The sequence below is a fragment of the Xanthobacter luteus genome (genome assembly GCF_040049235.1).
Lineage (GTDB): Bacteria > Pseudomonadota > Alphaproteobacteria > Rhizobiales > Xanthobacteraceae > Xanthobacter.
Window position 1 is genome coordinate 1 of the sequence record NZ_JBDZDO010000001.1, and the last position, 218,412, is coordinate 218,412.

Here is a 218,412-nt window from a genome sequence, read left to right on the forward strand (position 1 = left end):
GCGACAACGTGTCCATGGACGTGGCGCTCATCGTGCCGATCGCCATGGAGGAGAAGCTGCGCTTCGCCATCCGCGAGGGTGGCCGCACGGTCGGCGCCGGCGTCGTCGCCGCCATCATCGAGTGATCAACGCGAACGAAACGCGCTGCGCACCGGCGTGCGCGTTTCCTCTTCCTGGAGCCAATTGAGCCATGAACGGCCAGAACATTCGAATTCGCCTGAAGGCGTTCGATCACCGCATCCTCGATGCGTCGACGCGCGAGATCGTCGCCACGGCCAAGCGCACGGGCGCGCAGGTGCGCGGCCCGATCCCGCTGCCCACGCGGATCGAGAAGTTCACCGTCAACCGTTCGCCTCACATCGACAAGAAGTCGCGTGAGCAGTTCGAGATGCGCACCCACAAGCGCCTGCTCGATATCGTCGATCCGACGCCCCAGACGGTGGACGCGCTGATGAAGCTCGACCTCGCCGCCGGCGTTGACGTCGAAATCAAGCTCTGACGTGGTGCGAGGAGACACGACCATGCGGTCAGGCGTCATCGCCCAGAAGGTCGGCATGACCCGCATCTTCACCGATGCCGGAGAGCACGTGCCGGTCACTGTGCTGAAAGTTGAGAGCTGCCAGGTGGTTGCCCACCGCACGCTCGACAAGAACGGGTATGTCGCGGTCCAGCTCGGAGCCGGCCGCCGCAAGCCCAAGAACGTGACCCGCGCCGAGCGCGGCCACTTCGCCGTGGCTCAGGTTGAGCCCAAGCGCAAGATGGCCGAGTTCCGCGTGCCGGAAGAGGCGCTGATCCCGGTCGGCGCCGAGATCACGGCGGACCACTTCGTCGTGGGCCAGTTCGTGGACGTGACCGGCACCACCATCGGCAAGGGCTTCGCCGGCGGCATGAAGCGCCACAATTTCGGTGGTCTTCGCGCCTCGCACGGCGTCTCCATCTCGCACCGCTCGATCGGTTCGACCGGCGGCCGCCAGGATCCGGGCAAGACCTTCAAGAACAAGAAGATGCCCGGCCATATGGGCGACGTCACCGTGACCACCCAGAACCTCAAGGTGGTGATGACCGACGTGGAGCGCGGCCTGATCGCGGTCGAGGGCGCGGTCCCCGGCCATGCGGGCGGCTGGATCACCGTGCGCGACGCGGTGAAGAAGAAGCTCCCCGCCGAGGCCCCGAAGCCCGGCGCGTTCAAGCTCACCAACGGTGCGGACGCCGCTCCGGCCGCTGAAGCCGTCGCCGAGGAGGGCGTGTGATGGAACTGACCGTCAAGACGTTCGACGGCACGGATGCCGGCTCGGTAACGCTCTCGGACGCCATCTTCGGCCTCGAGCCGCGCGCCGACATCCTGCACCGCTGCGTGACCTGGCAGCTCTCGCGCCGCCAGGCCGGCACGCACCGCACCAAGGGCCGTTCGGAGATCAACCGCACGTCCAAGAAGATGTACAAGCAGAAGGGCACCGGCAACGCCCGCCACGGCGCGGCCTCGGCGCCGCAGTTCCGCGGCGGCGGACGCGCCTTCGGCCCGGTGGTGCGCTCCCACGCCATCGACCTGCCGAAGAAGGTGCGCGCGCTCGCCCTGAAGCATGCGCTCTCCTCCAAGGCCAAGGCGTCGCAGATCCTGGTGGTCGAGAACGCCGCTCTGGCCGACGGCAAGACCGCGGCGCTGAAGGACCGGCTCGCCAAGCTCGGCCTGTCCTCGGTGCTGGTGGTGGACGGCGCCCAGGTGGAGCAGAACATCGCCCTCGCGGCGCGCAACCTGCCTTACGTGGACGTGCTGCCGATCCAGGGCATCAACGTCTACGACATCCTGCGCCGCGACACCCTGGTCCTGACCAAGGCCGCCGTGGACGCGCTGGAGGCGCGCTTCAAATGAGCTCGCGCAACATCGAACCGCGTCATTACGACGTGATCGTCTCCCCCGTCATCACCGAGAAGGCGACGGCGGCGAGCGAATTCAACAAGGTCGTCTTCAACGTCGCCAAGACCGCCACCAAGCCCCAGATCAAGGAGGCGGTGGAGAAGCTCTTCGACGTGAAGGTGAAGAGCGTCAACACGCTGGTCCGCAAGGGCAAGGTGAAGATATTCAAGGGCCGCAAGGGCGTCCAGAGCGACGTCAAGAAGGCGGTCGTGACCCTCGAAGAGGGCCAGAAGATCGACATCACCACGGGCCTGTGAGCTGAAGGAAACGGAAGAAGACCATGGCGCTGAAGCATTTCAAGCCGGTCACGCCGAGCCTTCGCCAGCTCGTGATCGTCGACCGCTCCGGCCTCTACAAGGGCAAGCCGGTGAAGACCCTGACCGAGGGCAAGTCCTCCTCGGGCGGGCGCAACAACAACGGGCGCATCACGGTGCGCTTCCGCGGCGGCGGCCACAAGCAGGCCTACCGCATGGTCGACTTCAAGCGCGCCAAGCGCGGCATGGCGGGCCTCGTGGACCGGATCGAATACGATCCCAACCGCTCGGCCTTCATCGCCCTCATCAAGTATGAGGACGGCGACCTCGCTTACATCCTCGCCCCGCAGCGCCTCGCCGTGGGCGACAGCGTGATCGCCGGCGATCAGGTGGACGTGAAGCCGGGCAATGCCGGCCCGCTGTCGTCGCTGCCGGTGGGCACGATCGTGCACAACGTCGAGATGAAGGTGGGCAAGGGCGGCCAGATCGCCCGCTCCGCCGGCACCTACGCGCAGATCGTCGGCCGAGACCAGGGCTACGTGATCGTGCGGCTGAATTCCGGCGAGCAGCGCCTGATTCACGGCGCCTGCTACGCCACCGTGGGCGCGGTCTCGAACCCCGACCACATGAACATCTCGCTCGGCAAGGCCGGGCGCAGCCGGTGGATGGGCGTCAAGCCGCACAATCGCGGCGTCACCATGAACCCGGTCGACCATCCGCACGGCGGCGGCGAAGGCCGCACCTCGGGCGGCCGGCATCCGGTCACCCCCTGGGGCTTCCCCACCAAGGGCAAGAAGACCCGCAACAACAAGGCGACGGACAAGTTCATCGTGTCCAGCCGCCACAAGCGGAAGAAGTGAGGGCCTGAACGATGACACGCTCGGTTTGGAAGGGCCCCTTCGTCGACGGCTACCTCCTGAAGAAGGCGGAGACCGCCCAGGGGTCGGGTCGCAGGGACGTTATCAAGATCTGGAGCCGGCGCTCCACCATTCTGCCCCAGTTCGTGGGCTTAACCTTCGGCGTCTATAACGGGCAGAAGCACGTGCCCGTTTCGGTCTCCGAGGACATGATCGGCCACAAATTCGGCGAGTTCGCGCCGACCCGTACCTATTACGGGCACGCGGCCGACAAGAAGTCGAAGCGGCGGTGATCGGTCATGGGTAAGCAGGCAAAGCCCCGCGCGCTCGCGGACAATGAAGCCAAGGCGGTGGCGCGCAATCTGCGCGTCTCGCCGCAGAAGCTGAACCTCGTCGCGGGCCTGATCCGCGGCAAGAAGGTGGCGACGGCGCTCGCCGATCTCGAGTTCTCGCACAAGCGGATCGCCCGCGATGTGAAGAAGTGCCTCGAGAGCGCGATCGCCAACGCCGAGAACAACCACGAGCTCGACGTCGACGACCTGATCGTTGCCGAGGCGCACGTGGGCAAAGGTCTGGTGATGAAGCGGTTCTCGCCGCGGGCGCGCGGTCGCGCCTCGCGCATCGAGAAGCCCTTCTCCCACATCACCATCGTGGTGCGGGAAGTCGAGGAGCGGGCCTGATGGGTCAGAAGGTCAATCCGGTCGGGCTCAGGCTCGGCATCAACCGCACCTGGGACAGCCGCTGGTTCGCCAACAAGGGCGAATACGGCCGGCTGCTCCACGAGGACATCAAGATCCGCGAGATGCTGCTGAAGCAGCTCAAGCAGGCCGCGGTGTCCAAGGTGGTGATCGAGCGTCCGCACAAGAAGTGCCGCGTGACCATCTACTCGGCGCGTCCGGGCGTGGTCATCGGCAAGAAGGGCGCGGACATCGACAAGCTGCGCAAGAAGGTCTCCGAGATGACGGACTCGGAGGTGTTCATCAACATCGTCGAGATCAGGAAGCCCGAGATCGACGCGACGCTGGTGGCCGAGTCCATCGCCCAGCAGCTGGAGCGCCGGGTCGCCTTCCGCCGCGCCATGAAGCGCGCGGTGCAGTCGGCCATGCGCCTCGGCGCCGAGGGCATCCGCATCAACTGCTCGGGCCGTCTCGGCGGCGCCGAGATCGCGCGCCTGGAATGGTACCGCGAGGGCCGCGTCCCGCTGCACACTTTGCGCGCGGACGTGGACTACGGCACCGCCACCGCCTTCACCACGTACGGCACGTGCGGCGTGAAGGTGTGGATCTTCAAGGGCGAGATCCTCGAGCACGATCCCATGGCGCAGGACAAGCGCCAGGCCGAGCAGGAGGCCGGTCCCTCCTCGCGCCCGCCGCGGCGCGAGCGTGGTGACCGTGACCGTGGCGATCGCGACCGTGACCGTGGTCACGGCGACCGCGACCGCGCGTGACGGCCGCAGAGAGAGAAGGCGATTAAGCCATGCTGCAACCCAAGCGCACCAAGTTCCGCAAGCAGTTCAAGGGACGCATCCACGGCGTCGCCAAGGGCGGCACGGAACTGAACTTCGGCGAGTTCGGCCTCAAGGCCCTCGAGCCGGAGCGGGTCACCGCCCGCCAGATCGAGGCGGCCCGCCGCGCCCTCACGCGTCACATGAAGCGTGCGGGCCGGGTGTGGATCCGCGTGTTCCCGGACGTGCCGGTGACCGCCAAGCCCACCGAAGTCCGCATGGGCAAGGGCAAGGGCGCGCCGGAATACTGGGCGGCCAAGGTCAAGCCCGGCCGCATCATGTTCGAGATCGACGGGGTGAGCGTCGAGATCGCCCGCGAGGCCCTGACCCTCGCGGCGGCGAAGCTCCCCATCAAGACGCGCTTCATCCAGCGCATCGCCGAGTGAGGAGAGGCTCATGAAAGCCGAGGACGTTCGGGCCCTCAGCCCCGATCAGCTCGCCGATGAGCTGCTCAAGCTGAAGAAGGAGCAGTTCAACCTGCGCTTCCAGAAGGCGACGGGGCAGCTCGAGAACACCGCGCGCCAGCGCGAGATCCGCCGCGACATCGCGCGGATCAAGACCGTGCAGACCATTAAGCGCACCGGTTCGCCGGCGCAGAAGGCGAAGTGAGGAAGCGATGCCGAAGCGCGTGCTCCAAGGCGTCGTGGTGAGCGACAAGACCGACAAGACCGTCGTGGTGCGTGTCGAGCGTCGTTTCACCCACCCGCTCTTGAAGAAGACCGTTCGTCGGTCCAAGAAGTATCACGCCCACGACGAAGGCAATGCCTGGCATGTGGGGGATACGGTGTGGATCGAGGAGCACCGGCCCCTGTCCAAGCTCAAGAACTGGATCGTGATCCAGGGCGAGAAGCGGGCGGAAGTCTGATAAGAGGTTCCCCGCCCGGGGGTTTCCGGGCGGGAGCGAGGCCCCGGGGCCGGGTCCGTCGGCTGGCATCAGCCCGCCGAGTGGAGACCGCACCGCGGCAAGACCGTGTGCCGATGAGCGGGCACGGTATTCGGGTTTGATGGCAATGCCGGCGCGCCGGCTGAGCCGGTGACGAGAACAGGTGCGTCATGATCCAGATGCAGACCAATCTCGACGTGGCGGACAATTCCGGCGCGCGTCGCGTCATGTGCATCAAGGTGCTTGGCGGCTCCAAGCGGAAGTATGCCCATGTGGGCGACATCATCGTGGTGTCGGTCAAGGAGGCGATCCCGCGCGGCCGCGTGAAGAAGGGCGACGTGATGAAGGCCGTGGTGGTTCGCACCGCCAAGGACATCCGCCGCGTGGACGGCTCGGTGATCCGCTTCGACAAGAACGCGGCGGTGCTGATCAACAACAACAAGGAGCCGGTGGGCACCCGCATCTTCGGCCCCGTTCCGCGCGAGCTGCGCGCGAAGAACCACATGAAGATCATCTCGCTGGCGCCGGAGGTGCTGTGATGGCCGCCAAGATCAAGAAGGGCGACAAGGTCGTCGTCCTCGCCGGCCGCGACAAGGGCCGCTCCGGCGAGGTCATCCAGGTGATGCCGAAGGAAGAGCGCGCGCTCGTCCGCGGCGTGAATATCGTGAAGCGTCACCAGCGCCAGACGGCGAGCCAGGAGGGCGGGATCATCTCCAAGGAGGCCCCGATCCACCTGTCGAACGTCGCCCATGCCGACCCCAAGGACGGCAAGCCGACCCGCGTCGGCTTCCAGGTGCTGGATGACGGGCGCAAGGTCCGCGTGGCCAAGCGTTCCGGGGAGAGGATCGATGGCTGAGGCGACGTACACCCCCCGGCTGCGCACCTATTATGACGAGGTGGTGCGGCCGAAGATGATCGAGCAGTTCGGGTACAAGAACCCGCTGCAGGTGCCGACGATCGAGAAGATCGTCATCAATATGGGCGTGGGCGAAGCCACCGCCGATACCAAGAAGGCGACCATCGCCGCCGCCGACCTTGCGAAGATCGCCGGCCAGAAGCCGCTGCTCACCAAGGCCCGCCAGGCGATCTCGAACTTCAAGCTGCGCGAGAACCAGCCGGTCGGCGCCAAGGTGACGCTCCGCAAGGCGCGCATGTACGAGTTCCTGGACCGCCTGGTGACCGTGGCGCTGCCGCGGGTGCGGGACTTCCGGGGCCTCAACCCCAAGAGCTTCGACGGCCGCGGCAACTTCGCCATGGGCGTCAAGGAGCACATCGTGTTCCCCGAGATCGAGTACGACAAGGTCGAGCAGATCTGGGGCATGGACATCATCGTGTGCACCACGGCGAAGACGGACGACGAGGCGCGGGCCCTCTTGAAGGCCTTCAACTTCCCGTTCCGCCAGTGACGCACTGAAGGGGCTGCCCGCTCCCGAGGAGGGGAGGGCGGCTCGCCCGGTTTTTGAATAGAGACGTGATTTTCCGGCCGTGAGGGGCTTGTGCCGCCTCAGACGCGGAGAACAGGAGCAGAAGATGGCGAAGAAGAGCGCGATCGAGACGAACGAGCGCCGCCGCAAGCTGGCCAAGAGCCATGCGGCCAAGCGCGCGCGTCTGAAGGCGATCGTGAACGACAAGTCCCTGCCCATCGAGGACCGCTTCCAGGCGACCTTGAAGCTGGCGGAGATGCCGCGCAACGGCGCGAAGATCCGCATCCGCAACCGCTGCGAGGTGACGGGCCGCCCGCGCGCGTTCTACCGCAAGCTGCGGATGAGCCGTATCGCGCTGCGCGAACTCGGCAACCAGGGCATGGTCCCCGGTCTCGTGAAGTCGAGCTGGTGAGGAGCTAGAAGATGGCCATCAACGATCCCATCGGCGATCTCATCACCCGCATCCGCAACGCCCAGATGCGGCGCAAGGACAAGACGCAGACCCCCGGCTCGCGCCTGCGCGCCTCGGTTCTCGACGTCCTGCGCGACGAGGGCTTCATCCGCGGCTACACCGCCACGGACCACGGCAACGGCCGCACCGAGTTCGAGATCGAGCTCAAGTATTTCGACGGCGTGCCGGTGATCCGCGAGATCTCCCGCGTCTCGAAGCCGGGCCGGCGCGTCTATGCGTCGGTCAAGAATCTTCCCCGCGTCGCCAACGGTCTCGGCATCGCGGTCGTCTCCACGCCCCAGGGCGTGATGGCCGACCACGAAGCCCGCGACAAGAACGTCGGCGGCGAAGTGCTCTGCACCGTGTTCTGAGGCGAGGGAGAACGATATGTCGAAGATCGGCAAATTGCCCGTCGCCATCCCGTCCGGCGTCACCGCGACGCTCGATGGCCAGACGGTGAAGATCAAGGGTCCCAAGGGCGCGCTCGAGGTGACGCTGGTCGAGGAGATCGGCGCCAAGATCGAGGGCGGCGAGCTCCAGGTCGCCATGCGCGGCGAGACCCAGCGCCACCGGGCCATGTGGGGCATGTCCCGCACCCTGGTGTCGAACCTGGTCGAAGGCGTGACCAAGGGCTTCGAGAAGAAGCTCGAGATCACCGGCGTCGGCTACAAGGCGGCGGTGCAGGGCAAGAACCTGAACCTGTCGCTCGGCTACAGCCACGACGTGATCTACCCGATCCCGGAAGGGATCCAGATCGTCACGCCGAAGCCCACCGAGGTGGTCATCACCGGCATCGACCGGCAGAAGGTCGGCCAGGTGGCGGCGGAGATCCGCGAGTTCCGCGGCCCCGAGCCCTACAAGGGCAAGGGCGTCAAGTATGCTGGCGAGTTCATCTTCCGCAAGGAAGGCAAGAAGAAGTAAGGATGGCGAGCCATGGCTAAGGATCTTCAGGCGCAGGAGCGCCGCAAGGCCAAGGTGCGTCGCGCCCTCCGCGTCGCCGCGAACGGGCGCCCGCGCCTCAGCGTGCACCGCACCTCGCTGCACATCTACGCGCAGATCATCGACGACGCGAAGGGCGAGACCGTGGTCTCCGCCTGCAGCCTCGAAAAGGACCTGCGCTCGACGCTCAAGACCGGCGCGGACACCGAGGCTGCCAAGACCATCGGCAAGCTCGTGGCCGAGCGGGCCTTGGCGAAGGGCGTGTCCGAGGTCGTCTTCGACCGCGGCGCTTACATCTATCATGGGCGCGTCAAGGCGCTCGCCGAAGGTGCCCGCGAGGGCGGCCTTCAGTTCTGACGCGAAGGACGAGCGAAAATGGCCCGTGATCGGGAACAGCGCCATGAGCGCGAGGACCGCGACAACACGTTCGTGGACAAGCTGGTCCACATCAACCGCGTCGCCAAGGTGGTGAAGGGCGGCCGCCGGTTCGGCTTCGCCGCGCTGGTGGTGGTGGGTGACCAGAAGGGCCGCGTGGGCTTCGGCCACGGCAAGGCCCGCGAGGTGCCGGAAGCGATCCGCAAGGCGACGGAGAGCGCCAAGCGCTCGCTGATCCGCGTGCCGTTGCGCGAGGGGCGGACCCTGCACCACGACGTGCACGGCCACCACGGCGCCGGAAAGGTGATCCTGCGCGCCGCGCCGGCCGGCACCGGCATCATCGCCGGCGGCCCGATGCGCGCGGTGTTCGAGACGCTGGGCATGAACGACGTGGTGGCGAAGTCCTTCGGGTCTTCCAACCCCTACAACATGGTCCGCGCCACGTTCGACGCCCTGAAGAACCAGGACAGCCCGCGCTCGGTCGCGGCCCGTCGCGGTCTCAAGGTGTCGCAGCTCCAGTCCCGCCGCCGCGTCGAAGACGCGGAAGCGACGGACTGAGGCGCCAGCGAGAGATCAGGAGCGCCAGCATGAGCGACAAGACCGTCACCGTGGAGCAGATCGGCTCGCCGATCCGTCGCCCGTTCGACCAGGAGGCCACCTTGAAGGGCCTCGGGCTGAACAAGCGGCACCGCCGCTCCACCCTCAAGGACACCCCGGCCGTGCGCGGCATGATCGCCAAGGTCGGCCACCTCGTCCGTGTGGTCGAGGGGGAGTGAGGATCAAGCGATGAATCTCGACGAGATCAGGGACAATCCCGGCGCCCGCAAGAAGCGGATGCGCGTGGGCCGCGGCATCGGCTCCGGCAAGGGCAAGACCGCGGGGCGCGGCGTGAAGGGCCAGAAGGCCCGCACCGGCGTCGCCATCAAGGGCTTCGAGGGCGGCCAGATGCCGCTCCACCGGCGCCTGCCGAAGCGCGGCTTCAACAACATCTTCCGCCTCGACTTCGCCGAGGTGACCCTCGGCCGCATCCAGGCGGCGATCGACGCCGGCAAGCTCGACGCCGCCGCGCCGGTCACCGCCGAGGCGCTGATCGCCTCCGGCGTCCTGCGCCGCGCCAAGGACGGCGTGCGCCTGCTGGGCACCGGCGCGCTCACCGCCAAGGTGACGGTGGAGGTGGCCTACGCCACCAAGTCCGCCACCGCGGCGGTGGAGAAGGCCGGCGGCGCGATCACGCTGCTCGCCGCCAAGGGCGCGGCTTCGGCCGAGGCCGCCGCGGACTGACGATGCGATCGGGACCGGGCGCCACGCGCCCGGTCCTCTTTTCGGTGCGCGGCGCGGCATCTCGCTCCAGGATGTCCGGACTGGCTTGCCGGACACACTCCGGAACGATGCGCCGGCGCCGCCTTGGCACCGCAATTCCCGCCCTCATATAAGGGCTGCGTCCCTCCTGCGGGGGCGGCCTCAAGCGGAGCAAGGCATGGTCTCGGCGGCGGAACAACTCGCGGCGAACCTCAATTTCGGCGCCCTCGGCAAGGCCGAGGAGCTGAAGAAGCGCATCTGGTTCACCCTCGGCGCGCTGCTGGTCTATCGGCTCGGCACCTACATCCCCATGCCCGGCATCAACCCCGATGCCCTCGCCGACGTCTTCAAGACCGCGAACCAGGGCATCATCGGGCTGTTCAACATGTTCTCGGGCGGTGCCGTGGAGCGCATGGCCATCTTCGCCCTGAACATCATGCCCTACATCTCCGCCTCCATCATCATCCAGCTGCTCACCAGCGTGTCGCCCACGCTGGAGGCGCTGAAGAAGGAAGGCGAGGCGGGCCGCAAGCAGCTCAACCAGTACACCCGCTATCTGACCGTGGTGCTGGCGGTGTTCCAGGCCTACGGCATCTCCGTCGGCCTCGAGGGCTCCGGCTCGGTGGTGGCGGACCCCGGCTGGTTCTTCCGCATCACCACGGTGATCACGCTCACCGGCGGCACCATGTTCCTGATGTGGCTGGGCGAGCAGATCACCTCGCGCGGCATCGGCAACGGCACCTCGCTGATCATCTTCGGCGGCATCGTCGCCGAGCTGCCGGGCGCCTTCGTGCGCACCCTCGAGCTCGGCCGCGAGGGCGCCATCTCCACGCCGCTGATCCTCGCCGTGCTGGTGATGGCGGTGGTGGTGATCGCCTTCATCGTGTTCATGGAGCGCGCCCAGCGCCGGCTGCTGATCCAGTATCCCAAGCGCCAGGTGGGCAACCGGGTCTATGAGGGCCAGTCCTCGCACCTGCCGCTGAAGCTCAACACCTCGGGCGTGATCCCGCCGATCTTCGCCTCCTCGCTGCTGCTGATCCCCACCACCATCGCCAGCTTCACCCAGGGCGCCGGGCCGGAATGGCTGCAGACCATCACCACCCATATCGGCCACGGGCGCCCGCTCTACATGCTGCTGTACGTGGCGCTGATCGTGTTCTTCTGCTTCTTCTACACGGCCATCGTGTTCAATCCGAGCGAGACCGCCGACAACCTGAAGAAGCACGGCGGCTTTATTCCCGGCATCCGGCCGGGCGAGCGCACCGCCGAATATATCGACTACGTCCTCACCCGCATCACCGTGGTGGGCGCGGCCTACATTGCGGCGGTTTGCCTCTTCCCCGAACTGCTGATTTCCTACGCGGCAGTTCCGTTCTATTTCGGTGGGACGTCGCTGCTCATCGTGGTCAGCGTGACCATGGATACCGTGTCCCAGATTCAGGGACACCTCTTGGCCCACCAGTACGAAGGACTGGTCAAGAAGGCCAAGCTGCGCGGGGGGAGGAGGAAATAACATGAGGCTGGTGCTGCTGGGGCCGCCCGGAGCCGGCAAGGGAACGCAGGCGCAACGGCTGGTGACCCGTCATGGGATCGTGCAGCTGTCCACCGGCGACATGCTGCGCGCCGCCGTGGCGGCGGCGACGCCCGTGGGCCTGAAGGCCAAGGCGGTGATGGAGGCGGGGGGCCTGGTCTCGGACGACATCGTCATCGGCATCATCTCCGAGCGCCTCGACGCGCCGGACGCCCGGAACGGATTCATCCTCGACGGCTTCCCCCGCACCGTGGCGCAGGCCGAGGCGCTGGACCGGCTGCTGGCCGAGAAGGGCAGCAAGCTCGATGCGGTGATCGAACTGGTGGTCGATCAGGAGAAGCTGGTGGACCGCATCCTCAACCGCGCCGCCGAGGCGAAGGCCAGGGGCGAGCCGGTGCGCAAGGACGACGACCCGGAGGTCTTCAAGACCCGCCTCGAGGCCTACAACCGCGATACCGCGGTGGTGGCGCCCTATTACCGGGCGCGCGGCCAGCTGAAGCAGATCGACGGCATGATGCCCATCGACGAGGTGACCCGCGCCATCGACGGGGTGCTCGCCGAGGCGGTCTGATCGGAAAAGGCGCCGGCCGACCGGCGCCACGGCGATAAATTTTCGGCGGGGGATGACGGCGCTGCGCGCCCCATCCTCCGCCGATTTCGCTTGTATCCAAAGGTTTTCCGTCCCTTTCCCATCCGCTCCCGCGCGCGCGCCACCGCGCGCGGACGCCGCGTTGCGGCCCGGTCCGACTTTCGGAGCGTCACCGAAATATGCTGAAGTGGCGGCACCATCCCCCGGGAGGTTGAGGCATGTCGGCGCCCGGGCGGGGCGGCGGATGGAGGCAGCGGCGCATGGTTGAGGATGCATCCGGCACGGTCTCGAAGGCGGGGGAGGGCGGCAGTGCGCGTGCCCCCCGGCGCTGGCGGCCCGCCGTATTGCTGCTCGGCCTCGCGGCTCTGGCGCTGCTCGCCGTCGCCACCATCGCCACCGCCGAGCGTCCGGTGGAGGCCGAGCTGACCGCGCGCGCCGTGGGCGTGCTCGACCGCAGCGGCGAGTCCTGGGCGGCGGTCTCGTTCGACGGCCGGGACGCCACCCTCACGGGCGAATCCCTCGCCGAGGAGGCGCGCGCCAAGGTGCGCGCCTCGCTCCGGGAGATGTTCGGCGTGCGGATCGTCAAGGACGAGACCACGCTGCTGCCGGAGCGGCGCCCGTTCACCTTCAGCGCCGTGAAGAGCGGCAAGACCCTCGCCCTCGATGGCTACGTGCCCTCGAAATACGCCCTGGCGCGGATCCTCGCGGCCGCGCGCGCCACCGGTGCCACGGTCACCGGCGAGGACCGGCTGATCCGCGCCCGCGGCGCCCCGCCCGGCGATTTCGCTGCGCTCGCCACCTTCGCCATTGCCCAGCTGGACCGGCTGCCCTCGGGCCGCATCACGCTCTCCGACGGCGCCTTGGCGATCGAAGGCCGCGCCGCCGACCTCGCCGGCTACGACGCCCTGCGCGCCACCATGGAGGGGCCGCTGCCGCAGGGCATGACGCTGGCGCGCTTCGCGGTGCGCCCGCCGGTGGCCTCGCCGTTCCTGTTCATCGCCACCCGTGACCCTGCCGGCGTGCGGCTTTCGGGCTATGTGCCCTCGGAGGATGCGCGGGCGGAGGCGCTGCGCGCGCTGCGCGGGCTGCTGCCCGGGGTCGACATCCGCGACGAGACGCGCCTCGCGGACGGCGCGCCCGCGACCGACCTCTGGCTGCGCGCCGTGCGCCTCGCCGGGCGGGCGCTCGCCGCCGTGCCCGGCGGCCGGGTGGGGCTCGCCGACAGCACCATTTCCATCGAGGCGAGCGCGCCGGACTTCGCCGCCTACGACGCCCTCACGGCGATCCGCCGCGCGCCGCCGGAAGGCTTCCAGATCACCCGCTTCGCGGTCGAGCCGCCGCGCGTCGCGCCGTTCGCCTGGAAGCTGGCGCGCGCGCCCGAGCGGGTGGTGCTCACCGGCTACGCGCCCTCGGACGAGGCGCGACGCCTGCTGGTGGACGCCGCGCGCGGCGCGCTGCCGGGCGTGGGCGTGGTGGACGAGATGCGCCTCGCCTCGGGTGGGCCCAGCCCGGAGGCCTGGGCCACCGCGTCGAGCTTTGCCGTGGCCCAGCTCGCCAAGCTGCGCGTCGGCGCGGCGCAGGTCACCGGCGCGCGCGTCTTGCTCGCCGGCGAGGCGCTCGATTCGGCGAGCTACGGCACGCTGCACCAGGCCGCCGCCCAGCCGCCCGCCGGGCTCGCGGTGGACGCCGGCGCCGTGCGCCCGCCTGCCATCTCGCCCTACGTGTTCGCGGTGCGGCGCGAGGGCGACGCGCTCACCCTCTCGGGCTTCTATCCGGACGAAGCCGCCCACCAGGCGCTGCGCGCCACCCTGGAGCGCGACTTCCTGAAGGAGAAGCTCACCGACGTGTCCGCCATTGGCGGCGGGGCGCCCAAGGGCTTCCTCGACGCGGCGCAGGCGGGCCTGTCCCAGCTCGCGCGGCTCGGCACCGGGGAGATGCGCCTGTCCGACACCCAGATGCGCCTGTCGGGCACGGTGCTGCGCCCCGGCGCGGATGCCGAGATCGCCGGCGAGCTGGCGCGCCGGCTCCAGGCGCCGTTCACCACGGAGGTGGCGCTCGAGGCCGCGCCGCCGGGGGCGCCGGCCACGGCGCCGGAATGCCAGAAATCGGTCAACGACCTGCTGGTGCGGGCCACCATCCTGTTCGATTCCGGCAGCCCGCGCATCGACCGGCGCAGCCTCGGGCTGCTGGACCGGCTCGCTTTCTCCCTGGCGCGCTGCCCCGGCACCATCGTCGAGATCACGGGCCATACGGATTCCGACGGCGCCGCCGCCGCCAATCAGCTGCTGTCGGAAATGCGGGCCGAGGCCGTGGTGGGCTATCTCGCCGATGCGGGAATCGCCCGCGGGCGCCTGTCGGGGGCGGGATACGGCACCGCGCGGCCGGTGGCGCCCAACGACACGGAGGCCGGCAAGGCGCTCAACCGGCGCATCGAGATCACGGTGAAGGAGGGCGCCTCGCAATGATCTATCTCGCTCTGTCGCTGTGGCCCTATCTGCTGTGCGCCCTGCTGCTGGGCGTCGCGACCGGCTATTTCGCCCGCCGCCGGGGACGACAATCATGAGGGCGTTCGCCATCGAGACCGCGCTGCTGCTGGGCCTGGCCTTCGCCATCGGGCTCGCGATCGGGCTATATCTCCGCGCGCGCCGGGCCGCACCCACCGGCACCCCAACGGGGGCGGATCGCCGCGCCGACGTTCCGCCCCAGGCGCCGGCCGGCGATCCGGCAGCGCCGCCACCCGCGGCTCCGGTCCCGGCCGGCCTGGCCGCGGCCGAGATCCCGGCGGCCGAACCGGCGCAGGAGGAACCGACGGCGGAGCAGGACGCCCGCTTGAGCGCCACGCCGGCATCCGCCAACGAAGCGCCGCCGCCGGCGGAGGCCCAGGGCGAGCTCCATCTCGGCGGAACGCCGCCGCCGGCCTCCCCGGACCAGGCGAAGGGGGCGGGATCGGCCCGGGGCCCCGCGAAGGCGGGCGGGAAGGGCAAAGCGGAGGCCGACCATCCCGGCCGGCGTCCGCCGGCTGTGGCGCCGCCGGAAGCGGGATGCGACGACCTCAAGCTCATCAAGGGCATCGGCCCGCAGAACGAGGCGCGGCTCCATGCCCTCGGCATCCACCAGCTGCGCCAGATCGCCGCCTGGAGCGCGGAAGAGGCCCTTTGGGTGGGCTCCTATCTCGCCTTTCCGGGGCGCATCGAGCGGGAGGACTGGATCGGCCAGGCGCGGGCGCTGATCGCCGGCACCAGGCCCGAGGACCTGCGTCTGCCGCCGCGCCGCCCGCAGTAGAGCCGGCTGCGCCCATATCCAATCGCCCGCGGGATTGCGGGCGGGCCGCGATACCCTCTCGCGTGATGGTGGAGCACGTTCCTCCAACTCGTTGAACAAGCGCGCTTTCCCCGTCGCGCCGAAGCGCCCCGCGCGAGCCGGCGACGGCCGATCAGGCACCATGGGGTCCGGGCGGTCTGCGGAGGCTTCGGCGGCTCCGGCGAGGGACAGGGGCGGCGGCGCGGGTCGCGCTGACCCCGGCCGGGGACATGAAACCCGCGCCGAGGCTGGTGGGGCGCGCAAACCATATCGGCCGCCCGCGGGCGGCCGATGGAGCGACGGGACGGCCCGCCGGGCCTGCAGCGGCGGTCAGCGGCTACGGGTGCCGCGCAGGTCTGCTTCCAGCTGGAGCTTCGTGGGGATGTTGAAGCGCACCTTGTAGACTTGGTAGTTCTCCATCACCCGCTGCACATAGTTGCGGGTCTCCCCGAAGGGGATGCGCTCGACCCAGTCCACCACGTCCACGTCGGGGTCGCGCGGATCGCCGAACCGCTCGATCCACTTGCGCACGTTGCCGCGCCCGGCGTTGTAGGCCGCGAACACCAGGACGCAATTGCCGTCATAGATGTCCCACAGCTCGCCCAGCTCGGCGGCGCCGAACTGCACGTTGTAGGACTGGTCGCTCATCAGGCGCGCTTCGTTGTATTGCGCGCCGGTGACCTTGGACACCTGCCGGCCAGCCGCCGGGGTCACCTGCATCAGGCCCATGGCCTTGGCGCTGGACACGGTGCGCGGGTGAAAATGGCTCTCCTGGCGCGCCACCGCATAGACCATGGCCTTGTCCACCGGCGTGCCGATGGGGGTGTAGTCGGGCAGGCCGACGGTGGGAAAAGCGAGGCTGTCGGTGGGCATGCCGCCGTCGCCGAGGCTCTCGCGGCCGACCGCGAGCGCGCCGCGCGCGTCGCCGTTGGCCTGCGCCAGCTCGGCCAGCAAGGTGAGCTGGCCCGGCTCGTTCAGGTTCCAGGCGAGGTCGTAATAGATGGTCAGCGGGATCTCGCGCTCGCCGATGGCGTAGAGCAGGCGGACGGCCTTCACCGGCTCGAGGCGCGGAAAGGTGCCGCGGTCGGCGAAGGAGGGCTGCGGCACCGGCCGCAGCGCCACCGGCTGCAGGCCGAGCTCGGTGCGCGCCAGCTGGCCGTAATAAGCGGTTGGGAATTGGGCTGCCGCCTGGAAGCGCGCCTGGGCGGTGCCGCGGTCGCCGGCGGCGGCGGCGGCGCGGCCGAGCCAGTAATTGGCGCGCGCCAGGGTGATCGGGTGCTTCTGGTCCTCCGCGGCGGCGGCGAAATGCTGGGCCGCGGTGCGCGGATCCTTCAGGTAGCGCAAGGCGATCCAGCCGGCGGTGAACTGCTGCTCGGCGCGGTAGTTGTTGGCCTCCGGCGTGACGCCGGTGGCGGCGATCTTGTAGGCGGTGCGGGCATCGCCCACGTCCAAGAGGTCGCGGGCGACGAAGCGACGCTCGATCCACCACTGGTCCGGCGCGAGGGCGGCGGCCTCGCTCTTGGCGCCCTGGAGCAGGGCGCTCGCCGCCTCGGCCGGCTTGTCGGCGCGGCGCAGCAGACGGGCCTTGGCGAACTGATAGGCGGGATCGCCGGCGAAGGTGAAGGGCACGGCGGCAAGCAGCTTGCCGGCCTTCGAATCATTCTCCATCACCGCGAGCCGCGCCTTGGTGAGGGTCACCACGTCGGCGCCGGCGCGCTTGGCGGCCCGCAACGCGCGATCCTGCTCGTCGAGATAGCTGAAGCGGTCGGCGCGCGCCTTGTGGTCGGCGCGGGTGAGGAGCGAGCCGAACTCCTCCATCACCTGCTCTTCGAAATTCTCGTTCAGCTCGTCCTGGTGCCAGGCCTCGCGCAGCCAATCGGTGGCGTCGGAGCGGGCGCCGGTCGCCATCAGCGCGCGGGCGAGCGCGATCTTTCCCTCGCCGGAGATCGGCGGCTGCTGGGCGAAGAAGGCGCGGATCGTGGCGGCGTCGCGCTTTTCCTGGAACAGCATGCGCTCGGCGCGGCGCCGCAGGGTGTTCTGCGTCGGCCAGCCCGGTTTGGCTTCGAGGAAGGCGTTGATGCCGTTGAAGCCGAGATCGTTGGGCGCGTGCCGGATGACGAGCCAGGTGACCAGCGCGCGCGCCACGTCGTCGTCGAGCTCGCGCGCCATGGCAAGGGCTTCGGTGCCCTTGCCGTTGCGCGCCGCGGCGACCGCGGCCTTCAGCGTGCCGAGCTCGCCGGTGGGCAAGGCGGAGGAGGCGGCGAGCGTGGGCGGAGCGGAGGGAGGACGGGGCGCCACGGGCTTCGCCGCCGGCGCAGCGGCCGAAGGCCTGGGCTGGGGCAGCGGCTTTGCGGCGGCGGCGCCGGGCTTGGCCGGCGGCATCGGCGCGGCAAGGCTCGCCGACTTGCCGGTGTCCTTCTTGCCCGGATCCTTTCTGGTCGCCTCCTTCTTGGAGGCGTCCTTCTTGGCGTCCGCGGTCTTCTTGCCCGATGCCTTCGGGTTCTCCTTGGCCGCCACCGCGGGGCCAGATGCCGGCGGCTTCGGCGGCAGGGGAACCTCGCCGGAGGCCGCATGGACGCCCGCCCCGGCAAAGGCGAACGCCAGGGCGCTGGCGCGGATCAGGGTCGAAAATGACGACATGCTTGAACCCTCGCGGCCCGGGATGTCCGTTGAGCGCTGCATGTTCCGCCACGCGCGTTGACGAAACCCTAACCAGTTCCTGCCGCAAGATGAGGGCGAAAGCGGGGCTGGCCCTCCGGATGCGCCGACGCCCTTTCCGCGCGGCCCGGGACAGGATAAGGGTTCCGATCGTCGCGCGCTCGACCGCCGACGCTGCCGCGGCACCGAGACGGTCGCCGAGACGCCAGGTCAACTCTTTGTCAGGAAACGAGGCGCCCGCCATGTCGCCCTTGCCGTCCCCGTCGCCCTTCCGCGGGTCCTTCACCGCCCTCGTCACCCCGTTCCGCGACGGCGCCCTCGACGAGAAGGCCTTCCGGGATCTCGTGGACTGGCAGATCGCCGAAGGCACGAACGGCCTGGTGCCGGTCGGCACCACGGGCGAGAGCCCGACCGTCACCCACGCGGAGCACAACCGCGTCGTCGAATGGGCCGTGGAGCAGGCCGCCGGCCGCGTGCCGGTGATCGCCGGCGCCGGCTCCAACAACACCGCCGAGGCCGTCGGCCTCGCCGCGCACGCCCAGAAGGTGGGGGCGAGCGCGCTGCTGGTGGTGACGCCATATTACAACAAGCCCACCCAGGAAGGCCTCTACCGCCACTTCAAGGCGATCGCCGACGCGGTGGACCTGCCGATCTTCATCTACAACATTCCGAGCCGCTCGGTGATCGACATGTCGGTGGAGACCATGGCGCGGCTCTACGAGATCGAGAACATCGTCGGGGTGAAGGACGCGACCGCCAACATGGCCCGGGTCTCGCTGCAGCGGCAGGTGCTGGGCGAAGACTTCATCCAGCTCTCCGGCGAGGACGCGACCGCGCTCGGCTTCATGGCCCATGGCGGCCACGGCTGCATCTCGGTGACCTCGAACGTCGCCCCGCGTTTGTGCGCCCAGTTCGAGACCGCCTGCCTGGCCGGCGACTTCCGGACCGCGCTCGCGATCCAGGACCAATTGATGCCGCTGCACACGGCGCTGTTCGTGGAGACCAATCCGGCGCCCACCAAGTATGCGCTCTCGCTGCTCGGCAAGATGAGCGAGGAGGTGCGCCTTCCCATGGTGCCGGTGTCCGAGAGCACCCGCGCGGTGGTGCGCAGCGCCATGGTGCATGCCGGCCTCATCAATTGAGGCCGGTTCTGCTAAAATCACGGAAATCCGCAAGCTGCCCGACGCGGAGCAGGACCACGCGGCCGAGCTGCTGCTCGACCTCGTGCGGCGTGGCGCCGGCGATTATGAGCTGACGCCGGAGCAGGTTGCGCGAATCCGGGAGGGTCTTGGCCAAGTGCACATGGCGCGCCGACGGCCCTGACAGCTCCCGCTTGCTTCGGCGCGACCGTGCGACCATCTTCCCAGCCATGAGCGACAAGACCAAAGACGCGCCCCGCAAGATCGCCGCCGACAACCGGCGGGCGCGGTTCGACTACGAGATCGGCGAGGTGTTCGAGGCCGGGATCGCCTTGACCGGCACCGAGGTGAAGAGCCTGCGCACCGGCAAGGCCACCATCGGCGAGAGCTATGCGGCGCAGAAGTCCGGCGAGATGTGGCTCTACAATGCCTACATTCCCGAATATCTTGAGGCCAACCGCTTCAACCACGAGACCCGGCGCCCCCGCAAGCTGCTGCTGCACAAGCGCCAGATCAACAAGCTCGGCCATGCGGTCGAGCGCGAGGGCATGACGGTGGTGCCGCTGAAGATCTACTTCAACGATCGCGGCCGCGCGAAGGTGGAGATCGCCATCGCCAAGGGCCGCAAGACCCACGACAAGCGCGAGGCGCTCAAGGAGAAATCCTGGGCGCGCGACAAAGCGCGCCTGCTGCGCGATCGCGGCTGAGGAGGCGGACGATGGCGGTGCCGGTGGCGTTCGACCATTGCGTGGTCCATGTGAGCGATTTTGCCGTCTCGACCCCGTTCTACCGGGACGTGCTGGGAGCCGAGGTGGTGGCGACGCCCTCCGGCGGCGTCGCCTATCGCTTCGGCGCGCGGCAATTGAACCTGCACGGGCCCGGCGTCGACGCCGCGCCGGTGGCGCGGCTGCCGGTCCAGCCGGGCAACAGCGACCTGTGCTTCTGCTGGGACGGCCCCATCGCCGACGCGCTCGCCCACCTCCAGCGCCACGGCATCGCGCCCGAGCTCGGCCCGGTGGAGCGCTTCGGCGCGCAGGGCACGGGCACCAGCGTCTATTTCCGCGACCCCGATGGGACGCTGCTCGAGTTCATTTCCTACGGGAGCTCATCATGAGCCAGTTCCAATCCCTTCCCGACGGCCTGCCGGCCCCCGAGGACGACGGCGCCGCCGTCCATCTTCCGGGGCTCGAACTGCCGATCATCCGCCTGCCGGCGACCGACGGGCGGCTGGTGGACATCTCCGGCCTGTCCGGGCTGGCGGTGGTCTATGTCTATCCGCGCACCGGCGTGCCCGGCGAGCCGCTGCCGAACGGCCGGGACGAGATTCCCGGGGCACGCGGATGCACGCCCCAGGCCTGTTCCTTCCGCGACCATTTCCAACTGCTGCGCTCGGCCGGCGCCGATCACGTGTTCGGCCTCTCGGTGCAGGAGACCGCGGTGCAGAAGGAGGTGGCGGAGCGCCTCCATCTGCCGTTCCCGCTGCTCTCGGACGCGCGGCATGAACTGGCCCACGCCATCCGCCTGCCCATGTTCGAGGTGGAGGGGATGCGGCTGCTGAAGCGCATCACGCTGATCATCAAGGAGGGCGCGATCTGCCGCGTCTTCTATCCGGTCTTCCCGCCCGACCGCAGCGCGGCGGACGTGCTCGCCCACCTTCAGGCCGACGCGTCGACGTAGCTGCGGGCGGCCGCGAAGACGGCGCGGAACATCGGCGCGGTCAGCACCCCGGTATTGGTGTTGTAGCGCGAGCAGTGGTAGCTCGCGATCACGCGCCGCGCGTCGATTTCGCCTTCCGCCCCATGGCCGAACTTCAGCCGCGAGGGCTTGGCGCCGAGCGCCAGCAGGGTCGAATCGTGGGCGATCCGGCCGAGCGTCACGATGGCGCGCAGGTTCGGCATCTCGGCGAGGGCGGCGGCGAGGAACGGCCGGCAGGTGCGGATCTCCTGCGGCGTCGGCTTGTTCTGGGGCGGCACGCAGCGCACGGCGTTGACGATGCGCGCGTCCTTCAGCACCAGGCCATCGTCGGGCGCGGCGCGGTAGTCGCCCTCGGCGAAGCCGAAGGCCGCGAGCGTGGCATAGAGCAGGTCGCCGGCGAAATCGCCGGTGAAGGGGCGGCCGGTGCGGTTCGCGCCCCTAAGCCCCGGCGCCAGCCCGACGATCAGCAGCCGCGCGGAGGTCGGCCCGAAGCACGGCACCGGCGCATTGTGCCAGCCGGGCTCGAGCGCGCGCCATTCGTGCCGGAAGGCGGCGAGGCGCGGGCACAGGGGGCAGTCGGGACCCGGCTCGCTGATGGGGGAAGGGGAGGGGGCCGCCGAAGCGGCCATCACAAATCGCCGTTCTCGGCGGCCGGTGCGCCGCGGCGCTCCAGGAAGCGCGGGGTCTCCTGCATGCGGCCGGCGCGCTCGCCGGGGTCGCGGCCGATCTTCGGCTGGAGGTCCACCAGGTCGATGAACACGTCCGCCTGGCGGCGCAGGTCGTCGGCGATGAGCGGGGGCTGGGTGGAGATGGTGGAGACCACCGAGACCCGCACGCCCTTGCGCTGGAGCGCCTCGACCAGCGAGCGGAAGTCGCCGTCGCCGGAGAACAGCACGATGTGGTCCACGTGCTCGGCGAGCTCCATGGCGTCCACCGCGATCTCGATGTCCATGTTGCCGCGCACCCGGCGGCGGCCCTGGGCGTCGGTGAACTCGCGCGCGAGCTTGGTCACCACCGCGTAGCCGTTATAGTCCAGCCAGTCGAGCAGCGGACGGATGGAGGAATATTCCTGGTCCTCGATCAGTGTCGTGTAGTAGAAAGCGCGCAGCAAATAGCCACGGCTCTGGAATTCCTTGAGAAGGCGCTTGTAGTCTATGTCGAAACCGAGCGCCTTGGTGGCGGAGTAAAGATTCGCGCCGTCGATGAGGAGAGCGATCTTCTCAGTGCCCTGCATACAAATATCCGCCGCTTGAAGAGGTGGGGCGTTACGATAGAGCGACTTTAAAATGTGCCGTCCGCCGCCTTTGTCCGACGGCGAGCGTTGCAACGCAAGCAAAATCAAGAGCGCACTTGCCGGAAGTGGTGAATTGCTGTATCGGACGCTCTTCCCTGAGCCCATCCGGCGCCGGACCGTGACGCTGGCGCATGAAGGAGTGACGAGCCCATGGCCCGTGTCACCGTGGAAGATTGCATTGACAAGGTGGACAACCGCTTCGAGCTGGTGCTGCTCGCGGCCCACCGCGCGCGCATGGTCTCCTCCGGCGCGCCGATCACGGTCGACCGCGACAACGACAAGAACCCGGTGGTGGCGCTGCGCGAGATCGCCGAGGAGACGGTGAGCCCCGAGGACCTCATGGAGGACCTCATCCACTCGCTGCAGAAATACACCGAGGTGGACGAGCCCGAGCCCGAGGCGGTGCCGATGATCACCTCCGGCGAGGGCGGTGCCGACGACGACGTGCAGATGGACCGCATGACCGAGCAGGAGCTGCTGGCCGGCCTCCAGGGTCTCGTCCCGCCCGAGCACACGGACGACGAGGAAGGCTGAGCGCCGTTCGCGTCTGAAGAATTGCGAATGCGGCCGGGCTTTGCCCGGCCGTTTTCGTTCGCGCCGCGGCCTTCGCCTCGGTCAGAAGCCCACCGCGGTGCCGACGAGGTCGTAGGGGCCGGCGGCCTCGATCTTGACGGTGGCGATCTCGCCCACCCGCAGCGGGCGGCGGGCGGCGACCTTCACCGTGCCGTCGATCTCCGGCGCGTCGCCCTTGGTGCGGCCGATGCCGCCGCCCGGCGTCAGCTGGTCGATGATCACCTGCTGGCGCGTGCCCACCTTGCGCTTCAGGCGGCGCGCGGAAATGGCCTGCTGGGCGCGCATGAAGCGGTCGTGGCGCTGCGCCTTCACGGCGTCGGGCACAGGATCGCCGAGGGCATTGGCCTCGGCGCCGCGCACCGGCTCGTACTTGAAGCAGCCGGCGCGGTCGATCTGCGCCTCCTCCAGGAAAGCGAGCAGCTCTTCGAACTCGGCCTCGGTCTCGCCGGGAAAGCCGACGATGAAGGTGGAGCGCACGGTGAGGTCCGGCACCTGCTCGCGCCAGGCCTTGATGCGGGCCAGCGTCTTTTCCTGCGAGGCCGGGCGCTTCATCCGCCGCAGCACGGCGGGGCTCGCATGCTGGAACGGAATGTCCAGATAGGGCAGCACCTTGCCTTCCGCCATCAGGGCCATGATCGGGTCGACGTGCGGGTAGGGATAGACGTAATGCAGCCGCACCCAGGCACCGAGGTCGCCGAGCGCGCGGGACAGGTCGACGAAGCGCGCGGCCACCTCCCTGTCGCCCCAGGGGCTCGGCGCATAGCGGATATCCTGGCCGTAGGCGGAGGTGTCCTGCGAGACGACGAGCAGCTCCTTCACCCCCGCCTTCACCAGCTTTTCCGCCTCGCGCAGCACCTCGCCGGCGGGGCGCGAGACCAGGTCGCCGCGCAGCTTGGGGATGATGCAGAAGGTGCAGCGGTTGGAGCAGCCCTCGGAGATCTTGAGATAGGCGTAGTGGCGCGGGGTGAGCTTCACCCCCTGTTCGGGCACCAGGTCCAGGAACGGGTCGTGCTTGGGCGGCACCGCCCTGTGCACAGCGTCGAGCACGCTCTCATATTGCTGCGGGCCGGTGATGGCGAGCACGCTCGGATGGGCTTTCAGGATGTCCTCGGGCTCGGCGCCCATGCAGCCGGTGACCACCACGCGGCCGTTCTCGGCCAGCGCGTCGCCGATGGCGGAGAGGCTCTCCTGCTTGGCGCTGTCCAGGAAGCCGCAGGTGTTCACGATGACGAGATCGGCGCCCTCGTGGGAGCGGGTGAGCTCGTAGCCCTCGGCGCGCAGGCGCGTGACGATGCGCTCGCTGTCCACCAGCGCCTTCGGACAGCCCAGCGAGACGAAGGAAATGCGGGGCGACTTCTCGGCGATCTCGGCCATGGGGCGCGGCGGTTCTTCTGCGGGGGAGAGGGAAGGCGCAGGCGTTACGGGAGCCGCGCCTCCCCGTCAATCCCGGCCGGGGGCCGCCTTTGCCGCGCCCGCCCCCCGCTACCTTTTGTCGGGGATGGAATAGGTGGCCACGCAATGCGCCACGAGGTCGTCGCTGCCGGCGCCGCGCAGCGCCACGTCGCCCACCGCGAGGCGCTTGCCGAGCTTGATGATGCGCGCATCGGCGAACACCGGCCCCGGCGCCGGCTTGCGCAGGAAGTTGATGGAGAGGTTGGTGGTGACCGCGAGCGCCACCCTGCCGATCTGCCCCAGCAGCGCCGCATAGACCGCCACGTCCGACAGCGCCATGAGCGCCGGGCCGGAGACCGTGCCGCCGGGCCGCAGGTGTTCGTCCTCGGCATCGAGGCGGATGGTGGCGGTGCGGTGGCCGAGCGCCACCACGTGATGCGGCCGGCCGGGCCCGAAGGCCTGGGGGAAGACCTCTCTTAGGAAGTCCTCGAGCTCCTGCGCCGTCATCACTGTCCCCGATCCCATGGTCCGCTCTCCGCCGTGGGCGCCCGCTCGCGCCCGGCCCCGGACCTGAATAAGATGGGCGCTGAAAACGTCAATGCGCCGCGGGGCGAGCCGTGCGCCGCGCCGAAGACCGCCGAGGACGATGCCATGACCCTCCATCCCGCCACCGACCCCGCCGCCGCGCCCGTTCTTCAGAGCCCGGTGGCGGACGGGGTGCTGACCCTCACGCTCGCCCGGCCGCAGGTGCGCAACAGCCTGTCGGAGGCGATGATGGCCGCGCTTACCGGCGCGCTCGCCGGCATCGCCGCCGACACCAGCGTGCGCGCGGTGGTGCTGGCGGCGGAAGGGCCGGTCTTCAGCGCCGGCCACGACCTCAAGGAGATCCAGGCGCACCGGGGCGATGCCGACCGGGGCCGGGCCTATTTCGCCGACGTGCTCGCGCGCTGCTCGGCGCTCATGACGGCGATCGTGCGCCTGCCCCAGCCGGTGGTCGCGGCGGTGGAGGGCATGGCGACGGCGGCCGGCTGCCAATTGGTTGCGAGCTGCGACCTGGCGGTGGCCGGCGAGAAGGCGCGCTTCTGCACGCCGGGGGTCAATATCGGCCTGTTCTGCCACACCCCCATGGTGGCGCTCTCGCGCAATCTCGGCCGCAAGCATGCGCTGGAGATGCTGCTGTTGGGCGAGTGGGTGGAGGCGCCGGAGGCGCTCCGCATGGGCCTCGTCAACCGCGTGGTGCCGGCGGGCGGCGCGCTCGCCGCCGCCCAGGAGCTGGCGCGGCGCATCGCGGCCAAGTCCATGGTGCCGGTGAAGCTCGGCAAGGAGGCCTTCTACGCCCAGATGGAGATGGGCCTCGACGACGCCTATGCCTATGCCAGCCGGGTGATGACCGAGAACATGCTCGCGCGCGACGCCGACGAGGGGATATCGGCGGTGCTGCAGAAGCGCGACCCGAGGTGGGAAGACCGCTGAGGCGCCGGCGCTGATCGGGCGCAAGGCCGCTCGCGCCGGGATCCGGCATGAGCGGCGAGCACAGGAGGGCGCGTGCCATGTCCGAAAAGCCGGAGCCGTCGAGCAACACCGTCCTCGTGATCCAGGGCCACCCCGATCCCGAGGGCGGCCATCTCTGCCATGCGCTGGCGCAGGCTTATGCCGAGGGCGCGCGCAAAGCGGGGCACCGTGTCATCGTGGTGGACGTCGCGCGGCTCGATTTTCCCCTGTTGCGCTCCCAGGAGGATTTCCTGCGCGGGGAGGCGCCCGCCGCCCTCGCCGAGGCGCGTGGGGCGCTGCTGGAGGCGCGCCATGTGGCGCTGTTCTTCCCGCTTTGGCTCGGCACCATGCCGGCGCTGCTCAAGGGCTTCCTGGAGCAGCTGATGCGGCCCGGCTTCGCTTATGCCTATGCGGCGGACGGGAAGGGCTTCCCCAAAGGCCTGCTGGAGGGGCGCACCGCGCGCATCGTCGTGACCATGGGCATGCCGGCTCTGGTGTTCCGGCTCTGGTATCTCTCGGCGGGGCTCGAGATCGTCCGGCGCAACATCTTCGGCCTGGTCGGCATCACGCTGGTCCGCACCAGCGCCATCGGCGGCGTCGAGGGCATGGGCGAACGCCGGCGCGCCGGCTGGCTTGCGTCCATGGACGCCCTGGGGGCCGCCGGACGGTAAGAAGATAGGAATACGGGCTATCGGACCTTAAATGGCTGCGTTGCCGCGCAATTTTTGATGGTGTTATCGCACCATTTTCATAAACACCTGATTTCAAATATATATTTCAACTCCCAGCGCATTGACCGCGCGCGGCGGCTCCGCTAAAAGCCCCTTCCATCGCCGGGTGCCCTTCGCGCCCGGCTTTCTCTTTCGGATGATCCCCCATGAAGACGTATTCGGCCAAGCCCGCCGATATCGAGAAGAAGTGGGTGGTGATCGACGCCAGCGGCCTCGTGGTCGGCCGCCTCGCGACCATCATCGCCATGCGCCTGAAGGGCAAGCATTTGCCCATCTACACCCCGCACGTGGACTGCGGCGACAATGTCGTCGTGGTGAACGCGGAGAAGGCGGTGTTCACGGGGCGCAAGAAGGACCAGAAGGTCTATTACCACCACACCGGCTATCCGGGCGGCATCAAGGAACGCACCGCGAAGTTCATCCTCGAGGGCCGCTTTCCGGAGCGCGTGATCGAGAAGGCGGTGGAGCGCATGCTCGCCCGCGGTCCGCTCGGCCGCAAGATCATGGGCAATCTGCGTGTCTACAAGGGTCCGGCCCACCCGCACGAGGCCCAGCAGCCGGTCGCCCTCGACGTGGCGGCGCTCAACCGCAAGAACGTGAGGAACTGATCATGGCCGAGATTCTTCAGTCCCTCGACGCGCTCGGCGGCGCCGCCGCGGTTTCCGCCCAGCCCGACGCCCCGGTCCACGTCCAGAAGCTGGACAAGTATGGCCGCGCTTATGCCACCGGCAAGCGCAAGGACGCGGTGGCCCGCGTGTGGGTGCGCCCGGGCACCGGCAAGATCACGGTGAACGACCGCGACATCGTGGTCTATTTCGCCCGCCCGGTGCTGCGCCTGATGATCAACCAGCCGTTCCAGGCCGCCGCCCGCGAGGGCCAGTACGACGTGGTGTGCACGGTGTCCGGCGGCGGCCTGTCCGGCCAGGCCGGCGCGCTGCGCCACGGCATCTCCCGCGCGCTCACCTATTACGAGCCCGAGCTGCGCAGCCCGCTCAAGAAGGGCGGCTTCCTGACCCGCGACAGCCGCGTCGTCGAGCGCAAGAAGTACGGCCGCGCCAAGGCCCGCCGCTCGTTCCAGTTCTCGAAGCGCTAAGCGGCGCACGCCGGTTCCAAGACCAGACGGCGGGGCTTCGGCCCCGCCGTTTTGCGTTCTGGGGTATGGCTCTAAGGGGGGAAGGGCGCGGGTCGTGTCCGCGCCCTCGCGCTCGGGCTTGGCCGGAGCACGAAGGACCGCTTGAGAGGGGAAAGCCGCCGCTCAGAAGCTCGGCGTGTCGCCGTCGAGCGGGCTCCACTGGCCGTTATTGGTGGCGTCGCCGGGCGGGCCGGAGCCGTAGCCGCCGGTCAGATCCGGCGGGAACACGTAATCGTTGTTCTCGCCCTTGCCGATGCTCACGTCCGGCCGGATGGGCGCGCCCGGGCCGGGATCGAGATAATTGCCCTGGGGGATCACCGGCAGCTGGATGACGCGCGGGGTGATGGTCACCTGCGGGCGCGAGGACTGGGCGAACGCATCCACGGCGATCTGGGTCGCCAGCGCGGCGGCGAGCGCGCCCACCAGCGGCCAGGCCCGGCCGAGACCAGCGCCAAGGCCGCCGTCGAGACCGGCGCGCAAAGCCCGGTTGGCGCCCGGCCTCGTTCCCATGTTCCTGCGAAGGTCGATCATTTGGCTGTCCCGGCGCGGGCCGCGGCGGCGATCCGCGCGGCAACGGCCACCTTAGAAGCACGTTCGCGGCAAGGTGTGAAGGCCCCGCCGCTTTGCGCGCGCCGGAACGGGCGGAGCGAAACCCGCGCCGTCCGCCGCCCTCACATGGGGCCGCGGCAAGCCCGGCCGATCAGATGGTCGAGCGAGACGACGCCCGGTCCGCGCGCCACCAGCAGCAGGAACAGCGCCGCCCAGGTGCCGTGGGTCGGCCAGGCGTCGGGATAGACGAACAGTTGGATCACCGCCGTCATGCCGAGCAGCGCGAGCGCGGAAAGCCGCGTCGCCAGCCCGAGCACCAGCAGCACCGGAAACAGGTGCTCGGCGACGGTGGCCAGATGCGCCGCCAGCGAGGGATCGACCAGCGGCAGCCGGTACTCCTCCTCGAACAGATAGACCGCGTTCTCGGAAACGCGCCAATTGGCGTCGAGCTTGGTCTGGCCCGACTGCCAGAACACGGCGGCCGGGAACACCCGCGCGGCGAGCGCCACCAGGGAATAGGGGATGGCATCGCCGAGCGCCGTCAGCCGGCGCAGGCGGCAGGCAAGGCTCGGGGTGGACGGGCGCGGCAGCGCGTGGGGCAGGGTGCGGGATTGGGTGTCCGGGGTCATGGCTCGATCTCCGGGGCCGAGAACGCGCCGGCGCGGACCAGCGTCTCGATGATGAGGGGAAGCTGCGCGCCGGGAACCTCAATCGCCGCCGCGGCGGCGGAGGCGGGGCCGGCGTCGAGCGCGGCGAGGAAGGCGCCGCCGCCGGGCGGCAGCAGGCACGCCAGCACCTCGAAACGGGGGCGGGTGACCAGCACGTCCTGCGCGGTCCAGCAGGTCACCTCGCCGAGCGGCTCCCGGCCGGTGTTCATGCGCCAGAGGGTGAGCGCCGGCCAATCGGCGCGCAGCGCGAACGCCGCCGGATGCCGGCGCAACGGCACCGTCCCGGCGGCGAGCGCGGGCAGATGGCGCGCCTCGAGGGTTGCGGCATCGGCGGCGTGGTAGGCGCGCAGCACCAGCGCCTCGAGGCGCGCCACGTCAGCGAGATAGGGCAGGCCGGCGGCCGGCGCGAAGGAAGCGAGGAACGCGGCGAACGCGTCGCCGAATTGCGCCATCACCGGCGAGCGCGGCGGATGGGCGGCCGCGTAGAGGCGCGCCGTGGCGCGGAAGAAGTCGTCGCCGACAATGGCCGCGACCGCCGGATATTTGGCGGCCAGCGCGTCGATGAGCGAGACCACCACATTGTTGCGATAGACCGCGAAGCGGCGCTCGCGCCGATCGGCGGCGGGCGCGGCGAGCCCGTCCGGCACGGGATGGGCGCCGTCCAGGCAGGCCGCGGCGAACTGCGCCTCGCGGGCGTGCCCGATGTTCAAGACAAGGGAGGTCATGGCGCGCCCTCACGCCGCCGCGCGGCGGGCGCCGCCGAGCATAAGGGCGGCGCGCTCCGCCTCGGCCCGCAGCACCGGCCAGGAGGGCACGTCATTGTCCCATTCGATGAGGCTCGCCAGCGGCCCGGTGCGGCGGATCACCTCGCCATAGAGCGCCCAGACCGGGTCGGCCACCGGCGCGCCGTGGGCGTCGATGAGCAGCGGCGCCGCCTCCCCGTCCTGCGCCGCCGCGTGGCCGCCGAGGTGGATCTCGCCCACCAGATGCAGCGGGAAGCGGTCGAGATAGGCGACCGGATCGGTGCCGTGATTGACCGCCGAGACGAAGACGTTGTTGACGTCCAGCAGCAGGCCGCAGCCGGTGCGGCGCGCGATCTCGGCGAGGAAATCGGTCTCGGGGACGGTGCTTTCGGCGAACGTCACGTAGGTCGCGGGGTTCTCCAGCAGCAGCCGGCGGCCGAGCGCCTCCTGCACCTGGTCCACATGGTCGGCGACCACGAAAAGGCGGTCCTCGGTGTAGGGCAGAGGCAGCAGATCGTTGAGGAAGACGCCCGCATGGGTGGCCCAGGCGAGGTGCTCGGAGAAGCTCTCCGGCTGGTAGCGGGCGCACACCGCCCTGACCCTGCCGAGATGGTCGAGGTCGAGCGCGGACAGCCCGCCGATGCCGAGCCCCACCCCGTGCACCGAGAGCGCATAGTCGCGCCGCAGCGCCGCGAGCTGGGCGTGCGGCAGGCCGCCCGCGCCCATGTAGTTCTCCGCATGCACCTCGAAGAAGGCGAGCGGCTGGGGCGCAGCGGCGATGGCCTCGAAATGCTGCGGCTTGAAGCCGACGCCGACGCCGGCCGGAAGCGCGTTCGCGATCATGGGTCCCTCCGAGGGCCAAAGGGCAGGAATTGGGGGGCAGGAGATGGGGGGCGGAACATGGCGGCGGGAGCGCCGCGGGCGGCGCTCCCGCCGCGCGTCAGGACTTGATGGCCGTCAGCGAGCCCATGCCGGTCGGCGTCTTCATGGTGACGCAGGAGCCCTTGGGGACGAGCTTCCAGGCATTGCCCTGATAGTCCACCTTGGAGGTGCCGGCGCAGGTGGTGCCGGGGCCGGCGGCGCAGTCGTTCTGGCCCTTGAGGGCGACGCCGTAGCACTTCTCCTTGCCGGCGTTCGCATCCTGCGCGAAGGCCGGGGTGGCGGCGCCGAGGGCGAGGGCGAGGGCGCCGAGCACGGCGCGATCCAGAGCGGTCTTCATGGCTGTTCTCCTGTGGCATGGCTGCCGTCCGTGGCGGCCATGACCAGCGGTTCGCCGGAATGGCCTGCACCGTTACGTCACTCACGGCCTCGTGTACGGTGCCGCTCAAGCAGCCGTGACGCGGACATTGGGCCGCTGCGTGTAACAAAGGCGGCGCGACGGACGAAGGAGAGCAACGCCGCCTCGGGCCGGTCGCGGAGGGAACCACCGGATTGGTGGGGTCGTCACCAAACCGTTGAGGGAGAAGGTGTGATATTCGATCGGTCTGGGATGCAAACGGATCGGCGCGTGCACCAAGCTCCATGACCGAGACCTGGACGATGCTCATGCGGTCCGCCCTTGCAGGGGACGGCGCCGCTTATCGCGAACTTCTGGGCGCGCTCGCCCCCGCGCTCAGGGCGTTTGCGCGCCGGGTGCTGACGGCTTCCGGGCGCGATGCGGGAGATGCGGAGGACGTGGTACAGGAAACCCTTCTGGCGCTGCATCTCAAGCGGCACACCTGGGATCCGTCGACGCCGCTCGCGCCGTGGGTCTGGGCGATCGCTCGCCACAAGGCGGTGGACGTGATGCGCCGCTCCGGCCGGCGCGCCGAGGTGCCGCTGGACGGCCTGGAGGACGTGCTGACTCAGGGCGAGCCGGAGACGGATGGGCTCGAGGCAAGGGATGCCAGGCGCATGGTGGCGCTCCTCAGCGGGCGCGAACGCGCCGTGGTTGAGGCCATGTGCCTCTCCGGGGCGAGCGTGAAGGAGGCCGGCGCGAAGCTCGCGATGAGCGAGGGCGCGGTGCGGGTGGCGCTGCATCGGGCGCTCAAGCGCCTGGCGGCCGCCCACGGGGGATGAAGGAATGAAGACCGAGGACCTGATCGCCGCTTTGTCCGCCGACGCCGCGCCCCGCGGGCCGTCGCTGCGGACCGGCGTGTTCCTGGCGCTGGCGGGCGCGCTCGTGGTGGGCGCCGTCGTGCTCCACGAGACCCTGGGCGTGCGCGGCGACGCCGTCGCCGCGCTGACCACGTCGGCGCGGTTCGTCTTCAAGTTCGTGGTCACGGCGGCGCTCGCCGCCACGGCGCTGAACCTGGCCTTGAAGCTCTCGCGGCCGGGCGCGCGAATCGCCGCCGCGGCGGCCGGCCTCGCCGTGCCGGCGCTGCTGCTCGCCGCCGCGGTCGGGCTCGAACTGCTCGTGGTGCCCCCGGCCCGCTGGGGCGCCCACGCTGTGGGCAGCTATTGGCTGACCTGCCTCACCTTCGGCCCGGTCATTTCGCTCGGCCCCTTGGCGCTGCTGCTGCTGGCGCTGAAGCGCGGGGCGCCGGACGTGCCGTGGCGCGCCGGCCTGGTGGCGGGGCTCGCCGCGGGCGGCATCGGCACCTTCTTCTATGCCGCCCACTGCCCGGACGATTCCCCGCTCTTCGTGGCGCTGTGGTATTCGCTGGTGGTGGCGATGATGGGTGGGCTGGGGGCTCTGATCGGCAGCCGAGTGCTGCGCTGGTGAGGCAGCCGGCTGCGGTCGCCGACGCTCAGCCGCCCGGCCCGGGGCCCGCCCGCACCAAAGCGAGCAGTGCCTGCTCGGCCTTCGACTGATAGCGGTCGGCGTGGCGCAGCACGTAGAAGCGGCGCATGGGAAAGGCGATCGGGATCAGGCGCAGCGCGCCCGCCGCGAGCCCTGCCGCGGCGGCGAGTTCTGAGATCACGGTCGCGCCCGCGCCGGCCGCGACCGCGCTGATCACCGCCTCGTTGGAGGGCAATTCCAGCGCCACCTTCAGCAACGCCGGGTCAAGGCCGAGCGCGCACAGGCCCTCCTCGAACACCTGGCGCGTGCCGGACCCTTCCTCGCGCAGCACGAACGGCACGTCGAGGAGGTCCTGCGGGCGCACCGCGCTCTGCCCGAACCGGTGGTCGCGCGCGACCACCATCACCAGCCGGTCGCCGGGGACGGCGGTCCGGGCCAGCAGCAGGGCATCGACCGCGCCCTCCACGAAGCCGAGGTCGGCCTCACCTTCCGTGACCGCGGCCGCCACCTGGGTGCTGTTGCCGATCGCCACCTGGAGCGTGATCTCCGGATAGAGCGCGTGGAAGCGGTGGATGAGGGGCCCCAGCCAGTAATTGGCGATGGTCTGGCTGGCGTGGAGCCGGAGCCGGCCACGCCTGAGGCCCGAGACGTCGGCGAGCACGGTCTCCGCCACCGCCACCCGGTCGAGGATCGCGCGCGCCTCGGGCAGGAAGGCACGGCCGGCCGTGGTCAACTCGATGCGCCGCCCGACGCGGTGGAACAGCGGAACGCCGCACGCAGCCTCCAGCGCCGCCACGGACGCGGAGACCGCCGATTGCGTCATATGCAGGCGCTGGGCGGCACGGGTCATGTGCAGCAGGTCGGCGACGGTCGCAAAGACCCGCAATTGCTCCAGCGTCATCCTCGGTCCGGTTCACCCCGTGAAGAAAGCCGCGATGAGGATAAAGGTTAAGGCCGAGATGAAAAGCCACGACGCCGCCCCGAGCGCCAGCGGGCGCAGGCCCTTCAGGCGCAGCTTGGCGAAGTCGGTCTCAAGGCCCATGGCGCCGAGCGCCACGGCGAGCAGGAAAGTGGTGGCGGTGACGATGGCCGGGCGCGCCGCGTCGGGCACGAGGCCGGCGCTGTTCACCATCACCATGGCGATGAAGCCGAACACGAACCAGGGCAGGGGGGCACGCGCCGCGCCCGCGTCGGCGCCGTTGCGGCGGGCCTGCCAGAGGGCGGCGACGCCGAGGCCGATCACCAGGGGGCCGAGCAGCATCACGCGGGTGAGCTTGGCCACGGTGCCGAATTCGCCCGCCGGCTGCCCGCCCTGGAAGGCGGCCGCCACCACCTGCGCCACCTCGTGGATCGAGGCGCCGGTCCACAGGCCATAAGCGTGGGCGTCGAAGCCGGTCAGCGGCAGCAGCACCGGGGCCAGCAGCATGGAGATCGAGCCGAAGACGGTGACGCAGGCCACCGCATAGGCCACGTCCTCGTCGGAGCCGCGCGTCACCGTATTGGTGGCGATCACGGCGGAGGCGCCGCAGATGGCGGTGCCGGCGGCGATCAGCTCGGAAAGCTTGGCGTCGACGCCCATCAGCCGCCCCATCCAGCGGGTGGCGAAGAAGGTGGCGAGCAGCGCGGTCGCGACGATGGCGAAGCCGGTGGCGCCCACCATGCCCACCTGGGCAAAGGTGAGCTGGAGGCCGAGCAGCACGATGGCGAAGCGCAGGATGCGGCGCAGGCAGAACTTCACGCCCGCCCTGGCGGCGGCCGGGGTGCCGACGAAATTGTGGAACCCCATGCCGATGACGATGGCGATCACCAGCGGGCTCAGCGTGCCGGCTCCCGGCAGCATCCGCACGAAATAGGCGGCGGCGGCGATCAGCACGCCGAGCGCGAGGCCGGGAAAGATGTTGGAACGGCCCCAGCGGTCGAACAGCCCCTTGCGGGGGGCGAGGCTGAGCGTGGTGCTGTCGTCGGTCATGTGTCCTGCGCTCGTTGTGGCAGGCAGGATCGGGCACAAAGACCAATCAATCAATCGCGTTATATTTCTACAAATAATCGTCATTCTAGATTAATTGCGCAGGCGCAGTCGAAATGCGGGCGCGCGCGTCGCCCGCCTCTCCTTGGACGCGGCCGGCGTCCGCGCCGCGAGATCCGCCCGGGCCTCGCACCGCCGGCGGCGCTGCACGGACCGCCGCCCGGCATGCAATGCGGGCCTTGAACTGCATTCAGAATGCGATCGCTGCGGCGCGCGCTCGCGCGTTGCTGAGCCGGCGGCGGCGCGCTATGGCTTGAGGCGGGAGAGGGCTTGCCACGGTGCGGCAGCCTCAGGCGGGGTGGCGGCGATGGTGCGTGAGAGGGGGGATGCGGACGGCCCGTCCGACCGTGTGGGAACCATCTGCCGGGCCCTGCGCCGCGCCATCATCGAGCAGGCCTTGGAGCCCGGCACCAAGCTGCCCGAAGACGCCCTGGGCGAACGCTTCGGCGTCAGCCGCACCATCGCCCGCCATGCCTTGGGGCAGCTGGCCGCCGAGGGCCTGGTGGAACTGCGGCGCAACCGCATCGCCGTGGTGGCGACCCCGTCCTGGCGCGAGGCGCGCGACGCCTTCGACATCCGCATCCAGCTGGAACGGCTGGTGGTGCGCCACCTTGCCGGCCGGCTCACCCGGGATCAGGTGGCGCGGCTGCGCGCCCACGTCGAGGCGGAAAAGGCGGCCCAGGGCGGGCCGGATTCCATCTCCATCCGTCTCGCGACCGAGTTCCACATCCTGCTGGCGGAGATGACGCAGAGCCCGATCCTGATCCGCTATGTGAGCGAGATCGCCTACCGGTGCTGCCTGACGCTCTCTTTGTTCAGCCGGCCCCATTCCTCGGAGTGCGCCGTCAACGAGCACCTCGCTCTGATCGACGCGCTGGCGGCCGGCGACGAGGCGCGCGTGATGCAGCTGATGCACGAGCATCTGGAATCCGTGGCGAGCCGGGCGCTGGTGCAGCAGGCCAAGCGGCGCGGCCGGGACATCATGGATATCCTCGCGCCCTATGCGGGGGAGGGGACGCGCGCCAAGGCATCCGCGCGTCCCCACCCCGTCGCCCAACCGGAGGCTCCGGCGGGCCCGCTGGCGCCGCCTCCCGCCGCGCCGGCGCCGCGGCGCCGGCGCGCGGGCGCGCGGCGCCTCGGCACCGCCGACTGAAGCGCGCGCCCGGCCTGCCTGCAACCAGGTGAGCCGCGGATTGCATGCAATCTGGCCGACGGCGCGTCTTTAACCGCAATCCACGAGCCAACTCAAAGCCTGCGGGCGCCGGCGCGCGCTCCGCCGTCAGCCTTCGGCCAAAGCCGGTGCGCGCGCGGAGATCAGGCCGAGCCCGCCGATGATCTCGAACGAGCGCAGACGTGCGGCGTGCTCGTACACGTCGGAGACGATCATCACCTCGTCCACCCCGGTCTCGGCGATGAACGCGTTCAGCCCGGCACGCACCGTGTCCGGCCCGCCCACCACCGAGCGGGCGAGCTTGCGCCGCGCCTGCGCCTTCTCCATGGGCGTCCAATAGGTCTCGATGTCGTCGATGGGCGGCTTGCTGAGGCCGCGCGCGCCCCGGAACTGGTCGGCCGCACTCATCTGCTGGGTGGTGGCGAGCCGGCGCGCCTCGGCATCGGTATCGGCCGCGATCACGTTGATCCCGGCCATGGCATAGGGCCGCGCCAGCACCGCCGAGGGCTTGAAACGCTCGCGGTAGACGGCGAGCGCCTCCAGCAGCAGGTCGGGCGCGAAATGGGAGGCGAAGGCATAGGGCAGACCCAGGATCGCCGCCAGCTGGGCGCCGTAGGTGCTGGACCCGAGGATCCACAGCGGCACCTGCGTCCCCGCCGCCGGCACCGCCTGGATGCGCCGCCCGGCCGCCTCGGGGGAGAGATAGGCCTGCAGCTCCAGCACGTCCTGGGGGAAGGTGTCGGCGCTCTCATAGGTGCGGCGCAGGGCCCGCAACGTTTCTCCGTCGGTGCCCGGCGCGCGGCCGAGCCCGAGGTCGATGCGGCCGGGAAACAATTGGGCGAGGGTGCCGAACTGCTCGGCGATCACCAAGGGCGAATGGTTCGGCAGCATGATGCCGCCCGCGCCCACCCTGATGGTGCGCGTGCCGGCGGCGATGTGGCCGATCACCACCGCCGTGGCGGCGCTGGCGATGCCCGCCATGTTGTGGTGCTCGGCCACCCAGAAGCGCGTGTAGCCCCAGCCTTCGGCATGGGCGGCGAGATCGCGCGCATTGAGCAGGGCGCCGCGCGCGTCGGTGCCCTCGGTGACGCGCACCAGATCGAGAATGGAGAACGAGGCCATGGGAAGGGGTTCCGGAATCGGTTCACCGTCGCGCCGCCCCCGGCCACGACCGTCTTGCCTTTCATGTAGTGCGTCTTTCGGCCGGCGCGATGGGGCAGGGCGCCGCCCGTTCGCCGCCGATGCCTTGACGCTGCCCTCCCGGCGGCCTAACCACGCTTCCCACAAGTGAGCCCGTAGCTCAGCCGGTAGAGCACGTGACTTTTAATCATGGGGTCTCGGGTTCGAATCCCGACGGGCTCACCAACCTTATCCCGATGCGGCAGGCTTTTGCCGATGCTTGAGACGCGGCGCTCGGGGCGGGCACCCATTGGCGGTGGAGCAGCCGACGGGCGGGCGCGGGATCCGGACGCCACTCGCTGATATTCGCACGCGGTGCGGATGGACCGGGGCGTCTTGGCTCTAGACTTGTGACGATTCGATCCGTCGCGCCGCCGGCCGCGCACTGCGTGCGGCAGGGGCAAGGTGCCAGACCCGCCATGCCCGCCACCGCCGTCACCCTCACCATCCGGACAGTCCTCCTGCTCGCCGCCTGCCTCGCCGGCGGCCTCGCCTTTTCCTGGCTTCACGTGCCGCTGCCGTTCCTGCTCGGCGCGCTGTTCGTCTCGGCCGCCTTCGGCCTGTCGGGCTTCGCCGTGAACCTGCACGACGCCTTCCGGCAGGCGGGCCAGGTCGCCGCCGGCTTCTCGGTGGGCCTGTTCTTCACGCCACCGGTGGCGCTGCGGCTGCTGGAACTGGGCTGGCTGATGGCGGCGACGGGTTTTGCCTCCATCCTCGTCGCGCTGTTCCTCGCCCGCTTGCTGGCGCTGTTCGGCCGCTGCGACCGGCGCACCGCCTTCTTCGCCGCCTTGCCCGGCGGGCTCGCCGAGATGGCGGTGCTGGCCCATACCTTCGGCGCCTCCACCACGCTGGTCTCCCTCGCCCAGAGCCTGCGGGTGGTGCTGATCGTGCTCATCATCCCGCCCGCCATGGCGCTGGTCATGGGCGGGGAGCCCCGCCATCTGGCGCAGGTGCCGCAGCTGGAGCCGCATCTGCTGGCGCTCGGCCTTGCATTGTGCGTGCCGGCGGCGCTGCTGCTGCAGCGGGCGAAGATCTTCAATCCGTTTTTGCTGGCCGGCCTCGCGCTCGGCATGGGCACGGCGCTGATCATCGCCCGCGCCACCCACGCCCCGCCGCTCGTCACCGGCGCCGCCCAGCTCGCCATCGGCGCGGCGCTCGGCTGCCGCTTCCAGCGCGAGCAGATCCGCCACGTGCTCAGCTCGCCGTTTTTGCCCGCCGCGGCGGCCACCACGCTGGCGTTGATGGCGGCCAATGTCGGCCTCGCCGCGCTCGCGGTCCATTTCGTGGTGTTTCCCACCGGCGTGCTGGCCATGGCCCCCGGCGGCATCGCCGAGATGTCGCTCACCGCCGAGGCGCTGGGCCTCGCCCCGCCCATCGTCGCCGCCTGGCAATTGGTGCGCATCCTCGCCGTGGTGCTGCTGACCGGCCCGCTCTACCGGCTCTACGAGAGGATCTCTGCCCGCTGAATCGGCGCGGGCGGAAGCCGGCGGCTTGAGACAGGGCGTCAACTGGCTGCAAAATGACGCGTGTTTTCAGATCCATAAGAATGCAGGCTTTGGTTCTACTGGAATCGGAGCGGCGGTTTTCCCAAACGGGCATCGGCATCGGCGTGCGCGCCCCGTTGACTTGCGCCCCCGGCCGGGCAGCATGGCCGCAGCCGCACGCGACGCAGGACCCTCCATGCCCGTCAACAACCGCATCGCCGCCTCGGCCGCAGAGATCGCCGGCTGGCGCCAGGCGCTCCACCGCAAGCCGGAGCTGCAATACGACCTGCCGCTGACCGCCGCTTTCGTGGCGGACAAGCTGCGCGCGTTCGGCTGCGACGAGGTCGCGGAGGGCATCGGGCGCACCGGCGTCGTCGGCGTGATCCGGGGCCAAGGGGAGGGGCGCGCCATCGCCCTGCGGGCCGACATGGACGCGCTGCCGATCCTGGAGGCGACCGGTTTGCCCTATGTTTCGGAGCATCCCGGCCGCATGCACGCCTGCGGCCATGACGGCCACATGGCCATGCTGCTCGGCGCCGCGCGGCATCTGGCCGAGACGCGCGCCTTCGCGGGCACGGTCTATGTGGTGTTCCAACCGGCGGAGGAGGGCGGCGCCGGCGCCCGCGCCATGGTGGAGGACGGCCTGTTCACGCGCTTTCCGGCCCAGAGCGTGTTCGGCATGCACAACATGCCGGGGCTTGAGGTGGGGCGCTTCTCCCTGCGGTCCGGCCCCATCATGGCCGCCGCCGACCAGGTGGAGATCCTCGTCGAGGGGCGCGGCGGCCATGCGGCGAAGCCGGAGCAGGGGGTGGACCCGGTGCTCTGCGGCGCCGCCATCGTCACCGGCCTGCAGCAGGTGGTGGCGCGCAATGTCGCGCCGCTCGAGGCGGCGGTGGTCTCCATCTGCGTGTTCCAGGCCGGGGAGGTGGACAACGTGCTGCCGCAGACCGCGCGCCTGCTCGGCACCCTGCGCAGCCTCGACGGCACGGTCCGGCGCCAGCTGCGCGCGCGGGTGGAGCAGGTGGCCCACGGCATCGCCGCCGCCCACGGCGCGCGCGCGACCGTGCGCTTCAAGGAGGGCTATCCGGTGACGCGCAACCATGCGCGCGAGGCCGCCTTCGCCGCCGAGGTGGCGCGCGAGGTGGCCGGCGCCGACCAGGTGGAGGACGACGGCCGCCCGATGATGTGGGCCGAGGACTTTGCCTACATGCTGGAGGCGCTGCCGGGCGCCTACGTGTTCATCGGCAACGGGCCGAGCGCAGGGCTGCACAGCCCGGACTACGATTTCAGCGACGACGCCATCGCCTACGGCGCCTCCTATTGGGTGCGCCTCGCCGAGCGGGCGCTGGCGGCCTGAGGCTCAGCCGGGGGCGGCGACGGGCTGCGCGGCGCCGGACGGATCGCGCTCCGCGCGCTTGGCGGCCTGCCAGAGCGCCTCCATCTCGGCGAGGCTCGCCGCGGCCGGGGATCGGCCCTGCGCCTCAAGCGCCTGCTCGAGGAAATGGAAGCGGCGGGTGAACTTGCCGTTGGTGCCGGCGAGCGCCGCCTCCGGGTCGACCCCGGCATGGCGCGCGAGGTTGACCACCGCGAACAGCAGGTCGCCCACCTCGTCGCGCACCGCCGCAAGGCCGCCGGCATCGAGGGCGTCGGCGACCTCGTCGGTCTCCTCGCGGATCTTCGCCAGCACCTGGCGCGCGTCGTTCCAGTCGAAGCCGACCCGGCCGGCCTTCTCCTGCAGCTTGAGGGCGCGGGTCAGAGCGGGCAGGGGCAAAGGCACGCCGTCGAGCACGCTCGCCTGCGCCTCGGGCGGCAGGCCGGCGGCGGCGCGGCGCTCCGCCTTCTCGCGCTTCTCCTGCGCCTTGATGTTGGCCCACAGGGCCTTGACCGCCTCGGGCGTGAGGTCGCGCGCGTCGCCGAACACGTGCGGGTGGCGGCGCAGCAGCTTGGCGGTGATGGCCTCCACCACGTCCGGGAAGGCGAAGGCGCCGTCCTCCTGCGCCATGCGGGCGTGGAACACCACCTGGAGCAGCAGGTCCCCGAGCTCCTCCTTGAGGTCGCCGAGGTCGCCCCGGGCGATCGCGTCGGCCACCTCATAGGCCTCCTCCACCGTGTAGGGGGCGATGGTGGCGTAGGTCTGCTCCAGGTCCCATGGGCAGCCGGTGCCCGGCGTGCGCAGCGCCGCCATGATCTCGATGAGACGCGCAATGTCGCCGGACGGAACCATGGAAACCTCCTTGCGGGCCGATGGGCGCACCATAAGCTCTCCCGGCGCGGGAACGAACGGGAGGGGCCCATGTCTGCGGTGGAGAACGGGGCGGGGGCGGGGATCCGTCCCGGCGAGACGGCGGTGGCGCTGCCGGAGCGCTTCGATGCCGGGCTCTATTTCATCGGCCGCATCGAGACGCCCTGGCAGACCCGCCGCGACTGCCCGCGCCGCGGCGACCTGGTGGAGGGCCCGCTCTGCACGCTCCATATCGACCCGCGCTGGGCGGAGGCGCTGACCGGGCTCGACGGTCTGGCCCATGTCCAGGTGCTCTATTGGATGGACGAGGCGCGCCGGGATCTGGTGCTGCAGATCCCGCGCGGCGGCGCGCCGGCCGGCACCTTCGCGCTGCGCTCGCCGGTGCGGCCGAACCCCATCGCATCCTCGGTGGCGGCCCTGGTGGCGGTGGAGGGCACGCGGGTGACGGTGCGCGGGCTCGACTGCCGCAATGGCACGCCGCTCGTCGACCTCAAGCCGGTGCGCACCGCCGCCGAGGGCGCGCCGGGCGCCTGAGCGGCCGTCGGCCGGGCGAAATCGGCGAATTGGGCACCCGCCGCGGCACCGGGCGAGAGGGAGCTGCAAGGCGATGGGGCGCGGCGCGGGTCAGCGCCATCCGGTTGGTGTCGACCCGTCCGATCGGAGCGCCCATGCGCGAAGCGCAGAAGATATATTATGGAACATAAACTACGACCCGAGATCCCGGCGACGGGCCCCCGAGGCGCTCCTCGGGTGTCGACAGCACCGGCAGCAGATCTCAAGCTTCACAAAATTATTGAATGAATAGAATGGCGTGGAATTAACAACTCAGGTTCATTCGGAGCATCGCGGCCTGCATCTGGCCTCACGGCGCGGTGAAGCGCATGCGGTCGAAAGCCGGCACGACGCCGTCCGGCAGCGCCACGGTAAGCCGGGCATAATCGAGGTCGGTGTGGAGGTTGGTCAGGATCGCCCGTTTGGGCTTCAGGCGCGCGATATGGTCCAGCGCCTCGGCGACGGTGAAGTGCGAGGGATGAGGCGTCTCGCGCAGCGCGTCGAGTATCCACAAATCGAGATTATGAAGCCGATCCAGGCTGTTGTCTGGGAAACCGTTGACATCACTTGAATAAGCTACGGCGCCGAAACGGAACCCGAACGCGTCGATGTCGCCATGCCTTTGGCGGAACGGCAAGGCGGTGATCGGCCCGCCCGGCCCGTCGACGACGATCTCCCGCCCTTCGTGGAACCGGTGCTCGGTGAGGATCGGCGGATAGGCCCCGCCCGGCGGGGTCTCGAAGCAATAGCCGAAGCGGGCATGGAGCGCGGCCGAGGTCTCCGCATCGGTCCACACGTCGATGCGCCGCCGGTGCAGGATGGCGAGCGGGCGCAAATCGTCGATGCCGTGCGTATGGTCCGCATGGGCATGGGTGAAGAGCACGCCGTCGAGCGCGGTGACCTCTTCGTCGAGCAGCTGCTCGCGCAGGTCCGGCGAGGTGTCCACCAGCACCGTCGTCCGGCCCTCCGCCCCCTGGCGCTCCACCAGCAGCGAGCAGCGCCGGCGCCGGTTGCGCGGCTCGGCGGGATCGCACGCGCCCCACCCCTGCCCCACGCGCGGCACGCCGCCCGAGGAGCCGCAGCCCAGGATGGTGAAGGTGAGGCTTGGGGCGGGCGACGCGGAGGCCGATGATGCTGGCGGCATGGACGGGTCATCTCCTCATCAGGGAATCGAACGGGCGCAGCGGGCAGGCGTGGGCGATTCCCGCGCGCCCTTCAAGGGCGCGCGCTCAGCCGAAGCCGCGCAGCAGCGCGAACCCCAGCGAGAGCGCGCCCGCCACCGCCGCCATGGCGAGGACGAGCCGGCGGCGCCGGCGCGCGTCCTTCGCCGCGCTTTCGGTCGCGCTCTCCTGGGGGTGAGGCCCCCGCCCCTGCTGGTCGTCCATCGCGCACGGGTCCTCGCGCCCATCGGCGCCAGAATAGTCGCGGCAGGGCACGGGATGAAGCGGCCATCGGCGATCGATGGCGCGCCCGCGTTCAGTTGTGGTTCGAAGCCCGCGGTGCGAACCCCGCGGGCTGCAGCCGTGGTTCCATGCCGGGACAGGGATGGGGGCGGGGAGCCGGAGAATGGTCGGAGCGGCGGGATTTGAACCCACGACCCCTAGTCCCCCAGACTAGTGCGCTAACCGGGCTGCGCTACGCTCCGACACGGTGGCGAGGCTTAGACCATCGCCGTTCGCCCGACAAGCCTTAATCGCCCACGGCCGGCGCCCTCCCCAGGAGATCGCGGCGGCGCCCCTGCCCGGCTTCGCCGGCCGCGCAGGCTCGGCCCGCAAGCGGCGCGCGCGGGGTCCTGCCCCGGCTCGGCATGCGCGGCCAAAGTGTGGCGCCCGCGCCGCTCGCGCCAGATTTTCGCCGTCGGACGGGGACACTGACGCCCCATTCGGCCGGCATTCGGCACCTTCCCTCCACAACACGGAAGCTTGAACGCATGAAGAATCGCGTGAGCCTGTGCCTGTCCCTGTCCGCTTTGGCGCTGTCCGGCGGGCTCCTGTCGGCCACCGCCGCCCGAGCCGATACCGGCATCGCCTCTTATTATTGGCAGGGCCAGAGCACGGCCAGCGGTGAACGCTTCAACCCGTCGGCCATGACGGCAGCACACCGCAGCCTTCCCTTCGGCACCAAGGTGCGTGTGACCAACCTGCGCAATGGGCGCAGCGTCGTGGTCCGGATCAACGACCGCGGCCCGTTCGTGCGCGGGCGCATCATCGACGTGTCCCGCGCCGCCGCTTCCGAGCTCGGCTTCACCGGGAACGGGATCACCAAGGTGCAGCTCGCGGTGCTCGACTGAAGCGCGCGCCGATCGCCTCCGTCGCCGGCGATCGGCTAGCGTTCTCCTGGTTGGAATTAGAGCGCAATCCCTCTCATGGAAACGCGATGCGCTTCCATGAGAGCCGTGCCCCGCGCGGGTCGGATGCCGCGCAAGAACGCGGGGCGGCGCCTCAGGCCGGCGGCGCCTCGCTCTGCCCGGACGCCCCGGTGGCGCCGCGCTCCTTCTCCCGGCCCATGGCCTCGCCCATCAGGCGGCGGCATTCCGACAATTCGTAGAGCGCCGCCTGCAGGCGGCGCACGTCCGCCCGCGAGAGCACCGGCGCGGCGCCCGGCGGCTGGCCGGTCACGCGCGGCTCGGCGCGCAGATGCGGCGGCAGATACTGCTCCGGCGGTCCATGGCGCAGCGGCTCCGGCGGCCCCGGACGGTGGTGGCTCTCCTCGTCGGGCGCATCGAACGGGTCGTGGCCGCGCCACGGCGCCGGCGGAAGCGGCCAGGGGGCGGGCGCCTCGATCTCCTCCGCCGGTCCGGCGAACGGGCCGAATCTCGGAACCACGCGGCGTGGGCGCGTGGTCTCCTCGTCCATGCGGCCGGGCCAGCGCCCCGGGACGCCGGCGTCCGGGGGAAAGCCCTCGTCCGGCGCGCGCGGACGGGCGAGGGGCGCGTGCCGCTCCAGCGGATCGGACGGCTCGAAGTGCGGCGCGTTCCCGCCCCGCGGCAGCGGCGACGCCGCCGGGGCGCGTCCCCAAGGTTCGGCGCGCACGGGCTCCGCGTGGAAAGGCTCGGCGCGGAACGGCTCGTCGTGCCGCGGCTCGGCGCGGGAAGCCTCCCCCGGCCGCGCGGGGCGATAGGGGGCGGCATCGCGCGGAAGCCGCTCGTGCCGTCCGGGCACGGCATGATCCGGGGTCGCCATGTCCGGGCCAAAGCCGCCCGGGGCGGCGGCACCCGGCGGCGTCGGCAGCCTGTCCCACTCCGCGCGCTCCCGGTGCCGGGCATCGCGGGCCCGGGGGTCGTGCGCAGGCGGCTGGGCGTGGCGGCTGGGCCCGCCGCGCGGCGCACCGTCCTGCGCTTCGAGGTCCTGCCAGGACATGCGCGGGTCCGGCGCGGCGCGGCGGGCGGCCAGAGCGCGGGGCTCCCTGTCGGGATCGGCCGGCGCCTGGCGGGGACGCGGGCGGGCAAGAGGCTCGTCCTCGAACGCAGGATCGCTGCCGGGGGCGGGGTGCTGGGGCCCGAACGCGGCCGACCGCAAATCCTCGGGCCGCGCATCCTCGCGGCCGGGATATGGCGGCCCGGACGCCTCGCGGCCGAAATATTCCGGTCCGTGGGCATAGGGGCCGGGATATTCCGCGCCGAACGCCTCGGGGGGCGCGGCCTCGGGCGCGGCGCGCGGCCGGCCGCGGCGCTGAGGCCCCTCCTCCGGCCGCGGGCGCATGCGCCGGCCTTCGGCCTCGGCGGCGATGTCGCCCTTCAGGCGGCGGATGCGCGCCTCGAGCGGCTCGGACAGCCCGCCCGGCGCCAAGGGCACATCATCGAAGAACGGCAGCAGCGGATCCTCGAACGTCTCGGGCGGCGCGGCGCGCGGTTCCCCCGGCGCCTGCGGCGCGGCGATGCGGGCCGCCGGCCCGCGGGTGGGCCGCTGCGGCGCCGGCGCCTCGGGGGCGGGAGGGCGCGGCGCGCTTCGGGCGGCCCCGCGCGGCGGGGCAAACGAGGGATCGAGGCGCGGCGCCGCCTCGGCGCCGTCCGCGGGACGCGGGCGGGCGGCGGCCGAAGGGCGATGCCGCAGAGGAATATCGAGCGGGGCCGTCTCGCGCCCGCTCTCCCGGTCCGCCTCGGGATCGGGAAAGGGCAGCGGCAGCTCCTCCATGGCGACGGGCTCGTCCGTCGCGCCGGGGCGCGGCCGGCGCCGCGGCAGCAGACCGAGCAGCCCGCCGAAGGTCACGCCGTCCCCGGCCGGCGCGCGCGCGCTGCGCATCACCGCCACGTCGCGCTCGACGCCGAGATCCTGCACGTGGCGCACGCCGTGCTCCTTGAGGATCTTCTGCACGCCCTTGATGGTGTAGCCGTCCGAATAGAGCAGGTGGCGGATGCCGCGCAGCAGGTCGACGTCCTCGGGACGGTAGAAGCGCCGGCCGCCGCCGCGCTTCACGGGGCGGATCTGCGCGAAGCGCGTCTCCCAGAAGCGCAGGACGTGCTGGGGCAAATCGAGGTCCTCGGCGACCTCGCTGATGGTACGGAAGGCGTCCGGGGCCTTCGAGGTGTCGCGCGCGTCGCCCACTGGACCTCCCACCTCGCCGCCACCGGCCATGACCGGGTCCGGGCCGCCTCCGGTCCCGGACCGCACCGCCTGCCGTCCCCCTGGACGGCGGCCGAATCGCTGGCCCCGTGGCACCGATGATAGCGGCCGGGCACGGGCGCGAAAAGCAACGCGCCGGGCCTGTATGCCTCGCCGTTCGCCGGTCGGCACACGCAGGGCTTCAAACGCTCCGGGCCGGGAACATGCGGGACGCGGCGGACCCGAAACCCTCAGTCGGCGTCGGCACCGTCGGGCATCGTGCCGTTGATGCGGTGCTTCAGGATGCTGGAGGGCTTGAACACCATGACGCGGCGGGGCTCGATGGGCACCTCTTCGCCGGTCTTCGGATTGCGGCCGATCCGCTCGCCTTTGTCGCGCACCACGAACGAGCCGAAGGAGGAAAGCTTCACGGTCTCGCCGCGAACCAGGCATTCGGCGATCTCGCGCAGCACCAGCTCCACCAGCGCCGCGGATTCCGTACGGGAGAGGCCGACCTGCTGGTAGACCGCCTCACACAGATCTGCGCGCGTCACTGTCCGTCCAGCCATTTGTCTCCCCGACCCAAAAGAGAGCGCCTTCCCCCTCCAGCGGCACACGCCAAAGGTTCGACCTCTCCCCCTCCATGTGTAGCAGGTACGATTCACCCTTATGACGGAAAGCAAGCCGCACGACCTTGGCCGAGGTCAAAGCTCGGGGAAGGGCGTCCTCACGCAAACTAGCCGCGCGGGGCGAGGAAGGTCAACGCAATTAAGGCTCCGGCTACCAACGCAGCAGCGCCGAACCCCATGTGAAGCCACCCCCCATGGCCTCGAGCAGGATCAGGTCGCCCTTCTTCACCCGCCCGTCGCGCACCGCGACGTCGAGCGCCAGCGGAATCGACGCCGCCGAGGTGTTGCCGTGGAGGTCCACGGTGGTCACCACCTTCTCGGGCGCGATGCCCAGCTTCTGGGCGCTGGCGTCGATGATCCGGCGGTTGGCCTGGTGCGGCACGAACCAGTCGATGCTGTCCGCGCTCTCGCCGGTGGCGGCGAAGGCGTCGACGATCACGTCGGTGATCATGCCGACCGCGTGCTTGAAGACCTCCCGCCCCTCCATGCGCAGGTGCCCCACCGTGCCGGTGCTCGACGGGCCGCCATCCACGTAGAGCTTGGCGCGGTGGCGCCCGTCGGTGCGCAAATGCGTGGTGAGCAGGCCCCTGCCCCCGGCCTGGTCGTCGGGCATCGCCTCCAGCACCACCGCGCCGGCGCCGTCGCCGAACAGCACGCAGGTGCCGCGGTCCTCCCAGTCGAGGATGCGCGAAAAGGTCTCGGCGCCGATCACCAGCGCGCGCTGGAACGCGCCGGTCTTCAGGTGCGCGTCGGCGGTGGCGAGCGCGAACACGAAGCCGGAGCACACCGCCTGGAGGTCGAACGCCGCGCCGCGGGTGATGCCGAGCTCGGCCTGGATGGTGGCCGAGGTGGCCGGAAAGGTCTGGTCCGGGGTGGAGGTGGCGAGCACGATGAGGTCGATGTCCGCTGCCGTCAGGCCGGAATCCGCCAGCGCGCGCTCGGCCGCCTTCAGGCCGAGGTGCGAGGTGAACTCGCCCGGCGCCGCCACGTGCCGCTGGCGGATGCCGGTGCGCTGCACGATCCAGGCGTCGGAGGTGTCGATGCGGGCGGCGAGATCCGCATTGGTCACCACGGTGCTGGGGAGATAGGACCCGATACCCCGGGCCACGGACCTGATGCCGCTCACGATTGTCCTTCCGCCTCGGCAGGTTCGGACGCCTCGCCCGGCATTGCCGGCGCAAGGCGGTTGACGAGGTTGTTCTCGATGCGCGCCAGAAGCTCGTGGCGCACGAGGTCGTAGGCCAGGTCGACGGCGGAGGCGAAGCCCTGCGCGTCCGCGCCGCCATGGCTCTTGATGACGAGGCCGTTGAGGCCGAGGAACACGCCGCCGTTGGAGCGGCCGGGGTCCATCTTCTCCTTCAGCACCTGGAAGGCGTCGCGCGCCAGGAGATAGCCGAGCTTTGCCCGGAGCGTGCGCCCCATGGCGGCGCGCAGGTAGCCGGCCAGCTGCTTGGCCGTGCCCTCGGCGGTCTTGAGCGCGATGTTGCCGGCGAAGCCCTCGGTCACCACCACGTCCACGGTGCCGGCGCCGATGTCGTTGCCCTCGACGAAGCCGTGATAGTTCACCGGCAGGTGCTCGTCCTTGAGGATGCGCGCGGCCTCGCGCACCTCCTCGACGCCCTTGATCTCCTCGACGCCCACATTGAGGAGGCCGACCGTGGGGTTGTCGACGTCGAACAGCACCCGCGCCATGGCCGAGCCCATGAGCGCCATCTCCACCAGGCTCTTGGCGGTGGCGCCGATGGAGGCGCCCACGTCCAGCACCACGGTCTCGCCGCGCAGCGTCGGCCACAGCGCGGCGATCGCCGGCCGCGAGATGCCGGGCATCGTGCGCAGGTTGAAATTGGCCATGGCCATCAACGCGCCGGTGTTGCCGGCGGAGACCGCGGCGTGCGCCTCCTTGTGCTTCACCGCGTCGATGGCGCGCCACATGGAGGATTTGTAGCGCCCGCGCCGCAAAGCGATGCTGGGCTTGTCGTCCATGCCCACCACCACGTCGGTATGGACGATGCGGGACGCCGCCGCGAGCTTGGGGTGGGCCTTGAGGGCGGCGGCGATCAGCGCCTCGTCGCCATAGAGGATGAAGCCGGCGTCGGGGTGCCGGCCGCGCGCGATTTCCGCCCCGGCCAGAACGGTCCCGGGACCATGGTCGCCGCCCATGGCGTCGATGGCGATGCGGACGACTTGGCTCATGAATGCGGCGCTTCCGGCAGGCTCTGGCCGTGGGACGATGAAACCGGCGGCGATGTCGCCCCGGCGCGAAATGGATGCGCGCTCACCGCGCGCGGTGCCCGCGAGACCGGGATGGGCGAAGCGCCGCGCCACCCGCAAGCGGGGCCGGCGACCGCGCCATGGCCAGCGTTCGGGCGCGCGGACAATAGCGGCTTGATGCCTCTTCGCAACACCTTGCGCGCGTCACGAGCGATCCTTGAGGCGCGCAAGCGCCGCGAATGGCGAATCGGCGGCCGCGGGCTCGGCCGGCGGCTCGAACACGGCGCCGGGCTTGCGCGGATAGGGATCGATGCCGAGGGCCAGGAACTCGCCGGCCAGCGCGCCCACGTCGATGGCGCCATCGGCGATCTCGTCCGGCGGGTCGCGCAGCTCCCCCTCCCCCTCCGCCTCCTCCGGGACGGGCGTCCCGGCGGGCACGAAATGCACGTCGACCGGCTCGACGAGCGGGGCGTCGAACGGCTCCAGCGTCACCACGCAGGCCTGGCGCACCACGGCCTCGACGCGGCCGGTGACGTGCACCCCCTCCCCCTTCTCCGGCGCGAGGCGCAGCACCGCCGTGAAGCTCGGCAGCGCCAGCGCGCCCACGTGGCGGGCCAGCGCGGCGCGCTCGGCCTCGCCCGGCTCCAGCGTCACCTCGAGCCCGGAGGCGGGAAGATCGGCCACCGGGACGGCGCAAGCGAGCGGCCCGGAGGCGGAAGAGCTGTCCGGCATCTAAAGATCCTCCGATGCGTCCGGCGCGGGAAAGGCGAATGCGCCCCGCGCCAGGACATCCCAGGGCGCGCGGTCCAGGGCTGCGGTCGCCCGTCGCACATAGCCGGCGAGCGCGCGCTCGGGGACCGGGTCGTCCTGCGCCGTCCGGTCCAGGATATTGCGCGCGAGCGCGGCGGCAAGGGCGTCGTCGCCGGCCGCGCGGAGCGCGGCGTCATAAGCGGTGGCGCGGCCGTAGAAGGCGGCGCCGATCTTCTTCATCTTCTTCGGCACCGAGAGATCGCCCACGCCCATCTCGCGCAGGGTGCGGTCCATGTCGGCGACGAACGCGTCGAACACGTCCTGGGACAAGGCGCGCTCGGACGCGCCGCCGTCCTTGAGGCGGCGGCAGACGAGCGCGGTATGCAGCACCACCATCTCGAAGCGCCCCTCGTGCGTGTCGGGCACGCCGAGGGTGGCGTAGAAGTGGGGATGCCGCGACTGCGCCACGATCCCGCCGTAGAGGCGCTCGATGGTGCGCCGGGTCGCGGCGGGGCGGAACAGGTTGAACATTGCTCTTAAGGGTCGGTCAGGATTAGTGGTGTACGCACCTCTGGCCGAGCGGCGTAGCGCGGTCGCAGGGCCCGCGCAAGGCCGGCGGGCCTCGGCCGGCCTGGAATTCGGGGAGGATCGAAGGGGATGAAGGTGGGCTCTCAGGCGAAGGCGGCGGCGGCGGATTGGCGAAACGGCGGCGTGCCAAGGGCGCGGCGCTGGAGCCGCGGCGCGGCGCTGATGCTGGGGCTGGCCGTGCTCTCCGGCTGCGGCAATACCGGCGCCGGCACGTCCATCTCGGGCATCACCCGCACCTATCAGCGCGGCTATGTCCTCGCCGACGGCGCGCTGGAACAGATCCCCGTCGGGTCGAGCCAGGAGCAGGTGCTGCTCGTGCTCGGCACGCCCTCGACGGTCGCCACCGTCAACGGCGAGGTGTTCTACTACATCTCCCAGACCACCAAGAAGGTGGCCTTTCTCAAGCCCGAGGTGGTCGACCAGAAGGTGCTCGCCGTCTATTTCGACAAGAACCGGCGCGTCACCCGCATCGCCCAATACGGCCTGAAGGACGGCAAGGTGTTCGACTTCGTGTCGCAGACCACGCCCACCAGCGGCGAGGAGCTGAGCCTCATCCGGCAGCTGATCGGCCTCGTGTCGTTCTGAGGCCGGCGGGCGCGCGGCGCCCGCTCCGGCGGCGTGCCCGCGCTCCGGCGGCGCGGCGGCTAAGGCGCGGCGCGGGCGATGGCGAGGAAGTCCGCCGCCTTCAGGCTCGCCCCGCCCACCAGCGCGCCGTCCACGTCGGGCGTCGCCAGCAGCGCCGCGGCATTGCCGGGCTTCACCGAGCCGCCATAGAGGATGCGCATCGCCTCCCCTTCGGCGCCGAATCGCTCGATCAGGACGCGGCGCAGCGTGGCATGGATCTGCGCGACGTCGTCGGTGGTCGGCGTGCGGCCGGAGCCGATGGCCCAGATCGGCTCGTAGGCCACCACGAGGTTTGCCGCGGTCGCGCCCTCGGGAATCGACTGGCGCGCCTGGCGCGTCACCACCGCGCCGGCGTCGCCCGCCTCGCGCTCGCCGAGGCTCTCGCCGACGCAGACGATCGCCAAAAGGCCGGCGCGCCAGGCGGCCTTGGCCTTGGCCATCACCACGGCGTCGGCCTCGGCGTGGTCGGCGCGGCGCTCGGAATGGCCGACGATCACCGCTTGCGCGCCGGCGTCCTCAAGCATCTCGGCGGAAATGTCGCCGGTATGGGCGCCCGCGGCGAGCGGATGGCAGTCCTGCCCGCCCAACATCACGGCGCGCTCGCCCACCAAAGCGGCGAAGGCGGCCAGCAGCGTCGCCGGCGGGCAGACCAGCAGATCGAGGCGCGCCTGCAATGCCGCGTCATAGCCCTCCGCGATCGCCCGCAGCTCGCCGGCCGAGGCCTTGAGCCCGTTCATCTTCCAGTTGCCGGCGATCAAAGGGCGGCGGGGCGCGGGCATCAAGGTCCTCCGAAATACGTGTCCTCCCGTCACCTAGCAGAGCGGCGCGCGGCGCGCCAAGCGCCCTTTCGTCCGTGTTCCCATTGGATTTTCCGGCGCGCGCCGCGATTCCGGGTGGCGCGGCGGCCGCCGGCGGGCAGCGCGCCGATCGGCGGGCGGCGCGCCGTTGCGGGCACCCGACCCCATCCTTATGATGCGCGGCCTTGAGCGCCGGGCTCCCGGCGCGCGCATTCAAAGAATGGACGATGGCACTTCAGACTCTCCGCAAGGGCGCTTCCGGTTGGATCGCCAAGATCTTCCTCGTGGTGCTCACGCTCTCCTTTCTGGTCTGGGGCATCGCCGACGTGTTCCGCGGCTTCGGCGCCAGCTCGGTGGCGAGCGTCGGCGGCACGGACATCTCGGCGAACGAGTTCCGCGCGCGCTATCTGGAGCAGGTCCAGCAGATCGGCCGCCGCACCGGGCGGGGCCTGTCGCCCGAGCAGGCGCGCGCGCTTGGCGTCGACCGCCAGGTGCTGAACCAGATGATCGCCGACGCCACGCTGGAGGCGGAAGGCAAGCGCCTCGGCCTCGCGGTGAGCAACGCGCAGGTGGCCGATGCCATTGCCGCCAACCCGGCCTATCGCCGGCCCGGCGCCGCGGCGTTCGATCCCGCTTACTTCAACCAGCTGCTGCGCCAGAACAGCCTCACCGAGGCGCGCTTCGTCCAGCTGGAGCGCGCGCGCATGCTGCGCGACCAGATGATCCAGTCGCTCGGCACCGGCCTTGCCGTGCCCGCGGTGCTGGTGGACGCGGTGCACCGCTATGAGAGCGAGGCGCGGGACGCCACCTACATCCTCGTCACGGCGGAAGCGGCGGGCGAGCAGCCCGCCCCCACCGAGGACCAGCTGCGCGCCTTCTACGACGCCCACAAGATCACCTTCCGCGCGCCGGAATACCGCAAGGTCTCGGTGCTGGCGCTGACCCCGGAGGCGCTCGCCGCCCATGTCGCGGTGAGCGCGGAGGACGCCCGCGCCTTCTATGACCGCGAGCAGGTGAGCTTCGGCACCCCCGAGCGGCGCGAGGTGCGCCAGATCGTCTTCCCGACGCCGGAGGACGCCGCGGCCGCCTCGGACAAGATCAAGGCCGGGGCGAGCTTCGACGACATCGCCGCCGCGCGCGGCCTGAAGCCGACGGACACCGACCTCGGTTTGGTGGCGAAGTCGGCGATCCTCGATCCCAAGATCGCCGAGGTGGCGTTCCTGATCGTGCCGGGCGGCACCAGCGCACCGATCGAGGGGCGCTTCGGCTTCGCCCTCGTCAACGTGCCGCGCGCCGAGCCGGCGAGCCGCAAGCCGTTCGACGAGGTCAAGAGCGAGATCGAGACCGAGCTGGCGCTTGCCAAGGCGCGGCGCGAGCTGCTCGACCAGCACGACGCGGTGGAGGACGAGCGCGCCTCCGGCTCGACGCTGGGCGAAATCGCCAAGAAGCTGTCGCTGCCCCTCTCCGTGATCGACGCCGTGGATCGCTCGGGGCGCGATCCCGCCGGCAATCCGGTGGAGATTCCCGGCCGCGCCGAGGTGGTGTCCGGCGCGTTCGCGGCCCCGGTCGGGGTCGAGACCGACACCATCCAGCTGCCGGGCAATGGCGGCTTCGTCTGGTTCCAGACCGATGCCGTGATCCCCGCCCGGGACCGCACCTTCGAGGAGGCGCGCGCCGAGGTGGAGGCGCGCTTCAAGCAGGAGGCGCTCGCCAAGGCGGTGGAGGCCAAGGCGCAGGCCCTGTTCGACCAGGCCAAGGCCGGCACCCTGCTGGCCCAGGTGGCGGGCGGCGCCGATCTGCCCTTGAAGGTCGCCGAGGGCCTGCGGCGCGGCCGCGCCACGCCGCCCTTCTCGGTGGAGGCGATCACCGAGGTGTTCAGCGCCAAGGATGGCGGCGTCGGCCTGGCGCCCGCGGCCGAAGCGCCGGACCGGGTGGTGTTCCAGGTCAGCAAGATCACCGTGCCGCCGGAGGGCCCGCAGGACCAGCAGATCGCCGCGCAGCTCTCGGCGCAGATGGAGAACGACCTGCTGGTGCAGTATCTCGGCGCGCTCCAGCAGCAATTCGGCGTGACCGTCAACCAGCGTGTGCTCTCCCAGTCGGTGGGCGCCGGGGCGGGAAGCTGAGCCCGCCATGAACGCCCCCACCGACTTCGAGCGGTTCGCCCGCCGCTACCTCAAGGGCGACGCCCAGGTGGTCTCGACCACTTTGGTCGCCGACCTCGAGACCCCGGTCTCCGCCTTTCTCAAGATCGCCGGCGATCAGCCCAACGCGTTCCTGCTCGAATCGGTCGAGGGCGGGCAGACCCGCGGGCGCTATTCCATGATCGGCCTGAAGCCGGACCTGATCTTCCGCGCCTCGGGCGACACCGCCGAGATCAACCGCACGCCCGACGCCGACACGGCGGCGTTCGTGTCCTGCCCCGGCAAGCCGCTGGAGGCGCTGCGCGCGCTGATCGCCGAATCCGCCATCGACTTGCCGCCGGGCGCCCCGCCCATGGCGGCGGGCGTGTTCGGCTATCTCGGCTACGACATGGTGCGCCAGATGGAGACGCTCGCCCCGGCGAAGCCCGATCCCATCGGCGTGCCCGAGGCGCTCCTGATCCGCCCGACCATCATGATCGTATTCGACGCGGTGAAGGACGAGCTCACCGCCGTCACCCCGGTGCGCCCGGCGCCGGGCGTGACGCCGCAGGCGGCGTGGGAGGCGGCGCTCGACCGGCTGGAGCAGGTGGTCGCCGGCCTCGAGCGCGCCATCGCCCACCCCGCCCCGGATCCGTTCCACGGCGAGGTGGCGGCGACCTCCAACACCTCGGACGCCGAGTTCTGCGCCATGGTGGAGCAGGCCAAGGACTATATCCGCGCCGGCGACATCTTCCAGGTGGTGCTGTCCCAGCGCTTCGAGAGCCCGTTCGCGCTGCCCCCGTTCGCGCTCTACCGGGCGCTCAGGCGCGTCAACCCGGCGCCGTTCTTGGTCTATCTCAACTTCGACGGTTTCTCGGTGGTGTGCTCCTCGCCCGAGATCCTGGTGCGGCTGCGCGGCGGGGTGGTGACCATCCGCCCGATCGCCGGCACGCGCCGGCGCGGCGCCAGCCACGCCGAGGACGAGGCGCTGGCGGCCGAGCTGCTCGCCGACGCCAAGGAGCGCGCCGAGCATTTGATGCTGCTGGACCTCGGCCGCAACGACGTGGGCCGGGTGGCGCAGACCGGCACGGTGAAGGTGACCGACAGCTTCTCCATCGAGCGCTACAGCCATGTGATGCACATCGTCTCGAACGTCGAGGGCGCGGTCGACCCGCGCTTCGACGCCATCGACGCGCTCGCGGCGGGCTTTCCGGCCGGCACGGTCTCCGGCGCGCCGAAGGTGCGCGCCATGGAGATCATCGACGAGCTGGAGAAGGACAAGCGCGGCATCTATGCCGGCGCCATCGGCTATTTCGGCGCCAATGGCGAGATGGACACCTGCATCGTGCTGCGCACCGCCATCGTCAAGGACGGGCGCATGTACGTCCAGGCCGGCGCCGGCATCGTCTATGACAGCGTGCCGCAGAGCGAGCAGCTCGAATGCGTGAACAAGGCCAAGGCTCTGTTCCGCGCCGGCGAGGAGGCGGTGCGCTTCGCCGCGCGCGCCAAGAGGGGGCAGTGAGGGGGATGGAGATGACGCAACGCGAGCGATGGTGAGGCGCGAGCAGCTGGCTGCCTCACCCCGTGGAGGAGAGGGCGGCGGTTAGGGCGCGCAACCGGATCGGTGCCGCCACCCCTGCGCCGTCATCCTCCGGCTTGACCGGAGGATCCATCGCCGGGGCGCCGCTCGGCCCGCCGCATGGGCCCTCCGGTCAAGCCGGAGGGCGACGGCGGGCAGAGCCCCCGGCTCTCTCCGGCAAGGCCGGAGGCGAAACGCGCGCGCCGCCTTGGCCGGCTCGGTTGACCCCGCACCCGTCCTCGCCGTAACACCCGCAATTCCCGCAAGACAGCGGCACGCGGGGCTCGGAGTTCCAGATGTCCGCCACCCAGTCCCCCACCGTCACGCTGATCGATAATTACGACAGCTTCACCTACAACCTCGTCCACTATCTCGGCGAGCTGGGCGCCAAGGTGACCGTCCACCGCAACGACGCCGTGACGGTGGCCGACGTGCTGGCGGAACAGCCGGACGCCATCGTGCTCTCGCCCGGGCCCTGCACCCCCAACGAGGCGGGCATCTGCCTCGACCTCATCGCCAAGGCCGGCGACACGGTGCCGATCTTCGGCGTGTGCCTCGGCCACCAGGCGATCGGCCAGGTGTTCGGCGGCGACGTGGTGCGCGCGCCCACCCCCATGCACGGCAAGATGAGCGAGATCCACCACGAGGGAAAAAGCGTGTTCCGCGGGCTCAACCGCGCCTTCCAGGCGACGCGCTACCATTCCCTGATCGTCGAGCGCGAGAGCCTGCCGCAGGCGCTCGAGGTGACCGCCGAGACCGCCGACGGCCTGATCATGGGCCTCGCCCACCGGCGGCTGCCGATCCACGGCGTGCAGTTCCATCCCGAGAGCATCGCCTCGGAGAACGGGCACGCGCTGATCAAGAACTTCCTCGACCTCGCCGCCGATTTCAACGCGCGCAAGGCCAAAGGCTGAGCAGGGGCTGAGCGCCGCGACGCCCGCTTGGAACGAGACAGGAGCCGAGGACCCGCCATGGACCAGTTCAAACCCCTGCTCGGCAAGGTCGCGACCGGCACCAGCCTGTCGCGCGCGGAGGCGTCCTACGTGTTCGACAAGATGATGTCGGGCGAGGCCACCCCGGCGCAGGTGGGGGCCCTGCTGATGGGCCTTCGGGTGCGGGGCGAGACGGTGGACGAGATCACCGGCGCGGTCTCGGTGATGCGCGCCAAGATGCTGCCCGTGACGGCGCCCGAAGGCGCGGTGGACGTGGTGGGCACGGGGGGCGATGCGTCGAGCTCCTACAACATCTCCACCTGCGCCTCGTTCATCGTCGCCGGCGCCGGCGTGCCGGTGGCCAAGCACGGCAACCGCGCTCTGTCCTCGAAGTCGGGCGCGGCGGACGTGCTGGCCGCGCTCGGCGTGCGCCTCGATCTTGCGCCCGAGGGCATCGCGCGCTGCATCGCGGAAGCCGGCATCGGCTTCATGTTCGCCCCCTCCCACCACCCGGCCATGAAGCATGTGGGCCCGGCGCGGGTGGAGATGGGCACGCGCACCATCTTCAACCTGCTCGGCCCGCTCTCGAACCCGGCCGGCGTCCGGCGCCAGATGGTGGGGGTGTTCGCGAAATCCTGGATCGTGCCGCTCGCCGAGGTGCTCAGGGAGCTCGGCTCGGAGCGCGCCTTCGTGGTGCACGGCTCCGACGGGCTGGACGAGATCACCATCTCCGGCTCGACCGACGTGGCGGCGCTGGAGGACGGGCGCATCCGCACCTTCGAGATCGCCCCCGAGGACGTCGGCCTCACCCGCGCGCCGCCGCAGGCGCTAAAGGGCGGCGATGCCGCGCACAATGCCGCGGCCCTGCGCGCGGTGCTCGACGGGGCCGAAGGCGCCTACCGCGACGTGGCGTTGTTCAACGCCGCCGCGGCGCTGTTCGTGGCCGGCCGCGCCGAAAGCCTGAAGCAGGGCGTCGAACTCGCCCGCGCCAGCCTCGACCAGGGCGCCGCCAAGGCCCGGCTCGACCGGCTGGTGGCGGTCTCCTCAGCGCTTTCCCCGGAGGCCGGCCGATGAGCGACATCCTCACCCGCATCGAGGCCTACAAGCGCCAGGAGATCGCCTGCGCCAAGCGCGCCCGGCCGCTGGCGGAGATCGAGGCGGCGGCGAAGAGCGCGTCCCATGTCCGCCCGTTCGCCGGCGCGCTCGCGGCGACGCTCGCGGAAGGCCGCACCGCGCTCATCGCCGAGATCAAGAAGGCGAGCCCCTCCAAGGGCCTGATCCGCCCCGACTTCGACCCGCCGAGCCTGGCCCGCGCCTACCAGCTGGGCGGCGCCGCCTGCCTCTCGGTGCTCACCGACACGCCGTCCTTCCAGGGCGCGCCCGATTATCTCAAGGAGGCCCGCGCCGCCACCCGCCTGCCGGTGCTGCGCAAGGACTTCATGTACGACACCTACCAGGTGGCCGAAGCGCGCGCCTGGGGCGCGGACTGCATCCTCATCATCATGGCGGCGGTGGACGACGCGCTCGCCCTCGACCTCGCCCAGGCGGCGGCGGACTTCGGCATGGACGCCATCGTCGAGGTGCACGACGCGCCGGAGCTGGAACGCGCGTTGCGGCTGCCCTGCCGGCTCATCGGCATCAACAACCGCAACCTGCGCACCTTCGAGACCGACCTTTCGGTCAGCGAGACGCTCGCCCCGCGCGTGCCCAAGGACCGCATCGTCATCGGCGAGAGCGGCATCTTCACCCGCGAGGACGTGGCGCGGCTCGCGGCGGCGGGCATCGGCACCATCCTGGTGGGCGAGAGCCTGATGCGGCAGGACGATGTCGCTTCCGCGACCTCGCTCCTGCTTGGCGCGTGATATTGCCGTATAGGTGAATTTCCTCCTTAATAGGCGAGCCGGCCCGCAGAGGCCGGATGCTCCGGGAGGATGCCCATGCGACCTATCAGGTCCCGAACGATCTGGTCCGCTCTGTCTTTCGGCACGCTAGCGCTGGCGGCTGTGCTCGGGTCCCCGGCCGCGCATGCCGCCGAGCCCACCGGCCTGTGGCAGACCGCCTCGCGCGGCGGGCAGGTGGAAATCTACCGGTGCGGCGCCGCTCTGTGCGGCCGCCTGGTCTCCTCGGACGGGCTCAAGGCCGATCCGAACCTCAAGGACGTGAACAATTCCAACGCCGGCCAGCGCGGGCGCGGGCTCAAGAACCTCACCATCATGAGCGGCTTTTCGGGCGGCCCGAAGGAATGGTCCGGCGGCAGCATCTATAATGCCGAGGACGGCCGGACCTATTCCGGCTCGCTCACCCTCGACGGCGACAACACCCTGAAGCTGCGCGGCTGCGTGGTGGCCCCGCTCTGCAAGACGCAGACCTGGACCCGCCTGCGCTGAGCCGCCGGACCGCGGCGGCGCCGCGGCCGGACCGTCGTGGGCGTCCCCGCCCCCGCTCCGGCGGTCCGGTCGCGCCCGGCTGCTATCCTGCCGGCGCGCGGGCGCCTAGACTGCGGCGCGCCGGCCGGTCGCGATTCCGCGCCCCCGGCGGCAGAGGACCGCGCCGCACCGCCATGACCGAGCCGACCGAGCCCGCGCTGACCCATCTCGACGCCCAGGGCGCCGCCCGCATGGTGGACGTCTCGGACAAGGCCGTGACCCATCGCGAGGCGGTGGCCGAGGGGGCCATCGCCATGGCGCGCGAGACGCTGGAGCTCATCCTCTCCGGCAACGCGAAGAAAGGCGACGTGCTCGGCGCCGCGCGGCTCGCCGGCATCATGGCCGCCAAGCGCACCCACGAGCTGATCCCGCTCTGCCACCCGCTGATGCTCTCCAAGGTGGAGGTGGAGATCGCGCCCGATCCCGCTTTGCCGGGCCTGCGCATCACCGCGCGGGTGAAGACCACCGGCCAGACCGGGGTGGAGATGGAGGCGCTCACGGCGGTGTCGGTGGCCGCGCTGACGGTCTACGACATGGCCAAGGCGGTCGACCGCGCCATGCGCATCGACGGCGTGCGGCTGATCGAGAAATCCGGCGGCCGCAGCGGCGCCTTCCGCGCCGCCCCGCTCTGAGGTTCGAGGAACGCTGATGGCACTGATGAGCGTCGAGGAGGCCCTGCGCCGCGTCGCCGGCCCAACGGAGGCGCTGGCCGAGGAATGGGTGCCGGTATCCGCCGCCGCCGGGCGCGTGCTCGCCCGCGACCTCATCGCCAACCGCTCCCAGCCGCCGGCCGACATGTCGGCCATGGACGGCTATGCGGTGCGCGCCGCCGACATCGTCGACACCCCGGCGCGGCTCGCGGTGATCGGCGAATCCGCCGCCGGGCGTCCGTTCACGGGCGCCGTGGGCCGGGGGGAATGCGTGCGCATCTTCACCGGCGCGGTGCTGCCCGCGGGCGCCGACACGGTGGTGATCCAGGAGAACACCACGCGCGAGGGCGCGGTGATGACCACCACCGCGCCCACCGCGGCGCGGCGCAACGTGCGCAAGGCCGGCTGCGACTTCGCCAAGGGCGCGCCGGGCCTTGCCGCCGGCCATCGCATCACCGCGCGCGGCATGATGCTGGCCGCCGCCATGGACCATGCCCGCGTGCCGGTGGCGCGCCGGCCGCGCGTCGCGCTGCTGCAGACCGGCGACGAGCTGGTGATGCCGGGCGAGGGCTCAGGCGCCGACGCCGAGATCGTGGTGTCGAACGCCTTCGGCCTCGCCGCCATCGCCCGCGGGGCGGGGGCGGAGGTGATCGACCTCGGCGTGGTGGGGGACGACCTTTCCGTCATCCGCGCCGCCATCCGCCGCGCCGTGGATGAGGGGGCCGACGTGCTGGTCTCCTCCGGCGGGGCCTCGGTGGGCGACCACGACCTCATGGCGCCGGCCCTGAAGGCCGAGCAGGTGGACCTCGAAGTGCACAAGATCGCGCTGCGGCCCGGCAAGCCGCTGATGTTCGGCCGGCGCGGCGCCCTGCGGGTGCTGGGCCTGCCGGGCAATCCGGTGTCCTCCCAGGTCTGCGGGCTGCTGTTCCTGACGCCGCTGCTGCGCGCGCTCCAGGGCGAGACGGGCCCGGCCTACCGGACGCTTCCGGCCCGGCTCGGCTGCGCCATGCCGGCCAATGACTGGCGCATGGACTTCATGCGCGCGCGGCTCGCCGCCGACGGCGCCGGCGGGCTGCTCGCGACCCCCCTGCCGGTCCAGGACAGCTCGCTGCTCTCGGTGCTGGCTTCGGCCGACGCGCTCCTGATCCGCCCCGCCGACGCGCCCGCCGCCGAGGCCGGCGCGCCCTGCGAGGTGATCCCGTTCCAGGATTGAGGCCGGGATCCGCCGGCCCCAGGCGCAAGCGCTGGCATTCGCGGGCGGCTTTACGCCATCTTCACCACTTGCGGAACACAAAAGGAACAGATAAGGGTTGTTCATGATTTGTTTCTCCGCCCCCGGTGCGGTGGCGGAGGCCCGCAGGACGGCCAAGATCGGCCCCTGCGGGTGCTGGCTTGACCGGCGGCGGGCAAATGGCACGGGGGCGAGGAATGCTGACGCGCAAGCAATATGACCTGCTTCGGTTCATCCACGAGCGGCTCAAGGAGACCGGCGTCCCCCCCTCCTTCGACGAGATGAAGGAGGCGCTCGATCTGCGCTCCAAATCGGGCATCCACCGGCTCATCACGGCGCTGGAGGAGCGCGGCTTCATCCGCCGCCTGCCGAACCGCGCCCGGGCCCTGGAGGTGGTGCGCCTGCCGGACAGCGTCGCGCCCGGGCTCGCGGCGGCGCGCAGCGGGCGCGGCTTCTCCCCCGCGGTGATAGAAGGCAGCCTCGGTCGGGTGCGCCCCGTGGCCGAGGACGAGGAGGGCGGGCAGAGCGTCGCCGTGCCGGTCATGGGCCGGATCGCCGCCGGATCGCCGATCTCCGCCATCCAGTCGCGCAGCCACAATTTGAACATTCCCCCCGAAATGCTGGGCTCGGGCGAGCATTTCGCCCTCGAGGTGCGCGGCGACAGCATGATCGAGGCCGGCATCCTCGACGGCGACACCGTGCTGATCCGCCGCTGCGACAGCGCCGACACGGGCGACATCGTGGTGGCGCTGGTGGACGAGGAGGAGGCGACCCTCAAGCGCCTGCGCAAGAAGGGCGCCTCCATCGCCCTGGAAGCGGCGAACCCGGCCTATGAGACCCGCATCTTCGGCCCCGACCGGGTGCGCATCCAGGGCCGCCTCATCGGCCTGATGCGGCGCTACTGAGGGCTGGACGGCGCCGGCCGCGCGCAGCCGGCACGGATTTTCCCGGCGCGCGAGCCCTCGGCGGCGCGCCCTCGAAGCGCCCCCGGCGCGGCCTGCGCTAGCGCGGGTCCGAGGCGTCGGCGGCCAGGGCCTCCAGATCGAGCGGCCCCGGTGCCTCCAGTTGTTCGGGCAGAACCGGCATCCACGGCCGCTGGCGGAAGGCGGGCCGGGTGGGGATCGCCGTGAGGCCGCCCCAGGCGAGGGCGCCGCGGTCGCCCGAGCCGCGCGGCGCGAAGGCGTCCCCGCTCGGTGACGCGGCCTGCGCGGCCGCATTGGCGGTTGGCCCGCGCTCCGTGGGATCCGCGACCAGGCGCCCGGCGCCGGTCGACGCGTCGGCCACCGCTTCACCGCGCGCCATGCCCTCCCAGACCATCTCCTGCCCCAGCATCTCCTGCCCGAGCATCTCCTGCCCGAGCAAATGGCGCCCGGACGCGCCCTCCCCCGGCGCGCCGTCCCCGGTCAAGCCGGGCGTCCCGTCGCCGGCGGGCGCGATGGCGCCCTCCCCCGGCGCCCTCAGCCCCGCGCTGCGCGCCTTGCCCTCGGCCACAAAGGCGAGGGTCCCCGTGCGCTCCAGCAGTGCCGGCGTGATCACCCGCGCCGGGCAGGCGAGCGGCGCCTGATCGCGCGTGACGACGATGCGCGCCGACAGGCAGTCCGCGGCGAGGCCCTCGGCGCGGCGCGAGACCGCGAGCGTGCCGCCGCTCGGCAGCGGCGCGACGCAGCCGGAAGGGTCGCAGGCGAAGGCGGCGGCGAGCGCCGGGTCGTCGGCGGCCCGGCGGTCGCCCTCGCGGGTCAGCCACTGCTCGGCCACCAGCCGATGGGCGCGCGCGCCGACGATGGACAGGCGGCCGTCGGCGCCGCGCACCGCCACCGTTTCCCCATTGGGCGCGATCAGGATCTCCGGCCGCTGCGGCGCCGGCGTCGCGATCACCGCCAATGCCAGCGGCGCCAGCGCCAGCGCGCGCAGCACGCCGCGCAGCAGGCACAGGCACAGCAAGGCAAGGCTGGCGCAGGCGAGGCTCGCCGCGCCCGTCACGCCGACCCGCTGGTCCGCCCCCGGCAGCGCGGTCACCGCATCGGAGACCGCCAGCATCACGTCGATGCCGGCGCCCATCACCGGCCAGGCCAGCGCGTCCCAGCCGAACGGCATGAGCAGCACGCCGATAAGGCCCGCCGGCATCACCACCAGGGAGACCGCCGGCATGGCGGCGAGGTTGGCGAGCAGCCCGTAGGGCGCGAGCCGCTGGAAGTGGAACGCGCCGTAAGGCGCGGTCGCGAGCCCGGCCACCAGCGAGGTCAGGGCGATGCCGCCGAAGAACAGGGCGAGCGCGAGGCTGGCGCGCGCCAGGACGCCGTCCGGCCGCGGCAGCGCCCGCAGCGGGCGCAATTGCTCATAGGCCGCGACCAGGGCCAAAGTCGCGGCGAACGACATCTGGGTGCCCGGCTCCAGCGCCGCCTCAGGGGTGAGCGCCAGCACCGCCACCGCGGCCACGGCCACGGTGCGCAAGGTGAGCGCCGGCCGGCCGGCGGCGACGCCCGCCAGCACCAGCGCCGCCATCACGAACGAGCGCTGCGCCGGCACGTCGTTGCCGGAGAGCACGAGATAGCCCGCCCCGCCGGCGAGCGCGACCGCGGCGGCGATCGACTTGATGGGCCAGGCGAGCGCCAGCGCCGGCACCAGAGCGAGCAGCGCCCGCGCGGCGGTGAACAGGGTGCCCATCACCAGGGCCATGTGGAGGCCCGAGATGGACAGGATGTGGGTGAGGCCCGAGACCCGCATGCACTCCTCCACCGCGTCGGGGATGGCGGAACGGTCGCCCGCCACCAGCGCCACGGCGATCGCCGCCGGCGTGCCGCCGATCGCTGCGCGGATGCGGGCGGACAGGGCCTGGCGCACCGCGTCGACGGCGGTGGCGAAGCGCACCGACAGGGGCGGCGCGCCGAGGTCCGGCGCCGGCTTCGGCCGCCCGAGCCCGTAGCCCACCGCGCCGATGCCGTCGAACCACGGGCCGCGGCCGAAATCATGGGCCCCCGGCATGGCCGGCCCGAGCGGCGGCAGGAGCTGGGCGAGCTGCGTCACCGGCGTGCCCACCGGCGGCGCCCAGCCCTTGCGCAAGGTGAGTCGCACCAGATCCGGCGGGTGCGCGAAGCCGCGCACCGGGGCGCCGTCGAGCCGCAGCAGGATGCGGTCGCCCTTGGCCCGGCGCTCCACCCGCTCCACATGGCCGGAGAGCCGCACCGGAAAGCCCGGCGGCGCCGCCACCGCGTGCGCCACCAGCGCGGTGCGCAGCCCCGCCACGGCGAATCCCGTCGCGGCCGAAAGCAGCGCCAGGAGCACGGCGAGCGCGACCGGGCGCGCCCGCGCGGCGGCGGCGCCGGCCGCGAGCGCCGCCACCAGGAGGCCGACGGCAAGCAGCGAGGGCTCCCGGTCGGCGCCGAAATAGAGCACGATGCCGGCCGCGAACGCCGCCGGCAGCCACAGGATCAGACGGCCGGAGCGCGCCTCCGCCGCGGCGTCCTTGGCGACGCGCGTGCCGAGCGCATCGAGCAGGCCCGCGAGCGGTCCCGGCGCCGGGCGCAGCAGGTCCGCGCCGGGCAGCGGCAGCACGGCGCCGGCGGGCACCGCGCGCCCTCGTCCACGACCGCCGCCGCTCGCCTGCCCCGCCTGCGCCATCGGCCCGCCCCCCGGGGACCCCACGCGTCGCCTCGGCCCTCGGGCCGGGCGGTCCGCCCGTTCTCACTCTAGATCGCGATGCGATGGGGCGCGAAGCGCAATTGAGCGCCCAGGTTGAAATCGCCGCGCGCGGCGCGCGGGATGATGGCGGGGCGGCGCGCGCCGCGGCGCCCATATGCCTGCCGCCGCTCCTGTGCTACAGGGGCGGCGCCTGCGCAGGCCCCGGGGCGGCCCCGGAGCGCCGTGTCCGGCGCACCGCCTCCGTGCCGCCGCCGCGCCGGCCGTCCTTCGTTTCCCCCGAGAGGCTCCCCGAGACGTCCATGTCGCAGATCGTCACCCGCTTTGCCCCCTCGCCCACGGGCTTCCTGCATATCGGCGGCGCGCGGACGGCGCTGTTCAACTGGCTCTATGCCCGCCACACCGGCGGGCGGATGCTGCTGCGCATCGAGGACACCGATCGCCAGCGCTCCACCAAGGAGGCCATCGCCGCCATCATCGAGGGGCTCGAATGGCTCGGCATCACCTGGGACGGGGAGCCGATCTACCAGTTCGCCCGTGCCGCGCGGCACCAGGAGGCGGTGGAGGAGATGCTGGCGCGGGGCAATGCCTATCGCTGCTGGGCGACGCCGCAGGAGCTTGACGAGATGCGCGAGCTCGCCCGCAAGGAGGGCCGCCCGCCGCGCTATGACGGGCGCTGGCGCGACCGTGATCCGGCCGAGGGGCCGAGGGACCGCGCCCCGGTGATCCGCCTGCGCGCGCCCCAAGCCGGGGAGACCGTGATCGAGGACATGGTGCAGGGCGCCGTCACCTTCCCCAACAAGGATCTCGACGATCTGGTGCTGCTGCGCTCGGACGGCACGCCCACTTACATGCTGGCGGTGGTGGTGGACGACCACGACATGGGCATCACCCACGTCATCCGCGGCGACGACCACCTCACCAACGCCGCGCGCCAGACCCAGATCTATCGCGCGCTCGGCTGGCAGGTGCCGCAGATGGCGCACATTCCGCTGATCCACGGGCCCGACGGGGCGAAGCTCTCCAAGCGCCACGGCGCGCTCGGCGTCGACGCCTATCGCGACATGGGCTATCTGCCGGCGGCGCTGCGCAATTATCTGGTGCGCCTCGGCTGGAGCCACGGCGACCAGGAGGTGTTCTCCACCGAGGAGATGATCGCCTATTTCGATCTCGACAAGGTGGGCCGCTCCGCCGCCCGCTTCGACTTCCAGAAGCTCGAGAACCTCAACGGCCAGTACATGCGCGCCGCCACCGACGCCGAGCTGCTGGCGGCCATCGACGCGCTGATGCCGCATCTGCCGGACGCCGCGCACCGCCTCGCGCGCGTGACGCCCGCGCGCCGCGCCCAGCTCGCCGCCGCCATGCCGGGGCTGAAGGAGCGGGCGAAGACCGTGGTCGAGCTGATCGACAATGCCGAGTTCATCTTCCTCGAGCGGCCGATCCCGCTGGACGAGAAGGCCGCCGCTCTGCTCACCGCCGAGGGCAAGGCGCATCTGGCCAGGCTGCTGCCGCTCCTGGAGGCGGCGGACTGGACCGCGGCCGCCACCGAGGCGGCGGTGCGCCTTTATGCCGGCGAGGCCGGGGTGAAGCTCGGCGCGGTGGCCCAGCCGCTGCGCGCGGCGCTCACCGGCACCAGCACCTCGCCGCCGATCTTCGACGTGCTGATGGTGCTCGGCCGCGACGAGAGCCTCGCCCGCCTGAAGGACCAGGCCGGGTGAGCGGGCGCGACGGCGCGGACGGCGCAAGCCTGCCGGCGCCGGACCTCGATCTGGACCTCAGCGGGCTGAAATGCCCCCTGCCCGTGCTGCGCGCCCGCAAGGCGCTGGCGGGGCTCGCGCCCGGCGGGCGGGTGCGCCTCGTCTGCACCGATCCGATGGCGGCCATCGACATCCCCAATCTGGTGCGCGAGCGCGGCGACCTGCTGGAGCATTGCTCGCGGGACGGAGCCCGGCTCGTCTTCGTGCTGCGCCGCGCCGGCTGAGGTTTTCGCCCGCTTTCAGACCTTGCGCACGCGCCGGGCGCCGAACTTGCGTGCCACCAGGCGGACCCGCTCGGGCGGCAGGCGCAATGCGACGTGCACCGTGCCCTCGGCATCGGCGGTGCGATCCAGCACCTCCCCGTGGCGATAGAGCCAGCCGAGCCCCTCGCCGTCCTCGGCGGCCAGCGTGACGGCGAGCGTCACCCGATCGGCGGTGATGCGCCGCTCCATCAGGCCGAGCAGGGGCTCGGTGCCCTCGCCCGTGAGCGCCGAGACCGCCACCGGGCCCTCCACGCCGTCCGCGCGGCGGCACTGATTCTCCACCGCCTCGCGCTCGGCGGCGCCGAGGCGGTCGATCTTGTTCCACACCTCCACCACGCGCCCGCCGGCCGCGCTCTCCACGCCGAGGTCGGTCAGCACGTCCTCCACGTCGCGCGCCTGGGCGTCGCTGTCGGGGTGGGAGATGTCGCGCACATGCAGGATCAAATCGGCCTCCAGCACCTCCTCCAGGGTGGCGCGGAACGCCGCCACCAGCTGGGTCGGCAGCTCGGAGATGAAGCCCACCGTGTCGGACAGGATGATGCGCGTGCCGTGCGGCAGGTCGACCGCGCGCAGCGTCGGATCGAGGGTGGCGAACAGCAGGTCCTGGGCCGTCACCGCGGCGCGGGTGAGCCGGTTGAACAGCGTCGACTTGCCGGCATTGGTGTAGCCCACCAGGGCAACGATGGGATACGGCACGCGCTTGCGGCTCGCCCGGTGCAGGCCGCGCGTGCGCTTGACCTGCTCCAGCTCCTTCTCGATGCGCACGATGCGCTCGCCGATCAGCCGCCGGTCGGCCTCGATCTGGGTCTCGCCGGGGCCGCCGAGGAAGCCGAAGCCGCCGCGCTGGCGCTCCAGATGGGTCCAGGAGCGCACCAGGCGCGAGCGCTGGTAGTTGAGGTGGGCCAGCTCGACCTGGAGCGCGCCCTCCTTCGTGCGGGCGCGCGCGCCGAAGATTTCGAGGATCAGCGCCGTGCGGTCCACAACCTTGGCGGACCAGGCCTTTTCCAAGTTGCGCTGCTGCACGGGCGAGAGCGCGGCGTCGAAGAACACGAGGTCGATGGCCTCCGCCTTCACGATGCCGGCGATCTCCTCCACCTTGCCGGTGCCGAGATAGGTGGCGGGGCGGATGTCTGAGAGCGGCACCAGGCCGCGATAGATCACGTCGAGATCGATGGCGGCGGCAAGGCCCACCGCCTCGTCGAGGCGCGCCTGCGGGCTGCGCCGCTCGGCGCTGCCGCGCGTCGCGCGCTTGGAGAGGATGGGAGAGAGGACCGCGCAGCGGACCGGCGGCGCGCGCCGATCCACCCCGCCCCGCGTCGAGGCGGGACCGGCGGCGCCGTCCTTCCCGCGCAGATCGGGATGGCCTTCCGGCGATGCGGACGGGCGCGCGCCCGCGCCGCCGGACCCTGCCGTGTTGGAGCCGGTCATGTTGGAGCCGGTCATGCCCGCTGTCGCGGTCCCCGCTCCTGCCCCCTTGTTGGCACCCCCCTTGGCGCCCCCCTTGGGGCTGCGGCGCTCCACGGGATCAGGCCTTCTCTCCTGCGTCGTCGGCGGGATCGAACAATTGCACCGGGTGCCCCGGCATGATGGTTGAGATGGCGTGCTTGTACACCAGCTGCGAATGTCCATCGCGGCGCAGCAGCACGCAGAAGTTGTCGAACCAGGTGACCACGCCCTGCAGCTTCACCCCGTTGACGAGAAAGATGGTCAGGGGCGTCTTGTTCTTGCGGACGTGGTTCAGGAAAGTGTCTTGGAGGTTCTGTTGCCGTTCCGCCGCCATTTTGATATCCGTTTTTTTAGGGCGTTGAGCCCCCGTTGCCGGGCGTCCGTGCCAAGCGTGCCGGGGGCAGTTGTCACGCTAGAATGGCACAGTGCTGCAGCGGCGCAATAATTTTTGCTCTGCAGCATCCTGATGCCGACTTACTTATATCATGTTACCTCTGCGAAGGCGTGGAATCGTTGCCGCAGCTCCAGCGCGACGGCCCCGGGATGGGCATTGCCCACGGCCCGGCCATCGATTTCCACCACCGGCATCACCACCGTCGAGGCGGCGGTGATGAAAGCCTCGCGGGCGCCGTAGGCCTCCTGCGGCGTGAACGCCCGCTCCTCGACGACGAGGCCGAGCGCGCGCGCCGCCTCCATCACCACCGCCCGGGTGATGCCCTTCAGGATGCCGCTCTCGGCCGGCCGGGTGACGATCCGCCCGTCTGTGGTGACGATCCAGGCATTGGTGGACGATCCTTCCGTGACGTAGCCGGCGGCATCCACGAACCACGCCTCGCGGGCGCCCGCCTCCTTGGCCTGCTGCTTGGCAAGCACGTTGGGCAAAAGCCCCACGGTCTTGATGTCCACCCGCGGCCATCGGTTCTCCGGCACGCAGATGACGCGCACGCCCGCTTCGGCGAGCCGCTCCTGGGCCGCCGGGTCGGCGCGGCGCGCGGTGACCACCAGGCTCGGCGCCGTGCCGGGCGCCGGAAAGGCATGGTCGCGCCGGGCGACGCCCCGGGTCACCTGGAGATAGACGATGCCGTCCTTCACCCCGTTGCGCGCCACCACCTCCTTCAGCACCTGGGTGAGCGCGGCGCGGCCCATGGGCGCGGCGATGCGCAGCTCGCTCAGGGAGCGGTCCAGCCGGTCGAGGTGGCGGCGGGCGTCGACCAATCGCCCGCCGCGCACCTCGCAGACCTCGTAGACGCCGTCGGAGAACTGGTAGCCCCGGTCCTCCACATGGACGCTGGCGCTGCGGTGGGGGAGATAGCGGCCGTTGACATAGGCGATGCGGGACATGGCAAGGCTCACGTGCGCCAGAACAGGAGATGGATCACCACGGCGAGGCCGATGATCTCGAGCCGCGCCGCGATCATCGTGAGACCGGCCGCGAGCACCGAGCCGGTGGGCAGGCTGGCGATCGCAGGCCAGCCCTTGCCGGCGGCGTCATAGACTGGCCCGGTGTTGCTGACCAGCGCCGCGGCGGCGGCGAACGCGGCCTCGAAGCTGGGCAGACCGGGGCTGACCGCGATCAGCGCCGCCGCGAACAGCATGAAGAACGCCGCCGCGCCCACCCACACCCCGCGCATGGCCGAGCCCATGCCGCCCTCCCCCAGGGACGCGGGCTGCACCAGATTGGGGTAGACGAGACGCATGAGGTCGCCGCGGGTGCGCAGCAGCATGGCGCGCAGCCGCAGCATCTTCAGCCCGCCCGCCACCGAAAACGCACCGCCGCCGAGCAGCGCCACGGCGATCACCAGGCCGAGCGGCAGGCTCTCATAGGTGCCCTCCCGCGCGCCGATGCCGCTGGTGGCGATCAGCGAGGCGGCGGAGAACAGGCCGTCGCGCACCGCCTCGAAGGCGTCCACCTGCGCCGCCCGGAACAGGATGGCGCCGAGCACGATCCCCAGCACCACCCAATAGGCCAGCACCACCAGGCTCTCCGGCTGGTCCGGCGCGGCATTGACGCGGCGCGTCGCCAAAGCGCGATGCCAGCGCACGCTGGTGGCGCTCCACAGGAGGAACGGCAGCAGCAGCCACTTGACCTCGGGGCCGAGCGCCAGCGCGAGGTGCGCCTCGGGCGGCAGGTGGGCGCCGGCGGACGCCACCGCGGTGGCGAGCGTGAAGGCGACGTAGAACGGCTCCCCGTCCATCAGCAGCACGAGAGCGATGGCGAGCGTGCCGGCGGCGTAGAGCGGCGCCGTCTCCGAGACGATCAGGCGCAGGTCCGCCGCGTCCACCGCCCCGCCGCCGCGCACCGTGCGGTCGGGCAGGCCGCCGAGCCCGGCCGGCGCCAGGATGGCGAGCGCCGAGACGATGGTGAGGAAGCCCCCGGCCCATTGCAGCAGAGCGAGCCAGACAAAGAGCGCCGCCGGCCCCTGCCGGAGCGCGGTCAGCCCGGTGGCGGTCAGGGCCGAGGTCGCCTCCAGCCAGGCGGCGAGCGGGGCCAGGCCGGAAGAGATGGCGATGGCGGGGGTCGCCGCGAGCGGCACCACGATCCAGAGCGCGACCAGGCCGCCGAGCCCCTGCGCCGGCCGCAGGCGCGCGCTCACGCCCTGGGTGGAGAAGCGCAGCGCGCCGGCGATGAAGATGCAGAACAGGCCGGTGGCGAGAAAGGCCGGCGCCTGCCCGCTGCCCAGGCGCGCGGCCACGGCCGCGGGCAGCAGCGCCATGAGGCCGGTGGCGAACAGGGCGCCGGCGAGCGTGCGGGCGGCGTCGAGCATGCCGGGCTCAGAAGAATTCGAGCGCGACGCGGAACAGCTGTTCCACGCGCTTGATGCGTTCGGCGAGGGCGAACAGCACCACCCGGTCATGGGCGCGCACCACGAAGTCGCCCGTGGGCAGCATCACCTGCCCGTTGCGCACGATGGCGCCGATCCGCAGACCGTCCAGCAGGCCGAGGTCGCGCAGCGGCTTGCCCACCAGCGGCGAGGTCTCCAGCGCCTCCGCCTCGATCATCTCGCCGGCCCCGTCGAGCAGCGCGTGGACGCCCCGGATGCGCCCGCGCCGCACGTGCTGGAGCACCTTGGAGACGGTGATCTGGCGCGGATTCACATGGGCGTCGATGCCGAGGCCGCGCGCGAACGAGGCGTAGCCCTGCTCGTTCAGCAGCGCCAGGATGCGCCGCGCCCCGATTTGCTTGGAGAGCAGGCAGGAGAGGATGTTGATGCGGTCGTCATTGGTCAGCGCGATCATGGTGTCGGCATCGCCGACCCCCGCCTCGTCGAGGATGGCGCGGTCGAGCGCGTCGCCGCTCAGCACCACCGAGCGCGCGAGCACCTCGGCGATGGTCTGGGCGCGCTCGCGCGAGGCCTCGATCACCTTGACGCGGGCGCCGAGATTGCGCTTCTCCAGCTCGCTCGCGACGTAGAGGCCGATATTGCCGCCGCCGGCGATGACGATGCGCTGGCCCGGAATCTCGTCGTGGCCGAAGATCGACAGGGTGCGCTGCACCTGGTCCGCCTGCGCCACGAAATAGGCGATGTCGCCGGTGAGAAGCTGCTCGGTGGAGCGCGGCACCAGGGTCTTGCCGCCCCGGCTCACCGCCACGATCGTGGCCTGGAGGTCGGGGAACAGATCGGTGAGCTGGTTCAGCGGCGTGTCCACCACCGGGCATTCCTCGCCGCAATGCACCCCCGCCACCACCACCGCGCCGTCGGCGAAGGTGACGGTGTCGATGGCGCCGGGCAGCGAGAGGCGGCGCAGCACCATCTCGCCGACCTCGATCTCGGGCGAGATCACCACGTCGATGGGCAGGTGGTCGCGCGAGAGCAGATCGCGCCATTCGGCCGAAAGGTAGGACTGGGCGCGGATGCGCGCCACCTTGGTGGGCACGTTGAACAGCGCGTGGGCCACCTGGCAGGCGATCATGTTGACCTCGTCGTGCAAGGTCACGGCGATGATCATGTCGGCATGGTCGATGCCGGCCTTGGCCAGCACGTCCGGGTGCGAGCCCATGCCCACCACGCCGCGCACGTCGAGCTGGTCGGCCACCATCTGGATGCGGCGCGGGTTCGTGTCGACGATGGACACGTCGTTCTGCTCGCCGGCGAGCTGCTCGGCGATGCCGAACCCCACCTGCCCCGCTCCGCAGATCACGACCTTCATCGCCCCACCCTTCCCCGCCGCTTCGACCGTCGGCGCGTTCCCCGCCCTGCTCGCCCGCCGCCGCAGGTTAAGCGTCCCGTCCGGGGAAGACGAGCCCCCGCGCGTCCCCCTTTTTGGCACAGGCCGATCAGCCCACGCCGAGCGCCTTCAGCTTGCGGTGGAGCGCCGAGCGCTCCATGCCGACGAACTCGGCGGTGCGCGAGATGTTGCCGCCGAAGCGGTTGATCTGGGCGGCGAGATACTCGCGCTCGAACACCTCGCGCGCCTCCCGCAGCGGCAGGCCCATGAGATGCTCGCCGCCATTGCCGTTGGGCAGGCTCGGCACCAGCGCGCCCACGTCCGGCGGCAGCATGGAGGCGGTGATGGTGGCCTCCGGGTCGCCGCCGGCGAGAATCAGCAGCCGCTCCACGTTGTTGCGCAGCTGGCGCACATTGCCGGGCCAGTCGTGCGACTGCAGCACCGCCATGGCGTCCTCGCCGATGGGCCGGCGCGCCAGGCCCGTGGTCAGCGAGATCGAATCGACGAAGAACTCCACGAGGTCGGGAATGTCCTCGCGGCGCTCGGCGAGCGGCGGCACCCGGATCGGCACCACCGAGAGGCGGTGGTAGAGGTCCTCGCGGAACCGGCCCTTGGCGATCTCCTCCTCCAGGTTGCGGGCGGTGGAGGAGATGATGCGCACGTCGACGCTCACCTTCTCGGCCGAGCCGACGCGGGAGAAGGTCTGCTCCACCAGCACCCGCAGCACCCGGTTCTGGGTCTCGCGCGGCATGTCGGCGATCTCGTCGAGGAACAGCGTGCCGCCGTGCGCCTCCTCCAGGGCGCCGCGCATGCGCTCGCGGTCCTCGCCCGCGTCGACGCCGAACAGCTCGTATTCGAGCCGGTCCGGCGTGATGGCGGCGGAATTGAGCACCACGAACGGCCCGTTGGCGCGGGTGGAGGCGGCATGGATCATGCGCGCGGTCAGCTCCTTGCCGGAGCCGGACGGGCCGACGATGAGGATGCGCGAATTGGTCGGGCCCACCCGCTCGATGGTGGCCTTCAGCTGCTGCACCGAGGAGGAGCGGCCCACCATGGCGCGCCCGTGCGGCGTGAGCTGCTTCAGCTCCTTGAGCTCGCGCTTGAGGCGCAGGGTCTCGAGCGCGCGTTCCGCCACCATCACCAGGCGGTCGGCGTTGAACGGCTTCTCGATGAAGTCATAGGCGCCGCGCTTGATGGCGGCGACCGCGGTTTCGATGTTGCCGTGGCCGGAGATCATCACCACCGGCACGTCGGGGTGCTGGGCCTTGATCTCGTTGAGCAGTTCGAGGCCGTCGAGGCGCGAGCCCTGGAGCCAGATGTCGAGGAAGATCAGGTTGGGCCGCCGGAGCGCGATGGCGGCGAGCGCCGAATCCGCGTCGCGGGCGGTGCGGGCGCCATAGCCCTCGTCCTCCAGAATGCCGGAGACCAGCTCGCCGATGTCGGCCTCGTCGTCGACGATGAGAATGTCCATGGGCATCGCTCAGGCCCTCCCCGCCGCGCTCGGCGCGGCGGTCGGCGCGCCCTCCGACCTTCCGTCCTGGCGGATGCGCAGGCGGATCCAGGCGCCGCGTTCCCCGGGGGCGTCGTTCAGCTCGATGCCGCCGCCATGCTCCTCCATGATCTTGCCGACGATGGCGAGCCCGAGGCCGGTGCCCTTCTCCCGGGTGGTCACGTAGGGCTCCAGCAGGCGGCTGCGCTTGTCCTGGGGCAGGCCGGTTCCGTTGTCGATCACGTCCATGATGAGGTCGTCGCCCACCTGTTGCGCCTTGATGCGGATCAAGCCCTGCCCGCGCACGTCGCCCGGCACGGCCTCGATGGCCTCGGCGGCGTTCTTGAGGATGTTGGTCAGGGCCTGGGAGATGAGCCTGCGGTCGTACCGGGCCGGCAGGCTCGCCGGCAGATCGGTCTCGAAGATCAGATCGGGATGCCCCACCCGCGCCAGGAACACCGACTGGCGGATGGTCTCGGTGAGGTCCTGCGCGTCCACCACGGGCTTGGGCATGCGGGCGAAGGAGGAGAATTCGTCCACCATGCGGCCGATGTCGCCGACCTGGCGGATGATGGTGTCGGTGCACTGGTCGAACACGTCGCGGTCCTGGGTGATGTGGCGTCCGTATTTGCGCTTCAGACGCTCGGCCGAGAGCTGGATCGGGGTCAGCGGGTTCTTGATCTCGTGGGCGATGCGGCGCGCCACGTCGGCCCAGGCGGAGGTGCGCTGGGCGGCGATGAGGGCGGTGATGTCGTCGAGCGTCACCACCCAGCCGTGGTCGTCCTCCGCCGACTGCTCGGTGGTCACGCGCATGGCGAAGACGCGCTCGCGCCCCTCGCGGTGCACCGTGATGTTGCCCTGGACGAAGCGCTCGCGCGCGCTCTCGGCCTCGGCGAGCAGGCCGGCGGTCTCCGGCACCACCTCGGCGAGCTTGCGCCCGAGCGCGTCCGCCTCGGCAAGACCCAGCACGCGCTCGGCGGAGCGGTTGAGGATGGTCACGCGCTCGTCGGCGTCGAGGCCGATCACACCGGCGCCGACGCCCGACAGCACCGCCTCGGTGAAGCGCCGGCGGCTGTCGATCTGGTCGCGCGCGGTCACCAATGCGTTGCGCTGGGTGCGCAGCTCGCCGGTCATCTTGTTGAAGGTCTCGCCGAGCGAGGCGAGGTCGCCCTCGGCGCGGTTCACCGGCACCTGGACGTCGAGATTGCCGCTCGCGACACGCCCTGCGGCCCACATCAGGCGGCGGATCGGCGCCACCAGCCATTTCGAGAAATTGATGCCGAGCCACACCGCCGACAGCAGCACGATCAGCGTGATGACCGCATACATGGCGGCGAAGGCGAGCTGCACCGTGGTGCGCCGCTCCTCCAGCGCGCGGTAGTCCGCCAGCGTCTCGCGGGTCACCCTCAGATAGCCGATGACGCGCGGGTCGATGGGCCGCGCCACGTAGAGGAACAGGTCGTCGAAATTCTGCAGCGGGATCACCGCGCCCACGAAATCCGCGTCGGACGGCAAATAGATGATCGGCTGGTCCACCGTGGCGTCGCCGATGGCGATGTTGGAGGGCACCAGATATTCGCGCTCGGTGCGCAGGTTGGCGCGCTCCACCACCGACAGGTCGCGCTTGACGATCTGCGCGCCCGGCACGTTGCGCAGCGCCGCCTGGGCGGTGAGGATCTGCCGGAACTTCTCCGGGTCGGTGCCGTAGAGCTCCTTGAGCCGGGAGATGTCGTTGGCCATGGCCATCACGTCGCCGCGGATCGAGAGCGCGTGCTCGCGGATGTAGGTCTGCGCCACCGAGCTGGCGGTGGCGACGATCTCCTGGGTGCGGGAGGAGAAGAAGCGGTCGAGGCTGCGGTCGAGCGTCAGGCTCGCCACCACGGCGACGACGATGGTGGGCACCACGGCGATCACCGCGAACAGCGCGACGATGCGCACGTGAAGCCGCGAGGCCGCCCGCCCGCGCGCCCGCGCCCGGACGATGCCCCTGACCTCGAGGCCGATCACCACCAGGAGCGCCAGGACCGCGACGCCGCTCACCGCCAGCATGCCCACCACCACCTCCGGCGTGGGCACGATGGTGGTCAGTCCCATGAGCACCAGGAAGGTGGCGATCGCCGAGGTGAGCGCGATGCCGACGATGACCGGCGCGATGAAGCGCGTGAGGCCGCGGCGCTTCGGCAGCATGGGCGCGGCCACGTGGTCCTCAACCGAAACATCGGACATTGGGATGGTGCACCCGGAACGCGGCGCCGCGACCGGAATGATTCGCGGGCCGGGGTGATGCTGTGGAACGACACTGGTGCAAAAATGTGACAGACGCACCCCCCTCCACCGCATTTGCGGCTGGTGGAGGCCAAGCAGGTAGCGGGGTGAACGACGGCGCGGCGATTTCCCCACCCGCCCCTGCGCGGCGGGTGCCGCGGAAGGGCGCGCGGCCGGGCAGGACCGCGGGGCGCTTTGGGCGAATCAGCGTGCGGTCGGCAGCGTCACCGGAATGAAACCGAAGTCCGCCAGCGTCTTCTGGCCGGCGGGGGAGAGGATGTACATGGCGAAATCCGCCGCCGGCAGCGTGGCGGTGTTGGCGAGGGTGAGGCCGTATTCCGGCCCCACCGCGAGGTCCCGCGGCAGCGCCACCACCTTGTATCTGCCCGGCTCGGCCTTGCTCATCTCCTGCGTGCCCGAGCAATAATAGATGGCCACATCGGCGCCCTTGTCGCCGAGCACGACAGCGAGGCGGTGCCGGCCGTTGAGCGGCCCGGTGGTGGTGGCGCCGCCGAACACCTGCTGCGCCTTTCCGCTCAGGGCGGCGAAGGCGCCTGGATGCTGCTGGTCGATGAGGGCGAACAGCTCCCACGTATAGTCCCCGCCGGGATCGGCCTTGGGCGTGGAGGTGGCGAGCCGGGTCTCCGGCTTCAGCAGCATCCCGACCAGCGTGTCGGACGCGAGCGCCGGGCCGTCGGCGAGCGCGATGGCGCACAAGGCGTTGCGGGCGAACAGGACGCTGTCGCTGGCGATGCCCTTCTCGGTCAGGGCCTGCGCGTGCGGCAAGGCGGCGGAGGCGAAGATGTCGAAGCCGCCGCCATGCTCCAGCTCGGTGCGCAGCACGCCGGACGGTCCCCATCTGGTGGCGATGTGGTCCTTGGGATGGGTGCGGCCATAATCTGCGATCATGGCGTTGAAGGCGCCGGTCAGGCTGCCGGCGGCGACGAGGCGGATCTCCTCGGCGCGGGCGGAGGCGGCGGAAAGGCAAATCAAGAGAACGGCGCAAAGGCGGGTGCGCATGGCAAGGCTCCGGCATGAACAGGTCAATGACCTATATTCATTCGGATATAGCGCGGCCGTCAATGAAGCCCCGCGGGGGTTTCTCCCGCGGGGCATTCGTCACCTCAGGGCAGCGCGGATCACCGCGACGTGCGGATCACCTGGATGTCCAGGTCGCGGATCTTCTTGCGCAGGGTGTTTCGGTTGAGCCCGAGCAGCTCGGCGGCCTTGATCTGGTTGCCCCGGGTCGCCGCCAAGGCGGCGGACAGCAGCGGATACTCCACGTCCTTCAAGATGCGGTGATAGAGGCCCGGCGGCGGCAGGTCCTCGCCGAACCCGGCGAAGTAGGCGTTGAGGTGGCGTTCCACGGAGGCCGCCAAAGTGGCGTCGCCCGGGGCGTCTTCCGAGAGCGCGTTCGGCAGCGGCTCGGAGAGCTCGGCGTCGATGATCGCCGGGGTGATGATCTCCTGCGGATAGAGCGCGGCGAGGCGGCGGACGAGGTTCTCGAGCTCGCGCACATTGCCCGGCCAGCGGTAGCGCTTCAGCCGGTCGAGCGCGGCGGTGTCGATCTGCTTGGCCGGCAGGCCCTCCCGCTCGGCCTGCAGGAAGAAGTGGCGCACCAGGTCCGGCACGTCCTCGGAGCGCTCGCGCAAAGGCGGCAGGCGCAGCGGCACCACGTTGAGGCGGAAGAACAGGTCCTCGCGGAACAGGCCCTGCTGGATCAGGGTGCGCAGGTCCTTGTTGGTGGCGGCGATGATGCGCACGTCGGTCTTGATGGGGGTGCGCCCGCCGACCGTGGTGTACTCGCCCTGCTGCAGCACGCGCAGCAGGCGGGTCTGCGCCTCCATGGGCATGTCGCCGATCTCGTCCAGGAACAGCGTGCCGCCCTCGGCCTGCTCGAAGCGCCCCGCATTGCGGGTGGTGGCGCCGGTGAAGGAGCCCTTCTCGTGGCCGAACAGCTCGCTCTCGATCAGGTCGCGCGGGATCGCCGCCATGTTGATGGCGACGAACGGACCGGTGCGGCGCTTGCCGTAGTCGTGCAGCGCGCGCGCCACCAGCTCCTTGCCGGTGCCGCTCTCGCCGGCGATCATCACCGTGAGGTCGGTCTGCATCAGGCGGGCGAGCAGGCGGTAGATCTCCTGCATGGCGGGCGAGCGGCCCACCAGCGGGATGTTGTCCTGCTCCTCGGTGCGCAGCCCGCCGAGGTCGCCCTTCTTGGGCTCGGCGAGCGCGCGCCCGACGATCGAGATCAGCTCCTTCAGGTCGAAGGGTTTCGGCAGATATTCATAGGCGCCGCGCTCGGAGGCGCGGATCGCCGTCATGAAGGTGTTCTGCGCGCTCATGACGATGACCGGCAGCTCGGGCCGCGCCTTCTTGATGCGCGGCAGGAGGTCGAAGGCGTTCTCGTCGGGCATCACCACGTCGGTGATGACGAGGTCGCCGTCGCCCTGGCTCACCCAGCGCCAGAGGGTGGCCGCATTGCCGCACGAGCGCACTTCGTAGCCGGCCCGCGAGAGGGCTTGGTTGAGCACCGTGCGGATCGCGGCGTCGTCGTCGGCGACCAGGATGCTTCCGGAGGGCATGGACACCTCAGTTGTCCTCGTTTGCGGGGCTCTTGCCGCGATACATCGGCAGGAGCACGCGGAAAGTGGTGCGGCGGGGCTGGCTGTCGCATTCGACGATGCCGCCATGGTCACCGATGATCTTCGCCACCAAAGCAAGACCGAGGCCACTTCCGGTCGGCTTGGTGGTCACGAACGGGTCGAACAGATGGGGCATGAGGTCTTCCGGCACCCCCTTGCCGTTGTCCCGGACGCAGAATTCAAGCGGCAGGCTGACCCGCGAGTTGGAGCCGGGGACCGTGAGCCGCACGCCGGGCCGGAATGCGGTGGTGAGATGGATCTCGCCGTCCTGGTCGGGATCGATCGCTTCCGCCGCATTCTTCACCAGATTGAGGAACACCTGGATCAGCTGGTCGCGATTGGCGAACACCGGCGGCAGCGAGGGATCGTATTCCTCGTGGAAGCGGATGTGCCGCGCGAAGCCCGACGCCGCCAGGGTCCGCACATGCTCCAGCACGGCGTGGATGTTGACCGGCTCGCGCTCCACCGGGCGCTCGTCGGAGAACACCTCCATGCGGTCGACGAGCTTCACGATCCGGTCCGCCTCCTCGCAGATGAGGCGGGTCAGCGCGCGGTCCTCGTCGCCGGCGGACTGCTCCAGCAGCTGGGCCGCGCCGCGGATGCCGGAGAGCGGGTTCTTGATCTCGTGCGCCAGCATGGAGGCGAGCGCGCTCACCGAGCGGGCGGCGCCGCGATGGGTGAGCTGGCGGTCCATCTTGTCGGCGATGGTGCGCTCCTGGAGCATCACCACCACGTGGTTGGGACGCTCCGGCACCGGGGCGACATGGATGTCGACGACGCGCTCGCCGCCGTTCCTGGGCGTGCCGAGGTCGACGCGATATTCGTTCACCGGCGCGCCGCGCGCGCGCACCTGCTCGATGAGGCCGAGCAGCGGCGTGCCGAACGGCACGAACTCGGCGAACGGCCGGCGCCGCAGCAGCGGCGCGCTGACCTCGAAGAAGGCCTCCGCCGCCACGTTCGCGTCCACCACATGGCCGCCGTCGGACACCGTGAGGACGGGATGGGGAACGGCGTCGAGGATCGCCCGGGTCAGCCCCAGGTCCGCCTCGTGCCGGCGCTTGGCCTCGGCCTTCATGCCGCAGCCCTCCGATCGAGTTCGTCATAGGCCGCGCGGATCCCCGCCGCGACCTTCGCGGGATCGTCTTGGGTGAGCAGCGGGCGGCGCCACCGGGCGACGAAGCCGGCGCCCCCGCCGGCGCCTTTGCTGGCTTCGGACCCCTGCCCTTCGGCGTCCTGCCCCGCGGCCTCCAGCGCCCAGCCGATGTGCTTGCGCGCCTGGCGCACGCCGAGCTCGGTGCCGTAATGGCCGAGCCAACCCTCATAGAGCTCCAGCAGCACGTCGCGCTGCTCGGCGATCGACGGGTCGGGCGGCACCGGGCGGCCGGCCAAGGCCCGCGCCGCCTGGCCGGGAAACCAGGGCCGGCCCTGTGCGCCGCGTCCGATCATCACCGCGTCGGCGCGTGAGGCGGCGCGGATGGCGGGCGCGTGCGCGGGGCGGGTCACGTCGCCATTGGCGACGACGGGAATGGCGAGCGCCGCCTTCACCGCGCCGATCGCCGCCCAGTCGGCGCGTCCGCCATAGAATTGGCAGCGCGTGCGGCCGTGCACCGTCACCATGCCCACGCCCTCCGCCTCGGCCATGCGCGCCAGCGTGACGGCGGTGGGCGCGTCCTCGTCCCAGCCGAGGCGGGTCTTGAGGGTGACCGGAATGCGCACCGCCTTGCGCACCGCGGCGATGATGCGGCGGGCGAGCGGCAGGTCGCGCAGCAGCGCGGCCCCGGCGGCGCCGGTGATCACGCGCTTGGAGGGGCAGCCCATGTTGATGTCGACGATGGCCGCCCCGGCGGCCTCGGCGAGCCGCGCGGCCTCGCCCATCCAATAGGGGTCGTTGCCGGCCAGCTGCACCGCATGCAGGCCCACGCCGCGTCCCTCCGCCTTCAGCACCATTTCCGGCCTGCCTTCCATCAGCGCGGCGCTCGCCACCATTTCGGATACGGCCAGCCCCGCGCCGTAGCGCACCGCCATGCGGCGGAACGGGGCATCCGTGATGCCGGCCATGGGGGCGAGGATCACATTGCTCGGCAGCTCGTGCGGGCCGATGCGCAGCGCGGGGGTTGAAAAGTCATGTCTATCTTGCACAGAAATTAGGCCACCATGGTTCTGCCTACACATTAGACAATTGCCGCGCACGTGCAAGGGGCGTCTGCGAATATCGTGCGCACTGCCCGCAAGGCGTGCTGCCGGACCGCCGCGGAGCCACCGCTCTCAGCCCGCCCTCTTGCGCGCGCGCCGCCAGCGCTTGAAGGTGGGGCGGTCACAGGATGAAGCTGCATGCATTGCGTCGCACTCGTGGTCGCTGCCGGTCGGGGAAGCCGGGCCGGTGGGCCATTGCCCAAGCAGTATCAACGCATCGGCGGCGAAAGCGTGCTGCGGCGCACCCTGCGATCGTTTGCGGCGCACCCTGGCGTCGCGGCCGTGCTCACGGTCATCCATAGCGACGATTCGGACCTCTTTGCGGACGCCGCCAAGGGCTTGCCCAAAATACTTGCACCGGTTACCGGCGGCGCCACGCGCCAGGCTTCCGTGTGCGCAGGCCTTGCCGCCCTTGACGGAGCGGAACACGAGATCGTGCTCGTCCATGACGCAGCCCGGCCCTTCGCCAGTGCCGCGCTCATCGCCCGCGCAGTGGCGGCGGCGCGCGCCGGCGGCGCCGCCATCCCGGTGACGGCGGTGACCGACACCATCAAGCAGGTGGATGCGGTGGGGCGGGTGGCGGCCACCCTGCCCCGCGCGGCGCTGCGCGCCGTGCAGACGCCGCAGGCGTTCCGGCTGGCGGATCTATTGGCCGCCCACCGCGCCGCCGCCGCGGCGGGGGTCGGCGACCTCACCGACGACGCCGCCGTCATGGAATGGGCCGGACGGCCGGTCTCCACCTTCGAAGGGGAAGCCACCAACGTGAAACTCACCTCCGCCGCCGACATCGCCGAAGCCGACGCCGCGCTCTCGCGTCCTGCCGCCGGGCTGGGCGCGCTCGCCGACGTGCGCACCGGCACCGGCTTCGACGTCCATGCCTTCGGGCCGGGCGACCACGTGATGCTGGGCGGCGTCGCCATCCCCCATCCGTTCGGCCTTGCCGGGCATTCGGATGCCGATGTCGGCCTGCACGCGCTCACCGACGCGGTGCTCGGCGCCATCTGCGACGGCGACATCGGCGCCCATTTTCCGCCCTCCGACCCGGCCTGGAAGGGCGCCGCCTCCGACCAGTTCCTCGCCCATGCGGTGCAAAAGGTCACCGCGCTCGGCGGCCGGATCGCCCATCTCGACCTCACCTTGATCTGCGAGGCGCCGAAGGTGGGGCCGCACCGGGGCGCGATCCGCGCCGCCATCGCCCGCATCACCGGCGTCGAGGAGGCCCGCATCAGCGTGAAGGCCACCACCACCGAGCAGCTCGGCTTCACCGGCCGGCGCGAGGGCGTCGCCGCCATGGCGAGCGCCACCGTGCGGCTGCCGCTCGCGGAGTAATGCCATGTTCGACGCCGAGACCACCGCCCGCGCCGAAGAGATCGTTCTCGCCTTCCGCACCCGGGGGCTGATGCTCGCCACCGCCGAATCCTGCACCGGCGGCCTGGTGGCCGGCGCGCTTACCGCCATCGCCGGGGCGTCCGACGTGGTGGAGCGCGGCTTCGTCACCTATTCCAACCGGGCCAAGACGGAGCTTCTCGGGGTGCCGGAGGTGGTGCTCGCGAATCACGGCGCCGTCAGCGCGGAAACAGCGCGCGCCATGGCGGAAGGTGCCGCGTCCCGCGCGCCGGTGGAGGTCGCCGTTTCGGTCACCGGCGTCGCCGGCCCGGGCGGCGGCTCGGCGGAAAAGCCCGTGGGGCTGGTGCATTTCGCCTGTGCGTTCAGAGGCCGCGCCACCGTCCACCGGCGCCTGTCTTTCGGCGACCTCGGCCGCGACGAGATCCGCCGCCGCGCGGTCCTGGCGGCGCTCGATCTGCTGGCGGAAGCGGCCGCCCGGGCCTGACCCGCGGGCCGGCTAAGCCCTTTCGCTATAGACGGAATCCGCCCGCTTCTCGAAGGCGTCGGCGAACCGGCGGAAGGCGGCGTCGAACATCGCCCCCATGACCAGGCCGAGCGCGCGCGAGCGGAATTCGTAGGAGATGAAGAACTTCACCTCGCAGGCGCGCGCTCCGGCGGCGTGGAATTCCCACCGGTTGTCCAGGCGGCTGAACGGGCCATCGAGATATTCCACATGAATTGTGAGCCGCGGCCGGTCGAGCGTGACCCGCGACGTAAAGGTCTCGCGGATCAACTTGTAGGCCACCGTCATGTCGGCGACCAATACTTCCACGCCCTCGTCCGATTTGTTGCGCCGCTTGATGCGCAGCGCCTGGCACAGCGGCACGAATTCGGGATAGCGCTCGACGTCCGCCACCAGGTCGAACATGTCGGCGGCGGAGTGGGCGACGGTCCGGCTCGAGGAAAAGGACGGCACGTCAGCTGCGCCCGAGCTTCGCCGCGCGCGCCTTGCGCAGCTTCTCGAAATCCTCCCCCGCATGGTGCGAGGAGCGGGTCAGCGGGCTCGACGACACCATCAGGAAACCCTTGGCATAGGCGATGGTCTCGAACGCCTTGAACTCGTCCGGCGTGACGAATCGCTCCACCTTGTGGTGGCGCCGGGTGGGCTGGAGATATTGGCCGATGGTGATGAAATCCACCTCCGCCGACCGCAGGTCGTCCATGAGCTGGAGCACTTCGGGCCGCTCCTCGCCGAGGCCGACCATGATCCCGGACTTGGTGAAGATGGTGGCGTCCAGCTCCTTCACCTTCTGCAGCAGGCGCAGCGAGTGGAAATAGCGCGCCCCCGGCCGCACCGCGAGATAGTTGGACGGCACGGTCTCCAGATTGTGGTTGAACACGTCCGGCCGCGCCTCGACCACCACCTCCAGCGCCCCCTCCTTACGCAGGAAATCGGGGGTGAGAATCTCGATCGTCGTGCCGGGGCTGGCGCTGCGGATGGCGGCGATGGTGCAGGCGAAGTGCGCGGCCCCGCCGTCCGAGAGGTCGTCGCGGTCCACCGAGGTCACCACCACGTGGGAGAGGCCGAGGCGCGCCACCGCGTCCGCCACCTTCTGCGGCTCGTTCTCATCGAGCGCCTCGGGCATGCCGGTGCGCACATTGCAGAACGCGCAGGCCCGGGTGCAGGTGTCGCCCATGATCATGAAGGTGGCGTGCTTCTTTTCCCAGCACTCGCCGATATTGGGGCAGCTCGCCTCCTCGCACACCGTGTGCAGCCCGCCGGCGCGCACGATGCCGGCGGTCTTGGTCCAGGCGGCGGAGCCCGGCGCCTTGACGCGGATCCAGTCCGGTTTGCGCAGGACCTCGGTGAGCGGGCGGTTCGCCTTCTCGGGATGGCGGGGGCGGTTCAAGGTGTCGATCACGGTGACCATGGAACGCTTTCCGGCTACGCGGCTGGGAGCCGCGCGCTTCGGGACCAGCCCGGAGCATAGATTAATCCCGCGCGGGCAGAAACCGCCCGCACGCTGGCCTGTCTTGCGTCAGGCGCGGCCCGCTGGCCGAGCTCAGGCGGGCTTGCGGCCCCTGACGGCGCGCCAGATGGCGAGCAGCAGCACCGCTCCGCAGGCGGCGACCACCACGCTGTCCACGAACGCGTCCTTCTGAATGTAGGTGAGGCCGAGCAGGCCCACCACCCACCAGCCCAGAATGCCGCCGAGCACGCCCACGAACAGGTTGGTCCACAGCCCGCCGGTGGAATTCATCACCTTCTCGGCGATGTAGCCGGCCAGGATGCCAACGACGATCGAAATGAAGAATCCCATGTCCCCCTCCCTCAGCGACCGCGCAGGGCGCGCCAGGCCCACAGCAGGATGATGGCGCCGATGATGGCCGCGACCAGGGTGCGGAAGAAGCCGAACACCTGGATGTTCAGCAGCGCGCCCAGCTCGCCGCCCACGAAGGCGCCGGCGACGCCGACGATGAGGTTGGTGAGCAGGCCGTGATTGCTGTCCGTGATGCGCTCGGCCACCCATCCGGCGATGACGCCGATGAGCAGCATCGAGAAGAAGCCGACGCCCGGCTGGCCGAGAAATGCGTAAGCCTGGTCGTTCATCTGCCAACTCCTGTCCGCGCCGCCTGGGAAACGGCGCCCCGCAATCCGCCGGCCCAATTCGGGAGCGCTCCCGCGCCGCCGGCGGCGACACTCTGGCACAGCCTCAAGACGCAAGCGAGGCAGTATGGGGGCGGACCAGGCGACAGTGTCACCCGCGACCGCCGCCCCCGGCACGGCTTGCAAGCGGCGCTTTGAATCGGCCTCTCGGCGAGACCGAGGCGCACGCCCACAGTCGGCGCGGGAGCGATCCCTGCCTGATTTCTTTTTGGGCAACAGGAGGCACCAAATGGGGCGGGGCGTCGACTTGTCCGGCCGGCCAATATCCCGCACAATGCCAATCTAAGCTTATTTAGGCGGCATCCGGCACAGCTTGAGAGTGCTGCGTCGGGTTTGCAACACTAGTCCTACGACAAGCGGCCTGTTGCCAAATTGATACACGGGGGACCAACGTTTATGCGATACCGTCCGGACATCGATGGACTGCGCACGATCGCGGTTCTGCCGGTTGTATTTTTTCATGGCGGAATGATCAGTGGCGGCTTTGTTGGCGTCGATGTCTTTTTTGTTATTTCAGGGTACCTTATTACAATGATACTGTATGAAGACGCAAGGAGTGGACGTCTTTCGATCATAAGATTTTACGACCGACGTATTCGCCGTATCCTGCCGGCACTTTTTGTGGTCTTTGGTGTAACGACACTCTTTGCGCTCTGGCTGCTGACGGCCAATGACCTGGTCATGTACAGCCGAAGCCTGATCGCGGCAGTAGCGTTTGTTTCGAACATATATTTCTGGAAAGCTAATGATTATTTCGCTGACGGCGGAGACCCGGCGCCGCTTCTGCACACCTGGTCGCTTGGAGTCGAAGAGCAGTTCTATATATTCTTCCCCATCCTCATCTATTTGTTCGCTCGTTTTTTCCGCCTGACCTTGCTGCCCTTCGCCGTCATCGCGGTCGGCGTGATCTCCTTCGGCCTGTCCTGGTACGGCAGCATTCGGGTGCCGAACTTCGCATTTTACATGCTCCCGGCCCGCGCCTGGGAACTGCTCGCCGGCTCGATAATTGCCATTCCGTTTCTGCCCACCCTCAGGCCCTGGATGGGGCGCACGCTCGCCGCCCTCGGAATTGCCGGCATTTTGGTCGCCTGCTTCTTCTACACGTCGAAGATCGCCTTTCCGGGCCTCGCCGCGGCGCTGCCGGTATTTGGCGCGGCCTTCGTCGTGTATGGCGGCCTTTATTCCGGGGGTGGTCTGGCGAGCTGGCTTCTTTCGCGCCCGCCAATGGTCTACATAGGCAAGACCTCATATTCCCTTTATCTTTGGCATTGGCCTATTCTGGTCTTCGGCGCCCAGTATTTCGGCGGGGAGCTCAGCACCGCCCAGGCTCTGGTGCTGATCGCGCTGTCCTTTGCCGCAGCCGTCCTCTCCTATCATTTCGTCGAGACCCCTTTCCGGACCGGGGCGGTGCTGGCGCTGCCCTGGAAACGCTTCTCCGCGGCCGGCGCGGCCATGGCGGCGTTTGCCGTCTGCGCCCAGACCCTGATCCTGACCAAAGGCCTGCCGATCCGGATGCCGGAGGCAGCCTCCACGGCGTCGGCGGCCCGCTTCGATCGATCCCCGGCCGAAAACGAGTGTCTTGTCATCCCGAAACAGAGCGAACTCCCCGCTCCCGCGCGGGCCGAGCGATGCACCTTCGGCGCCGCTCCCGGCGGTACATATCAGGTGGCCCTGTGGGGCGACTCCCATGGCTCGGCGATGGTGCCCGGCGTGGTGGCCGCCTTCACCGCCCGTGGCCAGTCCGTGCGCCAGATCACGCTGGCCGGGTGCCCCCCGCTGCTCGGAGCCTCGGTGGGCGTGCGCGACGGCGGCTATCGCTGCAGGACGTTCAATGACCTGGTCGTGAAAGAGCTCGCCCTCATGCCGAAGGGGGGGACGGTCTTCATCGTCGGTCGCTGGCGCAACTGGCTCGGGAGCGGCCGTGTCAATTTCCTGAAGGACGACCTGAGCGGCGCGCCCTCCCAGGAAGACAGCGCGCGCGCGTTCGACGCGTCGCTGGACCGGAGCATCGCCGCCGTGCGCGCGCTGGGGCTGAAGCCGGTGATTGTCGGACCCGTGCCGGAATTCCTCAAGGCGGTTCCAGGCTGCGCCAGCCGCGCCCTGTTCCACGGCTTCGACGCCTCGTCGTGCTACCGGATCGATGCCGCCCAGCGGGAGAAGCTGCTGGGTCCGGCCGAGGCTGCCCTGGCGCGGGCGCAGAAGCGTTGGCCAGACGTAACCTTCCTCATGCCCGCGAGCGCGTTCTGCGATGTCAATGGCTGCGACGCCCGCATCGACGGGCGCATCGCCTATCGCGACAGCCATCACCTGAACCAGACCGCTGCCAAGATACTGCTGCCCCGCCTGCTCAAGGCGGCCGGGTACGCGACCAGTGGTTCGGCGGCGCTGCATTGACCGCGCCGAGGTCCGCGCGACCGTGAGCGCGGGCCGGGAGGCTGCGCATCCGCATCGGCCATCGTGCCCGGCCGGAACGAAGCACCCCTCGAATGCGAGCGAAGGTTGAGAGTGGCGCCGGCCGGCCGGTGCCGCCTGGTACGGTATCACGCTGCCAAAGTTGCGCGCGGGGCCGCGCTATGCTGCATTGCACATCAAGGCCCGCCGCCGCAATCGCGGGCGCGCCGCCCGGGGGAGATCCATGAAGCTGCCGCGCAATTTCTTCAAGCCGCTCGCCATCGGCGCGCCCGCCCCCTATCGCGAGCTTCCGGTACGGCTCGAGCGCATGATCCATTTCGTGCCGCCGCATCTGGAGAAGCTGCGCGCCAAGGTGCCCGACCTCGCCCGCCAGGTGGACGTGGTGCTGGGCAACCTCGAAGACGCCATCCCCATGGACGCCAAAGAGGCCGCCCGCGCCGGCTTCATCGAGATGGCGCAGGCGGTGGATTTCGGCGCAACCGGACTGTGGACCCGCATCAACTGCCTCAACAGCCCCTGGGTGCTGGACGACATCGTCCAGATCGTCGGCAGCGTCGGCGCCAAGCTCGACGTGATCATGCTGCCCAAGGTGGATGGCCCCTGGGACATCCACTATCTCGACCAGCTCCTGGCGCAGCTGGAGGCCAAGCACGCCATCGGCAAGCCGATCCTCATCCACGCCATCCTCGAGACCGCCGAGGGCGTGAAGAATGTGGAGGCGATCGCCGCCGCCTCGCCGCGCATGCACGGCATGAGCCTCGGCCCCGCGGACCTCGCCGCCTCGCGCGCCATGAAGACCACCCGTGTCGGCGGCGGCCATCCCGACTACCGGGTGCTGGCCGACCCGGAGGGCGACAAGCCGCGCATCGGCTACCAGCAGGACCTCTGGCACTATACCGTCGGCAAGATGGTGGACGCCTGCGCGGCCAACGCCATCAAGCCGTTTTACGGGCCGTTCGGCGATTTCGCCGACCTCGCCGCGTGCGAGAGCCAGTTCCGCAACGCCTTCCTGCAGGGCTGCGTCGGCGCCTGGACCCTGCACCCCACCCAGATCGACATCGCCAAGCGCGTGTTCTCGCCTGATCCCGGCGAGGTGGCGTTCGCGCTCAAGATTCTGGAAGCCATGCCGGACGGCGCCGGCGCGGTGATGATCGACGGCAAGATGCAGGACGACGCCACCTGGAAACAGGCCAAGGTGATCGTCGATCTGGCGCGCATTGTCGCGGCGAAGGATCCCGAAATGGGCAAGACCTACGGATTGTGACACACTCGCGACGAACGACGAGGAGTTGAGGGCCATGGGCGCTTCTGTGAAGTCCGGCATGCGGGATAAGGCGGGCGCCGCCGATCAGGCCGCCGCGCTCACCGCCGCTGCCGCGGCGTCACCGCAGGACCAGGCCCGTTCGCCCTCCCTCGGCGCGTTGCGCATCGCCAAGTTCCGCATCGGCGAGGTGGTGCGCCACAAGCACTTCCCGTTCCGCGGCGTGGTGTTCGACGTCGATCCGATCTTCGACAACACCGAGGAATGGTGGCTCGCCATTCCCGAGGAGATCCGGCCCCACAAGGACCAGCCCTTCTACCACCTGTTCGCCGAGAACGCGGACAGCGAGTATGTGGCCTACGTGTCGGAGCAGAATCTGGAGCGCGACCTTTCGGACGAGCCGGTGCGCCATCCCAAGGTCACCGAGGCGCTCTCGGAGGATGGCGCGGGCGGCTGGCGGGTCCGTTCCGATTTGCTCAACTGACCCCCGGCGCGGGGCACCGCGCCGGCGCGCCGGCGCAGGCTCCGACGGCGCTGAGAAACGCCCCGATCGAGAACACCCCGCAACACCGGCACAACGAGAAACGCCGGGCGCGCAAGGCGGCCCGGCGTTTCTCGTTCTGGGTTCCTGACGGCGAAGGCCGGGGCCGACCGAGCGGGCCGGCCGTGGCTGTCGCGCCTAGGTCGAAGTCACTTGGGCGCGGCGCCCTGCGCCTTGGCGCGCTCGAGCTCCTGGCCCTTCTTGAGCAGCGCGGCCTTGCCCTGCTCCTCCTGGGCCTGCTTGGCGGCCTGCGCCTCTTCCATGCGCTTGCGCTCCTGCTCCATCGCCACCTTGGCGTCGACGCCCGGGCCGTCATAGACCTTGGTGAAGTCGCTGTTGGAAATGGGCAGGCTGAGGGTGCGGCCCTGGCCGTTCATCATCTGCAGATAGATGGCGTTGGCCTTCTTCATCTTGCCGATGAAGTCGGCATTGATCTCGGTCTCGCCGATGCAGGTGGCGCCGCCGCCCGGCATGGGCTGGCAGATGACGAAGGGCACCGCCACCGGGTCCTTGTCGAGGGTGATGCGCATGCCCGGCTGCAGGCGCATGCCGAGCGGCACGGCGATGGTCAGCCGGCGGCGCGGCTCGTCCTTCACCTCGATCAGGTCGACCTTGGCGATCGCCTGGCTCTCCACCCCGAGCACCTGGCTCAGGATGCAGACCTGCTTCTTGCTCTCCGGAATCTCCTGGCAGATCTTCTGCCAGGGCGAGGCCGAGAACTTCGGCTCCTCGGCGGGCGCGGCGGGGGCGGCCGCGGGCGCCTGGGCGGCGGGCTTCGCCGCCGGCTTGGTGGCGGGAGCCTGGGCGAAAGCCGAACCTGCGAGCGCCACAGCGACCAGCGTGGCGGCGCCCCCAGCCGTGAGCCGTCCGATGAATGGGATGTTAATCATTGTGGCCTTTCCTGTGTTGGCTGTCGCCGAAAACGTCGTGCGCTCGGCGCCGGGCCAGCACCCCCTCTGCGACCCCGGCTGTCTCGTGGTCAATTGAGGCAAGATGGTGGCGAACGAGACTCGGTTCCCCGCTCAGGGATCGATGTCGCTACCTTGCCCAGGATTGCGGCCAAGAAAGGACAGACGGGGCGTTACGGAAAGGAGCACGGCATGCGACCGCTTCACTGCGCCGCGCCGGCCGCTGCGCTCGGCCTCGCCTTGCTTGCCGGGCTGCCGCCGGCGCGCGCCGACGACGCGGACCCGCGGCCCGCGCTCGCCATGCGCGGCGCGCCCGACCTCGCCGAGGGGTTCCCAGCCTTTCCCTATGCCAATGCCGCGGCGCCCAAGGGCGGGCGGCTGACGCTTTCGGTCACCGGCACGTTCGACAGCCTCAACCCCTTCATCGTCAAAGGCTCGCCGACGCCGTTCGTGCGCGGCTACGTGGTCGAGAGCCTGATGGCGCGCTCGTTCGACGAGCCGTTCACGCTCTACCCGCTGATCGCCCGCACGGTCGCGACCGATGCCGCGCGCAGCTTCGTCGAGTTCTCGCTCGATCCCCGCGCGCGCTTTGCCGACGGCACGCCGGTGACGGCGACGGACGTGCTGTTCTCCCATGCGCTGCTGCGCGATCACGGGCGGCCGAACCACCGGCTCTATTATGCCAAGGTGGCCAGAGCCGAGGCGCTGTCCGGCGAGCGCGTCCGCTTCACCTTCACCGAGGCGGACCCGGAACTGCCGCTCATCATGGGCCTGATGCCGGTGTTCGCGCGCGCGGCGGTGGATCCGGAGCGTTTTGTCGAGACCAGCCTGTCCGCCCCGCTCGGCTCAGGCCCCTACGCCGTCGAGGCGGTCGAGGCGGGAGCGGGGCTCACGCTCGTCCGCAGGCCGGACTATTGGGGCCGCGATCTGCCGGTCAATCGCGGCCTCTATAACTTCGATACCCTGCGCTTTGTCTATTTCCGCGATGCCAACAGCGAGTTCGAGGCTTTCAAGAAGGGCCTCGTGGACGCCCGGTTCGAGACCGACCCGACCCGCTGGGAGACCGGCTACGACTTCAAGGCCGCCCGTACCGGCGAGGTGGTGCGCGAGGTGATCCCCACCGGCACGCCCAAGCCCTATTCGGCGCTGGTCTTCAACACCCGCAGGCCGGTCTTTGCCGACATCAGGGTGCGCCGGGCGCTCACCGAGCTGTTCGATTTCGAGTGGCTCGACCGCAATTTCTACCACGGCCTTTACGCCCGCACGAAAAGCTTCTTCCAGGACAGCGAGCTCGCGAGCACCGGCCGGCCCGCCGACGCGCGCGAGACCGCGCTGCTCGCGCCTTATGCCGGCGAGATCGTGCCGGAGGCTTTGCTCGGCACGCTGGTGCCCCCGGTCTCCGACGGTTCCGGCCGGGATCGCGCGCGGCGCCGGGCCGCCTTCGCCCTGCTGGAGGCCGCCGGCTGGCACCTCTCGGACGGCGCGGTGCGGCGCGTGGGGACCGGCGAGCCGCTCGGCTTCGAGATCATGGTGGCGACCCGCGACCAGGAGCGGCTCGCGCTCGCATATGCGAGCCAGCTGGAGCGCGCCGGCATCGCGGCGCGGGTGCGGTTCGTGGACGCGGTGCAGTTCGACGCGCGCCGCAACGCCTACGACTTCGACATGGCGCCGGCGATCTGGAGCCAGTCGCTCTCGCCGGGCAACGAGCAGGCCTTCTATTTCGGCGCGGCGAGCGCCGACACGCCGGGCACGCGCAATTATATGGGCGCGAAGAGCCCGGCGGTGGACGCCGCCATCGCTGCGCTGGTCGCGGCTAAGGAGGAAGACGACTTCATCGCCGCCGCGCGGGCGCTCGACCGGGCGCTGCTTTCGGGAGCCTTCGCCATCCCGCTGTTCCATACGCCGGGCCAGTGGCTGGCGCGCTGGACACGCATCGCCCGGCCGGAGCGGGCCTCGCTCTATGGCACCTTGCCGGAGACGTGGTGGCGGGTCCCGGGCCAATGACCCGTCACGCCGGCAGCGGTCCGCCGCCGCCGCCGCCCCTCAGCGCGCGCAGGCCGAGCAGAACGAACAGCAGCAGGACCAGGCCCTGGGCGATCGCGAAGGGCGGCTCCGACTGGGTGGGCGCCAGCGTCTGCAGCGACGGCACCTTGGCGAATGCCTGGGCCACGCCGACGAACACCAGCAGATAGAGGCTGGCGACCGCGCTGCCCACATAGATGGCGCGCCAGCGGCCGCCGAGGTCGCGGCCATAGAGCCCGTAGAGCGCCACGGCGAGCACGACGAGCGCCAGCCCCCCGACCACGTGGGATGGCTTCACCTCGTCGATGGGGAAGAGGAATCCGGTGACGCTGGTGAGCACCGCGGTGGCCAGGAACAGCCCGGTGCCGGAAGGCCTTGCCTCGCCGCGGACCAGGCCGAGAACGACGAAGATCCCCGCCGCGATGGCGATCAGGCTGAGCCAGGTATGAATGCCGGTGAGCGTGGTGGGATCGAACATGGGCGTCCCCCGATGGAAGTGCGTCATGATGGGCCAAGCGGATGGCATTTGCATCCCTTCTTCCGGCGCGGCGCGCGCCTTGAGCGCGCCCCGCTTCCCCAGAGGAGGCCCGAACGCGGTGCGTAATGAAGCCGATGCCGATCTGTAACGGGCAAATATCGGCCGCATTTCATTTTCAGTATCGGTGTGTCTTCGGCGCCTTCTGCTGGCACGTGGACCGGATGCCGACTTGAGCAAATGGAGGTCGTGAGGTCGGGCGGCTTCACCGAATATCAACCGTCATCTGTGTGAGCTTGGGCCCGCACAGCCGGCGAGGAGGGGATACATGTCGGGCCTCCAGCGCGCGCAGCGGCGCATAGCGCCCCGAGTTCTTTCAGGCACCAGCCCAGCGCGTGCGAACGCGGGGTCGCGGCCGCGCGCCGCCGTCGCTCGCCCCCAGCGTGCGCGCGTCGAGGGCGTCACCCTGCCCGCCCTGTGGCGCCTGCTCGCCATCGCCGCCTGCGCCGGCATTCTCGGCGGCGGCGCTTTGCTCGGCGTCCAATTGTCGAGCGCGCCCTCCGTGCCGGCCGCGCCGGACGATCACCGCCGCCTCGCCGTGAAGGTCGCCTCCATCCTCGGCGCCCCGCCCGCGCCGGAGCGCCCCCGGGCCGAGGCGCCGCCGACGGCAGAGGACTTCGCGCGGCCCGCTTTTCTCGAGCCCCTGCCGGCCCCGGGCGCCGCGACCGCGACGCGCGCGCTCGCCGCCGCTGCGCGGCCGGCCGACGAGGCGCCGCGCCAGACGCCCGATCCCCAAGCCTCCGAGGGCGATGCCCGGGTGACGGCCATCGAGGCCCCGGCGCTGCCGCCGGCCCCGCTTCCTCCGCCGCAGCCGGCCGCCGGCGCCGGCGCGCGCACCGCCCGTATCGCCTTCGACGTCACCATGCGGTCGGGCCCGCGCCGCGGAGCCGCCGCCATCGGACAGATCGACCGGAACACGCGGGTCACCGTGATCGCGTGCAAGTCCTGGTGCGAGGTGGTGAGCGGCGGCAAGCGCGGCTTCGTCTACCGCCGCGCGGTGGACCAGCGCTCCTGAACATTGGTCGCAGGCGCGCAGGGATCGAAATTGCCCGGCGGAGCGTTATCTTGGCGGTGACACGCTGAAGCGTGCAATTTGGAGGACCTGCCATGAAGACCATCGTCAAGGCCGTCGCCGCGCTCGCCATCGCCCTCGCTCCGGCCGCGGCCGCCGCGCAGGGCGTCGTCCAGGGCGCGCAGGACGGTGCCAAGAAGGGGGCGAATGTCGGCAATGAAGCCGCCGGACCGGTGGGCGCCGCCGTCGGCGGCACGGTCGGCGGTATGGGTGGTGGCGCGGTCGGCGGCGTGAAAGGCGGTGCCCAGGGCGCCGTGAGCGGCGCCAAGCAGGGTGCCAAGGCTGGCGAGAAGGCCGCCGGCCCGGTGGGCGCCGCGGTCGGCGGCACCGTGGGCGCGGTCGGCGGCACCGTCGGCGGCGCGCTCGGCATCAAGTAGCGCGGCCGCCGCGCTCGGGCTCGCTGGCGCGGCCCGCGCGCACCGTTTCCGCAATGCCGCCCCTGCTTCTCGCAAGCAGGGGCAAGGGGGAATGTTTGCCAGCCCGCTGACCAGAGGGAGCGGGCCGCCTCCGCTCAGAGCCCTTTCTTCTGCGCCAGGGCGGCGAGCTTCTTCAGGATCGACAGCGTGCCCTTCACCCGCGCCTCGGGCCGCGGCCAGTCGCGCAGGAACACCACCTTGAAGTCGGGCCGCACCTTGGCCTGCGGACCGTCCTGGCCGATCAGCTTCACCAGGCCCGAGGGGTCGGCGAACTCGTTGCCGCGGAAGCCCAGCACCACGCCCTTCGGGCCGGCGTCCACCTTCTCCACATTGGCCTTGCGCGCCAGCGCCTTGATCTTGGCGAGCTCCACCAGGTGCCCCACCTCCTCCGGCGCCGGGCCGAAGCGGTCGGTGAGCTCCGCGGAGAAGCCGTCGATCTCCTGGTCTTCCTGGAGGTCCGCGAGCCGCCGATAGAGCGCGAGGCGCACGTGCAGGTCGGCGACATAGTCCTCGGGGATCAGGACCGGCGTGCCGATGGTGATGTTGGGCGACCACTTGTCGTCCACGAAGTCGGTGATGCCGGCCTTGATGTGGGCGATCGCCTCCTGGAGCATCTCCTGGTAAAGCTCGTAGCCCACCTCCTTGATGTGGCCCGACTGCTCGTCGCCGAGCAGGTTGCCGGCGCCGCGAATGTCGAGGTCGTGGCTCGCCAGCTGGAAGCCGGCGCCCAGCGTCTCCAGCGACTGCAGCACCTTGAGGCGCCGCTCGGCCTGCGCCGTCACCGGCTTCGAGGCCGGCACGGTGAAGATGGCATAGGCGCGCTGCTTCGCCCGGCCCACCCGGCCGCGCAATTGGTAGAGCTGGGCGAGGCCGAACATGTCCGCCCGGTGGACGATGAGCGTGTTGGCATTCGGCACGTCGAGCCCGCTCTCCACGATGGTGGTGGAGAGCAGCACGTCGTACTGCCCGTCATAGAAGGCGCTCATGATGTCCTCGAGCGCGCCCGCCGCCAACTGGCCGTGGGCCACCGCCACCTTGACCTCCGGGACCGAGGCCTCGAGGAATTCCCGCACCTCCCCGAGGTCTTCGATGCGCGGCACCACGTAGAAGCTCTGGCCGCCGCGATAGCGCTCGCGCAGCAGCGCCTCGCGCACGATCAGCGGGTCGAACGGCGTCACGAAGGTGCGCACCGCGAGCCGGTCCACCGGCGGCGTGGCGATGATAGAGAGTTCGCGCACCCCGGTCATGGCGAGCTGGAGCGTGCGCGGGATGGGGGTCGCGGTCAGGGTCAGCACGTGCACCTCGGCCCGCAGCTGCTTCAGGCGCTCCTTGTGGGCGACGCCGAAATGCTGCTCCTCGTCGACGATGACGAGGCCGAGATCCTTGAAGTGGATCGCCTTGCCCAAGAGCGCGTGGGTGCCCACCACGATGTCGAGGGTGCCGTCGGAAATGCCCGCCTTGACCGCGGTCAGCTCCTTGCCGGTGACCATGCGCGAGGCCTGGGCGATGTTGACCGGCAGGCCCTTGAAGCGGTCGCTGAAGGTCTTGAAGTGCTGGCGCGCGAGCAGGGTGGTCGGCACCACCACCGCCACCTGCTTGCCGGCGAGCGCCACCGCGAACGCCGCGCGCAGCGCCACCTCGGTCTTGCCGAAGCCCACGTCGCCGCAGATCAGCCGGTCCATGGGCCGGCCCGAGGCGAGGTCGTCCAGCACCGCCTCGATGGCGCCTTCCTGGTCGTCGGTCTCCTCATAGGGGAAGCGGGCGCGGAACTCGTCGTAGAGCCCGGCGGCGGGCACCAGTCGCGGCGCCTCGCCGAGCTGGCGCGCGGCGGCGATCTTGATCAGCTCGGCGGCCATCTCGCGGATGCGCTTCTTCATGCGCGACTTGCGCGCCTGCCAGCCGCCGCCGCCCAATTTGTCGAGCTGGGCCTCGGTGTCCTCCGAGCCGTAGCGGCTCAGCAGCTCCAGATTCTCCACCGGCAGGAACAGCTTGTCGCCGCCGGCATAATGGATTTCCAGGCAGTCGTGGGGCGCGCCCATGGCCTCGATGGCTTTCAGGCCGACGAAGCGGCCGATGCCATGATCCACATGCACCACGAGGTCGCCGGCGGTGAGCGCGGTCAGTTCCGAGATCACGTCCTGCGGCCGGCGCGCCTTGCGCTTCGGGCGCACCAGGCGGTCGCCAAGGATGTCCTGCTCGCCAATCAGGGCGAAGTCCGGCGTCTCGAACCCCGCCTCGACGCCGTAGACCGCGAGCGCGGCCTGGGTCTTGGGCAGCGCCGCGAGGCTGTCGAAGCGCGAAATGGCGGCGGTGCCGGTCAGGCCATGGTCGGCCAGCACCGTGCCGAGGCGCTCGCGCGAACCCTCGGACCAGCCGGCGAGGATCACCTTCTTCGACTTCTGCAGCTCGCGCACATAAGCGACCGCCGCGTCGAACACGTTGCCCTCGGGGTCGGCCCGCTCGGCGGCGAAGGAGCGGCCCTGGACGCCGCCGAGGTCGACGGCATGGCGCGCCGCGCTCTCGGGCGCCGCGAACGGCGTCAGCCGGGCGACGGGCACGTCGGCGATGCGCCGGGTCCATTCGGGGCCGGTCAGGTAGAGCCGGTCCGGCGGCAGGGGGTTGTAGACCGATCCGCCCGAGGGATGATCGAGCGCATCCTTGCGCGCCGCATAATAGTCGGCGATCTGGGCGATGCGCTCGCCCGCCGCCTCGTCGGCCAGTGCGTCGAGCACCAGCGGCGTGCCCTCCACATAATCGAACAGCGTGTCCATGCCCTCGTGGAACAGCGGCAGCCAGTGCTCCATGCCGGCGTGGCGGCGGCCCTCGCTCACGGCCTCGTAGAGCGTGTCGCCCTTCTGGGCGGCACCGAACTGGGCCACATAGGCCATGCGGAAGCGCCGCATGGTGTCGGTGGTGAGCTGGAACTCGGCCATGGGCACGAGATCGAGCGCCCGCATCTGCCCGGTGGTGCGCTGGGTCTCGGGATCGAAGGCGCGGATGCTCTCCAGCGTGTCGCCGAAGAAATCGAGCCGGATCGGCGCGTCGAGGCCGGGCGGAAAGAGGTCGATGAGGCCACCGCGCACGGCGTATTCGCCGGTGTCGCGCACGGTGGGGGTGCGCAGGAAGCCGTTCTGCTCGGCCCACTGGGTCACGCCGTCGAGGGCGATGGCGTTGCCGGGCGCGGCCGAGAGCGACTGCGCCGTCACCAGCCCCTTGGCCGGCACGCGCTGTACCGTGGCGTTGACCGTGGTGAGCACCACGCTCGCCGGGCCGCCTTTGACCCGCGCCAGGCGGGCGAGTGTCGCCATGCGCCGGGCGATGATGGCGGCGTTGGGCGAGGCGCGGTCATAGGGCAGGCAGTCCCAGGACGGGAAGGTGAAGACCTGGAGCTCCGGCGCGAAGAAGCCGAGCCCGCGTTCCAGCGCCGCGAGGCGCCGGCCGTCGCGGCAGATCACCAGCAGGCTCGGCCAGGGCGCATCCTTCGCCGCGGCGACCGCGCGCGCGAGGTCGGCCACCGCCATGCCCTCCATGCCGTCGGCGACGCGCGAGAGGATGAGGGGCCGGCCCTTCTGAAGGGCCTCGGCGAGCAGGCGGGGACGCTTCACGACAGGCTCCGGGATCAGGGGGAAGGCAAGCGGCGGCGGCCGCTCAGTCCGGCAGGCCGCGGCCGGAGAGGTGGAAATCCTTCAGCCGCCGCAGGAGAGGCGTGTCGTGCTCGGCCGGCACCGCGAGGGTGCCGCAGATCCAGGAGAATGCCTCCTGGTCCTGGGCATCGAGCAGAAGCTCCAGCGCCTCCAGCTCGGCGTCCGAGAGGCGGTCGATCTCCGCGTCGACGAAGCGGCCCATGATGAAGTCCATCTCGCGCATGCCGCGATGCCGGGCGCGGAACAGGATGCGGCGGCGGCGCGTGTCGAGCCCGTCGCTCGATCTGATGGTGCCGGGCGGTGGGGAGCCGGACGTCGGGGAGCCGGACATGGGCGACCTTTCGGCTGAATCACGGATCGCGGCCGCGCCCCAAGGCGCGTCCGACGCGGTGCTTATAGGATCAAGCGCGGGCCTTTGGCCAGCCGTGCGGGTTTGGGGGGACGCAGCGGCGGCGCCCCTGCCCGCTGCGCCTATTTCTCCGCGAACAGCAGAGCAAGGCGCGTCATCTGCGGCTCGTCGGTCATGTCGAGCCGCAGCGGCGTCACCGAGATCCGGCCTTCGTCGAGCGCCCGCAGGTCCGAGCCGGGCGCGGTGTCGAAGATGCGCCGCTCGAAGGCGATCCAGTAATAGGGGGTGTTGCGCCCGTCGTGGCGTGCCTCGATGCGCATCAGCTTCTGGTCGCGCTTGCCCTGGAAGGTGACGGCGATGCCGGTGATCTCGTCGGGCGTGCGGTCGGGGAAGTTCACGTTCATGACGATGCCGGGCGGGATGCCCTCCTTGAGCAGCCGCCGGATCAAATCGGGCGCGTGCGTCACCGCCGTGGCGAAGCTCGGATTCTCCCGGCTCTTCATGCCGAACGCTTGGGACAGGGCGATGGACGGGATGCCGAGGATGGTGCCCTCGATGGCGCCCGCCACGGTGCCGGAATAGCTCACGTCCTCGGCGATGTTCTGGCCCCGGTTCACGCCCGAGAGCACGAGGTCCGGCGGGGTGTCGTACATCAAATGGCGCACCGCCATGATCACGCAGTCCGTGGGCGTGCCCTTGACCGCATAGCGCCGCTCGTCCACCTGCCGCAGGCGCAGCGGGTCGGAGAGCGAGAGCGAATGGGCGACGCCCGACTGGTCGAATTCCGGCGCCACCACCCACACGTCGTCCGAGAGCGCGGAAGCGATCTGGGCGCAGGCATCGAGGCCGGACGCGTGGATGCCGTCGTCGTTGGTCACCAGGATGCGCATGGATGGGGTCTCGTCGATCGTGCGGTGGGAAGTGCCTCTGCGTCGGGCCGGGCATGAATAGGCCCTGAGTGCGAACCCGCCAAGTCGCAATGCGGGGAGCGTCCCCGGCCTGGTCCCCCAGCCGGCGCCGTTTACCAACTCTCAACCATGTTCGGGTCTGCTGCATGGTCGCGGCATCAAAGCCGCGAATCGAGGCAGTCGGCCGATGGCGCAGTCGATCGCATATGCGTTCAGCGAGGCGCGGCGGGTACGCCCTTCCGCCCGCGCGGTCGCCTGGGCGGGGCTCGCGGTTGCGGCCGTGCTCGCGCTCTTTCCGCTGCGCTTCACCGCCTCCAGCACCCTGGAGTTCGACGTCGGCGCCGAGCCGCCCGCCGCGATCACCCGCGGCATGGCGCAGCTGATCGCCTCCCGCGAGATGGCGCATGATGCCCTCCAGAAGCTCGACCCGGTGGACCTCGCGCGGCTAGCCGCCGGCGGCACGCTCACCGGCGCGGCCAGCGACTTCCGCTCCGCCGCCGCCCGCGCCGCCTGGCGCCTGATGGAAAATATCGAGGTCACGCCGCTGCACGGCGCCCGCGCGCTGGAAATCTCGGTCTCCGCCCCGAGCGCGGTGCTGGCGTCCCGCGTCGCCAACGCTTATGTGGCCGCCTTGCTCGACATGCAGGCTTCGGCGCGCGCCCAGGCGGAAGCCGAGGCGCAGGGCTTCGCGCTGCCGGTGATGCGGCGCGGGCCGGCCGCCGGCCTGCCGATGCTTCCCGATCCGCCCCGCCCGGTGCCGCTCGCGCTCCTGCTCGGCGGCGCGGCGGCCCTCATTTTGTCGCGCCGCATGGGGCGCCGCGCCGCGCCTTTGGGCCAGGTGGAGGCCGACGACCTGCCGCGCGAGCTGGAAGGCGGCGTGCGGGTGCAGTGGCTCGATGCCGGCGAGGATCGCGGGCTCGACGCGGGCGCCGCCGTGGAGCGGCTGGCGGCGCTGCTGGAGCCGGATTCTCCCACGGGACAGGTGGTGATCGTCACCTCGGACGACTGGCCGGAGGCTTCGGCGCGCTGCGCCGTGGATCTGGCGCGCCGGCTGGCGGAGGACACGCGCGTCGCCCTCCTCGCCCTCGACGGCAGCGCCGAGGAACTCGGCGCGCTGGTCTCCGACCCGCGCGCTCCGGGGGTGAGCGAGCTTCTGTTCGGCGTCGCCGGCTTCGGCGAGACCATCCACCGCGATACCCATTCGCGCGCCCACGTCATCCCGCCCGGCCGCGATGCGCGCGGCGGGCCCGGAATGGTCGGCGCGGAACGCCTCGTTCTGGTGCTCGGCGCCCTGCGCCAGACCTACGATCACGTGGTGGTGGCGGCGCCGAGCCTCGCCGGCAGCCGGGGGGCGGAGCGTCTGTCCCAGCTCGATCCGCTCTTGGTGTGCATCCATGGGGAGGCGCTGCCCGCGACCGCCGCCGTGGAGCGCTACGACGCGATCGTCGCGCGCAGCTTCCGGCGCGTCGCCATGCTGTGCCTTTCGACCCGCGCCTTCGATCCGCCCTCGGTCTCGAGCGATCCGCACACGCTGGCGCCGCCGAGTCTCGACGCGCAGGACATCCCCCTGCCCTGTCCGACGCCCCTGCCGCGCGACGAAGCCTTCGGCGAAAGCGATCGCGCGCGCGCCCGCCCCTCCCGGCTCCCGCTCGCCGGCGCGGCCTGACGGGCGCCGGCGAGCGCGGCCTCAGGCGCGCCGGTCGGGCTGCTCCATCCACCAGATGAGCGCCCCGGCGGGGATCACCCAGAGCGTGCCCAGAAGGACGTAGCACACCGTCTGGAGCGCCCAGTGCAGCTCCGTGACGCGCCCCTGGGCGAGCGCCATGGCGCCGAGCGCCCAGAACACCACCAGGGCCAGCATCACCACGGTGCCGATCAACTTGCGCAGACGCTGGGGCATCAAGACCTCTCATTCCTCGACGCGCTCGCCGCCCCTTGGGAAGGCCTGGAAACGGCCCGAGGGGGGCGACACCGCATCCCTTGCGCGGCGCGCCTGCCCTCTATAACGGAACCTGCGGGAGGGCTTAAGGAGCAGGGCCGGAGAAGCCGAGAATGTCGCAGGCGGTGTCGAGTTCGGGCAACAGCGCGCCGCGCGCGCAGGCGCCGGTCCGCATCTGGCTTTACGCGGTGGCGGCGCTGATCGTCGCCATGATCGTGGTGGGCGGGGCGACCCGGCTCACCGAATCCGGCCTCTCCATCACCGAATGGAAGCCCGTCACCGGCGCCCTGCCGCCTTTGTCCCAGGCCGACTGGCAAGCCGAGTTCGACAAGTACAAGACCATCCCGCAATACGAGATCCTCAACCAGGGCATGGGGCTTGAGGACTTCAAGCGCATCTATTGGTGGGAATGGGGCCACCGCCTGCTCGGCCGGCTGATCGGCGTCGCCTTCCTGCTGCCGTTCCTGTGGTTCGCATTTCGCGGCGTGCTGCGCGGCCGGCTGCTGGCGCAGACCTTCGGCCTGTTCCTGCTGGGCGGGCTGCAGGGCGCCATCGGCTGGTGGATGGTGGCCTCGGGCCTGACGGAACGCACCTCGGTGAGCCAATACCGGCTGGCGGTGCACCTGACGCTGGCCTGCGTCATCCTGGCGGCCATCGTCGCCGTCGCCCGGTCCATCTCCGGGGCGCCGCGGGCGGCGGCGGGCGCGCTCCAGCGCGCGCTCGCCTGGACGGTGCTGAGCCTGGTGCTGTTGCAGATCTTCGCCGGCGGCCTGGTGGCCGGGCTCGATGCCGGCATGGCCTACAACACCTGGCCGCTGATGGACGGCCATCTCGTGCCGCCGCTGGAGCAGCTGGCGGCGACGCATCCGTTCTGGCGCAACCTGTTCGAGAACGCGCTCACGGTGCAGTTCAACCACCGCATGATCGCCTATGCGATCTGGGCGCTCGCCCTCGCCGCAGCCCTCGCCGGCCGGAGCCTGCCCGCGCCGGCCGCCGGCCGGGGCTGGCTGCTGTTCGCCGCCGTGACGGCGCAGGCCGCCCTCGGCGTCCTCACCCTGGTCCACCAGGTGCCGATCGATCTCGCCCTCGCCCACCAGTTCGGCGCCGCGGTGGTGCTGATCCTCGCCACCTTCAATGTGCACGGCCTCGCCGCCGCCGGGGAACGGGCGCCTCAGCCGGCCCTCGCGTCGGGCTGAGCGGGGCGGCAACTCAGCGCAGGAACACCGCCACCGCCGGGGCCACGAGCACGTTGAACAGGCCCGCGAGCACCATGACGAGGCCGGCGACGGAGCCCTCCTCGCCGCCGATCTGATGCGCCTTCGCGACCCCCGCACCGTGGGCGCCCATGCCGAGCAGGGCGCCGCGCGCCAGCGCGGAGCGCAGCGGCATCGCCTTCATCACCAGCTCTCCCAACGCCGCGCCGCAGATGCCAGTGGCGATGACGAACACCGCCGCAAGGTCCGGCGCCCCACCGAGATCCTGGGCGATGGCGACCGCGAACGGCGTCGAGGTGGAGCGCGGCATCAGGCTGAGCTGGAGCTGCTGCGACAGGCCCATGAGGTCCGCCAGCAGGAAGGCGGTGGACATGGAAAGCGCCGAGCCCACCATGACCCCCGCCGCCAGCACCGGCCAATGGCGGCGGATCAGCGCCCGCTGCTCGTAGATCGGGATGGCGAAGGCGACGGTGGCGGGTCCCATCATCATCACCAGCCAATGGGTGCCGCGGATATAGTCGGCATAGCCCGTATGGAGGCTGAGCGCCGCCGCGCCGACCAGCAGCGGCGTGGTGAGCAAAGGCGAGGTCCACCACGCCCTCCAGCGCCGGTGGACGCGCCGCGCGATGGCATAGGCGCCGATGGTCACCGCCGACCAGAACACCGCGGCAAGCAGCGGATCATGCAGCATTCCGCCCGCCCCGCATGCGCCAGCGCCAGGCGAGATCGACCGCGAGCGCGGTGCCGCCCATGACCGCGAGCGTGCCGGCGAGGATCACCGCCGCCACCTTCAGACCGAGGAGGCCCATCAGTTCGCGATGATCGAGGATCGCCATCACGGCGGGCACGAAGAACAGCAGCATCTCCGCCAGCAGCCAGCCGGCGCCGCGCCGCACGGCGATGGGACGCACGCGCTTGGTGGCGAGCAGTCCGAGCACGAGGACCATGCCGACGATCCCCCCGGGCAGCGGCAGCCCTGAAATGCGCACCACCCCTTCGCCCAGCACCCAGAATGCCGCCAGAAGCCCGATCTGGAGCAGAATGCTGCGATGCAGCATATGCCGCATGTTGCGCAGCATGAAGTGCAGCATTTCGGCGCCTCGGTGCCGACGCACGGCCGGAGAACCCGAAGTGGCGGCCAGACCGGCAAGCGTGTGAGGGCGGATCGCAGAACGCATGGCGGGCACCTCCCGTGCCTCGCCCCATTCTTACCGCGCACCGCAACATGATGAAAATGAATTGACTGAATTCATTTCATTCCGTATCGGAATAGTAATGGAACTGCGCACCCTCCGGGCGTTCGTCGAGGTGGTGCGGCAAGGCGGCTTCTCCGCCGCCGCCAAGACGCTGAACGCCACCCAGCCCACGGTCTCCAAGGCGGTGAAGCAGCTGGAGGACGAGCTAAGCGTGCCGCTGCTCGACCGCATCGGCCATCGCAGCCAGCTCACCGCCGCCGGCGAGATCGCCTATCGCCGCGCGCTGGCGCTGCTGGCGGAGCGGGAGGCGCTGATCGCCGAGCTCGACGAATTGCGCGGCCTCAGGCGCGGCAGCCTCCGGCTCGGCCTGCCGCCGCTCGGCGCCAGCACATTGTTCGCGCCGCTGTTCGCGGTGTACCGGGCGCGCTATCCGGGCGTGGAGATCCGCCTCACCGAACACGGTTCGGCGCGGCTGGAGGAAATGCTGCTCGACGGCGCGGTGGAGCTCGTCGGCTCGCTGCTGCCGGCCAAAGAGGGGTTCGCCGCCCAGCCCGTGCGCCTGGAGCCGCTGATGGCGGTGCTGCCGAAGGCCCACCCGCTCGCGGGCGCAGAGCACACCGGCATCGCTGCGCTGAAGGGCTCGCCCTTCATCCTGTTCGAGAGCGGCTTCGCCCTCAACAAGGTGCTGGAGGAGGCCTGCGCCCGCCAGGGCTTCTCGCCCCAGGTGGCGGCACGCAGCGGGCAGATCGACTTCATCGTCGAACTGGTGGGGGCGGGCCTCGGCATCGCCTTCCTGCCCGCCACCATCGCCGCCCAGCGGGCGACGGCGCAGGTGGCGCTCACCCGGCTCGACGAGCCGGGCACGCAATGGCACATGGCACTGGTCTGGCGGCAGGGCGGCTATCTCTCCCACGCCGCCAGGGCCTGGCTCGACCTCGCGCGCGAGGTCTACGGGCCGCAGGGGGCCTGAGGCCTCAGACCTTGGCGAGCGCCTGGTCGAGGTCGGCGATGATGTCGGCCACGTCCTCGATGCCGATGGACAGGCGCACCACGTCCGGCCCCGCGCCCGCCCCCGCCTTGGCCTCGTCGGAGAGCTGGCGGTGGGTGGTGGAGGCCGGATGGATGATGAGCGAGCGGGTGTCGCCGATATTGGCGAGGTGCGAGAACAATTCGACGTTGGACACCAGCCCCACGCCCGCCTCGTAGCCGCCCTTGAGCCCGAAGGTGAACACCGCGCCCGCGCCCTTGGGCAGATATTTGCCGGCCAGCGCGTGGTAGCGGTCGGACTCAAGGCCGGGATAGCTCACCCAGGCGATCTTGGGATGGGCGGCCAGATGCTGCGCCACCTTGAGCGCGTTCTCGGAGTGCCGCGCCATGCGCAGCGCCAGCGTCTCGATGCCGGTGAGGATCAAGAACGCATTGAAGGGCGACAGCGCCGGCCCGAGGTCGCGCAGGCCCAGCACGCGGCAGGCGATGGCGAAGGCGAAATTGCCGAAGGTCTCGGCCAGCACCATGCCGGAATATTCCGGCCGCGGCTTCGACAGGAAGGGATAGCGGTCGGTGGCCATCCAGTCGAAGGTGCCGGCGTCCACGATCACGCCGCCGATGGAATTGCCGTGGCCGCCCAGGAACTTGGTGGCTGAATGCACGACGATGTCGGCGCCGTCCTTGATGGGTTGCCACAGATAGGGCGTCGCCAGCGTGTTGTCGACGATCAGGGGCACGCCGGCCTTCTTGGCGATCGCCGAGATGGCGGCGACATCGGTCACCACGCCGCCGGGATTGGCGATGCTCTCGACGAAGATGGCCTTGGTCTTCGGCGTGAGCGCGCGCTCGAACGAGGCGACGTCGTCCGGGTCCGCCCACGCGACGTTCCAGCCGAAGCTCTTGAAGGCGTGGGTGAATTGGTTGATCGACCCGCCATAGAGCTTGCGCGAGGCGATAAACTCGTCGCCCGGGGTGAGCAGCGTGTGGAAGACAAGGTGCTGCGCCGCATGGCCCGAGGCGACCGCGAGCGCCGCCGTGCCGCCTTCGAGCGCGGCCACGCGCTCCTCCAGCACCGCATTGGTGGGGTTGGTGATGCGCGAGTAGATGTTGCCGAAGCTCTGCAGGCCGAACAGCGAGGCCGCGTGGTCCACGTCGTCGAACACGAAGGCCGTGGTCTGGTAGATCGGCGTCGCCCGCGCGCCGGTGGTCGGGTCGGGCTGGGCCCCCGCATGGATGGCGAGGGTCGCAAATCCGGGTTCGCGCTCGGTCATGGGTGTTCTCCCCTTGTTGACGGCCGTCGGCGTCGCCTGTTTTCTTAAACTCTACGTGGTTTGAATGAAATAGCAAAAAAGCACTGCTATTTCGGTTTGGACGGTCCCCGCTGGGCGATGGACAATCGCTGCACCCCGCCACCCAGGAGCTTGGGCCGGCGCGCGGAAAGGGTGCGCGAATTCACCCCGGTCCAGCCGATCTCGCCGGAGAGCCGGCCATATTCGATCTTGGGGCAGCGGTTCATCACCACCTTAAGGCCGGCCGCCTCGGCGCGGGCGGCGGCTTCGTCATTGCGCACGCCGAGCTGCATCCAGATCACCTTGGGCAGCGGCGACAGGGCGAGCACCTCGTCCAGCACCGCCGGCACGTGCTCGGGCGCGCGGAACACGTCCACCATGTCGATCGGCTCGGGAATATCCTTGAGGGTGCCGGAGAAGGTGAGTCCCGCCACCTGCTTGCCGGCCTGCCCGGGATTGACCGGGAACACGCGGTAGCCCCGCTCGGCCAGATACTTCATGACGAAATAGGACGGCCGCGCCGCATTGGCGCTCGCGCCGACGATGGCGATGGTGGAAACGCCCTCGAGGATGGAGCGGATATAAGCGTCGTCGTAGCGGTCGTGGTCCATGGCCCTCTCCTGCGTCTGCCGGCGCTCAGGCCCTGGCCTTGGAGAACAGGGTGAAGAAGTTGCGTGTGGTGGCGGCGGCGATGGCCTCCAGGCTCACCCCGCGCGCCGCGGCGAGCGCAATCGCGGTCTGGCGCACGAAGGCGGGCTCGTTGCGCTTGCCGCGATGGGGGGTGGGGGCGAGGAAGGGGGCGTCGGTCTCCACCAGCAGCCGGTCCTCCGGCAGGCTGGCGGCGATGGCGCGCAGCTCCTCGCTCTTCTTGAAGGTGATGACGCCGGAGAACGAGACATAGCCGCCGAGCGCCACCGCGCGCCGGGCGAGGTCCGCGCCGCCGGTGAAGCAGTGCAGCAGGAAGGGAAAGGCGCCTTTGGCGCTCTCCTCCTCCAGGAGCGCCGCCATGTCCGCGTCCGCCTCGCGGGCGTGGATGACGAGCGGCAGAGCGGTCTCGCGCGCGGCCGCGATGTGGGTGCGCAGGCCCTGCTCCTGCGCCGCGCGGGGGCTGGTGTCGTAATGATAGTCGAGGCCGGCCTCGCCGATCGCCACCACCTTGGGATGGGCGGCGAGGCGCACGAGATCGGCGGTCGTCACGTCCGGCTCCTCCGCCGCCTGGTGCGGATGGGTGCCCACCGAGCAGAAGACGGGGTCGAACCGCTCGGCGATGGCGCGGATCTCGTCGAACCGTTTCACGCGCGTCGAGATGGTGACGAGGTGCGAGACCCCGGCCGCCTGGGCGCGCGCCACCACCTGCGGCAGCTCGGCGGAAAAGTCCGGATAGTCGAGATGGCAATGGCTGTCGACGAGCATGGGCGCCTTGGAGAACCGGTTGGGGCGGCCGTGCCGCGGGGATCGGGCTTCACATAGGCGCATCCCCGCCCGGCGGCAACGCGCGCCCTCGGCGCCCGGTTCACCTTCCGCTGCCGCTCCACGCGTCCGCGGCGCGGGGCGATCCGGCGAAGGGTGGGCTTGACCCCGGCGGGCAGGGGCGCATACCGGAAAGCGCTCCGGCTTTGCCCGCCGGGGCGGATGCCTCGGCGGGCTTTCCGGCCCGGATCGATCTTTCCAGGACCTGACCCATGACCGGCGTCGCCTCCCCCTCCCCCGCCTCCGCGTTCCGCCCCGCCTTCGCCCGCCTCGCCGAGAACACGCCGGCCTGGACCGCGGCGGTGGTGGTGATCGCGGTGGCGCTGATCGCCTGGAGCGCGCAGCTCACCATTCCCATGGAGCCGGTGCCGATCACGCTCCAGAGCTATGCGGTGCTGACCGTGGGCGCGCTTTCGGGCGCCCGCCTCGCTTTCCTGGCGCTGGTCGCCTATGTGGGCCTCGGCCTCAGCGGTCTGCACCTGTTCGCCGGCGGGCGCACCGGGTTCGAGGTGCTCGCCGGGCCGTCCGGCGGCTATGTCGTCGGCTTCATCGTCGCCGCGGTGCTGGTGGGCTGGCTCCAGGAGAATTATGCGCGTCTGCGCATCCTGCCGTTGTTCGGCGCCATCCTTTTGGGCCATGCGGTCATCATGGCGCTCGGCGCCGGCTGGCTCGCCTGGCAGAAGGGCCTCGCCTTCGCCATCGAGAAGGGCACCCTGCCCTTCATTCCCGGCGCGGTGTTCAAGTCCATCGGCGTGCTAGCGACCGTGATCGTGGTGGAGCGCCTCGCCGGCACGCCCCGCGCGCGGTAGCGGCGGCCTCAGGACGCGGCGAGCCCGCCGAGGAAGGCAGCGACCCGCGCCCGCACGCCATCCATGTGGGTGAACAGGCAGACGTGCTCGCCGCCGGCGATGGCCATCAGCTCCACCGATGGGTCGACGGCCTTCAGCCGCTGCGCATGGGCGAATGGCACCACCCGGTCGCCGGTGCCGTGGATCGCCAGCACCGGCACCCCCACCGGTCCCGACGGATCGCGCGGCAGGCGCGCGAACACGGCGACGTCGTTCGCCGTGCCCGGAAGGCGGGCGGCGGCGCGGCGGAAGATGCTCTCCTGGAGCGCGCGCATCAGCGGCCCGGCCTCAGGATCGGCGAGCGTGCGCCGGCAAGCCTCGGCATCGAGGATCGAGGCGCGCGCGGCCTTTTCCGGCTGGCGGGCGGTGAGCCAGCCCATCAGCGGCAGCAGGCCCGGAACGCGGGCCGCCGCCCTCATCAGGGGCAGGCGCGCCTTGACCCGCGCCGGCACGTCGAGCCGGCCGGTGCAGGCGGACACCAGCACCAGGCCGGCGCAGCGCGCGGGATGGCGGCGGGCGAAGGCGAGCGCGCTCGGCCCGCCGGCCGACACCGCCATCACCACCGCCGGCCCGAGCCCGAACCGCTGCAGCACCGCCGCATAGAGGTCCGCCTGCGCCTCGGCAGTCCCCCGGGCGGCGAGCGGCGTGCCGAGATAGCCGGGGCGCGAGGGCGCCACCACGCGGAACGTTGACGGATCGGCGAGGACGGCCTCGGCCAGGATCAGGCCCTGGTCGAAGCCGCCCATGCCGCCATGCAGGGCGAGCACGGGACGGCCGTGGCCCGCCTGCGCGACCTCCACCGCGCCGAGCGCGGTCGCCACCATCGCCCGTTCGGCGGCGCGCGGGATGCGTCCGGGCACGGCGCGCTCAGTGCGCCGAACGCCGGCCGAGATGGCGGATCAGCGCCAGCCCCTCGGCGGACGGCGCCTGCTCCACCCGGCGATAGGCGCGCCCGTCCCGGGTGCGCCACAGAAGCCCGGCATCCACCAGGAAGCGCCGCAGCAGCAGCGGATCGCCGAAGCCGTGCTCGATGGCGAGGAGGCCGTTCACCTCCTTCTCGGTGAGCGTCGCCCCGCGCGGCAGGCGCGACCAGAGCGCCCACAGAACGAGATCGCGCTGGCTGGCCTTGGAGGGCCAGCGCGCGAGCCGGCCCGCCGGGTCGAAATGGCGGGCGGTGCGGGCGACGCGCGTGAGGTCCACGGGCGCGGGCACGGGCGCCGGCTGCTCGGCGGCATGAAGATGGGCGCGCGCCGCCTGCTGGGCGCGGAAGTGCTGGAAGTTCTTGAAGCCCACGGCGCGGGCCAGGATGTTCAGGAGCTCGACGTGGCTCGGCTTCTCGCCGGCGGCGCCGATCTCGCGCCCGAGGGTGCGGGCGAGCGCCGAGACGTCCTCGGCCACGAAGGGAATGACGGATCGCGACATGACAAGTCCTCGATGTGGTGCCGAAGGTCTGTCGTGGCCGCTGGCTTGCGACATGGCACCCAAGGAGTGTCAGTCGAGGGGAAAGGCAGGTTTAGCATCCCTTGCGGGACAGCGACGCCTCGGTGAACTGCCGACCGCGGCCTGATATAGCGGCGCCGGCGGCGGATTCAAGGGCAGTGCCGGGGGTTCAGGGGGATCGCCGTCCTCGCGCCCCGGCCGACTGGAACGCAGCGCAGCGCAGGGGGAAGGAGAGCCGGGGCCCAGCGCAAAAAAAAACACGCCGAAGGCGGCATGACCCGCAGCCGGGCAGAACCGGGTGCTATTCAGGCCGACTCGGAGATCTCGGTCTTGAGTGCGTCGGCGTCGGAGGACGGCATGGTGATGGGCTGCACCTTCTCCCCCGGCCGTCCCGGATTGGTGACGATGGAGGCCTCCAGCGAGACCGTCACCGTGCCGCCCGAGGTGTTGAAGACGTAGTCGAGCCGGAAGGCGGCGTCCGAGGAGGCGCCGTTGGTGCGCTTGAGCGCCTCGTCCGGCGGCAAACGCTTCTCGGCGACGAGATGGGCCGGCTGGTCCACGGTGATGGCGTAGTCGCGCGCCCGGCGGGCGGTGGCAAGGCGTCCGCGCACCAGGGTCGCGTCCGCTCCCGACAGCCGCACCTCGATGCGCGGCACGGCGGGCCCCTCCGGCACCGGGGCGGGCTCCAGCGCCGGCATCGGCGCCAGGTCATAGGTCGCTCCCGGCGCGGGCGAGCGATCGCTGGCGCAGCCTGCCACCAGCAGCGCCGCGACGATTCCGCCCGCGGTCCTCACGCTCCACATACCCGTGCCCTCGCCGCCTCGGTCAAACCCGGACAGTCTAATTGGAGGAAGGTTAAGGCATTTTTCCGCCTGTTGCACCCGCGCGGCCGAACCTGTCGTCCGGACGCCGCCTCAGGCGCCCGCCTCGGGCTCCACATAGCGCGGAAACACTCCCACCGGCTGGGGCAAAACGCGGCCCGCCGGCAGGCGGCCGGCCGCCCCGAGGGCGGCGAAGCTGCGCTCCCCGTCCGGCGCCGCCACGAGGTCGAGCAGCGCCGCGGCGCTCTTCGGCATCACCGGCTGCACCAGGATTCCCACCTGGCGCACCACCTCGGCGGTGACCCACAGCACCGTGGCCATGCGCGCGGGATCGCTCTTGCGCAGCGCCCACGGGGCCTGGGCGGCGAAATAGCGGTTCGCGTCCGCCACCACGGCCCACACCGCGTTCAGATAGAGGTGGATCGCCTGCGTCTCCATGGCCTCGCGGGCCTTGTCCAGCATGCCGTCGGCGAGCTGGAGCATGGCCTCATCCTCGGCCGAGAGCGGGCCGGGCTGCGGCACCGCGCCCTCGAGGTTCTTCGCCACCATGGAGAGCGAGCGCTGGGCGAGGTTGCCGAGGTCGTTGGCGAGGTCCGCGTTCATGCGGCTCACGATCGCCTCGTGGCTGTAGGAGCCGTCCTGGCCGAACGACACCTCGCGCAGGAAGAAATAGCGGATGGCGTCCACGCCGTAGGTGCCGGCGAGGTCGAACGGGTCGACCACGTTGCCCACCGACTTCGACATCTTCTCGCCGCGGTTGAACAGGAAGCCGTGGCCGAACACGCGCTTCGGCGCCTCCAGGCCCGCCGACCACAGGAAGGCGGGCCAGTAGACCGCGTGGAAGCGGATGATGTCCTTGCCGATCACGTGCACGTCCGCGGGCCAGAAGCGGCGGAACAGCGCGCCGTCCGTGTCCGGATAGCCGAGCGCGGTGATATAGTTGGTGAGCGCGTCCACCCACACATACATGATGTGCTTGTCGTCGCCCGGCACCGGGATGCCCCAGTCGAAGGTGGTGCGCGAGATCGAGAGGTCCTGCAGCCCGCCGGAGACGAAGCTCACCACCTCGTTGCGGCGCGCCTCCGGCATGATGAAGCCGGGATTGTCCCGGTAATGGGCCAGAAGCCGGTCCTGATAGGCCGAGAGGCGGAAGAAGTAGCTCTCCTCCTCCACCCATTCCACCGGCGTGCCCTGGGGGCCGAGGCGCACCCCCTGATCGTTCAGGGCGGTCTCGTCCGCGGCGTAATAGGCCTCGTCGCGCACCGAGTACCAGCCGGCATAGGTGGACTTGTAGATGTCCCCGTTCGCCGCCATGCGGTCCCAGATCGCCTGGCTGGAGCGATGGTGCCGCGCCTCTGTGGTGTGGATGAAGTCGTCGTTGGAGAGCTCGAACGCCTCCACCATGGCCTCGAAGCGCGGCGTGTTCCGCGCCACCAGCTCGCGCGGGGTGAGGCCCGCCTTCTGGGCGGTCTGGAGCATCTTGATGCCGTGCTCGTCGGTGCCGGTGAGGAAGCGCACGTCATAGCCGTCGAGCCGCTTGAAGCGGGCGATGCAGTCGGTGGCGATCGCCTCGTAGGCGTGGCCCATGTGCGGCACGCCATTGGGATAGGAGATGGCGGTGGTGATGTAGAACGGCGGCTTCTCGGACATTGAGGGGCTCATTGGCGGTGCGCTGGGGCGGTGCTCGTTTCGACGGTGCTTTGGGCGATGCTCGCGCGGGGCCGACGGCTGCGCCGGCCGCTGGCGGCCCGCGGGACTGTCAGGCGCGCACGGCGTCGGCGAGTTCGGCGAAGACCCTGAAGACCAGCGCCTTGCGGTCGAGGTTGAACACGTCCGCCTCGGCCGCGCTGCGCCGCACCTTCTCCCACACCTCGCCCAGGCGGTAAAGGCGAGGCGCGCCGAACGCGCCGCTCGCGGCGCCCTCGGTGGCGCGCTGCGCCACGAAATCGCTCACCGTCTCCACGAACAGATCGAGCCCGTCCGCGCGGTCGCCCTGCAGGCGCGCGCCGAGCGCATGGAGCTCCTCGGGGCGCACGTCCGGCAGCTGATCGAGGGCGCGCTGGGTGGCGGCGCGCACCTCCATGCCCTCCCCGCGCGCCAGCACGATGGCCCGGCGCACGCTGCCCCCCGAAGCCTGCGCCGCCGCCGGCAGGAGCGCCTCGTCGAGGTCGCCGATCTCGCCTTTCAGGTGGTCGAGGGCGGCGAGCACGTCCTCGGTGCCGATCGGGCGCATGCGCACCAGCCGGGTGCGCGAGCGGATGGTGGCCAGCACCCGCCCCGGGGCGTGGGAGATCAGCAGGAACAGCGCCTGCGCCGGCGGCTCCTCCAGGGTCTTCAGCAGCGCATTGGCGCCGAAGGCGTTGAGGTCGTCCACGGCGTCGACGATGCAGACCCGCCAGCCCCCGGCTGCCGCCGTCGAGCCGAAGAACGGGCGCACCCGGCGCACCATCTCGGCGGGGATCAGGGTCGGCACCTTCTCCTCCCCGGCCTCGGCGACGCGGCGCAGCACCAGCAAATCGGGATGGGTGAGCGAGGCCACCTGGCGGAACACCGGATGGCTCGGCGGCAGCGACAGATCGTGCCCGGCATGGGCCTCGGCGGGGCCTGCGAGCACGGTGCGGGCGAGCCGGTAGGCGAGCGTCGCCTTGCCGATCCCCTCCGGCCCGCCGATCAGCAGAGCGTGGGGCAGGCGCCCGGCGCGCCAGTCGCCGAGCAGGTCCGCTTCCAGGGCGGCATGGCCGAACAGGTGCTCCTGGGCGCGCGGCGCCGGCGCGTCGGCGAGCACGTCACCCGCGGCCTCGCTCATGACGCCCCCGCCGGGGCGGACAGGCGCGCGTCGGCGAGGCGCGCGATCTCGGCCTCGACCGCGTCCGCCGGGCCCGAGGCGTCCACCACCACGCAGCGGGCGGGATCGGCCGCGGCGCGCGCCAGGAAGGCGGCCCGCACCTTGCCGTGATAGTCCGCCCCCTGCGCCTCGAAGCGGTCGGCGGCGGCGCCCCGGCCGGCGGCGCGGGCAAGGCCGATCTCGGACGGCACGTCGAGCACGAAGGTGAGGTCGGGGCGCGCGGCGCCGGCCGCCACCTGCTCCAGCGCATCGAGCAGCGCCGCCGGGACGGCGCCGAGCGCGCCCTGATAGACCCGGGTGGAATCCAGGAACCGGTCGCACACCACGATGCGGCCGGCGGCCAGCGCGGGCCGGATCAGCGTGTCCACATGGTCGGCGCGGGCGGCGGCGAACAGCATCGCCTCGGCGCTCGGGCCGAGCGGCTCGGCGGCGCCGGAGAGCAGCACATGGCGCACCGCCTCCGCCCCCGGCGAGCCGCCGGGCTCGCGCGTCTCCACCACCTCGTGGCCGCGCGCGCGCAGGTGCGTCGCCAGCCGCCGGGCCTGGGTGGACTTGCCGGTCCCCTCCCCGCCTTCGAAGGTGATGAAGCGACCGCGGCGCATCAGTTGAGCTTCGCGAGCACCTTGCCCACGACGTCGCGCAGGCCGTCGCCCGCGAGCGTGAGCGCCCCGTCGAGCGCGCGGCTGGCGAGCGAGCCCACCGGCACGTCGGAGGTGGTGTAGAGCGGCACCTCGAGCACCTTCGCCGGGCCGCGCGAGATGGTGAGGGTGGCGACCTGCGTGTCCTTCACCACCGGCGCCACCAGCGGCCCCTTATAGGTCACGCGGGCGACCACCCGCTCGGTCGAGACGCGGGACGCGAGCACGAACACCGGCCCGCGCGCGGCGAGACCGACCGAACTCGCGGCGCCGCCGAACACCTTGGCGCGCGCCACCTCGGCGCCGGCCGAGAACAGCGCGCGCTGCTGGAACGACTGGAAGCCCCAGTCGAGCAGGCGCTTGGCCTCGTCGAGGCGCTCCTTCTCGGTCTTGGCGCCCAAGACCACGACGATCAGGCGCTGCCGGTGGGCGCCGCCGACGGCGGAAACGAGGCCGTTATAGCCCACCTCCTTGAGCCACCCCACCTGGAGCCCATCGGCGCCGATGCCCGCCTCCAGGAACGGATTGCGGTTGCGCTGGCGGATCTTGTTCCAGTCGATGCCGGGGCGGGCGAAGATCGGATAATAATCGGGATAGGTGCGGATCACGTGGCGCGCCAGCGTCGCCAGGTCGCGCGCGGTGGCCACCTGGGCCGCGTCGGCGAAGCCGGTGGCGTTGCGGAACACCGAGTTCCTCATGCCGAGCTTCTGCGCGGCCTCGTTCATCAGCCGCACGAACACGCTCTCCGAGCCGCCGACGCCCTCGGCCAGAGTGAGCGCCGCGTCGTTGCCGGAAATGGCGAGCGCGCCGGTGAGCAGATCGTTCACCGGCACCGGCTTGTTCACCTCGGCGAACATCGCCGCCCCGCCCGACGGGCCGCCGCCCCGGCGCCAGGCATCCGGGCTCACGAAGAAGTCCGTGTCGAGCTTGATCTTGCCCGCACGCAGGCTCTCGAACACCACCGCGGCGGTCATCACCTTGGCGAGGCTCGCGGGCGCGACCGGCCGGTCCGCCTCCTTCTCGTAGAGGACCGAGCCGGTCTCGTAGTCGACCAGGATCGCCGCTGGCGCATTGGACTGGAAGGCGCCGTCGGCGGCCGCGGCAGGCCCGACGCCGGCCGCGAGCGCGGCGCACAGGCCGAGCGCGGCTGCCAGCCGGCTGACGAGGCCGGCGCCGCGCGGGCGGACGCCGGCAATGTGGGGCGCGTCAGCGGCCATCCGCGGGCACGCCGGCATAGCCGAGCCCGGACACGGGCGCCGCGCCCTGCGACCAGCCGGCGGTCGCCACCGTCGTGGTGCCGGAGGCGGCCGGGCGCGCGCTCGCGGTGGCGGTGGCGGGGCCTTGCGGCGTGCCGGACGCCTCGCCCAGGTCGTAGGGCCGGCTCAGGGGCAGCGGCGCGCTCTGGCCGCGCGGCATCACTTCCTTGACCTCCGGCACGAACGACCGGGCGGAGGCGACCATGACTCCCGAGGCGCTGTTGAGATCGGCCGGCCTGCCGTCGTCGCGCAGGGTCGAGGCCAGCCGCGTGTCGTCCGAGCCCGCGAGCGGCGCGCGGCCGACATATTCCACCCGCACCTTGGCGAGGCCGTTGCCGGAGAAGCCGAGCAGCTCGGCGGTGCGGTAGGACAGATCGATCAGGCGGTCGCCCACGAACGGGCCGCGATTATTCACGCGCACGATGATGGAGCGATTGTTGGCGAGGTTCGTGACCCGCACGTAGGACGGCAGCGGCAGGGTCTTGTGGGCGGCGGAGATCGATTCCATGTCGAAGATCTCGCCATTGGCGGTCTTGCGGCCATGGAAGTCGCGCCCGTACCAGGAGGCGGTGCCCTCGGCGACATAGTTGGGATTGTCCACCGGCGTGTAGGTCTTGCCGGCAATGGTGTAGGGCTTGCCCACCTTGAAGTGGCCGCCGCCCTTGGGCACCGGATCGCCGTCGGCCACCACCTTGGGGCTCGCCGATACGCCATATTCGGGATCGATTGCGGAAAGCTTGTCGGCGACGCTGCAGCCGGCCAGCGCCAGAGCGCCGACGACCAGGGCGGCGCCCGCAGGCAGCCTCGTCCGCCGGCCGTGGCCCCCAGGGGCCCGGCCCGGCGCGCGGCAGTCTGACGTCGGCTCCATTCGCGTCCCTCGTCCGTGTCGCCCGGCCCTTGGCATGACCATGCGTCACCTGCGTCCGATGCGAGGCGCAAGCCCCGTCAGTCAGGCCAAAGGGCGGGTCAAAGTCGGCGAAAATGCGGCGCAATGCGGAACATGGTGAATGAGAGCCCCGATGCGCACGGTCTCGCGGTGCGCCGCACCCGCCTGTTTCTGGCCCACTTTCCCCGCTCGGCCCTACGCGTCGCTCTCTCTCCGCGCCCAAGATCGGCGAGCCTGCCCCGTGGCGCGGCGTGCGCGGTGTGGCCGCGCCCGGCTTGGGGCTCGGGGCGGCATGGCCCGCGCCGTGGCGCTGGGGCGGCGCGCGGAGATGGGTTGGACGCCCCGGCCCCGCCTGCCCTTCCGCCGGTCCCATCGAGCCTCGACGGCGGGGGAAGGCATGGGGTATGAGCGGTGTCCGGCGCCGCGTGCCGCGGGCGTGGAAGGGTGGCCGAGTGGTTTAAGGCAGCGGTCTTGAAAACCGCCGTGGGTTCACGCCCACCGTGGGTTCGAATCCCACCCCTTCCGCCATTTCGGCGCAAAGCCGGTTCCCGCCGATTGCCCTCCGTTGGCGACCGCCGGCGTCGTCAACCGGGGCGGGCCTTGCTCGGGCGCGGCCGCTCAGGCGCCCGCGTTCCCCGGTCCGAAGGCATGTCGCGCTGCCAGTTCCATCATGGCTGAGCTTTCGTCGATCACATCGACATGGCCCAACTCTCGGCGAATCCTCCTGGTGTCCAGAACGAGCGGCTGACCGTAGTCGAAGTGGGGAAGTTGCGGCCATCCGCCGGGCCGCTCAGGCAAGAGGGCGAGCCTTTCCCCCATGGTCGGGGTTACCGCTTCCCCGACATTGAAAATCGCATTGCGCGCGGCCGAATGCGTTGTCGCGGTGGCAATCCCGGCGGCGACATTCTCGACATAACCGTGCGTCCATCGCCATTCGGGCGCGTCCGCGAAGCCGTAAACGGTCGCAAGGTCGGCGTTGTCCTGCGGCCCGTAAACCTTGGGCAGACGCAAGATTGTCCAGTCGAGATCGGCGGCGCTTCGCACGGCCTGCTCGGCCAGGACCTTGTCATACTCATGGGCGAACGCGCCGAGCTGGGCTTCCATTCCCCGGTAGGGATAAAGAACCGAGCGGAGCGGAGCGTCCTCCTTCAGGGGGACGGGATCGGGTGATCCAGGCTCCATCTTCGTCAGGCGGCCATAGGCCCGATAGACATCGCAGCTTGAGACGAGGACCAATCGCCCTGTCCGGCCCCGGAACGCGCGAACGGCAGCCTCGCCATCCGCTTTCCCCATCGCCACCATGTGGACCACGACATCCCAATCGCGCTGCAGGCGATCGGGAAAATCCGTCACCGGATATTCGGCTTTCGGGTCCAACACATGTTCAATGTCTGGAAGGATGGGATTGCTGCTGGAGCCGCGATGAAAGGCAACGATTTCCGCTCCCATGTCGTGCAGGCGCCGTGCGACGTGCGCGCCAATAAACCGGGTGCCCCCGATCAGGAGAACCTTCATTTGTGCTCTCGCTGTGCCTTTGCTTCGGGCCGAGGGGCATCCCTATCGCGCGAAAGTTGTTCGAGAAACCTGTCTGCGATCGCCAGAGCCCGGTGGAGCGACGGCAGAACGCCCTCGAAGCCTCCGGCACCCTCGGCGGATGGAGGCGTGGGCGTTCCGCGGCAATGGCGGCCTGGAGGCAAGCCCAATGGGGATGAACAGCATGACGGTTCTGCCCGCATATGGCGAGATCTTCGTCGAGCGCGTCGCTCCGGCGGCCGCATTCGCCCAGCCGGCGCGACATGGCGCCTCCAGCCGATCCGACGTGTCGCCGGACAGAAGGGACGCGACCGCCGCCCCAGGACGGCGGATTTAGATACCTGCCGGCACACGCGATTCTAAGCGCATGCGGGCCGGGCCCGCACATCGGCCTTCTGGTTTTCCAGCCTCGCTCGTCGCAAGCCATCGGGGGCTTTCGCTCCCAGGGCAATCGCAAAAGCCGGCAGACACAATGGCCAGGCCGGACATTGAAAGAGAAGGTCGAGGCTCGCACGTGCGGGCCTGACGAAGCAGGTCCGACGAGACCGGCCGGCGGCGACAAAGTACGTCACGGGCAGCGGGCCTACGCCCGGGTCGGCGAGGCCCGCCCCGTCACGCTCACATCATGCATCCCATGCCGGTGAGCAGTTCGTTAGCCTTCTTCTTCTGGCCATCGCTGAACGCGGCGTAGAGGTCGCTGAGCGGCTGCTTCATGTCCTTGAGAGCGGCGGCGCGGGCTTCCATCACCGCGATGCGGGACTCCAGGCGCTCCACCGGCGTGTCGGCGTCAAAGCTGGCGCGCATGGCCTGGCGCAGGCCCTGCATGCTCACGAAATTGTTCTTCATGGCCGCCACAAAGGCGTCCCATGGCTTGGCCTGGGCATCGGTGACGCCGAGCTCGGCCTTCAGGAAGGCCACGCGCCCCTCGACGAAGGCGGGGAGCTGGCCGTCGGCATCACCCGTCATCCAGCCCCCGCAGCCGCCCATCATGCCCCGGGCCGAGCGATGGAACCCGGGACCCCAGCCGCCCTGGCCGGGACCCATATAACCCGCACCCTGACCCATCATGCCCGGACCCTGGCCCGGCCCACCCCCCATCTGGGCGCTCGCCGGCACCGCCGACACCAGCGCCGCGACCAGCGCAAACGCGGCCACGCGCGTAACGGAGACAGACTTGATCTTCATGACGCTCTCCCTTCTTGCGGGCGGACACGTCCGCCCTTCCGGCCTGAACCGGGGTTGAGCCCGCGCATCTTAGGCGCACCTGCGCCTTCTGCCGCATCGATCCACGCCCGATGCCCCAATCGTGATGCTGGGCGCGGCGTCCGGGGTCCCCTCCCCCGCGCCACAGCGGCGGGCGGGCACACCCGACACCGTCCTCGCCCCTGGCCGGCCTCGCCGCGCAGCGGGCGGGAGACCCGATCAATAATGCGCTTGCACGCATATGCGCATGAGCGTAAGTAGGGGCCATGGAGACTGCCCTTACCTTTCTGTCGGCCCTGGCCGAGCCCACCCGCCTCGCGGCGGTCCGCCTCCTGTGGGATGGGCGCGAGCATTGCGTGTGCGAGCTCGTGCGCGTCCTCGGTGTCACCCAGTCCCGCATGTCGCGCCATATGGCGGTGCTCAAGCAGGCCGGCGTGGTGGTGGACCGGCGGGACGCCCAATGGGTGCGCTACCGTCGCAATCCCGAATTGCCGGCCGCGCAGGCCACCGTCGTCGATGCAGTCCTCGCCAGCCTGGACGTGTCGTTGAACAGGAGAGCCGCATGAGCGCCGAGCTGTCATTGACCGAGCGCAAGCCGCCGCGGGCGACCTCGCCTCTGGCCTGGGGGGCGGCAACGCTCGCCGCGATCGCCCTGTGGTTCGTGGTCTATGCCCAGCTCGCGCCGTTCTCCCAATGGCTGGTGGCCCGCCTGCCGGTGGAGCCCGGCAGCCATCTGGCCGAAGCGGTCACGTTCTTCATCTACGATACGCCCAAGGTGCTGATGCTGCTGACGCTGGTGGTGTTCGCCATGGGCGTGGTGCGCAGCTTCTTTTCCGCCGAGCGCACCCGTGCGCTGCTCGCCGGAAAGCGCGAGGGGCTCGGCAACATCGCGGCGGCCGGCCTCGGGATCGTGACTCCCTTCTGCTCCTGCTCGGCGGTGCCGCTGTTCGTCGGCTTCGTCTCCGCCGGCGTCCCCCTCGGCGTGACGTTTTCCTTCCTCATCGCCGCGCCCATGGTCAACGAGGTGGCGCTGGGCCTGCTGTTCGCGCTGGTCGGCTGGAAGGTGGCGCTCACCTATCTGGCCTTCGGCCTTGCGGTGGCCATCGTCGCCGGCTGGGTCATCGGGCGGCTGCATCTGGAGGGCTGGCTGGAAGACTGGGTGCGCAACGTGCGCGCCGCTCCGGTCGAGCTGCCGCCGAACGGCATGACGCTGGTGGATCGCATCAAGGCCGGCCTCGAAGCGGTGCGGGACATCGTCGGCAAGGTGTGGATGTGGATCATCGCCGGCATTGCGGCGGGCGCCTTCATCCACGGCTACGTACCGGCAGACCTTCTGGCCTCCATCATGGGGCGGGATGCGTGGTGGTCGGTTCCGGCTGCGGTTCTGCTGGGCATTCCCATGTATTCCAACGCCGCGGGCATCATTCCGGTGGTGGAGGCCCTGCTGGCCAAGGGGGCGGCGCTGGGCACCGTGCTCGCCTTCATGATGGCGGTGATCGCCTTGTCCCTTCCGGAAATGATCATCCTGCGCAAAGTGCTGAGCCTGAAGCTGATCGCCGTGTTCATCGGCGTGGTGGCCACCGGTATCCTCGCCGTGGGTTTCCTGTTCAACGCACTGTTTTCCTGAATAAGAAAGGCGAAGGCCATGAAAGACGTGAAGGTGCTCGGCCCCGGCTGCGCCCGCTGCGAGGCAACGGCGCAGATGGTGCGGGACGCGGCGGCCAAGCTCGGGCTCGACGTCACGGTGGAAAAGGTCACCGACTATGCGGCGATCGCCGGCTATGGCATCGCCTCGACCCCCGGCATCGTCATCGACGGCAAGGTGGTGCATGCGGGCGGTCTTCCAAAGCCCGACGATGTCGCCCGCTGGCTCGCGGCTTGAGCGCCCCGCGCTGGACTGCGAGGTCCGCGCGGCGCGCCCGGCCGCACGCGATCCGTCGCGCGCCGTGCAAGGCCGCGCCACGCCAGAGCCTTCGCGAAGGCCGCAATGGCCGCCCCTGCCAGGCACAGGATGCTGACCTGCCGATAGCTGTGTCCGCCGTAGCGGGCGAACAATCGCGCGCCGATCCAGGCGGAGGCAGCGATTATCGGAAACGCCCCGAGGGATATCACAATCTCCTCCCGGCGAAGCAGGCCCACGAAAAGCGTCGCGGCAACCGCGCACACCGAGGTGGAAAAGAAGAAAATGATGCGGGAAGCGCGCGCCTCGGCATGGGTGAACCGGCCGCGCATGAAATAATAGATCGCCGGCGGACCAGGCATTGCGGCCATGCCGTTGAAGATTCCCGCCAGGAATCCCGCCGCCGCCCCCTGCCCCCGGCGGGCAAGTGTCGCCTGGCCGGCTGGAGCAGCAGCGGCACTAGGGACACGACCACGATGGCGCCGATCACGAGATGGACAGCGCGCGCGGGCATGACCACCAGCGCGAGCACGCCGATAGGCGTGCCGGCAGCCGCGCCCGCCATCACCCAGATGAGGGCGCCGGCGCGGCAGGATCGCGCGACGCGCGGCACTTCGAACAGCCCGATATAGACGTGAAGCAGGAAGACCACCGGGATGATGATGTCGGGCGGGAGCCACAACGCCCCGAACGGCACCGCCACCAAGGCGAAGCCGAAGCCGGTGAAGCCGCGCAGCAGGCCCGCTGCCGCGAACACCGCGGCCACCGATATCCATTCTGACAAGCTCAAGGTGTCCATGCGACGCTTGCTCGAGGCGTTGGTGGCCGAGGTCAAGGAGACCTGCAACGGTCCTCGACGGGAACGAGGTGGTCTATATCGACCGCGTCGAATCTCAGTGGCCCCTGCGCACCCATCTGCAGCCGGGCTCGCGTGTGCCGATCCATTGCGGTGCCAGCGGCATGGTCTTTCTCGCCCATATGCCCGCCTACCGGCGACGGCGATTTCTCTATTCGGCCCCGCTCCGTCGCGTGACCGACAAGACGGTCATAGATCCCGCCCAGATCGAGGAAGAACTGAAGGACGTTCGCGCGAGTGGCTGCGCGGTGGACGACGAAGGCTTCCTAGCAGGACTGGTCGGGCTCGCGGTGCCGATCTTCGATCCGGCAGATCGCGTGTGCGCGACCGTGTCCATGCATTCTCCAACCATCCGTCATTCGGTGGAGGCCATCCGACACCGTGCGCCGGCGTTGCAGAGGACGGCGATGACGCTTCAGTCGGAACTGGTGGCCGACCATTAGTCCGGGACGGGCATCACCTTGATCGGCCAAGAGCGGTGCAACCGGTTGCACCACTTGTTCCCCTCCCCTGTCCAGGCCGGGCAACTTCACCGGAGAGACCGCGCGCGCCGCAGGGGCGAATTTGGCCGCCGTCGTGCGGGACAGGGCTCCCCCTTTCAGACCTTGCAGCCTCCGGCCGGGCCGGGGGATTGGGCGCGTCGTGAGGGACAGAATTATCGGCTTCCCTTGATCCCCATCAACACCGTGTCGGCGCGAAAGGCGTCCCATTCCGGCGGGCCGGAGGAACCGGTGCGCCACACCGCGTGCGCCGGATCCCCAACAGCTCGGCGCCCCTGCGGGTGCGTCCTGCGGGCGAACGAAAGGACCTCCGCCATGAGGGAAAGCAAGCTTAGGGAGCGCGTGGCCATCTCCGGCGTCGGCTGTTCGCGGTTCGGCGATCTGCTGGAGACACCGGAGCTCAAGGGCCTCAGCATCCAGGAACTGACCGCCCAAGCGGTCAAGGAGGCGCTGGACGACGCCGGGCTCACCGGCCAGGACGTCGATGCGGTGTTCGCCGGCAACGCCATGGTGCACAGCTCGCAGGTGCCGGGCACCTATTCGCAGCTGTCAAAATGGACCGGCACCCAGTTCAAGGCCGGCGTTCACTTCGAGGCCCAGTGCTCGACCACCAATGTGGGCGCCTCCATGGCGGCCATGTCGATCGCCGCCGGGGTCTATGACACCGCACTGGTGTACGGGCTGGAGACCACCCGGACCAAGGTCAAGGGGTTCAGCCCCTATGAGCGCGAGCCCATTTCCCATCAGCAGACCTGGCTGTGGACCGACATGGCGGTCAACCAGGCCTATGGCGTGCCGCAGGGCTACGACATCTTCTCGACCTATAACGGGCTGGTCGCGCTCGGCTACTGCCGCAAATACGGCATCTCCATCGAGGATTACGATCGCGGCATGTTCGAGCTGTGCCGCACCCGGCGCCTGCACGGCTCGCTGAACCCGAAGGCCAACATCCAGGAAACGCTGGAGAAGCGGGCGGCGGACAAGGGCTTTACCGATGCCTTCGACTACTGGCGCTCGGACGAGCACAACCCGTTCGTCGCCTGGCCCTCGCGCCTGCTCAGCCTGGTGACCACCGCCGACGGCGCCTCCGCCATGGTGCTGACGCGCGCCGATCTCGCCAGGGGCGGCAAGTCGCAGCCCGTGGAGTTCAAGGGCTTCGGCATCAGCTACAGCGATCTGCCCTGGTACGGCGAGGACCCCACTTATTGGGAATTCGACCGCCGGGCCATCGACGCCGCCTTCGGCATGGCCGCGATCGGGCCGGCCGACATCGACTATCTGCACACCCATGACTGCTCGCATATCTCCGGCCTGTGCACGGCGGAGACGATCGGCTACCTGCCGCCGGGCGGCGGCCTCGACGCGGCCCGCGCTGGGCGGCTGCGCTTCGACGGCGACCGGCCCATGTCGACCCATGGCGGCCGCCATGCCTTCGGCCATGCCTGGGGCGCCAGCGCCGGCAGCGACACCTACGAGGCCGTGCTGCAGATGCGCGGCAAGGCCGGTGCCCGGCAGATCCCGAACCCGCCGGAGATTTCCGTCGTCCACACCCACGGCTACGCCATGATCGGCACCGTGGTCGTTCTGGGAGGACTGTGACATGCAGGATGTCGCCGCGCAGCCAAGCGCCATTCGCTGGTATTATGAAGGACTGGCGCAGAACGTGTTCCGGGCGGTGAGCTGCCGCTCGTGCGGCAAGCTGACCTTCCCGCCGACCGGATGCTGCGAGCATTGCGGCAGCTGGGAGGTCGAGGGCGTCGAACTGAGCGGGGAAGCGACGCTGCTTTATGCGACGCACAACATCACCCCCGCCTGCCATCCCCGTTTCGAGACCATCGCCCCCTATGTCTACGGCCATCTCCGCCTCCGGGAGGGGCCGATCGTGCAGGCCATCATCCTTGGCGTCGAGGCCCGGCCGCAGTCCCTGCGCGCCCTGTTCGAGCGGGGGCAGGTGCCGGTGAAGGCCGAGACGCTGCAGATGGACGACCTGCCGGTGATCGCCTTCCGCATCGCCGGCTGAGTTCCGGCGCAAACCGTCAGCGCTCCATTGCCGGTGCCGATCCGGTGACGTCCATGGTGGAGTTGGAGCCTCGGGTTCGCCGCGTGCCGAGAGGTCGTCCTCCTTATCGCCAAGTCGGGTCGATCGATCCCTCGGCGCCGGCCGGGCAGCACGGGTCGGAGAGCTAGCGCGTACACCGGGCTCCCTTGCCGGTCGCCCGCGGTCCGGCGAACGCCCGCTCATGTCCGGCCGGAAAGGCGGGCCGTGTCCGGGCCCCTCACGTCCACATAAGGGGCGAAGGCGACAGCGACCGTCCGCCCGCCGGGCCACGATTTGCGCGGGATGTCCCGGCGCGGCAGGCCAATGATCCAGTCCGGTCCGCCGGCCGCGGCCTGCGGCGCGGGCGCGAGGAAGGCGGCGAGGAGGGTCGAGGTCCGAGCGCGCATGACCGCCCCTCGAGGGAGGAGCCCGGGCGGGCTGCCGTGTCCCGCCCGTCGGCGCTCGTCACAGAAGATCGTCGAGCGATGCCGGGCCCGATCCGCCGGAGATCAGCGCGGGCCACTGGCCCGAGCCGAAGGGAACAGCGGGAGGCAGGACCGGCTCCTGGCCGCGCGCCTTCATCCCGGCAATGATGGCCTTTCTGGCGTCGCCACCCATGAGCTCATAGTCCATCAGACGGTAATTGTTGAAGAACAGACCGCCCACCGAGCGGTCGGAGATGATGCGCACCGCGGCGGTCAGTATGTCGTCCGGCGTGGTGGTGAAGGACACTGTCTCGATGAGGAACAGGCGCTCATTGATCGCCTTGGGGCCGAAATACTGCGCCAAGACGCTGAAGAGCACGTTGTTCTGGCGCGCCACATAGATGGTGTTGCTGGCGCCGTAGACGCTGTCGAAGCTGCCGCCAAGCTCCGTCTTCCACTGGTCGAGCACCGCCATCCAGTGATTGACCTGCGTCTCGGCTGCCCAGGCGACGGCCTTGCGCAGCACCGGCGCCTGCGTCTTGCCGAACGCCTGCACGGAGGCGAGCGTGATGACGCCCTTCGACAGACACTCCTCCATGAAGGCGATGTTGTTCTCCAGAATGGCGCGCGAATTCGGCCGCCATGCGTCGGGCATTTCCGCGGCGGCGATCCCGCCCAGGGCGCTCTTCATCTCGGTCAGGTAGGCCCGCATGGGCGCGATCCAGGACGTGTCGCCCGGATTGTCCACATAGGGCAGCACCACCTCCGAAACGGCCATGGCGCTGTGCCCCAGCGATTTCATGACCTGATAGGACCTGGGCACGGGAGCTGCGTCCAGCGTCGGCTTTCCGGGCCGGTAAAGGATCATGCGCCCGCCGGCGCCCGAGAACAGGGCCAGGATCATCGGGTGCTGGTCGAGGATGTTCTTGCGGAACACCTGTCCGGCATTCTCATAGAGCGAGAACATGGAGACGTTGAGCTGGAGCACGTCGCGGGTCGCGATGTCGGCCGCGCTGGGCGACCGCGGCGGACCGGAGATCGGCTTCAGATAGTCCGGCAGTTCGGCCGCCCGGGTCGCGGCAGGCGCGGCGGCGGCCAGGGCGACGGCCACCAGCCCAAGGATTGCGGATTTCATCCTGTTCTCCTCCATCGTTCCGTTCTTTTCATTTCGGACAGACCGCGCCCGTTGCCACCCAAGCCTCCACAAGAGCCTTGGCCTGCTTCTGGCTGCCCGGCGCGGGCGTCCGATTGCCTCCGGGAGCCCAGGCCCACCCCACGAGCGAGTCGTCGCCGATATGGGCCACGAGGTCCGCGAGCGAACGTCGGCCATTGCGTTCGGGATCGCTGATCTGGGCGCAGATCTGGGCCTGCGTCTTGCCCTCCCAGGCCATCTCCGCCGGCGCGAGGTGCCAGAGCGCATGCCCGGGCACGCCGGCCGGATCGAAATTGGCCGCGCCGTGGCAGGACCCGCAGCGCATGCTGGCCGTGCCGAAGCCGTCCTCGCCGCGGAACACCGGGGGCTGGTGCGGCCGCGCGCCGTCCCCCTGGCGGGGGCGGCTGGTGGCCGGATGGCAGTTGGTGCAGCGCGGGTGCGTCAGCACCTTGCTCAGTTCGTTGAAATAGGCGACCGAGCGCTGGGCGGGATCGGTGATGGCGGCGAAGGCCTCAGGCGGCGCCAGGGTACCGCTGTCCGCGGCGAAGGCGATGCCCGCCGCCGCCAGGAGGCCGGCGACCGACCCGGCCAGGAAGAGTGTCCCGGACCACGACCGGGATGCGCATGGTCCGCTCATGCGAGATACCGGCCGGGCTCGGCGAGCACGACGTCGCGCACCGCCTCATGGTACTTCACATAGCCCGAGCAGCGGCAGAGATGGCCGTCGAGCGCCTCCGATATCACGCGTTCCAGGTCCGCGCGGGGAATGGGCGCCCGCTCCAGCCGCTCCAGCAGCACTTGGCCCTCGTTGAGGAATCCGGGGGTGCAGTAGCCGCATTGAAAGGCGAAATGGGCAACGAAGCTCTGTTGCAGCGTGGTCAGCCGCCCATCCTTGGCATGACCTTCCACGGTGCGCACCTTGCGCCCGTCGAAGGCCGTCGCCGGGACGATGCAGGTGGGCATGGTGGCGCTGGTCCCGTCCGGATGATCCACGATGATCGCGCAGCTCAGGCACTGGGCGGCACCGCAGCCGAACTTGGTGCCCGTCATGCCCAGGACCTCCCGCAGGAAGTCGTTCATCGTCAGATCCTCGCGGACCGCGAGGGGGCCATGGGCGCGGCCGTTGACGGACAGGGTGATGGTGGCCACGGGGCTCCCTTTCACAGCACGCGCCGGAGGTCTTCAGGCAAGACCGGCAAGGCCCGGACCCGATGGCCGGTGGCGTCATGGATGGCGTTGAGAATGGCGGGGACGACGGGGATCATGACGACTTCCGCCATCCCCTTCGGCGGCTCGTTCGGCGCCACCGGCGGCAGCACCTCGACCTCGAGCGCGTGGACCGGCAGGTCCGAGGCGCGCGCCACCAGATAGTCCCCGAGATTCCAGCGTCCGTTGCCCGGCCCGTCCTCGAAGGGCGGGAGATTCTCCAGCAGCGCAAATCCCACGCCCATGGCGAAGCCGCCCTGTGCCTGGCCGCGCACCACCTCGGGAACGAGCGCCTCGCCGCATTCAAGGACGCTGTAGGCGCGGGCGATCCGGATCGCGCCCGTGGTCCGGTCGATCGTCACCCGCACGAGCGTGCCGCAGCTGGACGTGAAGGAGGTCCCAATGCGGTTGTAGTTCGCCGGCGGGAAGGCGACGAAGCTGCGGTCGAGCGCCTGGAATCGTCCGCCGCCCCGGCGCACGGCAAGGGCATCGATGTCGGCGGCCCACTCGAACCCCTCCAGGGGAAACGCCGCCTGCGCCCATGCCCAGCGCGAGAACGCATGCGCCATGGCCCCGGTCAGCGCGCCCATGGCGTGGGCTTGTGCGGCCACCTTTTCCTGGGCTAGCGGCGGCAGGCCGGAGAGGATCAGCATCCCGTCCTGCCAGAACGCTCGCTCCCAGAGAAAGCGGCGGGGATCGTCCTGCCGGATGTTCCACAGGGCGAGCGCGGCGGGCCACAATCCGAAGCGCAGGACGATCCGCGCCGCCTCCGCCGCCGCCTGCGTTCCCACATGGGCACCGATGGATGCGCTGGTGGCCGAGCTGACCGCCGGCACCCAGCGCGGATTGCGGGCGGCGGCGTCCTGTTCCGCCTGCGTCAGGGTGTAGGGATCAGCCGAGGTCACGAGCCCCAGCGCGTCGAAGGCATCGATGCGCGCCAGCGACACCTCGTCCGCCCTGCGCCCCAGAAAGCGCGCCACCCGCTCCGCCACGGCGGTGCCGACACCGTTGCCCATCTCCACCACGTCGCAGACGATGCGGACGCGGCCGGTCGGATCCACCTCGACACGGCCGAGCGAGCAGTCGGCGCCGGTGCCGTAGTCCTTCGCGCACACGGCAAGGCCGGTGCCCACGAGCGTGCCGGCCGCGGCGCCCGCACGCGCCGCGGCCCGGTCGCGCCAGATCGCGTGGCGCTCCAGCTTGTCGAGGATTTCCGGCGTGCGGACCGAGACGGTCCAGGGATTGCCGGTCATGGTGAGCGCGCCGGCCTTCAGCAGGTTGCGCCGTCGGAAGGCGACGGCGTCAAGGCCCAGCGCCTCGGCCGCCTCGTCCACCAGCGTCTCCAGCGCAACATTAGTCTGGAGCACGCCGTAACCGCGCATTGATCCGGCCGTCACCGCGCGGGTGTGCTCCGCGACCGTGGTGACGTCGACCTTTGGCACGTCGTAGATGCCGATGGCCGAGGTGGCGGAGACCACGGCGACACTGGCCGAGTAGTTGGCAAGTCCTCCGCCGTCGAGCACGTGATCGGCGGCGAAGGCCTGGATCATGCCGCTGGGACGGTCCACCGCGATCTGCGAGCGGATTTCGAAGGCGTGGCGCTTGATGCCGCCCTGGAACTGCTGGAACCGGTCCTGCGCGAGCCGAACCGGGCGGCCCGGCAGGAACATGGCGGCCAAAGCCAGATAGAGCGGAAAGGGCGTGTGGTCGCGGCCCCCGAACCCGCCGCCGAGATAGGCGAAATGGCTCTCGATCCGGCTCGGCCGCAAAGCGGGCGCCGCCGCCCCGAGCAGGTGGTCCAGGGCTTCGCTCGCCTCCAAAGGCGATTGCACGCCGAGCACCAGCTGCAGGGCCTTGGCGTCCGCGTCGAACCATGCGAGGCCGCCCTCCGGCTCGAGGAACATCGGATCCACGGACTGCGTGCGAAAGCTGCGGTCGAGCACCAGCGTCGAGGGGCCCGCGGACGCGATGTCCGCGCGGATCTGCTCCCCATGGGTGGCGCCCTTCTTGTATTCCCCGCCTTCCGCCGTCGGCAAGGGGATCCAGACGGGCCGCCCGCCGGCTTCGAAGAAACCGGGACTGATCCAGCCCTCCAGCAGGGGCGAGTAGACGTCGGGATCGCCGGGCGCCGCGCCCGCGACGCGGGTGAAGCGCAGGGCGGCATAGTTCGGCTGCTTGACCGGCCCCGTCTCGGCGCCGAACCGGGCGGGACTGGCCTTCCGCAGGACCACCCGCGCCCGGTCATAGGCGTCGAACGACTGGAACAGCAGCAGGGCCAGCGGCTGCCCGAGATAGAGGGGTGTCGTGCCAGCGGGGCACAGAAGGTCCCCGGCATAGAATGGCGGCACGCGGATGCCGCCCTTTGCCAGGTCCTCCGCCGTCACCACACGGGCTGGCCTGGCCGCCGCATCGAGCGCCGACAGATCGAGCCCGGTAAAGAGGTGCGTGGCGTCCGCCGTGCGCAGCAGCAGCGCGTGCGCCGTGTCGGCGGGCCATCCTTCCATGTCCGCCGCGCGAAGATCGGATGCGTAGAGCTTGGCGCCCGTGACCTTGGCGAAGGCGTCGATGCGCCCGCCCGCCTGCGCGGCCGCCGGGCTGCCCGGAAACGTCTCACGCGCCTCGAACGTCGTCGCCCCGAGCGGGTTGAGACGCGCCATGGCCAGTGTGATTCCGCTGCCTGCGACCCAGGTCACAAAGTCTCGCCGTGACGGCTTCATACGGGATCACTCGGCTCCGAACGGGATGGCGCACGCGCAACGACAGACGCAGCGGGTATATCGGCCGCCCGGGTGTCCAGCTATTCCCACATTTGAGGGATATCGCCCTCTACGCTGCGCCCTTGCCCGGCAGGTGCGCCGGCGCCGCCTGGCGGTCGCCGCCGTCGCCCATCCGGAAACGGCTCAGCAGCGTGGCGTGCGAATGGACGTCAAAGTGCCGGTAAACCGCTCGCTGGTATTGCGCAACCGTGTATTCGGAGAGGGAAAGACTGCTGGCCATCTCTTTCCGGCAGCGACCGTCGAGCAGAAGATTAAGAACGAGGCGCAGTCTTGGGGACAGGCGCGGCACGCTGACACCGCGGTCCAACGGCCATCCGACCTCGTGCAGCCACGGCAGTTCGCTGAGCAGGACGTGGGTGATCCGCGCCTCCCGCGCGGAGAAAGGCCGCACGTCCCGGCGGCGGAAGAGACTGATGGTGCTGACGGCGCGGTCGTCTATGGGCCGCAAGGAGAAGATGAAGGGGCCGATGTCGGCATCCCGCAGATGTTGATCGACTCCGGAGGCGACGAATGCGGGTTCGTCGACGATATGCTCGCGCAGACGGGTGACGTGCGCGTTTCGTTGCCGCATCTCTCCGAGCAGTTTTTCTGAGGTCCACGCCATGTCGGGGTGGGCTGCCGCAAGCAGCAGCCGGGCATAACGCTCCTCATCAAAGCCGCCATAGGCGATGCCGAGATACACCGGTTGCTCGCCCGGCTCGGCCCGGCAGCCCAGGCTCCATGTCCAGGCATCGGCGCCGATGATGGCGCAGATGCCCTCCATGAGCTGCCGCTTGGCGCTTGCAAAGTCCTGCCGCGCGACGATGACGTCGCCGAGCAGGCGGACGACCGCCCGGACATCGGATTCGTCGAGGACCGCGTCCGCCTCGTCGACCATCAGGTCCGCGCAGACGTCGACAAGGTCGACCTTGCGAGAGTATGGGGTGACTACGTCGCCGCTCATGGTGCACTCGCGAGTCAGAGGACTTTCGGTCCGGCTCCGGCAGACGGCGCCATGGCCGCCACTTTGACGGTCCGTTCGTGTGCCGGCAAGCCGCCAGCTTTCCAAGCGTGCATCCCGCGCCCGAGGGTCTCCACCTGGCCGGCGGCGGGCGCGGGGCAGCGTCAGGCGGGGCCCTCGGTTTGGCTGCCCGCGGTTCCGACAGCCGCTGTGGCTGGCAACCGCAAGGAGGCCTCGATCGGACTTCGTCCCGGGCTTCGATCGCTCATGGCGGAAGGATCGGCGCTGTCGGCGGGCCGCTCCGTGCCGAGCGAAACGATTGTGGCACAGCTTCGTTACTCTCCAGTGGTTCTTGGCTAAGGGACGGCGACGATGAGCTATGGACGGTTCGCGGCAATGATCGCCACGTCAACGGTCGTAATGTTCGGCCTCATGTATCTTAATACCTACACCCTCGACCACGTTTTCTTCAGCCAGACCCGCATGTGGATGGCATTTGTCATGGGCGGCGTGATGACAATTATCATGCTCGGATTCATGTGGTCGATGTCCAAGAACGGGCCGGCGAACATCGCCATTATGGCCTGCGCCGTGGCGGTTTTTGCCGGAGCGCTCTGGCTCGTGCGGAGCCAGGCGACGGTGGGCGACGTGTCCTACATGAAGGCCATGATCCCGCATCATTCCATCGCGATCCTGACGAGCTCGCGGGCGCGTATCCGTGATCCCAGGGTGCGGGTTCTGGCGGATCGCATCATCGGGGCGCAGGAGCGGGAGATTGATCAGATGCAAGCCCTGATCGCCGACCTGCAACGCAATCCGCCCGCCAACACCGCGCCCGATCTACCGCGCCGGCCGTGACCCTGCCGCGGCCCCGGGGCGATGGACCGGCTTATCGCAGCGCGGTCGGGCCCGTCTCCGCGCCGGCCATCGCCGCTCTCCGTTCACCGAACGCGGCAACTCGCGGCGCCGGGGGAAGCGCGATGGTCTCGAACGCCTTTCCCGTGGACCGACCCCGCCGGTCGAAGTCGGGAGCGCGAGCACCATCGCGCACATGGAGGCGCGCGGGGCCGGGCCGGTCCCCAGCGGCGCCATGAGGACCCGCAAGGTGCGGGCTGCCCTCGAAGAAGACGGTGGGGCCTTGCTCCACCCGGACCGCCGACGTTGCGCTGCGCGCCAAGACATGAGGCGCGGAGTATGGTCCACTGCCGCCCGAAAGCCTCGCGCGAGAGCGGTTCGTATCCCTAGGGGTCGCAGCCGGCCCCACCGGCGGATCCCCATCCCCCTCCCGAAAGAACTGAAAAATGGATCGAGCCCGACTGTGGGGCATCGCATTCCTGCTCGTCACGGCAGCCGGTTGGGCGCTGAACTGGCCGACGATAAAGTTCCTGCTGCCCGTTTGGCCGGCGCTGTTCTCGCGGGGCGTGGCGGGCGTGACGGCTTCCATCCTGTTGGGCCTGCTGGCGGTCAACCGAGGAGAGAGCCTGCGCGTTCCGGCGGGCGCTTGGCCGCAGGTGCTCTTGGCGGCGTTCACCAGCGTTTTCGCATGGATGGGGTTCGCGACTTTGAGCCTGAACTGGATCAGCGTCGCCGAGGCGGCATTGCTGGTCTACTCGATGCCGGTGTGGGCAATGCTGCTGGCATGGCCGCTGCGAGGCGAGCGGCCAGGCCGGCGCTCCCTGGTGGCGCTCGCCTTGGCACTGGCCGGCGTCATCCTGCTCTTGAGCGGCCAGAACGGCGCGTCCGGCAGGGATCAGCTTCTCGGCGTCGCATTCGCCCTGGCGGCGGCCCTTCTGTTCGCCTGGGGCACGGTCGTGAACCGCAAGCCACTGCCGCTCCCGCCGCTTGCGCAGACGGCGTGGGTGGTCGGCGTCGGCTGCGCTCCAATGATCGTGCTCGGCCTGCTGTTCGAGCATCCGCGGCTGGATGCCCTGACAGGCGCGGCCGCAGCCAGCCTTGCCTACATGACGCTCGTGCCGATGGGCGTTTGCTATCTCAGCTGGTTCGCCGCATTGCGCCGGCTGCCCAGCAGCACCGCCACCATCGCGATGCTGCTGGTTCCGCTGCTCGGCACGCTTGCAGCGGCGGCGATGCTCGGCGACCCGTTCGGGCTCCGCGAAGGCGGAGCGCTGGCGCTGACGTTGGCCGGAGTGGCCCTGGCACTAAGGGGGCGCGCGCATGTCCCCACGTCTCGCTCGCGAGATCCAGGTGAGACATGATTGGGACGGCTCGCCCCTGCCGGCGCCAGCGCGCCGGGCTGCCGCAGGCGTGCACTTGCCAGATCTGGCGGACGCCGAGATCCGGCCTAGGGTCCGTACTCAATAAACAGTGGCGCGGACATTGAATTGCTGATTCAAGGCTCCAGGAAGGAGCCTTGGGATGGCGAAACGGGTTCAGTGGCTGAGCGATGAGGAGTGGGCTCGGATCGAGCCGCTTCTGCCGCGAGGGCGCAAGGGCGCCCATCGCGTGGACGACCGCCGGGTGATCTCCGGCATCGTCCATATGCTGAAGAGCGGAGCACGCTGGCGGGATTGCCCGCCGGAATTCGGGCCGTACACGACGGTCTACAATCGCTTCAACCGCTGGAGCCGTCAGGGCTTGTGGCTGAAGATGTTCGAGGCCCTGACCGGCCATAGCGGCATCTTCGATGGGGCGGCCATCGATGCCACCCATGTCAAGGCGCACCGCTCGGCGGCGGGCGCAAAAGGGGGGCCTTCGCTCAAGCCATAGGCCGCTCGCGCGGCGGACGCACAACCAAGGTGCACGGTTTGGTTGATGAACGGGGCAGGCCGCGCGTACTGCTGCTCAGTCCCGGCAACATCAACGACATCAGCATGGCCGAGGCCCTGATCCAGGCGGCAGGCCCCTTCCGCCGTCTGATTGCAGACAAGGGCTATGACGCCGACCACCTGCGCAGACGCCTCGCCGAGCGCGGCACCGAGGCCGTCATCCCCTCAACCGCCTCCCGCAAGGCTCCGATCCCCTACCACACCAACGCCTACAAGCAGCGCAACCGCGTCGAGCGCATGTGGTGCAGGCTCAAGGATTTCCGGCGTATCGCCACAAGATACGACAAGCTCGCCCGAAACTACCTCTCCGCAGTCCTCATCGCCGCAACATGCGCCTATTGGCTCAATTGAGTCCGGACCCTAGGGCTCAGATGGCCCGTGCGGACCGCCGCGCAAGAGTTGCCCGGGGATTGGGCCCGGTCACAGACATTTTGCCTTTCCATTGTCACGCTTGACAGGGAAGCCATCAGGCGGCGTCCTGGAAGGCCGAATTGACGGGTGGACCGTCGGAGGTGTTGGGGTGAGACCTTTTGCTCATGGTACCGTCCACTTGGCAGGTGACGATCTTCAAGCCGCCGTTGGATCGGATTCGAATGTGTTGGCGTTGTGGGAAAGCCTGACGCCACTGGGGCGCAACGAGTTCATCTGCTGGATCGAAGACGCGAAGCAACCGGCGACACGCCAACGTCGCGTTGCGCGGACCTGCGAGGAACTGCTGGAGGGGAAGAAGCGCCCCTGCTGCTGGGCCGGTTGCATTCATCGGGCTGACAAGAAGCCAAGCCGATGGCAGCAGGCGGTGTTGATCGACCAAAGGGCAAAGAGCCGCGCATGAATTCAACCGTCGCGCAGCGGTGATCGATTTTTTTTTTTGCGCTGCCCGAAATCAACGGCCGTTCCGTGCCGAGCCTGCCGACGGCAGCGGGCCGAACCACGGCGGTCGCTGGCCGCGAACGGGCGTCGCCGCGACGCCAGCTTGCCGATGGACAGGGTTGCCCACGGCGGGTGAGGCCGATGTCATGGCGCTTCACCAACGCCTCGTGGCCAGCGCCCCGAGGTCCCGTGGGCCCGGTCGACGGGCGCGCCGGGACGAAGCGACCGAAGCCCCGGCCGCCGGTCGCAGCCCATCTCTGCGGAAGCCTCACCATGGCCTGTCCGGCCGTGGCGGAACGCGGCACCGTCGCCGGCGCGAATTCCGGCGACGGCTTTGGCTTCCAGGCCAGCTCGCCAGCGGTGCCATCGGCAGACGGCACCCCTGCCAGGCGGGCGACCGGGCGATGCCGGTCTGCCGGCCTACCGGATCGGGCCGGTCCACACCGTCTTGGTGTTGGTGAACTCGCGGATGCCGTAGGAGCCGAGTTCGCGGCCGTAGCCGGAGCGCTTGATGCCGCCGAAGGGAAGCCGCGGGTCGGAGGCCACCATGCCGTTGATGAAGACCGCGCCGGCATCGATCTGCCGCGCATAGGCCGCGGCCTTCTGCGTGTCGCCGGTCCAGAGCGCGGCGCCGAGGCCGAACTCGGTGTCGTTGGCGTGCGCGATCGCCTCGTCCGGCGAGCCGACGCGGATGATCGCGGCGGCGGGGCCGAACGTCTCCTCCGCGAAGGCGGCCATTCCGGGCCTGACATGATCGAGAACGGTCGGCGCATAGGTGAAGCCGGGCCCTTCGACGAAGGCGCCGCCCGCGCGCAGGGTGGCGCCCGCCGCGACGGAGCGCTCCACCTGATCGTGCAGCGTCGCGCGCAAATCGGCGCGGGCCATCGGGCCGATATTGGTGCCCGGCTCCATGGGATCGCCGATCTTCAGCTTGGCGACATTGGCGCAGAACGCATCGACGAATGCGTCGGCGACGGTGTCCTCGACGATGAATCGCTTGGCGTTGACGCAGCTCTGCCCGACATTGATGAAGCGCGCCTTCACGGCCACCTCCGCGGCCGCGGCGACATCGGCATCGGCGAGCACGATGAAGGGGTCGGAGCCGCCGAGCTCCAGCACCTGCTTCTTCAGCGCCCTGCCCGCATGGGCCGCGACGATGGCGCCCACGTCGGTCGAGCCGGTCAGCGTGACCGCGGCGATGCGCTCGTCGTGGATCAGCCGCTCGACCTTGGAGGCTGGGATGAACAGGGTCTGGTGCAGGCCGGCCGGCGCGCCGGCTTCCGCGACGATGTCGGCGATCGCCTGGGCGCATTGCGGCACGTTGTTGGCATGCTTCAGCACCGCACCGTTGCCGGCCATGAAGGCCGGGGCGGCGAAGCGGAAATACTGCCAGAACGGGTAGTTCCACGGCATCACCGCGAGCACGACGCCGAGCGGATCGAACACCACGCGGCTGTCGGTGGCGCTCGAGGCGATCACGTCGTCGGCCAGGAACGCCTCGGCGTGCGCGGCGTAGAAATCGCAGTTCAGCGCGCACTTCTCGACTTCCGCCTCGGCCTCGGCGATCGGCTTGCCCATTTCCGCGGTGATGAGGCGGCCGAACGCGGACTTGCGCGCGCGCAGCACCGACCCGATCGCGCGCACGAGTTGCGCGCGCGCGGCGAACGAGGTCGTGCGCCAGGCCTTCTGGGCCTTCACCGCCCGGGTGAGGGCGTCATCGATCTGCGCGTCGGACTGCTCCTGGAAGCGCGCGATTTCCTGGGCGGTGTACGGATTGACGGAAACGATCATGGGGCTGGCTTCGTCGCAAGAGAAGGACGAGGTGGCGGGAGCTTCCCGCCACCCGTTGAGAACCGGGCCCGCGCTCAGGCGTGGGAATACATCATCTTGCCGGCGACCGGCATGTCCACCTTGAGGATGGTGCCGGTGTCCGCCTCGGTGATGAACAGCGTCTTGTTGTCCTTGCCGCCATAGGCGACGTTGGTGAGATGATGGCCCACCCGCCCGGTGATGAGGTGGGTCGGCATGCCATCGGAATCAAAGCGCCACACGCCGACGCCGAGCTGGCAGACGATCACCGCGTCCTCCTCGTCGAGCGCCATGCCGTCCGGACCGCCATGGCCGCCCGAGAGCTGGATGTAGGTGCCGACCTTCGACATGGTCCCGTCGGTCATGATCGGGCAGCGCCACACCGCGTTCTGCCGCGTGACGGACAGGAACAGGCGGTTCTCCTTCATGTTGAGCGCGAGGCCGTTGGGGCTCGGGATGGTGCCAAGCAGCATGTCGAGCTTGCCGTTCGGGTCGAGCCGGAACAGGCGCCCGGTCGGGTCGTGCATGCCGGTCTGGCCCTGGTCGGTGAAATAGAGCGTGCCGTCGGCGGCGAAGACGAGGTCGTTCAGCCCCTTCCAGGCCTCGCTGTTGCGCGAGGCCAGCAGCGGCTCGACCACGCCGCGCTTCGCGTCGAGCAGGATCAGGCCGGCTTTGTAGTCGCAGATGAAGATGCGCCCGTCCTTGTGGATCTTCAGCCCGTTCGGCCAGCCGTCGTACTGGCACACCAGGTCGCAGTTTCCGTCCGGCGCGAGCTTGAAGACGCGGCCGAAGGGGATGTCGACGAAGTAGAGATTTCCATCCCGATCGAAAGACGGGCCTTCGAGAAAGCTGTCCACCTGGGCATTGGCGCGGTTGGGGTCGGACCAGGCCGTCCGGCTCTTCTTCCGCCACTTGTCCGGAAGCTGATAGTGAACTTCGGCGACCAGCCGCTCCACCGGATTGAGAAAGAACATCGAAACACTCCGCTCGAAGGGTCCGTCGGTGGACCGCCTGCGGAGAAAGACCTATTCCTGATATGGTCGTGACGCTAAATACAATTTCGGCATGGTTTGCCATGCCGCGCCATGAGGGGACGTCCTTGGATTTCAGGGCTCTGAACTATTTCGCCAAGATCGCCGAGCTCGGCAGCATCACCCGCGCGGCGCAGCACCTGAACGTGGCGCAGCCGGCGCTCAGCCGGCAGGTGCGGCAATTGGAGGACGAGCTCGGCGCGCAGCTGCTGATCCGCGAAAGCCGCGGCATCCACCTGACCGACCAGGGGCGCGAGCTGTTCGAGCATGCGCGCACGATCCTGCGCGAAGTGCAGCGCGCGAAGGACGCGGTGCGCGGCTCCGCCGGCAGCCCCGGCGGCAGCATGGCCCTCGGCCTCGTGCCCACCATCTGCACCCAGGTGGCGCCGACACTGGTCTCCACCCTGCGCAGCGACTATCCGCGCATCGACCTCACCATCAGCGAGGCCTACAGCCAGCAATTGATGGACTGGCTGGACGAGGGGCGCCTGGACCTGGCGGTCCTGACCGAGCCGGCGCCGACGCGGCGGCTGATCATCGAGCATCTGGTCGCCGAGGAGATGATGTTCGTCGCGGTGCGCGGCTCGCGCAAGAAGGGCCCGATCTCGTTCGACGAGCTCGCGACCACGCCGCTCATCATGTCGCTGGGCATCCGCACCATCATCGACAATCTCTTGGGTCACAAGGGGCCGCTGGTGACGGTGATGCTCGAGCTCAATTCCATCGAGACCATCCGCCTGATGGTGCGCCAGGGCACCGGCACCACCATCCTGCCGCGCTCGATCCTCTCCGACGACGTCAGAAGCGGCGACGTCACGCTCCACCCGATCGGGCCGAAGGGCCTCTTCCGCCGGCTGGCGCTCGCTTATTCGCGCACGCGCCGGCTGTCGCGGTCGGCGCAGATCGTCAAGGACGGCGTGACCAGGATCATGGCCGACCTCGATCGCCAAGGCGCCTTCCGCACCGAGGCGAAGAGCTAGAGCCCGGCGAAGAAGGCCGGCGCCTCGGGTCCTGCCCGTCTAGCGCGGCACCGGCACCTGGTAGGCGCGCAGCGCATCCTCGTCGACGCTCACGCCCAGGCCGGGGCCCTTCGGCACCGCCACGACGCCGTCGGCGAACCGAAGCGGGTCCAGCACCGGATCGTGCTCCAGATAGATCTGCGTGAGGCTCAGACCCCATGTGAAGCTCGATATGGCCGCCGCCACATGGGCCGCCGCGGCCGAGGCGAGGCTCGATTCCGCGACCTTCGCCGCGACATTGATGGCGAGCCCCAGCTCGACGGCGCGGGCGGCGCAGTCCAGCGTCGCGATCATGCCGCCGAGCTTGATCAGCTTCAGCGAAACCCCGGCGGCGGCGGCGCGCGCCGCATGGGTCTCGATGTCGGCGCGCGAATGGATGCCCTCGTCGATGCCGATGGGGACGGTGCCGAGCCGGTTCAGCTCGGCGAGCCCGTCGAGCGCCGGCGCCGGCAGCGGCTGCTCCAGGTAGAAAAGGCTGGCGGGCCCCGTCTCCCCGATCAGGCGGTGGGCGGCGTCGAGCGAGAGCCCGCCATTGGCGTCGGCGCAGAGTTTGGCCTGCGGACCGATGGCGGCGCGCACGCCCAGGGCCGTGGCGATGTCGTTGTCGATGGTCTTGCTGCCGACCTTCAGCTTGAAGAAGCGATAGCCTTCCTCGAACTTGGCACGCGCCTCGGCCATATCGGCCTTGGGCGTCGCGTTGCCGAGCATCCACATGGGTTCGAGCGTGTCGCGCAGGCGCCGCCCGATGATCGCGCCGGCACTGATGCCGCAGGCTTTGCCCACAAGATCGAGCAGCGCCATCTCGACCGCCGATTTCGCGCTCGCATTGCCGTAAATGCAGGCCCCGACCTTGCGCACCGCATCGAGGTGGAGGCGCGCGTCGCAGCCCTTGATGGCCTCCCAGATCAGCGCGGCCGCCGCCGTCATGCCCCACAGGGTTTCCCCCGTCATGGTCGGCGCGGAGGCGGCCTCGCCCCAGCCGATGCTGCCGTCCGCGGCTTCGAGGCGCACGAACAGGTTCTCCGCATGGCGGATGGTCACGCCCGACATCTTCATCGGCCGGGCGAGCGGCATGGCGACCGGAAACAGGTCCATGCGCACGAGGCGGATGGCGCCCTGCGCCTCGGCAATGCGGGTCCGCGCGGGAATGTCAGAGGCCTGGGTCAACGGCGCATCCTCGGTTGATTGCCGTTTCTACGTCGTTTCGGCGAGCACCCGAAATATCAATGTTTTATGGCCTGTCAGACGGGGATGGCATGGCGCGGGGGCGTGGCCGACCCCATGCCGACACGGCATGATGAATGATCGTAATTTGATATTTGCGTTATCGATGGCCGAGTGATGGATTGCGCTCACGGCCGCCGCATCCGCGGATCCGAACGGCCGACTTCAAGGAATTTTCCCATGATCGCCGCACCCGCCATCTCCGACCTCAAGGCCTCGCTCATGCGGCCGGACCAGATGCCGAGCGTCGATCGTGGCGGCGGCAACCGGACCATCCCGCTGGTCACCCGCGCGACCGGCTCGCAGCAGATGCTGACCGGCATGACGATGATCGGGCCCGGCTCCGCCATTCCGTGGCACTACCACGATTGCGAGGAGACGGTCCTGGTGCTCGAAGGCGAAGGCTTCGCGGAGGTGGGCGAGGAGGTCCATCCGGTCAGGCCGATGGACACCACCTGGATCCCCTCGAACCTGCCGCACCGCTTCCGCAACGGTTCGAGCGAAAAGCCGCTGAAGATCTTCTGGGTCTATGCCTCCGTCGACGCCACACGCACCATGGTCGAGACCGGCGAGACGCGCCCGGTTTCGGCGGAACACGCCAAGAAATCGGCCTGATCGCGGGAGGCGCCGCGTCCCGTCGGGGTGCCGGAACTCTGCGCCGCCGGGGCATGAAGGCCGATCACGCCGGACCGCGCCGCTGGACACTCAAAAGAAAAACCAATCCACGTTTGCAGGGAAGAAACGATCCATGTCGAGAAACTCGAAGCGCCAGCCGGCGGCAAAGGGCCTTGCCCGGTCCAGGACGATGACGATGCTTCGGTCGGCCCTGGTGGCCGCGGTCGCCGTCCTTCCCCTCACCGGCGTGACCGCCGCGGCGGAATATCCTGACCGGCCGATCAAGATCGTCGTGCCGTTCCCCGCCGGGGGGCCGACCGACGTCGCCGGCCGGCTGGTGGCGCAGGCGCTCCAGAAGCAGCTCGGCGCCACCGTGATCATCGAGAACATCGGCGGCGCCGGCGGCCGCATCGGCGCCAAGGCGGTGGCGCAGGCCGCGCCCAACGGCTACACGCTGCTGGTCGGCGGCACCAACGTGAATGCGCTGGTCGGCGCGCTCTACAAGGACCCGGGCTACCAGCCGCTCAAATCCTTCACGCCCGTCGCCGCGATCTGCATCGATTCCATGGCCATGGTGATTGCGCCGAGCGTCCCGGCGAAGACCTTCGCGGAGTTCGTCGCTTACGCCAAGAAGAACCCCGGCTCCCTGCGCTTCGGCGCGCCGACGGGGATCTACACGCATATCGTCGGCGAGTTCATCAAGATCAAGACCGGCACCGATCTGCTCTTCATCCCGTACAAAGGCGGCGCGCCGGCGATCAACGATGCGCTCGGCGGCCACATCGAGGTGGTGTTCAACAACAAGTCGACGCTGCTCGCGCACATCAAGGAGAACAGCCTGCGCGCCCTTGCGGTGACGAGCGCCGCGCGCTGGCCGGAGCTGCCGGAGATCCCGACCCTGAAGGAGGTCGGCCTCGAAGGCTTCCCCACCGAGATCCTGTTCGGGCTTCTGGCGCCGGCCGGCACGCCGCAGGCCATCGTCGACAAGCTCAACGCGGCGGTGAACGAAGGCATGCAGTCCCCGGAAGCGCGCGCCAGCATCGCCAAGCTCGGCATGTACGTGAAATCGGGTTCGCCGCAGGATTTCGAGGCCGCGCTCGCCGATCAGGTCGTGGCCTGGAAGACCATCGTCGACAAGGCCGGAATCACGGTCGAGTAAGGCTCGCCCGCGCGCCGGTGGCTGCACCGGCGCGCGGCGGGACAGGCTTTTCGCGTTGAGGCAAAAGGGCGGGCGCGGGGAGAGCGCCCCTGGCGCGTCGCGGCATCGGCCGGCGCGCGCCGCAAATGTCGGCCAGCTTCGCGAGGCTGCGACCGCGCGACCGCAGGCCAATGCCGCGCCTGCGGTCTTCCGACGGGCAGCCCGTCCGGCTCGCCGCGCTCGACGCCGATCAGCGAGCGCCGGTGATCTGGTGCTGCGCGCCTCAGGCTTCCTTGAAGCCGTAGTCGGGGATCCCCTGCTCGTTGCCGTAATATTTGTAGGGCAGGAACTTGCCGGACATGGTGATCCGCACCCGGTCGCCCTTGGGGTTGGGCTCGCGCACCATGTCCATGTTGAAGTCGATGGCCGACATGATGCCGTCGCCGAACTCCTCCTCGATCAGCGCCTTCCAGGCCGGCCCGTTCACCATCACCAGCTCGTAGAAGCGGTAGATCAGGGGGTCGGTGGGCGGCATGGGCGTGCCGGCGCCGCGCATGGGCACCTCGTTCAGCATCCTCTCCTCGGCCTCGGAGAGGCCGAACAGCTCTGCGGCCTTCTTCGCCAGCGGCTTCACCAGCTTCATCTGGCCGAGCAGCGCCCCCACCACGAGCACCTCGGACATGCCGCCGATCTCCGAGCAGATGTACTTCCAGGTCCAGCCCCTCTCGCGCTTGATGTCGAGGATCTTCTCGGTGAGCTGTTCGCGCTTCATGGTCTTTGCTCCGTCGGTGTCGTTGAACGGGTGCCGGGGATCGCGGGCGCCGCAGGTCCCGGCCAGGCACCAAGCGAGGTCGGCCTTGAGGGTGCGCTTTTGCACCTTGCCGCTGGGCGTGCGCGGCAGCGCCGCCGGGAAGGCGAGAGTCAGCGGGACGCCTCGGGTCGCAGGCAGGTCGGCGACCGCCGCCGCGATCGCCGCCCCATCGAGCCGCGCCCCGGGCGCCGGCACGACCGCCAGGAACAGGCCCGGCGCGCCATCCGGCGCGGCATCCGGCGCCGCCGCCGCCTCCAGGACGTCCGGCAGCTGCTCGACCCGTCGTTCGATCGCTGCGGGATGGACGGGTCCGGCCCCGAGGTCCATGAGCTCGCTGGCGCGGCCCAGATATTCCAGGGTCCCGTCGCCATTGAGGTACCCGAGGTCGCGGGTGCGGAAGAAGCCGTCCGGCCCGAAATCGCCGCGGTCCAACCCGGTGGCGCGGACATAGCCGCGGAACAGGCCGGGTCCGCGCACCTCGATCTCCCCGGCGCTTCCTGCGGGAAGCAGCGCGCCGGTGCGCACGTCGCGGATGCGCACTTCAGTCCCCGGGAGGGGGCGACCCAGATTGCCGACCCGGCGCTCCCCTTCCGGCGGGGCGCTGGTCATCATCGCGCCTTCCGTCATGCCGTAGCGCTCGACGATGCGACGGCCGGTGCGCTGCGCGAAAGTCTCGTGCGTCGCGCGGCTGATGATGGCGCCGCCCGAGATGAACAGGCGCATGCGCGGGAACGCCGCGGCGGCGAAATCCGGCGCGGCCAGCAGCGCCACGTAATGCGCCGGCGGCGCCATCATCACGCTGGCATCGCGGCCCGCCCGCAGAGCGAGCGCCGGATCGAACCGGGGCAGCATGACGAGCCCGGCGCCCCCCGCAAGGGCCACGTTCGTCGCCACCACGAGCCCGTGGATGTGATAGAGCGGCAGCCCGTGGAAGACCACGTCGTCGCGGCCGATGCGCCACGCCTCCACCAATGCCCGCGCATTGGCGCGCATGCCGCCGTGGGACAAGGCGGCGGGCTTCGGCGTGCCGCTGCTGGTGCCGGTGGTGAACAGGATGAGCGCGGTTTCATCCTCGGCGACATCGGCATTGGCGCAGCGCGCCGGCGCACCGGCGGCGCGGGCGGCAAGGCTGCGCTCATCGCCCGTGGCCGGCAGGACGCCGATGCCAGGCAGCAGCGCGGCGAACGCGGCCACCATCGCTTCGCCACACACCACCAGGCGCGGCGCCATGAAGCCCGTGAGGTCGACCACCGCGCGGGCGGAAAATTTCGGGTTGGTCGGCACCATCACGGCGCCGAGGCGCAGGCACGCCTGGAACAGGGCCAGCACCAGCGGCGCGGTCTCGAGCTGGACCAGGACGCGGTCGCCGCGGCCGACGCCCTGGCCGGCGAGCACGTGCGCCAGGCGCGCCGTGAGATCGACGAACGCTCCCTCGCTCAAGCCCTCGTCCCCCATGCGGACGAACGGGCGCCTGCCGCCGGTGCGGGGCAGCAGGAAGTCGTCGATCAGCGGGTTGGCCACGTCGCTGCTCCTGGCCGTCGGGCCCGGTCCCGTCGTCGGGCCGGCGCGGGGGGATGATGAGGCCGGCGCAGGCGGCAGATTTCGCCCGCCGCCGCGCCAGTCGGTTCAGAGGACAGCCGTCCGGTCCTTGAGCGTCTTGTTCCAGACGAAGAGCCGGTAGCTGCGGCAGTGCGGGACGAAATAGGGGTCGTTCTCCACGATCCGCTTCGCCTCTTCCCGGTCGGCCGCCTCCATCACCCAGAGGCCGCCGCCCGGCGGCTCTCCGTCCTCCCGGCTCAGTCCGCCGGCGATCAGGATGCGCCCCTCGTTCCGCTCGAGATAGGCAAGGTGCAAAGCCCGCCGCTCGACCCTGATATCGAGCATCTGCGGCGTGTCCTCGAAAATGCAGACCCAGCGTGCCATGGCGCACCTCAGGCCGTGAGGGCGTATTCGACGTCGTCCTTGTAGGCCGCCCAGCCGGTCTCATACTCCATGATCTGGGCGACCTCGGCGACGGTGTCCTCGTCCATGCCGGCGCGGCGCAGCAGGTGGAAGCCGAGCTCCATGCCCGACGCGATGCCGCCGGCGGTGACGATCCGCCCGGTATCGACGATGCGCGCGCGGCTGATGCGGCAGGTGGGCGCCATCTCCGCCAGTTGCTCGATGGGCAGCTTGCCGATGCCCTTGCGCTCCAGCCGGTCTGGGTTCTTGCGGTTGGTCGCGGTGCGTCCGTCGAGGAGCCCCATGCGCGCATAGACCCAGGATCCGGTGCACACGCTGGTGAGCAGACAGCGCTCGGGCAGCGAGCGGATGTAGGAATGCAGGCCGCCGTTGTACTGTTCCGGCCTCAGGCCCGGACCGCCGGGAATGAGGAAGGCGTCGACCGCCGGCGCGTCGCGGAAGCTGTAGTTGGGATGGACGGTGAAGCCCGAGGCGGCTTGTGTCGGCCGCAGGGTCTCGGCGATCAGGAACACGTCGAGGTCGGGCTGGATGCGCCGGGCCACCGAAAACACGCCGTAGGGCGAGGAAAAGTCCACGACCTCGGCGTCCTTGCAGACATAGATGCCGAGCCGGAATCCGTTCTTGATATTGCTCACGACGTCTCTCCTTAGCGTTTTGAACTGAATGTCTTGTAGAGAAAGCCCGCGAAGTCGCCCTCCGCCGGGCGGGTGCGCAGGCGCGGGCGCGGCTCGTCCACCAGGATGTCGTGGACGATGGTGGCGGGCTTGCCGCCCAACACGATCACGCGGTCGCCGAGATAGGTGGCCTCGTTCATGTCGTGGGTGATGAACATCACCGAGGTCCTGGTCTTCTCCCAGATGCCGAGCAGTTCGTCCTGGAGCGCCTCGCGGGTGCCCGGGTCGAGCGCGCCAAAGGGCTCGTCCATGAGCAGGAGCGAGGGCTGCACGGCGAGCGCCCGGGCGATGCCCACGCGCTGGCGCTCGCCGCCGGAAAGGGCGTTGGGCCATTTGCCGGCGTGGCTCTCGAGCCCCACCAGAGAGAGGGCCTCGAGGGCCCGGTCGCGACGCTCGGCGCGCGAAGCGATGAGCCCCTCCAGGCCCAATTCGACGTTGGTGAGCACCCGGCGCCACGGCAAGAGCAGCGGGTCCTGGAACACGAAGCCGAGCGAGCGGCTCTCGCGGCGCGTCTGCGGCTGCACGTAGACATCGCCCTTCTGGGGCTTCACGAGGCCCGAGACCACCCGCAGCAGGGAGGACTTGCCGACGCCCGACGGCCCCACGATCACCAGGAACTGGCCCTCGCGTACCGAGAAGCTGACATCGGTCAGGATCGGTTCGGCCCGCCTGCCGTAGCCGAGGCTGATGTCGAACAACTCGACGACGACGGGCAGCTGGGGAAGCATATTCACGCGAGCCATTGCAGCATCCGCCGGCTCACGAGGACCATCGCCGCATCGCATGCGGTGTAGCAGAGCGCGATCGTGGCCATGTAGAGAAGGACGACGTCGGTGGCGAGCATGCCGGAGGCTTCCTGCATTCTCTGGCCGATGCCCGGAATGCCGAACAGCTCCGCCGCGAGGACGGCGAACCAGCCAATGCCGAGCCCCGAGCGAATGCCGGCGAGCACGCTCGGCGCCGAGCCCGGTATGACCACCTTGATCACCCGCGCCCACCATCCGCCCTGGCCGAAGGTGGCGCACATCTCGAACAGGCGCCTGTCGATGGCCTGGACGCCCGAATAGGCGGAGAAGTAGTTCACCCAGAACGCTCCGATGGCGATGATGAAGGCGGCCGCGAGCTCGCTGATGCCGAACCAGATGATGGCGAACGGCACCCAGGCCAGCGGCGGGATCGGTCGCAGCAGGCGCGCGACGCCTTCCTGGCAGGCCTCGACCACCGGCGAGAGCGCGGCGGCATAACCGAGCGCGATCCCGGCCACCGTCCCGATCAGGACGCCCCAGACATAGTGGCCGGCGGTCGCCGCGACGTTGGCGGACCAGATTCCGTCCGCCTGCTCCCGCCGGAACGCCGACAGGATGCTGGACGGCGGCGGGATCAGCGGGGAAACCATGTTGGTGCGGGAGACCGCCTCCCACACCGCAAGGAAGCCGAGGACGCTGACCACCTGGATGAGCGTGTTGGTGGTTGTCGCTTGGGACTTCATGGCCGCTCCTTCCGCGCCGCGCCGCCGGATCGCCGGGGGGATGCTTTCCGCATCGTCCTGGCAAGCCTATTTGGCGCCGCCGCCCTGGGCGAGCGCGGGCGCGTAGAACAGGGCGTCGATGTCGACGGGCTTGGTCTGGGAGCCGATCTTCAAGAGGTAGTCCTGGAGGTCCTTGGACCCGCTGACGATGTCGGACAGGCGCTCCAGCGGCGGGTTGTAGGGCGACTTCAGGGCGGCAACCATGACGTCCTTGTCGATCAGGCCCTTGCCGAAGAAGGCGAAGATGGCGTCGGCCGCCTGGTCCGGATTGGCCAGGATGAAGGCCGCAGCGCGGGTGTTGAGCGCCGCGAGCTTCAGCGCCGCGTCGGGATTCCGATCGATGAAGGACGAGCGCAGGGCGAGCACGAAGCCGGGATGGCCGGCCATGAGCGCCTTGCCGTCGGCGATCACCTTGGCCGCCGGCATCTTCTGTTCGAGGATGGTGATGATCGGCTCGGGCATGAGGGCGCCGTCGGCGGCGCCCGCCAGCATCGTCTGCCGCACCTGCTCCTCGCCCTGGCTGAGGATCTGGACGTCCTCGGCGGTCAGGCCGTTCTGTTCCATGTAGTAGCGCAGCAGCGTGTCGGGCATGCTGCCGCGCGGCAGGGACGCAATCTTGGCGGGGCGGCCATTGGCCTTGGCAAAGGCCGCGAAGGCAGCCTTGGGCGAGGCGGCCTCCTTGAACGTCCCCGCCAGCGGCCCGGCGGCGAGGAAGGCGTGGGATTCCCGGCCGCTGGCGGCGACGACCTTCAGATCGACTCCCGCGGCCTTGGCCACCAGCACCGGCGAGACCGCCATGTAGACGCCATCGAACTTGCCCGACCCGAGGGCCTGGATGATGGCCGGACCGGAGGAGAACTTGGTCAGCTTGAGGTCGAGACCGGCTTCCCGGGTCCAGCCTTGCTGGTCCATGACGAACAAAGGCGCGATCCCCATGAGCGGGAGGTAGGCGATCTCGACCGTGGTCGGCTCGGATCTCCCCGGAAGGCTGGAGAGCGAAAGGGCGAAGGCGGAAAGCGCCAACGCGGCAAGGGATCGGGTGGTCCAGGACGTGCGCGCCATCGTATGGTCCCTCTGGTTTTTTGGGCATGCTGCAACGCGGTTCTTGAGCCGATTACGCACCCGTTGCCGGGGAATGGCGAACACAAACTTCTGTCCCTGAGGCCAAGCTCTGCTTATGCTCCCCGCATGTCGATCCCATCGCTCCGCAACATTCCCCTCGATACGCTGACCTTCTTTGATGCCACCATGCGCCAGATGAGCTTCAGCGGCGCCGCACAAGAGCTCAATGTCAGCGCATCGGCCGTGAGCCAGCGCATCAAGTCGCTGGAGCAGGTTCTCGGCGTCGGACTGTTCGAGCGGCTGCCGCACGGCCTCCAGCCCACCGAGGCCGCCCGGCTCTATCTGCTGGAAGTGCGGCCCGCCTTGCGCCGGCTGCACGCCGCATCGAGCCGGATCGCGACGCGCGGGGCGCGGCGCCCGGCCGGCCGGGAGCGGCGGCTGTCCATCGACGTCCTGCCGGCGCTCGCATCGACGCGCATGGCGTCCAGCCTGCGCTCGTTTGCCGAACGCTTCCCCTATGTGGAGCTGCGCATGTCGTCCTCGCCCGCTTTGTCCGATCCCGAGCGCGACGGCTTCGACTGCTGCATCCGCTACGGCGCGGGCGGATGGCCGGGCGTCGACGCCCAGCTGCTTGCGGAGGAGCACGCTTTGCCCGTTTGCTCGCCCGGTCTCCTGCGGGATTTCGGCCCGCTCGACAGCGCCGCCGCCCTCACCCGCTTCCCCCTGATCCACGATCTGATGCCGGTGGGTTGGGCTGAATGGTTTGCGAGCGTCGGCGTCAGCGATCCGCCGACCGGTGGCTTGATGTTCACGGACAGCGCCATCGCCCTGAGCGCCGCTGCCGACGGTCTCGGCGTGGTGATGGGCCGAAGCCGGCTGATCGCCGCCGATCTCGCGTCGGGCCGGCTGGTCCCCGCCTGGCCCAAGGAACTGCGATCACCCTTTCAGTATTGGCTGGTGCGTCCGAGAGACCGTGCCGACGCGCTCGTCGACCTGTTCGTCGAATGGCTGGTCGACGAGATTTTCATATAGCCGCCGCGATGCCCCTCCGGGGCGATGGGCTTTCCACGGTGCCGGCAACCGGCGGCACGAATCTGCCCCGACCCCAGCCGCGGCCGCTCCCCCGCTTGCCGGCGCGTGGCCGGCAGCAAGGAACCTGGCCTGGTGCGCCGTCGCACGCCCATCCCCTTTGAGGATCCCGGCCGGCCCTCAAGCCGGTGCCGCGTTACATCCCTGGCACGGCGCCAAGCCCAATGCGGCGCCCTGACCGCGTGCAAACCGCCCGGGTTCGGCCAAGGCCGACCGGGGGCAAATGTTCGGGCCGGATTGTGCTGCGAGGGGGATTCCGGCCCGCGCACGCGATCCGGGATCAGAGTATCAACGCCTTGTATTTCACGAAGAGGTCCCGGGCAGACGAAATGATCTCCCGTTTGTACAGCTGCGCTCCTTCCCCGTCCCGCGCGGCCATGCACCGCAGCATCTTCAAGTGCAGCAGGCGTCCGGCTTCGGCGCGCCCCGGCAAGAGAGTGACGCGGATCTTGATCACCCGCGCGCGGTCGAGCACCTGATAGATGAAGCTGTTGGCGATCTCATTGTCGGCGACCCGCGCGGTTTCAAGCCGCAGGTCCTCGAGCGCATCATTGTAGGCGCTCAGGTCGCCGGCCTGGATGCTCGCCGCCAGCGGCCCCTCGAACTGCGCCAGGAAACGCGCCCAATGGCCGTCGGGTGCATTCCGGGTCGCGCGCAGGGTCAGCAGCGCCTCCAGCCACTCGCGAATCTCGAAGATCTCCAGCACCTCCTTTTCGCCAAGGCCTTTCACATAGGCCCCGCGGTTAGGGATGCGCTGAACCAGGCTGCGCTGCTCGAGCGATCCGAGAACCTCCCGGATCACCGTGCGAGACGTGCCGAATTCCGTGGCCAGGGCCTGTTCCTGGAGCCGCTCACCGGCGCGCAGCTGCTGGCTGGCGATCCGTTCCTGGAGGATGTCAGCGATCCGCCAGACGCGGCTTGCCGTCGGCGGACTTTCGCGGCCGCGGCTGGGCGGCGGCTTGGAAGGCGCGGTGAGGCCCGGGGACCGCGCCTCGTGGAGGTTCTTCAGTCTACTCATTGTCCGTCCATCGCGCCCATCCGGCAGTTCCAATTCCGTCCAAGCTGCCGCGGCAAGGCGCGGCGCCAATATGGCTGAATCCGCGCCCGGTCGAAATGACGGGATGTCGCGCGGGCACCGCGGGACCGCCGCCCTCCCCCGGCATTCGCCGCTGCGGCACCCTCCCCACCGCCCCATCTGCTGGGCCGGGGGCCGTCCCGATCGGCCCGGCCGACGACATCTTGTGAACATACACGGTCAGCCATATCCGGTCTACCGTCCTCATCCCGTAGAATAAATTATTCCGTTATTACAACATTTTATATGATTTTTTGAATCCATACTTGAGTTCTGTGAACAATTTTGTTTTCTTGATCGCGATCCGGCGCGGCCGGCCTGGGTCGGAAAACGAAGGATGTGGGAATGACCAGGATGTCGGGTGGGCAGGCGGCTGTCGCCGCGCTGAAGGCCGAGGGCGTGCGCCATGTGTTCGGGCTGATCGGCTCGGCCACGATGGAGATGTTCGATGCGCTGTACGATGCCGACGGCATCGACTTCGTCGGTGTCCGCGACGAGCGCACCGGAACCCACATGGCCGACGGATACGCCCGCGCGAGCGGCAATGCCGGCGTGATCCTCGCGGGCCAGAACGGTCCTGGCGCGACCAATCTCGTGACGGGCCTCGCCCAGGCCGCCGCCGCCTATTCGCCGGTGGTGTCCCTCGCCGGGTCGCTCTCGACCGGCCATGTCTACCGCGATGCGTTCCAGGAGGTGGACCAGCAGGCGCTCTTCCGGCCCATCACCAAGAAGACCTGGACCGTCACCGAGACCGGCCGCGTGCCGGAGATGATGCGCGAAGCGTTCCGCACCGCCCTGGCGCCGCGGCGCGGGCCGGTCCAGCTCAACCTGCCGCGGGACATCCTGTCCCGGTCCGACGACTTTCCGGCGATGCCGGATCCCGAGACCTATCGGCCCGCAGTAGTGCCGGCCGGCCCGCAAGACAGCGTGGCGGCCGCCGCCGCCCTGCTGGCGCGGGCCGTGCGGCCCGTCATCATCGCCGGCGGCGGCATCAAGAACACCGCCGGCACCGAAAGCGCGCTGGCGCTCGCCGAACGCCTCAACGCGCCGGTTGTCACCTCGCCGGGCCACGGCGACGCCATTCCCTCCGACCATCCACTCAGCGGCGGACAGATGGGGCCGCGCGGCAATCCCGTCGCCTCGCGCCTCGTCAAGGAGGCCGACGTCATCCTCGCGCTGGGAACGCGCCTCGGATTCAATTCGACGTTCTATTCCTACGACAACATCAACCGCGACGCGAAGATCATCCAGGTCGAGATCGAGCCGACCGCATTGGGCCGCTATTTCCCCATCGCGCTCGGCATCTGGGCGGATGCGACGACCGCGGCGCAGCAGCTTTGCGACGCGCTTGGAAACCTGGAAGACCGACGGGCGGTTGAAGCCTGGAGCGCCGGATTCCGGAAGGAGCGCGCCGCCTATCTGAGGCAGCGCGACGCGGACGCCGATCTCGCCGCCTTCCCGATCGTGCCCTCGGGCCTGTTCCACGCGTTGCGCGCGGTCATGCCCGCCGGCACGGCGGTGACCATGGATGCCGGCACGCTCTGCCTCCAGGCCACCGACGCGCTGCGCTTCGACCGGCCGCGAAGCCTGTTCACCCCGCTCGACTTCGGCCTCGTGGGCTTCTCCTTCGCCTGCGGCCTCGGCGTGAAGGTGGCCTGTCCCGATCGCCCGGTCATCAGCCTGATGGGAGACGGCGGGTTCGGCATGACCCTCTCGGAACTGGCGACGGCCGTCCATTACGGGATCAACACCGTCACCGTGGTCATGAACAACAGCTGCTGGGGCGCCGAGAAGGCCTATCAACGCGACTTCTTCGGCCAGCGGTACATCGGCGCCGACCTCAACAATCCGCCCTTCGACAAGGTGGCGGAATTGTACGGGGCCAGGGGCTATCGGGTGGAGCGGACGGCCGACCTCGGCGACGCGCTCCGCGCGGCGCTCGACTGCGGCAAGCCCGCCGTCATCGACGTCATGGTGGACCCGGCCGCGCTCTACAGCTTCCGGCGCGATTCCTTCCAGCACCGGACGGCGTGAGCCATGCTGGGGCCATTCGACTATATCGTCGTCGGCGCCGGCTCGGCGGGCGCGGTGCTCGCGGCCCGCCTCAGCGAGAGCGGGAAGCATTCCGTGCTTCTGATCGAGGCGGGCGAACGCGACCGCAACCTCTGGATCCACATTCCGCTCGGCGTGGGCAAGCTGCTCACGAATGAACGCTATGTGTGGCCGTTCACGTCGGAGCCGCAGCCGCACATGGGCGGGCTCGGGATCTACTCGCCGCGCGGGCGGGTGCTCGGCGGCTCGAGCGCCATCAACGGCATGGCCTACATCTGGGGCGACCCGGCGATCTACGACCGATGGGCCGGCGACGGATTGGCCGGCTGGTCCTGGAACGACGTGAAGCCCTATTTCCAGAAGCTCGAATCCAACGGCTATTCGCGCTTGGCCGAGCGCGGCAAGACCGGGCCCATGCGGATCACCGACGTGGGGGTCCGATCCCCCGACCCGGTGTCCGACGCGTTCCTCGCCGGGTTCGACGAGCTCGGCGTCGCCCGGACCCCGGACTACAACGTGGTCAGCTATGAAGGCGCCCGCTACCTCGAGCAGACAGCCTTCAGGGGCCGGCGCTGGTCCACTGCCGTCGGCTATCTGCGGCCAGCGGCGCGCCGTCCCAATCTCCAGGTTCTGTCCGGCGCGCGGGTGACCCGGGTGCTATTCGAAGGACACCGGGCGACGGCGGTGGAGTTCGAGCGCGGCGGCGGGCGCACCCTGGCCCTGGCCGATGGCGAGGTGATCCTTTCGGCCGGCGCGATCCTGTCTCCGCATCTGTTGGAGCTGTCGGGGATCGGCGACGGGCGGCACCTCGAGCGCCTCGGCCTGCCGGTGGTGCACCATCTGCCGGCCGTCGGTCAAAACCTCAGCGATCACCTGCAAGTTCGCCGGACCTACGAGACGCGGACGCTGCGGACGATCAACGATGTTGTCGGCAACCCCGTGTTCCGGATGCTGTCCGGTCTGCGCTACGTGTTCACGCGCACCGGGCTTCTGGCCGGCACCTCCTCGACGGCGCACGCCATCACGCGCTCTGCGCCCGGGCTCGACGCCCCGGACGTCATGATCCGGCTCTATATGATCAGCGGCAAGGACCGCTACTCCCGGTCGCGGTCCGGCGGGATCGATCCGTTCTCCGGCTTCACCGTGGGCGGCTTCCTGCTGCTGCCGAAGTCGCGCGGCTCGGTTCATGCGAAGACATCCGACCCCACCGCGCTTCCCGCCATCCAGCCGAACTACCTCGATCATCCGGACGACGTGGAGGGCGCCCTGCGGATCCTCAAGCTGATCCGCAGGCTCGCGGAGACCCCGTCGTTCAGCCGCGTGATCGTGCGCGAGGACCAGCCCAACGGAAGCGTGGAAACCGACGAGACCTTGCTCGATTACATCCGCAAGACCGGCCAGACCGCCTGGCATACGGCGGGAACCTGCCGCATGGGCGGCGATGGCCAATCGGTCGTGGACCCCCACCTGCGGGTCCGGGGGGTCGAGCGGCTGCGGGTGATCGATGCCTCGGTCTTTCCCGAGATCCCCTCGTCCAACACCAATGCCCCCGCGATCATGATCGGCGAGCGCGGCGCCGATCTGGTGCGCGCCGATGCCCGCTGAGGAGGAGAAGCCCATGAGCGAGGACGCCTATCCCCTCACCCGCAAGCAGCGCCAGTCGCAGGACTGGAATCCGGTCTGGTCCCAGTTCGAGGCGCTCGATCCCGAATTCCTCGAGGCCTACCTGGCCTTCCGCAGCGTGCCCCACCGCAACGGGCCGCTGCCGCAGAAGACCAAGGAGCTGATCATGATCGCGATCAACGCCGCGACCACCCACCTCTACGGTCCCGGCGTGCGGCGGCACATCCAGAACGCGATCCGCGAAGGGGCGACGCGCGAGGAGATCCTCGAAGCGATCCAGCTCACCACCGTCATGGGCATCCATTCCTGCAACCTCGCGGTGCCGATCCTCATGGAGGAATTCGCCCGCGCGCCGGCGGCCGAGCGCGGCCAGGACGAGGCGCGGTGATGGCGGCGCTGTTCCGCATCGAGCCCGTCGAGGTGGCCCGCCGCCAGGCGGACAGCGCCTCGTTCCTGCTCCACACCGACGCCGGACGGCCGCTCACCCTGGTCTACCGGTTCTGGCTGGTCCACGGACCGGACGGCATCACGGTGGTGGATACCGGGCTGACCACCGAGGAAGCCGCGCGCCGGGGCATTGCCGTGGAGCACGGCCTGAAGGAGGCGCTGGCGCCCCACGGCATCGGGCCGGACGAGGTCGATACCCTGATCCTGACCCATCTGCACTGGGACCACGCCTGCGCTGTCGATGCCCTGCCGAACGCCACGGTCTGGCTGCAACGGGCGGAGGCGGACTTCTTCAACCATCCGCTGCGGGCCCATCCCGCCATCGACCGCTATTTCGGCCGCCATGACGTGATCCGCGAGTTGCTCGGCGCGCCGCGCCTGAAGCTGGTGGAGGGCGAGGCGGAGCTGCCGAACGGTCTGCGTCTGGTGCCGCTGGGCGGCCACACCCCCGGCCTGCAGGGGGTTGCCCTCCCCACAGAGGAGGGCCTTGCGGTCATCACGTCGGACGCGGTGCCCTTCAACCGCAACTACACGGACGACCTGCCCAACGGGATTCTCCAGGACCTGGGGCAGGCCATCACCAGCCTGAAGCGGCTGCGGGCGCTGTGTCCGGACGTGATCTACACCGGCCACGACCCCATACCTCGGCTGAGAACCGGGGCGCCCCATTGAATAGACCAAGAATAGTCTCAAGGGAGGAAACAATGTCCAAGATCAAACGATGCCTTTTGACCGCCGCACTCGCGGCGGCGCTGCCGTTCACCGCCGCGAACGGCGCGGATTTCTCAAAGTCGCCTTCGGTGACCCTGCGCCTCAGCTCCGCCTCACCGGCGGGCATGGACGACAGCCGCGCGCTCAAGGACGCGGCCGAATTCCTGTCCAAGGAGACCAACGGCACCGTCACCCTCAAGCCGTTCTTCGCTTCCGCCCTCTTCGACGAGATCGCAGGCATGAGCGCGGCGCAGAGCGGGCTCGTGGACATGGCCATCGCCTGCACCTGCAACATGACCAAGCAGACCGATTCCATGCTGTTCTCGGACCTGCCCTATCTGTGGTCCGAGATGGACAACGGCCGTAAGGTCTGGGACGGCCCGATCGGCCAGCAGATCGGCGAAACCATGCGCAAGAACCTCGGCCTGCGCGCCCTCGCCTTCGCCCCGAGCGGCGGCGGCTATCGCATCTTGTGGAACAACAGCCGCGAGATCCGCACTCCGGCCGATGCCAAGGGGCTGAAGATCCGCACCACGGCGACGCCGCTGGAGCAGGACTTCTGGAAGCGCATGGGGGCGATCCCGACGCCGGTCGACATCGGCGAGACCTATTCCGCCTTGCAGCAGGACCTGGTCAATGGCGAGCATCTCCAGCCGGCCTGGCTCACGCTGCTGAAGCATGACGAGGTGGTCAAGTACGGCACGGAGATCGACGCCCTCGCGGTCTACCGCATCCTCGTGATCAACGAGAACAGCTTCAACAAGATGGACGCGCCGCAGAAGGCGGCGTTCCAGCGGGCGATGACGCTGTTCGAGGAACGCGCCTACCAATACAACCGTGAGCTGCGCGAGACGTCTCTGGCTCAGTTCCGCAAGCGGGGCGGCAAAATCTATACGCCCACCGCGGCCGAGCTGAAGGAGTGGCGCGCAGCCGGCCGCGGCATCTGGGATAGCGAGCTCGTGACGGCGAAGATCCCGAAAGAGACCATCCAGAAGGTGCTGGACGCGCAGCAGAAGTAGAGCGGGCCGGCGGGGCCGGTGGCCCCGCCGACTTCCCATGCGGCTCCACCTTACGGGACAGTCATGACAACAACATTCGAACGCGTTCGCCGCGGATACCGCGTGCTGGGCGGGGTCCTGGTCCTGGCCATGATCGGTGTGCTGCTGGCCGGCATTGGCCTTCGCGAGGTCCTCGGAAGTCCCCTGGTCTGGGCGAACGAAATCTCGCTGGCGCTCTTTCTGTGGATCGTCTTCATCGGCGCTGGCGTCGCCTTTGCCGAGAACGCCCGTATCCGATTCACGCTGGGCATCGCGGTCCTGCCGGCCGGGCTGCGGCGGGTCGTCGAGCGCCTGGCGACGCTGGTCGGCATTGGCCTGCTCATCACCTTCTTCTGCGTGGCGGTGAAGATGGTCTGGGTGTTCCGCGGCCAGCGCTTCGCCAGCATTGATCTTCCCGTCGTGCTGGAATGGGCCGCGCTGCCGGTCGGTCTCGCATTGGCGATCTGGGCCATGGCGCGTAACCTGATCTGGCCGCAGCCCGACGCCGCCGAATGGAGCGCGGAGGAAGCCCCCAAATGAGCGATCTGGTCTGGCTCGCGGTCGCCTTCCTCGGCGCGCTGATCCTGTCGCTCGACATCGCGCTGGCGATGCTGTTTGCGACCACCGTCATCCTGCTCTTCGGCGGCATGGTGCCTCTGCACCTCATCGCCGAGAAGGCGGTCTCCCAGGTCAAGCTGTTCCCGCTGCTCGCCATTCCCGGCTTCATCCTGATGGGCGAGCTGATGAACATGGTCGGCCTCACCCGATCCCTGGGCGAACTCGCCCGGATGATCGTCGGCCGCTGGCGCGGCGGCATGGGTGCGGCCACCGTGGTGGCGTGCATGTTCTTCGGCGGCATGACGGGCTCGGGCCTCGCCGAGACGGTGGCGATCGGCATGCTGATGATCCCGATGCTGACGCGCCATGGCTACCCGAAGGAATTCTCTGCCGCCATGATCGCGGCGGGCGGAAGCCTCGGCCCGATCATCCCGCCCTCCATTCCCATGGTCATCTATGCCAGCATCGCGCCCACCGTGTCGGTGTCGGCGCTGTTCATCGGCGGCATCGTGCCCGGGATCCTGATCGGCCTTTCCTTCCTCGTCATCGTCATCTGGCGCACCCGCGCGTTTCCCACCGTCGACCAGCGCCTGGACGGGGAAGAGGACGTCGGCTTCCTGCGCACGCTGCTCGCCGCCATTCCCGCGCTGGTGGCGCCCGCCATCGTGCTGGGCGGGGTCCTGGGCGGCGTGGTGACGGTGACGGAAGCGTCAGTTCTGGCCGCCACTTATGTGGCGCTCTTCGGCTTTGTGAGCGGCCGGCTCGGCCTGCGCGATCTCGGCGGCGCGGCCATGAGCACGGCCACGGCCACCGGGACCTTCGGCTTCATCATCGCCGCCGCCGGACCGTTCTCCTTCTTTCTCGCGCTGTTCGACGCCCCCGGGCTGGTCGGCACCGTGCTGACGGACTTTTCCGGCGGCAACACGGTTCTGCTGATGCTCGTGCTGACCGCCATGCTGATCGGACTCGGCTGTCTCGTGGAGGCGACCTCGCTCGTCATCATTCTGGCACCGATCCTCGCCGCGACGGCGTCCGCCGCGGGAATCGACCAGCTTCACATGGCGCTGGTGTCGATCTGCGCGCTCATGCTCGGCCTGTTCACGCCGCCGGTGGGCACCAACCTGTTCGCCATCACCGGGATCGCGCAGGTGCCGATCGAGCGCATTTCGCGGGAAATCATTCCCTTCGCCCTCGCCGCGGCCGTGGTGGTCGCCCTGATGGCCGCGGTCCCGCAGATCGTGTTGTTCCTCCCACAACTGATGCGATGAACCTGCCGCAGCGCGCCGCCCCAGCGCGGCGGCGCGGGCATCCTTTGGATCCCCAGGGCTGATCCCAATTCGGGCCGCTGCCACGAGCGGCGGCCCGGAAACAGCGATCCCGCAGCGATCCGCGGTGGGGCATTGCCGGCGGGACGGCGCCGCTTCCCTCGCAAATCACGGCTTAGGGAACCGCGCTTGACCGCAGCCGCCCCGGCGGCCGCCATCGCACCGTCGCGGCGACGGCCGAGCCCCCGGAAGGCGCGTTCGCCTACGGCTGACGGTCCGGCCTGCGGCCGCGCTCCGCCCCGCTCACAGGAACGGCCGGGCGAGCATCTCGGCGCCGAGCAGCAGCAGGCACACCAGGAAGCAGCGCCGGAAGGCCGCCGGGCTGATCCGGTGGCGCATCCACTGCCCGGCCCACATGCCGGCGAGCGCGGGCGCGACGGCGATCACCGACACGGCGAGGCCGTCCATGGCCAGGGCGCCGCGCCACGCGAGCCCGGCCGAGAGCGCGAGTGTCGAGACCGTGAAGGACAGGCCGAGCGCCTGGATCAGATCGTCCCGCTCGAGCCGCAGCGCCTGGAGATAGGGCACCGCCGGGATGACGAACACGCCGGTGGCCCCGGCGACGAGGCCGGTCGCCGCGCCGACGAGGGGCGACAGCCAGGGCTCGAGCCGCGCCGGCACGGCGAGCTGGCGTGCGAACAGGGTATAGCCCGCATAGACGACCAGCGCCGCCCCCAGCGCGGCCGTGGTGGGGCCGGTGTCGCCGCTGGCAAGCAGCGCGGAGCCGGCGAGGGTCGCGATGACCAGCGCCAGCATCATCGGCCAGAGCCGGCGCGCCAGCGCCGCCACGCTCGGGCCGGCGAGCAGCTGCCAGACATTGGTCACAAAAGACGGCACCAGCAGCAGGCCGGCCGCGGCGAGCGGGGAGATCAGCGCCCCGAGCACGCCCATGGCGAGCGTGGGCAGCCCCATGCCGGTGACCCCTTTGACCAGGCCGGCGGCGAAGAAGGTTGCGGCGATGGCGAGCGGCACGAAAGCATCCGTCATCTTCTTGGCGTAGCGCGCCGGGACGCCGGCACAATGCGGATGATCCGCCGGCAGGCTTCGGCTGGCCCGAAGGCTTAGGCTCGGATATCCTTCGCCCATGCGCTTCGATCTGACCGATCTTCGGCTGTTCCTCGCGGTGGTGGATGCCGGCTCCATCACCCACGGGGCGGCGGAGGCCGGGTTGTCGCTGCCGGCCGCCAGCGAGCGCCTGCGGGACATGGAGGCCGCAGGCGCGGTCAAGCTGCTGGAGCGCGGCCGCCGCGGCGTCTGGCCGACCCCGGCCGGCGAGGCGCTGGCCCATCACGCCCGCCTCATCGCCCGCCAGATCGCGCAGATGCGCGGCGAACTCGGCGCGCACGCCGCCGGCCTGCGGACGAGCATCCGGCTCGCCGCCAACACCGCCGCGCTCACCGAATTCCTGCCCGAGCGGCTCGGCGCCTGGATGGCGGCCCATCCGCAGGTGGACGTGGAACTGAAGGAACGCCAGAGCTTCGAGGTCGCGCGGGCGGTGCGCGGCGGGCTGGCGGAGATCGGCATCCTGTCCGCGGCGGTGGACACCGCCGGCCTCACCCTGCGCCCGTTCGCCACCGACCGCCTTGTGGTGGTGACCGCGCGCGACGACGCTTTGGCCGGGCGCAGGAGCGTCGGCTTTTCGCAGATCGTCGACCGGCATTTCGTGGGGCTCGCGCGCGGCGCGCTCCAGGAGCACATCGACGCCCAGGCGGCGCAAGCGGGCGTCCGGCTCAAGATGCGGGTGCGCGTGCGCACGTTCGAGGGCATCTGCCGGCTTGCGGGCGCGGGCGTCGGCATCGGCATCGTGCCGCGGACGGCGGCGCGCCGCTGCGGCCGATCAGCGAAGATCGCCGCCATCCCGCTCTGCGACCCCTGGGCGACCCGCCAGCTCGCCATCTGCACCGGCCTGCCGGAGGAATTGACACCGCCCGCGCACGACCTGTTCGTCCATCTGGCCTCACACGGCCAAAGCCGGGCTTCGCGCCTCACGCCTCCATCTTGAGCCCCAGGTCGCCGCGGCGGGAGAGCACCGAGAGCGCGGCATTGGCGCCGATCCGCTCCAGGCGCACGTCGAGCGCACCGTCGCCGAGGGTCAGGCCGCGCAGTTCCAACGTGTCGATGAAGTCCGGCAGCGTCGGGCGGTCGAACACCACCTTGCGCTCCGCGATGTCGAAGCCGAGCCCGAGCGCCGCCTGCAGCATGGCGAGCGGCGCGGCGGCGGCCCAGGCCTGCGGCGTGCAGGCGACGGGATAGGCCACCGGGCCCTGGCTGCGCTGGCGCGCGAAGCCGCAGAACAGCTCCGGAATGCGCCGCAGGTCAAAATAGACCGAGGCCCGGAACAGGCCTTCGAACAAGCGCGCCGCCTCGGCGCGGAAGCCGTATTGCGCAAGCCCCAGCGCGATCACCGCATTGTCGTGGGGCCAGACCGAGCCGTTGTGATAGCTCATGGGATTGAAGCGCACCTCGCCGGCGGACAGGGTGCGCACGCCCCAGCCGGAGAAGGAGTTGCGCGCCATCAGCGCCGCGGCGACGCGCGGCGCCCGGTGCGGCATGGCGATGCCGGAGAACAGCGCATGCCCGGCATTGGAGGCGCGCACCCGGCACGGGCGTTTCTCGCCGTCGAGGGCGAGGACATAGGTGCCGAGCGCCTCGTCGAAGAACGCGGCATCGAACGCCGCCCGCAGCCGCTCGGCGCGGGCATGCCAGGCGGCGGTGAGCTGGCCCTCGCCAAGCACGCGAGCGAGCAGCGCCCCGGCGCGCCAGGCGGCATAGGCGTAGCCCTGGACCTCCACCAGCGCGATCGGCCCGCGCGCCAGGCGCCCGTCGGCGTGGAAGATGCTGTCGTGGCTGTCCTTCCAGCCCTGGTTGACGAGCCCGTCGGCGCGCCGCCGCCCGTATTCCAGAAACCCGTCGCCGTCCCGGTCGCCATGATCGGCGATCCAGTCAAGCGCCGCGCTCACCGCCGGCCATAGGATCCGCGTCGTGGAGAGGTCGCCGGTGCGCTCGAAATAGGCGCCGGCCAGCATCACGAACAAAGGCGTGGAATCGACGCTGCCATAATAGCGCCGGAAGGGCACCTCCCCCACCTCCGCCATCTCGCCGAAGCGCACCTCGTGGAGGATCTTTCCCGGCTCGGCATCGGCCTCGGCGTCGAAGCCGGTGGCCTGGTTGGCGGCAAGGTGCAGCAGCACGCCGCGGGCGATGGAGGCATCGAGCCACAGCGTCTCGAAGCCGGTGACCAGCGCGTCGCGGCCGAACACGGTGCTGAACCAGGGCACGCCGGCATAGGGATAGGCCCCTTCCGGCGTCTCGGTGATCAGCATGTTGAGGTCGCTGGAGGCGCGCCGCAGCCCCTCGTTGAAGTGGTGGTTCGAGGAGGTGACGGCGACGCGCTGCGACAGCCGCTCGCGCAGCTCGCGGCGCTGGTTCCGGAGCGCGGCGCGGAAGCCGTGCCGCGCGCTGGCGCTGCGCGCGCCAGGCGCGCAGCTGATCTCCACATAAACCGCGAAGGTCTCGCCCGGCGCGAGGCGGATGCGGTAGAGCGCGCGCTCGCAGGAGAGCTCCGCGGGCGCAGGCTCGAACGCGAGCCGGGTCTCGCGCACCAGACCGTCGAGGCCGGTATAGGCCAGGCGCACCCGGCCCCCTTCCACCTGCGGCGCGGCCAGCGTTCCGTGCCGCACCCGCTTGGCGCCGCGCACCTCGAACAGATCGGCAAAATCGGCCGCGAATTCGAGCCCGATGACGATGCTGCGCGCCGCCACGTCGAAATTGCGCACCGCCAGGCATTCGTGGCAGGCGGCACGGTAGAGGAAGCGCGAGCGCCGGATGTGGATCAGATCGTGGAGCAGGCCCTCCCCGCCGCCGCCGGGAAGGTCGGGATTGGTGAGGTCGCAGGCGAGCGTCGCATTGTCGTCCCGCACCGTGGAACTGAGCAGCAGCGGCCGCACACCGTCGATGGTCAGGAAGAACAAGGACAGGTGCCGCGTGTCGCGGTGGAACACACCGTGGTTGCTGGCAAGGCCGGGCACCGCGTCGCCATGGGCGTCGAACACGGCGAAGGTGTCGTCGTGCTTCAACGTGCGCGGCGCGAGCTCGATCTGCGATGCGGATGCCGCAATGACATAGGCCGGTTCCTCCGGCGCGGCCGGCGGAATCGAAACGGCGGCGTCAGAGTGCGACATTGCTGCTCCCGATCAGGGCCCTCTGACGGCGCCTGGGCACGCGCGCCGCATCCGACGCCGCAATCCGCTCGTAGAGGGCGACATAGTCGCGCGCCATGCGCTCGGCCGAGAAGCGCCGCTCAAAGATGCGCCGGATCCTGGCGCGGTCAAGGCGGGCGATGTCGGCGACCCGCGCCGCGCCCTCCTCGACCGAGGTGACGAGATAGCCCGTCACCCCGTCCTGCAGCACCTCGGGAACCGAGCCGCAGGGAAAGGCGATCACCGGCGTGCCGCACGACATGGCCTCGATCATGACGAGGCCGAACGGCTCGGGCCAGTCGATCGGGAACAGCAGCGCGTCCGCGCCGCCGAGAAAGGCGGCCTTCTGCCGCTCGTCGATCTCGCCGATGAACTCGACGTTCGGGCTCGCCTCCACCAGGGGCTTGATCACGCCCTGCCAATACGGCTCGTCGGCGGCATCGACCTTGGCGGCGATCTTCAGGCGCCGTCCGGCTTTGGCGGCCATGGCGATGGCTCGGTCGGGGCGCTTCTCGGGCGAGATGCGGCCGAGGAAGGCAAGATAGCCCGCGGGATGCGGGCTGAACGGCAGAAGGTCCGCCGGCAGGCCGTGCAGCACGGTGCCGGCCCAGTTCACGGGCGGCATGGGCAGGCGCTGGTGGTCGGAGATCGAGACCAGCGGGAAATCGTCGTAGGTCGCATAGAGCCGATGCGCCGCCGGCAGATCGAGGCGACCGTGCAGCGTCGTCAGGCAGCGCCCGCGATGCTCGCGCAGCACGGAGAACTGCAGCAGGTCGACGTGGAGGTGGATGACGTCGAACTCGTCGGCGCGGCGTCGCACCTCCTCCAGCATGATCAGATGGTGGAGCACCGGGTCGACAGCGACGGGCGAGAGGCGCAGCCCCATCTCGCACATGGGCGCGAGGTCCGCGGCGGTGAGGGAATCCCCGCTCGCGAACAGCGTCACGTCGTGGCCGGCGCGCACCAGTTCCTCGGTCAAGTAGGAGACGATGCGCTCGGTTCCGCCGTAACGGCGCGGCGGCACGCTTTCGATGAGGGGGGCGATCTGTGCAATACGCATGTCGGTCTCCTCCGCCGGCCGGCATGCCGTCGGGTAAGGGGCGCTGAAAGGTAAGGAAAACTTCCGCAGTACAAACGATTCTAACCACCCCATAGTTTCATGCACTGCAAAATTTATCGGAACGCCGCCTTAATCCTTCGCGTTGACCGGGAGAAAACTGGAGAACACCTGCATGACCGGCGCCGATTTTCGGCCTACTCCGCTCCGCGACGGCCAGCCGCTGCGCGCCCCCGAGGCGCCGCGCGCGGCGATGACCCGCGTGCGCCACCATCGCGACCCGGCGCTGCTGGCGGGCGGGCACCGCACCGCCTCGGAAAGCGACCTGAAGCGCGCCGCCGAGATCGCCGGCCTCGGGTGCCTGTGCCTCACCTTCGATCTGCGCGGCCACGCCGCCACCCGGGAGATGCGCGACCAGATCACGCCGCGGCAGAATTTCGAGGACGTGCTCGCCGCCTATGACCTCCTGGTCTCCCAGCCGATGGTGGACAAGCGCGCCATTGCCGTCATCGGCTCGAGCTACGGCGCCCATCTCGCGCCGCTGTTGTCCGAGGCGCGGCCGGTGCGCTGGATGTCGCTGCGCGTGCCCGCCATCTACCGCGACCAGCACTGGGACAAGCCCAAGGGCAAGATCGACCGGATCGACCTCAACCTGTTCCGCTCGCAGGAGATGGCGCCGCGCGAGAACCGCGCGCTCGGCGCCTGCGTCGATTTCCGCGGCGACGCGCTGGGGATCGAATCCGAGAGCGACGACTACATCCCCCACCCGACCATCGCCAATTATGTGGGCGCCTTCCGCCGCGCCTGCTCGCTGACCTACCGGGTGATCGCCGGCGCCGACCACGGCCTTTCGGACGAGCGCAGCCGCGCCGCCTACACCACGCTGCTGGTGCGCCGGATCAAGGAGATGGCGGTCGGCGCCCGGTAGCGGGAACGCGGATCCGCTGTCGCGCGCCGGCGCCCCCACCCGCTATGGTCGCGAAACCGGCGCCGGGCTGGCGCGTTCCGCTCTTGGGGGCGCAAGCGCCAGCTCCGCCGCCCGCAACCAGAGCCGGGAGAGCCGTATGAACACCGCCAATCTTCAGATCGAGGGCCTGCTCCTCGCCGTCTCCCGCGTGCTCGAGGCGCTGCGCCGCAAGGGCCTGCTCACCCAGCAGGAGATCGAGGCCGCGCTGCGGGAGGCCGACGACGCGGCGGCGCGCGACACCAAAGCGCGCAACCTCAGCCCCGCGCTGGCGGAAGGGGTGCGCTTTCCGGTGCGCTTCCTCATCGCCGCGACCAATCTCGAGGCCGCGGGGGTGCCCACCTTCAGCGACGTCGCCACCTTCGTCGGCGAAAGCGATCGGCGCGGCTGAGCATCAGCTCGACAGACCGGCCGCCGCGAGGCCGAGCAGCACCAGGCCGAGCGCAAGGAAGGCCCAGGTGCGCCAGCTCGGCGGCGCGCTCGCGGGCGCGCGGTTGTCCTCCTCGCTGCGCGGCGCATAGAGCGCGCCCACGCTCGGATCGCCGTCGGCAATGCGCTCGCCCCGCTGGGGCGGCGACCAGTCGGCCTGGGGCCTGCGCCCGCTCGCCTCGTCGTCGGCGCCCAACGGCGCGGCGGCGAAATCGGGTCCCCGCACCTTCTCTCCCGTGCGCCCCGCATCGATGGCGTGGCGGCTCCTTTCGGCATCTGCCATTGGCTGCCTCCTCCGCCCCGCCGGCGTCCCGCCGGATGGCCGGCGCCGCGGGGCTTGCTCGGAAAATGCCGGGGCGGCGGCCGTGTTCCACCACCGGCAAATAGATCCGCCCGGAGCCGAAGCTAGGCACGCAAGAGAAGCGGCCGGAGATCGCCGACCCGCGGGAACCGACCGCAGGCTGCCAAGTTGTGCTGGCAGTCGTCCCGCCCCGATCGAAAGGATCAGCCCATGGCACAGGAAAAGACGCTCCACGATCTCTTCACGGAGACGCTGAAGGATATCTACTATGCCGAGAAGCAAATCCTGCGCGCGCTGCCGAAGATGGCCAAGAGCGCCCAGTCGGAACAGCTGAAGATGGCGTTCCGCACCCACCAGGAGCAGACCGAGGGCCAGATCGAGCGGCTCGAGCAGGTGTTCGAGATGCTCGGCAAGGCGCCGCGCGGCAAGCACTGCCCGGCCATCGTCGGCATCATCGACGAGGGCAAGGAGATCATGGAGGATTTCGCCGGCACCGACGCGCTGGATCCGGGCCTGCTGGCCGGCGCCCAGGCGGTGGAGCATTACGAGATCGCCCGCTACGGCACGCTCAAGACCTGGGCCGCCCAGCTCGGCCTGACCGACGCCGTGCCGCTGCTCGAGGCGACGCTGAAGGAGGAGAAGGAGACCGACGCGCTCCTCACCCGCCTCGCCGGCGCCGACGTGAACCGCAAGGCGGCGTGATCGGCAGCGCGCAAGGAGCCCCGCTATGTGGCTGAAGCCCAAGCTGTTCGGCGATGCGGAGGCGGTCCGCCTCGGCGTCGCGCCGGGCTGGTAGGCCGTGTCCGCGGACGGAACGCCCGTCTGCGGACCCGACCCCACCCGGGAGGCGGCGATGGTGGGCATCGGCAAGCGCGGCGGCGACCAGCCCACCGGCCGCCCCGACGCAGACGGCCCGCTGCCCGAGGAATAGCCATGGGAGCCGGCCTAAGGCCCGGGCCGCTCGGCCCGGGCACCGTCCATGTCTGCCTGGACATGCAGCGTCTGTTGGCGCCCGGCGGCCCCTGGCCCGCCCCCTGGGCGCCGCGCATCCTGCCGGCGGTCGCCGCGCTCGCCGGCCGCGCCCCCGGCCGCACCATCTTCACCCGCTTCATCCCGCCGCGCGATGCCGCGGCGGCGCCCGGCCGGTGGCGCGCCTTCTACCGCAAATGGCACGCGGTGACGGGCGAGGCCATCGATCCGCGCCAGCTCGATCTGGTGCCTGATCTGTCCGGCTTCGCGCCGCCGACGGTGATCGTGGACATAGGCTGCTATTCGGCGTTCGGCGCCCCGCATCTGCTGTCGACGCTGGCCGCGCTGCACGCCGACACGCTGGTGTTCTCGGGCACCGAGGCCGACGTGCGCGTGCTCGCGCGCGTGTTCGCCGCGGTCGACCACGGCTTGCGCGCCATCGTCGCGCGCGACGCGCGGTGTGCTCGTCCTCCGACACCGGTCACGACGCGGTGCTGACGCCGCTGGAGGCGCGGCTGCCGATCCAGGTGGAGGTGGCCAGCGTCGACGCGATCCTCGGGCGATGGCCCCGGGCCGCCGCCTGAACGCGGAGGGCGCGGACGTGTGCATCGCCTATCTCGACGAGGACGAGGACGCGCAGGAGACCCGCCGTCTGCCGGAGGAGGCGGTGAAGGCGTTCGGCAAGGAGGTGCCCATGGGCCGGCCCGGCCAGCCGGCGGAGCTCGCCACCGCTTATGTGATGCTGGCCGACCCGCTGTCGAGCTACGTCTCCGGCGCCACCATCGCCGTGACCGGCGGCAACCCGTTCCTCTGAGGCGTGGGCCTCCCGGCCAACGGACGGCCGGGCGGCGGCTTCGGCGAGGCCGTTTTTCCGCCTTCGGCGTGGCCGCGGGGAACCCTTCGGGGGCTTTGCTTCTTTCCCCTGAGGCCGCCGCATGGCGCGCCCCGTCCAGGAGGATCGATGATCGACCGACGCGCGTTCCTCATCGGCGCATCGCTGATATCCGCCTTCACCCCGGCGGGCCTTGCCCGCGCCCAGGCTGACGACGGCGAGCCGTTCGACGCCGGCACCGTGCGCAAGCTCGCCCGCGCGCTCGCCTCAAGCCCCTACAAAGCGGGCGCGCAAAACCTGCCGGCGGAGCTGGAGAAGCTCAGCTACGACGATTATCGCAACATCCGTTTCAACACCGAGCGCGCGCTCTGGCGCGCTCAGGGCCTGCCCTTCGAGGTGCAGTTCCTGCATCGCGGCTTCCTGTTCCGCGACCGGGTCGACGTCCATGTGGTGGCCGGCGGCCAGGCGCGCCGGATCGCCTACGATCCCGGCCTGTTCCGCTTCGAGCATGGGCTGCGCCCGCCCGACCCGAAGCTCGACCTCGGCTTCTCCGGCTTCCGGCTGCACGGGCCGATCAACCGGCCGGACTATTTCGACGAGATCGCCGTGTTCCAGGGCGCGACCTATTTCCGCGCCGTCGGCAAGGGGCAGGTCTACGGCTCCTCGGCGCGCGGGCTCGCCATCAAGACCGGCCACCCGGCGGGCGAGGAATTCCCGCTCTTCAAGGCGTTCTGGATCGAGCAGCCCCGCGCCGAGGTGAATTCCATCGTCGTCCACGCGCTGCTCGACAGCCCGAGCGCCGCCGCCGCGCACCGCATCACCATCCAGCCCGGCACCGCGACCGTCACCACCGTGGAGATGGCGCTCTATCCCCGCGTCGACCTCGCCGATGCCGGCATCGCGGCACTGACCAGCATGTTCCTGTTCAGCCCCAACGACCGCCGCCAATTCGACGATTTCCGTCCGGCCGTGCGCGACGCGCAGGGCCTCGCCCTGATCGACGGCACGGGCGAAGAGGTCTGGCGCCCGCTCGCCAACCCGCGGCGCCTGCAGATCAGCACCTTTTCCAGCACCAACATGCGCGGCTTCGGGCTGATGCAGCGCCAGCGCGCGTTCTTCGACTATCAGGACCTCGAGGCGCGCTACGAGAAGCGCCCCAGCGTGTGGGTGGAGCCCATCGGCGACTGGGGCGAGGGCGCGGTGCATCTGCTGGAGATCCCGACGCCGCAGGAGGTGCACGACAACATCGTCGCCTTCTGGCGGCCCAAGGACGCGCTGCGCAAGGGCGGCGAATACAATTACACCTACCGCCTGCACTGGGCCTGGGACCGGCCCGCTCCGGCCGATATCGGCCGCGTGGCGGCAACCCGCTCCGGCGGCACCGCGGAGCGGCGCCTGTTCGTCATAGACCTCGTGGACGGCGCCATGGACAGCCTGCCCGCGGACGGCGTCGAGGCCCGGGTCTCGGCCAGCCGCGGCGAGGTTTCCAGCGTCGTGCTCCAGCCCAATCCGGAGATCGGCGGCGCGCGGCTCAGCTTCGCGCTGGAGCCGAAGGGGGCCGAGCTGTGCGAGCTGCGCGCCGGCCTGTTCAAGGGCGGCGCGGCGCTCACCGAGACCTGGATCTGGCGATGGACGCCCTAGGCGCGCCCGCGCCCCCCGCCGTGGCGTCGCCCCCGCCGCCCGCTCTGCCGCCCGAGCAGCCGCTCGCCATGCCGGTCCAGGCGCTGGGCCGGGCGCCGGAGCTCCAGGCGCGGGGCAGCCGCGGGCTCGGCGCCGGCCTCCTGGCCCGGCGGGCCCTGGTGATGGGCACGACACTCGCGCTGACCGCGCTCGGCGGGCACGAAATGTACCTCGTGCTCGATGTGGGCGGGCTGACGGCGCTCGAACTGGCGGTGCTGGTGCTGTTCACCGTGCTGTTCGCCTGGATCGGCTTCGCCTTCGCCAACGCGCTCGCCGGCGCCATCGCTCTGCTGCGGGCCGCGCCGGAGCCGGACCCGGCCCCCGACGGGCCGCTGCCGCGCATCGGCATCCGCACCGCGGTGCTGATGCCCACCTATAACGAGGCGCCGGCGCGGGTGTTCGCGGGGCTGCTGGCCACCTGCGAGTCCCTCGCCGAGACCGGGCAAGGCGCGCAGTTCGACTTCTTCATCCTCAGCGACACCACCGATCCCGACCTCTGGGTCGCCGAGGAGGCGGCGTTCCTGGAGGCGCGGGCCCGCGCCGGCGGGGCGCGCCTGTTCTACCGCCACCGGGCCGAGAACACCGACCGCAAGGCCGGCAACATCGCCGATTGGGTGACCCGCTTCGGCGGCGGCTACGAGGCCATGCTGATCCTCGACGCCGACAGCGTGATGTCGGGCGCCTGCCTGGTGCGCCTCGCCGCGGCGCTGGAGCGCGATCCCGGCGCCGGCCTGCTGCAGACCCTGCCGGTGATCGTCGGCGGGCGCACCGTGTTCGCGCGGCTGCAGCAGTTCGCCGGCCGGCTCTACGGGCCGATGCTGGCCTGCGGCCTCGCCTGGTGGCACGGCCCGCAGAGCAATTACTGGGGCCACAACGCCATCATCCGCACCCGCGCCTTCGCCGCGGCCGCCGGCCTGCCCCATTTGAAGGGACCCCCGCCCTTCGGCGGCCACGTGCTGAGCCACGATTTCGTCGAGGCCGCGCTGCTGGTGCGCGCCGGCTGGGGCGTCCATCTGCTGCCCGCGCTCGCCGGCAGCTACGAGGAGGGGCCGCCCTCGCTCTCGGCGCTGGCGACCCGCGACCGGCGCTGGTGCCAGGGCAATCTGCAGCACGCCGCGGTGCTGCCCGCGCGCGGGCTCGCGGCGGCGAGCCGGGTGCATCTTTTGACCGGGATCTTCTCTTATGTCTCGGCGCCGCTGTGGCTCGCCATGCTGCTCGCCGGGCTGTTGACGGCGCTGCAGGCGCGCTTCGTGCCGCCGGACTATTTCCCGGCCCAATTCTCGCTGTTCCCCACCTGGCCGGCGCAGGACCCGGCGCGCGCCGCCTGGGTGTTCGCCGGCACCATGGCGGTGCTGCTTCTGCCCAAGCTGATCGCCTTTGCCTTGATGATGCGCACGCGCGCCTTGCGCCGCGGCTTCGGCGGCGGCGCAAGGGCGCTCGCCGGCATGGCGGTGGAGATCGTCGTCTCCGGGCTGTGCGCGCCGGTGAGCATGGTCTCCCAGACCCTCGCCGTCGGCGGCATCCTGGCCGGACGCGACGGCGGCTGGCAGGCCCAGCAGCGCGACGACGGCAGCGTCGGGCTCGCGGCGGCCTTGAAGCAGTTCCTGCCCCACACCGCGCTCGGCCTCGCCTTCGCCGGCGCGACCGCCGTGATCTCCTGGCCCCTCGCGCTGTGGATGTCGCCCATCATCCTCGGCCTCGCCGCCGCCGCGCCGCTGGTGGCCTGGACCAGCCGCACGCCGCCGCGGCCGCTTCTGCTGACGACGCCCGAGGCGCTCGAGCCGCCGCCGGTGCTCGTGCGGGCCGCGCAGCTGCGCGCGCTCCTGTCCCATCTCGACGGCCCGCAGGATGCGGTGTCGCGGCTTGGCGGCGATGCGCGCCTGCGCGCCTTCCACCGCGCGGCGCTGCCGGGGCGCGGGCGCCGCGCGCCGGGCGACCATCGCCCCGCGCGCCTCGTCGCGCGGGCCAAGGTGGCCGATTGCGCCAGCGCCGCCGCCGCGCGCCGGCTGCTCACCCGCCCCGAAATGCGCGCGGCGCTCGCCGACGATGTCGCCCTCGACCGGCTGCTGGAGCTCCAAAGGGAGGCCCGGCCGGACCTCGCCGCCTGGTTCCACCCGGCCGGCGATCCGCCCCAGGAGGCAGCGCGCGCCGCCCCGCCGTGACGGCGGCCGCCCCGAACGGAGGAGCCGGGATGCAATTCGGCGTGGACGATCTCGAGGCGGTGGTGCGCCTCGGCGCGGCGGTCGGGCTCGGCATGCTGATCGGGCTCAACCGCGACCTCAAGGGCAAGCCCACGGGCGCCCGCACCCTCGGCCTCGTCGCCCTCGGCGCGGCGCTGACGGCGCTCACCGCGGTCCGGGTCGAGGGCCTGGCGGACCATCCCGACGCCATGAGCCGCGTGGTGCAGGGCATCATCCAGGGCGTCCTCACCGGCATCGGCTTCGTCGGCGCCGGCGTCGTGCTGCGCGACCAGAAGGCGCTGGAGGTGCATGGCCTGACCACCGCCGCGGCGGTGTGGGTGACGGCGGCGCTGGGCATCGCCTGCGCGCTCGCCTCCTGGCACCTGATCGTCATCGGCGGCGGCGCGGCGCTGGTCCTGCTCACGGTGGTGCAATGGGTGGAGCGCGGCGCGGAGGCCGCGCTCGCCGGGCGCAGGTCCGGCGGCGCGGGCGGCGAGGCCCCCGACTGAGCCGGACCGGCCGGGCCGGCCGGCGCCCCGGCCGCCATTGGCGGGCAGCGCGTCGGCGGGTCTCCCGGAACGCGCGAAAACCTTCTATAGCAAACCGCACAGGTCTCTTCGGCCCGGTTCCCCGGTCCCGCCGACGCCATGCGTGCCGAACCGGCGCCATGGCGGCACGGCGCCGGCGGGCCCGGGGCCGTGCCTGAACGGAAGGACACCCACGATGCCCGCTTCGCCGACCCAGCGCCTCCTCGCTTTGGCCCTCGCCGCAGCCGCCCTCGCCGCCCCGGCGGCGGCGCTTGCGGACCCGGTCAAGGTCGGCTTCGTCTCCACGCTGTCGGGGCCGCCGGCGGCGCTGGGCGTGCACATGCGCGACGGCTTCCTGCTGGCGGTGAAGCAATTGGGCGGCAAGTTCGGCGGCCAGCCCACCGAGGTGATCGTGGTGGACGACGAATTGAAGCCGGACGTCGCGGTCTCCAAGGTCAAGGCGCTGATGGAGCGCGACAAGGTGGACATCGTCGCCGGCACGGTGTTCTCGAACGTGCTGATGGCGATCCAGAAGCCGGTGCTGGCCAACGAGACGTTCCTGATCTCCGCCAATGCCGGCCCCTCCCCGCTCGCCGGCAAGGGCTGCTCGCCCTATTTCTTCTCCGCCTCCTACCAGAACGACCAGGTGCACTCGGTCATGGGCCAGTACGCCCAGGACAAGGGCTTCAAGCGCGTCATCCTGCTCGCCCCCAACTACCAGGCCGGCAAGGACGCCATGGCCGGCTTCAAGCGCCACTACAAGGGCGAGGTGGTGGAGGAGATCTTCACCCAGCTCGGCCAGCTCGATTTCTCGGCCGAGCTCGCCAAGATCCAGGCGGCCAAGCCCGACGCCATCTTCACCTTCATGCCCGGCGGCATGGGCGTGAACCTGGTGAAGCAGTACCAGCAGGCCGGGCTCGCCGGGCAGATCCCGTTCCTGTCGTCCTTCACCATCGACGAGACCACTTTGCCCGCCACCCAGGACGCGGCGGTGGGCCTGCTCTCCGGCGCCGAGTGGGCGCCCGACCTCGACACGCCGCAGAACAAGGCGTTCGTCGCCGCCTACGAGAAGGAATACGGCATCGTGCCCTCGCTCTATGCGGCCCAGGGCTATGACGCCGCCATGCTGATCGACGGCGCGCTGAAGGCCGCCGGCGGCAAGGTTGCCGACAAGGCGGCGTTCCGCAAGGCGCTGGCCTCCGCGCCCTTCACATCGGTGCGCGGCGACTTCTCCTTCAACACCAACGGCTTCCCGATCCAGGACTTCTATGTGGTGAAGGCGGTGAAGCGGCCCGACGGGCGATTTGCCACGCAGATCCAGTCCAAGGTGTTCGACAATGCGGCGGACGCCTATGTCGGCGAGTGCCCGCTGAAATAGACCGCCCTGCCCCGAAGGCGCGCGGACCCGTCCGGCCCGCGCGCCTTTTCGTTTGAAGCGATCTTGACCCGAAAGCCGAGCGAGCCCCCGCCAGCCCATGACCGCGGCCCTGTTCTTCTCCCAGCTCCTGAACGGCCTGCAGCTGGGCGTGATCTTGTTCCTGGTCGCGGCCGGGCTGACGCTGGTGTTCGGCGTCATGGACTTCATCAATCTCGCCCACGGCGTCCAGTACATGCTCGGCGCCTATCTGGTGGCGGTGCTCTCGGCCTGGAGCGGCAGCTTCGCCGCCGGCCTCGCGCTCGGCCTGCTGGCGGCGCTGGCGCTGGGCTTCGCCATGGAGGTTCTGGTGTTCCGCCACCTCACGCGGCGCGACCACCTGGAGCAGGTGCTGGCCACCTTCGGCCTCATCCTGGTGGTGACCGAGGGCGTGCGCATGATCTTCGGATCGGCGCCCCTGCCGTTCCCGGTGCCGGCCGTGCTCAACGGCTCGGTGACGCTGTTTGCGGGGCTGAACTATCCGGTGTGGCGGCTCGTCATCCTCGCCGTGGGGCTCGCCGTGGCGGTGCTGCTGTGGGTGCTGGTGAACCACACCCGCGCCGGCATGCGGGTGCGCGCCGGCTCGACCCACCCCGAGATGGTGTCCGCGCTCGGGGTCGACATCGACCGGCTGTTTTTGTTCGTGTTCGCCTTCGGCGCCATGCTGGCGGGGCTTGCCGGCGCCATGGCGGGGCCTTTGGTCTCGGTGGAGCCGACCATGGGCGACAAGGTGCTGATCCTCGCCTTCGTGGTGGTGGTGATCGGCGGCATCGGCTCCATCAAGGGCGCGTTCCTGGCCGCCATCCTGGTCGGGCTGGTGGACACCATGGGCCGGGCGTTCCTGCCGGACCTGCTGCGGGCGCTGGTGGGCAAGTCGGCCGCCGCCACCGCTGGGCCGACGCTGTCCTCCATGCTGATCTACCTGCTGATGGCGCTGGTGCTGAGCTTCAGGCCCTCCGGCCTGTTCGGCGGGCGGCCCTCGTGAGCGGGGTGCCAGCGGCGCCGCCCCGCCCGTGGCGCGCCCACCTCACGCGCCCTCTGGTGCTGATCGCGCTGTTCGCCGCCGCGCTGGCGCTGGCGGCCTGGTCGGGCTCGGGCTATGCGCCGACCCTGATCGCCCGCACCGCCATCCTGGCGCTCGCCGCGGTCTCGCTCTCCTTCCTCATCGGCCAGGCCGGGCTGGTGAGCTTCGGCCATGCGGCGCCGCTCGGCATCGGCGCCTATGTGGTGCTGATCGCCGGCGAATACGGCATCACCAACGCGCTGGTGCTGGCGCCGCTCGGCTTCGCGGCGGCGGCGGCGTGGTCCGCCGGCACCGGCGTGATCGCGCTCAGGACGCGCGGCGTCTACTTCATCATGATCACCCTCGCCTTCGCGCAGATGCTGTTCTACGTGGCGGGCAGCCTGTCCGCCTTCGGCGGCGACGACGGCCTCGGCATCGCCGCGCGCTCCACGCTGTTCGGCGCGCGCTTCCTGCGCACCGACACCGAGCTCGCGATCTGCGCCATCGCCCTGCTCGGCGCGGCGCTGCTGGCGCTGGAGCGCCTCGCGGCCGCGCCGTTCGGGCTGATGCTGCGCACCGCCCGCGCCAACGAGGAGAAGCTGGCCGCGCTCGGCCTCGATCCCTTCGGCCACCGCCTGCTGGCGCTGGCGGCGGCGGGCGGCGTCGCCGGCCTTTCCGGGGTGCTGCTGGCGAACCAGGTGGAATACGTCTCCCCCGCCACCATGAACTGGCACGTCTCCGGCGAGCTGATCGTGATGGTGGTGCTGGGCGGCACCACCCGGCTCGGCGGCGCGGTGATCGGCGCCGTCATCGTCATGGCCATCGACGAGACGCTGGGTCACTTCACCGAATACTGGAAGTTCGGCCTCGGTCTCGTCATCCTCTTCGCGGTGCTGCTGCGCGGCGCCGAGGTGCGGGGTCTTCTGAGGGGCGCCGCCCATGGCTGAGGGGCTCCGGGAGCCGGGCCGCGCCGCGCCGGTGCTGGTGCTGGAGCATGTCAGCAAGGCGTTCGGCGCGCTCAACGTGACGCAGGACGTCTGCCTCGACGTGCGCCCCGGCGAAGTCCATGCCCTGATCGGCCCGAACGGCGCCGGCAAGACCACGCTGATCGCCCAGATCGCCGGCGCGCTGGCGCCGGATGCCGGCCGCATCCGCTTCGCCGGCGCCGACGTGACCCGCCTCGGCGTCGCCCGGCGGGCGCGGCGCGGGCTCGGGCGGGTGTTCCAGATCTCCAACGTGGTGGGCGGCTTCACGGCGCTGGAGAACGTGGCGCTCGCCGCCATCGTCGCCGGCGGGCGCACCCTGCGCTGCTGGCGCCCCGCGGCCGCCGACCGGGAGGTGCAGGCCAAGGCGCGCCACATGCTGGCGCGCGTCGGCCTCGCCGCGCGCGCCGACGAGAAGGCCGCCGCCCTCTCCCACGGCGAGCGGCGCGCGCTGGAGCTCGCCATGTGCCTGGTGCAGGAGCCGAAGCTCCTGTTGCTCGACGAGCCCATGGCGGGCACCGGACGGGCCGAGGGCGAACGGCTGACCGCGCTTCTGGCCTCGCTCAAGGGCCGCATCCCCATGCTGCTGGTGGAGCACGACATGGCGACCGTGTTCGCCCTCGCCGACCGCATCAGCGTGCTGATCTCCGGCGCGCTCGCCATCACCGATACGCCCGAGGCGGTGCGCCGCGACCCGCAGGTGCGCCGCGCCTATCTGGGCGAGGAGGCGGTGCCATGACCACCCCGCTCGTCGCCATGGAGGGGATCGACTGCGGCTATGGCGGGGCGCAGGTGCTGTTCGCCATGGCGCTTGAGGTGATGCCGGGCGAGGTGGTGACGCTCATGGGCCGCAACGGCATGGGCAAGACCACCACCCTGCGCGCTCTGTTCGGCCTGCTGAAGCCGACCGCCGGCGCAATCCGTGTGAAGGGCCGCGACATGACCGGCGCGGCGCCGCACCGCGTCGCCGCCGCCGGGCTCGGCTACGTGCCCGAGGGCCGGCAGGTCTTCCCCCGCCTCACGGTGGAGGAGAACCTCCTCGCCACCGCGCGCGGGCGGGACGGCGGCTGGACCCTGGCGCGCGCCTACGGCCTGTTCCCGCGCCTCGAGGAGCGGCGCGGCAATCTCGGCACCGCGCTGTCCGGCGGCGAGCAGCAGATGCTGGCGATCGCCCGCGCGCTGATGACCAACCCCGACCTCCTGGTGCTGGACGAGGCCACCGAGGGCCTCGCCCCGGTGGTCCGCGCCGAGATCTGGGCCGCCATCGCCGGGCTGCGCGCGGACGGCCTCGCCATCCTGGTGGTGGACAAGAACCTCGAGGCGCTGGCGCGCATTGCCGACCGGCACGTGGTGATCGAGGGCGGCCGGCTCGCCTGGACCGGCTCCACGGCCGAGCTGAACGCCGACCGCACCAAGGCGACGCGCCACCTGGAGCTGTGAGGGCGGATCGAGACGGCGGCACCACCCCGAACGCGCTCACCTTGCAGGATTCCCTGGGCGCCCATATTATCGCCACAGCCACGCTTGCCCATCCGGGACGACCCTTCCCAAAGGCCGATCATCATGCGATTGCCCACCTTGCGCAGCGGCCTGATCGCCCTTGCGACGCTCCTCGCTTTCGCCCTGTCGGCGCCGCGCGCCGAGGCGCAGCGCAACTCCGATTTTTGCTACACCTACGCCAACGAGATCCTGGCCAGCTTCCTGCGCGGCCAGCAGGCGCGGTGCCCGCTATTCAGCAACCTCAACATGAACTGGGAAACCCATTTCCAGTGGTGCGAGGCGAACACGCCGAACCGGGTCGACGCGGCGCGCAGCGACACCATCGCCAAGCTCGACGGCTGCCTGTCGGCGAGCCAGGGCGGGGGCGCGCCCCCGCCGCCGCCCCAGCAGGCCGCGCCCCGTCCGCAGCAGCCGCCGCCCCCGGCGCAGGCGCGCGGCAAGTCCTTCTACACGGTCGCGGAAGGCGCGGACGAGCCCGGCCTGTGCGTGGACGTCGCCGGCGGCAAGTTCGCCCCCGGCACGCCCGTGATGCTGTGGAAGTGCCACGGCCAGGCGCCGCAGAAGTTCGTGCTCGACCCGCGCAATGGCCGCATCCGGCTCGGCGCCAACCCCAATCTGTGCGTCGACGGCGTGATGAAGCAGCAGTTGCTGATCACCTCGTGCAACGAGGTCGTCGGGGCCTGGCTCTATGACCAGGCGACCAGCACGGTGCGCTCCGCCGATGGCCTGTGCTGGGACATCCGCGGCGGCCGGCCGCAGGACATCCGCATGCGCCAGCAGATCCTGGCCTGGCCGTGCCACGGCCAGATCAACCAGCAGTTCGTGTTCAACGACTGAGGGTGCGGGCGGCGCCGCTCACTCCTGCGCGGGTTCGCCGCCCTCCGCCTGCGCCACCCGCGTCAGCTTCTCCGGGTTGCGGGTGATGTAGACGGCGACGATCCGCTCCGCCTCCACCGCCAGCGCCGTGGTCTGCAGCACGCCGTCGCGCTCGCGGCTCACATAGCCGGGCAAGCCGTCGATCACGGCGAGGCGCACGAGCTGCGCCGGCTGGCTGGCATATTTGCGGCTCAGCCCCGCGAACAGGCGCACCGCCCGCTCGATGCCTCGGATCGGGTTCATGAAGGCGCGCACCTTCCCGCCCCCGTCCGCGTGGAGCACCACGCTCTCGGCGAGCATGGCGCGCAGCGTCGCGACGTCGCCGGTGGTGGAGGCGGCGAAGAAGGCCTTGGCGATGCGCTCCCCCTCGGCCTTGTCCACCGGATAGCGCGGCGCGGCGGCGCGCACATGCGCCCGCGCGCGCACCGCGAGCTGGCGCACGCTCGCCGGCTGGCGGTCGAGCGTGATCGCCACCTCCTCGAGCGGCACCGCGAACACGTCGTGCAGCAGGAAGGCGGCCCGCTCCAGCGGCGAGAGGCGTTCCAGCGCCAGCATCAGCGTCAGCGTGATCTCGTCGGCGCGCATGGCCTCGTCCTCCGGCTCGATCACCGGCTCGGGCAGCCAGCTGCCCACATAGGTCTCGCGGCGGGCGCGGGCGGACTTCATGGCATCGAGGCACAGCCGCGTCACCGTGCGGCGCAGATACGCCTGCGGCTCGCGCACCGCGTCGCGGTCCGCGCGGCTCCAGCGCAGCCAGGCCTCCTGAACCGCGTCCTCCGCCTCGGCGAGGGAGCCGAGCATGCGGTAGGCGAGGCGCACCAGACCGGGCCGGTGCGCCTCGAAGGCGATCGTCGCCGCGTCAGGCGGCATGGGCGGCGTCGACGGGATGGGCGGCCCGCAGCCCCACCTGCAGCCGGTTCCAGACATTGATGGCACCGATGGCCAGGGTCAGCCGCACCACCTCACTCTCCGTGAAGGCCGCGTGGACGAGGGCGAAATCCTCGTCCGGCGCGCCGGTTTCCGCAAGCCGCGTCAGCGCCTCGGTCCAGGCGAGGGCGGCGCGCTCGCGCTCGGAATACAGCGTGGATTCGCGCCAGGCGCTCAGCATGTAGAGGCGCATCTCGCTCTCGCCGTGCTGGCGCAGGTCGGTGGCGTGCATGTGGATGCAGAAGGCGCAGCCATTGATCTGCGAGGCGCGCAGCTTCACGAGCTCCAGCAGATTGTGGTCGAGCCCGCTGGCGGCGAGCGTGGCCTCCACGCCCGTCATGGCCTTGATGGTCTCGGGCGCGAGCGAATAGGCGTTGGCGATACGCGGCGTGGTCATGGTCGTCTCCAAGGCGGGGTGAACACGCCGAGAAGACGAGGCGGCGGAGCGTGGTGTGACATGGACCGCGATTTTTTGGGGCGGTGCGGGCGATCCCGCCCCACGGGGCGCCCGGGGCGGAAGCGGCGCCTCGCGCGGTCGGCCGGCCTTGAATGCGCTGCTTTAAAATGCGCTGTTTCTAGTTGTTATTCAAATAGTTATAAAGATTTTCTACGATTCTAGATGAATGTCCGCCTGCGGCCTGCGGCGCCGGCGGCGCCCTGCCCTCACTGGGCGGGCGCCGGCGTCATCACGTGCTTGCCGGAGACCGCCGTGTCGGAGGCGGCGTTGCCCAGCTGCTCCATGTGCTTGCCGTAATTCTCGCGGGTGTTCGGATCGACCACCGCCACCGGCGCGGCGATCACGAGGCCGGCCGCATGGCCGACGGTGGAGGCGGCGTTGGTGGTGAACTCGACGATATGCTCGCCCACCCCGACCCGGCTGTCGGTCATGGTCTGGCCCTCTGCGAGGCGGGCGCCGATCGCCTGCACCACCTGGGGGCTGGCCGCGAACTTGCCGTGCGCCAGCGGGTCGTCGGTCTTCAGCTTGGTGAGATCGAGCACGTTGATCTTGTAGCGCTCGAACTCGGTGCGGTAGGGCTCGAGCTCGGGATCGACCTGGCCGATGCGCGGCACGTCGCCCCACACCCGCTTCGACACCGCGAGCGCCTTGTCGTCCTGCGACACGAACAGCGTGAATTGCGGCCGCGGCTCGCCCAGCTCGCGCATGATGGTGTGGAACACGTCCACGTCCACGTCCGGGGCGGCGAGCATCACATAGCGGATCTTGGGCAGGATGCGGCCGTTGCGGATCGCCATCTGCCGCAGCGCCTCCAGCGTCACCACATTGCCCATGGAATGGGCCAGGATGGAGATCTCCCCCACCTTGGGGTCCTTGGCCATGAAGGTGAGCATGCGCTCCAGGCTGTCGCGCGAATAGGAGGTGCTCTCCCGGTCGTAGCCATAAGCGAGGATCGAGCCGCGCGAGGGCCAGGTGAACAGCACCGGCGTCACGTCGGCGCGCGAATCGTGGACGATCTGGGCGAAGCGGAACACCGCGTCGTCGAAGCGCTGGTTGAAGCCGTGCACGAACACCAGAGCCTGCCGCCCCGGCGTCCGCTGGATGCGGTCGTTGAACCAGGCGATGGCCTGGTCCTGGGTCAATTCGTCGAGCTTGGTGGTGACGAAGTCGGTGGCGGGATTGCCCGGCACCGCACGCGGCCACTGCACGTCGCCGATCTTGCGGGCGCCGTCCGGCGGGATCGAGACCGTCACTTCCGCATACGAGGGATGCCAGCCGCGCTCGCCCGAGAAGATGTCCGGCGTGTCCACGCGCTTGCGCACGGTGGCGACCACCATGTTCACGCGGCTGGTGCCGGGCACGGTGTCGGGGACCGGGATCAGCACGCCGGACGGGCGTCCGGCGCAGCCGGTGCCGACGCCGGCCAGCAGCGCGCACACAATGAGGAAACGCCACTGGCGCAAAACGCGCACGTCGAACTCCGACCCCGATGAGACTGGATGCTGGATAGGGCAGCGCGCGCGCCTTGCCAATGGCCCGACGCATCCCGGTACCGGCGAACTGAAAGTTGAATCAGAGTGTTGCCGCAGCGCCAGGAACCAGCGGCACGAAACGCACCTGCATGAGTTCGGTGCGGGTGCGGCCGGCCTGTTCCTTCACGTAGCGCACCAGCGTCTGCGCCTCGTCCGGCGCGCCGATCGGCATGACGATGACGCCGCCGAACTTCAATTGATCCACCAGCGCCATGGGAATGTCCGGCGCCGCGGCGGTCACCATGATGCGGTCGAAGGGCGCGCGGGCGGGCATGCCCAGCATGCCGTCGCCCACATAAGCGGTGACGTTCTTGAGGCCGAGCACCTCGAAACGCGGCTGCGCCTCCGCCACCAAGGCGCGGTAGCGGTCCACGGTCACCACCCGCGCCGCCAGATGGGCCAGCACCGCCGCCTGGTAGCCCGAGCCGGTGCCCACCTCCAGCACGGTGTGGTCGGCGGTCACCGAGAGCGCCTCGGTCATGGTGGCGACGAGGCTCGGCTGCGACATGGTCTGGCCGCAGGCGATGGGCAGCGCCACGTCGTCATAGGCATGACGGCGCAGCGCCGGATCGACGAACAGCGGGCGCGGCACCAGCTCCATGCCGCGCAGCACCGCGACGTCCCGGATGCCGCGCTGGCGCAGGCCGAGGATGAACGCCATCCGCTCCGCCCGCTCGCCGTCCGCCGGCTGGCCTTCCGGTTCCATCTCATTCATTGCATCTGTCCGAACCCGCCAACTGCGCGCGGGAAAGATAACAGATTTGACCCCGGTTCAAGTTCCGCACGAAGCTGAACCGGACCGAGCCCGCGTCCTTGCGACGCATCCGCGCGCGGCGGGCCTTGCGCCGGAAGGCGCGCTCGGCCACCTTCCCCGCGCCATGCGCCCGGCCGCCCTCGACCCCCTGTTCGCGCCGCTCACGAGCCTCGACGGCATCGGCCCGAAGACCATCCGCCCGTTCGCCCGCCTGCTCGGCCGGGAGACGCCGCGCGTGGTGGACCTGCTGTTCCACATGCCCTCAAGCTTCGTCGACCGGCGCGCCCGCCCCACCATCGCCGCGGCGCGCGAGGGCGCGGACGTGACGCTGGAAGTGCATGTCGACGGCCACCAGCCCCCGCCGCCGGGCAGCCGGGCGCCCTACCGCACCTTCGTCTCGGATCCGACCGGCGACCTCGTGGTGGTGCATTTCAAGGCCGACCCGGCGCGCATGGCGCACATGCTGCCCGAGGGCGCCACGCGCTGGCTGTGCGGGCGCATCGAACGCTATGACGGCTTGCGCCAGATGGTGCATCCGGACCGGGTGCTGGATGCGGCCGGGCTTGCCCGCCTGCCGCCGGTGGAGCAGGTCTACCCCCTGGTGGAGGGTCTCGCCGCCGGACATTTGCGGCGCGCCATGGCGGCGGCGCTCGACCGGGTGCCGAACCTCGCCGAATGGCTGCCCAACGTCTCGCCGGGCAGCGGCCTGCCCAGCTTCCAGGAGGCGCTCGTGCGCCTGCACCGCCCGCAGACGCCGGCGGACGCGCAGCCGACCGGAATGCCCTGGCGCCGCCTGGCGCTCGACGAGCTTCTGGCGCACCAGATGAGCCTCGCGCTCGCCCGTGCCCGCGACCTCAAGGCCGGCGGCCGCGAGACATGCGGCGACGGGCGGGTGGCGGCACGCATCCGCGCCGCTTTGCCCTTCACCCTCACGGGCGCGCAGGAGGCCGCGCTCGCCGCCATCGCCGCGGACCTCGCCGCCGAGACCCGCATGCTGCGCCTGATCCAGGGCGACGTGGGATCGGGCAAGACCGTGGTGGCCCTGCTCGCCGCCGCCATCGCTTTGGAGGCGGGCCGGCAGGCGGCGATCATGGCGCCCACCGAGATCCTGGCGCGCCAGCATTGGGAGACCCTCGCCCCGCTCGCCGCGGCCGCCGGCATCGAGGTGGCGCTGCTCACGGGCCGGGAGAAGGGCCGCGCCCGCGCCGACATCCTCTCCGGCCTCGCGGAGGGCCGCATTGGGCTCGTGGTGGGCACCCATGCGCTGATCCAGGACGACGTCGCCTTCCGCGACCTTGCTCTGGCGGTGGTGGACGAGCAGCACCGGTTCGGTGTCGAGCAGCGCCTTGCTCTGGCGCGCAAGGGGCAGGCCGTGGACATGCTGGTGATGACCGCCACCCCCATCCCGCGCACCCTGGTGCTCACGGTGTTCGGCGACATGGAGGCGAGCGAGCTGCGCGAGAAGCCGCCGGGCCGGCAGGAGATCGACACCCGCGCCATGCCCCTCGACCGGCTCGACGAGGTGGTGGAGGCGGTCGGCCGCGCCATGGCGGCGGGCGCCCGCGCTTATTGGATCTGCCCCCTGGTGGAGGAGACCGACACCTCCGACCTCGCCGCCGCCACCGATCGGTTCGAGGCGCTCAAAGCGCGCTTCGGGGCGAAGGTGGACCTGGTGCACGGGCGCATGTCCGGCACCGCCAAGGACGCGGCCATGGCGCGCTTCGCCGCCGGCGAGACCCAGCTTCTCGTGGCGACCACGGTGGTGGAGGTGGGCGTCAACGTGCCCGAGGCCACCATCATGGTGATCGAGCACGCCGAGCGCTTCGGCCTCGCGCAGCTGCACCAGCTGCGCGGGCGCGTCGGGCGCGGCGACAAGCCCTCCACCTGCCTGCTGCTCTACCGCGCGCCGCTGGGCGAGACCGCCAAGGCGCGGCTCGCCATCCTGCGCGAGAGCCAGGACGGCTTCCGCCTCGCCGAGGAGGACCTCAGGCTGCGCGGCGAAGGCGACGTGCTCGGCACGCGCCAGAGCGGCATGCCCGGCTTCCGCGTCGCGCGGCTCGATCTGCATGCCGCCGACATGGAGACCGCCCGCCGTCTGGCTGCCACCTTGGTGCGGCAGGATGCCGATCTGGCCGAGCCCGATTCGGCCCCGCTGCGCACGCTGCTCTATCTGCACGAGCGCGACGCGGCCATGCGCCTGCTCGGCGCGGGATGAGGCGAGGACGACGTGACCGCGCGGGACCAGAACATGCTTGCCGAAACGGAAGGCGACGCGCTTTCTCCGGCACCGGACGGCGTGCCGGCGGCGGCGGACGGGGCGGCGCCCGCCGCCACCCCGAGCGCCACCCGGCGCTGGTTCGCGCGCGAGGCGCTCTATCGCCGGGCGCTGTTCGTGGCCGGCAGCCTGTTCCTGCTGGTCGGCGCCATCGGCATGGTGGTGCCAATGCTGCCGGGCACGGTGTTCCTGATCCTCGCCGCCTGGTGCTTCGCGCGCTCCTCGCCGCGCTTCGAGGCCTGGCTGCTCGCCCACCGCTATCTCGGCCCGAGCGTCGCCCGCTGGAAGGCCACCGGCGCCATCCCGCCGGTCGCCAAGGCGCTCGCCATGTCGAGCTTCGTCGGCACGCTCGCCGGCGCCTGGTATTTCGGCGCGCCGCGCATCATGCTGGTGCTGCTCGCGGCGCTGTTCGCGGCGCTGGCGCTGTTCATGCTGACGCGGCCCAATTCGTAGGCGCCCGGGCGCGCCGCGGCGACGCGCCCCCCGGGGGGCGTGGCATCAGGCGGTCCAGTCCGGTATGGATGGCGCCTTCATCCCCTCCGATGGCTCCCGTTCGACGCCTGACGACATTGCAAGATAGGCGGAACCGGCCATGCCCTTCACGACCACCAATCCGGCGCTCGCGAGCGCTTTGGCGGAGCGGGACTACGTCACCCCGACCCCAGTGCAGCGCGCGGTGCTGGCGCCCGAGGCCGCAGGCCGCGACCTCCTGGTGTCCGCGCAGACCGGCTCGGGCAAGACCGTGGCCTATGGCCTCGCCGTCGCCGACACGCTGCTCGGCGACGCCGCGCGCTTCGCACCGGCGAGCCTGCCGCAGGCGCTGGTGGTGGCGCCCACCCGCGAGCTCGCGCTCCAGGTCCAGCGCGAGTTCGCGTGGCTCTATGCGGCCACGGACGCGCGCATCGTCTCCTGCGTCGGCGGCATGGATCCGCGCCAGGAGCAGCGCGCCCTCGGCCGCGGCGCCCACATCGTCGTGGGCACGCCGGGGCGCCTGCGCGATCATCTGGAGCGGGGCCGTCTCGACATCTCGGCGGTCCAGGCGGTGGTGCTCGACGAAGCCGACGAGATGCTCGACCTCGGCTTTCGCGAGGACCTCCAGTTCATCCTCGACGCCACCCCGAAGGAGCGGCGCACCCTTTTGTTCTCGGCCACGCTGCCGCGCGCCATCACCGCCTTGGCCAAGCGCTACCAGCGCGAGGCGCTGCGCATCGAGGTGACGAGCGCGGAAGGGGGCCACGCCGACATCGAGTACCGCGCCATCCGCGTGGTGCCGAAGGACGTCGAGCACGCCGTCGTCAACGTGCTGCGCTATTTCGATGCGCCGAGCGCCATCGTGTTCTGCAACACCCGCGAGACCGTGCGGCATCTGCATGCGGGGCTTCTGGAGCGGCAGTTCTCCGCGGTCGCGCTGTCCGGCGAGCTCAGCCAGAACGAGCGCAACGCCGCGCTCCAGGCGCTGCGCGACGGCCGTGCGCGGGTGTGCGTGGCGACCGACGTGGCGGCGCGGGGCATCGATCTGCCGCGCCTCGGCCTCGTCATCCACGCCGATCTGCCGAACGACGCCGAGAGCCTGCAGCACCGCAGCGGCCGCACCGGACGGGCCGGCCGCAAGGGGGTGAGCGTGCTGCTGGTGCCGCCGTTCCGCCGGCGCCGCACCGAGGAATTGCTGCGCGGCCTGGGCGTGAGCCCGGTCTGGTCCGGGCCGCCCACCCCGGACGACATCCGCACGCTCGATCACGAGCGCATGCTGGCCGATCCGCTGCTAAGCGACGCGCCGAGCGAGGACGAGGCCGCGGTCGCCCAGACGCTGCTGGCCCGGCACCCGGCGGAGCATCTGGTGGCGGCGCTGGTGCGCCTTTATCGCGCCGGTTTGCCGGCGCCGGAGGACGTGGCCGATCCCGGCGAGCCGCGCGGCGCGCGCGAGCGCGCGGCCCTGCGCGGCACCGGCGGGCCGGCGGGTGGGGGCGGCGCCTGGTTCCGGCTCAATGTCGGGCGCAGGAACAAGGCCGACCCGCGCTGGCTGCTGCCGCTCATCTGCCGGCGGGGCAACGTGACGCGCGAGGACATCGGCGCCATCCGCATCTTCGATCAGGAGACCGCGTTCGAGGTCGCCGCCGGCGCCGCCGCCGCGTTCGCGCAGGCGCTCTTGACGCCGGACGGCTCGGACGTGGTGATCGAGCCGCTCGCGGGCGGCGCGCCGGCGGGCCGTCCCGAGCGCCCCGGACGCGGCAAGCCGCCGCGCGCGAAGCCGCATCCCGACCGGCCCGCCCGGAGCGCGTCGTTCCGCGAGCGGACCGTGCACGAGGGCCCGCGCGGGCCGAATCCCGAAGGCCGCGGTCCCGGCAAGCGCCCGGCCGGGCGCGACCGGCCGGGCGGGTTCGAAAGCGGCCCGAAAGGCTACGCGCCGCGCGGCAAGCCGCCGAAGGGAAAAGCCCCGCGCCGGCCCTGAGCGCGCCTGACGGCAGGCCTGACAGTGGCCCGTTGGCCGCCCGCCCCGCGATCCCTGTGGCGGCGTTTGGAGCCGGCCGCGCCTGCGGACCGCGCCTGCCGGCCGCTCCCTTATTCCACCGTCACCGACTTCGCGAGGTTGCGCGGCTGGTCGACGTCGGTGCCCATGATCACCGCCGTGTGGTAGGCGATCAGCTGGACCGGGATGGAATAGACCATCGGGCAGATGGTCGCCGGCATCTCCGGCAGGATCAGCTTCTGGATCGCGTCCACGCGGGCCTCGGCGGCCCCCTTGGGGTCGGTGACGAGGATGATCTTGCCGCCGCGCGCCGCCACCTCCTCCATGTTGGAGACGGTCTTGTCGAAGATCCGGTCGTGCGGGGCGATCACCACCACCGGCATGGTCTCGTCGATCAGCGCGATCGGGCCGTGCTTGAGCTCGCCGCCGGCATAGCCCTCGGCGTGGATGTAGGAGATTTCCTTCAGCTTCAGCGCCCCTTCGAGCGCCAGCGGGAAATTGGTGCCGCGGCCGAGATAGAGCACGTCCTGCGCCTTCGCCAAAGTGCGCGAGAGCACCTCGATCTCGGGCGAGAGCTTCAGCGCCTCGGTCATGAGGCGCGGCACCTCCATGAAGGCGCGCACCAGGCGGTGCTCGTCGTCCTGCGACAGCAGGCCCTTGGCGCGGCCGATGGCGACCGACAGGCAGGCGAGCGTCGCCAATTGGCAGGTGAAGGCCTTGGTGGAGGCGACCCCGATCTCCGGACCGGCGAGGATCGGCAGCACCGCGTCCGCCTCCCGGGCGATGGTGGAGGTCGGCACGTTCACCACCGCCAGCACCTTCTGGCCGCACTCCTTGGCGTAGCGCAGCGAGGCGAGCGTGTCCGCGGTCTCGCCGGACTGGGAGATGACGATGGTGAGCCCGCCGGGGGTGAGCGGCGTCTCGCGGTAGCGGAACTCGGAGGCGATGTCGGTGGAGACCGGAACCCGGGCGAATCGCTCAAGCCAGTATTCCGCCACCGCCCCCGCATAGAGCGCGGTGCCGCAGGCGGTGATGGAGATGTGCTGGATCTCGGCGAGGTCGAACGGCAGGTCGGGCAGCGCCACGGTCTCGGCGGCAAGGTCGAGATAGTGCGAGAAGGTGTGGGCGATCACCTCCGGCTGCTCGTAGATCTCCTTGGCCATGAAGTGGCGGTGGTTGCCCTTGTCCACCAGCAGCGCGCCCGCCGGCACCTTCTGGATCGGCCGCTCGACGATGCGCCCGCTCTCGTCGCGGATCTCCACGCCTTCGCGGGTGAGCACCGCCCAGTCGCCCTCCTCCAGATAGGAGATGCGGTCGGTGAACGGGCCGAGCGCGATGGCGTCCGAGCCGAGGAACATCTCGCCCTTGCCGTAGCCGATGGCGAGCGGCGAGCCGCGCCGGGCGGCGATCATCAGATTGGTCTCGCGGTCGAACAGGAAGCCGAGCGCGAACGCGCCCTTCAGGCGCGGCAGCACGGCCGCCACCGCCGCCGCCGGGCTCTTGCCGGCGAGCAGCTGGCGATCGACCAGCTGCGCCACCACCTCGGTGTCGGTGTCGCTGGAGAAGACGACGCCCTCCGACTCCAGCTCGCGCTTCAGCTCGCGGAAATTCTCGATGATGCCATTGTGCACCACGGCGACGCGCTTGGTGGCGTGGGGATGGGCGTTGCGCTCGGAAGGCTTGCCGTGGGTCGCCCAGCGGGTGTGGCCGATGCCGGAATGGCCGCCCATGGGATGCTTGTCGAGCTTGTGCTCCAGGTTCTTGAGCTTGCCTTCGGCCCGGCACACCTCCAGGTGGCCGTGCTCGAGGGTCGCGACCCCGGCCGAGTCATAGCCGCGATATTCGAGGCGGCGGAGGGATTCCACCACCTTCTCCGCCACCGCGTCCTTGCCCAGAATGCCGACGATGCCGCACATGCCGTGATGCTCCCCCGATGTCGTGGCGCCCGCCGCCCCTGCGGGCCCTGCTCCTCAATGATGCACCGCAAACCTGAACGCCGCCTTGTCTAGCGCGATCCGGGTTGCGGTCGGCATCACTTCGCCTTTCGGTTCCTGTCAGGTGTCGGACTTGTCCTTCTCCTTCGCGCGGCGCTCCCGGAAGGCCTTGGCCCAGCCCTCCTTCACCACCTGGCGGCTGCGCGCCAAAGCGAGGGCGTCGTCCGGAACGTCCTCGGTGATCACCGCGCCGGTGCCGACGAAGGCGCCCTTGCCGATGCTCACCGGCGCCACCAGAGCGGCGTTGACGCCGATGAAGGCGCCCGCGCCGATCTCGGTGCGGAACTTGGAGAAGCCGTCATAATTGCAAGTGATGGTGCCGGCGCCGAGATTGGCGCCCGCCCCCACATGGGCGTCGCCCACATAGGACAAGTGGTTCACCTTGGCGCCGCTTTCAATGTGGGCCGCCTTGGTCTCCACGAAATTGCCGATGCGCACCCCGCTCTCGAGCCACGTGCCGGGCCGCAGCCGCGCATAGGGGCCGATGGTGACGCCCGGCTCCAGCACCGCGCCCTCCAGGTGACAGAAGGCGTGGATCACCACGTCGTCCCCCACCCGCACGCCCGGGCCGAACACCACGTTCGGCGCCACCAGCACGTCGCGGCCGAGCACCGTGTCGGCGCAGAAGAACACCGTCTCGGGGGCGACCAGCGTCGCCCCGCCGGCCATGGCGGCGCGGCGCAGGCGCGCCTGCATGATCGCTTCCGCCTCGGCGAGCTGGAGCCGGCTGTTGACGCCGGCCACCTCCTCCACGTCGGCCTCGATGGCGACGGCGGGAAGGCCGGCCGCGCGGGCGAGCACCACCGCGTCGGTGAGATAATATTCGCTCTTGGCATTGGCGTTGCCGATGCGCTCGAGCAGCGCCAGCGCGTCCTTGCCGGCGAGCGCCATCAGCCCGGCATTGCAGAAGCCGATGGCGCGCTCGGCCGCGCTCGCGTCCTTCTCCTCGCAGATCGCGACCAGCGCCTCGCCGTCGGTGACGAGGCGGCCATAGCCCGCGGGGTCGGCCGGGCGGAAGCCCAGCACCGCGACGCCGGCGCCGGCGGCGAGCGGCGCGCGCAGGCGCTCCAGGGTCGCGGGCGTGACCAGCGGCGTGTCGGCATAGAGCACCAGCACGTCGTCCGCGCCCGCTTCCAGCGCCCGGCGGGCGGCGAGCACCGCATGGGCGGTGCCGAGCCGCTCGTTCTGCACGAACACCTGCGCGTCCGGCGAGACCCGGTGCGCCTCGGCGGCGACGTCGTCCCGGTTCGGCCCGATCACCACGGCGGTGGCGGTGGCGCCCGCTTGCGCGGTGGCGGCGAGCACATGGTGGAGCATGGTGCGCCCCGCCACCTGATGCAGCACCTTGGGCCGCTTGGAGGCCATGCGCGTGCCCTCCCCGGCGGCGAGCACGACGACCAGCAGGCTGCGATCTCCCATCAGCGTTCCCCCCCGGACACCCATCGCGGACATTCCATCGCCGGCCGCGCCGACGCGGACCGCGGGCCAGAATCGCGGCGCGCACAGCGGCGCCGGGCCAATCCCTTAGAGCGGACCGCGCCTTTGGGAAAGCGCCCGCGGCGCCGCGCTCCGAGGATCAAGCAGCGGCAGCCCGGCGCGCGGCGCCCGGCGCCGGCCCCACTGGACCGGCCTCGGCGCCCGGCGTATGAGGCAGGAGCACGCCGCAACGGGCCGGCCGCGTCGACCGGCGGACCGACGGCGCCGGACGACGGGAACCGGGCAACGGGCGACGGGAATTGGCGACCGGACCATGAGCGACATCGGCACCGACCCCTCACGCAGCGACGCCGACGCCGGCGGGGGCACCCTGTTCCGCCCCGGCCCGCGGACCCTCAACTGGCTCATTCCTCTCGGCATGGGCGCGGTCGGCTGGGCGCTCTATGTGCGCTTTCTGGTGCTGGAGCCGGCCTTGGTGCGCCTCGCCTGCGAGGCCGGGCTGGAGAGCGCCCAGTGCTACACCCGCACCGCCGTGCTCGCGCTTTATACCTGGGACGTGTTCGGCGCCATCGCGCTCGCCGCGGCGGCGATGCAGCTGGTGCGCCCGAGCCTGCCGGCCTTCGCGGTGGGGCTCGCCTTCTCGGGACTGGCGCTGGTGTTCCACAACGAGCTAGCCGGCGCGCTCGCCGCCATGGGGCTCATGCTGTCCTTTGCACGGCCAGGACCCGCCACACCGTGAGCGATACGGCAAGGCACAGCCCGCCGAACCACGCCGCCTGCCAGTTGGCGAGGGTCTCGTTGAGCGGAATGTAGATCGCCGCGCCGAGGAAGGCGTAGCGCGCGATCTCCTCGGTGGCGGACAAACCGGTGCGCGCCGGCCGCAGCAGCAGCGCCAGGACCAGCACGCCCAGCGCCGGCCCGGTGAGCACGAAGTCCGGAAAATCCTTGTAGCGCGGGTTGAACACCAGTTCGAGCGCGGCGACCCCCACGGCGGTCAGCGTCGCCGCCAGAACCAGCCCCGCCACCAGGGCCGGGCCGCGCGCCCGCGCCCGCCGCGCGGGATCGAGCAGGTGCGAGAGCGCCACCAGCCCCTGCCCGCGCCCCACCAGCCACGGCAGCGCGACCGCGCTGGCCAGCGCCAGCGCGAAGAAGGCGCCGTTGCGCAGCCAGCCGAACACGCCGAGGCTTTCGAGCTGCAGGTTGACCCCGGCCTGGCCGAGGGTCGCGCCCGAGGCGAGCGCGAGCGCGCCCACCGCGGACCAGTCCAGATTGCCCATGGGGGCGCCGTTGGGCGCGCCGCGCTCGCCGGCGCGGGCGCCCCAGATGGCGGCGCCGTGGGCCGCCGCCACCACCAGCACGCCCACCAGGATGTTCACCGGCCAGAACGGGAAATCGGAGATCGGCGCGCCCCAGGCGAACTTGGGCGCGCGCGCATGGGCGTCGAGCAGGCCCCAATGGCCGCCCACCGTGCCCTCGCTGCGCCGCTTCCAGGGCTGGTCGAACGCCTCGATGAAATTCACGCGGTAGTTTTGGCGCTTGGCGAGCGCCATGAGGTCGTGCAGCACCAGAGCCTGGCTCGCCGGCGAGGGCAGCGCCTCCTCGCGCATGCGGCCGGCGCTGGGCCAGCCGGTCTCGCCGATCAGGATCTCCTTGCCCGGGAAGGCGTCCGCCATTTCGTGGCGGATCCGGTCCACGTGCGGCCCGGCCTCGGCGGCGGAGACCGGCAGGTCCTCCCAATAGGGCAGGATGTGGATGGTGACGAAGTCGACGTCCGCCGCGAGGCCCTTGTTGCGCTCCCAGAATTCCCACACGTCGGCATAGGTTACCGGGATCGGCGCCACCTTGGCGCGCACGTATTTGAGCGTGTCGGAGAGCTCCATGGGCGACATCTCGCCGCGCAGCAGCACCTCGTTGCCGACCACCAGGCCCTTGATGACGTCGCGGTTCTCGTTGGCGATGCGGATGCTCTCGTCGAGCTCCTGCCGGTTGCGCTCGGGATCTGCGCTCAGCCACACGCCCATGAGCAGAGCGAGCTTGTGCTTGCGGGCCAGCGCCGGCGCCTTGTCGAGCCCGGCCTCGATGGAATAGGTGCGCACGCAGGCGGTGAGCGGGGCGAGGCGGGCGAAATCCTGGTCGATCTGCACCTCGGGAATGGCGAGCGGGCGATCGAACGGCGACTGCCCGTCGCGGAACGGCGCATAGGAGACGCAGGGCAGCTTCTCGCCGGGGGCGAGCGGCGACGGCGGCATCGCCACTTTCTGTCCGACCAGCGCCCAGAGCACGGCGAGCAGCGCGCTGACGACCAGAGCGGAGGCGATCGGCATTCGCAGGGACAAGGGAAATTCTCCCGGGGCGGGACCAGACACGCCACATAGAGGTTTCCCCCTCGGCTGGGAAGCCGCTTGCCCGGCCCCGCCGCCCCACGCCACCCTGCGGAAGCCGCGTCGTCATGCTGACAAAATCCCCACCATCTCCTAGGGTGTCTCCGCCGACCGCCGCTCCCTTCCGATGAAAATGGCCGACATGCACAGCTCTCGCCTTACGCTCCTCGTGGGCGCAGTCCTCCTCGCCTGCCTCTCCCCCGTCGCGGCCCAGACCCAGGGCACCGACCAGAAGCCCGCCCAAGAGCTGACCCCGGAGCAGAAGGCGGCCCAGGAGGCCCAGCGCCGCTCGGTGGAGGAGTTCAACGAGGCGGCCAAGCTGCCGGGCACCGCCGGGCTGCCGGAATGCGTGTGGACCGGCCGGCGCATCGCCGCTTTGCTGTGGCGCGACGACGTCGACACCGCGCGGCGCCACATCGAGATCTACGAGCGCTTCGGCTGCCCGACCGAGCACCTGAAGCTGGCCTTCCGCTGCCTGGTGCGGCAGGGCAATCTGGACCAGAAGGCGCAGGCCAACCTCAACAGCCGGGCGCACCAGTGCTGGGTTAACCCTGATTTCATTGCCGCACCGGCGCAGCAATGACATCATGTGTCGGACGCACCCTTGTCGAACGGCCGCCACACTCCCCATTTATCTCCTTATTCGAGAGTGTTAGTCTCTCGGTGCGGTGCAACGACAAGACGCACGGCCGACTGCGGGGGCAGGTCGAAACGGTGCCCCGGTAAGTCTCCTGGAACCCTCCGCCCTAAGCCAGCGTTCGGGGGGTGAACTTCCCTTCTTGGGTGGGCATTGCCATGCGTCCCGGTCTTGCTGCTGCGGCGGCGATCATTGCGGTTGTGACCTCGTTCCACGCCGCGATGTGGCTTTCTTTGCGTCCAGAGGCCGAGGCTCCGAACATCACGGAGCGCTTCCGCAGCCTCTCCTTCGCGCCCTTCAGCCGGCACATGAGCCCGGAGGGCGAGGCGGTGACCAACGCCGACCAGATCCGGTCGGACGTGAAGGCGGTGGCGCCCTATTCGCGCGCCATCCGCACCTATTCCTCCACCCACGGCAAGGAACAGATCGCGGCGATCGCCGGCGAGCAGGACCTGCGCGTGACCGCGGGCGCCTGGCTCAACCGCGAGACCGACAAATACGGCGCCCCCGATCCCAAGGCCAAGGCCGGGAACGACAAGGAGATCGCCAACGTCATCGAGATCGCCCGGCGCAACCGCAACGTGGACGCCGTGGTGGTCGGCAACGAGACCATGCTGCGCGGCGACATGAAGGAAGCCGAGCTCGCCGCACTGATCCGCAAGGTCAAGCGCCAGGTCAACGTGCCGGTGACCACGGGCGAGATCTGGAACACCTGGCTCGAGACCCCCGAGCTCGCCTCGTCCGTGGACTTCATCTACGCCCATATCCTGCCCTATTGGGAGGACGTGCCGGCGGACCAGGTGGTGGACTACACCATCAGCGCCTACAACCGCCTGCGCGCCGCCTATCCCGGCAAGCGCATCGTCGTCGGCGAGTTCGGCTGGCCCTCGCACGGCTACAACCGCGGCGCCTCGGTGCCCGATCCCATGTGGCAGGCCAAGATCATCCGCGATTTCGTGGCGCGCGCGGACGCGCTCGGCATCGAGTACAACATCATCGAGGCGTTCGACCTGCCCAAGAAGCAGAACGAAGGCTCGGTGGGCCAGTATTGGGGCGTGTTCGACGCCGACCGCAACCTCAAATTCCCGCTCACCGGCCCGATCTTCGAGACCACCTACAACCAGACCGCGATCCTGGCGCTGCTGGTCGGCGTTTTGTTCGCCCTGCCGCTGCTGCGCATGCGCGAGGTGACGATCTCGCAGGGCTTCGTGCTCGCCGGCGCCGGCAATGCGGTCGCCGCCTGGCTGGCGCTAGTGGTCGACTATTGGATGAACCACTATGTGATGGGCGGCGACTACGTCACCCTGGCGCTCAGCGTCCTGATGCTGGTGCCGCTGGTGTTCGTGCTGCTCTACCGCATCGAGGAGCTGGCGGCGGTGGTGTTCGGCCGCGGCCCGGTCCGGCTGGTGGAGGCGCAGAAACCCTCCGCGCCCTCGCGCTTCCCCAAGGTCTCCATCCACGTGCCCGCCTATCGCGAGCCGCCGGAGATGCTGAAGCAGACCATCGACGCGCTCGCCCGGCTCGAATATCCCAATTTCGAGGCCGTGATCATCGTCAACAACACGCCGGACCCGGCGATGGTGGAGCCGGTGCGCGCCCATTGCGAGCTGCTCGGCGAGCGCTTCAAGTTCATCAATGCCGAGAAGGTCGCGGGCTTCAAGGCCGGGGCCCTGCGCATCGCGCTCGAGGCCACCGCGCCCGACGCCGAGATCATCGGCGTCATCGACGCCGATTATGCGGTCACCCCGGACTGGCTGAAGGACCTCGTGCCGGTGTTCGAGGACCCGACCGTGGGCCTGGTCCAGGCGCCGCAGGACCACCGCGACGGCACGCGCAGCCTGCTGCACGAGGCCATGAACGCCGAATATGCCGGCTTCTTCGACATCGGCATGGTCCAGCGCAACGAGGACGACGCCATCGTCGTGCACGGCACCATGTGCCTGATCCGCCGCGCCGCCATGGTGGAGGCCGGCAATTGGTCGTCCGACACCATCTGCGAGGACACCGACCTCGGCTTGTCCATCGCCGAGAACGGCTGGAAGACCCATTATACCCGCAGGCGCTACGGCTACGGCCTGCTGCCCGACACCTTCGAGGCGTTCAAGAAGCAGCGCCACCGCTGGGCCTATGGCGGCTTCCAGATCATCAAGAAGCATTGGCGGCGCTTCCTGCCGAGCCGCTCGCGCCTGACCACGGCCCAGCGCCGCCACTTCGTGCTCGGCTGGATCTCCTGGCTCGGCTCGGAATCGGTGGGCGCCTTCATGGCCCTCGCCTCCCTCGCCTTCGTGCCGTTCGTGCTGCTGTTCGGCGTGTCGGTGCCGGCCTATGTGCTCACCCTGCCGATCGTCGCCACCTTCCTGATCTACGCTCTGCACTTCGTCAGCCTCTACAAGCTGCGCGTCGCCTCCACGCCGCTGCGCATGCTGGGCGCGGCGATCGCGGCGAGCGCGGTGCAGTTCACGGTGGCGAAGGCGGTGCTGGACGGGTTCCGCTACAAGGACCTCGCCTTCGCCCGCACCGCCAAGGGCAACAACTGGCTCGCCGGGGCGGCGCGCTCGTTCCCGGCGCTGCCGGAGGCGAGCATCGGCGCTCTGCTGCTGCTCGCGGGCATCGCCCTGCTGGCGCTCAACAACCTGCCGGGCGTCGCGCTGACCAAGAACGACTGGCGCCACATCCGGGAAATCAATCTCTACGGGATTGCGCTCATGGTGCAGAGCCTGCCGTTCGTCGCGGCGGCCCTGATCGGCGCCTTCGAGCCCTCGCGCCTGAACGACGCCGCCACCTGGCGGGCGCTCGGCACGCGGATCGCGGCGGTGCCGCGCCGCCTCGGCCTCGCCGCTCCGCCGGCGCCGCCGGCGGTGGCCGAGTGAGGCTCGGGGCGCCCGGGACCGGGCCGGACCGGTTGGCGCCGAAGACCTCGGGCTGACGATCTCGGGGTGAGACCCTGCCTGCGAACGCCCGGCCCCGCGCCGGGCGTTCTGCTATGCTGGCCCCATGTCCGGCCGCGATGCCCCTGCCTCTCCCACCGCCCCGCTGCCGTCGGACCCGGCCGCGCCGCGGGCGCCGACGGTGATCGGCCTGATCCTCGCCGGCGGCCACGGGCGGCGCATGGGCGCGTCCGCCGCGGGAGCTTTGCCCAAGCCGATGGTGCTGCTCGGCGGGCGGCCGCTGGCGGCGCACGTGGCCGAGCACCTGCGCCCCCAGGTCGCCCGCCTCTATGTCAGCGGCAATGATGCGGATGCGCTCGCCCCGCTCGGCCTGCCGGTGATCGCCGATGCCCTGCCCGACCGGCCCGGCCCGCTCGCCGGCGTGCTCGCCGGGCTCGATCTGATCGCGGCACAGATGCCCGGCGCCTTGCTTCTGACCGCTCCGGCCGATGCGCCTTTCCTGCCGCCGGACCTCGCCGCCCGGCTGCTCGCGGGGCTGCCGGAGGGGGGCGGGCCGGCCTGCGCGTCGTCCCTCGGCCGGCGCCATCCGGTGGTGGCGCTGTGGCCGGTTGCAGTCCGCGGGCGGCTGCGCGCGCTGCTCGCGGCCGGCGAGCGCCGGGTCGGGCTGGTGATCGACCTGCTCGGCGGCGCAGCAATTGGCTGGGACGGCGGCACCGACGACCCGTTCTACAATGTGAACACCCCGCAAGAGCTTGCTATTGCACGTGCGCGCCTGGCTGCCCGTTCCTGAACCATGGTCACGCTTGCGGCAGGATTGGGGAGGGTTTAGGACTGCGATAAGGCGACTTCGCATCCGCGAAGACCGCCGCGGGGCTCACGCAAGGGCGCCACTCCGCCCGAAGGATGAGGAAGCCATGGACGCCACCAACACCGGGGCCAAGGCAGCGCAGCTGACCGTGGGGGACAAGAGCTGGGAACTGCCCATCCACGCGGGGACCATCGGTCCGGACGTGGTGGACATCGCCAAGCTCTACGGGCAGACGGGGATGTTCACGTACGATCCCGGCTTCACCTCCACGGCCTCGTGCGAGAGCAAGATCACCTATATCGACGGCGACGAGGGCGTGCTGCTCTATCGCGGCTACCCGATCGAGCAGCTGGCCGAGAACGGCGACTTCCTCGAGACCTGCTATCTGCTGCTCTACGGAGAGCTGCCCACCGCCGCCCAGAAGGCCGACTTCGACTATTCCGTGACCCGTCACACGATGGTTCACGAGCAGATGACGCGCTTCTTCCAGGGCTTCCGGCGCGACGCCCACCCGATGGCCATCATGGTGGCCTCGGTCGGCGCGCTCTCGGCCTTCTATCACGACTCGACCGACATCTCCGATCCGCACCAGCGCCTGATCGCCTCGATCCGCATGATCGCGAAGATGCCGACCCTGGCGGCGATGGCTTATAAGTATTCCATCGGCCAGCCCTTCGTCTATCCGAAGAATGACCTGGACTATACGTCGAACTTCCTGAATATGTGCTTCGCGGTGCCGTGCGAGGAGTACAAGGTCAGTCCGGTGCTCTCCAAGGCCATGGACAAGATCTTCATCCTCCATGCCGACCACGAGCAGAACGCCTCCACCTCCACCGTTCGGCTCGCCGGCTCGTCCGGCGCCAATCCCTTCGCCTGCATCGCCGCCGGCATCGCCTGCCTGTGGGGGCCGGCCCACGGCGGGGCCAACGAGGCGGCGCTGCGGATGCTGATGGAGATCGGCCACGTCGACCGCATCCCGGAATACATCAACCGCGCCAAAGATAAGAACGACCCGTTCCGGCTCATGGGCTTCGGCCACCGGGTCTACAAGAACTACGATCCGCGCGCCAAGATCATGCAGCAGACCTGCCACGAGGTCCTCGGCGAGCTCGGCATCAAGGACGACCCGCTGCTGGACGTCGCCATCGAGCTCGAGCGCATCGCGCTGCACGACGACTATTTCGTCGAGAAGAAGCTCTATCCGAACATCGACTTCTATTCGGGCATCACGCTCAAGGCGATGGGCTTCCCCACCACCATGTTCACGGTGCTGTTCGCGCTCGCCCGCACCGTGGGCTGGATCGGCCAGTGGAAGGAGATGATCGAGGACCCGAGCCAGCGCATCGGCCGTCCCCGTCAGCTCTATACCGGCGCCGCCCTGCGCGACTACGTGCCCATGTCCAAGCGGCGCTGAGCCGCTCATGGGCTGAAGACAAAGGGGCGCGGCCTTGGGGCCGCGCCCTTTTCTTTTGCCGGACCCTTTGCTCCGGCTCGTTTGATCCGGGGTCACCTTCGGCTCCGCTCCTGCGGCCGCGATCCGGATCTGCTCCAATGTGGCGGCGCCGGCGCCCGATCGGCCGGCGGCCCATGGACAAGCCCGGTATTTTTCCCCTCAGATGGCCGCCCCACCCGACCGGCACGAAGGAAGCCCCATGTCCCTGCCCGCCCCCGCCGATGCCGGCCTGCCGGTCACCCTCGCGGACGTGGAGGCGGCGCGCCCGCTGCTCGCCGGCGCCATCCTGCGGACCCCGACCCTGCGGGCGCCGCGGCTGTCCGCCCTCACCGGCGCCGACGTGTGGGTGAAGTATGAGAACTTCCAGGTCACCGCCTCGTTCAAGGAGCGCGGCGCGCTGGTGAAGCTCGCCCGCCTGTCGCCGGACGAGGCGCGGCGCGGCGTGGTCGCCATGTCGGCCGGCAACCATGCCCAGGCGGTGGCCTGCCACGGCACGCGGCTCGGCATCGCCACCACCATCGTCATGCCGGAGACCACGCCCCAGGTGAAGGTGATGGCCACCGAGGCGTTCGGCGCCAGCGTGGTGCTGTTCGGCGACACGGTGGCCGACGCCCAAGGCGAGGCGGAGCGGATCTCGCGCGAGGAGGGCCGCGTGTTCGTCCATCCCTATGACGATCGCGACGTGATCGCCGGCCAGGGCTCCATCGGCCTGGAGATGATCGAGGACGGGCCGCAGTTCGACGCGGTGCTGGCGCCCATCGGCGGCGGCGGGCTCGCCTCCGGCGTCGCCCTCGCCTTCGCCGGCCGTTCGCCCGGCACCGAGATGGTGGGGGTCGAGGCGGCGCTCTACCCGGCCATGTGGTCGATGCTCACCGGCATCGCCCGGCCCTGCGGCGGACCGACGCTCGCCGAGGGCATCGCGGTCCACAATGTGGGCGCGCTGACCAGCACCATCATCCGCGCTTTGGTGCCGAGCATCGTGCTGGTGGACGAGACCGCTTTGGAGCGGGCGGTGAACGCCTTCCTCACCAACCAGAAGACGCTGGCCGAGGGGGCCGGCGCGGCCGGCCTCGCCGCTTTGCTCACCGAGCCCGAGCGCTTCGCCGGCCGCACCGTGGGTCTCATTCTGTGCGGCGGCAACATCGATCCGCGCATGCTCGCCGGCATCCTCCTGCGCGAGCTCGAGCGCGAGGAGCGCATCGTCTCCTTCCGCCTCACCATCCTCGACCGGCCGGGCATGCTGGGGCGCATCGCCACGCTGCTCGGCAAGCTCGGCGCCAACATCCTGGAGGTGCACCACCGGCGCACCTTCCTCGACGTGCCGGCGAAGGGCACCCGCCTCGATCTGACGGTGGAGACCCGCGACCAGGCCCACGCCCAGGCGATCGAGGCGGCGCTGGAGGCGGAGGGGCTGCCGGTGCAGCGGCTCGGCGCCGGCGGCGTCGACTGGTAGGCTCATGCCGGGACGAAGCGCGGGAAGGTGCGCGCGAACGCACGCACGTACTTGCGTCGCGCGGCGCCGATCCCCACCTCTTGCGCTTGGATGAGGACCATCGGCCCCCAAGGAGCCCCGGCCCATGAGTGACCCGTCGAGCCAGACCCGCGAGCCGCCCCGCATCGGCGTCTCCAGCGAACCCCGGCCCCACGCTTACGACCCGGTGGCGCAGCCGGAATATTTCGACGGCGTGCTCTCGCGCCGCATCGTCGCCTTCTGCGTCGACGCGATGATGATTCTCGGGCCGATCATCCTGTTGGCGGTGTTCATCTTCGTGTTCGGCATCGTGACGCTCAGTCTGGGCTGGATGCTGTTCCCCCTGCTCGGTCCGGCGTTCGTGGTCTGGGCCATCTGCTACAACGCCATCACCCTCGGCTCGCCGGCCTCGGCGACGCTCGGCATGCGACTCATGGACCTCGAGATGCGCACCTGGTACGGCGCGCCCTGCTATTCCCTGCTCGGCGCGGTCCATGCGGTGTGCTTCTGGGTCTCGGTCTCGGTCGGCACCCCGCTGGTGCTCCTGGTCGCCCTGTTCAACGGCCGGCGCCGGCTGCTGCACGATTTCCTGGTGGGCACCGTGGTGGTGAACAACGAGGGCCGCGCCGCCATGCTGCGCCGCCGCACCTGAAATTTGCGTGCCGAGGCGCCTTGGCCTTTGACCGGACCGCAAGCTCCGGCGATGCTGTCACGGTTCGAGGCGTGAGACCGTGAGCGAGCACCCGCGCGACACACCGCAATTCTACCTCACCGCGCCCTCCCCCTGCCCTTACCTGCCGGGCCGGGAGGAGCGCAAGGTGTTCACCCACCTCGTGGGCGAGCGGGCCGGCGCGCTCAACGACGTGCTGACCCAGGGCGGCTTCCGCCGCAGCCAGTCGATCGCCTACCGCCCCGCCTGCGAGGGCTGCCGGGCCTGCGTTTCGGTGCGGATCTGCGTCGACGACTTCGTGGTGTCGCGCTCGTTCCGGCGGGTGCGGACCGACAATGAGGACCTCGTGGGCGCGGTGAAGCCGCCCACCCCCACCTCCGAGCAATACGCGTTGTTCCGCTCCTACGTCACCGCCCGTCACGGCGCCGGCGGCATGGCGGACATGAGCGTGCTCGACTACGCCATGATGGTGGAGGACACCCATGTGGAGACCCGCCTCGTGGAGTACCGCAAGGCCGGCCCCGACAGCCGCATCCTCGGCCGCGGCGCCGGCGATCTGATCGCGGTGGCGCTCACCGACATCCTCTCCGACGGCCTTTCCATGGTCTATTCCTTCTACAACCCGAACGTGGCGCACCGCTCGCTCGGCACCTTCCTGATCCTCGACCACATCGAGCGGGCGCGCGAGATGAAGCTGCCGTTCGTCTATCTCGGCTACTGGGTCCAGGGCTCGAAGAAGATGGACTACAAGCGCCGCTTCCTGCCGCAGGAGCGGCTCTCGCCCCAGGGCTGGGAGCGGGTGGAGGCCTGAGGCCCTCGCACGGTCGCCAGGCGCACGCGCGCGCTATCAATGGCTGAGGGCGGGGTCCGGGCGCGGGGGCGGCGATGAACTACATTTCCAATTCCATCAACATCTTCGTGATGGTGTTCGCGGCGCTGTTCCCGGTGGTCAATCCGCTCGGCAGCGCGCCGATCTTCCTCAATTTCGTGCGCAAGTGCTCGCCCGCCGTGCGCGAGCAGGTGGCCCGGTCGGTGGCCCTCTACGGCTTCGTGCTGCTGTTCGGCTCGCTCTTGTTCGGGGCGCAGATCCTGCTGTTCTTCGGCGTCAGCCTGCCGGTCCTGCGGGTGGCTGGCGGCGCGGTGGTGACCGCGGTGGGCTGGGGCCTGCTGCACCAGGGCGACGAGCCCGCCGACCGCGCGGCGAGCCAGGAGCTGAGCGAGGCGCAGGCCCAGGACGAGGCCTTCTATCCCCTCACCCTGCCGCTCACGGTGGGCCCCGGCTCCATCGCCACCACCATCGCCATCGCCGCCAGCCACAAGCCGACCTGGCAGACCGACCTCATGGAATCGCTCTCCAGCCTGATCGGCGCCGTGGCCGGGCTGCTGGCGGTGGCGCTCACGGTGTATTTCGCCTTTCGCGAGGCGCCCACCATCGAGCGGGTGCTGGGCAAGACCGGCACCAACGTCCTGGTGCGCTTGTTCGCCTTCATCCTGTTCGCCATCGGCGTCGAGATCATCTGGCTCGGCATGCGCGAACTGCTGGGCCAGGTGCCGCGCTAGAGCCGGACCTGCTCTTGGTTCGCCCGAGCGATTCGCTATGAGCAGCGAATCCGTCTCCATTCAGTAAGTTAGAGGGCGATTCACCGTGTCGCCCAGCCGCGATCGCCGGAAGGAGCCGCCGATGTTTCCCGCCTCCGACATCCGCCGCGTCGCCGTGATCGGCGCCGGCACCATCGGCGCCAGCTGGGCGGCGCTGTTCATCTCCCGCGGGCTGGAGGTGACGGTGAGCGATCCCGCGCCGAGCGCGAAGGCGGCGACCCAGCGCTTCATCGACGCCGCCTGGCCGGCGCTGAAGCAGCTCGGCGCATTGCCCTCGGCCGACCCCGCCGCCTGGCGCTTCGCGGCCGACCCGCTGGAGGCGGCGGCCGGCGCCGACTTCGTGCAGGAGAACGCGCCCGAGCGCTATGAGATCAAGCAGCCTTTGCTCCGGCAGCTGGACGCGGTCCTGGCGCCCCATGCGGTGATCGCCTCCAGCACCTCGGGCCTGCTGCTGAGCCGGATGACCGAGCAGTGCGCCCGGCCGGAGCGGTGCGTCATCGGCCATCCCTTCAACCCGCCGCACCTCATTCCGCTGGTGGAGGTGCTCGGCCACGGGCCGGACGGACGGGCGGCGGTGGACACCGCCATGGCCTTCTATGCCGCCATCGGCAAGCGCCCCATCGAACTGCGCAAGGAGGTGAAGGGCCACGTGGCGAACCGGCTCCAGGCGGCGCTGTGGCGCGAGGCGATCCATCTGGTCGCGCAGGGCGTGGCCTCGCTGGAGGACATCGACGCCGCGGTCTCGGAAGGGCCGGGCCTGCGCTGGGCGCTGATGGGCCAGCACATGACCTTCCATCTGGGCGGCGGCCCGGGCGGCCTCGCCCATTTCCTGGAGCACCTCTTGCCGGCGGTGGAAGGCTGGTGGGCCGACCTCGGCGCGCCGCAGATGACGCCGGAGCTCCAGGCGCAGCTGGTGCGCGGCGTGATCGCGGAAGCGGCCGGCCGCTCCATCGCCGACCTCGCGGCGCGGCGCGACGGTCTGCTGACGCAGATCATCGCCCTGAAGCGCGACCAGGCCGAGGCGGAGGCGCAGAAGGAGATGGCCGGGCGCCTCGACGAGGCGCTGAGGAGAGCTTCCCCGCCAGCGACCCGCCGGCGGTGCACCGCGAGACCTGAAGGCCGCACGGCGATGGCGGTCCCGGCGGGCAGGCCGCCCGCCGCCGGCCCGCAGGTGTTCAGACGTGGATCGCCCGTCCGTAGGCGGCCATGACGCTCTCGTGCATCATCTCGGAGAGCGTCGGATGCGGGAACACCGCATGGATCAGCTCCTCCTCGGTGGTCTCGAGATTCATGGCGATGACGAAGCCCTGGATCAGCTCCGTCACCTCGGCCCCCACCATGTGGGCGCCCAGGAGTTCGCCGGTCTTGGCGTCGAAGATGGTCTTCACGAGGCCGTCCGGCTCGCCGAGGGCGATCGCCTTGCCGTTGCCGATGAAGGGGAAGCGGCCGACCTTGATCTGCCGCCCCGCCTCCTTGGCCTTCTTCTCGGTGAGGCCCACGGAGGCGATCTGCGGCGTGCAATAGGTGCAGCCGGGGATCTTGTTCTTGTCCATGGGATGGGTGGGAAGGCCCTTGATGGTCTCGACGCAGATCACGCCCTCGTGCTCCGCCTTGTGGGCCAGCATGGGCGGGCCGGCGATGTCGCCGATGGCGTAGACCCCGGGCACGTTGGTGCGCCCGAGCCCGTCGGTGACGACAATGCCGCGCTCCATCTTCACCCCCAGCGCCTCGAGGCCGAGCCCTTCCACATTGCCCTGAACGCCCACCGCCGAGATCATGCGCTCGACCGCGATGTCGTGCGCCTTGCCCTTGTCGTCGGTGACATGGACCGTGAGGCTGTCGGCATGCTTGGTGACGCCCGTCACCTTGGCGCCGGACATGATCTTCATACCCTGCTTCTCGAAGCGCTTGCGGGCGACGGCGGCGATCTCCTCGTCCTCCACCGGCAGGATCTGCGGCAGCACTTCGACCACCGTCACGTCGACGCCCATGGTGCGGTAGAAGGAGGCGAACTCGATGCCGATGGCGCCCGAGCCCATCACCAGCAGGGACTTCGGCATCTTCTCCGGCACCATGGCCTCGAAATAGGTCCAGATCAGCTTCTTGTCCGGCTCGATCCCCGGCAAAGCGCGCGGCCGGGCGCCGGTGGCGACGATGATGTGCTTGGCGGCATACTCGCCGCCGCCCTTGGCGTTCTTCGGCGGGTTCTGGGCGGCCTCCACCTTCAGCTTGCCGGGGGCCGTGAAGGCGGCCTTGCCCCAGATCACGTCCACCTTGTTCTTGTTGAGCAGGAAGCCGACGCCGGTGGCGAGCTGGGACGACACGCCGCGCGAGCGCTTCACCACCGCCGCCGCGTCGAAGGACACCTTCTCGGCGGAGAGGCCGTAATCCTTGGCGTGCTCCATGTAGTGGTAGATCTCGGCGGAGCGCAGCAGCGCCTTGGTGGGGATGCAGCCCCAGTTGAGGCAGATGCCGCCGAGATGGCTCTTTTCCACCACCGCGGTCTTGAAGCCGAGCTGCGCCGCGCGGATGGCGGCCACGTAGCCGCCCGGTCCGCCGCCGATGACGATGATGTCGTAGGTCTCAGCCATGGGTGTCTCCTCGGCGCCGGCGTGGGTCCCGTGCGCGATGCGGCCGGAGCGCGTCCGGCCGCCGGCGCTTCACTTGGTCAGGATGGCGTAGATCTCGTCCTTCAGCGCGATGCGCTCGCGGCGCAAGGCCTCCATCTCCTCGTCGCCGGTCGGCTCCACGTCGGTCTCGGCGCGGTGCACCTGGCGGTTCACCTCGTGATACGCGTCATAGAGCTTGGCAAAGTGCGCGTCGGACTGCTTCAGGGCGCTGATCTTCTCCGCATATTCGGGGAAGTCGGCGGCAAGCTCGTGGGGCGTGTGGCTCATGTTCGTCTCTTCGCTGTGGCGTTCGGGCACGTTCGGGCGCCTCGAAGCTGCTGCTACACGATGCGCCGGTAGGGAGATTTGATCTGGCGCGGCCTTCCCGGGCCAGATCAGAGCGCGTGCAACCGGCGGGCCGACCGCTCATGGCGGCCCGCCCGTAGGGATCACACCGGCATCGACTCACACCAGCATCGACATGGGCTTTTCGATGAAGCCCTTGAAGGCGGACAGGAGCTCGGCGCCGAGCGCCCCGTCCATCACCCGGTGGTCGCAGGTGAGCGTGGTGGTCATCTGCATGACCACCTTGACCTCGCCGCCGCGCACCACCGCGCGCTGCTCGGAGGCGCCCACCGCCAGGATGGAGGACTGGGGCGCGTTGATGATGGCGGTGAAGTTGCGCATCCCCATCATGCCGAGGTTCGACACCGACGAGGAGCCGCCGGAATATTCCTCGGGCTTCAGCTTCTTGGTGCGGGCGCGGGCGGCCAGATCGCGCATCTCGTTGGAGATCGCCGAGAGCGACTTCAGCTCCGCTTTCTTGACGATGGGCGCGTAGAGCCCGCCGTCGAGCGCCACCGCGACACCCACGTCGGAATGCTTCATGCGCAGGATGCGGTCCTCGGCCCACACCGCGTTGGCCGCCGGCACCTTCTGCAGCGCCAGCGCCAGGGCCTTGATGATGAAGTCGTTCACCGAGACCCGGTAGGCCGCCTTGCCGTCCTTGTCCTTGGCGGCGGCGGCGTTCACCTGCTCGCGCAGCGCCATGAGGTCGTCGATGTCGCAATCGACCGTGAGGAAGAAGACCGGGGTGACCTGCTCGCTCTCCACGAGCCGGCGGGCGATGGTCTTGCGCATGCCGTCGAGCGGCACTTCCTCGTAGCTGCCGGCCTCGAACAGGGCCTTCACCTGCTCGGCGCCGGGCGCGACGGCGAGCGCGGGCTTGGGCGCGGCGGCCGCAGGGGCCGGCGCGGCGGCGGGAGCAGACGCGGCGGCGGGGGGCGGCGCGGGCTTGGCGCCGGGCTGCACCCCGTCCAGATCGCGGGCGATGACGCGGCCATGGGGGCCGGAGCCCTGCACCGCGGCCACATCGATGCCCTTCTCCTTGGCGATCCGGCGCGCCAGCGGCGAGGCGAACACGCGCGCCCCCTGCCCGCCGGCGGCAGCAGCGGCAGCAGGCGCCGGGGCGGCAGGCGCCGCAGGGGGAGACGGAGCGGCGGGTGCGGCCACGGCGGGCGCTGCCGCGGCCGGCGCTGCCGGAGCCGGCGCGGCGGCGGGCGCGGCGCCCCCCTGCCCGGCCGATGCGGCAGCCGCCTTCACGTCCTCGCCCTCGCCGGCGAGCACGGCGATGAGCTGGTTCACGGGCACGTCCTGCGTGCCCGCGGGCACCAGGATCTTGGCGAGGATGCCCTCGTCCACCGCCTCCACCTCCATGGTGGCCTTGTCGGTCTCGATCTCGGCGAGCACGTCGCCGGACTTCACGGTGTCGCCTTCCTTCTTCAGCCACTTGGAGAGGTTGCCCTTCTCCATGGTGGGGGAGAGCGCCGGCATCAGGATCTCGATGGGCATTTGACCCCCCCTCAGCGATAGGTGACGGCGTGGACCGCCGCGATCACCTCGGCGACCGACGGCAGAGCGAGCTTCTCGAGGTTGGCGGCATAGGGCATGGGCACGTCCTTGCCGGTCACGCGCAGCACCGGCGCATCGAGCCAGTCGAACGCCTTGTCCATGAGCTGGGCGGCGATCTCGGCGCCGATGCCGGACTGGGGCCAGCCCTCCTCCACGGTGACGCAGCGCCCGGTCTTCTTCACGCTCTCGACGATCGCCGGCACGTCCATGGGGCGGATGGTGCGCAGGTCGATCACCTCCGCCTCGATGCCCTGCTTGGCCAGCTCCTCGGCGGCCTTGAGCGCATAGGTCATGCCGATGGAGAAGGACACCAGCGTCACGTCCTTGCCGGCCCGCGCGACGCGCGCCTTGCCGATGGGCAGCACGAAGTCGTCGAGCTTGGGCACCTCGAAGGTGTGGCCGTAGAGGATCTCGTTCTCGAGGAAGATGATCGGGTTGGGGTCGCGGATGGCGGCCTTCAGCAGGCCCTTGGCATCGGAGGCGCTGTAGGGCGCGATCACCTTGAGGCCGGGAATGTGGCTGTACCAGGCGGAATAGTCCTGGCTGTGCTGGGCCGCGACGCGCGCCGCCGCCCCGTTCGGGCCGCGGAACACGATGGAGCAGTGCACCTGGCCGCCGGACATGTAGAGCGTCTTGGCGGCCGAGTTGATGATCTGGTCCATCGCCTGCATGGCGAAATTGAAGGTCATGAACTCGACGATGGGCTTCAGCCCCGCCATCGCGGCGCCGACCCCCATGCCGGCGAAGCCGTGCTCCGTGATCGGCGTGTCCACCACCCGCCGGGCGCCGAATTCCTGCAGCAGCCCTTGGGTGATCTTGTAGGCGCCCTGGTATTCAGCGACCTCCTCGCCCATCACGAACACGTCCGGATCGCGGCGCATCTCCTCGGCCATGGCGTCGCGCAGGGCTTCGCGCACGGTCATCTGCACGAACTCGGTGCCGGCCGGCACCTCCGGATCGGGCTGCACCGAGACCTGCGGCGGGGCGGCGACGGCGCTCGGCGCGGGGGTCGAGGGCACCGCGGGGGCCGAGGCCGCCGCGGGCGATGGCGCCGCCGGCGGCGCGCTCTCGGCCGCCTTGGCGACCGGCGCGGGCGCGGCGCTCGCATCCTCGCCATCGGCGACGATGGTGGCGATGGGCGTGTTCACGGCCACGTCCTGCGTGCCCTCGGGCACCAGGATCCGGCCGAGGACGCCCTCGTCCACCGCCTCCACCTCCATGGTGGCCTTGTCGGTCTCGATCTCGGCGAGCACGTCGCCGGATTTCACGGCGTCGCCTTCCTTCTTCACCCACTTGGTGAGGTTGCCCTTCTCCATGGTGGGCGAGAGGGCCGGCATGAGGACTTCGATGGCCATGGCTTCAGCTCTCGGTCAGCAATAGGTCAGCTTTTGGCGGGCACCTGCGCCGGGGCGGCGCCGGGACGCGGCGTGGTCAAGTTGGTGTAGGCGGACGCGGAGGCCACCACGAGGGTGACCGCCACGAAGAAGGCGACGGTGGCCTTGTTCATGCGCGCGGCGTCGGCGGCCGGCGCGGCGGCGCGGGGCCGCACCGCGAACGGCCACACGACCACCAGGACCAAAGTCGCGGCGGTCGGCAGCCCCGCGGCGCGCTCGGCCCGGAACGTCCTCAGCGCCTCGCGCACCGCCAAGCCCCACGCGCCGAGCGCGACGGCGATGGCGAGGATGACGAGAGCGAGGAACAGAGTGGCCATGGCCCGCGCCTCAGCGCAGCACGTCCGTATAGAGCTCGGCGATCTCCGGCTCGGGATCGTGGCTCGCAAAGTCGGCGGCGGCATTGACGATCTCGCGGATCTCCGCGTCGATCGCCTTCAGCGCATCTTCGCCGATCGCGTGGCTCTCCAGCAGCCGCACCCGCACCTGCTCGATGGGATCGTGCTCGGTGCGCATCTTCTGCACCTCTTCCTTCGAGCGGTACTTGGCCGGATCCGACATGGAGTGGCCGCGATAGCGGTAGGTCTGCATCTCGAGGATGTAAGGCCCGTTGCCCTCGCGGGCGAAGGCGAGTGCGCGGGCGCCGGCGGCCTTCACCGCGCGCACGTCCATGCCGTCCACCTGCTCGCCGGGAATGTTGAAGGAGGTGCCGCGCTTGGAGAAGTCGGTTTGGGCGGAGGCGCGGTTCACCGCTGTGCCCATGGCGTATTTGTTGTTCTCGATCACGTACACGACCGGCAGCTTCCACAGCTCGGCCATGTTGAAGCTCTCATAGACTTGGCCCTGATTGGCCGCTCCGTCGCCGAAATAGGTGACGGCGACGCTGCCGCTCTCGCGGTAGCGGTTGGCGAAGCCGAGCCCGGTGCCGAGCGAGACCTGGGCGCCGACGATGCCGTGGCCGCCGAAGAATTGTTTCTCGATGCTGAACATGTGCATCGAGCCGCCCTTGCCCTTGGAGAGCCCGCCGCGCCGGCCGGTGAGCTCGGCCATGACGCCCTTGGCCTCCATGCCGGTGGACAGCATGTGGCCGTGGTCGCGATAGCCGGTGATCACCTGATCGCCGGGCTTCATCGCCATCTGCATGCCCACCACCACGGCCTCCTGGCCGATATAAAGGTGGCAGAAGCCGCCGATCAGGCCCATGCCATACATCTGGCCGGCCTTCTCCTCGAAGCGGCGGATGAGCAGCATCTCGCGATAGGCCGCGAGGTCCTCGTCGGGGGAAAAGGCGGGAATCGCGGGCTCGGAATCAGCGGCGCGGGCGGATGGTTTCTTGGGGGCCATCGGCGTCCTCGGATACGCGGAGAGGTGGCCCTTCCTACTCCAGCTCGCGGCGCCCTCAAAGCGCCAAATTCCGGATGTTGCGCCGCAACACGTTGCTAACTCTTGATTCTGCTACATTGAACTGAATATCAGTTCAAGCGTTGCGTGAACCAAAATACAGTTCATTTGCTGCGAAGCAGCACGATATCCTTGGGATGGATGAAGTCCAATTGACGGCGGCCCTGCTCGTCCAGCAGGTCGGGATCGAGCTGGTTCGCCACCAGCAGCGACACCTTGTGCTCCAGCGCCGCACGCTGCGTCTTCAGCGCGTCGAGGTCCTGCTGCAGCTGCTGCAGGTCCTGCTCGAAATTGCGCTTGGCCAGCAGGCCGTGGTCGCCAGTATAGGCATGATAGGCGAAATAGCCGATGAGCGCGGCCGCCCCCACATGGAGCGCGAGCGTGGCAAGGATGGTCTGGAGACGGGAGCGGCTCTGCATCGGCCCACTTTCGCCGAAGCCGGTTTCCGCCCTGTTAAGAGCCGGCGCGGTGCGGGCGGCGCGTCAGTCTTCCGCCCCGAGGCCGCGACGGGCGCGGTCGAGTTCCCGGGCATAGCGCTTGAGCACATAGGCTTCCCCCAGCAGGCCCACGAGCCGCCGGCCGTCGCGATCCTCGACCACGGCGAGGTCCTCCGCGTGGGCGGCGTCGAAACCGAGCGCCGCCTCCTTCACGCTCATGGCGGGCAGCAGCATCGCGTCCTGCTGGCGGGCGATGCTGGCCGCCAGCGCGTCGTCCGCTTGGGACGGCGCGTGGGCGGCGGCCACCTGGACCAGGCCGCGATAGGCGCCGGCATCGTCCACCAGGGCGACGACGCGGTGCGCGCCCAATGGAATGGCGGCGCGCAGGGCGCCGATGGTGCCGGCCGCGGGAAAGCGCGCGAACTCGGTGCGCATCATCCGCCCCACGCTGAGCTCGCGCATCCAGCCGATGTCCTGCGCACTGCGGATCGCCTCCCCGCGCAGATGGAAGCGCCAGGTGGAGAAGGAATAGCCGAAGGTCCCGCGCACGGCGAGCGAGGTCGTCACCGCGGCGGCCAGCACGTAGCCGGTGAGCGCGAGGTCGCGCGTCATCTCCAGCACCAGGAAGCTCATGGTCAACGGCCCGCCGATGATGCCCACCGCCAGCGCCCCCATGCCCACCACCGCCACCACCGCCGGATCGAGATGGAGCGCCGGCCAGGCGAGCGCCAGCAGGCCGCCATAGAGCTTGCCCATGAGCGCGCCGAGGAACAGCGAGGCGAAGAACAGCCCGCCCCGGAAGCCCGAGCCGATGGAGAGCGCCGAGGCGAGGATCTTGAAGCCGAAGATCATCGCCACCGAAAGCGTCACCGCGCTCTCCACCTGCCGGTGCAGAGCGCCGTGCCCGTCCGAGAGCACCTGCGGGCTGTAGAGCGCGAGCGCGCCCACCATCAGGCCCGCCACCACCGGCCGCAGGGGCGCGGGGATGCGGCTGCGCGCGAAGGCCGCCTCCACCCCGGTCACGAGCCGCATGACGATCACCGCCACCAGCGCCGCCACGAGCCCGAGCCCGAGCACCGGCACGATGTCGATCGGCGCCAGCGTCACGTCGAGCGGCAGGTTCAGCGGCTCCACGTGCGCGCCCAGCACCCGCGCCGTCATCACCGCCACGATGGTGGCGGCCAAGACCGGCGCGGCGGCGGGGATGGAATAGCAGCCGATGATGATCTCGAAGCCGTAGAACGCGCCCATCAGCGGCGCGTCGAACGCCGCGCCGATGCCCGCCGCCGCCCCTGCCCCCACTAGGATGCGCAGGTCGTTGCGCCGGAGCGCGAACGTCTGGCCGAGGCGCGAGGCGATGCCGGCGCCGATCTGCGAATAGCCCGCCTCGAGGCCGAGCGAGGCGCCGAAGCCGTTGGAGACCATGGTCTGGGCGGAGACGATGATGCTGTCGACGAGCGACATGCGCCCGCCATGCAGCGCGTTGGCCTCGATGGGATCGACGATGGGATGGTCGCGCCAGCGCTTCAGCGCCAGCGCGATCAGCCCCATCGCCGCGCCGCCGGCGGCCGGCACCAGGACCAGCCAGGGCGAGAGCAGCGCCGGCGACGCGCTGAGCCGCTCGCCCGGCGAAAGGCCGTAGAGCCATTCGTGGGCCCATTGGGTGGCCGCGCTCATGGCGCTCGCCGCCAGCCCCGCCAGCACCCCCATCACGGCGGCGATGAGCACCAAAGCGACCTCGCGCGAGCGCGCGCTCGCCTGGGCGGACGCCAGAAGGCGCGCCAGGTGCGACCGCGGCCCGCCGGCCTGGGGGGGATCGGCGGGCGCGTCGGTCATGGCTCAGGCGAAGGTGTTGGTGCGCGGGAAGCCCTTGGGCGGCAGGCGCCCGGCCGAGGCGCGCTCGCCTTGCCATTCGGCGAGCTCCGGCAGCTTCACGGTCCAGGTGCGCCCGGAGGTGTCCTGCCAGGTGAGGCCGTCGTCGAGCGCGAACACCTTGAGGTCGGACAATCCGCCCTCGCGGTATTTCTGCAGCCGCACGCCGCGTCCGCGCGCCATCTCGGGCACCTGGGAGAGCTGGAACAGGAGCAGCTTGCGGTTCTCGCCGATCACCGCCACGGTATCGCCCTCCACCGGCACCGCGAGCAGCGCCATGTCGGGCGCGTCCATCACCAGCACCTGCTTGCCCTTGCGGGTGTTGGCGACGCACTCGTCCTCGCTCACCACGAAGCCGCGCCCTTCCTTCGAGGCCACCAGCAGCTTGCGCCCGCTCTGATAGGCGAAGACCGAGACGATCTCCGCCTCCTGCTCCAGGTCGATCATCAGGCGCACCGGCTCGCCGTGCCCGCGCCCGCCGGGCAGCTTTGCGGCATCGAGGGTGAAGAAGCGCCCGTTGGTGGTGAACACCATGACCTTGGAGGTGGTCTCGGCGAAGAAGGTGTGGCCGAGCGCGTCGTCGCCCTTGAACTGGAGGGTCGACAGGTCCTGCACATGGCCCTTCAGCGCGCGGATCCAGCCCTTCTGCGAGACCACGACGGTCACCGGCTCGCGCTCCACCAGCGCCTCGGTGAAGGCGTCCTCGTGCACCGTGGGGGCGGCGGCGAAGGTGGTGCGGCGCCGGCCGATGGCGGTGTCGGGGCCGTAGGTCTTGCGGGTCTCGCGGATCTCCTTGGCGATGGCGCGCCACTGCGCGCCCTCCGAGCCGACCAGCTTGTCGAGCTTGTCCTTCTCGGCGGACAGGGCGTCGTGCTCCTTCTTGATCTCCATCTCCTCCAGGCGCCGCAGGGACCTAAGGCGCATGTTGAGGATCGCCTCCGCCTGCACGTCGGTGAGCGAGAAGGTGGCGATCAGGGTCGCCTTCGGCTCGTCCTCCTCGCGGATGATGCGGATCACCTCGTCGAGGTTGAGATAGGCGACGAGATAGCCGCCCAGCACCTCGAGGCGATGGGCGATCTGGCCGAGCCGGAAGCGCGAGCGGCGCAGCAGCACGTCGCGGCGGTGGTCGAGCCACTCACGCAGCGCCTCCGCCAGGGACAGCACCTTGGGGATCTGGCCCTTCACCAGCACGTTCATGTTGAGCGGCACGCGCGCTTCGAGCTCGGTGAGCTTGAACAGGCTCTCCATGAGCACTTCGGCATCCACCGTGCGGGCGCGCGGCTCCAGCACCAGGCGGATGTCCTCGGCGCTCTCGTCGCGCACGTCGGCGAGCAGCGGCAGCTTCTTGTCGGTGAGCAGTTCGGCGATCTTCTCCACCAGGCGCGACTTGGCGACGCCGTAGGGGATCTCGGTCACCACCACCTGATAGGTGCCGCGCCCGGTCTCCTCCTTCTCCCAGCGCGCCCGCACCCGGAACGAGCCGCGTCCGGTGGCATAGGCCTCGGCGACGCCGACCGGGTCGTCCACCAGGATGCCGCCGGTGGGAAAGTCCGGTCCCGGCACGAACTTCAGCAGATCGAACGCCATGGCGTCCGGATGCTCGACGAGGTGGAGCGCGGCGTCCAGCAGCTCGGCGGCGTTGTGGGGCGGGATCGAGGTGGCCATGCCGACCGCGATGCCCTGGGAGCCGTTGGCGAGCAGGTTGGGGAACGCCGCCGGCAGCACCACCGGCTCCTCTTCCGAGCCGTCATAGGTGGGGCGGAAGTCCACCGCGTCCTCGTCGATGCCGTCCAGCAGCAGGCGCGCGGTCTCGGTGAGGCGCGCCTCGGTGTAGCGCATGGCGGCGGCGTTATCGCCGTCCACGTTGCCGAAATTGCCCTGCCCGTCCACCAGCGGGTAGCGCTGGGCGAAATCCTGGGCGAGGCGCACCAGCGCGTCATAGACCGACTGGTCGCCGTGGGGATGGAACTTGCCGATCACGTCGCCCACCACGCGGGCGGACTTCTTGAAGCCCTGGCCGGGGTCGAGCTTGAGCTGGCGCATGGCGTGGAGGATGCGCCGGTGCACCGGCTTCAGGCCGTCGCGCGCGTCGGGCAGCGCGCGGTGCATGATGGTGGAGAGCGCGTAAGCGAGATAGCGCTCTTCCAGCGCCGCCTTGAGCGCCACCGGTTCGATGTGCCCGTCGCCGGGCGGGAGGGTGCGGGTTGCCATGGACCGCAGTTACAGCGCGACCGATGGCTCCACAAGGCGCTTCTTGTCTGCCATCCACCGGCGCCCGTGCCGCCGGTGGCAGGCAGGGTGGCGCGCGGCCACGGCGCGCCCGGGCCACCATCCGCATTCCGCCACAGGCGGGACAAACAACCGCCGCCGGATGTACTCAGAGTCGTGGTCGCGGGGATTCTTCACTGGCGAATACGCCTGAACGGAGCTCACTGATGCGTAAGATTGCACTTGCGGCGGGTGGCGCGCTTGTCCTCGGTCTTCTCGCGCTCTCCGCCCCCGCTTCCGCGGCGAGCATTCCCTCCAGCGGCTCGGCCCTGCTCGGCCCGGTCGAGACGCAAGCCGGCCCGCAAGAGGTGCGCTGGCGCCGCGTCTGTCGCCAGGTGCGGGTCTGGCGCTATGGCCGCTGGCGCTGGGTCACGCGCTGCAAAAGCGTGTGGGTCGGCCCGCGCTGCGGTCCGGGCTGGGGCCGGCCCTGCTGGTGATCAGCCGCGCGGCGCCGCCGCGAGGCCGCGGCGCCAGGCGGCGATGAAGGACGCGCGGGCCGGGGAAAGGCCCTGCCCGCGCGGTTCCAGTGCGCGAACGGCCAGGAAATGGCCGGTGATCCTGAGCCCCTCCTCCACCTCTTGCGGCGTAGGGGGCGCGGCCCCGCCCAGGAAGAAGGACGGCAGCAGGAACAGTCGGTCGGCGAACGGATCGCCGGCCTGCCGGCTCACGGCGCGCCCGCTCTTCGGCGAGACGTAGACGAGATCGTTGCGCCCGCCGGTGGCGGCGCAGGTCTCCAGCTCCAGGCCGAAGCCCATTTCCCCCAGCAAAGCGAGTTCGAAGCGGGCCATCAGCTGTCCCGCCGAGGCCGCATCGTCCAGCGCATCGAGGATCGCGCCGGTGGTCTCGTATAATCCTTCGTGCGGGTCGCGCTCGGGCAACAGGTGCAGAAGCTGCGCCATGTGGGAGAGGCCGAAGGCGGCATGGGCGGTCGCCATCAGCCGGTCGGCCCGCTGGATGCTCGCCTCCAGCAGATAGTTGCCGAGATGCTCCTCCAGCCGCGCCCGCCAGGTGGCGAGCACGGTGTTGCCCGGCTGGAGCAGGCTGGAATGCTGGCGCGAGGCGCCGCCGCGCACGATGCCGAGATGGCGCCCGCGCCGGCGCGTGAGGAGCTCGACGATGGCGCCCGCCTCGCCGTGGCGCCTGATGCCCAGGACGATGCCCTCGTCGCTCCATTCCACGGAAGGCTACCCGCCCTTGGGGAATTCGAGGCCCATCTCGCGGTAGCGCTCGGGATCGTCGGCCCAGTTCTCGCGCACCTTCACGAACAGGAACAGGTGCACCTTCTGCTCGATGATCTCGGCGATCTCCGCGCGCGCCTCGGAGGATATGGCCTTGATGGTGGCCCCCCCCTTGCCGAGCACGATCTTCCTCTGGCTGTCGCGCTCGACGAAGATGGTCTGCTCGATGCGCACCGAGCCGTCGCGCAGCTCCTTCCAGCTCTCGGTCTCCACCGTCGAGCGGTAGGGCAGTTCGTCGTGCAGGCGCACGAACATCTTCTCGCGCGTGATCTCGGCGGCGAGCATGCGCATAGGCGCGTCGGAGATCTGGTCCTCGGGATAGAGCCAGGGGCCAAGCGGCACGACCTCGGCGAACCAGGACTTCACGTCCTCGACCCCGTCCCCGGTGAGCGCGGAGACCATGAACACGCGCTCGAACGGCACCTGCGCGGTGAGCTTGGATGCCAGCTCCAGCAGCGTGTCGCGGCGGATCAGGTCGATCTTGTTGAGGATCAGCGCACGCGGACGGCGGATGTGGGCGAGCGGGGCGAGCAGCGTCTCCACGTCGGCATCGAGGCCGCGCTTGGCATCCACCAGCAGCGCCACCACGTCGGCGTCCGCGGCCTGGGTCCAGGCGGACGAGACCATGGCCCGCTCCAGCCGCCGCTTGGGGGTGAAGATGCCGGGCGTGTCCACGAGGATGAGCTGGGCGGAGCCGAACAGCGCGATGCCGCGCACGATGGCGCGCGTGGTCTGCACCTTGTGGGAGACGATGGAGACCTTGGTCCCCACCAAAGCGTTGGTGAGGGTGGACTTGCCGGCATTGGGAGCGCCGATCAGCGCCACGAAGCCGCAGCGCGTCGGGCCGCTGGGCGGCGCGGGGCGCGGCGGCGCCGCGTCGGCCTCGTCGTCGGCGTCATCGTCCTCGAACTCGTCGTCATCGAGGTCGCCGGCCTGCAGCTCGCTTTCCTCAGGGTCACCTTCTTCCGCGTCACCTTCGTCCGGGTCGTCGCCGTCGTGAACGTCGCGGTCGTCCGCCGCCGCCACCGCGGCGCGCGCGGGTGGCGCGTCCGCGCCGCGGCCGGCATGCTGCGCCGCCTCCGGCTCCGCCGCGCCATCGGGCGCTGAGGCGAGCGGGACCGCATCGGCGTCCAGCGCCTCGGCCTCGTTGTTCGACTTCTTGCCGGGCTTGCCGCCCCGGCCGCCTGTTTTGCCGCTCATGTCTCTCCGCCCCAGGCGTCCCATTCTCGACGCCCGGCCCGATCGTTCGGCCCCCTGCGCGCCCTCATGTCCGGCTGTGGGCCTGCGCCTCGACGCTCCACACCCCTTCGCGCACCAGGAAGGCGGCGGCCGCCGCCTTCTGGGCCGCCTGCTTGGAGGCGCCGGACGACTCCGCGGGGTCGAGGCCGGGCAGCTCCACCTGCACCGTGAAGCGCGGCGCGTGGTCCGGACCCGCGCGCCCCACGTCCCGGTAGACCGGCGGCGGCAGGCCGCGCCCCTGCGCCCATTCCTGGAGCACCGTCTTGGCGTCCCGCAGCGGCCGGCGCGGCGCCACCAGCCGGGCGCGCCACAGCCGCTCCACCAGCCCCTGCGCGGCGTCGTAGCCGCCATCCAGGAACACCGCGGCGACCACGCTTTCGGCGACGTCGGCGAGGATCGCCCGCCGCTTGCTGGCCCCCGACTGGCTCTCGCCGGGGCCGAGGCGGATGTGGGCGCCCATGTCCATGTCGGCCGCCACCTCGGCGCAGGCCTCCTCGCGCACCAGCTCGGCAAGGCGGCGCGAAAGCTCGCCCTCCTCGGCCTCCGGGAAGGCGTCGTAGAGCATGTGCGAGACCGCCGAGCCCAGCACGTGGTCGCCGAGGAATTCGAGGCGTTGATAGGATCTCCGCCGCGGCGCCTCGCCCTTCACCGAGCTGATATGGGACAGCGCGAGCTCGAGCAGCGCGCGGTCCTTGAACCGATAGCCGATCCGCTCCTCGAGGGCAGCCAGATCGTCGGCGGTGGCGGTCAATTCACCGTCTTGAACAACCTGTCCCATCGCACCGTCCAGGGCCAGTTCCAGACCTGCCATGCGGCGGCGCCTTCGTCGATCGAGAAGAAGATCACCTGGGCCTTGCCGATCAGATTGTCGAACGGCACGTAGCCCACTTGGCTCAGCACGCGGCTGTCCTGGGAATTGTCGCGGTTGTCGCCCATCATGAAGAAATGCCCGGGCGGCACGTCGTAGACCGGCGTATTGTCATACATGCCGTTGTCGACGATATCGAGGGTCTCGTACGAAACGCCGTTGGGCAGCGTCTCGCGCCAGCGCTTCACCGGCACCTTGCGCCCCGAGCCGTCGTCCTCGGCGATGTCGGGCAGACGCTCGCGCTTCACCGGCACGCCGTTGATGGTGAGCACGCCGCCGATCATCTGGATCTTGTCGCCCGGCAGGCCCACCACGCGCTTGATGTAGTCGGTGGAATTGTCCTTGGGCAGCTTGAAGACCACCACGTCGCCCCGCGTCGGGTCGGCGCCGAAGATGCGGCCGGAGAACAGATCGAGCGAGATCGGCAGCGAGAAGCGCGAATAGCCGTAGCTGTACTTGGAGACGAACAGATAGTCGCCGATCAGCAGCGTGTCCTTCATGGAGCCGGACGGGATGTTGAACGGCTGGAACAGGAAGGTGCGGATCACGAGCGCGATCAGCAGCGCGTGGATGATGACGCGGACGGTCTCCAGGAAGCCGCCCTCATGTTTCGAATCGCTGGTCGCGGTCATCGAGGATCCAGGTTTCAATTGCGCGCGCGCAGTGTGCAGCAAACTGCGCCGAAAAGGAGGAGACGCGGCGCACGCTGCGCCCGCGGACATCGCCCTCCCTCCCTATAGAGGCTTCACGGCGGGCCGGCAACGCGGGCCGGCCCGGCGCGCATCACCGCTTCGTTCCCGATGCCGCCGCGTCCGCCGTGCCCTCGGCCGGCGGCGCGGCGCCGCGCTGCCAAGGCCAGCGCCCTTCGATCTCCACCTCCAGGGAGAAGGACAGGAAGGTGCGCACCAGCACGATGCCGGCCAGAACCGCCAGGCTCTGCAGGGTCGGCTCGATCGCCACGGTGTTGATGATGTCGGCCGCCACCAGGAATTCAAGGCCCAGCAGGATCGCCATGCCGAGCGAGGAGCGGCATTCGCGGAAGGTGTCCGCCATCGGCCGGCCCGCCCGCGTGCCGCCAACCAGCAGCACCAGCGCCGAGAGGATGCCGTAGACGATGACCGCGGTTCCGGCCACCTCGATGGCGCGGGTGGCCCAATGCAGGATCTCGTTGGCGAGCGTGTCCATGGCCCCTCCCCTTCGGCGCCACGATGCCACCGGGCGGTGCGCGGTGGAAGCGCCGGGCCGGGTCCGGGTTCAGGCGCGCCGGGGAATTGCAGAAATGATGACCTGGGCCGAGACCAGCGGTCCCTCGTCGGTCATGGTGAGGTGGATCACCGCCTCGTGCCCCGCCGGCACCATCGCCTCGAGCCGGCGCGCCGCGCCTCCCGTGAGCACGAGGGTGGGCTGGCCGGTCGAAAGGTTCACCACCCCCATGTCGCGCCAGAACACCCCGTGGCTCAGGCCGGTGCCCAGCGCCTTGGCGCAGGCTTCCTTGGCAGCGAAGCGCTTGGCATAGGTCTCGGCGCGCAGGCGCCGGCGGTCCGCCTTGGCGCGCTCCACCGGGGTGAAGACGCGCTCCAGGAAGCGCGCGCCGAACCGCTCGATGGAGCGGGCGATGCGCCGCGCGTCGGCGAGGTCCGAGCCGATGCCGATGATCACGCCGCCGCCCCGTCCGCCACGCCGCGCGCCGCCAAGGCGCGGCCCCGGTCCATGGCCTCGCGCATGCGGCGCACCGCCGCCTCGAGCCCGACGAAGATCGCCTCGCCCACCAGGAAGTGGCCGATGTTCAGTTCCACCACCCCGGGGATGGCGGCGGCGAGCACCGCGCTCTCGTAATCGAGCCCGTGGCCGGCATGGACCTCGAGGCCAAGGCCGTGCGCCTCGCGCGCCGCCGCGGCGATGCGGGCGAACTCCGCCTGCGCCTCCGCCGCCCGGGCCTCGGCGCGCGCCTCGCACCAGGCGCCGGTGTGCAGCTCGACGATGTCCGCGCCGAGGTCGCGCGCCGCCTGGATCTGTGCCGCATCGGCCGCCACGAACAGCGACACGCGGATGCCCACCTCTTTCAGCAGGGCGATGCGCGGCCCGAGCTCGGCGCCCTGACCGGCGGCGTCGAGCCCGCCCTCGGTGGTGCGCTCCTCACGCTTCTCGGGCACCAGGCAGCAGGCATGGGGTCGGATGCGGCGGGCGATGGCGATCATCTCGTCGGTGGCCGCCATCTCGAAATTGAGCGGGATGGAGATCTCCGCCTTGAGGCGCTCCATGTCCAGGTCGCGGATGTGGCGCCGGTCCTCGCGCAGATGGGCGGTGATGCCGTCGGCGCCGGCCTGCTGCACCAGCAGCGCCGCGCGCACCGGATCGGGCAGCGCGCCGCCGCGGGCATTTCGCACGGTCGCCACGTGGTCGACATTCACGCCGAGTCGGATCGGCCGGATTGCCTGCATGTCCTGATGCTCCCGCTTGAGGGAGCGCGTCAGCCGTTGACGCGCTCGACGCTGGATACCACCGCTCTTGCTTTCAAGTCCGCGACGATGGCGTTGAGATGACGCAGGTCGAATACTTCCACGTCGATGAGCATCTCCGTGAAATCGGCCGAGCGGGTGCGCATCTGGAGGCCCTCAATATTGCCGCCCCGATCGCCGATGGCGCCTGCCACCTGGGCGAGCGATCCCGGCTCGTTGCGCGCCGTCACCATGATCTGGGCCGGGAAACGTCCGTCGGACAATTCGTCGAGGTCCCAGCGCACGTCCAGCCAGTGCTCGGGCTTGTCCTCGAAATTCTGCAGCGCCGGCGACTGGATCGGATAGATGGTGATGCCTTCGCCGGGGGTCAGGATGCCGACGATGCGGTCGCCCGGCACCGCGCCCCCATTGGGCGCGAAGCGCACCGGCAGGTCGCCGTTGATGCCGCGGATCGGGATCGCGTCGAGCCGCTCCGCGCTGGCGCCCTCCGGGATCTTGAACTTGAGGTTGTGGGCGCGCTTGAGCTCGAACCAGCCGTCGCCGTTGGGCGCCCGCTCGCCGTTCATCCGCTCGTCCAGGCGCGGCGGCAGCCATTCGGGATAGACCGCCCGCACCAGGTCCTCGGGCTTGATCTCGCCGCGGCCGATGGCGGCGAACACGTCCTCCGGCGCGGCGCGGGCGAGGCGCGGCGTCGCCCTGCTCACGGCGTCCTCGGAGAACACCTTGGCCGCGCGGGCGAAGGCGCGCTCGGCGATCTTGCGGCCGAGCCCGGCATATTGCGCCCTGACCGCCGTGCGGGTCGCGCGCCGGACCGCCGCCCGCGCCTTGCCGGTGACGGCGATGGTCTCCCACGCGCCCGGCGGCGACTGCGCCTTGGACGTGATGATCTCCACCTCGTCGCCGTTCTTCAGCTCCGAGACGAGGGGGGCGATGGTGCCGTTGATCTTGCAGCCGACCGCGGTGTTGCCGATGTCGGTGTGCACCGCATAGGCGAAGTCGATGGGGGTCGCCTTGCGCGGCAGCGCGATGAGGCGGCCCTTCGGGGTGAAGCAGAACACCTGGTCGTGGAACAGCTCGAGCTTGGTGTGCTCCAGGAACTCTTCCGGCGAGAGCCCCTGCGAGAGGTTCTCGATGGTCTTCCTGAGCCAGGCATAAGCGCGGCTCTCGTTGGAGAGCATGGGCCCCGGCTCGCCCGAATCGTCCTTGTAGAGGGCGTGGGCCGCGATGCCGTATTCGGCGATCTCCTCCATGTCGCGGGTGCGGATCTGCAGTTCGACCCGCTGGCGCCGCGGGCCGATCACGGTGGTGTGGAGCGAGCGGTAATCGTTGGGCTTGGGGGTCGAGATGTAGTCCTTGAAGCGGCCCGGCACGATCGCCCACTTGGTGTGGACCACGCCGAGCGCGCGGTAGCATTCGTCGACGCTCCGCACGATCACGCGGAAGCCGTAGAGGTCGGAGAGCTGCTCGAAGCCGATCGCCTTGCGCTCCATCTTGCCCCAGATGGAATAGGGTGCCTTCTCGCGCCCCTTCACCTCGGCCGAGATGCCGCGCCGGGCGAGCTCGTCGCGCAGTTCGCGCTCGATCTCCTCGACCAGCGGGCCGTTGCGCTGCCTGAGCTCGGAGACCCGGGTGGCGATGCTCTCATAGGCTTCCGGCGACAGCTGGCGGAACGACAGGTCCTCCAGCTCCTCGCGCATGTCCTGCATGCCCATGCGGGCGGCGAGCGGGGCGTAGATGTCCAGCGTCTCCTGGGCGACGCGGTCGCGCTTGTCGGCAGGCACCCATTTCAGGGTGCGCATGTTGTGCAGGCGGTCGGCGAGCTTCACCAGAAGGACGCGCACGTCGTCGGCGATGGCGAGCAGCAACTTGCGCAGATTCTCGGCCTGCTTCGCCTGTTTCGACACGAGGTCGAGCTTCTTGATCTTGGTGAGGCCCTCCACCAGCGTCGCGATCTGGTGGCCGAACAGGCGCTCGATCTCGCTCTTGGTGGCGTCCGTGTCCTCGATGGTGTCGTGCAGCAGCGCCGCGACGATGGTGTCGTCGTCGAGCTTCAGGTCGGTGAGGATCGCCGCCACTTCCAGCGGGTGCGAGAAATAGGGATCGCCCGACGCCCGCAATTGGCTGCCGTGCGCCTTCATGGCGTAGACATAGGCGCGGTCGAGAAGCGCCTCGTCGGTCTTTGGATTGTACCGTCGAACGCGCTCGACCAGCTCGTATTGGCGCATCATGGCCGAACGATCCGTCGCAGCACGAGCGGGGCCGTTCGCGCCAATGGTCCGCAACCCTTCAGCGGCCGGCCCCGTTCTTTGTAGTTAAGCGAATATCGGCGGGAAGCGGCGCGCGCGCAAGGCGCGCGTCGCCTCAGGGCAGCAAAAGGGTCGAGCCGGTGGTGTCGCGCCCTTCCAGCGCCTCGTGCGCCTTGCGGGCGTCCTTGAGCGCGAAGGTCTGGTGCACCGGGATCTTCACCCCGCCGCTCAGCACCGCCTCGA

Annotated in this window: 218 protein-coding genes, 3 tRNA genes and 5 pseudogenes (1 of these 226 only partly in view); 119 read left to right on the top strand and 107 right to left on the bottom strand. The window is 70.4% G+C overall.

The features are described from left to right. From ABLE88_RS00005 to ABLE88_RS00130, 26 genes are all read left to right on the top strand, one after another. Positions 1-125, top strand: a 125-nt coding sequence (locus tag ABLE88_RS00005) for an EF-Tu C-terminal domain-related protein (protein WP_510182864.1), incomplete at its 5' end; no start/stop codon positions are given. A gap of 65 nt (positions 126-190) precedes the next feature. Further along, on the top strand, positions 191-499 hold the full coding sequence (gene rpsJ / locus ABLE88_RS00010) for a 30S ribosomal protein S10 (protein ID WP_012113701.1): 309 nt from the start codon (positions 191-193) through the stop codon (positions 497-499). A gap of 22 nt (positions 500-521) precedes the next feature. After that, complete coding sequence (gene rplC / locus ABLE88_RS00015; protein ID WP_348829281.1) at positions 522-1,250, top strand: 50S ribosomal protein L3; 729 nt, start codon at positions 522-524, stop codon at positions 1,248-1,250. After that, positions 1,250-1,870: a 50S ribosomal protein L4 gene (rplD, locus tag ABLE88_RS00020; protein WP_348829283.1), complete on the top strand. Its 621-nt coding sequence runs from the start codon at positions 1,250-1,252 to the stop codon at positions 1,868-1,870. The genes rplC and rplD overlap by 1 nt, the downstream gene beginning before the upstream one ends. Next, positions 1,867-2,172, top strand: coding sequence for a 50S ribosomal protein L23 (locus tag ABLE88_RS00025; protein ID WP_348829284.1), 306 nt, complete (start codon positions 1,867-1,869; stop codon positions 2,170-2,172). The genes rplD and ABLE88_RS00025 overlap by 4 nt, the downstream gene beginning before the upstream one ends. A 23-nt stretch (positions 2,173-2,195) precedes the next feature. Beyond that, positions 2,196-3,029, top strand: coding sequence for a 50S ribosomal protein L2 (gene rplB / locus ABLE88_RS00030; protein WP_348829285.1), 834 nt, complete (start codon positions 2,196-2,198; stop codon positions 3,027-3,029). Positions 3,030-3,040: 11 nt separating this feature from the next. After that, the gene (gene rpsS, locus ABLE88_RS00035) at positions 3,041-3,319 is read left to right on the top strand and encodes a 30S ribosomal protein S19 (protein ID WP_348829286.1); all 279 of its coding nucleotides are present in this window, start codon (positions 3,041-3,043) and stop codon (positions 3,317-3,319) included. 6 nt (positions 3,320-3,325) lie between these two features. Next, entirely contained in the window at positions 3,326-3,706 is a 381-nt protein-coding gene (gene rplV / locus ABLE88_RS00040) for a 50S ribosomal protein L22 (RefSeq protein WP_238121339.1), read from the top strand. After that, positions 3,706-4,473, top strand: coding sequence for a 30S ribosomal protein S3 (rpsC, locus tag ABLE88_RS00045; protein ID WP_348829287.1), 768 nt, complete (start codon positions 3,706-3,708; stop codon positions 4,471-4,473). The genes rplV and rpsC overlap by 1 nt, the downstream gene beginning before the upstream one ends. A gap of 29 nt (positions 4,474-4,502) precedes the next feature. Beyond that, a complete protein-coding gene (gene rplP, locus ABLE88_RS00050; RefSeq protein WP_348829288.1) occupies positions 4,503-4,916 on the top strand; it encodes a 50S ribosomal protein L16 in 414 nt (137 codons plus the stop codon). 10 nt (positions 4,917-4,926) lie between these two features. Next, complete coding sequence (gene rpmC, locus ABLE88_RS00055) at positions 4,927-5,139, top strand: 50S ribosomal protein L29 (protein ID WP_348829289.1); 213 nt, start codon at positions 4,927-4,929, stop codon at positions 5,137-5,139. 7 nt (positions 5,140-5,146) lie between these two features. After that, complete coding sequence (gene rpsQ, locus ABLE88_RS00060; protein ID WP_348829290.1) at positions 5,147-5,395, top strand: 30S ribosomal protein S17; 249 nt, start codon at positions 5,147-5,149, stop codon at positions 5,393-5,395. A gap of 188 nt (positions 5,396-5,583) precedes the next feature. Beyond that, a complete protein-coding gene (gene rplN, locus ABLE88_RS00065) occupies positions 5,584-5,952 on the top strand; it encodes a 50S ribosomal protein L14 (RefSeq protein ID WP_121625641.1) in 369 nt (122 codons plus the stop codon). Next, positions 5,952-6,269 (top strand): 50S ribosomal protein L24, encoded by a 318-nt coding sequence (gene rplX, locus ABLE88_RS00070; RefSeq protein WP_348829291.1) that lies wholly within the window; start codon positions 5,952-5,954, stop codon positions 6,267-6,269. The genes rplN and rplX overlap by 1 nt, the downstream gene beginning before the upstream one ends. Next, positions 6,262-6,819, top strand: a complete 558-nt coding sequence (rplE, locus tag ABLE88_RS00075; protein ID WP_348829292.1) for a 50S ribosomal protein L5 — start codon at positions 6,262-6,264, stop codon at positions 6,817-6,819. Before rplX ends, rplE begins: the two co-directional genes overlap by 8 nt. Positions 6,820-6,943: 124 nt before the next feature. After that, positions 6,944-7,249 carry a 30S ribosomal protein S14 gene (rpsN, locus tag ABLE88_RS00080; RefSeq protein WP_348829293.1) on the top strand — a complete coding sequence of 102 codons (306 nt, stop codon included), beginning with the start codon at positions 6,944-6,946 and terminating at the stop codon, positions 7,247-7,249. Between the two features lie 11 nt (positions 7,250-7,260). Next, positions 7,261-7,659, top strand: a complete 399-nt coding sequence (rpsH, locus tag ABLE88_RS00085) for a 30S ribosomal protein S8 (protein WP_121625650.1) — start codon at positions 7,261-7,263, stop codon at positions 7,657-7,659. Positions 7,660-7,675: 16 nt separating this feature from the next. Further along, positions 7,676-8,209, top strand: a complete 534-nt coding sequence (gene rplF / locus ABLE88_RS00090) for a 50S ribosomal protein L6 (protein WP_348829294.1) — start codon at positions 7,676-7,678, stop codon at positions 8,207-8,209. A 12-nt stretch (positions 8,210-8,221) separates the two neighbouring features. After that, the gene (rplR, locus tag ABLE88_RS00095) at positions 8,222-8,584 is read left to right on the top strand and encodes a 50S ribosomal protein L18 (RefSeq protein ID WP_348829295.1); all 363 of its coding nucleotides are present in this window, start codon (positions 8,222-8,224) and stop codon (positions 8,582-8,584) included. A gap of 18 nt (positions 8,585-8,602) precedes the next feature. Further along, a complete protein-coding gene (gene rpsE / locus ABLE88_RS00100; RefSeq protein WP_121625656.1) occupies positions 8,603-9,160 on the top strand; it encodes a 30S ribosomal protein S5 in 558 nt (185 codons plus the stop codon). A gap of 29 nt (positions 9,161-9,189) precedes the next feature. Next, positions 9,190-9,378, top strand: a complete 189-nt coding sequence (rpmD, locus tag ABLE88_RS00105; protein ID WP_348829296.1) for a 50S ribosomal protein L30 — start codon at positions 9,190-9,192, stop codon at positions 9,376-9,378. A gap of 10 nt (positions 9,379-9,388) precedes the next feature. Further along, entirely contained in the window at positions 9,389-9,883 is a 495-nt protein-coding gene (gene rplO / locus ABLE88_RS00110; protein ID WP_348829297.1) for a 50S ribosomal protein L15, read from the top strand. A gap of 196 nt (positions 9,884-10,079) precedes the next feature. After that, positions 10,080-11,414: a preprotein translocase subunit SecY gene (gene secY / locus ABLE88_RS00115; RefSeq protein ID WP_348829298.1), complete on the top strand. Its 1,335-nt coding sequence runs from the start codon at positions 10,080-10,082 to the stop codon at positions 11,412-11,414. A gap of 1 nt (position 11,415) precedes the next feature. Continuing rightward, entirely contained in the window at positions 11,416-12,003 is a 588-nt protein-coding gene (locus tag ABLE88_RS00120; protein WP_348829299.1) for an adenylate kinase, read from the top strand. A 278-nt stretch (positions 12,004-12,281) separates the two neighbouring features. Then, positions 12,282-14,486, top strand: a complete 2,205-nt coding sequence (locus ABLE88_RS00125; RefSeq protein WP_348829300.1) for an OmpA family protein — start codon at positions 12,282-12,284, stop codon at positions 14,484-14,486. Between the two features lie 94 nt (positions 14,487-14,580). Next, a complete protein-coding gene (locus tag ABLE88_RS00130) occupies positions 14,581-15,303 on the top strand; it encodes a helix-hairpin-helix domain-containing protein (RefSeq protein ID WP_348829301.1) in 723 nt (240 codons plus the stop codon). Between the two features lie 348 nt (positions 15,304-15,651). Here the strand turns inward: ABLE88_RS00130 and ABLE88_RS00135 are convergent, their stop codons facing one another. After that, positions 15,652-17,961, bottom strand: a complete 2,310-nt coding sequence (locus ABLE88_RS00135; protein ID WP_348829302.1) for a lytic transglycosylase domain-containing protein — start codon at positions 17,959-17,961, stop codon at positions 15,652-15,654. Between the two features lie 260 nt (positions 17,962-18,221). Here ABLE88_RS00135 and dapA point away from each other — a divergent pair, with 260 nt between their 5' ends. Further along, positions 18,222-19,121 carry a 4-hydroxy-tetrahydrodipicolinate synthase gene (gene dapA / locus ABLE88_RS00140; RefSeq protein ID WP_510182833.1) on the top strand — a complete coding sequence of 300 codons (900 nt, stop codon included), beginning with the start codon at positions 18,222-18,224 and terminating at the stop codon, positions 19,119-19,121. Here dapA and ABLE88_RS00145 read toward each other — a convergent pair. Continuing rightward, positions 19,114-19,275: a hypothetical protein gene (locus ABLE88_RS00145; protein WP_348829303.1), complete on the bottom strand. Its 162-nt coding sequence runs from the start codon at positions 19,273-19,275 to the stop codon at positions 19,114-19,116. The genes dapA and ABLE88_RS00145 overlap by 8 nt on opposite strands. Before the next feature lie 73 nt (positions 19,276-19,348). On the opposite strand from ABLE88_RS00145, the gene smpB reads away from it, so the two are divergent. Genes smpB through ABLE88_RS00160 form a run of 3 tightly spaced genes read left to right on the top strand, consistent with a single transcriptional unit; the run spans position 19,349 to position 20,795 of the window. After that, a complete protein-coding gene (gene smpB / locus ABLE88_RS00150; RefSeq protein WP_348829304.1) occupies positions 19,349-19,825 on the top strand; it encodes an SsrA-binding protein SmpB in 477 nt (158 codons plus the stop codon). Positions 19,826-19,836: 11 nt separating this feature from the next. Beyond that, positions 19,837-20,232: a VOC family protein gene (locus ABLE88_RS00155; protein ID WP_348829305.1), complete on the top strand. Its 396-nt coding sequence runs from the start codon at positions 19,837-19,839 to the stop codon at positions 20,230-20,232. Then, complete coding sequence (locus tag ABLE88_RS00160) at positions 20,229-20,795, top strand: peroxiredoxin (protein ID WP_348829307.1); 567 nt, start codon at positions 20,229-20,231, stop codon at positions 20,793-20,795. The genes ABLE88_RS00155 and ABLE88_RS00160 overlap by 4 nt, the downstream gene beginning before the upstream one ends. Here ABLE88_RS00160 and ABLE88_RS00165 read toward each other — a convergent pair. Beyond that, complete coding sequence (locus ABLE88_RS00165; protein ID WP_348829308.1) at positions 20,774-21,442, bottom strand: uracil-DNA glycosylase; 669 nt, start codon at positions 21,440-21,442, stop codon at positions 20,774-20,776. The genes ABLE88_RS00160 and ABLE88_RS00165 overlap by 22 nt on opposite strands. Then, positions 21,442-22,047, bottom strand: a complete 606-nt coding sequence (locus tag ABLE88_RS00170) for a LabA-like NYN domain-containing protein (protein WP_348829309.1) — start codon at positions 22,045-22,047, stop codon at positions 21,442-21,444. The genes ABLE88_RS00165 and ABLE88_RS00170 overlap by 1 nt, the downstream gene beginning before the upstream one ends. A 210-nt stretch (positions 22,048-22,257) precedes the next feature. On the opposite strand from ABLE88_RS00170, the gene rpoZ reads away from it, so the two are divergent. Beyond that, on the top strand, positions 22,258-22,641 hold the full coding sequence (gene rpoZ, locus ABLE88_RS00175) for a DNA-directed RNA polymerase subunit omega (RefSeq protein ID WP_348829310.1): 384 nt from the start codon (positions 22,258-22,260) through the stop codon (positions 22,639-22,641). A gap of 81 nt (positions 22,642-22,722) precedes the next feature. Here rpoZ and rimO read toward each other — a convergent pair whose 3' ends face one another. Further along, on the bottom strand, positions 22,723-24,054 hold the full coding sequence (gene rimO / locus ABLE88_RS00180; protein WP_348829312.1) for a 30S ribosomal protein S12 methylthiotransferase RimO: 1,332 nt from the start codon (positions 24,052-24,054) through the stop codon (positions 22,723-22,725). A 108-nt stretch (positions 24,055-24,162) separates the two neighbouring features. Continuing rightward, on the bottom strand, positions 24,163-24,597 hold the full coding sequence (locus tag ABLE88_RS00185) for a PaaI family thioesterase (RefSeq protein WP_348829313.1): 435 nt from the start codon (positions 24,595-24,597) through the stop codon (positions 24,163-24,165). A 126-nt stretch (positions 24,598-24,723) separates the two neighbouring features. On the opposite strand from ABLE88_RS00185, the gene ABLE88_RS00190 reads away from it, so the two are divergent. The 4 genes from ABLE88_RS00190 to rpsI all read left to right on the top strand — a co-directional run bounded on the left by ABLE88_RS00190 (position 24,724) and on the right by rpsI (position 27,387). Then, positions 24,724-25,545, top strand: coding sequence for an enoyl-CoA hydratase (locus ABLE88_RS00190; protein WP_348831044.1), 822 nt, complete (start codon positions 24,724-24,726; stop codon positions 25,543-25,545). A 77-nt stretch (positions 25,546-25,622) separates the two neighbouring features. Then, on the top strand, positions 25,623-26,234 hold the full coding sequence (locus tag ABLE88_RS00195) for an NAD(P)H-dependent oxidoreductase (protein ID WP_348829314.1): 612 nt from the start codon (positions 25,623-25,625) through the stop codon (positions 26,232-26,234). Between the two features lie 206 nt (positions 26,235-26,440). Then, entirely contained in the window at positions 26,441-26,902 is a 462-nt protein-coding gene (gene rplM, locus ABLE88_RS00200; protein WP_348829315.1) for a 50S ribosomal protein L13, read from the top strand. Positions 26,903-26,904: 2 nt separating this feature from the next. Beyond that, on the top strand, positions 26,905-27,387 hold the full coding sequence (gene rpsI, locus ABLE88_RS00205) for a 30S ribosomal protein S9 (protein ID WP_348829317.1): 483 nt from the start codon (positions 26,905-26,907) through the stop codon (positions 27,385-27,387). Positions 27,388-27,549: 162 nt separating this feature from the next. On the opposite strand, the gene ABLE88_RS00210 is transcribed toward rpsI, so the two are convergent. The 5 genes from ABLE88_RS00210 to ABLE88_RS00230 all read right to left on the bottom strand — a co-directional run bounded on the left by ABLE88_RS00210 (position 27,550) and on the right by ABLE88_RS00230 (position 30,605). Then, complete coding sequence (locus ABLE88_RS00210) at positions 27,550-27,957, bottom strand: hypothetical protein (protein ID WP_348829319.1); 408 nt, start codon at positions 27,955-27,957, stop codon at positions 27,550-27,552. 140 nt (positions 27,958-28,097) lie between these two features. Continuing rightward, on the bottom strand, positions 28,098-28,604 hold the full coding sequence (locus ABLE88_RS00215; protein WP_348829320.1) for a DoxX family protein: 507 nt from the start codon (positions 28,602-28,604) through the stop codon (positions 28,098-28,100). Continuing rightward, positions 28,601-29,368 (bottom strand): HvfC/BufC family peptide modification chaperone, encoded by a 768-nt coding sequence (locus ABLE88_RS00220; protein ID WP_348829322.1) that lies wholly within the window; start codon positions 29,366-29,368, stop codon positions 28,601-28,603. The genes ABLE88_RS00215 and ABLE88_RS00220 overlap by 4 nt, the downstream gene beginning before the upstream one ends. Before the next feature lie 9 nt (positions 29,369-29,377). Continuing rightward, positions 29,378-30,229 carry an MNIO family bufferin maturase gene (gene bufB, locus ABLE88_RS00225; RefSeq protein ID WP_348829324.1) on the bottom strand — a complete coding sequence of 284 codons (852 nt, stop codon included), beginning with the start codon at positions 30,227-30,229 and terminating at the stop codon, positions 29,378-29,380. A 97-nt stretch (positions 30,230-30,326) separates the two neighbouring features. Then, complete coding sequence (locus ABLE88_RS00230; protein WP_348829325.1) at positions 30,327-30,605, bottom strand: BufA1 family periplasmic bufferin-type metallophore; 279 nt, start codon at positions 30,603-30,605, stop codon at positions 30,327-30,329. 302 nt (positions 30,606-30,907) lie between these two features. Between ABLE88_RS00230 and ABLE88_RS00235 the strand changes: the two genes are divergently transcribed. Both ABLE88_RS00235 and ABLE88_RS00240 read left to right on the top strand, forming a co-directional pair. After that, positions 30,908-31,444 carry a sigma-70 family RNA polymerase sigma factor gene (locus ABLE88_RS00235; protein WP_348829326.1) on the top strand — a complete coding sequence of 179 codons (537 nt, stop codon included), beginning with the start codon at positions 30,908-30,910 and terminating at the stop codon, positions 31,442-31,444. Between the two features lie 4 nt (positions 31,445-31,448). Next, positions 31,449-32,090 (top strand): NrsF family protein, encoded by a 642-nt coding sequence (locus ABLE88_RS00240; RefSeq protein ID WP_348829328.1) that lies wholly within the window; start codon positions 31,449-31,451, stop codon positions 32,088-32,090. A gap of 25 nt (positions 32,091-32,115) precedes the next feature. Here ABLE88_RS00240 and ABLE88_RS00245 read toward each other — a convergent pair whose 3' ends face one another. Next, complete coding sequence (locus tag ABLE88_RS00245) at positions 32,116-33,009, bottom strand: LysR substrate-binding domain-containing protein (RefSeq protein WP_348829329.1); 894 nt, start codon at positions 33,007-33,009, stop codon at positions 32,116-32,118. Between the two features lie 12 nt (positions 33,010-33,021). Beyond that, a complete protein-coding gene (locus tag ABLE88_RS00250; RefSeq protein WP_348829331.1) occupies positions 33,022-34,077 on the bottom strand; it encodes a YeiH family protein in 1,056 nt (351 codons plus the stop codon). 364 nt (positions 34,078-34,441) lie between these two features. On the opposite strand from ABLE88_RS00250, the pseudogene ABLE88_RS00255 reads away from it, so the two are divergent. After that, positions 34,442-35,152 (top strand): annotated as a pseudogene (locus ABLE88_RS00255) (GntR family transcriptional regulator); the annotation flags it as partial. Positions 35,153-35,413: 261 nt separating this feature from the next. On the opposite strand, the gene ABLE88_RS00260 reads toward ABLE88_RS00255, so the two are convergent. Beyond that, positions 35,414-36,427, bottom strand: a complete 1,014-nt coding sequence (locus tag ABLE88_RS00260) for an LLM class flavin-dependent oxidoreductase (protein ID WP_348829332.1) — start codon at positions 36,425-36,427, stop codon at positions 35,414-35,416. A 167-nt stretch (positions 36,428-36,594) separates the two neighbouring features. On the opposite strand from ABLE88_RS00260, the gene ABLE88_RS00265 reads away from it, so the two are divergent. The 3 genes from ABLE88_RS00265 (at position 36,595) to ABLE88_RS00275 (ending at position 39,325) form a co-directional block, all read left to right on the top strand. Continuing rightward, positions 36,595-36,670 (top strand) — tRNA-Lys (locus tag ABLE88_RS00265). 233 nt (positions 36,671-36,903) lie between these two features. Beyond that, positions 36,904-37,950 (top strand): AbrB family protein, encoded by a 1,047-nt coding sequence (locus ABLE88_RS00270; RefSeq protein WP_348829333.1) that lies wholly within the window; start codon positions 36,904-36,906, stop codon positions 37,948-37,950. A 214-nt stretch (positions 37,951-38,164) separates the two neighbouring features. Then, positions 38,165-39,325 carry a M20 aminoacylase family protein gene (locus ABLE88_RS00275; protein WP_348829335.1) on the top strand — a complete coding sequence of 387 codons (1,161 nt, stop codon included), beginning with the start codon at positions 38,165-38,167 and terminating at the stop codon, positions 39,323-39,325. Between the two features lie 3 nt (positions 39,326-39,328). Here the strand turns inward: ABLE88_RS00275 and mazG are convergent, their stop codons facing one another. Continuing rightward, entirely contained in the window at positions 39,329-40,192 is an 864-nt protein-coding gene (mazG, locus tag ABLE88_RS00280) for a nucleoside triphosphate pyrophosphohydrolase (RefSeq protein ID WP_348829336.1), read from the bottom strand. Positions 40,193-40,261: 69 nt separating this feature from the next. On the opposite strand from mazG, the gene ABLE88_RS00285 reads away from it, so the two are divergent. After that, the gene (locus ABLE88_RS00285; protein WP_348829337.1) at positions 40,262-40,744 is read left to right on the top strand and encodes an SAM-dependent methyltransferase; all 483 of its coding nucleotides are present in this window, start codon (positions 40,262-40,264) and stop codon (positions 40,742-40,744) included. A gap of 328 nt (positions 40,745-41,072) precedes the next feature. Here ABLE88_RS00285 and ABLE88_RS00290 read toward each other — a convergent pair whose 3' ends face one another. The 3 genes from ABLE88_RS00290 to ABLE88_RS00300 all read right to left on the bottom strand — a co-directional run bounded on the left by ABLE88_RS00290 (position 41,073) and on the right by ABLE88_RS00300 (position 42,407). Continuing rightward, positions 41,073-41,906 (bottom strand): MBL fold metallo-hydrolase, encoded by an 834-nt coding sequence (locus ABLE88_RS00290; protein WP_348829338.1) that lies wholly within the window; start codon positions 41,904-41,906, stop codon positions 41,073-41,075. Positions 41,907-41,991: 85 nt separating this feature from the next. After that, positions 41,992-42,147, bottom strand: coding sequence for a hypothetical protein (locus ABLE88_RS00295; protein WP_348829339.1), 156 nt, complete (start codon positions 42,145-42,147; stop codon positions 41,992-41,994). A 182-nt stretch (positions 42,148-42,329) separates the two neighbouring features. Further along, positions 42,330-42,407, bottom strand: a tRNA-Pro gene (locus ABLE88_RS00300). A gap of 285 nt (positions 42,408-42,692) precedes the next feature. On the opposite strand from ABLE88_RS00300, the gene ABLE88_RS00305 reads away from it, so the two are divergent. After that, positions 42,693-43,052 (top strand): septal ring lytic transglycosylase RlpA family protein, encoded by a 360-nt coding sequence (locus tag ABLE88_RS00305; RefSeq protein ID WP_348829340.1) that lies wholly within the window; start codon positions 42,693-42,695, stop codon positions 43,050-43,052. A gap of 1,975 nt (positions 43,053-45,027) precedes the next feature. Here the strand turns inward: ABLE88_RS00305 and ABLE88_RS00310 are convergent. From ABLE88_RS00310 to ABLE88_RS00335, 6 genes and pseudogenes are all read right to left on the bottom strand, one after another. After that, positions 45,028-45,336: pseudogene (locus ABLE88_RS00310) on the bottom strand (MerR family transcriptional regulator); the annotation flags it as partial. Positions 45,337-45,554: 218 nt separating this feature from the next. Beyond that, complete coding sequence (locus ABLE88_RS00315) at positions 45,555-45,872, bottom strand: integration host factor subunit alpha (RefSeq protein ID WP_348829341.1); 318 nt, start codon at positions 45,870-45,872, stop codon at positions 45,555-45,557. Between the two features lie 211 nt (positions 45,873-46,083). Beyond that, on the bottom strand, positions 46,084-47,058 hold the full coding sequence (locus ABLE88_RS00320; protein WP_348829342.1) for a beta-ketoacyl-ACP synthase III: 975 nt from the start codon (positions 47,056-47,058) through the stop codon (positions 46,084-46,086). Further along, a complete protein-coding gene (gene plsX, locus ABLE88_RS00325) occupies positions 47,055-48,125 on the bottom strand; it encodes a phosphate acyltransferase PlsX (RefSeq protein WP_348829344.1) in 1,071 nt (356 codons plus the stop codon). Before plsX ends, ABLE88_RS00320 begins: the two co-directional genes overlap by 4 nt. A 222-nt stretch (positions 48,126-48,347) precedes the next feature. Beyond that, on the bottom strand, positions 48,348-48,875 hold the full coding sequence (locus tag ABLE88_RS00330; protein ID WP_348829345.1) for a YceD family protein: 528 nt from the start codon (positions 48,873-48,875) through the stop codon (positions 48,348-48,350). Beyond that, complete coding sequence (locus ABLE88_RS00335; protein ID WP_348829346.1) at positions 48,876-49,424, bottom strand: ubiquinol-cytochrome C chaperone family protein; 549 nt, start codon at positions 49,422-49,424, stop codon at positions 48,876-48,878. It lies immediately after the preceding gene. Positions 49,425-49,643: 219 nt separating this feature from the next. On the opposite strand from ABLE88_RS00335, the gene ABLE88_RS00340 reads away from it, so the two are divergent. Then, a complete protein-coding gene (locus ABLE88_RS00340) occupies positions 49,644-50,066 on the top strand; it encodes an outer membrane protein assembly factor BamE (RefSeq protein WP_348831046.1) in 423 nt (140 codons plus the stop codon). A 59-nt stretch (positions 50,067-50,125) separates the two neighbouring features. Here ABLE88_RS00340 and tpiA read toward each other — a convergent pair whose 3' ends face one another. Further along, a complete protein-coding gene (tpiA, locus tag ABLE88_RS00345; RefSeq protein WP_348829347.1) occupies positions 50,126-50,884 on the bottom strand; it encodes a triose-phosphate isomerase in 759 nt (252 codons plus the stop codon). A 245-nt stretch (positions 50,885-51,129) separates the two neighbouring features. Here tpiA and ABLE88_RS00350 point away from each other — a divergent pair, with 245 nt between their 5' ends. The 9 genes from ABLE88_RS00350 to lexA all read left to right on the top strand — a co-directional run bounded on the left by ABLE88_RS00350 (position 51,130) and on the right by lexA (position 60,745). After that, complete coding sequence (locus ABLE88_RS00350; protein ID WP_348829348.1) at positions 51,130-53,025, top strand: peptidylprolyl isomerase; 1,896 nt, start codon at positions 51,130-51,132, stop codon at positions 53,023-53,025. Between the two features lie 7 nt (positions 53,026-53,032). After that, positions 53,033-54,544 (top strand): anthranilate synthase component I, encoded by a 1,512-nt coding sequence (gene trpE, locus ABLE88_RS00355; RefSeq protein ID WP_348829350.1) that lies wholly within the window; start codon positions 53,033-53,035, stop codon positions 54,542-54,544. A 353-nt stretch (positions 54,545-54,897) separates the two neighbouring features. Further along, positions 54,898-55,515 carry an anthranilate synthase component II gene (locus ABLE88_RS00360; protein ID WP_348829351.1) on the top strand — a complete coding sequence of 206 codons (618 nt, stop codon included), beginning with the start codon at positions 54,898-54,900 and terminating at the stop codon, positions 55,513-55,515. Between the two features lie 57 nt (positions 55,516-55,572). After that, positions 55,573-56,607: an anthranilate phosphoribosyltransferase gene (trpD, locus tag ABLE88_RS00365; RefSeq protein WP_348829352.1), complete on the top strand. Its 1,035-nt coding sequence runs from the start codon at positions 55,573-55,575 to the stop codon at positions 56,605-56,607. Further along, positions 56,604-57,395 carry an indole-3-glycerol phosphate synthase TrpC gene (trpC, locus tag ABLE88_RS00370; protein WP_348829353.1) on the top strand — a complete coding sequence of 264 codons (792 nt, stop codon included), beginning with the start codon at positions 56,604-56,606 and terminating at the stop codon, positions 57,393-57,395. The genes trpD and trpC overlap by 4 nt, the downstream gene beginning before the upstream one ends. 75 nt (positions 57,396-57,470) lie before the next feature. After that, positions 57,471-57,920, top strand: coding sequence for a DUF2147 domain-containing protein (locus ABLE88_RS00375; protein WP_348829354.1), 450 nt, complete (start codon positions 57,471-57,473; stop codon positions 57,918-57,920). A gap of 173 nt (positions 57,921-58,093) precedes the next feature. Further along, positions 58,094-58,591 carry a cyclic pyranopterin monophosphate synthase MoaC gene (gene moaC, locus ABLE88_RS00380; RefSeq protein ID WP_348829355.1) on the top strand — a complete coding sequence of 166 codons (498 nt, stop codon included), beginning with the start codon at positions 58,094-58,096 and terminating at the stop codon, positions 58,589-58,591. 16 nt (positions 58,592-58,607) lie between these two features. After that, positions 58,608-59,822 (top strand): molybdopterin molybdotransferase MoeA, encoded by a 1,215-nt coding sequence (locus tag ABLE88_RS00385; protein ID WP_348829356.1) that lies wholly within the window; start codon positions 58,608-58,610, stop codon positions 59,820-59,822. A gap of 215 nt (positions 59,823-60,037) precedes the next feature. Further along, entirely contained in the window at positions 60,038-60,745 is a 708-nt protein-coding gene (gene lexA / locus ABLE88_RS00390) for a transcriptional repressor LexA (protein WP_348829358.1), read from the top strand. A gap of 97 nt (positions 60,746-60,842) precedes the next feature. Here lexA and ABLE88_RS00395 read toward each other — a convergent pair whose 3' ends face one another. Further along, positions 60,843-63,407, bottom strand: a complete 2,565-nt coding sequence (locus tag ABLE88_RS00395; protein WP_348829359.1) for a ComEC/Rec2 family competence protein — start codon at positions 63,405-63,407, stop codon at positions 60,843-60,845. 371 nt (positions 63,408-63,778) lie between these two features. Here ABLE88_RS00395 and gltX point away from each other — a divergent pair, with 371 nt between their 5' ends. Both gltX and ABLE88_RS00405 read left to right on the top strand, forming a co-directional pair. Then, positions 63,779-65,194 (top strand): glutamate--tRNA ligase, encoded by a 1,416-nt coding sequence (gene gltX, locus ABLE88_RS00400; protein WP_348829361.1) that lies wholly within the window; start codon positions 63,779-63,781, stop codon positions 65,192-65,194. Next, positions 65,191-65,457 carry a sulfurtransferase TusA family protein gene (locus tag ABLE88_RS00405; RefSeq protein ID WP_348829362.1) on the top strand — a complete coding sequence of 89 codons (267 nt, stop codon included), beginning with the start codon at positions 65,191-65,193 and terminating at the stop codon, positions 65,455-65,457. The genes gltX and ABLE88_RS00405 overlap by 4 nt, the downstream gene beginning before the upstream one ends. Positions 65,458-65,472: 15 nt before the next feature. Here ABLE88_RS00405 and hflX read toward each other — a convergent pair whose 3' ends face one another. The 11 genes from hflX to dusB form a co-directional block, all read right to left on the bottom strand. Further along, complete coding sequence (gene hflX, locus ABLE88_RS00410) at positions 65,473-66,939, bottom strand: GTPase HflX (protein WP_348829363.1); 1,467 nt, start codon at positions 66,937-66,939, stop codon at positions 65,473-65,475. 82 nt (positions 66,940-67,021) lie between these two features. Next, positions 67,022-67,276: an RNA chaperone Hfq gene (hfq, locus tag ABLE88_RS00415; protein WP_348829365.1), complete on the bottom strand. Its 255-nt coding sequence runs from the start codon at positions 67,274-67,276 to the stop codon at positions 67,022-67,024. Positions 67,277-67,425: 149 nt separating this feature from the next. Further along, positions 67,426-68,283 (bottom strand): D-amino-acid transaminase, encoded by an 858-nt coding sequence (locus tag ABLE88_RS00420; RefSeq protein WP_348829366.1) that lies wholly within the window; start codon positions 68,281-68,283, stop codon positions 67,426-67,428. An 8-nt stretch (positions 68,284-68,291) separates the two neighbouring features. After that, entirely contained in the window at positions 68,292-69,707 is a 1,416-nt protein-coding gene (locus ABLE88_RS00425) for a hypothetical protein (RefSeq protein WP_348829367.1), read from the bottom strand. 7 nt (positions 69,708-69,714) lie between these two features. Then, positions 69,715-71,091 carry a Trk system potassium transporter TrkA gene (gene trkA, locus ABLE88_RS00430; RefSeq protein WP_348829368.1) on the bottom strand — a complete coding sequence of 459 codons (1,377 nt, stop codon included), beginning with the start codon at positions 71,089-71,091 and terminating at the stop codon, positions 69,715-69,717. A gap of 127 nt (positions 71,092-71,218) precedes the next feature. After that, positions 71,219-72,586 (bottom strand): nitrogen assimilation response regulator NtrX, encoded by a 1,368-nt coding sequence (gene ntrX / locus ABLE88_RS00435; protein WP_348829369.1) that lies wholly within the window; start codon positions 72,584-72,586, stop codon positions 71,219-71,221. A gap of 3 nt (positions 72,587-72,589) precedes the next feature. Beyond that, positions 72,590-74,824 (bottom strand): sensor histidine kinase NtrY-like, encoded by a 2,235-nt coding sequence (locus tag ABLE88_RS00440; protein ID WP_348829370.1) that lies wholly within the window; start codon positions 74,822-74,824, stop codon positions 72,590-72,592. A gap of 243 nt (positions 74,825-75,067) precedes the next feature. Continuing rightward, entirely contained in the window at positions 75,068-75,883 is an 816-nt protein-coding gene (locus ABLE88_RS00445; RefSeq protein ID WP_348829371.1) for a substrate-binding domain-containing protein, read from the bottom strand. Positions 75,884-76,002: 119 nt separating this feature from the next. Next, a complete protein-coding gene (gene ntrC, locus ABLE88_RS00450; protein ID WP_348831047.1) occupies positions 76,003-77,445 on the bottom strand; it encodes a nitrogen regulation protein NR(I) in 1,443 nt (480 codons plus the stop codon). A gap of 7 nt (positions 77,446-77,452) precedes the next feature. Further along, a complete protein-coding gene (locus tag ABLE88_RS00455) occupies positions 77,453-78,580 on the bottom strand; it encodes a two-component system sensor histidine kinase NtrB (RefSeq protein ID WP_348829372.1) in 1,128 nt (375 codons plus the stop codon). Continuing rightward, complete coding sequence (gene dusB / locus ABLE88_RS00460; protein ID WP_348829374.1) at positions 78,577-79,644, bottom strand: tRNA dihydrouridine synthase DusB; 1,068 nt, start codon at positions 79,642-79,644, stop codon at positions 78,577-78,579. The genes ABLE88_RS00455 and dusB overlap by 4 nt, the downstream gene beginning before the upstream one ends. A 192-nt stretch (positions 79,645-79,836) precedes the next feature. On the opposite strand from dusB, the gene ABLE88_RS00465 reads away from it, so the two are divergent. Together ABLE88_RS00465 and ABLE88_RS00470 are read left to right on the top strand one after the other, a co-directional pair. Beyond that, a complete protein-coding gene (locus tag ABLE88_RS00465) occupies positions 79,837-81,027 on the top strand; it encodes a bifunctional 2-C-methyl-D-erythritol 4-phosphate cytidylyltransferase/2-C-methyl-D-erythritol 2,4-cyclodiphosphate synthase (RefSeq protein ID WP_348829375.1) in 1,191 nt (396 codons plus the stop codon). 4 nt (positions 81,028-81,031) lie between these two features. Beyond that, positions 81,032-81,529 carry a CinA family protein gene (locus ABLE88_RS00470; RefSeq protein WP_348829376.1) on the top strand — a complete coding sequence of 166 codons (498 nt, stop codon included), beginning with the start codon at positions 81,032-81,034 and terminating at the stop codon, positions 81,527-81,529. Between the two features lie 12 nt (positions 81,530-81,541). Here ABLE88_RS00470 and ABLE88_RS00475 read toward each other — a convergent pair whose 3' ends face one another. The 4 genes from ABLE88_RS00475 to ABLE88_RS00490 form a co-directional block, all read right to left on the bottom strand. Beyond that, a complete protein-coding gene (locus tag ABLE88_RS00475; RefSeq protein ID WP_348829377.1) occupies positions 81,542-82,000 on the bottom strand; it encodes a type II toxin-antitoxin system RatA family toxin in 459 nt (152 codons plus the stop codon). 1 nt (position 82,001) lies between these two features. Then, positions 82,002-82,955 (bottom strand): lipoyl synthase, encoded by a 954-nt coding sequence (lipA, locus tag ABLE88_RS00480; protein WP_348829378.1) that lies wholly within the window; start codon positions 82,953-82,955, stop codon positions 82,002-82,004. Positions 82,956-83,087: 132 nt separating this feature from the next. Further along, positions 83,088-83,345: a GlsB/YeaQ/YmgE family stress response membrane protein gene (locus ABLE88_RS00485; RefSeq protein WP_348829379.1), complete on the bottom strand. Its 258-nt coding sequence runs from the start codon at positions 83,343-83,345 to the stop codon at positions 83,088-83,090. An 11-nt stretch (positions 83,346-83,356) separates the two neighbouring features. Further along, positions 83,357-83,635 (bottom strand): GlsB/YeaQ/YmgE family stress response membrane protein, encoded by a 279-nt coding sequence (locus ABLE88_RS00490; RefSeq protein WP_348829380.1) that lies wholly within the window; start codon positions 83,633-83,635, stop codon positions 83,357-83,359. Between the two features lie 453 nt (positions 83,636-84,088). Here ABLE88_RS00490 and ABLE88_RS00495 point away from each other — a divergent pair, with 453 nt between their 5' ends. The 3 genes from ABLE88_RS00495 (at position 84,089) to hspQ (ending at position 87,849) form a co-directional block, all read left to right on the top strand. After that, positions 84,089-86,086: an acyltransferase family protein gene (locus ABLE88_RS00495; RefSeq protein WP_348829381.1), complete on the top strand. Its 1,998-nt coding sequence runs from the start codon at positions 84,089-84,091 to the stop codon at positions 86,084-86,086. A 241-nt stretch (positions 86,087-86,327) separates the two neighbouring features. Further along, complete coding sequence (locus tag ABLE88_RS00500; protein ID WP_348829382.1) at positions 86,328-87,368, top strand: HpcH/HpaI aldolase/citrate lyase family protein; 1,041 nt, start codon at positions 86,328-86,330, stop codon at positions 87,366-87,368. Between the two features lie 157 nt (positions 87,369-87,525). Continuing rightward, complete coding sequence (gene hspQ / locus ABLE88_RS00505) at positions 87,526-87,849, top strand: heat shock protein HspQ (protein WP_348831048.1); 324 nt, start codon at positions 87,526-87,528, stop codon at positions 87,847-87,849. Positions 87,850-88,055: 206 nt separating this feature from the next. On the opposite strand, the gene ABLE88_RS00510 is transcribed toward hspQ, so the two are convergent. Further along, positions 88,056-88,796 (bottom strand): invasion associated locus B family protein, encoded by a 741-nt coding sequence (locus ABLE88_RS00510; RefSeq protein ID WP_348829383.1) that lies wholly within the window; start codon positions 88,794-88,796, stop codon positions 88,056-88,058. Positions 88,797-89,006: 210 nt separating this feature from the next. On the opposite strand from ABLE88_RS00510, the gene ABLE88_RS00515 reads away from it, so the two are divergent. Next, positions 89,007-90,818 (top strand): extracellular solute-binding protein, encoded by a 1,812-nt coding sequence (locus ABLE88_RS00515; protein WP_510182834.1) that lies wholly within the window; start codon positions 89,007-89,009, stop codon positions 90,816-90,818. A gap of 4 nt (positions 90,819-90,822) precedes the next feature. On the opposite strand, the gene ABLE88_RS00520 is transcribed toward ABLE88_RS00515, so the two are convergent. Next, positions 90,823-91,314 carry a hypothetical protein gene (locus ABLE88_RS00520; RefSeq protein ID WP_348829384.1) on the bottom strand — a complete coding sequence of 164 codons (492 nt, stop codon included), beginning with the start codon at positions 91,312-91,314 and terminating at the stop codon, positions 90,823-90,825. A 325-nt stretch (positions 91,315-91,639) separates the two neighbouring features. On the opposite strand from ABLE88_RS00520, the gene ABLE88_RS00525 reads away from it, so the two are divergent. Next, positions 91,640-92,386 (top strand): SH3 domain-containing protein, encoded by a 747-nt coding sequence (locus tag ABLE88_RS00525; RefSeq protein ID WP_348829386.1) that lies wholly within the window; start codon positions 91,640-91,642, stop codon positions 92,384-92,386. A 92-nt stretch (positions 92,387-92,478) separates the two neighbouring features. Next, entirely contained in the window at positions 92,479-92,820 is a 342-nt protein-coding gene (locus ABLE88_RS00530) for a hypothetical protein (protein ID WP_348829387.1), read from the top strand. Between the two features lie 134 nt (positions 92,821-92,954). Here ABLE88_RS00530 and mfd read toward each other — a convergent pair whose 3' ends face one another. From mfd to surE, 3 genes are all read right to left on the bottom strand, one after another. After that, positions 92,955-96,464 carry a transcription-repair coupling factor gene (mfd, locus tag ABLE88_RS00535; protein ID WP_348829388.1) on the bottom strand — a complete coding sequence of 1,170 codons (3,510 nt, stop codon included), beginning with the start codon at positions 96,462-96,464 and terminating at the stop codon, positions 92,955-92,957. A 43-nt stretch (positions 96,465-96,507) separates the two neighbouring features. Beyond that, entirely contained in the window at positions 96,508-96,834 is a 327-nt protein-coding gene (locus ABLE88_RS00540) for an FAD assembly factor SdhE (RefSeq protein ID WP_348829389.1), read from the bottom strand. 140 nt (positions 96,835-96,974) lie between these two features. After that, positions 96,975-97,742 (bottom strand): 5'/3'-nucleotidase SurE, encoded by a 768-nt coding sequence (surE, locus tag ABLE88_RS00545; RefSeq protein WP_348829391.1) that lies wholly within the window; start codon positions 97,740-97,742, stop codon positions 96,975-96,977. 205 nt (positions 97,743-97,947) lie between these two features. Here surE and ABLE88_RS00550 point away from each other — a divergent pair, with 205 nt between their 5' ends. Beyond that, complete coding sequence (locus ABLE88_RS00550) at positions 97,948-99,426, top strand: hypothetical protein (RefSeq protein ID WP_348829392.1); 1,479 nt, start codon at positions 97,948-97,950, stop codon at positions 99,424-99,426. A gap of 21 nt (positions 99,427-99,447) precedes the next feature. Here the strand turns inward: ABLE88_RS00550 and ABLE88_RS00555 are convergent, their stop codons facing one another. Further along, the gene (locus tag ABLE88_RS00555) at positions 99,448-99,660 is read right to left on the bottom strand and encodes a DUF2842 domain-containing protein (protein ID WP_348829393.1); all 213 of its coding nucleotides are present in this window, start codon (positions 99,658-99,660) and stop codon (positions 99,448-99,450) included. A gap of 152 nt (positions 99,661-99,812) precedes the next feature. Here ABLE88_RS00555 and ABLE88_RS00560 point away from each other — a divergent pair, with 152 nt between their 5' ends. Further along, positions 99,813-100,895 carry a COX15/CtaA family protein gene (locus ABLE88_RS00560; protein ID WP_348829394.1) on the top strand — a complete coding sequence of 361 codons (1,083 nt, stop codon included), beginning with the start codon at positions 99,813-99,815 and terminating at the stop codon, positions 100,893-100,895. A 13-nt stretch (positions 100,896-100,908) separates the two neighbouring features. Here ABLE88_RS00560 and ABLE88_RS00565 read toward each other — a convergent pair whose 3' ends face one another. Further along, complete coding sequence (locus ABLE88_RS00565) at positions 100,909-101,604, bottom strand: LrgB family protein (protein ID WP_348829396.1); 696 nt, start codon at positions 101,602-101,604, stop codon at positions 100,909-100,911. Then, the gene (locus ABLE88_RS00570) at positions 101,594-102,004 is read right to left on the bottom strand and encodes a CidA/LrgA family protein (protein ID WP_348831051.1); all 411 of its coding nucleotides are present in this window, start codon (positions 102,002-102,004) and stop codon (positions 101,594-101,596) included. The genes ABLE88_RS00565 and ABLE88_RS00570 overlap by 11 nt, the downstream gene beginning before the upstream one ends. 184 nt (positions 102,005-102,188) lie before the next feature. Here ABLE88_RS00570 and ABLE88_RS00575 point away from each other — a divergent pair, with 184 nt between their 5' ends. Then, on the top strand, positions 102,189-103,079 hold the full coding sequence (locus ABLE88_RS00575) for a LysR family transcriptional regulator (RefSeq protein WP_348829397.1): 891 nt from the start codon (positions 102,189-102,191) through the stop codon (positions 103,077-103,079). Positions 103,080-103,083: 4 nt separating this feature from the next. On the opposite strand, the gene ABLE88_RS00580 is transcribed toward ABLE88_RS00575, so the two are convergent. The 3 genes from ABLE88_RS00580 to ABLE88_RS00590 form a co-directional block, all read right to left on the bottom strand. Then, a complete protein-coding gene (locus ABLE88_RS00580; RefSeq protein ID WP_348829398.1) occupies positions 103,084-104,367 on the bottom strand; it encodes an O-acetylhomoserine aminocarboxypropyltransferase in 1,284 nt (427 codons plus the stop codon). An 86-nt stretch (positions 104,368-104,453) separates the two neighbouring features. Then, positions 104,454-104,996, bottom strand: coding sequence for a CoA-binding protein (locus ABLE88_RS00585; RefSeq protein WP_348829399.1), 543 nt, complete (start codon positions 104,994-104,996; stop codon positions 104,454-104,456). A 25-nt stretch (positions 104,997-105,021) separates the two neighbouring features. Continuing rightward, positions 105,022-105,798 carry a TatD family hydrolase gene (locus tag ABLE88_RS00590; RefSeq protein ID WP_348829400.1) on the bottom strand — a complete coding sequence of 259 codons (777 nt, stop codon included), beginning with the start codon at positions 105,796-105,798 and terminating at the stop codon, positions 105,022-105,024. 269 nt (positions 105,799-106,067) lie between these two features. Here ABLE88_RS00590 and ABLE88_RS00595 point away from each other — a divergent pair, with 269 nt between their 5' ends. Then, on the top strand, positions 106,068-106,664 hold the full coding sequence (locus tag ABLE88_RS00595) for a biotin transporter BioY (RefSeq protein WP_348829401.1): 597 nt from the start codon (positions 106,068-106,070) through the stop codon (positions 106,662-106,664). Positions 106,665-106,672: 8 nt separating this feature from the next. On the opposite strand, the gene ABLE88_RS00600 is transcribed toward ABLE88_RS00595, so the two are convergent. The 8 genes from ABLE88_RS00600 to ABLE88_RS00635 all read right to left on the bottom strand — a co-directional run bounded on the left by ABLE88_RS00600 (position 106,673) and on the right by ABLE88_RS00635 (position 114,571). Next, positions 106,673-107,563: an alpha/beta fold hydrolase gene (locus ABLE88_RS00600; RefSeq protein ID WP_348829403.1), complete on the bottom strand. Its 891-nt coding sequence runs from the start codon at positions 107,561-107,563 to the stop codon at positions 106,673-106,675. Between the two features lie 7 nt (positions 107,564-107,570). Further along, on the bottom strand, positions 107,571-108,125 hold the full coding sequence (locus tag ABLE88_RS00605; protein WP_348829404.1) for a DUF2087 domain-containing protein: 555 nt from the start codon (positions 108,123-108,125) through the stop codon (positions 107,571-107,573). Positions 108,126-108,448: 323 nt separating this feature from the next. After that, positions 108,449-108,946 (bottom strand): hypothetical protein, encoded by a 498-nt coding sequence (locus tag ABLE88_RS00610; protein ID WP_348829406.1) that lies wholly within the window; start codon positions 108,944-108,946, stop codon positions 108,449-108,451. A gap of 111 nt (positions 108,947-109,057) precedes the next feature. Continuing rightward, positions 109,058-110,614, bottom strand: a complete 1,557-nt coding sequence (metG, locus tag ABLE88_RS00615) for a methionine--tRNA ligase (protein ID WP_348829407.1) — start codon at positions 110,612-110,614, stop codon at positions 109,058-109,060. Positions 110,615-110,723: 109 nt separating this feature from the next. Beyond that, the gene (locus ABLE88_RS00620) at positions 110,724-111,770 is read right to left on the bottom strand and encodes a DNA polymerase III subunit delta' (RefSeq protein ID WP_348829408.1); all 1,047 of its coding nucleotides are present in this window, start codon (positions 111,768-111,770) and stop codon (positions 110,724-110,726) included. Continuing rightward, positions 111,767-112,411 (bottom strand): dTMP kinase, encoded by a 645-nt coding sequence (gene tmk / locus ABLE88_RS00625; RefSeq protein WP_348829409.1) that lies wholly within the window; start codon positions 112,409-112,411, stop codon positions 111,767-111,769. Before tmk ends, ABLE88_RS00620 begins: the two co-directional genes overlap by 4 nt. Then, the gene (locus tag ABLE88_RS00630) at positions 112,411-113,664 is read right to left on the bottom strand and encodes a D-alanyl-D-alanine carboxypeptidase family protein (RefSeq protein ID WP_348829410.1); all 1,254 of its coding nucleotides are present in this window, start codon (positions 113,662-113,664) and stop codon (positions 112,411-112,413) included. The genes tmk and ABLE88_RS00630 overlap by 1 nt, the downstream gene beginning before the upstream one ends. Next, entirely contained in the window at positions 113,654-114,571 is a 918-nt protein-coding gene (locus ABLE88_RS00635) for a septal ring lytic transglycosylase RlpA family protein (protein ID WP_348829411.1), read from the bottom strand. The genes ABLE88_RS00630 and ABLE88_RS00635 overlap by 11 nt, the downstream gene beginning before the upstream one ends. Before the next feature lie 456 nt (positions 114,572-115,027). On the opposite strand from ABLE88_RS00635, the gene ABLE88_RS00640 reads away from it, so the two are divergent. After that, positions 115,028-115,117 (top strand) — tRNA-Ser (locus tag ABLE88_RS00640). Between the two features lie 90 nt (positions 115,118-115,207). On the opposite strand, the gene ABLE88_RS00645 is transcribed toward ABLE88_RS00640, so the two are convergent. Next, a complete protein-coding gene (locus ABLE88_RS00645) occupies positions 115,208-116,104 on the bottom strand; it encodes an NAD-dependent epimerase/dehydratase family protein (RefSeq protein ID WP_348829412.1) in 897 nt (298 codons plus the stop codon). Between the two features lie 636 nt (positions 116,105-116,740). Beyond that, complete coding sequence (locus ABLE88_RS00650; protein WP_348829413.1) at positions 116,741-117,307, bottom strand: Spy/CpxP family protein refolding chaperone; 567 nt, start codon at positions 117,305-117,307, stop codon at positions 116,741-116,743. Between the two features lie 284 nt (positions 117,308-117,591). On the opposite strand from ABLE88_RS00650, the gene ABLE88_RS00655 reads away from it, so the two are divergent. The 3 genes from ABLE88_RS00655 to ABLE88_RS00665 are packed head-to-tail and all read left to right on the top strand — an operon-like array spanning position 117,592 to position 119,207. Beyond that, complete coding sequence (locus ABLE88_RS00655) at positions 117,592-117,891, top strand: ArsR/SmtB family transcription factor (RefSeq protein WP_348829414.1); 300 nt, start codon at positions 117,592-117,594, stop codon at positions 117,889-117,891. Continuing rightward, positions 117,888-118,952 carry a permease gene (locus tag ABLE88_RS00660; RefSeq protein WP_348829415.1) on the top strand — a complete coding sequence of 355 codons (1,065 nt, stop codon included), beginning with the start codon at positions 117,888-117,890 and terminating at the stop codon, positions 118,950-118,952. Before ABLE88_RS00655 ends, ABLE88_RS00660 begins: the two co-directional genes overlap by 4 nt. 18 nt (positions 118,953-118,970) lie before the next feature. Beyond that, positions 118,971-119,207 carry a thioredoxin family protein gene (locus ABLE88_RS00665; RefSeq protein ID WP_348829416.1) on the top strand — a complete coding sequence of 79 codons (237 nt, stop codon included), beginning with the start codon at positions 118,971-118,973 and terminating at the stop codon, positions 119,205-119,207. Here the strand turns inward: ABLE88_RS00665 and ABLE88_RS23770 are convergent. Beyond that, positions 119,105-120,024: pseudogene (locus ABLE88_RS23770) on the bottom strand (sulfite exporter TauE/SafE family protein). The gene ABLE88_RS00665 and the pseudogene ABLE88_RS23770 sit on opposite strands and share 103 nt — an antisense overlap. Here ABLE88_RS23770 and ABLE88_RS00675 point away from each other — a divergent pair. The 3 genes from ABLE88_RS00675 to ABLE88_RS00685 all read left to right on the top strand — a co-directional run bounded on the left by ABLE88_RS00675 (position 120,003) and on the right by ABLE88_RS00685 (position 122,601). After that, a complete protein-coding gene (locus tag ABLE88_RS00675; RefSeq protein WP_510182865.1) occupies positions 120,003-120,524 on the top strand; it encodes an IclR family transcriptional regulator in 522 nt (173 codons plus the stop codon). The pseudogene ABLE88_RS23770 and the gene ABLE88_RS00675 sit on opposite strands and share 22 nt — an antisense overlap. Positions 120,525-120,896: 372 nt before the next feature. After that, the gene (locus ABLE88_RS00680; protein ID WP_348829420.1) at positions 120,897-122,180 is read left to right on the top strand and encodes a thiolase family protein; all 1,284 of its coding nucleotides are present in this window, start codon (positions 120,897-120,899) and stop codon (positions 122,178-122,180) included. A 1-nt stretch (position 122,181) separates the two neighbouring features. Then, positions 122,182-122,601: a Zn-ribbon domain-containing OB-fold protein gene (locus ABLE88_RS00685; RefSeq protein WP_348829421.1), complete on the top strand. Its 420-nt coding sequence runs from the start codon at positions 122,182-122,184 to the stop codon at positions 122,599-122,601. A gap of 483 nt (positions 122,602-123,084) precedes the next feature. Here the strand turns inward: ABLE88_RS00685 and ABLE88_RS00690 are convergent, their stop codons facing one another. The 5 genes from ABLE88_RS00690 to ABLE88_RS00710 form a co-directional block, all read right to left on the bottom strand. Then, on the bottom strand, positions 123,085-124,179 hold the full coding sequence (locus tag ABLE88_RS00690) for a hypothetical protein (RefSeq protein WP_348829423.1): 1,095 nt from the start codon (positions 124,177-124,179) through the stop codon (positions 123,085-123,087). Between the two features lie 28 nt (positions 124,180-124,207). Continuing rightward, positions 124,208-124,834 (bottom strand): Isoquinoline 1-oxidoreductase subunit, encoded by a 627-nt coding sequence (locus ABLE88_RS00695; RefSeq protein WP_348829424.1) that lies wholly within the window; start codon positions 124,832-124,834, stop codon positions 124,208-124,210. Then, positions 124,831-125,277, bottom strand: coding sequence for a (2Fe-2S)-binding protein (locus ABLE88_RS00700; RefSeq protein ID WP_510182866.1), 447 nt, complete (start codon positions 125,275-125,277; stop codon positions 124,831-124,833). Before ABLE88_RS00700 ends, ABLE88_RS00695 begins: the two co-directional genes overlap by 4 nt. Before the next feature lie 80 nt (positions 125,278-125,357). After that, positions 125,358-128,120: a xanthine dehydrogenase family protein molybdopterin-binding subunit gene (locus ABLE88_RS00705; protein WP_348829426.1), complete on the bottom strand. Its 2,763-nt coding sequence runs from the start codon at positions 128,118-128,120 to the stop codon at positions 125,358-125,360. Between the two features lie 109 nt (positions 128,121-128,229). Then, a complete protein-coding gene (locus ABLE88_RS00710) occupies positions 128,230-129,123 on the bottom strand; it encodes a helix-turn-helix transcriptional regulator (protein WP_348829427.1) in 894 nt (297 codons plus the stop codon). 369 nt (positions 129,124-129,492) lie between these two features. On the opposite strand from ABLE88_RS00710, the gene ABLE88_RS00715 reads away from it, so the two are divergent. From ABLE88_RS00715 to ABLE88_RS00730, 4 genes and pseudogenes are all read left to right on the top strand, one after another. Further along, the gene (locus ABLE88_RS00715; protein ID WP_348829428.1) at positions 129,493-129,978 is read left to right on the top strand and encodes a DUF305 domain-containing protein; all 486 of its coding nucleotides are present in this window, start codon (positions 129,493-129,495) and stop codon (positions 129,976-129,978) included. A 443-nt stretch (positions 129,979-130,421) separates the two neighbouring features. Further along, positions 130,422-131,336 carry a DMT family transporter gene (locus ABLE88_RS00720; RefSeq protein ID WP_348829429.1) on the top strand — a complete coding sequence of 305 codons (915 nt, stop codon included), beginning with the start codon at positions 130,422-130,424 and terminating at the stop codon, positions 131,334-131,336. 160 nt (positions 131,337-131,496) lie between these two features. Next, positions 131,497-132,257: pseudogene (locus ABLE88_RS00725) on the top strand (IS5 family transposase). Positions 132,258-132,456: 199 nt separating this feature from the next. Next, positions 132,457-132,738: a YdeI/OmpD-associated family protein gene (locus ABLE88_RS00730; protein ID WP_348829430.1), complete on the top strand. Its 282-nt coding sequence runs from the start codon at positions 132,457-132,459 to the stop codon at positions 132,736-132,738. A 458-nt stretch (positions 132,739-133,196) separates the two neighbouring features. Here ABLE88_RS00730 and ABLE88_RS00735 read toward each other — a convergent pair whose 3' ends face one another. Both ABLE88_RS00735 and ABLE88_RS00740 read right to left on the bottom strand, forming a co-directional pair. Continuing rightward, a complete protein-coding gene (locus tag ABLE88_RS00735) occupies positions 133,197-134,567 on the bottom strand; it encodes an NAD-dependent succinate-semialdehyde dehydrogenase (protein WP_348829431.1) in 1,371 nt (456 codons plus the stop codon). A gap of 74 nt (positions 134,568-134,641) precedes the next feature. After that, a complete protein-coding gene (locus tag ABLE88_RS00740) occupies positions 134,642-135,559 on the bottom strand; it encodes an SMP-30/gluconolactonase/LRE family protein (RefSeq protein WP_348829432.1) in 918 nt (305 codons plus the stop codon). A 125-nt stretch (positions 135,560-135,684) separates the two neighbouring features. Between ABLE88_RS00740 and ABLE88_RS00745 the strand changes: the two genes are divergently transcribed. Next, positions 135,685-136,596 carry a LysR family transcriptional regulator gene (locus ABLE88_RS00745; RefSeq protein WP_348829433.1) on the top strand — a complete coding sequence of 304 codons (912 nt, stop codon included), beginning with the start codon at positions 135,685-135,687 and terminating at the stop codon, positions 136,594-136,596. Between the two features lie 39 nt (positions 136,597-136,635). Here the strand turns inward: ABLE88_RS00745 and ABLE88_RS00750 are convergent, their stop codons facing one another. Next, a complete protein-coding gene (locus tag ABLE88_RS00750; RefSeq protein ID WP_348829434.1) occupies positions 136,636-137,802 on the bottom strand; it encodes a mandelate racemase/muconate lactonizing enzyme family protein in 1,167 nt (388 codons plus the stop codon). 237 nt (positions 137,803-138,039) lie between these two features. Here ABLE88_RS00750 and ABLE88_RS00755 point away from each other — a divergent pair, with 237 nt between their 5' ends. After that, complete coding sequence (locus ABLE88_RS00755; RefSeq protein ID WP_348829435.1) at positions 138,040-138,474, top strand: cupin domain-containing protein; 435 nt, start codon at positions 138,040-138,042, stop codon at positions 138,472-138,474. A gap of 196 nt (positions 138,475-138,670) precedes the next feature. Beyond that, entirely contained in the window at positions 138,671-139,633 is a 963-nt protein-coding gene (locus ABLE88_RS00760) for a Bug family tripartite tricarboxylate transporter substrate binding protein (protein ID WP_348829437.1), read from the top strand. A gap of 262 nt (positions 139,634-139,895) precedes the next feature. Here ABLE88_RS00760 and cynS read toward each other — a convergent pair whose 3' ends face one another. The 6 genes from cynS to ABLE88_RS00790 form a co-directional block, all read right to left on the bottom strand. Beyond that, positions 139,896-141,944 carry a cyanase gene (gene cynS / locus ABLE88_RS00765; RefSeq protein WP_348829438.1) on the bottom strand — a complete coding sequence of 683 codons (2,049 nt, stop codon included), beginning with the start codon at positions 141,942-141,944 and terminating at the stop codon, positions 139,896-139,898. A gap of 105 nt (positions 141,945-142,049) precedes the next feature. Then, positions 142,050-142,346 (bottom strand): YciI family protein, encoded by a 297-nt coding sequence (locus ABLE88_RS00770; protein ID WP_348829439.1) that lies wholly within the window; start codon positions 142,344-142,346, stop codon positions 142,050-142,052. Positions 142,347-142,354: 8 nt separating this feature from the next. Continuing rightward, positions 142,355-143,020 carry a DJ-1/PfpI family protein gene (locus ABLE88_RS00775; protein WP_348829440.1) on the bottom strand — a complete coding sequence of 222 codons (666 nt, stop codon included), beginning with the start codon at positions 143,018-143,020 and terminating at the stop codon, positions 142,355-142,357. 11 nt (positions 143,021-143,031) lie between these two features. After that, positions 143,032-143,802, bottom strand: a complete 771-nt coding sequence (locus tag ABLE88_RS00780) for an ABC transporter ATP-binding protein (RefSeq protein WP_348829442.1) — start codon at positions 143,800-143,802, stop codon at positions 143,032-143,034. Next, complete coding sequence (locus ABLE88_RS00785; protein WP_348829443.1) at positions 143,790-144,548, bottom strand: ABC transporter permease; 759 nt, start codon at positions 144,546-144,548, stop codon at positions 143,790-143,792. Before ABLE88_RS00785 ends, ABLE88_RS00780 begins: the two co-directional genes overlap by 13 nt. Before the next feature lie 66 nt (positions 144,549-144,614). After that, positions 144,615-145,649: an ABC transporter substrate-binding protein gene (locus ABLE88_RS00790; protein ID WP_348829445.1), complete on the bottom strand. Its 1,035-nt coding sequence runs from the start codon at positions 145,647-145,649 to the stop codon at positions 144,615-144,617. A 3-nt stretch (positions 145,650-145,652) separates the two neighbouring features. Here ABLE88_RS00790 and ABLE88_RS00795 point away from each other — a divergent pair, with 3 nt between their 5' ends. After that, a complete protein-coding gene (locus ABLE88_RS00795) occupies positions 145,653-146,681 on the top strand; it encodes a LysR substrate-binding domain-containing protein (protein ID WP_348829446.1) in 1,029 nt (342 codons plus the stop codon). 337 nt (positions 146,682-147,018) lie between these two features. Here ABLE88_RS00795 and ABLE88_RS00800 read toward each other — a convergent pair whose 3' ends face one another. After that, positions 147,019-147,756, bottom strand: a complete 738-nt coding sequence (locus ABLE88_RS00800; RefSeq protein WP_348829447.1) for a GntR family transcriptional regulator — start codon at positions 147,754-147,756, stop codon at positions 147,019-147,021. 402 nt (positions 147,757-148,158) lie between these two features. Here ABLE88_RS00800 and ABLE88_RS00805 point away from each other — a divergent pair, with 402 nt between their 5' ends. The 7 genes from ABLE88_RS00805 (at position 148,159) to ABLE88_RS00835 (ending at position 155,509) form a co-directional block, all read left to right on the top strand. Continuing rightward, positions 148,159-149,847 (top strand): thiamine pyrophosphate-binding protein, encoded by a 1,689-nt coding sequence (locus tag ABLE88_RS00805; RefSeq protein ID WP_348829448.1) that lies wholly within the window; start codon positions 148,159-148,161, stop codon positions 149,845-149,847. A 3-nt stretch (positions 149,848-149,850) separates the two neighbouring features. Continuing rightward, positions 149,851-151,470: a GMC family oxidoreductase gene (locus ABLE88_RS00810; protein WP_348829449.1), complete on the top strand. Its 1,620-nt coding sequence runs from the start codon at positions 149,851-149,853 to the stop codon at positions 151,468-151,470. A gap of 13 nt (positions 151,471-151,483) precedes the next feature. Then, positions 151,484-151,876: a carboxymuconolactone decarboxylase family protein gene (locus ABLE88_RS00815; RefSeq protein WP_348829451.1), complete on the top strand. Its 393-nt coding sequence runs from the start codon at positions 151,484-151,486 to the stop codon at positions 151,874-151,876. Further along, positions 151,876-152,607, top strand: coding sequence for an N-acyl homoserine lactonase family protein (locus ABLE88_RS00820; protein WP_348829452.1), 732 nt, complete (start codon positions 151,876-151,878; stop codon positions 152,605-152,607). Before ABLE88_RS00815 ends, ABLE88_RS00820 begins: the two co-directional genes overlap by 1 nt. 32 nt (positions 152,608-152,639) lie before the next feature. After that, positions 152,640-153,665: a TRAP transporter substrate-binding protein gene (locus tag ABLE88_RS00825; RefSeq protein ID WP_348829453.1), complete on the top strand. Its 1,026-nt coding sequence runs from the start codon at positions 152,640-152,642 to the stop codon at positions 153,663-153,665. Positions 153,666-153,728: 63 nt separating this feature from the next. Continuing rightward, entirely contained in the window at positions 153,729-154,223 is a 495-nt protein-coding gene (locus ABLE88_RS00830; protein WP_348829454.1) for a TRAP transporter small permease, read from the top strand. Beyond that, complete coding sequence (locus ABLE88_RS00835) at positions 154,220-155,509, top strand: TRAP transporter large permease (protein WP_348829455.1); 1,290 nt, start codon at positions 154,220-154,222, stop codon at positions 155,507-155,509. Before ABLE88_RS00830 ends, ABLE88_RS00835 begins: the two co-directional genes overlap by 4 nt. A 300-nt stretch (positions 155,510-155,809) precedes the next feature. Here the strand turns inward: ABLE88_RS00835 and ABLE88_RS00840 are convergent, their stop codons facing one another. After that, on the bottom strand, positions 155,810-156,553 hold the full coding sequence (locus tag ABLE88_RS00840) for a sulfite exporter TauE/SafE family protein (protein ID WP_348829456.1): 744 nt from the start codon (positions 156,551-156,553) through the stop codon (positions 155,810-155,812). Positions 156,554-156,650: 97 nt separating this feature from the next. On the opposite strand from ABLE88_RS00840, the gene ABLE88_RS00845 reads away from it, so the two are divergent. After that, positions 156,651-157,568, top strand: coding sequence for a LysR family transcriptional regulator (locus ABLE88_RS00845; protein ID WP_348829457.1), 918 nt, complete (start codon positions 156,651-156,653; stop codon positions 157,566-157,568). Here the strand turns inward: ABLE88_RS00845 and ABLE88_RS00850 are convergent. Both ABLE88_RS00850 and ABLE88_RS00855 read right to left on the bottom strand, forming a co-directional pair. After that, the gene (locus ABLE88_RS00850) at positions 157,552-159,747 is read right to left on the bottom strand and encodes an amylo-alpha-1,6-glucosidase (protein ID WP_348829458.1); all 2,196 of its coding nucleotides are present in this window, start codon (positions 159,745-159,747) and stop codon (positions 157,552-157,554) included. The two genes, ABLE88_RS00845 and ABLE88_RS00850, sit on opposite strands and share 17 nt — an antisense overlap. After that, positions 159,734-160,825 (bottom strand): glycosyltransferase family 4 protein, encoded by a 1,092-nt coding sequence (locus tag ABLE88_RS00855; RefSeq protein ID WP_348829459.1) that lies wholly within the window; start codon positions 160,823-160,825, stop codon positions 159,734-159,736. Before ABLE88_RS00855 ends, ABLE88_RS00850 begins: the two co-directional genes overlap by 14 nt. Positions 160,826-160,997: 172 nt before the next feature. Here ABLE88_RS00855 and ABLE88_RS00860 point away from each other — a divergent pair, with 172 nt between their 5' ends. Both ABLE88_RS00860 and ABLE88_RS00865 read left to right on the top strand, forming a co-directional pair. Beyond that, positions 160,998-161,750, top strand: coding sequence for an alpha/beta hydrolase family protein (locus ABLE88_RS00860; RefSeq protein WP_348829460.1), 753 nt, complete (start codon positions 160,998-161,000; stop codon positions 161,748-161,750). 136 nt (positions 161,751-161,886) lie between these two features. Then, a complete protein-coding gene (locus ABLE88_RS00865; RefSeq protein ID WP_348829461.1) occupies positions 161,887-162,177 on the top strand; it encodes a hypothetical protein in 291 nt (96 codons plus the stop codon). Between the two features lie 3 nt (positions 162,178-162,180). Here ABLE88_RS00865 and ABLE88_RS00870 read toward each other — a convergent pair whose 3' ends face one another. Continuing rightward, positions 162,181-162,498, bottom strand: a complete 318-nt coding sequence (locus tag ABLE88_RS00870; RefSeq protein WP_348829463.1) for a hypothetical protein — start codon at positions 162,496-162,498, stop codon at positions 162,181-162,183. 228 nt (positions 162,499-162,726) lie between these two features. Here ABLE88_RS00870 and ABLE88_RS00875 point away from each other — a divergent pair, with 228 nt between their 5' ends. The 13 genes and pseudogenes from ABLE88_RS00875 (at position 162,727) to ABLE88_RS00935 (ending at position 174,441) form a co-directional block, all read left to right on the top strand. Then, complete coding sequence (locus ABLE88_RS00875; RefSeq protein WP_348829464.1) at positions 162,727-163,218, top strand: YciE/YciF ferroxidase family protein; 492 nt, start codon at positions 162,727-162,729, stop codon at positions 163,216-163,218. A 97-nt stretch (positions 163,219-163,315) separates the two neighbouring features. Then, positions 163,316-163,447 carry a hypothetical protein gene (locus tag ABLE88_RS00880; protein WP_348829466.1) on the top strand — a complete coding sequence of 44 codons (132 nt, stop codon included), beginning with the start codon at positions 163,316-163,318 and terminating at the stop codon, positions 163,445-163,447. 2 nt (positions 163,448-163,449) lie between these two features. Continuing rightward, positions 163,450-163,983, top strand: a complete 534-nt coding sequence (locus tag ABLE88_RS00885; protein ID WP_348829467.1) for an isochorismatase family protein — start codon at positions 163,450-163,452, stop codon at positions 163,981-163,983. A gap of 154 nt (positions 163,984-164,137) precedes the next feature. Further along, positions 164,138-164,299, top strand: a pseudogene (locus ABLE88_RS00890) (SDR family oxidoreductase); the annotation flags it as partial. Between the two features lie 147 nt (positions 164,300-164,446). Beyond that, positions 164,447-165,958 carry an OpgD/OpgG family glucan biosynthesis protein gene (locus ABLE88_RS00895; protein ID WP_348829468.1) on the top strand — a complete coding sequence of 504 codons (1,512 nt, stop codon included), beginning with the start codon at positions 164,447-164,449 and terminating at the stop codon, positions 165,956-165,958. Next, complete coding sequence (gene mdoH / locus ABLE88_RS00900; protein WP_348829469.1) at positions 165,946-168,159, top strand: glucans biosynthesis glucosyltransferase MdoH; 2,214 nt, start codon at positions 165,946-165,948, stop codon at positions 168,157-168,159. Before ABLE88_RS00895 ends, mdoH begins: the two co-directional genes overlap by 13 nt. 29 nt (positions 168,160-168,188) lie before the next feature. Next, positions 168,189-168,686: an MgtC/SapB family protein gene (locus ABLE88_RS00905; protein ID WP_348829470.1), complete on the top strand. Its 498-nt coding sequence runs from the start codon at positions 168,189-168,191 to the stop codon at positions 168,684-168,686. 214 nt (positions 168,687-168,900) lie between these two features. Next, entirely contained in the window at positions 168,901-170,082 is a 1,182-nt protein-coding gene (locus ABLE88_RS00910) for an ABC transporter substrate-binding protein (protein WP_348829471.1), read from the top strand. 97 nt (positions 170,083-170,179) lie between these two features. Continuing rightward, a complete protein-coding gene (locus ABLE88_RS00915; RefSeq protein WP_348829472.1) occupies positions 170,180-171,103 on the top strand; it encodes a branched-chain amino acid ABC transporter permease in 924 nt (307 codons plus the stop codon). Next, on the top strand, positions 171,100-172,068 hold the full coding sequence (locus ABLE88_RS00920; RefSeq protein ID WP_348829473.1) for a branched-chain amino acid ABC transporter permease: 969 nt from the start codon (positions 171,100-171,102) through the stop codon (positions 172,066-172,068). Before ABLE88_RS00915 ends, ABLE88_RS00920 begins: the two co-directional genes overlap by 4 nt. Further along, positions 172,061-172,843, top strand: coding sequence for an ABC transporter ATP-binding protein (locus ABLE88_RS00925; protein WP_348829474.1), 783 nt, complete (start codon positions 172,061-172,063; stop codon positions 172,841-172,843). Before ABLE88_RS00920 ends, ABLE88_RS00925 begins: the two co-directional genes overlap by 8 nt. Then, complete coding sequence (locus tag ABLE88_RS00930) at positions 172,840-173,544, top strand: ABC transporter ATP-binding protein (RefSeq protein WP_348829476.1); 705 nt, start codon at positions 172,840-172,842, stop codon at positions 173,542-173,544. The genes ABLE88_RS00925 and ABLE88_RS00930 overlap by 4 nt, the downstream gene beginning before the upstream one ends. A 123-nt stretch (positions 173,545-173,667) precedes the next feature. Continuing rightward, positions 173,668-174,441: a ricin-type beta-trefoil lectin domain protein gene (locus tag ABLE88_RS00935; protein ID WP_348829477.1), complete on the top strand. Its 774-nt coding sequence runs from the start codon at positions 173,668-173,670 to the stop codon at positions 174,439-174,441. A gap of 18 nt (positions 174,442-174,459) precedes the next feature. Here ABLE88_RS00935 and ABLE88_RS00940 read toward each other — a convergent pair whose 3' ends face one another. The 4 genes from ABLE88_RS00940 to ABLE88_RS00955 form a co-directional block, all read right to left on the bottom strand. Beyond that, positions 174,460-175,350 carry a sigma-70 family RNA polymerase sigma factor gene (locus ABLE88_RS00940; RefSeq protein WP_348829478.1) on the bottom strand — a complete coding sequence of 297 codons (891 nt, stop codon included), beginning with the start codon at positions 175,348-175,350 and terminating at the stop codon, positions 174,460-174,462. Further along, complete coding sequence (locus ABLE88_RS00945) at positions 175,340-175,804, bottom strand: carboxymuconolactone decarboxylase family protein (RefSeq protein WP_348829479.1); 465 nt, start codon at positions 175,802-175,804, stop codon at positions 175,340-175,342. The genes ABLE88_RS00940 and ABLE88_RS00945 overlap by 11 nt, the downstream gene beginning before the upstream one ends. A gap of 266 nt (positions 175,805-176,070) precedes the next feature. Beyond that, entirely contained in the window at positions 176,071-177,327 is a 1,257-nt protein-coding gene (locus ABLE88_RS00950) for an alpha/beta hydrolase (protein WP_510182867.1), read from the bottom strand. A 109-nt stretch (positions 177,328-177,436) separates the two neighbouring features. Beyond that, complete coding sequence (locus ABLE88_RS00955; RefSeq protein WP_348831052.1) at positions 177,437-178,102, bottom strand: protein-L-isoaspartate(D-aspartate) O-methyltransferase; 666 nt, start codon at positions 178,100-178,102, stop codon at positions 177,437-177,439. A gap of 172 nt (positions 178,103-178,274) precedes the next feature. Between ABLE88_RS00955 and recG the strand changes: the two genes are divergently transcribed. From recG to ABLE88_RS00970, 3 genes are all read left to right on the top strand, one after another. Beyond that, positions 178,275-180,365: an ATP-dependent DNA helicase RecG gene (recG, locus tag ABLE88_RS00960; protein ID WP_348831053.1), complete on the top strand. Its 2,091-nt coding sequence runs from the start codon at positions 178,275-178,277 to the stop codon at positions 180,363-180,365. A 33-nt stretch (positions 180,366-180,398) separates the two neighbouring features. Continuing rightward, positions 180,399-180,878 carry a YbaN family protein gene (locus ABLE88_RS00965; RefSeq protein ID WP_348829481.1) on the top strand — a complete coding sequence of 160 codons (480 nt, stop codon included), beginning with the start codon at positions 180,399-180,401 and terminating at the stop codon, positions 180,876-180,878. Positions 180,879-181,017: 139 nt separating this feature from the next. Then, entirely contained in the window at positions 181,018-182,874 is a 1,857-nt protein-coding gene (locus ABLE88_RS00970) for a DEAD/DEAH box helicase (protein ID WP_348829482.1), read from the top strand. Between the two features lie 110 nt (positions 182,875-182,984). Here the strand turns inward: ABLE88_RS00970 and glmS are convergent, their stop codons facing one another. Both glmS and glmU read right to left on the bottom strand, forming a co-directional pair. Next, positions 182,985-184,808: a glutamine--fructose-6-phosphate transaminase (isomerizing) gene (gene glmS / locus ABLE88_RS00975; protein WP_348829483.1), complete on the bottom strand. Its 1,824-nt coding sequence runs from the start codon at positions 184,806-184,808 to the stop codon at positions 182,985-182,987. Between the two features lie 138 nt (positions 184,809-184,946). Then, on the bottom strand, positions 184,947-186,305 hold the full coding sequence (glmU, locus tag ABLE88_RS00980; protein ID WP_348829484.1) for a bifunctional UDP-N-acetylglucosamine diphosphorylase/glucosamine-1-phosphate N-acetyltransferase GlmU: 1,359 nt from the start codon (positions 186,303-186,305) through the stop codon (positions 184,947-184,949). A gap of 331 nt (positions 186,306-186,636) precedes the next feature. Here glmU and ABLE88_RS00985 point away from each other — a divergent pair, with 331 nt between their 5' ends. Further along, the gene (locus ABLE88_RS00985; RefSeq protein WP_348829485.1) at positions 186,637-187,062 is read left to right on the top strand and encodes a hypothetical protein; all 426 of its coding nucleotides are present in this window, start codon (positions 186,637-186,639) and stop codon (positions 187,060-187,062) included. On the opposite strand, the gene ABLE88_RS00990 is transcribed toward ABLE88_RS00985, so the two are convergent. Next, positions 187,022-188,659 (bottom strand): glycoside hydrolase family 17 protein, encoded by a 1,638-nt coding sequence (locus ABLE88_RS00990; RefSeq protein WP_348829486.1) that lies wholly within the window; start codon positions 188,657-188,659, stop codon positions 187,022-187,024. The two genes, ABLE88_RS00985 and ABLE88_RS00990, sit on opposite strands and share 41 nt — an antisense overlap. A gap of 187 nt (positions 188,660-188,846) precedes the next feature. Between ABLE88_RS00990 and ABLE88_RS00995 the strand changes: the two genes are divergently transcribed. The 9 genes from ABLE88_RS00995 (at position 188,847) to ABLE88_RS01035 (ending at position 199,440) form a co-directional block, all read left to right on the top strand. Beyond that, positions 188,847-189,287: a hypothetical protein gene (locus ABLE88_RS00995; protein ID WP_348829487.1), complete on the top strand. Its 441-nt coding sequence runs from the start codon at positions 188,847-188,849 to the stop codon at positions 189,285-189,287. 212 nt (positions 189,288-189,499) lie between these two features. After that, a complete protein-coding gene (locus ABLE88_RS01000; protein ID WP_348829488.1) occupies positions 189,500-192,211 on the top strand; it encodes a glycosyltransferase in 2,712 nt (903 codons plus the stop codon). A gap of 124 nt (positions 192,212-192,335) precedes the next feature. After that, positions 192,336-193,019: a molybdenum cofactor guanylyltransferase MobA gene (gene mobA, locus ABLE88_RS01005; RefSeq protein WP_348829490.1), complete on the top strand. Its 684-nt coding sequence runs from the start codon at positions 192,336-192,338 to the stop codon at positions 193,017-193,019. Positions 193,020-193,143: 124 nt separating this feature from the next. Beyond that, positions 193,144-194,451 (top strand): citrate synthase, encoded by a 1,308-nt coding sequence (gltA, locus tag ABLE88_RS01010; RefSeq protein ID WP_348829491.1) that lies wholly within the window; start codon positions 193,144-193,146, stop codon positions 194,449-194,451. Between the two features lie 238 nt (positions 194,452-194,689). Beyond that, the gene (locus ABLE88_RS01015; protein WP_348829492.1) at positions 194,690-195,943 is read left to right on the top strand and encodes a threonine ammonia-lyase; all 1,254 of its coding nucleotides are present in this window, start codon (positions 194,690-194,692) and stop codon (positions 195,941-195,943) included. Positions 195,944-196,067: 124 nt separating this feature from the next. After that, entirely contained in the window at positions 196,068-196,613 is a 546-nt protein-coding gene (locus tag ABLE88_RS01020; RefSeq protein WP_348829494.1) for an RDD family protein, read from the top strand. Between the two features lie 79 nt (positions 196,614-196,692). Beyond that, complete coding sequence (locus ABLE88_RS01025; protein WP_348829495.1) at positions 196,693-197,442, top strand: arginyltransferase; 750 nt, start codon at positions 196,693-196,695, stop codon at positions 197,440-197,442. Between the two features lie 74 nt (positions 197,443-197,516). Then, positions 197,517-198,191 carry a MarC family protein gene (locus ABLE88_RS01030; RefSeq protein WP_348829496.1) on the top strand — a complete coding sequence of 225 codons (675 nt, stop codon included), beginning with the start codon at positions 197,517-197,519 and terminating at the stop codon, positions 198,189-198,191. A gap of 121 nt (positions 198,192-198,312) precedes the next feature. Next, positions 198,313-199,440, top strand: coding sequence for a 3-hydroxyacyl-CoA dehydrogenase NAD-binding domain-containing protein (locus ABLE88_RS01035; protein ID WP_348829497.1), 1,128 nt, complete (start codon positions 198,313-198,315; stop codon positions 199,438-199,440). Here the strand turns inward: ABLE88_RS01035 and lpdA are convergent. From lpdA to parC, 9 genes are all read right to left on the bottom strand, one after another. Next, the gene (gene lpdA, locus ABLE88_RS01040) at positions 199,406-200,821 is read right to left on the bottom strand and encodes a dihydrolipoyl dehydrogenase (RefSeq protein WP_348829498.1); all 1,416 of its coding nucleotides are present in this window, start codon (positions 200,819-200,821) and stop codon (positions 199,406-199,408) included. The two genes, ABLE88_RS01035 and lpdA, sit on opposite strands and share 35 nt — an antisense overlap. Before the next feature lie 69 nt (positions 200,822-200,890). Further along, entirely contained in the window at positions 200,891-201,127 is a 237-nt protein-coding gene (locus ABLE88_RS01045) for an HP1242/YdcH family protein (protein WP_348829499.1), read from the bottom strand. Positions 201,128-201,304: 177 nt separating this feature from the next. Then, positions 201,305-202,690 (bottom strand): pyruvate dehydrogenase complex dihydrolipoamide acetyltransferase, encoded by a 1,386-nt coding sequence (locus ABLE88_RS01050; protein ID WP_348829500.1) that lies wholly within the window; start codon positions 202,688-202,690, stop codon positions 201,305-201,307. An 11-nt stretch (positions 202,691-202,701) separates the two neighbouring features. Then, positions 202,702-204,105, bottom strand: coding sequence for a pyruvate dehydrogenase complex E1 component subunit beta (locus ABLE88_RS01055; protein ID WP_348829501.1), 1,404 nt, complete (start codon positions 204,103-204,105; stop codon positions 202,702-202,704). 26 nt (positions 204,106-204,131) lie between these two features. After that, positions 204,132-204,461 carry a hypothetical protein gene (locus tag ABLE88_RS01060; RefSeq protein WP_348829502.1) on the bottom strand — a complete coding sequence of 110 codons (330 nt, stop codon included), beginning with the start codon at positions 204,459-204,461 and terminating at the stop codon, positions 204,132-204,134. Positions 204,462-204,471: 10 nt separating this feature from the next. Next, positions 204,472-205,485 carry a pyruvate dehydrogenase (acetyl-transferring) E1 component subunit alpha gene (gene pdhA, locus ABLE88_RS01065; RefSeq protein WP_348829504.1) on the bottom strand — a complete coding sequence of 338 codons (1,014 nt, stop codon included), beginning with the start codon at positions 205,483-205,485 and terminating at the stop codon, positions 204,472-204,474. 161 nt (positions 205,486-205,646) lie between these two features. Beyond that, on the bottom strand, positions 205,647-205,961 hold the full coding sequence (locus ABLE88_RS01070) for an FtsB family cell division protein (protein ID WP_348829506.1): 315 nt from the start codon (positions 205,959-205,961) through the stop codon (positions 205,647-205,649). Positions 205,962-206,024: 63 nt separating this feature from the next. Next, positions 206,025-207,815 (bottom strand): chloride channel protein, encoded by a 1,791-nt coding sequence (locus ABLE88_RS01075; protein WP_348829507.1) that lies wholly within the window; start codon positions 207,813-207,815, stop codon positions 206,025-206,027. Between the two features lie 3 nt (positions 207,816-207,818). After that, entirely contained in the window at positions 207,819-210,062 is a 2,244-nt protein-coding gene (gene parC, locus ABLE88_RS01080; protein WP_348829509.1) for a DNA topoisomerase IV subunit A, read from the bottom strand. 224 nt (positions 210,063-210,286) lie between these two features. Here parC and ABLE88_RS01085 point away from each other — a divergent pair, with 224 nt between their 5' ends. Then, on the top strand, positions 210,287-210,556 hold the full coding sequence (locus tag ABLE88_RS01085; protein WP_348829510.1) for a hypothetical protein: 270 nt from the start codon (positions 210,287-210,289) through the stop codon (positions 210,554-210,556). Here the strand turns inward: ABLE88_RS01085 and recO are convergent, their stop codons facing one another. The 9 genes from recO to ABLE88_RS01130 all read right to left on the bottom strand — a co-directional run. Continuing rightward, positions 210,557-211,297, bottom strand: a complete 741-nt coding sequence (gene recO, locus ABLE88_RS01090; protein ID WP_348829511.1) for a DNA repair protein RecO — start codon at positions 211,295-211,297, stop codon at positions 210,557-210,559. A gap of 6 nt (positions 211,298-211,303) precedes the next feature. Then, positions 211,304-212,296: a GTPase Era gene (era, locus tag ABLE88_RS01095; protein ID WP_348831054.1), complete on the bottom strand. Its 993-nt coding sequence runs from the start codon at positions 212,294-212,296 to the stop codon at positions 211,304-211,306. Positions 212,297-212,621: 325 nt separating this feature from the next. Further along, a complete protein-coding gene (gene rnc, locus ABLE88_RS01100; RefSeq protein ID WP_348829512.1) occupies positions 212,622-213,347 on the bottom strand; it encodes a ribonuclease III in 726 nt (241 codons plus the stop codon). Then, positions 213,344-214,096 (bottom strand): signal peptidase I, encoded by a 753-nt coding sequence (gene lepB / locus ABLE88_RS01105; RefSeq protein WP_348829513.1) that lies wholly within the window; start codon positions 214,094-214,096, stop codon positions 213,344-213,346. Before lepB ends, rnc begins: the two co-directional genes overlap by 4 nt. Before the next feature lie 151 nt (positions 214,097-214,247). Continuing rightward, on the bottom strand, positions 214,248-214,649 hold the full coding sequence (locus ABLE88_RS01110) for a DUF1622 domain-containing protein (RefSeq protein WP_348829515.1): 402 nt from the start codon (positions 214,647-214,649) through the stop codon (positions 214,248-214,250). A 69-nt stretch (positions 214,650-214,718) separates the two neighbouring features. Beyond that, complete coding sequence (gene acpS, locus ABLE88_RS01115) at positions 214,719-215,123, bottom strand: holo-ACP synthase (protein ID WP_348829516.1); 405 nt, start codon at positions 215,121-215,123, stop codon at positions 214,719-214,721. Beyond that, positions 215,120-215,905 carry a pyridoxine 5'-phosphate synthase gene (locus ABLE88_RS01120; protein WP_348829518.1) on the bottom strand — a complete coding sequence of 262 codons (786 nt, stop codon included), beginning with the start codon at positions 215,903-215,905 and terminating at the stop codon, positions 215,120-215,122. Before ABLE88_RS01120 ends, acpS begins: the two co-directional genes overlap by 4 nt. A 29-nt stretch (positions 215,906-215,934) precedes the next feature. Next, a complete protein-coding gene (locus ABLE88_RS01125; RefSeq protein ID WP_348829519.1) occupies positions 215,935-218,151 on the bottom strand; it encodes a RelA/SpoT family protein in 2,217 nt (738 codons plus the stop codon). Positions 218,152-218,284: 133 nt separating this feature from the next. After that, on the bottom strand, positions 218,285-218,412 hold the 3' portion of the coding sequence (locus ABLE88_RS01130) for a quinone oxidoreductase family protein (RefSeq protein WP_348829521.1). Its footprint extends 847 nt past the window's final position; the window shows 128 of its 975 coding nt (coding positions 848-975); the start codon falls outside the window, past its right edge — the gene reads right to left on this strand; the stop codon is at positions 218,285-218,287.

Bases quoted from the DNA above. Each gene is read 5' to 3' on its own strand.
- rpsH (WP_121625650.1), top strand. From the start codon at position 7,261: ATGGCCATCAACGATCCCATCGGCGATCTCATCACCCGCATCCGCAAC.
- ABLE88_RS00910 (WP_348829471.1), top strand. From the start codon at position 168,901: ATGCCCGCTTCGCCGACCCAGCGCCTCCTCGCTTTGGCCCTCGCCGCA.
- ABLE88_RS00290 (WP_348829338.1), bottom strand. From the start codon at position 41,906: ATGCCGCCAGCATCATCGGCCTCCGCGTCGCCCGCCCCAAGCCTCACC.
- smpB (WP_348829304.1), top strand. From the start codon at position 19,349: ATGAGCGACAAGACCAAAGACGCGCCCCGCAAGATCGCCGCCGACAAC.
- ABLE88_RS01125 (WP_348829519.1), bottom strand. From the start codon at position 218,151: ATGATGCGCCAATACGAGCTGGTCGAGCGCGTTCGACGGTACAATCCA.
- ABLE88_RS00895 (WP_348829468.1), top strand. From the start codon at position 164,447: ATGATCGACCGACGCGCGTTCCTCATCGGCGCATCGCTGATATCCGCC.
- trkA (WP_348829368.1), bottom strand. From the start codon at position 71,091: ATGAAGGTCGTGATCTGCGGAGCGGGGCAGGTGGGGTTCGGCATCGCC.
- ABLE88_RS00170 (WP_348829309.1), bottom strand. From the start codon at position 22,047: ATGCAGGGCACTGAGAAGATCGCTCTCCTCATCGACGGCGCGAATCTT.
- ABLE88_RS00740 (WP_348829432.1), bottom strand. From the start codon at position 135,559: ATGTTCTTTCTCAATCCGGTGGAGCGGCTGGTCGCCGAAGTTCACTAT.
- ABLE88_RS00695 (WP_348829424.1), bottom strand. From the start codon at position 124,834: ATGAGCGGACCATGCGCATCCCGGTCGTGGTCCGGGACACTCTTCCTG.
- ABLE88_RS00375 (WP_348829354.1), top strand. From the start codon at position 57,471: ATGCGACCTATCAGGTCCCGAACGATCTGGTCCGCTCTGTCTTTCGGC.
- ABLE88_RS00760 (WP_348829437.1), top strand. From the start codon at position 138,671: ATGCTTCGGTCGGCCCTGGTGGCCGCGGTCGCCGTCCTTCCCCTCACC.
- rplO (WP_348829297.1), top strand. From the start codon at position 9,389: ATGAATCTCGACGAGATCAGGGACAATCCCGGCGCCCGCAAGAAGCGG.
- glmU (WP_348829484.1), bottom strand. From the start codon at position 186,305: ATGGGAGATCGCAGCCTGCTGGTCGTCGTGCTCGCCGCCGGGGAGGGC.
- tpiA (WP_348829347.1), bottom strand. From the start codon at position 50,884: ATGCCCGCGCCCCGCCGCCCTTTGATCGCCGGCAACTGGAAGATGAAC.
- ABLE88_RS00185 (WP_348829313.1), bottom strand. From the start codon at position 24,597: ATGGGATCGGGGACAGTGATGACGGCGCAGGAGCTCGAGGACTTCCTA.
- rpmC (WP_348829289.1), top strand. From the start codon at position 4,927: ATGAAAGCCGAGGACGTTCGGGCCCTCAGCCCCGATCAGCTCGCCGAT.
- gltX (WP_348829361.1), top strand. From the start codon at position 63,779: ATGTCGCAGATCGTCACCCGCTTTGCCCCCTCGCCCACGGGCTTCCTG.
- hfq (WP_348829365.1), bottom strand. From the start codon at position 67,276: ATGGCGGCGGAACGGCAACAGAACCTCCAAGACACTTTCCTGAACCAC.
- ABLE88_RS00865 (WP_348829461.1), top strand. From the start codon at position 161,887: ATGAACACCGCCAATCTTCAGATCGAGGGCCTGCTCCTCGCCGTCTCC.
- lexA (WP_348829358.1), top strand. From the start codon at position 60,038: ATGCTGACGCGCAAGCAATATGACCTGCTTCGGTTCATCCACGAGCGG.
- ABLE88_RS00220 (WP_348829322.1), bottom strand. From the start codon at position 29,368: ATGACCTCCCTTGTCTTGAACATCGGGCACGCCCGCGAGGCGCAGTTC.
- ABLE88_RS00305 (WP_348829340.1), top strand. From the start codon at position 42,693: ATGAAGAATCGCGTGAGCCTGTGCCTGTCCCTGTCCGCTTTGGCGCTG.
- ABLE88_RS00605 (WP_348829404.1), bottom strand. From the start codon at position 108,125: ATGTCGCGATCCGTCATTCCCTTCGTGGCCGAGGACGTCTCGGCGCTC.
- ABLE88_RS00500 (WP_348829382.1), top strand. From the start codon at position 86,328: ATGAAGCTGCCGCGCAATTTCTTCAAGCCGCTCGCCATCGGCGCGCCC.
- lepB (WP_348829513.1), bottom strand. From the start codon at position 214,096: ATGACCGCGACCAGCGATTCGAAACATGAGGGCGGCTTCCTGGAGACC.
- secY (WP_348829298.1), top strand. From the start codon at position 10,080: ATGGTCTCGGCGGCGGAACAACTCGCGGCGAACCTCAATTTCGGCGCC.
- ABLE88_RS00800 (WP_348829447.1), bottom strand. From the start codon at position 147,756: ATGAGTAGACTGAAGAACCTCCACGAGGCGCGGTCCCCGGGCCTCACC.
- ABLE88_RS00590 (WP_348829400.1), bottom strand. From the start codon at position 105,798: ATGCTCGTCGACAGCCATTGCCATCTCGACTATCCGGACTTTTCCGCC.
- ABLE88_RS00870 (WP_348829463.1), bottom strand. From the start codon at position 162,498: ATGGCAGATGCCGAAAGGAGCCGCCACGCCATCGATGCGGGGCGCACG.
- hflX (WP_348829363.1), bottom strand. From the start codon at position 66,939: ATGACCGGCTCCAACATGACCGGCTCCAACACGGCAGGGTCCGGCGGC.
- ABLE88_RS01070 (WP_348829506.1), bottom strand. From the start codon at position 205,961: ATGCAGAGCCGCTCCCGTCTCCAGACCATCCTTGCCACGCTCGCGCTC.
- ntrC (WP_348831047.1), bottom strand. From the start codon at position 77,445: ATGCCCTCCGGAAGCATCCTGGTCGCCGACGACGACGCCGCGATCCGC.
- gltA (WP_348829491.1), top strand. From the start codon at position 193,144: ATGGACGCCACCAACACCGGGGCCAAGGCAGCGCAGCTGACCGTGGGG.
- ABLE88_RS00550 (WP_348829392.1), top strand. From the start codon at position 97,948: ATGGCGCAGTCGATCGCATATGCGTTCAGCGAGGCGCGGCGGGTACGC.
- ABLE88_RS00160 (WP_348829307.1), top strand. From the start codon at position 20,229: ATGAGCCAGTTCCAATCCCTTCCCGACGGCCTGCCGGCCCCCGAGGAC.
- rplM (WP_348829315.1), top strand. From the start codon at position 26,441: ATGAAGACGTATTCGGCCAAGCCCGCCGATATCGAGAAGAAGTGGGTG.
- ABLE88_RS00925 (WP_348829474.1), top strand. From the start codon at position 172,061: ATGGCTGAGGGGCTCCGGGAGCCGGGCCGCGCCGCGCCGGTGCTGGTG.
- ABLE88_RS00945 (WP_348829479.1), bottom strand. From the start codon at position 175,804: ATGACCACGCCGCGTATCGCCAACGCCTATTCGCTCGCGCCCGAGACC.
- rplD (WP_348829283.1), top strand. From the start codon at position 1,250: ATGGAACTGACCGTCAAGACGTTCGACGGCACGGATGCCGGCTCGGTA.
- ABLE88_RS01030 (WP_348829496.1), top strand. From the start codon at position 197,517: ATGAACTACATTTCCAATTCCATCAACATCTTCGTGATGGTGTTCGCG.
- rplF (WP_348829294.1), top strand. From the start codon at position 7,676: ATGTCGAAGATCGGCAAATTGCCCGTCGCCATCCCGTCCGGCGTCACC.
- ABLE88_RS01085 (WP_348829510.1), top strand. From the start codon at position 210,287: ATGCGTAAGATTGCACTTGCGGCGGGTGGCGCGCTTGTCCTCGGTCTT.
- rplP (WP_348829288.1), top strand. From the start codon at position 4,503: ATGCTGCAACCCAAGCGCACCAAGTTCCGCAAGCAGTTCAAGGGACGC.
- ABLE88_RS00285 (WP_348829337.1), top strand. From the start codon at position 40,262: ATGTCTGCGGTGGAGAACGGGGCGGGGGCGGGGATCCGTCCCGGCGAG.
- ABLE88_RS00485 (WP_348829379.1), bottom strand. From the start codon at position 83,345: ATGGGATTCTTCATTTCGATCGTCGTTGGCATCCTGGCCGGCTACATC.
- ABLE88_RS00315 (WP_348829341.1), bottom strand. From the start codon at position 45,872: ATGGCTGGACGGACAGTGACGCGCGCAGATCTGTGTGAGGCGGTCTAC.
- ABLE88_RS01000 (WP_348829488.1), top strand. From the start codon at position 189,500: ATGCGTCCCGGTCTTGCTGCTGCGGCGGCGATCATTGCGGTTGTGACC.
- ABLE88_RS00825 (WP_348829453.1), top strand. From the start codon at position 152,640: ATGTCCAAGATCAAACGATGCCTTTTGACCGCCGCACTCGCGGCGGCG.
- ABLE88_RS00250 (WP_348829331.1), bottom strand. From the start codon at position 34,077: ATGACCGACGACAGCACCACGCTCAGCCTCGCCCCCCGCAAGGGGCTG.
- ABLE88_RS00780 (WP_348829442.1), bottom strand. From the start codon at position 143,802: ATGGCTCGCGTGAATATGCTTCCCCAGCTGCCCGTCGTCGTCGAGTTG.
- plsX (WP_348829344.1), bottom strand. From the start codon at position 48,125: ATGAGCCAAGTCGTCCGCATCGCCATCGACGCCATGGGCGGCGACCAT.
- bufB (WP_348829324.1), bottom strand. From the start codon at position 30,229: ATGATCGCGAACGCGCTTCCGGCCGGCGTCGGCGTCGGCTTCAAGCCG.
- ABLE88_RS00445 (WP_348829371.1), bottom strand. From the start codon at position 75,883: ATGCGCACCCGCCTTTGCGCCGTTCTCTTGATTTGCCTTTCCGCCGCC.
- ABLE88_RS00810 (WP_348829449.1), top strand. From the start codon at position 149,851: ATGCTGGGGCCATTCGACTATATCGTCGTCGGCGCCGGCTCGGCGGGC.
- ABLE88_RS00715 (WP_348829428.1), top strand. From the start codon at position 129,493: ATGAGCTATGGACGGTTCGCGGCAATGATCGCCACGTCAACGGTCGTA.
- ABLE88_RS00585 (WP_348829399.1), bottom strand. From the start codon at position 104,996: ATGGACCACGACCGCTACGACGACGCTTATATCCGCTCCATCCTCGAG.
- ABLE88_RS00210 (WP_348829319.1), bottom strand. From the start codon at position 27,957: ATGATCGACCTTCGCAGGAACATGGGAACGAGGCCGGGCGCCAACCGG.
- ABLE88_RS01015 (WP_348829492.1), top strand. From the start codon at position 194,690: ATGTCCCTGCCCGCCCCCGCCGATGCCGGCCTGCCGGTCACCCTCGCG.
- ABLE88_RS00130 (WP_348829301.1), top strand. From the start codon at position 14,581: ATGAGGGCGTTCGCCATCGAGACCGCGCTGCTGCTGGGCCTGGCCTTC.
- ABLE88_RS00195 (WP_348829314.1), top strand. From the start codon at position 25,623: ATGTCCGAAAAGCCGGAGCCGTCGAGCAACACCGTCCTCGTGATCCAG.
- surE (WP_348829391.1), bottom strand. From the start codon at position 97,742: ATGCGCATCCTGGTGACCAACGACGACGGCATCCACGCGTCCGGCCTC.
- ABLE88_RS00935 (WP_348829477.1), top strand. From the start codon at position 173,668: ATGCGATTGCCCACCTTGCGCAGCGGCCTGATCGCCCTTGCGACGCTC.
- lipA (WP_348829378.1), bottom strand. From the start codon at position 82,955: ATGGTCACCGTGATCGACACCTTGAACCGCCCCCGCCATCCCGAGAAG.
- rplV (WP_238121339.1), top strand. From the start codon at position 3,326: ATGGGTAAGCAGGCAAAGCCCCGCGCGCTCGCGGACAATGAAGCCAAG.
- ABLE88_RS01020 (WP_348829494.1), top strand. From the start codon at position 196,068: ATGAGTGACCCGTCGAGCCAGACCCGCGAGCCGCCCCGCATCGGCGTC.
- ABLE88_RS00125 (WP_348829300.1), top strand. From the start codon at position 12,282: ATGGTTGAGGATGCATCCGGCACGGTCTCGAAGGCGGGGGAGGGCGGC.
- ABLE88_RS00630 (WP_348829410.1), bottom strand. From the start codon at position 113,664: ATGGCCGCTGACGCGCCCCACATTGCCGGCGTCCGCCCGCGCGGCGCC.
- rpsJ (WP_012113701.1), top strand. From the start codon at position 191: ATGAACGGCCAGAACATTCGAATTCGCCTGAAGGCGTTCGATCACCGC.
- ABLE88_RS00700 (WP_510182866.1), bottom strand. From the start codon at position 125,277: ATGAACGACTTCCTGCGGGAGGTCCTGGGCATGACGGGCACCAAGTTC.
- ABLE88_RS00665 (WP_348829416.1), top strand. From the start codon at position 118,971: ATGAAAGACGTGAAGGTGCTCGGCCCCGGCTGCGCCCGCTGCGAGGCA.
- mazG (WP_348829336.1), bottom strand. From the start codon at position 40,192: ATGGTTCCGTCCGGCGACATTGCGCGTCTCATCGAGATCATGGCGGCG.
- ABLE88_RS00580 (WP_348829398.1), bottom strand. From the start codon at position 104,367: ATGACCGAGCGCGAACCCGGATTTGCGACCCTCGCCATCCATGCGGGG.
- ABLE88_RS00995 (WP_348829487.1), top strand. From the start codon at position 188,847: ATGCACAGCTCTCGCCTTACGCTCCTCGTGGGCGCAGTCCTCCTCGCC.
- ABLE88_RS00420 (WP_348829366.1), bottom strand. From the start codon at position 68,283: ATGTCCCGCATCGCCTATGTCAACGGCCGCTATCTCCCCCACCGCAGC.
- mobA (WP_348829490.1), top strand. From the start codon at position 192,336: ATGTCCGGCCGCGATGCCCCTGCCTCTCCCACCGCCCCGCTGCCGTCG.
- ABLE88_RS00455 (WP_348829372.1), bottom strand. From the start codon at position 78,580: ATGAAGGCCGAGGCCAAGCGCCGGCACGAGGCGGACCTGGGGCTGACC.
- ABLE88_RS00855 (WP_348829459.1), bottom strand. From the start codon at position 160,825: ATGCGTATTGCACAGATCGCCCCCCTCATCGAAAGCGTGCCGCCGCGC.
- rplX (WP_348829291.1), top strand. From the start codon at position 5,952: ATGGCCGCCAAGATCAAGAAGGGCGACAAGGTCGTCGTCCTCGCCGGC.
- ABLE88_RS00720 (WP_348829429.1), top strand. From the start codon at position 130,422: ATGGATCGAGCCCGACTGTGGGGCATCGCATTCCTGCTCGTCACGGCA.
- rpsQ (WP_348829290.1), top strand. From the start codon at position 5,147: ATGCCGAAGCGCGTGCTCCAAGGCGTCGTGGTGAGCGACAAGACCGAC.
- ABLE88_RS00830 (WP_348829454.1), top strand. From the start codon at position 153,729: ATGACAACAACATTCGAACGCGTTCGCCGCGGATACCGCGTGCTGGGC.
- ABLE88_RS00660 (WP_348829415.1), top strand. From the start codon at position 117,888: ATGAGCGCCGAGCTGTCATTGACCGAGCGCAAGCCGCCGCGGGCGACC.
- ABLE88_RS00905 (WP_348829470.1), top strand. From the start codon at position 168,189: ATGCAATTCGGCGTGGACGATCTCGAGGCGGTGGTGCGCCTCGGCGCG.
- glmS (WP_348829483.1), bottom strand. From the start codon at position 184,808: ATGTGCGGCATCGTCGGCATTCTGGGCAAGGACGCGGTGGCGGAGAAG.
- ABLE88_RS00940 (WP_348829478.1), bottom strand. From the start codon at position 175,350: ATGCCGCCTGACGCGGCGACGATCGCCTTCGAGGCGCACCGGCCCGGT.
- ABLE88_RS00520 (WP_348829384.1), bottom strand. From the start codon at position 91,314: ATGTTCGATCCCACCACGCTCACCGGCATTCATACCTGGCTCAGCCTG.
- ABLE88_RS00915 (WP_348829472.1), top strand. From the start codon at position 170,180: ATGACCGCGGCCCTGTTCTTCTCCCAGCTCCTGAACGGCCTGCAGCTG.
- ABLE88_RS00165 (WP_348829308.1), bottom strand. From the start codon at position 21,442: ATGGCCGCTTCGGCGGCCCCCTCCCCTTCCCCCATCAGCGAGCCGGGT.
- ABLE88_RS00680 (WP_348829420.1), top strand. From the start codon at position 120,897: ATGAGGGAAAGCAAGCTTAGGGAGCGCGTGGCCATCTCCGGCGTCGGC.
- ABLE88_RS00620 (WP_348829408.1), bottom strand. From the start codon at position 111,770: ATGAGCGAGGCCGCGGGTGACGTGCTCGCCGACGCGCCGGCGCCGCGC.
- ABLE88_RS00565 (WP_348829396.1), bottom strand. From the start codon at position 101,604: ATGCTGCATGATCCGCTGCTTGCCGCGGTGTTCTGGTCGGCGGTGACC.
- ABLE88_RS00385 (WP_348829356.1), top strand. From the start codon at position 58,608: ATGGCACTGATGAGCGTCGAGGAGGCCCTGCGCCGCGTCGCCGGCCCA.
- ABLE88_RS00820 (WP_348829452.1), top strand. From the start codon at position 151,876: ATGGCGGCGCTGTTCCGCATCGAGCCCGTCGAGGTGGCCCGCCGCCAG.
- ABLE88_RS00360 (WP_348829351.1), top strand. From the start codon at position 54,898: ATGTCCGCCACCCAGTCCCCCACCGTCACGCTGATCGATAATTACGAC.
- ABLE88_RS00970 (WP_348829482.1), top strand. From the start codon at position 181,018: ATGCCCTTCACGACCACCAATCCGGCGCTCGCGAGCGCTTTGGCGGAG.
- ABLE88_RS00845 (WP_348829457.1), top strand. From the start codon at position 156,651: ATGCGCTTCGATCTGACCGATCTTCGGCTGTTCCTCGCGGTGGTGGAT.
- rpoZ (WP_348829310.1), top strand. From the start codon at position 22,258: ATGGCCCGTGTCACCGTGGAAGATTGCATTGACAAGGTGGACAACCGC.
- ABLE88_RS00235 (WP_348829326.1), top strand. From the start codon at position 30,908: ATGACCGAGACCTGGACGATGCTCATGCGGTCCGCCCTTGCAGGGGAC.
- rplB (WP_348829285.1), top strand. From the start codon at position 2,196: ATGGCGCTGAAGCATTTCAAGCCGGTCACGCCGAGCCTTCGCCAGCTC.
- ABLE88_RS00685 (WP_348829421.1), top strand. From the start codon at position 122,182: ATGCAGGATGTCGCCGCGCAGCCAAGCGCCATTCGCTGGTATTATGAA.
- ABLE88_RS00655 (WP_348829414.1), top strand. From the start codon at position 117,592: ATGGAGACTGCCCTTACCTTTCTGTCGGCCCTGGCCGAGCCCACCCGC.
- ABLE88_RS00335 (WP_348829346.1), bottom strand. From the start codon at position 49,424: ATGTTCAACCTGTTCCGCCCCGCCGCGACCCGGCGCACCATCGAGCGC.
- ABLE88_RS00955 (WP_348831052.1), bottom strand. From the start codon at position 178,102: ATGGAACCGGAAGGCCAGCCGGCGGACGGCGAGCGGGCGGAGCGGATG.
- ABLE88_RS00710 (WP_348829427.1), bottom strand. From the start codon at position 129,123: ATGAGCGGCGACGTAGTCACCCCATACTCTCGCAAGGTCGACCTTGTC.
- metG (WP_348829407.1), bottom strand. From the start codon at position 110,614: ATGTCCGAGAAGCCGCCGTTCTACATCACCACCGCCATCTCCTATCCC.
- ABLE88_RS00610 (WP_348829406.1), bottom strand. From the start codon at position 108,946: ATGTGGAGCGTGAGGACCGCGGGCGGAATCGTCGCGGCGCTGCTGGTG.
- ABLE88_RS00525 (WP_348829386.1), top strand. From the start codon at position 91,640: ATGTCGGGCCTCCAGCGCGCGCAGCGGCGCATAGCGCCCCGAGTTCTT.
- ABLE88_RS01050 (WP_348829500.1), bottom strand. From the start codon at position 202,690: ATGCCCATCGAGATCCTGATGCCGGCGCTCTCCCCCACCATGGAGAAG.
- ABLE88_RS00555 (WP_348829393.1), bottom strand. From the start codon at position 99,660: ATGCCCCAGCGTCTGCGCAAGTTGATCGGCACCGTGGTGATGCTGGCC.
- ABLE88_RS00540 (WP_348829389.1), bottom strand. From the start codon at position 96,834: ATGTCCGGCTCCCCGACGTCCGGCTCCCCACCGCCCGGCACCATCAGA.
- tmk (WP_348829409.1), bottom strand. From the start codon at position 112,411: ATGCGCCGCGGTCGCTTCATCACCTTCGAAGGCGGGGAGGGGACCGGC.
- ABLE88_RS01055 (WP_348829501.1), bottom strand. From the start codon at position 204,105: ATGGCCATCGAAGTCCTCATGCCGGCCCTCTCGCCCACCATGGAGAAG.
- trpC (WP_348829353.1), top strand. From the start codon at position 56,604: ATGAGCGACATCCTCACCCGCATCGAGGCCTACAAGCGCCAGGAGATC.
- ABLE88_RS00135 (WP_348829302.1), bottom strand. From the start codon at position 17,961: ATGTCGTCATTTTCGACCCTGATCCGCGCCAGCGCCCTGGCGTTCGCC.
- ABLE88_RS00860 (WP_348829460.1), top strand. From the start codon at position 160,998: ATGACCGGCGCCGATTTTCGGCCTACTCCGCTCCGCGACGGCCAGCCG.
- ABLE88_RS00575 (WP_348829397.1), top strand. From the start codon at position 102,189: ATGGAACTGCGCACCCTCCGGGCGTTCGTCGAGGTGGTGCGGCAAGGC.
- ABLE88_RS00275 (WP_348829335.1), top strand. From the start codon at position 38,165: ATGCCCGTCAACAACCGCATCGCCGCCTCGGCCGCAGAGATCGCCGGC.
- pdhA (WP_348829504.1), bottom strand. From the start codon at position 205,485: ATGGCCCCCAAGAAACCATCCGCCCGCGCCGCTGATTCCGAGCCCGCG.
- ABLE88_RS01035 (WP_348829497.1), top strand. From the start codon at position 198,313: ATGTTTCCCGCCTCCGACATCCGCCGCGTCGCCGTGATCGGCGCCGGC.
- lpdA (WP_348829498.1), bottom strand. From the start codon at position 200,821: ATGGCTGAGACCTACGACATCATCGTCATCGGCGGCGGACCGGGCGGC.
- recG (WP_348831053.1), top strand. From the start codon at position 178,275: ATGCGCCCGGCCGCCCTCGACCCCCTGTTCGCGCCGCTCACGAGCCTC.
- rplC (WP_348829281.1), top strand. From the start codon at position 522: ATGCGGTCAGGCGTCATCGCCCAGAAGGTCGGCATGACCCGCATCTTC.
- trpD (WP_348829352.1), top strand. From the start codon at position 55,573: ATGGACCAGTTCAAACCCCTGCTCGGCAAGGTCGCGACCGGCACCAGC.
- ABLE88_RS00770 (WP_348829439.1), bottom strand. From the start codon at position 142,346: ATGGCACGCTGGGTCTGCATTTTCGAGGACACGCCGCAGATGCTCGAT.
- ntrX (WP_348829369.1), bottom strand. From the start codon at position 72,586: ATGCCCATGGACATTCTCATCGTCGACGACGAGGCCGACATCGGCGAG.
- ABLE88_RS00705 (WP_348829426.1), bottom strand. From the start codon at position 128,120: ATGAAGCCGTCACGGCGAGACTTTGTGACCTGGGTCGCAGGCAGCGGA.
- ABLE88_RS00690 (WP_348829423.1), bottom strand. From the start codon at position 124,179: ATGAAATCCGCAATCCTTGGGCTGGTGGCCGTCGCCCTGGCCGCCGCC.
- mdoH (WP_348829469.1), top strand. From the start codon at position 165,946: ATGGACGCCCTAGGCGCGCCCGCGCCCCCCGCCGTGGCGTCGCCCCCG.
- ABLE88_RS00470 (WP_348829376.1), top strand. From the start codon at position 81,032: ATGTTCGACGCCGAGACCACCGCCCGCGCCGAAGAGATCGTTCTCGCC.
- ABLE88_RS00645 (WP_348829412.1), bottom strand. From the start codon at position 116,104: ATGAAGGTTCTCCTGATCGGGGGCACCCGGTTTATTGGCGCGCACGTC.
- ABLE88_RS00835 (WP_348829455.1), top strand. From the start codon at position 154,220: ATGAGCGATCTGGTCTGGCTCGCGGTCGCCTTCCTCGGCGCGCTGATC.
- ABLE88_RS00570 (WP_348831051.1), bottom strand. From the start codon at position 102,004: ATGCTGCACTTCATGCTGCGCAACATGCGGCATATGCTGCATCGCAGC.
- rplN (WP_121625641.1), top strand. From the start codon at position 5,584: ATGATCCAGATGCAGACCAATCTCGACGTGGCGGACAATTCCGGCGCG.
- ABLE88_RS00465 (WP_348829375.1), top strand. From the start codon at position 79,837: ATGCATTGCGTCGCACTCGTGGTCGCTGCCGGTCGGGGAAGCCGGGCC.
- rimO (WP_348829312.1), bottom strand. From the start codon at position 24,054: ATGGCCGAGATCGCCGAGAAGTCGCCCCGCATTTCCTTCGTCTCGCTG.
- ABLE88_RS00025 (WP_348829284.1), top strand. From the start codon at position 1,867: ATGAGCTCGCGCAACATCGAACCGCGTCATTACGACGTGATCGTCTCC.
- ABLE88_RS00790 (WP_348829445.1), bottom strand. From the start codon at position 145,649: ATGGCGCGCACGTCCTGGACCACCCGATCCCTTGCCGCGTTGGCGCTT.
- ABLE88_RS00350 (WP_348829348.1), top strand. From the start codon at position 51,130: ATGGCACTTCAGACTCTCCGCAAGGGCGCTTCCGGTTGGATCGCCAAG.
- ABLE88_RS00270 (WP_348829333.1), top strand. From the start codon at position 36,904: ATGCCCGCCACCGCCGTCACCCTCACCATCCGGACAGTCCTCCTGCTC.
- ABLE88_RS00190 (WP_348831044.1), top strand. From the start codon at position 24,724: ATGACCCTCCATCCCGCCACCGACCCCGCCGCCGCGCCCGTTCTTCAG.
- ABLE88_RS00260 (WP_348829332.1), bottom strand. From the start codon at position 36,427: ATGGCCTCGTTCTCCATTCTCGATCTGGTGCGCGTCACCGAGGGCACC.
- rpsE (WP_121625656.1), top strand. From the start codon at position 8,603: ATGGCCCGTGATCGGGAACAGCGCCATGAGCGCGAGGACCGCGACAAC.
- ABLE88_RS00495 (WP_348829381.1), top strand. From the start codon at position 84,089: ATGCGATACCGTCCGGACATCGATGGACTGCGCACGATCGCGGTTCTG.
- ABLE88_RS00985 (WP_348829485.1), top strand. From the start codon at position 186,637: ATGAGCGACATCGGCACCGACCCCTCACGCAGCGACGCCGACGCCGGC.
- ABLE88_RS00875 (WP_348829464.1), top strand. From the start codon at position 162,727: ATGGCACAGGAAAAGACGCTCCACGATCTCTTCACGGAGACGCTGAAG.
- ABLE88_RS00650 (WP_348829413.1), bottom strand. From the start codon at position 117,307: ATGAAGATCAAGTCTGTCTCCGTTACGCGCGTGGCCGCGTTTGCGCTG.
- rpsI (WP_348829317.1), top strand. From the start codon at position 26,905: ATGGCCGAGATTCTTCAGTCCCTCGACGCGCTCGGCGGCGCCGCCGCG.
- ABLE88_RS00595 (WP_348829401.1), top strand. From the start codon at position 106,068: ATGACCGGCGTCGCCTCCCCCTCCCCCGCCTCCGCGTTCCGCCCCGCC.
- ABLE88_RS00245 (WP_348829329.1), bottom strand. From the start codon at position 33,009: ATGACGCTGGAGCAATTGCGGGTCTTTGCGACCGTCGCCGACCTGCTG.
- ABLE88_RS00155 (WP_348829305.1), top strand. From the start codon at position 19,837: ATGGCGGTGCCGGTGGCGTTCGACCATTGCGTGGTCCATGTGAGCGAT.
- ABLE88_RS00795 (WP_348829446.1), top strand. From the start codon at position 145,653: ATGGTCCCTCTGGTTTTTTGGGCATGCTGCAACGCGGTTCTTGAGCCG.
- ABLE88_RS00440 (WP_348829370.1), bottom strand. From the start codon at position 74,824: ATGTCCGATGTTTCGGTTGAGGACCACGTGGCCGCGCCCATGCTGCCG.
- ABLE88_RS01120 (WP_348829518.1), bottom strand. From the start codon at position 215,905: ATGCAGGCAATCCGGCCGATCCGACTCGGCGTGAATGTCGACCACGTG.
- ABLE88_RS00560 (WP_348829394.1), top strand. From the start codon at position 99,813: ATGTCGCAGGCGGTGTCGAGTTCGGGCAACAGCGCGCCGCGCGCGCAG.
- ABLE88_RS00530 (WP_348829387.1), top strand. From the start codon at position 92,479: ATGAAGACCATCGTCAAGGCCGTCGCCGCGCTCGCCATCGCCCTCGCT.
- moaC (WP_348829355.1), top strand. From the start codon at position 58,094: ATGACCGAGCCGACCGAGCCCGCGCTGACCCATCTCGACGCCCAGGGC.
- ABLE88_RS01060 (WP_348829502.1), bottom strand. From the start codon at position 204,461: ATGGCCACTCTGTTCCTCGCTCTCGTCATCCTCGCCATCGCCGTCGCG.
- ABLE88_RS00425 (WP_348829367.1), bottom strand. From the start codon at position 69,707: ATGCTCGACGCCGCCCGCACGCTCGCCGGCGCCCTGTTCGCCACCGGC.
- ABLE88_RS00120 (WP_348829299.1), top strand. From the start codon at position 11,416: ATGAGGCTGGTGCTGCTGGGGCCGCCCGGAGCCGGCAAGGGAACGCAG.
- rpsN (WP_348829293.1), top strand. From the start codon at position 6,944: ATGGCGAAGAAGAGCGCGATCGAGACGAACGAGCGCCGCCGCAAGCTG.
- rplE (WP_348829292.1), top strand. From the start codon at position 6,262: ATGGCTGAGGCGACGTACACCCCCCGGCTGCGCACCTATTATGACGAG.
- ABLE88_RS00840 (WP_348829456.1), bottom strand. From the start codon at position 156,553: ATGACGGATGCTTTCGTGCCGCTCGCCATCGCCGCAACCTTCTTCGCC.
- trpE (WP_348829350.1), top strand. From the start codon at position 53,033: ATGAACGCCCCCACCGACTTCGAGCGGTTCGCCCGCCGCTACCTCAAG.
- ABLE88_RS00930 (WP_348829476.1), top strand. From the start codon at position 172,840: ATGACCACCCCGCTCGTCGCCATGGAGGGGATCGACTGCGGCTATGGC.
- ABLE88_RS00755 (WP_348829435.1), top strand. From the start codon at position 138,040: ATGATCGCCGCACCCGCCATCTCCGACCTCAAGGCCTCGCTCATGCGG.
- ABLE88_RS00850 (WP_348829458.1), bottom strand. From the start codon at position 159,747: ATGTCGCACTCTGACGCCGCCGTTTCGATTCCGCCGGCCGCGCCGGAG.
- rpsS (WP_348829286.1), top strand. From the start codon at position 3,041: ATGACACGCTCGGTTTGGAAGGGCCCCTTCGTCGACGGCTACCTCCTG.
- ABLE88_RS00965 (WP_348829481.1), top strand. From the start codon at position 180,399: ATGCTTGCCGAAACGGAAGGCGACGCGCTTTCTCCGGCACCGGACGGC.
- rpmD (WP_348829296.1), top strand. From the start codon at position 9,190: ATGAGCGACAAGACCGTCACCGTGGAGCAGATCGGCTCGCCGATCCGT.
- ABLE88_RS01075 (WP_348829507.1), bottom strand. From the start codon at position 207,815: ATGACCGACGCGCCCGCCGATCCCCCCCAGGCCGGCGGGCCGCGGTCG.
- ABLE88_RS00340 (WP_348831046.1), top strand. From the start codon at position 49,644: ATGCTGGGGCTGGCCGTGCTCTCCGGCTGCGGCAATACCGGCGCCGGC.
- ABLE88_RS00240 (WP_348829328.1), top strand. From the start codon at position 31,449: ATGAAGACCGAGGACCTGATCGCCGCTTTGTCCGCCGACGCCGCGCCC.
- ABLE88_RS00295 (WP_348829339.1), bottom strand. From the start codon at position 42,147: ATGGACGACCAGCAGGGGCGGGGGCCTCACCCCCAGGAGAGCGCGACC.
- parC (WP_348829509.1), bottom strand. From the start codon at position 210,062: ATGGCAACCCGCACCCTCCCGCCCGGCGACGGGCACATCGAACCGGTG.
- ABLE88_RS00635 (WP_348829411.1), bottom strand. From the start codon at position 114,571: ATGGAGCCGACGTCAGACTGCCGCGCGCCGGGCCGGGCCCCTGGGGGC.
- ABLE88_RS00735 (WP_348829431.1), bottom strand. From the start codon at position 134,567: ATGATCGTTTCCGTCAATCCGTACACCGCCCAGGAAATCGCGCGCTTC.
- ABLE88_RS00330 (WP_348829345.1), bottom strand. From the start codon at position 48,875: ATGCCGGACAGCTCTTCCGCCTCCGGGCCGCTCGCTTGCGCCGTCCCG.
- ABLE88_RS00815 (WP_348829451.1), top strand. From the start codon at position 151,484: ATGAGCGAGGACGCCTATCCCCTCACCCGCAAGCAGCGCCAGTCGCAG.
- ABLE88_RS00805 (WP_348829448.1), top strand. From the start codon at position 148,159: ATGACCAGGATGTCGGGTGGGCAGGCGGCTGTCGCCGCGCTGAAGGCC.
- ABLE88_RS00785 (WP_348829443.1), bottom strand. From the start codon at position 144,548: ATGAAGTCCCAAGCGACAACCACCAACACGCTCATCCAGGTGGTCAGC.
- ABLE88_RS01110 (WP_348829515.1), bottom strand. From the start codon at position 214,649: ATGGACACGCTCGCCAACGAGATCCTGCATTGGGCCACCCGCGCCATC.
- ABLE88_RS00230 (WP_348829325.1), bottom strand. From the start codon at position 30,605: ATGAAGACCGCTCTGGATCGCGCCGTGCTCGGCGCCCTCGCCCTCGCC.
- ABLE88_RS01045 (WP_348829499.1), bottom strand. From the start codon at position 201,127: ATGAGCCACACGCCCCACGAGCTTGCCGCCGACTTCCCCGAATATGCG.
- ABLE88_RS00215 (WP_348829320.1), bottom strand. From the start codon at position 28,604: ATGACCCCGGACACCCAATCCCGCACCCTGCCCCACGCGCTGCCGCGC.
- rpsC (WP_348829287.1), top strand. From the start codon at position 3,706: ATGGGTCAGAAGGTCAATCCGGTCGGGCTCAGGCTCGGCATCAACCGC.
- ABLE88_RS00490 (WP_348829380.1), bottom strand. From the start codon at position 83,635: ATGAACGACCAGGCTTACGCATTTCTCGGCCAGCCGGGCGTCGGCTTC.
- dapA (WP_510182833.1), top strand. From the start codon at position 18,222: ATGTCGCCCTTGCCGTCCCCGTCGCCCTTCCGCGGGTCCTTCACCGCC.
- rplR (WP_348829295.1), top strand. From the start codon at position 8,222: ATGGCTAAGGATCTTCAGGCGCAGGAGCGCCGCAAGGCCAAGGTGCGT.
- ABLE88_RS00515 (WP_510182834.1), top strand. From the start codon at position 89,007: ATGCGACCGCTTCACTGCGCCGCGCCGGCCGCTGCGCTCGGCCTCGCC.
- ABLE88_RS00885 (WP_348829467.1), top strand. From the start codon at position 163,450: ATGGGAGCCGGCCTAAGGCCCGGGCCGCTCGGCCCGGGCACCGTCCAT.
- ABLE88_RS00510 (WP_348829383.1), bottom strand. From the start codon at position 88,796: ATGATTAACATCCCATTCATCGGACGGCTCACGGCTGGGGGCGCCGCC.